Below are 223,484 nucleotides of genomic sequence, written 5' to 3'. Positions count from 1 at the left end.
ACGGCCCCCGGTCGCCGCCAATGCGCGGCAGGCAGTTCAGCAGGCCCTGTGTATAGGGATGCTTTGCATGCAGAAGGTCGGCGGCGGCCAGTTCCTCGACCACGCGCCCCTTGTACATCACCAGTACGCGGTCGCAGAACCGCGCCACCAGCCGCAGATCGTGGCTGATGAAGATCAGCCCCATGCCCCGGCTGCGCACCAGATCGTCAAGGATTTTCAGAACCTCGGCCTGCACCGTCACATCCAGTGCGCTGGTCGGCTCATCCGCGATCAGCAGGTCGGGGTTCGGGATCAGCATCATGGCAATCATCACCCGCTGGCCCATCCCGCCGGACAGTTCATGCGGATAGGCCTCCATCACCCGTTCCGGGTCGCGAATCTGCACCGCCTCCAGCGCGGCGATAGCCTTGGCGCGCGCCTCGGCACGGCCCAGACGGTCGCGTTTGCGCAACCCCTCCATCAACTGATCGCCCACCCGCATCACCGGGTTGAGGCTGTATTTCGGGTCCTGCATCACCATGGCGATGCGGGGGCCGCGCAGGGCACGCATCTCGCGTTCCGTGAGGCGCATCAGATCCTGCCCGTCAAAGCGCATCTCGTCCGCCCCGATCCGCCCCGGAGGCCGGATCAGCCGCAGAACCGACCGCCCCGTCATCGTCTTGCCCGAGCCGCTTTCGCCCACGATGCCCAGCCGTTCCCGCCCGAGGCTGAACGAGACACCGCGCACGGCCTCTACCCGCCCGGTTTCGGTATCGAAGGTCACGCGCAGGTTCTTTACCGACAGCAGCGTCATTTCGCGGCACTCCTCGGGTCCAGCACGTCGCGCAAACCATCGCCCAGCAGGTTGAAGCCAAGGCTGACGATGAAGATGGCAAGGCCAGGCATGGTGGCGACCCACCATTGCTCGAACAGGTATTTGCGGCCCGCGCTGATCATCAGACCCCATTCCGACAAGGGCGGTTGTGCGCCAAGGCCAAGGAAGCCCAGACCGGCGGCAATCAGGATCACCCCGGCCATGTCCAGTGTCACCCGGATGATGACCGAAGGCAGGCACATCGGTACGATGTGGCCCCAGATGACCCGCCCCGCGCCCGCCCCTTGCAGGCGCACGGCGGCGATGTAGTCGGAATTGCGCACGGTCAGCGTTTCGGCCCGCGCGACGCGGGCATAGGGCGGCCATGCGGTCAGCGCGATGGCCAGCACCGCATTTTCGATCCCCGGCCCCAGCACCGCGACCAGCGCCAGCGCGAGGATGAGCCGCGGGAAGGCCAGAAAGATGTCGGTCAGCCGCATCAGAACAGCATCGACCCAGCCGCCGAAATAACCCGCAACCGTGCCGACCATCAGCCCGATCAAGGGCGCCGTCACCGCCACCAGCGCGATGATGTAAAGCGTGATACGCGAGCCATAGACGATCCTGCTCCAGATATCGCGGCCGAAGTCGTCGGTGCCCAGCCAGTGCCCCGGCGTCAGCGGCGGTTGCAGACGGTTTTGCAGGTTCTGTGCGATCGGGTCATGTGTCGCCAGCACCGGCGCGAAAGCGGCGATCACCAGCAGAAGCCCGATGATCACCAGCCCCGCCATGGCCAGCGGGTTGCGTTTCAGACGCAGCCAGCCCAGCCACAACTGGCCAAGCTTCGCCTGCCGCCGCGAGGTCGGGTTTGGGTCGCGCAGCCATTCTGTCAATGTGCTCATCGCCTTACCTCGCACGCGGATCGACCAGCCGGTAGAGCAGGTCGGAAACAAGGTTCAGCACCACGAAGGCCACGCCCACGACAACCGTGCCGCCCAGCACGGCAGGCATGTCATTCACCAGCAGCGCGTCGGTGATGTAACTGCCAAGGCCGGGCCAGGCGAAGATCGTCTCGGTCAGCACCGAACCTTCCAGCAGATAGGCATAGCTCAGCGCGATGACGGTGATCAGCGGCACCATCACGTTGCGCATGGCATGGACCCAGATCACCCGCCATTCCGGCATGCCCTTCACGCGGGCGGTGGTGATGTACTCCTGCCCCAGTTCATTCATCATGAAGCTGCGGGTCATCCGGCTGATATAGGCCATGGAGACATAGCCCAGCAGCCCGGCGGGCAGGATGATGTGGGAGATCGCGTTGACGAACATGTCCCATCGTCCCGCCAGCGCAGTGTCGATCAGGATCATGCCGGTATAGGGCGTCACCTCGAATTCGTAGAACATGTCGAAGGCCGCATCCAGCCGCCCCGGCCCGCCGACCCAGCCCAGCACGCCGTAGAACAGCAAAAGCCCGATCAGCCCCAGCCAGAACACCGGCATGGAATAGCCCATCAGCCCGACCAGCCGCACGAAATGGTCGGCCAGACTGCCCGGCCGAGTCGCCGCCAGCACACCTGCCGGAACGCCCGCGATGACGCCCAGAATGGTGGCCAGCGTTGCCAGTTCCAGCGTCGCCGGAAAGGCACGCGTCACAGCCTGAATCACCGGCTCGCCGGTGCGGATCGAGGTGCCAAGGTCGCCTTGCAGCGCATTGCCGACGAAAATGAAGAATTGCTGCCACAGGGGCTTATCGAGCCCCAGCGCCACGCGCGCGGTTTCGATCTGCGCCTCCGAGGCGCGTTCGCCGACAATGGCGATCACCGGGTCAATGGGCACGACACGGCTGATGATGAAGGTGACGAACAAAAGCCCGAGCAGCGTGACGGCCAGTGAAAAGGCCGCGCCGCCAAGGCCGCGCAGGCGGGCCATCCAGCGGGAGGAGGAAAGCGATACAGTCATCGGTCAGGGCGGCCCCCGGCCCGTACGGCCGGGGGCCATCGTCTTACTTGGTCACAAGCCAGTAAGCGGCCGAGTCGATCGCGCCGCCGGTGTAGAAGCCGCTGACATTGCTGCGCATGGCCGAGTTGTAGCCGATCTGGAACATCACGATGAAGGGCGAGGTTTCACGGTGCAGCTTCTGCTCTTCCTCATACATCGCCTTCCGCTTGTCGCCGTCCCGCTCCATCACCGCGGCCGAGGTCATGTCGTTCAGCTTGCCGGGATCATAGGCGTTGCGCCAGGCCAGCGTGCCGACCTTCGCCTCGTCGGCATTGTCGGGGTTCCAGGCGAACGACCCGGCATTGGTCTGCGGGTCCGGGTAATCCGGCCCCCAGCTTTGCAGCGTGGCATCATGCTGGCGCGCGCGATAACGCTTGAGCTGTTCCGCGCCCTCGCCGATGTTCAGCTCCACCTCGATCCCGGCCTGACCGAAAGTGTTCTGGATCGACTGCGCCATTTCCATCCGGTCAGCAGCATTGCGCACATCCATCACCACCTTGGGGTTCTGCACGCCGCTTTCGGCCAGCAGCGCCTTCGCCTTTTCCACGTCAAGGCTGTAGGGCGTGTCTTCCAGCGCGCCCAGATAGCCCTTCGGCAGGAAGGCCTGATGCACCACCATGTTGCCCTTCAGCACGGTGTCGGCCAGCCCCTGATAGTCGATGGCCCAGCGCATCGCATCGAGGAACTTCTCGTTCTTGTAATTCTCGTTCTTCTGGTTGAACGACAGATAGAAGATCTGCCCGCCGACATCCTTCTGGATCTTCAGATCGGCATTTCCGGCGATGCCTTCAATGTCCACCGGCGTCAGTTCGCGCGCGATATCGATATCGCCCTTCTCCAGCAGCAGACGCTGCGTCGCGGCCTCGGGCACATGGCGCATGAACACCGATTTCACCTTGGCATCGCCGCGCCAGTGGCCCTGACGCGCCTCCAGCAGGTAACCCTCGTTCGGTTTGTAGCTTTTCAGGATGAAGGCGCCGGTACCAGCCGAATTGGTCTTCAGCCATTCGTTGCCCATGTCACCGTTGACCTCATGCTCCATCACCGTCTTCATATCGACGACAGAGGCCACACCGGCCGTGAGGCAATTGTAAAGGAAGGTCGGCGCATAGGGCTGATCAACCTTCAGCACCACGGTATCCCCCTCGGCCTTCACCATCTCGTCCACATTCTCGGCCGTCCAGCCAAACTGGTTGAGGATGAAGGCGGGCGATTTGTTGATCTTCACCGCACGGCGCAGCGAGAAGGCCGCATCCTCGGCCGTCACCGGATTGCCGCTGCTGAAGGTGATGCCCGACTTCATCTTGAAGGTGAAGGTCAGGCCGTCCTCGCTGACCTCCCAGCTTTCGGCCAGACCCGGCTGCGGCCCGGTGGGCTGCGACGGGTCCAGCTCCACCAGACCGTCATAGATGTTGTTCACCACATCGAGACCAGAGAATTCGTAGGCCTCCTGCGGGTCCAGCGACACGATATCGTCAATCGCATCCGCGATCACCAGCGCATCAGGCGGCGTCGCGGCCAGAAGCGCGGCAGGCGCCGCACCCAGCATCAGCGCGGCGGCGGCAGCCAGCCCGAAGCGACGCGCGGTCAGGTCAAACGTCATGGTGAACTCCCTGGTTCTTGTTGTGATTATCGTGGCGATTCCGGCGGCCCTTGCCGGGAAATCCTGACCGATTGGGCAATTTTGCACCGGGCTTGTCAACAGCCCTGAAACATGGGCAGATCGGCCCCGCAACACGCCGGAAAAAGGAGCAACCCATGACCCGTTTCGCCATTTTCGATGGCCACAACGATCTGTTGTCGCGCCTCTGGTTTGAAGGTGACAGCACGGGCGAAAGCTTCTTCACCGGGCGAAAGGGCGACATCTCGCTGGACGCCTGCCGCGCGGGCGGCTTTGCAGGGGGTTTCTTCGCGATCTGGGTGCCCGGCGAGCCGCAGGACGCCCCGAACCCGGCCGCCACCCTGCGCGCTTTTCCCCCGGTAGATACTGCCAAGGCCCATCGCGTGACGCTGGAACAGGCCGCCATCCTGATCCGCATGGCGGCAAACCACCCCGAGAGCTTTCGCCTCTGCCGCAGCGTGGCCGAGATCGAAACCGCACGCGCCGAGGGCGCCATCGCCGCCATCCTGCACGTCGAGGGCTGTGAAGGCATCGGCGCCGGGCTGGACGAATTGCATGTCCTGCATGCCGCCGGGTTGCGCAGCCTCGGCCCGGTCTGGAGCCGCGACAATATCTTCGGCCACGGCGTGCCCTTCAACTTCCCCGCCTCGCCCGATACCGGCCCCGGCCTGACGGATGCGGGTAAGCGGCTGGTCGCCGAATGTGACCGGCTGGGCGTGCTGCTGGACCTCGCGCATCTGAACGAGGCCGGGTTCTGGGATGTCGCGAAGATCAGCACCAAACCACTTGTCTCCACCCATTCCGCCGCCCATGCGCTGTGCACCGCCACCCGTAACCTGACCGACCGCCAGCTGGACGCCATGGCCGAAACCGGCGGGCTTTGCGGGCTGAATTTTGGCGTGGGCTTCCTGCGGGAGGATGGTGTGAAGAACCCCGACATGCCTGTCGAACAGATGATCCGCCACCTTGACCACCTCATCGCCCGGCTGGGCGAAGGCGGCGTGGCGCTCGGATCGGACTTCGACGGTACCACCATCCCCGGCTGGATGGGATCGGCGGCCGATCTGCCGCTGCTGACCACCGCGATGGAATGCGCGGGCTATGGTGAAGCCCTGATCGCGCGGCTGTGCTGGGGCAACTGGATGGACCTGCTGCGCCGCACCATCGGCTGAGCCAGGCTGCGCGGTCGGCTTTCGAGTATTTGGACAAGAAGCAAGAGCAGACCGCGGCAAGGGGACGGAGAACGGCCCTCAGGCGCGGCGCAGTCGTGGCGCGCCGTTCACCGCCCCGCCTGTGGCCTTGGTTTGCTTCTTGCCCAAATACTCATTGCAACGGCTGTCGCGTGACGAATGCGCCGAGACAAAGCGCCCCCAGCGCGAGCGCGGTGCCGGTGCCCAGCAGGGCGGGCACGCCACCGAGGCCCAGCAGCGCCGCGCCGACAGAAGGCGCTGCCGCGATCGCAAGAATGGGCGCGACCGCCGCCGCGCCGGAGATCGCGCCAAAGCCCGCCCGCCCCAGCTTTTCCATCAGCAGCACAGGTCGAAGGATTGAGGTCAGCCCGATCCCGGCCCCTTGCAGCAGGGCAAAGGCGAAGATCAGGCCAGGCGCGGCACCGGCCAGCTAGAGTGCAGCGGAGGCCAGCGCCATCGCCCCGAGCGAGGCAAGCGTCGCCATGCGGTTGCCGACCCGCGCCTCGTTCAGCATCAGGATCAGCCGCCCCGCCACCTGACTTGGCCCGATGCAGCTCGCGGCCAGAACCGCCATCGTTGCGGATGCGCCACGATCCGCAAAGATCACCAGCGCATAGGTGATCAGCATGCTGTGGCTCAGCATGCTCACGCCGAACAAAGCAGAGATCAGCCAGAACAGCGGGCGGCGCAACGCCGCAGTCAGAAGGCCGGGGTCAGCGGCACCGCGGCGCGGAGTTCCCGCGCGCTCCAGCCGCCGGAGCCGCCGCACCGCCCAGAGGTTTACCGGCACCGCCCCGATGGCCACCACCAGCGCCAATGCCGCCAGCCCGCCCCGGCCGCCGAATTGCGCCCCCAGCCAGTGGCCCAGCGGAAAGGCAAGGGTCGAGGCGAAGCCCGCGACCAGCGTGACGCGGGTGATGGCGATACGGGCGCCTTCGCCAAGACGGCGGGTGATGAAGGCAAAGCAGGTGTCATAAAGGCTGCCTGCCTGCGCGAGTCCGACCACCGCCCAGCCGACAAGCCACAAGGCGGGCGTGCCTGCGAACCCGGCACCGGCCAATCCCAGCGCCCCCAGAATCGGCAGCAGGATCAGCATTTCGCCGCCCAGCCCCCGGTCCACCAGCCGCCCGGTGAAGGGGGTCAGCACCGCAGTCACCAGAAAGGCAAGCGTCGGCCCGGCGGCGAGCATTTGCTTGCTCCAGCCCGTTGCGACCAGCAGGTCGGGCAGCAGGGCGGCGAAACCGTAGTAGAGCCCGGCATAGATCAGGGTCTGCCCCAGCGCCAGCCCCCAGACCGCCGCCCCTTCGCCGCGCATGTCAGAGCCCGTAAAGCGCACCGAATTTCGCGTCGAGGTAGTCGAGCAGCGGCTCTTCCGTCGGGGCCTCGCCGCAGGCCAGTGTGATCACCTCACGCGGCTCGTAAAGCCCGCCATGGCGTTGCACATTCTCGCGCAGCCAGCCGGTCGCAGCCGAGGTATCGCCGCGCGCAAGCTGGTCGTCCAGCCCCGGCACCGCCTCGCGCAGCGCCAGATGCAGGCAACCGGCATAGACATTGCCCAGCGTATAGGTCGGGAAATAGCCGAACAGCCCGCAGGACCAATGCACATCCTGCAAGAGCCCGTGCGACGGCCGGTCCACCGCCACGCCGAAATCGGCAGCGAAGCGGTCATTCCAGGCGGCTTCCAGATCCTCGACCGCCAGATCGCCCCGGATCAGCGCGCGTTCCAGATCGAAGCGCATCATCACATGCAGGTTATAATGCACCTCATCCGCTTCGGTGCGGATGAAGCCCGGCTGCACGCGGTTCACGATGCGGGCAAACTCCTCGGGGCCGCCGACCCCGAAATCGCCGAAACGGTCCAGCATCTGCCGGAACATCCAGCCGGTAAAGGCGGGGCTGCGGCCGATCTGGTTTTCGTAGATCCGGCTCTGGCTTTCATGGACGCCCATCGACACGCCATTGCCCAGCGGCGTCAGCAGGTAATCCTGATCGATGCCCAGTTCATAACAGGCGTGGCCTACCTCGTGGATGGTGGAATAGAAGCAGTTGAACGGGTCGGTCTCCACCACCCGCGTGGTGATCCGCGCATCATTGCCGGAGCCCGAGCTGAACGGATGCACCGCCAGATCCAGCCGCCCGCGGGTGAAATCATAGCCGAAGGTCGTGGCCAGATCGCGTGCAAAGCGCAGTTGCGCCTGTTCGCCGAAGTGATGATCCAGTTTTGGCACCGGGGCGGCGGCCAGCACCGCCGCGCGCAGCCGCACCAGACGCGGGCGCATGCGGTCGAACATGCCGCCGATCACCGCCGCCGTGGCGCCGGGTTCGTAATCGTCCATCAGCGCGTCATAAAGATCGCCGTCGCCCGCCAGCGCCGCAGCTTCCTCGCGTTTCAGCGCGATGACCTCGGCCAGCGTCGGCAGGAAATCGGCCACCTTGTCGGCGGCGCGTGCCTCGGCCCAGATCCCTTGCGCGGTCGATGTGACGCGGGCCAGCCGCTGCGCCAGTGCTGCCGGGATCTTCGTTGCACGTTCATGGCTGCGACGGATCAGCCGCAGTTGTGCGGCGGCCACCGGATCGGCGGGGCGGGCATCTTCCAGCCATTCGGCGATGCGCGGATCGGTACGACGGGCGTGCAGCACGCCCTCGATGGCCGACATTTCCTCGCCACGCTGCTCCGAGGCGCCGCGCGGCATCATGGTTTCCTGATCCCAGCCCAGACGCCCGGCAATCTGGCCCAGCGCCTCGGTCTCGCGCTGGAAGGCCATCAGATCGTCATATGCACTCATCACTGGGTTCCTTTACGGATCGACCCGGCCACCGGGTACTGGCTGAAATAGCGGGCGCGAATGATCAGCACCCACAGGAGGATCGCACCGATCTGATGAGTGATCGCCACATGCAGATGCGCGGCGGTCAGGGCAGTGACGATGCCCAGCGTGACTTGCAGGACCATCACGCAGAGCACGGCAAGAAAGGCCGAGCGCGTGGAGCCATAGGCGGATTTGCGGCCCTTGAGGTAGGCGACAATCCCGAAGGCGAACAGCAGATACCCCGCCATGCGGTGATTGAACTGCACCAGACCCGGATTTTCAAAGAACGCCGCCCAAAGCGGACGCCCCGGTACGTAGAAGGCGTCAGCGGGGAAGAACTGGCCATTCATGTCGGGCCAGGTCGGGAAGGCGCGGCCCGCGTCGATGCCCGCGACCAACGCGCCCAGCAGGATTTGCAGGAAGGCGAAATGCATCAACCCGGTCGACAGGCCAAACAGACGCGCCTCCCGCCCGCGCCGGGCTTGCAGCAACTGCGCCTCGGTCCGGCCCAGCAGCAGCACATACCAGGCAATCAGGCCAAGGATAACAAAGGCGATGCCCAGATGCGTCGCCAGCCGGTAAGAGGCCACGTCGACCATCTCGCCCTGCAGGCCGGAGGACACCATCCACCAGCCGATCGCACCTTGCAGCCCGCCCAGCGCGCCAAGGCCCAGCAAGCGGCCTGTCCAGCCCGCCGGGATTTTGCGCGCGGCCAGAAAGCCCACGAAGCCCAGCGCCCAGACAAGGCCGATCACCCGGCCAAGCTGCCGATGCCCCCACTCCCACCAGAAGATCGTCTTGAACGCCGCAAGGTCCATGCCGCTGTTCTGGAGCTTGTATTCCGGGCTTTGCTGATACTTGGCAAATTCCTCGGCCCAGTCGGCATCGCTCAGCGGCGGGATGGCGCCATGGATCGGCTTCCATTCGGTGATCGACAGGCCGGAATCGGTCAGCCGGGTCAGCCCGCCGACGATGATCATCGCCGCGACCAACAGGAAGATCAGCACGAGCCACAGCCGGATTGCGCCGCGCGCGCCGCCATGGCCGCGGTCGATCAGACCCGGTTGCGGCGCCGGGGCGGCCTTGGTGTCGCTGCCGACCTCCTCGAAAATGCTGCGTTTCTGCGCCATGCCGGGCCTCCTTCACTTGCGGCGGAGACTAGGCCCGAGCCGGGGGATCGGCAAGACCCGCTCAATCCCCGCCGTTGCCGTCGTCATCCCTGCCTGTGGCGCCGGGGTCATACTTGCTTTGCCCAAGCTTGAAGGCGATCTGGCGCAGCATGCCGTGGAAGGTACGCACCTCGGCCGAGGTCAGCGGCAGCCGCGACCACAGGTTGCGCAGCGAGACTTTCATACCCGGCGCCTTGGCCGCCGGGAAGAAGAAGCCCGCCGCCTCCAGCCGGTCCTCGAAGTGATTGGCCAGCGCCTCAATCTCTTGCTGGCCTGCAAATTCCGTGCGCGCGAAATTCATCACCTCGGGCGCGGTCTCCTGCGTCTGCCGCGCCCATTCATAACCCATCAGCAGCACGCATTGCCCGAGGTTGAGCGAGGGAAACTCGGGGTTCACCGGCACGGTGACGATGGCATTGGCCAAAACGACATCCTCGTTTTCCAGCCCGGCGCGTTCGGGCCCGAACAGGATGCCGACACGCTTGCCCTCGGCGCTGAGCGCGCGGGCATATTCCATCGCGCGTTCCGGGGTCATCACGGGCTTCGTCAGCTCGCGCCCGCGCGCCGTGGTGGCAAAGACGAAATCGCAATCGGCGATTGCGGCGGGCAGGTCCGCGAACAGCCCCGCACTGTCCAGCACCCGCCCCGCCCCGCTGGCCATGGCCACGGCCTTCGGATTCGGCCAGCCGTCGCGTGGCCCGACAATGCGCATCCGCGTCAGCCCGAAGTTCAGCATCGCCCGCGCCGCCGCGCCGATGTTCTCGCCCATCTGGGGCCGCACGAGGATGAGGACGGGATCTGTCATGCGTTTCCTCTGGATTTGTCCCAGCGTCCGTCTACGCTCAAACCCCCGGCAAAACAAGGAGAGCGCCATGGCCTATGACGAGGGAATGGCGCAAATGCTGCGCGATGATCTGGCGGACCACCCCTTCCGCGAACAGAAGATGTTCGGCGGCATTGCCTTCATGCTTGCCGGGAACATGGTCTGCGGCGCCTACAGCGGCGGTGCGATGTTCCGCGTGGGCAAGGATCGGATGGCCGCCGCGCTGGCCCTGCCCGGCGTCGCGCAGATGATGATGGGCGGACGGCCCATGTCGGTCATGGCGGAATGCAGCCCGGAAACAGCGGCCGATGATGGTTTGCGCGGGGCGCTGATGCGGCTTGCACTGGATTGCGTGGCAGAGCTGCCGCCGAAAGTAGCCAAAGCCCGGAAAACGCGCTAAACGGCGCGAATCCCGCAACAGGAGGCCCCGATGGCCGAAGCCGACCGCCCGCAACTTTACCTTGTCACCCCGCCCGAGTTTGACCTCGACATTTTCCCCGACCGGCTGGCCGCCGTGCTGGACGCCGAGGAAGTGGCCTGCGTGCGTCTTGCGCTCGCCTCGCGCGACGAGGACCGGGTGGCGCGGGCCGCCGATGCGCTGCGCGAAGTGGCCCATGCCCGCGATGTGGCGCTGGTGATCGAGAACCATGTGCTGCTGGTCGAACGGCTGGGCCTCGACGGGGTGCACCTGACCGACGGGTCACGCAATGTGCGGAAACTGCGCAAGGATCTGGGCGACGATGCCATCATCGGCGCCTTCTGCGGCACCACCCGGCACGAGGGCATCAGCGCAGCCGAGGCAGGCGCTGATTACGTCAGCTTCGGCCCAGTGGGCGAAACGCCGCTGGGCGATGGCAGCCGCGCGGACCTCGACCTGTTCCAGTGGTGGTCCGAGATGATCGAGGTGCCGGTGGTGGCCGAAGGCGCGCTGACCGCCGAACTGGTGGCGCAATTCGGTCCTGTCACCGATTTCTTCGGCGTGGGCGAGGAAATCTGGAAGGCCCCGGATGCGGCGGCAGCGCTGAAGGCACTGCTGGCCCCGCTGGGCTGACCTGCCCAAAATTCAGGCATGACGTCAGGCGCCGCCCAACAAGGCGGCGCTTTTGCGTGACATTGCCGCCAAAGCTTGCAGGATAGGCCCAGCCCCTCGCCCCCGGATGGCGCCGCGTTAGGTTGGGGGCAAACGCGACGAACGGGGGCTTTTCATGGCGATTCATGCCAGCATCCACCATCTGACCCATTACAAATACGACCGCCCGGTCACGCTGGGCCCGCAGATCATCCGCCTGCGCCCCGCGCCGCAGTCACGCACCAAGGTTCTGTCCCATAGTCTCAAGGTCTCGCCCGGCGGGCATTTCGTGAACCACCAGCAAGACCCCTACGGCAACTGGCTTGCACGCTTCGTCTTTCCCGAGCCGGTGACCGAGTTCCGCATCGAGGTCGATCTGGTGGCCGACATGTCGGTCTACAATCCCTTCGATTTCTTCGTGGAGGACAGTGCCGAGTTCTGGCCCTTCGAATACCCGCGCGATCTGGCCGATGATCTGGTGATCTACCGCACACCCGAACCCGCAGGCCCATTGCTGGAAGCGTTTCTGGCGACGGTTCCGCGGGACAGGGTGCGCACCACCGATTTCCTGGTGGCGCTGAACGCGCAGGTGAACGGTGTCGTCAACTACACCATCCGCATGGAGCCGGGCGTGCAGACGCCCGAGGAAACGCTCCATGCCACATCCGGCTCATGCCGCGATTCAAGCTGGCTGCTGGTGCAGGCCCTGCGCCATCTGGGCTTTGCCGCGCGTTTCGTCTCGGGCTATCTGATCCAGTTGGCGCCGGATGTGAAATCGCTGGACGGCCCGTCGGGCACCGAGGTCGATTTCACCGATCTCCATGCCTGGGTGGAGGTCTATATCCCCGGCGCGGGCTGGATCGGGCTGGACCCGACGAGCGGTCTTCTGACCGGCGAAAGCCATATCCCGCTGGCCGCGACCCCGCACTACCGCAATGCCGCGCCGATCTCGGGCGGCTTCTCGGCGCTGGGCACGCCCGAGGTGAGTTTCGACTTCGATATGCAGGTGCGGCGCGTGGCCGAGCATCCGCGCATCACCAAGCCCTTCAGCGACGAGGCATGGGACCGGCTGAACGAGCTTGGCCGCAAGGTCGATGCGGCGCTGGCCGAGGGCGATGTGCGGCTGACCATGGGGGGGGAACCCACCTTCGTCTCGATCGACGATTTCGAATCCGCCGAATGGAATACCGCCGCCGTCGGGCCGACGAAACGCGACCGTGCCGACACGCTGATCCGCCGCCTGCGCAGCCGCTTCGCGCCGGGCGGTTTCCTGCATTACGGGCAAGGCAAGTGGTATCCGGGTGAAAGCCTGCCGCGCTGGACCTTCTCGCTTTACTGGCGGCGCGACGGCAAGCCCGTTTGGCAAAACCCCGATCTGGTGGCCCGCGAGGCGCAGGATTACCGCGTCGGCGCCGATGAGGCCGGGCGCTTCATGGAAGGCTTCGCCGAAAAGCTGGGGATTTCCCCCGAACACGCGCAGCCGGCCTATGAAGATCCGGCGGAATGGATTCTGAAAGAAGCCAATCTGCCGCCGAATGTCAGCCCGGAAAACAGCAAGCTGAAGGATGCCGAGGAACGCTCGCGTTTCGCGCGGGTCTTTTCGCGCGGGTTGACCGAGCCGTCGGGCTTTGTGCTGCCGCTTCAGCGCTGGCAGGCGCAGGCGCAGGGTCCGCGCTGGCGGTCCGAGATGTGGAAACCCCGGCGCGGGCATCTGTTTCTGATCCCCGGCGACAGCCCGGTGGGCTATCGCCTGCCGCTGGCGGGGCTGCCCTATATCCCGCCAGCACAATATCCCTACAGCTATCCGGCCGATACCTCGATCCCGCTGGCGCCCCTGCCCGATTTCCATGCGACACTTGCCGCGCGGCGCGCCGAGGTGCAGGCCGAGATTGACAGGCTCGCGGCGGAAGAGGCCGAGATGGCCGCGACACTGCCCCCGGTTTCTGACGGGCATCAACAACCGGGCGCGGTGAAGCCGGCAGAGCCGCGTCGCCAGCGCATCGCACTGCAAGGAGGCGTCGACCCGGCGCAAGGCTGGGTACGCACCGCCATCGCCATCGAGCCGCGCGACGGGCGGCTGTGTCTGTTCATGCCTCCCTGCGAGACGCTGGAGGATTACCTCGAACTGCTGGCCACCGCCGAGGCGACGGCGGCCGACCTGAACCTGCCGGTTCATATCGAAGGATATGCCCCGCCGCATGATCCGCGTCTGAACGTGATCCGCGTCGCCCCCGACCCCGGCGTGATCGAAGTGAACATCCATCCTGCCCACAGCTGGGAGGATTGCGTCGCCACCACCGAGGCGATCTATGACGAGGCACGGCAAAGCCGCCTTGGCGCCGACAAGTTCATGATCGACGGACGCCATACCGGCACCGGCGGTGGCAACCATGTGGTTGTCGGCGGCGCGACGATGGACGACAGCCCCTTCCTGCGCCGCCCCGACCTGCTTAAATCGCTGATCCTGATCTGGCAGCGCCACCCGTCGCTGAGCTATCTGTTCTCGGGCCTGTTCATCGGCCCGACCAGCCAGGCGCCGCGCATCGACGAGGCCCGGCACGACAGCCTTTACGAGCTGGAAATCGCGCTGAGCCAGATTGGCGATCCGGTTGCGGGCGGGCCGCTGCCGCCGCCCTGGCTGGTGGACCGGCTGCTGCGCAACATCCTGATCGACGTGACCGGCAACACCCACCGGGCGGAAATCTGTATCGACAAGCTCTATTCCCCCGACGGCCCGACCGGGCGGCTGGGGTTGGTGGAATTCCGCGGCTTTGAAATGCCGCCGCATCCGCGCATGAACCTTGCTCAGCAACTTTTGATCCGCGCCATCATCGCGCGCTGCTGGAAAGCGCCGGTCAAAGGCAAGCCGGTGCGCTGGGGCACCGTGCTGCATGACCGCTTCATGCTGCCGCATTTCATCTGGCAGGATTTTCTCAGCCTGCTGGATGATCTGGCGGAACATGGCTTCAAGCTTGATCCCGTGTGGTATCAGGCGCAGGCCGAGTTCCGCTTCCCCTTCTGCGGGCAGGTCGAGGTCGCCAGCGACTTCGGCGCGGTGCATCTGGAATTGCGGCAGGCGCTGGAGCCGTGGCATGTTCTGGGCGAGACCGGCGCCATCGGCGGCACGGTGCGCTATACCGACAGTTCAGTCGAACGCTTGCAGGTGAAGATGACGACGCTGACGCAAGACCGCTTCCGCGTGATGTGCAACGGCCGTCCCGTGCCGCTGACCCGCACCGGCACCAGTGGCGAAAGCGTGGGCGGCGTGCGCTTCAAGGCCTGGCAACCGGCAGCGGCCCTGCACCCGGTGCTGCCGGTGAACGCGCCGCTGACCTTCGACCTCTATGACGACTGGACGGGCCGCGCCGTGGGTGGCTGCGTCTATCACGTCGCGCATCCGGGCGGACGGAACTACGATACCTTCCCGGTCAATGGGTATGAGGCCGAGGCCCGCCGTCTGGCGCGGTTCGAGGCGCATGGCCATGCGCCGGGCGCCTATACCCCTGCAACCGAACAGCCGCATCCCGAGTTTCCGATGACGCTGGACCTGCGGCGCGGGCCTTGGGTGTAATCTGACCCTGTGCAGAATGTGAGAGTGCGACCTTGGCTGACCTGCCTCCCCCGACCGACCTGACAGGTGGCTACGCACCGCTGCCCGGCGCTGCGGACGAATTGTTTGCAGCGGATGGAAGCCCGCGCCCGGTCTGGGCGCCGCTTCTCGACTGGCTGGGCGCCCGCCCGGCCGAGGAAATCGCGGAACGCACAGCGCGCGGGGATCAGTATCTGCGCGATGCCGGGGTCTATTTCCGGCTTTACGCCAATGATCCGGGGCAGGAACGGGAATGGCCGCTGAGCCATCTTCCGGTGCTGCTGTCCGAAACCGACTGGGGGCAGCTCTGCACCGGGCTGACACAGCGCGCCGAACTGCTTGAGGCCGTGATGGCCGATCTTTACGGCCCCGGCAGGCTGGTGCGGGACGGCCACCTGCCCGCCGATCTGGTGGCGCGCAATCCGCACTGGCTGCGCCCTCTGGTGGGCATTCCGCCCCGCTCGGGCCATTTCCTGCACCATCTGGCCTTCGAGATCGGACGCTCCCCCGACGGGTCGTTCTTCGTGCTGGGCGACCGGACGCAGGCGCCCTCAGGCGCCGGGTTCGCCCTGGAAAACCGCATGGCCACCACGCGGATGTTTTCCGATTTCGTGCCGCGCAGCCATGTGCTGCGACTGGCCGGCTTCTTCCGCGCCTTCCGCGCTGCGCTGGAGGCACAGGCCGGCCCCGGCCGCCGCGCCGCGATTCTCAGCCCCGGCCCCAGCAACGACACCTATTACGAACATACCTACATCGCCCGCTACCTCGGCCTCATGCTGCTGGAAGGTGAGGATCTGATTGTGCGCGACGGTCAGGCCATGGTGCGCACCGTCACCGGGCTGGAGCCGGTGGGCGCGCTCTGGCGACGGATCGACAGCGAATTTGCCGATCCGCTGGAGCTGAACGAAAGCTCGCAGATCGGTACTCCGGGCATGATCGAGGCGCTGCGGGCAGGCGGGCTCGGGCTGGTGAATGCGCTGGGATCCGGCGTGCTGGAGGTGCGGGCCATGATGGCCTTCCTGCCCCGTATCAGCGAGGTGCTGACCGGCGCACCGCTCAGCCTGCCGAATATTGCGACATGGTGGTGCGGCCAGCCGGCGGAGCGAGATTTCGTGCTGGAAAACGCGGCGCGGCTGATGATCGGCCCGGCGCTGGATGCCGCTCTGCCCTTCGCAACCGGGGCGGAAACCGCTCTGGGCCCGGCGGAGACCGAGGCGCTGGCCGAGCGGCTGGCACGCGAGGGCGCCGATCTGGTCGGGCAGGAGGCGGTGACACTTTCGACAACCCCGGCCCTGCACGAAGGCCGCCTCGTGCCCCGGCCAATGACGCTGCGCGTCTTTGCTGCCCGGACGCCCGATGGCTGGACCTTCATGCCCGGCGGCTATGCCCGGATCGGCAAGACCGCCGATACCAAGGCGCTGGCCATGCAGGCGGGGGGATCGGTCGCAGATGTCTGGGTGGTGGCGGATGCGCCCGTGCCCGATGACACGCTGGTCCCGCCTGAAATCGTGCCGCGCGCCACGGCGGGTGCCCTGCCTTCGCGCGCGGCGGAAAACCTTTACTGGCTGGGCCGCTATGTCGAGCGGGCCGAGGGTGCGATCCGCCTGATCCGCGCCTATCACCTGCGGCTGGCCGAAACCGCCGATCCTGCCGACCCCCGGCTGCAACTGCTGGAAGGTTATCTTGCGGGTCTGGGCCTTGGCCTTGATCAGCCGGTTCCGGAGGCGCTGCCCGGCCTGATCGGCACCGCCCGCGACAGCGCCGCCAAGGTGCGCGACCGTTTCTCGCCCGATGCCTGGTCGGCGCTGAACGATCTGTTCAAATCCGCGGGCCGGCTGACCCGCAAGGTCGGCCCCGGCGCCGATGCGGCGCATGCGATGACGGTTCTGCTGCGCAAAATCTCGGGCTTTTCCGGCCTGGTGCATGAAAACATGTATCACTTCATGGGCTGGCGCTTCCTGTCGCTGGGCCGGGCGCAGGAACGCGCCGATGCCATGCTCATGCTGCTGACCACCTTCGCTGATCCCGCGGCCGCCCCCGGCGCGCTGGAAATCGCCATCGAGGTCGGCGACAGCGTGATGACCCACCAGCGGCGCTATCACTTCGGCCCGGCGCACAGCACGGTGCTGGATCTGCTGATGCTGGATGATAACAACCCCCGCGCCGTGCTGTCGCAGGTGGTGCAGATGCGCCAGCATGTTTCTCAGCTGCCGCATGACCCGACCGAGGATCGCGGCTCGGCCCTCGACCGGGCGCTGCTGATGCTTGACACCGATTTGCGGGTGGCCCAGCCGGAAACCTTGACGACCGAAACCCTGATCGCCCTGCGCGGACGGCTTTACGAGGTCTCCGACCTTCTGACCGCGCGTTATCTGCGGTGATGCAAATGCGTTATGCCATCCGCCTCGTCATCGACTATGACTATCCCGGCGCCTCGGACCATGTGCGCAACATCTTGCGCCTGATGCCCGGCAACGGCCCGGATCAGCAGGTTCTGACCAGCGCGCTGACAATCACCCCCCCGCCTGATGAACGGCGCGACGGGATAGATTTCTTCGGCAATGCCACCACGGCAGTCGCCTGGCACGACCCCGTCGCCACCTGCCGGTTCGACCTGACAGCAGAAGTGGAGCGCGGAGTGCCCGCCCCGCTGACCGACACCTCCCCCTCGCCCGCCGCGCTGGCGGCGGACCTCGCGGCACTGGCCGATATCGGCCCCGCCGCACCGCATCACTTCCGCGCGCCCTCGCCCCGCATCCCGCCCGATGCGGCGGCGGTCGATTTCGCCCGCGCGCATCTGCGCGAGACCACGCTGGCCACGGTTGTCGCCCTTGGCGAGGCCCTGCATGCCGAAATGCGCTTTGATGCGGGCGCGACCGATGCCAATACCGCCCCCGCCCTGGCCTTCGCCAACCGGCATGGCGTCTGTCAGGATTTCGCGCAGGTAATGATCGGCGCGCTGCGCGGGATCGGTATTCCCGCCGCCTATATCTCGGGCTTCCTGCGCACCGATCCGCCGCCGGGTCAGCCGCGCCTGCAAGGGGTGGATGCCATGCACGCCTGGGTGCGGGCCTGGTGCGGTGCGGCGATGGGCTGGGTCGAATATGACCCGACCAATGCCAAACATCCCGGTGACGATTACATCACCGTCGCCGTAGGCCGCGACTATGCCGATGTCGCGCCGGTTCTGGGCGCCATCCGCACCGCAGGCGGTCAGGACAGCCGGCATGCGGTGGATGTGGTCCCGCTTGACACCCCCGCGCCGCCACCCGGTCAGCAGGAGGGGGCGACCTAGACCGGCCCGCCCTGCCGGGAGCGGCATCCGCCGGGTCGCCCTTATGGGAAAGGGGGCCCGAAGGCCCCCTTTCATCAATGCACCCGCACTTCGGCCGGTTTCTCGCGCCGCGAAGCGATGACCCTTTCGCCAAGGATCAGCCCCTCCGGCCCCGCCGTCGCGCTGACGGTCGAGCCGTCCAGCACCTCGCCCGCCAGGATCATCTCGGCCAGCGGATCTTGCAGGTTGCGCTGGATCACCCGCTTCAGCGGCCGGGCGCCGAACACCGGATCGTAACCCTCGTCCGCCAGCCAGGCTTTCGCATCCGCGTCCAGCTCCAGCGCGATCTTGCGCTGCGCCAGCCGTTTTTCCAGACGCCGCAACTGGATCTCGACGATACCGCCCATGTCCGCCCGGTTCAGCCGGTCGAAGATGATCTGCTCGTCCAGACGGTTGAGGAATTCGGGCCGGAAATGCGCCCGGACCGCCTCTTCCACCTGCCGCCGCGCCTCGGTCGGGTCGGCGCCTTCCGGCAGTTCGCTGAGAGACCGCGCCCCGAGGTTCGAGGTCAGGATGATCAGCGTCTGCTTGAAGTCCACCGTCCGGCCCTGCCCGTCGGTCAGGATGCCGTCATCAAGCACCTGCAACAGCACGTTGAACACGTCGGGGTGGGCTTTCTCCACCTCGTCGAACAGCACCACCTGATAGGGCCGGCGCCGCACCGCCTCGGTCAGCACCCCGCCCTCGTCATAGCCGACATAGCCGGGCGGCGCGCCGATCAGCCGCGCGACGGAGTGTTTCTCCATGAATTCGCTCATGTCGATCCGCACCATCGCGTTTTCATCGTCGAACAGATATTCGGCGACGGCCTTGGTCAGTTCGGTCTTGCCCACCCCGGTCGGACCGAGGAACAGGAAGCTGCCGAGCGGGCGGTTTTCGTCGTTCAGACCCGCGCGTGCGCGACGCACCGCATTGGATACCGCGATCACCGCCTGTTTCTGGCCGATCACGCGCTTGCCAAGCTCTTCTTCCATGCGCAGCAGCTTTTCGCGTTCGCCCTCCAGCATCTTGGAGGTCGGGATGCCGGTCCAGCGTTCCACCACTTCGGCGATCTGTTCGGGGCGCACGGCCTCGCTGACAAGCGCCTCGCCCTCGCGGGCTTCGGCCTCGGCCAGTTTCTTCTCCAGCCCCGGAATGATGCCGTAGGACAACTCACCCGCGCGGCCCAGATTGCCTTCGCGTTTCGCCTGATCCAGTTCGGCCCGCGCGCGGTCAAGCTGTTCCTTCAACTCGCGCGAGGCTTCCAGCTTGTCGCGTTCTGCCTGCCATTTGGCGGTCAGCCCGGCCGATTTCTCTTGCAGGTCGGCAAGCTCCATCTCCAGCTTTTCCAGCCGGTCCTTCGACGCCGCGTCATCCTCTTTCTTCAGCGCCTCGGCCTCGATCTGAAGTTGCAGGATCTGACGATCGAGCTGGTCCAGTTCCTCGGGCTTGCTGTCCACTTCCATGCGCAGACGGCTTGCCGCCTCGTCCACAAGGTCGATGGCCTTGTCGGGCAGGAAACGGTCGGTGATGTAGCGATGGCTGAGCGTCGCCGCCGCCACGAGCGCCGAGTCGCTGATCCGCACGCCGTGGTGCAGTTCATACTTCTCCTTGATGCCGCGCAGGATCGAGATGGTGTCTTCCACCGTCGGCTCCTCGACCATGACGGGCTGGAAGCGCCGGGCAAGCGCCGGGTCTTTCTCGACATATTTGCGGTATTCATCCAGCGTGGTTGCGCCGATGCAGTGCAATTCACCCCGCGCCAACGCGGGTTTAATCAGGTTCGCCGCATCCATCGCGCCATCGGATTTGCCCGCGCCGACCAGCGTGTGCATCTCGTCGATGAACAGGATTACCTCGCCTGCGGCCGCCTCGATCTCCTTGAGGATGGCTTTCAGACGCTCCTCGAATTCGCCGCGGTATTTCGCCCCGGCGATCAGCGCGCCCATATCCAGCGCCATCAGCTTCTTGTTGCGCAGGGATTCCGGCACGTCGCCATCGACGATGCGCAGCGCGAGGCCCTCGGCAATCGCAGTTTTACCCACACCCGGCTCCCCGATCAGCACCGGGTTGTTCTTGGTGCGGCGCGACAGAACCTGCATGGCGCGGCGGATTTCCTCGTCGCGGCCGATGATCGGGTCGATCTTGCCCTCGGCAGCGGCCTCGGTCAGGTCGCGCGCGTATTTCTTCAGCGCCTCCATCGTATCCTCGGACGAGGCGCTGTCGGCGGTGCGGCCCTTGCGGATGTCATTGATCGCGGCGTTGAGATTCTGCGCCGTAACGGCGCCCGCCGTCAGCGCATCCTTGGCGCGGGTATTCACAAGCGCCAGCGCGGTCAGAATCCGCTCCACCGGCACGAACGCATCGCCCGCCTTTTTGGCGACCTGTTCAGCCTCGTCCAGCACACGCACCAGCGAGGGGTCAATATAGGTCTGGCCCTCGCCGCCCGAAACCTTGGGCTGCTTGGCGATAGTGGCATTGACCGCCTCGTTCACCCGTTCGGGCGCGCCACCGGCGCGGCGGATCAGGTTGGAGGCAAGACCCTGTTCATCATCCATCAGAGCCTTGAGCAGATGCTCAGGCAGTACACGCTGATGGCTTTCGCGCATTGCAATCGTCTGGGCCGCTTGCAGGAAACCGCGCGACCGTTCCGTGAACTTTTCCATGTTCATCGGCAATTCTCCTTTCAAAAGCGCCGCTTGCGAACACCCTCGGAAGGCATGTCCACGCCGGCCTCAGGCATCAGATGGGCACATGCGCCGCGCTGCGCAAGACGGCTGCGGCCTTCCGGCGCAAAGATTTCCGCAAGCGGGATTCCGCAGGCCCGGCGCAATGGTCATTTCCTTGCCGATGCGCGCGGCAGGTTCCGGCGACATCCGGCGCACAGCCCCCGCGTGCATGCCGCAGCACCTTGCAGAGCCCTGTGCTTCACCGCGATGCTGCCCGCCGCAACCAGAGAAGAGCCCCATGTCGAGCATCACGCGCCCCATCCCGATCCTGCACAAGACCCGCGTGCATGGCCTGGCCCTTCATGTCGGACGCAGTGGCCTGTGCCTGAACGACACCGTGCATCTGCACCCGGCCGACGACGGGCGGCTGATGGTCACCGCCTCGGTGCGGCGGCACATATTGGGGCTGATCCCGCATCGGCGGCAGGTGACGCTGGGCCATCTGGGTCCGCGCGCGGCGACCACGCTGGCACCCTGGCTGGCGGCACCCGACGGTCTGCGGCTGCGCATCGTGGGCCTGACCCCCGAGCATCTGGCCGGGCCGGAGGGGGCGGAGGTGCATGTCTCGGTCTGGGGCGAGCCGCTGCCGCCCCCGGCCTATGTTCCGGCCCCGCCGCTTGCAGGTGCGTAGCGCATAAAGGCGAAGGCGTGGCCATCCGGCGCCCAGCATGGCACGTTGAGACTGCCCTGCCCGCCGAACAGATCGACCAGCCGCCGCCGGTCGCTGCCATCGGGGCGCATGATCCACAGCGAAACGTCAAGGTCGCGCGGGTGCCCCCCGGTCCCCGGTGGATAGGACAGATAGACCACATGCCGCCCGCAGGGCGAAGGGTGCGGGAACCAGTTCACCCGGTCATCGCGGAACACCGGCACGGCATCACGCCCGTCAGCCGCCATCCGCCAGATCTGCGCATGGCCCGTGGCGGTGGAATTGAACCAGATATGGCGCCCGCAGGCGGAATAATCCGGCCCGTCCTGCGTGCCGGGGCCTTCGGTCAGTACACGCTCTGTACCGCTGTCCAGATCGGTTTCCGCGATACGCAACACCCGGTCGCCCCGCGCCACCGCGCAGGCGACACGGCGCGCATGGGCCCCGTGCCACCACGAAGGGCGCCGCTCCACAATCTGTTGCACCCCGCCCCCGGACAGCCGGTAGATACCCGGTCCCTCGTCTGTATGCGCCGTAAAGACGATGCTGCCATCAGGCAGAAAGCCGTGGTCATTGTTGCAGCGCAGCCCCCCGGGCGTGACGATCTGCTCCAGCCCGGTGGCGGAAGCCCGCCACAATCCGCCGTCGCCATTGACCAGGAACCAGCCCTCCGGGTGCCAGTTCGGGGCCTCGATCAGCCTGTCGCTGCGCAGGATCACCCGGCAATCGCCGGTCTGCGGATCGCAGACCTCCAGCGACGACCGCCAGGTCATTCGCGGGTCTTGGGGGTCAGCAGCTTCGCCGGGCGCAACGCCTCGGCCGCCTTGAACAGGCCAAAGGTCTGATTGACGTAGTTCACTGCGCCGCCGATCTGTTCCATGTATTTCTGCAATTCCGGCGTACGCTCAGCTTCAACCACCTGCACCGGGCGGTCGGGGCCATTGCCCTCGAACTGCACATAGAACAGCGGCTCACCGCGCTTGAGGATGATGTCCTTCTGCGGCTCGTGCCATTCGAAAGCCCACATCAGCGGGCGCGGCCAGATGTTCAGCGGGAAGCGCCCGCCGAAGATCGTGCCCGGCAGCGGATCGCGGCGGTAATGCATGAAGGCTGAAAGCTGCGTCACATAGACCAGCTCGTCGGCAATGAAACAATAGGGCAGGATCATCTGGATCGTCGGACGGTCGGGGTAGCGCCATTCCGCCTCGTTCACCAGGGTCAGCACTTCGTTCAGCTTGCTGGGCCGGATGGGCGAGGCCGTGCCCGCACGGTTGATCAGATGCGGCTTGCCTTTCTCATCGCGACCAAAGCCCAGTTGCATGTCGAAAGGGCATTTCACCATGAAATAGCGGCTTTCCAGCTGGATCACGCCGGGGCAGCGGCTGGCCGATTTGGCATGCGTGCGGTTGGTCTGGCGAAAGCTGACACGTTCGGGCGGATCGTAAAGCACGGCGCCCTTGTCGCTGGTCAGGAACCAGCCCACGGTGATCGGGCCGGAACCCGGCCCTTCTTCGGGGCGGTCGAAGGTCATGTTGATCTGCATGGCGTGCCTCGTCTCGGGTTTGGCGGAATCGAACCCCGGCGGGCTTAGCTTGTCAATGCGGCAGCGCGTACAAGCGCGGCCACCAGATCGGCGCGGGTTTCGCGGATTTCAGGCGCGGTAAAGCCGAAAGCAATGGCTGCGGCAGGCGCAGGACGCGGCGTGGCACAGGAAGCGTGCAGTTCACGCAGCCCCAATGCCGTGAAACGCGCGGCATTGGCCGCCGTCACCCCCGAGCCCGCCATGATCGACAACCGCCCCGCGGCAAGGCTTTGCACCTCGGCCAGTGCGGCCAGCCCGTCCTCGGCCCGCAGGGCATGGCCGGAAGTCAGGATGCGGTGGAAGCCAAGAGCGACTGCCATTTCCACGGCCTCGGCCCGGTCCGGCGTCAGATCAAAGCAGCGGTGAAGGGTCAGCCCCATGCCATCCGCCGCCGACACCAGCCGCGCCAGCGCCGCGCGGTGCAGCCGCCCATCGGGGTGCGAGGCACCGAGCACTACCCCTGCCATGCCTGCGGCGCGGGCCGTGGCGATATCGTCGCACATCAGGTCAAGCTCTGCCGCGCTCCAGCAGAAATCCCCGGCGCGGGGGCGGATCATGGCGAAGACCGGCAGGCCGCACCCCGCCGCCTGACGCATCAGCCCGGCGGAGGGCGTGAGGCCGCCCAGTTCCAGCGCCGAGCACAGCTCGATCCGCCCGGCCCCGCCCGAGACGGCGGCGGCGATGCTTTCGGGCGTGGCGGCGCAGACTTCGATCAGCATGGCGCCAGCTCCTGCCAGCCGGCATGGGCTGCCCCCACCAGCCCCGGATCACCGGGCAGCGCCGCAGGTACCACCACCGGACCCGTCGCCTGCCAGAGCCGCCGCGCCGAAACGGCGGCATCCAGCGCCGCCACCAGCCCCGGCGCCCGCGCCAGCCCACCGCCAACCGGCACAGAAGTCGCGCCGACCACGTTCAACACCATGGCCAGTGGCCCGGCCATCACCTCCAGCCACACTGCCACGGTTTCCGAACTCGCCGCATCACCCGCCTGCCAGCCGGTCGTGATCGCCTCGGCGGGCAGCGCCTGGCCATGCAGGTGGCGGTGCAGGCGTTCGATCCCGCGCGCGCCGCCGATGGCGTCCAGACACCCCTCCTGCCCGCAACCACAGGTGAAGCGTGGCAGGGCATGGCCCAGCGGCATACGATCCTGCACAGGCCCGTGGCCCCATTCCCCGGCAAACCCTCCGGCCCCGGTCACAAGCCGCCCGTCGATCACCAGCCCGCCGCCGACGCCAGTGCCAAGGATCACACCGAAGACCGTGCGATGGCCGCGCCCCGCGCCCTCGGCGGCCTCGGCCAGGGCAAAGCAATCGGCATCATTGCCGATCCAGACCGGCAGGCCCAGTGCCGCGCCCAGATCCTCAGCCGGGACGCGGCCATCCAGACAGGGGATATTGGCGACCTTCATTCGCCCCGACACCGGATCGACACAGCCCGCGATGGAAATGGCGATGCCCTGCACCCCCCGGCCCATCGAGGCTATGGCTCCGGCCAGCGTGGCGGTGAACCCTGCCAGATCCTCGCGCGGGGTGCGCATATCCTGTGCAGGACCAAGCCGCCCCGGCGCGGACGAGGCTGCCGCGCGGATCTTCGTGCCACCGATATCGAAAACTGCCAGCATCTGCGCCTCCTGCCCCGCCTTCCTTAGCATTCTCCTGCCGGTGCCGCCCAGCCACCTGTTGACACCCCGCCGCCTTGGCGGCAAACCGCCCCGGACCACCCCGAAAAAAGGAGTATCCGATGAGCGATGACCGTCTGATCGTGGCGCTTGACGTGCCGAATGTCGTGCAGGGCCTCGCGCTGGCTGATCGCCTTGGCGATGCGGTTTCCTTTTACAAGGTCGGGCTGGGGATGCTGACCGGCGGCGGCTTCGCGCTGGCGAACGAGTTGAAACAGGAACGCGGCAAGCGGGTGTTTCTGGATATGAAGCTGTTCGACATCGGCGCCACGGTCGAGGCGGCGGTGCGCGGCATCGCGCAATACGACCTCGATTTCCTGACCGTGCATGGCGACCCGCAGGTGGTGCGCGCAGCGGCCGAGGGGCGGCGCGGCAGCAACACGAAAATCCTTGCGGTGACGGTGCTGACCTCGCTCGACCGGGCCGATCTGGATGCGAACCTAATCGTGCCGGGCGACATCCACGAAATCACGCTGGAACGCGCCGCCCGCGCGCTGGAGGCCGGGGCGGATGGCGTGATCGCCAGCCCGCAGGAGGCCGCGATGATCCGCGCGCTGCCGCAGGCGGCGGGGCGGCTGATCGTGACGCCGGGGGTGCGCCCCGCTGGGGCCGCGCTGGGCGACCAGAAGCGCGTGGCGACCCCGGCGCAAGCCATCGGCGACGGCGCCGATCACATCGTCGTAGGCCGCCCGGTGTGGCAGGCCGACGATCCGGCTGCCGCCGCCCGCGCCGTCATCGCGGAACTGCCCCCGCGCTGAGGCTCAGTAGCCGATCGTCATCATGCCGCGCCGGTGGGCGGGGGTTTCCAGCTCGTCCACCAAAGCCACGGCATAATCCTCGGCGCTGATGCGGCTGTTGCCCTCGGCGTCGGAAATCAGCGTATCGGTGCCCAGTCGGAAGCTGCCCGTCCGCTCGCCCGGCTGGATCAGCCCCGCCGGGGCGAAGAACGTCCAGTCAAGATCCGAGTCGCGCAGACGGTCGCGCACGGCCTTCATGCCGGTCGCCTCGGCCTTGTATTCCTGCGGCAGATGCGGCAGCAGCGGGCTGCCATCAGGCAGGTTGAGCGATCCGGCACCGCCAACCAGCACCAGACGCTTGCCACTTGCCTTTGCCGCCTGCATCACCGCCGCACCGATCTGGCCCATCTCGGCCACCGCATCGCCGGTGCTGCGCGGCGAGGCGGCGGCGACAATTACATCCGCCTGCGCAGCCTGCGCGGCCAGTCCTTCGGGATCAGCGGTATCCACCGCCACGGGATGCACCTGCGCCGAAGCCGCAATGCGTTCTGGCCGCCGCGCCCCTGCGATCACCTCATGCCCGCGCGCTACGGCTTCGGCCAGAATACGCGAGCCGATCATGCCGCTTGCGCCAATCAGAAAGATCTTCATTGCCTGTTTCCTTGCATTCAGGTTACGATAAGTAACCAGATACGGCCCGATCCGGTCTGCGGGAAGACGCATTCTTTCGTCACATGGTAACACCGGGGGAACCGCCATGCCGCCACGCGACCTTAGCAACCAGCCCTGCCCGATCCGGGATGTGCTGGACCGGATCGGCGATGCCTGGTCCTTGCTGGTGCTTCTGGAACTCTCGAATGGCCCCTGCCGGTTCAACGCCTTGCGGCGGGTCGTTGACGGGATTTCGCAACGCATGCTGTCGGTGACCCTGCGGCAGCTGGAGCGGGACGGGCTGATCACCCGCACCGTTCTGCCCCTGTCGCCGCCTCAGGTGGAATATGCGGTCACGGATCTGGGCACGGGTCTGATTTCGCGGCTGGAGCCTTTGCGCGACTGGGCGGCGACGCATCAGCCTGCCGTCTGGGAATCGCGCGCCCGTTACGATGCGCGTCAGGCCGCACCCGTTGCGGAGGGCGCGGCCTGACAGGGCCTTTTGCTGGCTCTGCCCGCAACCTTAGTTCCCGGCAGGAGCTTCGGTCGCCGGAGCAGCATTTTCAGCCGGGGCGGCGTTCTCGGCCGGAGCGGGTACTTCCGCGGGAGCCGGATTCTGAATGGTCAGGTTCACATCCCCGCCCTGCGATGCCGGAGCGGTGGAAGGGTTGCTGGTCGGCTCGCCCAGAGCGAACCAGAGAATAGCCAGAACTGCCACCACGCCGCCGAGTACGAACAGCATGAAGCCGGTGGCAAAACCACGGTTTTCAGAGGTATGAATATGGGTCGTCCGAGGCGAGACCTCGCGCATGTTGTTGTCGGTCATGATGTTTTCCCTTGCTTGGGTTTCTGGACAATCAACGTCACTGGCGCGCGACAGGTTCCCTTTCAGCGTCCGCACTATCCGGGCCGGGCCGGTTCCTGCGGCGCGCGGCGCATCATCGCGCCCTCCGTGAGACCAGGCAGGCAATGGCCTCTCCGGCCGCAGTTGCGGTTGATTTTCGCGGCCCGATGGGTGAAATGGTCGAATGTCATTGCGTATGCAGGCCCTGCTCGTCCATCTGTTCACCGCCACCGGCGCCGTTCTGGCCATGCTGGCCATGCTGGCTGCCGTCGATGGCAAATGGGATCTCATGTTCCTGTGGCTGGTGGTGGCGCTGTTCGTCGACGGGGTCGATGGCCCACTGGCGCGCAAATACGACGTGAAGCACAACTGGCCCACCTATGACGGGGTGCTGCTGGATCTGATCATCGACTACCTGACCTATGTGTTCATCCCTGCTTTCGCCCTGTTCAAATCCGGGCTGCTGCCGGGCTGGACCGGCTGGCTGGCGATCATCGTCATCACCTATGGCTCGGTCGTCTATTTCGTCGATACGCGGATGAAGACGAAAGATTACTCCTTCGCCGGCTTCCCCGCCTGCTGGAACATGTTCGTTCTGGTGATGTTTGCGGTGCGTCCGGGCGAGGGCACCATCCTCGTCTTCGTCATTGCGCTGACCATTGCGATGTTCACCAACCTGAAATTCGTCCACCCCACCCGGACGCAGCGCTGGCGCGAGATCACCTTGCCGATGTCGCTGGCATGGACCTTCTTTGCCGGCTGGGCGGCCTGGGTCGATTTTCACCCGGCCAGCTGGGCGCATTACGGATTGCTGCTGACCTCGCTTTACCTGACCTTCGCGGGTATCGCGCAGCAGATCATCCCGGAACGCGGCGCGCGCCGGATTTCCTAAAGCCGCGTCACGATCACCCCGGCCACGATCATCAGCGCGGCAATCGCCTTGTCGCGGGTCATCCGCTCGCCAAAGGCCAGCCATCCGATCAGCACTGCAAACAGGATCGAGGTTTCGCGCAAGGCCGCCACCACGGCGATGGGCGCCACCGTCATGGCCCAGATCGAGATGGCATATGACCCGTAAGAAGCCAGCGACGCAAAGCTGCCCACCACCCAGGCGCGGGGCGCACGGGGCAGGACGGCGGTGCCGCGCAGCGCAAGGCTGCCCAACGTGAAGATCAGCCCGTCTGCCACGAAGACCCAGGCGACATAGCTGATCGCATCGCCCGAAATCCGAGCACCCAGCCCGTCGAGCAGCGTATAGGTTGCCGTCGCCATGGCAGAGCCAAAGGCGAAGGGCAGCAACCGGCGGCTTTCGCCATCTGTAAAGACGCCCCGCGCCATCAGGCCAATTCCCCCCGCCAGGAGCGCGATGCCCGCATACTGCGGGCCGGTCACCTGATCCGACAAGGCCACCGCCCCCACCAGCGCCACGATCATCGGTGCCGCCCCACGCGCGATAGGATAGACGCGCGACAGATCGCCCCGGTCATAGGCCAGGGTCAGAAAGGTCTTGTAGAAGAAATGCGTGCAGGCAGCCCCGATCACCCAGGGCCAGGCCTCCGCCGCGATGGCGGGGCGCGGCAGGGCGATGGCCAGCCCAATGGGGATTTCCGCCACAGACAGGATGACCATGGCCCCGATCTTCGAGGTGCCCAGCTTGATCAGCGCATTCCACAGCGCATGCAGAAAGGCCGCGCCCAGAACCGCCAGAAGAACGCCAATGCTCACGCCTGCCTCCGTTTCCCTGCCTTGGCTTAGGCCGGGGCGGAAGTGGCTTCAATCAGGTTTGCGACAGATTTGTGACGGTGCGGGCGATCAGATCAGCAATCCGGCGGCCCCTTCGAAGCGCAGCAGCGCCACCTTGGTTTCCACCCCGCCGGGGGCAGAAAAGCCGCCCAGCGTGTTGCGCCCCAGAACCCGGTGGCAGGGAATGAGGATCGGCAGCGGATTGGCGCCGCAGGCCTGTCCAACCGCCTGCGCGGGAGCCCCGATCTCCAGAGCAATCTCCCCATAGGTGCGGGTTTCGCCCAGCGGAATGGCAGCCATGGCACGGCGCACCTGCGCATGAATCCCCTGCCCCCAGTCCAGAGGCAGATCGAAGATCACGCGCTTGCCATCGAAATATTCGGCAAGCTGGCGCAAGCCCTCGGCCACCAGCGGCGTAGCGGTATCCTGCCCCGGCCGCCAGTCCAGCGCCACCAGAATACCGTCGCGCTCGCGCAGAGAGAGGGGGCCGAAGGGGCTGTGCAAGGTCGTATCCATCCGCTGAACATGGCATCGGCGGGCGTCAAGGGAAAGAGCTTTACAGCGCCGGTGCGCCATGGCTGACTTCCCCTCTGCACACAGGAGCCGCCCATGTTCTTCCAGCTTTGGCTGACCTTTGTCGCCGCCTCGACCGTTCTGCTGATGATACCGGGACCGACCGTCCTTCTGGTGCTGAGCTATGCGCTGAGCCAGGGGCGCCGCGTGGCACTGGCCACCGCCGCAGGTGTGGCCCTTGGCGACCTCATCGCGATGAGCGCCTCGCTCGCCGGACTGGGGGCCCTGGTGCTGGCCTCCGCCACGCTGTTCACCGCGCTGAAATGGATCGAGGCCGCTTATCTGGTCTGGCTGGGCATCAAGCTGTTCCGCAGCGCCCCCGATGCAACCCTTGGCACGGTAGCAGCGCACAGCGCGGCGCAGCCCGCGCAGGTCTTTGGCCATGCCGCAGCCGTTACCGCGCTGAACCCGAAATCCATTGTTTTCTTCATCGCCTTCGTGCCGCAGTTCATCGTGACCGGGCAGCCTCTGGCGCCGCAATTCGCCGTTCTGGTGACAACCTTCGTCACCCTCGCCACGCTGAACGTGCTGGCTTATGCCCTGCTGGCCGACCGGCTACGCCAGCGGATCGCGCGCCAGGCAGTGATGCGCGGCCTGACCCGTGCGGGCGGTGGCGCGCTTGTCGCCATGGGTATCGCCACAGCCGCCATGCGCCGCGCCGCCTAAAGCCGCAGGCCCCGGACCTGCCGGGGCTGGCGCGTCGCCGCATCCCAGCCCCGCATATCGCCCGCCATCAGAAGCGCATTCAGAATCGCCTCTTCCGTCGTCTCGATGGCAGCCTCGAACAGCGGCGACATCATCTCGTTCGGCATCTGGCCCCGCGTGGTGGCGAAGGCCAGCGCGTAATCGCCCGAACCGTTCGACAGCGCAGATCCGGTGCGCGCCAGCCCCGCGAAACTGCGGGTTGCCAGCCGTGTCAGGTTGCGTGGGCACAGCGGCGCATCTGTGGCCATCACGATCACGATGGAGCCGTCGGTATCCGCCTCAGAGGTTTCCGGCGCGGCCCGACCGTCCAGCCGCAGGGTCCCGCCGTAATTGGCCTGCACCAGCACACCCAGCATATACCCGTCGACCCGGCGCGACGCGGTGCCGATCCCGCCCTTGAGCCCAAAGGCGATGCAGCCCGTCCCGGCCCCCACGGCACCTTCCTCCACCGGGCCAGAACTGGCGGCCTCCAGCGCCTGCCGCATCTCGGCCACGGTCGGGCGGGCCGCACGAATGTCGTTCAGCCCGGAATCATTCGTCTCGCCCACCACGGCATTGATCGAAGTGACCGTTTCATTCCCCGGCAGCGCCAGTACATGCGCGACCAGCGCCTCCATCGCGCGCCCTACCGCCAGCGTGTTGGTCAGCAGGACCGGGGTTTCCAGCTCTCCCAACTCCTGCACCTGGGTCGATCCCGCGAATTTTCCAAAGCCGTTCAGCACGGCAAACCCGGCAGAAACCCGGTCACGGAACAGGTTACCGCCATGCGGCAGGATCGCAGTGGCGCCGGTGCGCGTGCGATCGCCCTCGATCAGCGTCACATGGCCGATCCGCACGCCCGGAACATCGGTGATGGCGTTCAGCGGGCCGGGGGCGAAGCGGCCGATGGTTACTCCAAGATCACGGGCGCGCGGCATGGGCGGTTCCTTCCGGCAGGGTGGCAAAGATCTGGCGCAACAGGATGGCAAGGCTGTCGGCCGCCGGCCCCTCCACCCCCGCGCGCCGCCGCAGCATCACGCAAGAGGCATCGACCAGCGGAAAGCCCTCAGCCTCGGTCAGTTCGCGGCAATCCGGCGGGATGGCGCTGCGGGCCAGCGCCACCACCGCGAATCCCTGCCGCACCACCGTCCAGAACCCGTGCGTCGTGTCGCATTCGAACACCGAACGCCAGTCGATGCCCCGCCGTTCCAGTGACCCGATCATATGGCTCTGGCACCAGTCCGACTCCAGATAGCTGGCAATTGGCAAGGGGCGGCGCAGGTGCTGCGCATGCTGGCGCGAGGTTACCCAGACCGTCGGGTCCATCGCCAGCAACTCGCCCTGCCCCGGCTGCACCACCGTGTCGAAGTAGATCATGAAATCCAGCTCTCCCGCCTCCAGCGCGGCCAGGCCGGGGATGGAATAATCGCTGCGCAGGGTCAGTTGCGCCTCGGGATGCAGACTGGCCATGGCGGGCACCAGACGCGGCAGCAACTGCTCCACATATTCCGGCGGCAGACCCAGACGGAGCGGCGCGGTTTCGGCGCGGTCCTCCATCACCTCGGCCGCGCGCGCCACCGCCGCGACGGCAGTCCGCGCATGGGGCAGCAGGCGCTGGCCCGCCGGGGTCAGCACCAGCCCGCGCGGTGCCCGCAGGAACAGGCTGTGGCCTGCGTGATCCTCCAGCCGCTTCAACTGCATGCTGACCGCCGATTGCGTGCGCCCCAGCCGCGCGGCGGCGCCGGTGACGCTGCCCTCTTCGACGAGGGTCAGGAAGCTGCGCAGAAGATCGGAGTCGAGCGGAGTCATGATATCAATTCAGATGATATCAAGCATAAGGCCTATTCGTTTGATTGAAGTCAAGCAGCGTGGGAGCCTGCCGGAAAGGAGACCGCCATGCCCATCCTCGCTGCCCTGCGCCGCTGGCGCGACCACCACGCCGCGCGCCGGTCGCTCGCCCGCCTGCTGGCCAAACCCGACGACCACCTGATCCACGATATCGGCCTGACCCGCACCGAGGTAGAAGCGATGGTGGCAGGGATGGATGCGCATCCGCAGTTTATCAACATGTGTGACGCCAAAGGGGAAAACCCGGCCGTCTGACACGGGCGCAGCACGTCACCTGGCTGCCAGGGGCAGGACGACCCGATTTCCTTGCTGTAACCGTGCTGCCGGCAAGCCGATGGGAAGCAGACAAGGGCACACGTCATTTTGCTACTTGCTACCGCGAGTTCGCGAAACACTGGCCGTTGTGTTGCCCGGCCAGCCCGAGCGATGAAACCGCGCCAGCTTTTTGCTCACGAATGCCTGATCGCTTTCGCCCTGCGGCGGGACCGAAGATACCGGATTTTCGCTGGAGCAGTTAAGTCGCAGGGTTTCGGCGATCTGTAATTTCGCAGCAAAATCAGAAACTTGCAGATCAAAATGGCAGCCCGTAGGGGAGTCGAACCCCTCTTTTCAGGTTGAAAACCTGACGTCCTAACCGATAGACGAACGGGCCATAGCCGGTGGCGGCTGATTAGAGCAGCCACCGGGCGGGCGCAAGAGGAATCTTTGCGCCTAGCGGTCGATTTTCGCGCCCATGATCGCGATGGCCTGCTGGTACACGGTCGCGGCATTCCATTGCTTGATCACGGCAAAGTTCGGCTCTCCCTCCTGATAGCCCGCGCCGGGGCGCCAGCCCTTCTGGGCGAGGAAATTGGCGGTCGAAGCCAAAGCATCGGCCTGTTTGGTCAGGTCCACCCGACCGTCGCCGTCACCGTCCACGCCATAGCGCAGCACGTTGCCCGGCAGGAACTGGGTGTGGCCCACCTCGCCATGCTTCGCGCCCACCGTTTTCGGCGAGATCACGCCGCGATCCACCAGCATCAGCGCGGCGATCAGGTGGTCGGTGAAATACTCGCTGCGGCGGCAGTCATAGGCCAGGGTCGCGATGGCCGAGACGACATTGCTGTCCCCCATGAAACCGCCGAAGCCCGTCTCCATCCCGTGAATGGCCAGCAGCGGGCCGGCAGGCACGCCATAGCGTTGCTCCAGCGCCTGATAGAAACTGGCATTCTGCGTCTTGCGCTTGCGGCCCTGCGCCACGATCGTATCGGCGCCGCGCACCTGCATGAACTTTTGCAGCGAGTATTTGAAGCTTTTCTGATTGCGGTCGGCGGCGATGGTCTTGCTGGCATAGCTCGACCCCATCAGCGCGGCGATCCCCTTGTCACCGACCCCGGCCGCTGCTGCCTCCTGCGCCATGACGGGCTTCCAGCTTTCGTAATCGGCCCCGGTATTGCTGCACGGCGCAGCAGCCGCCACACCGGACAGGCCCAGCACGGCCAGAGCCGCAGCCGCAATCCCCTTGAAAGAAAACACCTGAAGAACTCCTTGGTGGGTTTTCCTCAGTCTACGGGCTGGCCCTTGGCGCGCAAGCGTCTGTTTCGTCAGCCTGCCACCCTGCGCATCACATTGCCGCCAGCGCCTTGACAGGCCCGCGTGCCGCGCGCCTCATGGCCCCGAAAGCCGGAGGCCCCATGACCGCAGAATTCGACACCGAACTGGAAACCCGCCTTGTGCGCTATGCCGCCATCGACAGCCAGAGCGACGAGCGCGGCACCGCCTCGCCCAGCACGGCGATCCAGCTCGACATGGCACGCCTGCTGGCAGAGGAGCTGACGGGCATCGGTGCTGCTGATGTGCAGATCACCGATTATGGCGCGGTGCTGGCCACGGTGCCCGCCACTGCGGACGGTCCGGTGGTGGGCTTTCTGGCCCATGTCGACACCGCGCCCGCCTTCAATGCGACCGGCGTGAAGCCGGTGGTGCACCGCCGTTACAACGGCGGCACGATCAGCTTTGCCGATGCGCCGGGGCTGGTGCTGTCGCCCGAGGTCTCGCCCTATCTGGGCAGCAAGCTTGGCCATGACATCATCACCGCCAGCGGCACCACGCTGCTGGGCGCCGATGACAAGGCGGGTGTGGCGATCCTGATGACGATGGCGCGGCATCTTCTGGCCGATCCGTCGATCCCGCATCCGAAGCTGCGGCTGGCCTTCACCCCGGACGAGGAAATCGGCCGGGGCGTTGACAAGCGTCTGCCCGCCGATCTGGGCGCCGATTTCGCCTATACGCTGGATGGCGGACAGGTGGGCGAGGTGGAATATGAAAGCTTTTCGGCAGACGGGGCGGTGGTGAAGATCACCGGGGTTTCCGCGCATCCGGGTTATGCCAAGGGCAAGCTGGTCAATGCGCTGCATCTGGCGGCGAAGCTGGTGAACCTGCTGCCGCAACAGTCGCTGGTGCCCGAACTGACAGACGGGCGCGAAGGTTTCCTGCATCTTTACGAGATTACCGGCACCGCCGCCGAGGCCGAGTTGCGCTTCATCCTGCGCGATTTTGAACTTGACGGGCTAGAGGCCAAAGGCGCCCTGCTGCGTCAGGCTTGTGATGCGCTGGCCGCGACCGAACCGCGCGCGACTGTGGCCTGCGAAATCCGCGCCCAATATCGCAACATGCGCTACTGGCTGGAAAAGGACATGACGCCGGTCGACCTCGCCCGCGCCGCCTGCGAGGCCGAGGGCATCGCCCCGGTCAGCGTCCCGATCCGCGGCGGCACCGACGGTTCGCGCCTGACCGAAATGGGCGTACCCTGCCCCAATATCTTTACCGGCATGCAGGAAATTCACGGCCCGCTGGAATGGATCAGCGTGCAGGACATGGCCGCCGCGACACGGGTCTGTCTGCGGCTGGCCGGGATGGCGGTGCGAGGCTGACGCCCGGCGCGCAGGTATTGCGGGACGAAGCCGCCGTTTCCTTTGCTCGTCCTGGTGACCTGGCCCGCGCAATGCCAGGTCGCCGTCTGCCCGGCAAGCCATTGCGCAACGCTGTACAAAGGCGGATGCTGCCGCCATGGCGACAGAAACCGAGTTCTCCCTGAATGGCTTGACGGACACGGCGCGACGCCACATCCGGGTGTTTCAGATACATCAGTTTCTTGACCGTTTTGCCATGGGCCTCACGGTGGCCGTCGCCGCGCTTGCGCTGACAGATCGGGGCATGGACCTCCTCCAGATTTCGTTGCTCTTCAGCATCTACTCGCTCACCACCATCGTGATGGAACTGCCGTTCGGCGGATTGGCCGACAACATCGGTCGCAAGCCGGTTTTCCTCGCGGCGGTCGTGGCCAGTTTGATTTCGCTCGCGCTCTTTCTGTCGTCGAGCGACTTCGGCGTCCTGGCTCTTTCGTTTGCCCTCATCGGCTTCGGGCGCGCGCTCCGGTCGGGCACACTTGATGCCTGGTTTGTCGAAACCTTCACAGCCGCCGCACCAGACGTTGATATCCAGCCCGCGCTCGCAAAGGCGCACTGGGCCAACGCCATGGGCCTCGCCGTCGGTGCCATTTTTGGCGGTCTGCTGCCAGATGCGTTCGGCATGGCAGCGCTGAAGTATGGGATCAGCACCTATGACGTGTCTTATGCAGCAAGCTTCGCCGCGATGGTCGGCGTCCTGATCTACACCCTGTTCGCCATCACCGAAGAACCGCGTCCGCTGAACCCACAGGCGGTCGTACAGGGCTTCGTCAACGTCCCGTCGGTGATAGCCGGGGCCGGTCTTCTGGCCCTGAAGCATCCGACAGTTTCAATGCTTCTGACGGTGCTGTTGTTATTCCTGATGGCGACAAATCCGGTCGAGGTGATCTGGCCGACCCATGCCTGGCCGATGCTGGACGAAGGCTACGCGAACACCGCCATCGGTGCCCTGACTGCGGGCTACTTTTTCGCGATCGCTTTCGGTGCGTCGCTGTCACCCCATATCAGCCGGATATTCAGACGCCGCCACGCCGTCACGCTGGCGGCGATTTTCGCATGCCTTGCGGTCGTTCAGCTGGCCTTGGCGATGCAGGGTGGCATCGCCGGGTTTGTCGGCGTCTTTGTCCTCTATTCCGTGATCCTCGGGGCCAGCGAAACGCCCGCGAGCAGCATCCTGCACCGCTGCGTGGAGGATCGGCAGAGGTCCACCATGCTGTCACTCCGGTCCCTCGTCCAACAACTCGGAGCCGCGACAGGGCTGGTCATGGCAGGTGCCCTGGCCGACATATACTCCACATCCGTTGCCTGGGGCGTCGGCGCCATCTTTCTGCTGATGGCAATGATCCTGAGTTTGGTATTGGCCAAACGACTGGCCGCCGGAGCCGGATAGCGGATATTCGTGCGGAATGCAGCATTTGCCGCAGCCGGATCGAATTGCCCCCCTGCGCCGCGCAGAGCCGTATCGCCCCTCACAAAGTCAGCCCCCTCAAAGCCTCCGGCGCACCGTTGCGGGGCGCCCCGGCAGACCCAGCCGCGCGTCGTTGCGGGTCTGCTCGGACACGACCTTGCCTTTGGAGATGACGCAAAGCCGATCCGGGCGCAGGCGGAGTGCCTCGGTCGGGGTGGCGGCGTCCAGCACCACCAGCGAGGCTGTGCAGCCGGGGCGCAGGCCGTAGCCCTCCAACCCCATGATCGCCGCGTTATGTTCCGTGACCATAGTGAAGCAGCGTGCCATCTCGGCCGGGTGGGTCATCTGCGCGACATGCAGCCCCATGAAGGCCACATCCAGCATATCGGCGGTGCCGAGGCTATACCACGGGTCCAGCACGCAATCCTGTCCCCAGCCAACGGTAATACCCATGGCCTGCATTTCCTTCACTCGCGTCAGCCCGCGCCGCTTGGGGAAAGTGTCGTGCCGCCCTTGCAGGGTGATGTTGATCAGTGGGTTGGGAATCGCCGTCATCCCGCTTTCCGCGATCAGCGGCAGCAGCTTGGACACATAGTAATTGTCCATCGAATGCATCGAGGTCAGATGGCTGCCCGCCGCCCGCGCGCCCAGCCCGTGCCGTGTGACCTCGGCCGCCATGGTTTCCACATGGCGGCTATGAGGGTCGTCGGTCTCGTCGCAATGAATATCCAGCATCAGCCCGCGTTCGGCGGCGATGCGCGCCACATCCCGCACGCTTTCGGCGCCTTCCTGCATGGTGCGTTCGAAATGCGGGATGCCGCCCACCACATCGCAGCCCATATCCAGCGCGCGGATCAGATTTTCACGGCCCTTGGGAGCGCGATACAGACCATCCTGCGGAAAGGCCACCAATTGCAGGTCCAGATAGGGGGCGACGCGGCGCTTCACCTCCAGCATCGCCTCCACCCCGCGCAGATGGTCGGGCGTGGTATCGACATGGGTGCGGATCGCCAGAAGGCCCATGCTGACCGCCCAGTCGCAATAGCGCACGGCGCGATCAACCATTTCTTCCACCGTCGCGATCTCGCGCAATTCGCCCCAAAGGCTGATGCCCTCAAGCAGCGTGCCCGAGGCATTGACCCGCGGCAGCCCGTAGCTGAGCGTCGCATCCATGTGGAAATGCGGGTCCACGAAGGGGGGGCTGACCAGATCGCCGCTGGCGTCGATCACCCGGCCGGCCTCGGCCTCCAACCGGCCGACCGCAGCGATGCGATCGCCGGTGATGCCGATATCGGCCACTGTCCCGTCAGGCAACATGCCGCCCTTGACCAGAATGTCGAACATCAGCGTTCCCCTTTACGATATGGCACCATCAGCGCGGCAGGCACCTCGGCCCGGCGCGACATCAGGATCAGCGCGAGGATGGACAGAAGATAGGGCGCCATCAGAAACACCTGATAGGGCAGATGCGCGCCCAAGGGCGTCTGTTGCAGACGGATTTGCAGCGCATCGAAGGCCGCGAACAGCAGCGCCCCCAGCACGGCCTTGCCGGGCCTCCACGCACCGAACACCACCAGCGCGATGCAGATCCAGCCGCGCCCGTTGACCATTTCAAAGAAGAAGGACGAAAAGGCCGACAGCGTCAGGAAACTGCCCCCCACCGCCATCAGCCCCGACCCCACGACCACTGCCCCCATGCGCAGCCCGGTGACGGAAAGCCCCTGCGCCTCGACCGCCGCGGGGTTTTCCCCCGCCGCGCGGACGGCCAGACCCAGCGGCGTGCGGAACAGCACAAACCCCACCAGCCCGGCACAGATCAGCGCCGCCCAGGTCAGCGCGGTCTGCTGGAACAACACCGGGCCAAGGAAGGGGATATCTGACAGGACCGGCAGGTCCATCGGCGCGAAGGGCGTGATCTTGGGCGGGCTCGTCACCTCGGGCAGCGCCAGCCGATAGACGAAATAGCTGGTGGCGGTCGCCAGCATCGTGACCCCCAGCCCCACGACATGCTGCGATAAGCCGAAAGGCACGGTCAGAGTGGCATGCAACAGGCCAAACAGCATCCCCGCCGCCATCGCCGCCGTCACCCCCAGCCACAGGGGCGCTCCCAGATAGACCGCCATCCAGCCTGCAAAGGCACCGATGACCATGATCCCTTCAATTCCAAGGTTCAGCACGCCCGCGCGTTCGCAGATCAGCTCTCCCATCGTGGCGAAGATGAGGGGCGAGGCGATGCGAATGGCGGCGGCCCAGAAGCTGACCGACAGCAGGATGTCGAAAAGATCGCTCATTTCCACACCACCCGATAGCGTGTCAGCATCAGCGCCAGCACCATGAACAACAGCGCCGTGGCCAGCAGCATGTCGGCAATATAAGTGGGCACGCCTGCGGCACGGCTCATGCTGTCGGACCCCACGAAAATCGCGGCGACGAACAGCGCCGAAAGCACCACGCTCAAGGGATGCAGCAGCGCCAGCATGGCGACGATGATGCCGGTATAGCCGAAGCCCGGCGACAGGTCGGAGGACAGATGCCCCTTCAGCCCCGCCACCTCGGACCAGCCTGCCAGTGCGGCAAGACCGCCGGACAGAAGGGCAGTCTTCACCAGAACCACATTCACCGGCATCCCGGCAAAACGCGCGGCCTCACGGTTCTGGCCAACGGCGCGCATCTCGAACCCCAGCGTGGTGCGGCTCTGGATCACCCAGACCACCACCGCCGCGATAAGCGCCAGTGCAAAGCCCCAGTGCAGCCGCAACCCGTCGACGATGCGGGGCAGCCGCGCCTCCTTGATCAGGGCCGGAGATTTGGGCCAGCCCATGCCCATCGGGTCTTTCATCGGGCCTTCCAGCAGGTAGCTGACGAACAGAAGCATGACGAAGTTCAGAAGCAGCGTCGTCACCACCTCATCCACGCCCAGCCGGGTTTTCAGCACGACCGGCCCCAGCAGCACCAGCGCGCCCGCCAGCATCGCGGCCAGTGCGGAAACCGGCAGCACCAGCGGCGCGCCCAGTGCCCCGGTGCCCAGCAGCACGGCGACGATGGCGCCCGCGTAAAGCTGCGCCTCGGCGCCGATGTTCCACAGCTTCGCGCGGAACGCGACGGCGACGGCAAGCCCGGTGAAGATCAGCGGCGTCGCGCGGTTCAGCGTCTCAAGGGCCGCGAATTTCGACCCGAAGGCACCCTTGGCGATCAGACCCAGCGTCGCCAGCGGGTCAGCCCCCGCGATCAGCGCCAGAGCCATGGCGACCAGCAGGGTTGCGACCAGCGCCAGCGCGGGCAGGCCGATCTGGCGCGACAGCGGCGGGGCGGCGATGGGATCAAGCCGCATGGTCGAACCCCTGCCCCGCCATCCACAGCCCCAGCTCCGCCGCTGTCTTGCTGCCCCGCGCAAAACCGGGCGACAGCCGCCCTTCAGACATCACATGTATCACATCGGCGAGTCCCATGATCTCGTCCAGATCCTCGGAAATCAGCAGAACCGCTGCACCACCGTCGCGCGCCGCGATCAGCCGCGATTGCACATAGGCGATGGCGCCGACATCAAGACCGCGCACCGGCTGGTTGGCCAGAATGATCTTCGGCCCCGGTTCCAACACGCGGCCGAGGATCAGTTTCTGCATATTCCCCCCCGAAAGCAGCCGGATGCGCGCGGCAGGACCGGGGCAGCGCACGTCATAGGCGGCGATGATGCCTTCGGCAAAACTTTCCGCCGCGCGCCAGTCCATCAGCCCGGCCTTGCTGAAACCCGTTTGCCAGTAACCTTCCAGCACGGCGTTTTCGGTCAGGGTGAAATCGGCGATGGTCCCGGTCTTATGGCGGTCTTCCGGGATGCGGGCGATGCCCTGACGGATCGCCTCGCGCGGGGACCAGCGGGCCAGCGGGCCATCCATCGACACGCTGCCTGAGCCGGGCAGGATCAGCCCCGAAATCAGATCGGCCAGCGCCGCCTGCCCATTGCCCGATACGCCTGCCAGCCCCACAATCTCGCCCGCCCGCAGATCCAGCGTCACCCGCTTCAGCCCCGGCGCAGCCCCCTTGTCCGGCGTCGTCACCCCGTCCAGCCGCATCAGCACCTTGCCCGCGGTGGCAGGCCGCGCCTCGGGCAGCGCGATTTCGCCGCCTACCATCATCGCGGCCAGTTCGGCACCCGAGGTTTCTGCCGTCGCCACCTCTCCCACCACCTTGCCATGGCGCAGGACCACACAGCGGTCGGCAATGGCCATGACCTCATGCAGCTTGTGGCTGATGAACAGGATGGACAGACCCTGTGCGATGGCGCGGCGCAGCGTGGCGAACAGTGCCTCTGCCTCCTGCGGCGTCAGGACAGCGGTGGGTTCATCCAGGATCAGGATTCGCGCATTGCGGTACAGCGCCTTCAGGATCTCGACCCGCTGACGTTCGCCCACGGTCAGGCTGCCAACCCGCGCATCCGGGTGCACCGCCAGCCCGAAATCGCGGCTGAGCGCCTCAACCCGCGCCCGCGCTGTCGCACGCGAGGCACCACGCGAGAACAGGCTTTCGGTGCCAAGACGAATGTTGTCGAGCACGGTCAGATTGTCGGCCAGCGTGAAATGCTGATGCACCATGCCCACGCCCGCCGCCAGCGCGGCACGCGGATTGCCCGGCGGCAGCGGCTCGCCAAACACCTCCACCCGCCCATCATCGGCCACATAATGCCCGAACAGGATGTTCATCAGCGTGGTCTTGCCCGCGCCGTTTTCGCCCAGCAGCGCCACGACCTCACCCCGCCGCAGCGTGAGGCTGATCGCATCATTCGCCGTCAACGCGCCAAAGCGCTTGGTGATGCGGTCCAGCCGCATCACCAGGTCACGCGGATCGCTCACGACGATTTCGGCTCGTTGTCATCAATGGCCACGGTGAAGGAACCATCCTTGATCGCGGCTTCCTTCTCGGCCACCAGCTTCATCGCGGCCTCGGGCACCTTGCCTTCAAACGTGCCAAGCGGCGCCAGCGAACAGCCGCCCGCCTTCATGAAGCTGTAGACCCCGTAGTTATCGGCCTTGAAACTGCCCGCCCTGATCGCCTCCAGCGCGGCGTTCAGCGTGGGCTCGAAATGCCACAGCGCCGAGGCCACGACGGTCTCCGGGTAATCGGCCTGCGTGTCGATCACGTTACCAATGGCCAGAACCCCTTTCTCTTTCGCCGCGTCCGACACGCCGAACCGTTCGGCATAAAGAAGGTCGGCGCCGCCGTCGATCATCGCAAAGGCGGTTTCCTTCGCCTTGGGCGGATCAAACCATGAGCCGATGAAACTGACCTGGAATTTTGCATCCGGCCGGGTTTCCTTCACCCCCGCCATGAAGGCGTTCATCAGGCGGTTCACCTCGGGGATGGGGAAGCCGCCGACCATGCCGATGCTGCCAGTCTGGGTCATCGCGCCGGCAATGATGCCCGACAGGTAAGAGGCGTCCTGAATATAGTTGTCGAACACGGCAAGGTTCGGCACCGCCTCATCCGGCATGAAGCTGGAGCCGAGGAGGAATTTCACATCCGGGTATTCGGCGCAGACCTCACGCGCCTCGGCCTCGGCGCCGAAGATCTCGCCCACGATCAGATTGACACCGCTTTCGCAATATTCGCGCATGACGCGCGGATAATCCGTGTTCGCCACGTTTTCGGTATAGGTGTAATCCACCCCGCCCGCCGCCTTGGCGGCCTCAGCAGCAATATGGATGCGACTGACCCATTGCTGCTCCACCGGCACCGTATAGATGCCCGCAATCTTGATCGTGTCCTGCGCGAAGGCGAGGCGCGGCAGTGCCAGCCCCATAGCCGCCGCCCCCGCGCCCAGCATCAGGCCGCGCCGGGTGGCACCGAACATTACCTTGGTCATGTGAAACTCCCTGGGTGATTTGTTTTGACCAAACGGTAAAGCCTTGTCGCGATTCGTCACAAGGCCCGTGACCGGCTGAGTCGCCATGCAGCCCGTTCGCTGGCGCCACCACAGCCGTTACCCAAAGAAAATGCACAAATTTTAGGCAGCAGCAGCATCCTTCCCGCCGATCCGGGCGTTTTCTCCGCAGATCCCCCGTGCCGGACCACACAGGGCGCAGCAGGCGACACCCGGGTTTTGCAGCAGAAAGCCCGCGGCACAGGTGCTTTCATAAAACTGTCACACAACTCTTACATAGCAGTCACACGGCTCCGCTACCCCCGGCCTCAAGGACGCGAGCGGCGTCCCGCAAGCGGTCCACGGGACCAACAAGGAGCCAGGACATGACCCTGATGAAACTCACCGCCTCCACCCTCGCCATTGCCGCCGTGTCGGCCACCGCCGCCATGGCCCGCGACAATATCCAGATCGCCGGTTCCTCGACCGTGCTGCCCTATGCCACCATCGTTGCCGAAGCCTTCGGCGAAAACTTCGACTTCCCGACCCCGGTCGTCGAAGGTGGCGGTTCGGGCGCTGGCCGCAAGAAACTGTGCGAAGGCGTGGGCGAAAACACCATCGACATCGCCAACTCCTCGTCGCGCATCAAGCAGTCGGACATCGACCTCTGCAAGACCAACGGCGTCGACGAAATCATGGAAGTCCGCATCGGCTATGACGGCATCGTCTTCGCCAGCGACATTGCGGGCCCGGACTTCGCCTTCACCCCGACCGACTGGTACAACGCGCTGGCCGCCGAAGTCGTGAAGGATGGCAAGCTGGTCCCGAACACCGCGAAAACCTGGGCTGACGTGAACGCCAGCTTCCCGGCGCAGGACATTCTGGCCTTCATCCCCGGCACCAAGCACGGCACCCGTGAAGTGTTTGACGTGAAGGTTCTGGAAGCAGGCTGCAAGGCTTCGGGCGCCGAAGAGGCCCTCGTGGCCGCCAAGGGCGAAGAGGACGGCAAGAAAGCCTGCCTCGCGCTGCGCACCGATGGTCTGTCGGTCGACATCGACGGCGACTACACCGAAACGCTGGCCCGCATCGCCGCCAACAAGAACGCCATCGGCGTGTTCGGCCTGTCGTTCTACCAGAACAACACCGACAAGCTGAAAGTGGCGACGATGGATGGCGTGGTTCCCTCGACCGAAACCATCGCCTCGGGCGACTACCCGGTGTCGCGTCCGCTGTTCTTCTATGTGAAGAAAGCCCATATCGGCGTGATCCCCGGCCTGAAGGAATATCTGGAGTTCTTCGTGTCGGACGACATGGCTGGCCCGGAAGGCCCGCTGGCAGCTTACGGCCTCGTGTCGGACCCGGAACTGGCGAAAACCCAGGAAGCGGTGGCCAACGAAACCCCGATGGGTCCGCTGAACTGATCTGACCCCAGGGGTGGCGCCGCTCCCGCGCCACCCCTTTCTCTTGCCAGGCGAAAGCGACATGAGCATCGGCCTTATTACCCTCATCGTACTGGGCCTCGCGGTCCTCGGGTTCATCCTCGGGCGGCAGCGGGCCCTTTCCGCCGTCGGAGGAGACCCTCGCACGCTGCATTCGCTGCCCGGCTATTATGGCTGGTCGGTTTTTCTGTTTACTGCGGTGCCCGCGCTTCTGCTGCTGGTCACCTGGGCCTTTGTGCAGCCCACCGCCCTGAATTCCCACGTCGCCGGGATGATCCCCGCGGCGGATGTGGCAAGCTATGGCAGCACGCAACTGGTGATGGCCGATGTCCGGCGCATCGCTGACGGGTTGGACGCGGTCGCGCGCAACGCGGGGCTGGACGAAACGGGCCTTGCCGCCCTGCGCGCCGATCTGACCGATATGCGCGGTCGTCTGGCAGAGGTTGGCGTGGCACTGGGCTCCAACGTAGCACCTTCGGTGTTGGAAGCAGCCAAGGAATACCGCAGCCTGTCGGGCACCCTGCGCCTTGGCATGGCCCTGGCCGTGCTGCTGGCGGCCCTTGCGGGGCTGGGCTTCGCGCTGTGGCGCATCGACCCGCGCCAGCGCGCCCGTAATCTGGTGGAACAGTTCACGCTGGTGCTGCTGGCGGGCTGTTCGCTGATCGCGGTTGCCACCACCTTCGGCATCGTGGCCTCGCTGGTTGTCGAAAGCGTTCATTTCTTCAAACTTTACGACTTCCGTGATTTCTTCTTCTCGCTGACCTGGAGCCCGCGCTTCGGTGGCGGGTCCGAGCTTGGGCTCTGGCCGCTGGTCTGGGGCACGCTCTACGTCTCGTTCATCGCGCTGCTGGTTTCGGTTCCGGTGGGGCTGATGGCCGCCATCTACCTGTCGGAATATGCCGGCAAGAAGGTGCGCGCCTTCGCCAAACCCGCCATCGAGATCCTCGCCGGCATTCCGACCATCGTCTATGGCCTGTTCGCCCTGATCACCGTCGGCCCCTTCCTGCGCGACTGGTTCGCACAGCCGATGGGGCTTGGTTCGTCCTCGTCCTCGGTGATGACGGCGGGTCTGGTCATGGGCATCATGCTGATCCCCTTCGTCTCGTCCCTGTCGGACGACATCATCAACGCCGTGCCGCAGTCGATGCGGGATGGCTCGTTCGGCCTTGGCGCCACCAGATCGGAAACGGTGAAACAGGTGATCCTGCCCGCCGCCCTGCCCGGCATCGTCGGCGCCATTCTGCTGGCCGCCAGCCGCGCCATCGGTGAAACCATGATCGTGGTCATGGGTGCCGGGGCCGCCGCCAAGCTGGACGTGAACCCCTTCGAGGCGATGACCACCGTGACGGTGAAGATCGTGAGCCAGCTGACAGGCGATACCGAATTCGCCAGCCCTGAAACGCTGGTGGCCTTCGCCCTTGGCCTGACCTTGTTCTGCTTCACCCTCGCGCTCAACGTTGTCGCGCTGGTGATCGTGCGGAAATACCGGGAGCAATACGAATGACCGACGCAACGTCGCAAACCGGCCGGTCCGGCGCACAGCCGCGCAAGTCGCTGCATGTGACCGACGCCCGCACCCGCCGCCGCAATGCCGCCGAAGCGCGCTTCCGCTTCTACGGCGCGGCCGCCATCGCGGTGTCGATCCTCGCGCTGGTCATCCTGCTGACCTCGGTGCTGGGCAACGGCCTTGGCGCCTTCCGCCAGACCTTCATCACCATGCCGGTGGCACTGGATGCGACTGTGCTGGACAAATCCGGCACCGGCGACATCGAGGTGATGAAGAAGGTCACCACCATCGGCTATGCCAAGGTGATCGAAAAAGCCCTGGCCACCGCGCTGGCCGAAAAGGGCATTGCCACCGACGGGCTGACGGCCAAGCAGATTTCCGGCCTGCTGTCGCAGGAGGCCGCCGCCAACCTGCGCAATCAGGTGCTGGCCGATCCCGCGCTGGTCGGACAGACGGTAGATGTGAAACTGCTGGCGAATGGCCGCGTGGACGGGTTCTTCAAGGGCCGCGTCACCATGGACAGCGCCAAACTGGACAGCAACATTTCGCCCGAGCAGCTTGAACTGGCGCTGAAGATGCGCGAGGCCGGGCTGATGAGCCTGTCCTTCAACCCCGGCTTCCTGTTCGGCGGCGATGCCTCCGAACTGCGCCCCGAGGCGGCGGGGCTTGGCGTCGCGATCCTCGGCTCGGCCTACATGATGCTGATCGTGCTGGTGCTGGCCCTGCCCATCGGCGTTGCCGCCTCGATCTATCTTGAGGAATTTGCACCGAAGAACAAATGGACCGACCTGATCGAGGTGAACATCTCGAACCTTGCCGCGGTGCCGTCGATCGTCTTCGGTATCCTGGGTCTCGCCATCTTCATCAACTTCATGGGCCTGCCGCAATCGGCACCCATTGTCGGCGGCCTGGTGCTGACGCTGATGACGCTGCCGACCATCATCATCGCCACCCGCGCGGCGCTGAAGGCGGTGCCGCCCTCGATCCGCGATGCGGCGCTGGGGGTCGGGGCCTCTAAGATGCAGGCGATCACCCACCACGTCCTGCCGCTGGCCATGCCCGGCATCCTGACCGGCACCATCATCGGTCTGGCGCAGGCGCTGGGGGAAACCGCGCCGCTGCTGCTGATCGGCATGGTTGCCTTCGTGCGCGAATTCCCGGATGCGCCGCCGGAAGGTTTCTTCGATCCGGCTTCCGCCCTGCCCGTGCAGGTCTACAACTTCACCCAGCGCGCCGATCCGGCCTTCGTGGAACGCGCCTCCGGTGCCATCATCGTGCTGCTGGTTTTCCTTCTTCTGATGAACGCGGTCGCCATCCTGCTGCGCCGCCGTTTCGAACGCCGCTGGTAAGGGGCTGAACAAATGAACGATATGCGTATTGCCGACAGAACCGTGTCCTCCGACACCGCCAAGATGACCGCGCGGGGCGTGCAGGTCTATTATGGCGAGAATCACGCGCTGAAGGATGTCGACATCGACATTCTCGGCGGCACCGTCACCGCCTTCATCGGCCCCTCGGGCTGCGGCAAGTCGACCTTCCTGCGCTGTCTGAACCGGATGAACGACACCGTGTCCATCGCCCGCGTGCTGGGCGAGATCAAGCTGGACGGCGAGGATATCTACGACAAATCCGTCGATCCGGTCACCCTGCGCGCCCGCGTCGGCATGGTGTTCCAGAAGCCGAACCCCTTCCCCAAGTCGATCTATGACAACGTGGCCTATGGACCCAAGATCCACGGACTGACCAAATCCAAGGCCGAGCTGGATCAGGTGGTGGAAACATCGCTGAAGAAGGCGGCACTGTGGAACGAGGTGAAGGACCGCCTGCATGCCCCCGGCACCGGCCTCTCCGGCGGCCAGCAACAGCGCCTGTGCATCGCGCGCGCCATCGCCACCTCGCCCGAGGTGCTCTTGATGGATGAACCCTGTTCCGCGCTGGACCCCATCGCCACCGCCCAGGTCGAGGAGCTGATTGACGAACTGCGCAGCCAGTTCTCGGTCGTCATCGTCACCCACTCGATGCAGCAGGCCGCCCGTGTCAGCCAGCGCACGGCCTTCTTCCACCTCGGGCATCTGGTGGAATACGGCGAGACGGGCCAGATCTTCACCAACCCGCAAGACCCGCGGACCGAATCCTACATCACCGGCCGGATCGGCTGACGGAGCGCGCCATGAACACCGAAAAACATATCGTTTCGTCCTTCGACCGTGATCTTGAAGGCGTGCAGGCCATGGTCATGAAGATGGGCGGGCTGGTGGAAGCCGCGATGCTGGACGCGGCCGAAGCGCTGGACACCCGCGACATCGAACTGGCCGCCCGCGTGCGCCGGGGCGACAAAGTGATCGACGAACTGGAAGAGCGTATCCACGAGGAATGCGCGCGGCTGATCGCCCTGCGCTCGCCCACCGCATCGGACCTGCGCACCGTGCTGACGGTCATGCGCATCGCGGCCAACCTCGAACGCTGCGGCGACTATGCCAAGAACCTCGCCAAGCGCGTGCCGGTGCTGAATGAAATGGCCATCGTCGCCGGGGCGACCGGCTCGATCCGGCGGATGACCAGGACCGTGGTTCTGCTGCTGAAGGATGCGCTGGACGCCTATATCATGCGTGACGCCCATATGGCGCAGGATGTGCGGCTGCGCGATCAGGAAGTGGACCAGATGTACAATGCCATCTTCCGCGAGTTCCTGACGCATATGCTGGAAGACACCCGCAACATCACGGCCTGCATGCACCTGCATTTCATCGCCAAGAACATCGAGCGTGTCGGCGACCATGCCACCGGCGTCGCGGAACAGGTGATCTATCTGGTGACCGGCGCAATGCCCGATGACGAGCGCCCCAAGGACAGCGCGATCCCCGCCATCGGAACCGAGGCAGGCTGAGCCATGGCAGGACAGGATCAGCCCGCCGTTCTTCTGGTCGAGGACGAACCCGCGCAGCGCGAGGTTCTGGCCTATAACCTTGAAGCAGAAGGCTTTCGCGTGGTGCAGGCCGCCGATGGCGAAGAGGCGATGATGCTGGTGGACGAGGCGCAGCCCGACATCATCATCCTCGACTGGATGATGCCCAACCTTTCGGGGATCGAGGTCTGTCGCCGTCTGAAGATCCGACCGGAAACCCGGTCGATCCCGATCATCCTGCTTTCGGCCCGCGCCGAAGAGGTGGATCGCGTGCGCGGGCTGGAAACCGGTGCCGACGATTACGTCATCAAACCCTATTCGGTGCTGGAGCTGATGGCGCGGGCACGGGCGCAGCTGCGCCGCGTCCGCCCCTCCACCGCCGGGGTGGTGCTGGAATATGATGACATCCGGCTGGACCCTGAAACCCACCGGGTCTATCGCGGCGAGAAGGTGCTGAAGCTCGGCCCGACCGAGTTCCGCCTCCTGACCACCTTCATGGAAAAGCCCGGCCGGGTCTGGAGCCGCGAGGCGCTGCTGGACCGGGTCTGGGGCCGCGACATCTATGTCGACACGCGGACGGTGGATGTGCATATCGGCCGGCTGCGCAAGTCATTGTGTCAGTTCGGCGGCGACGACCCGCTGCGCACGGTGCGCGGCGCGGGCTACGCGCTGGGATAAGCGGTCAGAGGTATTCCCAGCGGCTGAGTTCCTTGCGGCCGCGGGTGAAGGCGGTAAACCCGGCCATCGCGGTGCCGAACAACAGCGCGGTGATAGACGCGAGCGCCAGTTGCTCACCCGGCACCCTGCCGTGCGGGCCCCAAGTGGCGAAGTGCATCGAAAGGCCCCAAAGCACACCAAAGGGCAGGCTGAAGACAAGCAGGTTCTGCCTGAAGGTCGCATAAAGCAGCAGGCGAACCTGCCAGCCCAGCCGCTGCGCCAGATGCCACGCCAACGGAAACACCCAGAACCGCGGGATGCCCGCGCGTTCTGCTTCGGCCAGCGCGGCCGCCAGCTTGCGGCTATAATCGTCCGCCATGATCGCTCCGTTTCAGGTGCTGGCACCCTGCGCTGATGCGCGCGTCCCGGCAAGTCCTCCCAGAAAGGGCTTGGCGCGGCGCGGCTTTACCGGCACAGAGGAGGGGACAGGCAGAGGAACGAACCATGACCGATCCAGACCGCGCCTATGCGAATGGGGCCTTCATCGCAGGGGCAGATGCCTTCCCGCCCCGGTGGGAGGCTGCCGCCAGCAACTTCCGCGCGGCACTTGGCACGCGAGCGGAATGTGGCCTGACCTATGGCCCTGCCCCACGCCAGCAGTTCGACCTGTTCCTGCCCGAGACCGCACCGCGCGGCATTCTGGTCTTTGTCCATGGTGGCTACTGGATGGCTTTTGGCCGCGAAAGCTGGTCGCATCTGGCGGCGGGTGCGCTGGCTCGCGGCTTGGCCTGCGCCATGCCCTCTTACACGCTCGCCCCCGAGGCGCGGATTTCCTCCATGACGCAAGAGGTGGCCAGCGCCTGCACCGCCATCGCCGCGCGGCTGCCTGGCCTGCCGATGGTGGTGACCGGGCATTCCGCCGGAGGGCATCTGTCAGCCCGCATGGGCTGCGCCGACATTGCTCTGCCCGGGCTTGTGCGCGTCGTGCCGATCTCGCCCCTGGCCGATCTTGCGCCGCTGCTGGCGACCACGATGAACCAAACCCTGCATCTGGATGCGGCAGAGGCGCAGGCCGAAAGTCCCGCCTTTCTGCCCCGCCGTGCCGGGGTCGGGGCGCATGTCTGGGTCGGGGCGCAGGAACGCCCTGCCTTCCTGTGGCAGGCACGCGTTCTGTCGGAGGAATGGAATTGTCCCTGGACCACCGATCCGGGTCGCCACCACTTTGACGTGATCGACGCGCTGGCCGATCCCGCTTCGGCGCTTTGCGCGGCCTGCATGGACGAGGTTCCGGCCCGCTAAATTTCGGCACAAGGCAGTTGTAATCGGAGCCGGTTTATTATATTCATTTTTATGAATGTGAAATCCGAGGCTCCAATGCTGCTGCGCTCTTTCCTGCTCGCCACGCTTCTGGCCAGCCCCCTCGCCGCCACCGCCCAACCGCTTGTCCCGGTTCAGGTGACCGAATGGAAACCCGTCTATGGCCGGATCGAGGCCAAGGATCGCCTGCCCGCCCGCGCCCGCATCGGTGGCACGCTGGTCGAACTGACCGTGACCGAGGGCGATCTGGTCGAGGCCGGTCAGCCGCTGGGCCTCATCGTCGATGACAAGCTGAACTTCCAGCTTGCCGCCGTGCAGGCGCAGATCGAGGCGCTGAACGCCCAGCTTTCCAACGCGGAAACCGAATTGCAGCGTGGCGAGGATCTGCTGAAGCGCGGTGTCACCACCGCGCAACGGCTGGATGCGCTGCGCACGCAGGTCGATGTGGTGAAGGGCCAGATTGATGCGCAGACGGCGCAGGCCCGCGTGCTGCAACAACAGCAGGCCGAAGGCACCGTAACCGCCCCGGTGGCGGGGCGCGTGCTGTCGGTGCCGCAGGCGGCGGGGGCCGTGGTCATGCCGGGCGAGGCAGTGGCCACCATCGGCGGCGGGGGGTTCTTCCTGCGCATCGCCGTGCCAGAGCGCCATGCAGCGCATCTCGAACAGGGCGCCGCCATCACCATCGAAACACCCGCAGGCGAATCGCAGGGCACGCTGGCCCGCATCTATCCGCTGATCGAGAATGGCCGTGTGGTGGCCGATGTCGAGGTCGCGGGCCTGCCGGACAGCTTTGTCGACGCCCGTGTCGTGGTGCGCCTGCCGGTGGGCAAGCGCATGGCGCTTCTGGTGCCTGCCGATGCCATCGCCACCAGATCGGGCCTTGATTTCGTGACGGTGAAGACCGCCGAAGGCACCGAGGACCGCACGGTCGTTCCCGGCCAGCATCACCGGATCGACGGCACCGAGATGATCGAGATTCTCTCGGGCCTGCATGAGGGCGACGAGATCGGAGCCGCGGAATGAACCAGAAACTCGGGATTGCCGGGGGCCTCACGCGGGCCTTCATCGGCTCGGCGCTGACGCCGCTGTTCATCCTTGCCGCGTTGGCGGTGGGGCTTGTCGCGCTCATCTCGCTGCCGCGCGAGGAAGAGCCACAGATTTCGGTGCCGATGATCGACATTCTGGTCACCGCGCAGGGCCTGAAGGCCGAGGACGGGGTGAAGCTGGTCACCGAACCGCTGGAAACCATCGTAAAGGGCATCAACGGGGTCGAACACGTCTATTCGCAGACCCGCGACGATGGCGCCATGGTGACGGCGCGGTTCCTGACCGGCACGCCGTCGGATTCCGCCATCCTGCGCGTGCATGAAAAGCTGCGCGCCAACATGGATCGCATCCCGGTCGGCATCCCCGAACCGCTGGTGGTGGGGCGCGGCATTGATGATGTGGCCATCGTGTCGCTGACGCTCTCGCCCAAACCGGGCGCCGATATGACCCCCGCCGACCTGACCCGCATCGCGCGCGAACTGCGCTCCGAGGTCGCCAAGACCGAGGACGTGGGCCTGACCTACCTTGTGGGCGAGGCGACCGAGGCCATCCGTATCGCCCCCGATCCCGAACGGCTTGCGCTGTATGGCGTGACGCTGCAACAGCTTGTCGGCAAGGTGCAGCAGGCGAACCGGGCCATGAACACCGGCAAGCTGCGCGATCAGGGGCAGGAGATCGACCTTGTGGCGGGCGAGACCCTCACCGCCCCCACCGAGGTGGCGAACCTGCTGCTGACCACGCGCGACGGCCGCCCGGTCTATGTGGCCGATGTGGCGGATGTGGCCTATGTGCCGGATACTGGCGACACGCTGGTCAGCCACATCACCCGCAACGCCGACGGCAGCCTGAACCGCGGGCCCGCCGTTACGCTGGCGGTGGCGAAACGCGCGGGCGCCAATGCCGTGGTGGTGGCCGAGGCGATCCTGCATCGCGTCGAAAGCCTTGAAGGCCGCCTGATCCCCGAGGATATGCAGGTCACCGTCACCCGCGACTATGGCGAGACGGCCAATGAAAAGGCCAACGAACTGCTGTTCCACCTCGGCCTTGCCACCCTCTCGATCATCGGGCTGGTGCTGCTGGCAATCGGCTGGCGCGAAAGCATCGTGGTGGCCATCGTCATTCCGGTGACGATCCTGCTCACGCTGTTTGCCGCATGGATCATGGGCTACACGCTGAACCGCGTCAGCCTTTTCGCGCTGATCTTCTCCATCGGTATCCTTGTCGATGACGCAATCGTGGTGATTGAAAACATCGCGCGGCACTGGGGCATGGGGGACGGTCGCTCGCGCCCGCAGGCCGCCATCGACGCTGTGGCCGAGGTGGGCAACCCCACCATCGTCGCCACGCTGACCGTGGTCGCCGCGCTGCTGCCCATGCTGTTCGTCAGCGGGCTGATGGGGCCCTATATGTCGCCGATCCCGGCCAATGCCTCGGCCGCGATGATCTTTTCCTTCTTCGTCGCCGTCATCATAACCCCTTGGCTGATGGTCAGGATCGCCGGCAAGGCGCCGGTGCATGGCCATGATGCGGGCGGCAGCCACGGCACCCCCGGCGGCAGACTGGGCGCGGCTTTCGCCCGTGTGGCGCGGCCTCTGCTCAAGACCAAGGCGCGCAGCCTGACCTTCCTGCTGGTCACCGCAGCGCTGTCCTTCGGCTCGCTCGCACTCCTTTACACCAAGGATGTGACGGTGAAACTTCTGCCCTTCGACAACAAGTCGGAGCTGTCGGTCACCATCGACCTGCCGGAAGGCAGCAGCCACGAGGCGACCGACCGCGTGGCACAGGATGTGGCGCGCATGGTCATGGGCTTGCCCGAGGTGATTTCGGTCGAGACCCATGCCGGGACAGCGGCCCCCTTCAACTTCAACGGTCTGGTGCGCCACGCCTATGTGCGCAATTCGCCGGAACTGGGCGAGGTGCAGATTCTGCTCGCGCCCAAGGGTGACCGCGACCGCACCAGCCATGACATCGCGCTGGACATCCGCCAGAAGCTTGCCGGAATCGACATGCCCGCGGGCACGGTGCTGAAAACGGTGGAACCGCCGCCCGGCCCGCCGGTCATGGCGACCCTGCTGGCCGAGGTCTATGGCCCGACGCCGGAGGTGCGCCGCGAGGCCGCCGCGAAGATCCGCGCCGCCTTTGAACAGGTGCCCTATATCGTCGATGTGGATGACAGCTATGGCACCGCCGCGCGGCGGCTGCGGGCCACGATCTCGACCGATGATCTGGAGTTCTTCTCGGTGCAGGAAAGCGATGTCTTCGACACGCTGGCACTGCTGAATGCCGGGCAAACCGTGGGTTATTCGCATCGCGGCGAGGGGCGGCAGGCGCTGCCCATCGTGATCGCGCGCGACAAATCCGACCGGGTGCTGGACGAACGCTTTCTGTCCACCCCCATCCCCGCCAACACCCTGCCCGGTGCGCGGGGGGTGGTGGAACTGGGTGATGTGGCCCGCATCCGCGAGGAACAGGCCAGCTTCCCGATCTTCCGCCACAATGGCCGCGCCGCCGAGATGGTGACGGCAGAACTCGCCGGGGATTACGAGGCGCCGCTTTACGGCATGCTCGCCGTCGCCGATGCGGTGGAGAACATGGACTGGCCCGAGGGCATGAAGCCCGAGATCAGCCTGCATGGCCAACCCGAGGATGAAAGCCACGTCACCCTGCTGTGGGATGGCGAGTGGGAGGTCACCTTCGTCACCTTCCGCGACATGGGGGCGGCCTTCGCGGTGGCGCTGCTGGGCATCTATATCCTTGTCGTGGCGCAATTCGGCAGCTTCCGCCTGCCGCTGGTGATCCTGACGCCGATCCCGCTGACCTTCCTTGGCATCATGGCGGGGCATCTGATCTTCAACGCACCATTCAGCGCGACCTCGATGATCGGCTTCATTGCGCTGGCGGGGATCATCGTGCGCAACTCGATCCTGCTGGTCGATTTCATTCGCCATGGGCCGTCCGATGTAGGGCCGGTGGAGTTGCTGATCCAGGCGGGCGCCATCCGGTTCAAGCCGATCCTGCTGACCGCCATCGCGGCGATGATCGGGGCGGTGGTGATCCTCGCGGACCCGATTTTTCAGGGGCTTGCAATCTCGTTGCTGTTCGGACTGCTCAGTTCGACCCTGCTGACGGTTCTGGTAATCCCGGCGATCTATCGCGTCTTCAAGACCTGACCGTCGCGATAACGTCAATTGGGGGGCGGTTCCGCCCCCACCCTTTTTTACGGCTCAGATCACCTCGATCCAGTTGCGCAGCGCCGGCAACGTGCTGATCCCCTCAATGTGAAGATTACCCGCATGGCCGAAATCCAGCTCGACCGCTGATCCAAGATCATGGCCCCAGCGCGCCACGATCTGCCCCGCAGTCTTGCCCCGGATCATGCTCAGTGCACTGTCGTCCAGCCATAGACGGTCCCCCTCGCGCCCGTCGAAATCGCGGATACTGTCCTTACCGCCGCTGAAGACAAAGCGGTCGGCGCCCGAGCCGCCGATCAGAATGTCATTTCCCGCGCTGCCCTCCAGCGTATCGCGCCCGCCACCGCCGACCAGCAGATCATCGCCCCCGCCACCAATCAGCCAGTTCGCAGCCCCGTTCCCGCTCAGCCGGTCATCGCCGGCGCCGCCACGCACCCCTTCGATCTGGCGCAGCAGATCCATCCCCTCCGCCGTGGCCTGCGGTCTGACCAGTGACAGGTTCACCGTCACATCGCGGCGGGTGTTAAATACTGCCCAGTCAAAACCCTTGCCACCGATGAGCGTATCATTCCCGGCCCCGCCGGTCAGTGTATCCGCCCCCTTGCCACCATTCAGCAGGTCATCGCCCGCCCCTCCGCTCAGCCGGTCCTCCCCTGCGGCACCGTAAAGCAGGTTGTCCCCTGCATTGCCGGTCAGCCTGTCCGCGCCACCGCCACCGCGCAGCCCTTCGATACCAGACAGACGGTCGATGCCATGGCCCGCGATATCCTGCGCGCCCTTCTGCGCAAGCGAGACCTGCACCCCGCGCGTGCCGGCATAGACCGCCACATCCACTCCGGCGCCGCCTTGCAGCCGGTCATTGCCGGGGCCACCGATCAGCACATCATCGCCCGCACCGCCCCGCAGGCGGTCATTGCCCGCGCGCCCCGCCAGCGTATCCTGCCCCGCCATGCCGTCGAGCCGGTTCGCCGCCGCATCCCCCGACAGCCGGTCCCCGGCAGAGCCGCCCCGCACGCCCTCGACCCCGGACAAAAGATCGCGTCCCTGCCCGGTTTCCTGCGCCCCCCGGATGGCAAGATCGACTTTCACCGGGACAGACCCGGCAAAGAACGCCCAGTCGAACCCGGCGCCGCCGATCAGCGTATCATTGCCCCCATCGCCGGACAGCTTGTCATTGCCACCCCGCCCGTCGATCAGGTCATCGCCACCGTCGCCCGAAATCCGGTTCGCCCTGCCATCGCCACGCAGCAGGTCGTCGCGCCAGCCCCCTCTCAGGTTCTCGATCCCCTCCAGCCAGTCGCGGCCGCGACCGCCGGTGTTCTGCCAGCCGGTGAGGGCCAGATCGACCCGTACCTGCGCCCGCCCGGCATAGACGGCCCAGTCCTGCCCCTTGCCGCCGAGCAGCCGGTCGTCGCCATCATTCCCGATCAGCGTGTCAGCCCCGGAACCGCCCATGAGCCAGTCATTGCCGTCACCGCCATCCAGCAGATCGGCCCCACCCCCGCCGGTCAGGGCGTTTGCCCCGTCGTTCCCCGTGATCACATCGGCGCGGCGACCGCCTTTGACATCCTCGATCCCGCGCAGCACATCGCCCAGCGCCGCACCGGCATTCACGCCTGCCAGCGCCAGATGGATCACAACCGGCTGTCGCGCGCCCTGATAGCTGACGCAATCGCGGCCTGGGCCTCCCACCAGCGTATCGGCACCCTGACCACCCTGCAGCGTATCGGCACCCGCCCCGCCGTCCAGCAGGTCATCACCACCGCCACCGGCCAGCCGGTCATCGCCATCGCCGCCGCCCAGCCGGTTGGCCCGGTCGTTGCCCCGCAAGGTATCGGCAAAGCGGCTGCCCGCCAGATCCTCGATCCCGTCATAGCGATCCCCCTGCGCCGCGCCGCCACCGCGCCCCGTGCCCAGATCGGCCAGAACCGCCCGGGACATCGTGTCGTAATCCACCAGATCGCGGCCATTGCCACCGACCAGCAGGTCCCCCCCGCCCGAGCCCTCCAGCGTGTCGTCCCCCGATCCCCCCCTCAGCGTTTCCGCGCTGGCAGCGCCGGACAGCCGCCGCCCGGCGACCACCGCAGGCGCCACCACATGCCAGAGACCGAAGATATCAGACGAGGCAAAGGTCGCCGGGTCGATATTGCGCCCATCCGCGCTGTAGACATACAGCGCCTCGTCTCCCCAGCGGATGACGAGACAGCCGGTGCGCCCCTTCATCGGCAGCACCTCGACCGAATAGATCCGGCCCCAGCCGGAAAGGTCCAGCCGGTCCACGCCCGGCGTGAAATCGCGGATGACATCGGTCTCACCATCCGCCGCCAGCACAAAGACATCGGCACCCGGCCCGCCCCACATCTCGTCCGCGCCCTTGCCGTCCATCAGAATGTCATCCCCGGCGCCCCCCGAGAGCGTGTCATCCCCCGCCATGCCGGCGATCAGATCGTTGGTATCTCCGCCCGCCAGGGACTCTGCGCGCGATGACCCGATGATTTCGGGTGCCAGCACACCAGGATCGACGCTGATGCGATGCAATCCCCGGCCTTCACCCGCAATGACCAACTCGATCCGCCCGTCGGTCACTACAGCCGTGATGGCCGTCACATTATCCAGCGCCAGCCGGTCGTCCTTCAGCACCACACCCGCATGAATAAGCCGCCCGTCCGGCATCAGGACAAAAGCCGAAATCCCTTCGTCTCCGCCCCCCGCGAACAGGAAGACCCGGTCGCCCACCACCGCCGTGGCGATGGCCTGCACGGACTGGAACCGGGTATCCAGCGTGTCGATGACATGATCGGTCAGAACCGCCACTCCGTCGGCATCGACCCTGATGACCGAAATCGAGGAGGAGCCGGCTCCTGCCACGAAAAGCCATTGCCGCCCCCCCGCCTCGGCCACTGCCAGCGCCGACGGGTCGGAAATTCCCATCCCTGCCGAAGCGCCGACAGTGCTGGTGGCCTTGAGCGTGCCCGCCGCCGTGACCTGCCAGACCGTCAGCCCGTCAGAGAGACTGGACAGCGAGACAAGGAAGGTCTTGCCGACGCTGCGCAGCACCTCCAGCGCCGCCACCTCGACCGTCTGATCCTCCGCCGCCAGCGCCACCGCGTCGCGCAGCACCATGCGGCCCGCCCCGTCCAGTGACCAAAGCTGCAACTGCCCCGAACTCTGCCCGGCGATTGCCGCGAAGGTCTGGCCATTGCGGCTGAAGAAGGCCTGCGCGCTTTGTATCCCGTCGGGACCATCCTTCAGACCCAGCCAGCTGTCGATGCCGCCTGCCTTGTCCAGCCAATAGGCGCCCGGCCGCGTGCCCCAGCCGCCTGTCCAGACAAGGATCGGCCCGTCGTCGAGGTTCACCTGCGACAGTTTTGGCGGTGCCGACATCCAGACGCCGGTGGCCAGACCCTGCTGGTCGATTAGCCGCAACCCTGCACCGCTGTCCGTCAGCTCCAGCGCGAGGATGCCTCCCCCCGCGCGGGTCGTCGTATAGACATAGGCAACGCCATCCACGAGGCGCGTGCATATGTCGGTAATGCCCGCAATCATTTGCGAAGCCGCGGCCCGGAACGAGCCGATGACCCTGAACCCCAGCACCTCTTCCCCACACACCACATGTCACACCCAAGGTCAGGATGCGGGCAAGGTGCTGAGCCGGGGCTTAACGAAGCATGGCAGGGCCGGGCAGCCCGGCGGCATTAGCGAGGCGGTTGGGCCGGAGTTAATTCAAATGAAAGGAATTGGGCGGGCGCGATCAGCGCCCCACCCCGACATAGGTTTCAAACCCGGCGGCCAGAACCTCGTCCCGGTCATAGACATTGCGCAGGTCACAGAGGCGCGGGCGCTCCATCTTGCGGGCCAGCTTGCCCATGTCCAGCGCGCGGAACTCGTTCCATTCGGTCAGAAGCACGATCAGATCGGCCCCCTGCGCAGCCCCATAGGGGCTTTCGACCCATTTGACGCCGGGCAGCAGCGCCTCGCCCTCGCGCCGCCCCTCGGGGTCGACCACGCGAACCTTTGCCCCCGCCCCGACCAGCGCCGGAATGATCGTCAGCGAGGGCGCATCGCGCATGTCATCGGTGTTCGGCTTGAAGGTGACGCCCAGAACAGTGATCACCTTGTCGCGCAGCTGACCGTCGCAAAGATCTTCGATCTTCTCGATCATGCGGTGCTTGATTTCCTCGTTCACGCGGATGACCGTTTCGGTGATCTGCATGGGCACGGCATGATCCTGCCCGATCCGCGCCAGCGCCTTGGTATCCTTGGGGAAACAGCTTCCACCATAGCCCGGCCCGGCATGCAGGAATTTGGCACCAATCCGGCCATCCATCCCGATACCCTTGCTGACCGCCTTCACATCGGCCCCCACCCGCTCGCACAGGCGGGCAATTTCATTGATGAAGGTGATCTTGGTCGCCAGAAAGGCGTTGGCGGCGTATTTGATCATCTCGGCGGATTCGAGATTGGTATAGACCACCGGGAAATCGCGCAGGCTCAGCGGGCGATAGATGTCAGCCATCACCTTGCGGGCGCGTTCGGTTTCCACCCCGACCACCACCCGGTCAGGGCGCATGAAATCGTCAATGGCCGCGCCTTCGCGCAGAAATTCGGGGTTCGAGGCCACGTCGAATTCCTTGCCGCCCGCCGTTTTCGCCACCGCCTCGGCGACCTTGCGATTGGTGCCCACCGGCACGGTGGATTTGGTGACGATGACGGTATAGCCATCCATCGCCGCGCCAATCTCCTCGGCCGCCGCCATCACATAGCGCAGATCGGCATGACCGTCGCCGCGCCGCGTCGGTGTGCCCACCGCAATGAACACCGCATCCGCCCCGGCCACCGCCGCCGCCAGATCCAGCGTGAAGGACAGGCGACCCGCAGCAACGTTTTTGGCCATAAGCTGATCAAGACCCGGCTCGAAAATCGGCACCTCACCTGCGCGCAGTTTTTCGACCTTGGCCGGGTCCTTGTCGACGCAAATCACGTCATGCCCGAAATCCGAGAAACATACGCCGGAAACCAGCCCGACATAGCCCGTCCCAATCATCGCAATCTTCATCTGCACGCCTGCTCTTGCGGCCTTCACCGGCCGGTTCCACTGTGCCTCACAGCAAGTTCCGGTCTAGCGTGCGGCAACGGGCGGTGTCAAAGCCCGTGCCACCGAAGGGTCAGCTTTTCGTGGCCAGAACCGAAGGCGTGACGCTGCGACGGTTCAGCATGGCCTCGCGCCAGGTGATGTAACTGATCGCTGCGATGATGACGCCACCGCCCGCCAGAACCCAGATATCGACCGTTTCGTGAAACACGACATAGCCCAGCAGCGTCGCCCACAGGAGTTGCAGAAAGGTTACCGGCTGCGTCACCGTCAGCGGCGCCACCGCGAAGGCGCGCGTCATGCAGTAATGCCCCGAGGTTGCAAAGGCCGCGACCCCGGCCAGCGCCACCAGTTGCACGGGCGTTACCGGCACCCAGACCGCCAGCGCGAAGGGCGCAAGGCCCAGCGTGACCATCAGGCTCATCATCGCCACCACTGCCCCGGCGGAGGCCATACCGCTCAGCCGTTTCGCCACCAGATAAGACCCGGCAAAGCCGAAGGCCGCCGCCACCTGTGCCAGGTGGCCGTCCGTCACCTCGCGCATCCCCGGTCTCAGGATGACCAGCGCGCCAAGGATCGCCACACAGACCGCAAGGATGCGGCGCATCGCCAGTTTCTCGCCCAGAAACACCGCCGCGCCCACGGTGACCAGCACCGGGTTGAGATAGCCGATCGCCGTCACCTCGGCCACCGGCAGCCGCGCCATCGCGTAGAACCAGCAGATCACCGCCACGGTATGCACGGCCCCCCGCAGTGCGAACAGCCGCATCGCGCCGGGGGCAAAACCGCCCCGCAGCACCGGACCCAGCGTCGGCAGCAGGAACATCACCCCGAAGGCAAAGCGCAGGAAGGCGCCCTGCGCCGCTGGCAGATCGGTGCCAAGCCAGCGCACCAGCCCGGTAACCCCGACGAAGCTGAGCCCTGAGGCCAGCATCCACATCACACCCTCGACGGGTTTCATCTCGCGCGTCCGATCCATGGTTCGACCCAACCGCAAGGGCCGGGCCGCCGCAAGGACGGCTTTGTCACCGCTACAATCATCCCAGCGCCAGCGCCGCCGCCAGCGCCCACATGATGCAGCCAACCGCCGCCTCCAGCACCACCCAGGCGGCGGGCCGGGCAAAGACCGGCGCCAGCAGGCGCGCGCCATAGCCAAGCGCGGCAAAGAAGCTCAACGAGGCCGCCGCCGCCGCGATCCCGAACGCAAGCCCGTGCGGCGCATATTGCGCCGAGACCGAGCCGATGAAGACCAGCGTATCCAGATAGACATGCGGATTGGCCCAGGTGAACATCAGGCACATGGTGACAACCCGGCGCAGCGGCACCGGCTCGCTTCCCTTCGGCACCAGTGCCTCGCCCCCCTTCAGCGCGGCGCGGAACCGCAAGGCGCCATAGACCAGCAGGAACGCCACGCCCAGCCAGCGCATCGCCCCCCCGAACCACGGCAGCGCCGCCGCGATGGCGCCAAACCCCGCGACCCCGGCAGAGATCAGCAGCGCATCCGAGGCAGCACAGATTACCACTACCACGCCCACATGCTCGCGCCGCAGCCCCTGCCGCAGCACGAAGGCATTCTGCGCCCCGATGGCCGCAATTAGGCTCAGCGAGACCAGATAGCCCGCAACCACCGCCTCAAGCATGGCTCAGCCCCCGCAGCACCGCCATCGCCTTTTCAGCATCCTTTGCAGGCAGGAAGATGTGGTCGTGATGAAATCCCGCCACCATATTGGCGCTGATCCCGGCCTTGGCCAGCGTCCCCGACACCGCCGCCGTCAATCCCACCGCCTCCAGCGCCGAATGCACGGTCAGGGTGATGCGCGCCATTGGCCCTTCCGCCGCGAACCCCGCCGCGCGCAGCGCCACCATGGGGGCGATGACGGTCAGCCCCTCGGCCTCGCGCACCAGAGCGAACCAGTCCAGCCCCTCGGGCAATGGACCTGACACCACCGCATAACCCCAGTCCTGCCCCTCCGGCTTCGGCGCCATTTCCGCCAGAAGCCGCGCCAGATCGGTTTCGCCTGCCATATGATCCTCCGTTTCCGGCTTGACTTAACGGCGCGGCATGGGCGCAATCCAGTTAATCTTTCTGTGTCTGATGAAGTTCTGCTAATGCTCGACTATCCCAATCTCGCGGCCCTTGCTGCCGTCCACCGACGGGGCGCCTTCGATCTGGCCGCCGCGCAGCTGGGCATCACACCCTCTGCCGTTTCGCAACGGGTCAAGGCGCTGGAGGATCGCATCGGCAGCCTGCTGATCCGCCGGGGCCAGCCCTGCATCGCCACTGAAACCGGCCTGCGCCTGATCCGCCACTTCGATGAGGTGATGCTGCTCGAAGCCGCGCTGCCCCTGCCCGACCCGCAACCCGCCACGCTGCGGATCGCGGTCAATGCCGACAGCCTCGCCACCTGGGTTATCCCGGCGCTGGCCGCGGTTGAAGGAATACTGTTCGACATCGTGATCGATGATCAGGACGTCAGCCAGGACTGGCTGCGCACGGGTGAGGTGGCGGGCGCCATCACCTCACACCCCGGCCCGCTTCAGGGCTGTGATACGCTGCCGCTTGGCATCCTGCGTTACATCGCCGCTGCAAGCCCCGGTTACATCGCACGCCATCTGCCCGAGGGCCCGACACGGCCCGCCATGGCGCGTGCCCCCGGCATGACATTTTCTGACAAGGACCGCCTGCAATCCCTTTGGTTGCGGCAGAATATTGGCAGCGAAATTGCCTTTCCCACACATCGCATCGCGTCGTCGCAGGGTTTTGTCGATGGCGCGCTGGCGGGCCTTGGCTGGGGGATGCTGCCCCTTCTGCAAGCCGCGCCGCATCTGGCCAAGGGCCGGCTGCGGGAGCTGATCCCAGACACGTCGCTTGATACCCCGCTGCACTGGCAGTTCGCCCGCCGCACCGCACCTGCGCTTGCCCCGCTCAGCCGCGCGCTGCAACAGGCAGCCCGTCAGGCGCTGATCACAGCCTGACCCAATTGCTTCTTGCAAAAATACTCAAATCGCAGCCCCGCCATCCGGCGCGCCATAAGAAAAAGGCCCCCGCATCACTGCGAGGGCCCTCTGCTTCCACCAACCCGTTCAGGCCAGTTGCGCCGCCACATCCTCGGGCACGTCGAAATTGTGGGTGACGGTCTGCACGTCGTCATCCTCTTCCAGCAGGTCGATCAGACGCATCAGCTTTTGCGCAGTTTCCAGATCGACCTCGGTCAGCGACTGCGGCTTCCAGATCAGCTTCGACTCCGTCGATTCCCCCAGCGCCTTTTCCAGCGCGTCCGAAACTTCGGACAGGCTCTCGACCGAGCAATAGATCCAGTGGCCCTCGTCATCCGATTCCACATCGTCGGCCCCGGCGTCCAGCGCCGCCATCATCACGTCATCGGCGGATCCGGCCGAAGCGGGATAGGAAATCTCGCCCACACGGTCAAAGCTGTGCGAAACCGAGCCGGTCTGCCCCAGATTGCCGCCGCATTTGGTGAAATAGCTGCGCACGTTCGAAGCGGTGCGGTTCAGGTTATCGGTCATCGCCTCGACGATGATCGCGATTCCGTTGACGCCGTACCCCTCATACCGGATCTCGGTATAGCTTTCGGCATCGCCGCCGATCGACTTCTTGATGGCACGTTCAATCACGTCCTTCGGCATCGAAACGGCCTTGGCCGCCTTCACCGCCAGACGCAGACGCGGGTTCTTGTCGGGATCGGGATCACCCATCTTGGCGGCGACGGTGATTTCCTTCGCCAGTTTCGAAAACATCTTCGAGCGCAGCTTGTCCTGCTTGCCCTTGCGATGCTGGATGTTCGCCCATTTCGAATGGCCTGCCATGGCCTCTTCTCCCGGTCCCGTATGTATGATGCGCCCCTCTACACCACAGCGGGGGACTGCGGCAACCCCCCGCCCGGCGGCGCGGATCAGGGGAACAGCGGCCAGATCAGCGGGATCAGCGCCGAACAGAGCAGCCAGGTGATGATGTTCAGCGGAATCCCGATCCGGGTGAAATCGGTGAATTTGTAGCCGCCGGGGCCATAGACCATCATGTTGGTCTGGTAACCGATGGGCGTCGCGAAGGCGAGCGTGGCCGAGAACATGACCGCCACCGCGAAGGGCCGCGGATCGGCACCCAGCTGGCGGGCGAGTTCGATGGCAATGGGCGTGTAAAGCACCGCCACCGCATTGTTCGACAGGAACTCGGTCAGCACCACGCCCAGCAGATAGACCACCATGATCATGGCAAAGGGCGGCAACTCACGCATGAACGGTTCGACATGCGTCACGATCAGCGCGACCGCCCCCGATTCCTCCAGCCCCTGCCCCACAGCGATCATCGCGAAGATCATCGCCAGTAGACGGCCATCAACAAACCCCAGTGCCTCGTCACTGTCGACACAGCGGGTCACGAGGATGATCGTCACGGCAAACAGGCCCAACACATAGATCGGCGCGAAATCCATCGCGGACAGGATGACCACCGCGGCCAGCGCACCGATGGCGATGGGCGCCTTGCCCCGGCGATAGGCACGCTGCTTGGGCTTCGACACATCGACCATGTCCATGTCATCGGCGAGCCGCTTGATGTCCTCGGCGCTGCCTTCCAGCAGCAGCGTGTCGCCCACCTGCACCACCAGTTCATCCAGCTGGCGCCCGATGTTCTGGCTCTTGCGATGCGCCGCCAGCACATAGACACCATAGCGCCGCCGCAACCGCATCTCGCCCAGTGATCGGCCGATCATGCGGCAGCCCGGCGTGATCAGAACCTCCACCGTCTCGGTCTGCACCGAGGACAGCTTGTCGACGATGCGCATGTCCGTGCGGTTCTGCATGTCCAGCAGTTCAGACATCTCGGTGCGCAACACCACCCGGTCCCCGGCGTCCAGCACCACCGCTGCCAGATCGCGGCGCAGCGACAGGTCGCCCCGCAGCACGTCGATCACCCGGACACCTGCCCGCTTGAACTGCTGCACCTCCAGCACCGGCGTGCCGATCAGCACCGAATCCTCGGGGATCGCCACTTCGGTGAAGTATTTCATGCGCTTGCGTTCACCCAGCATCGAGGCCATCGACTGCCGGTCCGGCAGCAGCCGCCGGGCGAAAACCGCCTGATAAAGCCCGCCCACGATCACGACGGCAATCCCCAGCGGCGCAATCTCGAACAGGCCGAAGTGCGGCATGCCCGCGCTATGTACCACGCCATCGACCAGAAGATTGGTCGAGGTGCCGATCAGCGAGATCATCCCCCCCATCACCGTCATATGGCTCAGCGGGATCAACATCTTTGACGGGGAGGAGCCAATGCGCCCGGCGATCTGGATGACCACCGGAATCATCACCGCCACCAGCGGCGTATTGTTCATGAAGGCCGAGGCAATGGCGATGAAGCCGTAAAGCACGAAGATCGTCATCTTCGGCCGGCTGCCGACATGCGCTTCGGCATAACCGATCAGCATTTCCACCGATCCGGTGCGCACCAGCCCGCCCATCACCATGAACATCAGCGCGATGGTCCAGGGGGCGTTGTTCGACAGAACACCCAGCGCTTCCTTGTAGGGAAGGATGCCCAGCAGGATCATCACCGCTGCGCCGGCGATTGCCGTCACCTCGACCGGAAAGACCTCTTTCACGAACAGGACGAACATCACCAGCAGGATGCCGATGGAAACGAAAGCCTGACTGTCCTGCGCAAGTTCGATGCCGAACATGGATGTCTCCGCTATACTCGACTGACTTGGTAGATAATTATTCTCCATCTGGCAAAGGAAAGTTTTGCCAGATCCTGTCAAACAGCCGAAAAAGGAAAACTCTCTCTCGCCGGCCCGCGTCGCGAAATCCTGTCCGGTCCGCGCGCCGGGATCAGGGCCGCGTCTCCTGCAAACGGCCCCCGATGCGGATCATCCGCACCGACAGCGCCTTGCCGCTGCGGTCATCGGTCTCGACCAGCACACCCGACAGCGTGGCCGGGCCGTTGGCCGGGCTGAAACGGTCTTTCGGCATACCGGTCACGAAGCGCCGCATCGGCTCCAGCTTCTCCATGCCGATGACCGAATTGTAATCGCCGCACATGCCCGCATCGGTCAGATAGGCGGTGCCACCGCTCAGAATCTGCGCGTCGCCGGTGGGCACATGGGTATGGGTGCCGACAACAAGGCTCGCCCGTCCGTCACACCAGTGGCCCATCGCCATTTTCTCACTGGTGGCCTCGCAATGCACATCGACAACGATCGCCTGCGCCAGGCCGCCCAGCGGATGCGCCTTCAGCACCGTGTCAATGGCGGAAAACGGGTCGTCGAAGGGCCGCTTCATGAAAACCTGCCCCAGAACCTGCGCCACCAGCACCTTGCGCCCGCGCGCATCCGAAAACAGCCGCGCGCCCTTGCCCGGTGCCAGTTTGGCGAAATTGATTGGCCGCAGGATGCGGTTTTCCTGCTCGATGAAGGGCAGCATGTCCTTCTGGTCAAAGGCATGGTCACCCAGCGTCAGACAATCCGCCCCCGCCGCCAGCAGAGCCTTCGCATGCTCTGCCGTCAGCCCCATGCCCGACGAGGCATTTTCGCCGTTCACCACGACGAAATCGAGCCCCCATTCAGCGCGCAGGCCCGGCAACCGCTCCACGATCGCCGCACGCCCCGCGCGCCCCATCACATCGCCAAGAAACAGGATCTTCATGAGAAATCCCTAGGCCCGCATCGGCGTTCGCGCAAGGCTCCTGCCCTGCTTCTTGTGAAAATACTCCGGGGTCCGGGGCAGCGCCCCGGTCCGCAGGTCAGTCCTAGCGCGACCGCCCGAACCGGGGGCCAGCCCCCGGACCCCCGGAGTATTTTCGGCAAGAAGCAAGAGGATGACTGGTCGCGGGGCGGCGAACGGCTATTTTGACGGCATGAGCATCCTGCCCCCCGCCCTCTCCGACTGGTTCGCCGCGCAAGGCTGGCAGTTGCACCCGCATCAGATGGCGATGCTGGAACGTGCGCAAGACAGGTCAACCCTGCTGATCGCGCCGACCGGCGGGGGCAAGACACTTGCCGGATTCCTGCCATCACTGGCAGAAATCGCGGCAGATCCGCGCGCAGGCTTGCACACGCTCTACATTTCTCCGCTCAAGGCTCTGGCAGCCGACATCCGTCGCAACCTGCGGCGCCCGGTCGAGGGGGCGGGACTGCCCATCCGTATCGAGGACCGCACGGGCGACACGACCTACACCCAGCGCCGTCGCCAGCGCGCCGATCCGCCGCATATCCTGCTGACCACGCCGGAAAGTCTTGCGCTGCTGCTGAGCTATGAGGATGCGCCGCGCATCTTCGCCGGATTGCGGCGGGTGGTGGTGGATGAGATTCATGCGCTGGCCGAAAGCAAGCGGGGCGACCAGCTGATGCTGGGGTTGGCACGGCTGGAAAGGCTCGCGCCGGGGCTGCGGCGGGTAGGGTTGTCGGCCACCGTGGAAGACCCCGCCGCTCTGGCGCAGTTTCTGGGCGCCGGGGCACAGGTGCTGGAAGCCGATCCCGGGCCGGAGCCGGATATCGCCATGCTGGACACCGGCGCACCGCCCCCCTGGGCAGGCGGTGGAGGACGGCATGCCATTCCGGCGATTCTGGAACAGGTGAAGCGCCACCGCACCACGCTGATCTTCCACAATACCCGCGCGCAGGCCGAGATCTTTTTCCATCACCTGTGGCTCGCGAATGATGAAAGCCTGCCCATCGCCATCCATCACGGCAGCCTTGCCCGCGAAAGCCGCGAGAAAGTCGAGGCGGCGATGGTCGCCGGGCAGTTGCGGGCGGTGGTCTGCACCGGCACGCTGGATCTGGGGATCGACTGGGGCGACGTGGATCTTGTGATACAGGTCGGCGCGCCGAAGAACGTCAAGCGGTTGGTACAGCGCATCGGGAGGGCGAACCACCGCTACAACGCGCCGTCGAAGGCGCTGCTGGTGCCCGCGAACCGCTGGGAAGTGGTGGAATGTCAGGCCGCGCTGGAGGCGGTGCGCGCCCGCGATCTGGATGGCGAGCCGCGCGGCTCCGGCCCGCGCGACGTGTTGTGCCAGCATATCCTCGCCACGGCCTGCGCCGGTCGCTTCGCGGCCGATGCGCTTTATGCCGAGGTCATCAGCGCCGGGCCCTATGCGGGGATTTCACGCCCGGAGTTCGACGCCTGTCTCGAATTCTGCGCCACCGGCGGCTATGCGCTGCGCGCCTATGACCGCTGGCAACGGCTGATGCTGCGGGACGGGCTCTGGCAGTTGCGCGATCCCCGCGCGGCGGCGGTGATCCGGCAGAACCTTGGCACGATCATCGACACCGAGGTGCTGAAGGTCCGTCTGCGGGGCCGGGCGCAGCCTCTGGGCGAGGTTGAGGAAGGCTTCGCCGCCAGCCTTACCCCGGGCGATACCTTCCTGATCGGCGGCGAGATCGTGCGCTACGAGGGGTTGAACGAGCTGACGGTAGAGGTATCGCGCAGCCCCGGCCGGGATCCGAAGGTCGCAGTATTCAATGGCACCAAATTCGCCACATCCACCCGACTGACCGACCGCATCCTGCGCCTGCTGCAACAGCCCGCCTGGCCCGATCTGCCCGCCCATACCGCCGAATGGCTGGCCTTGCAGCGCGAGGTGTCGTCCATGCCCGGCCCCGACAGCCTGCTGTGTGAAAGCTTCCCGCATGAGGGCCGCGAGCATCTGTGCGTCTACGGCTTTGCAGGGCGCAATGCGCAGGCGACGCTGGGCATCCTTCTGACGAAGCGGATGGAGGAAACCGGCCTTGCCCCGCTGGGCTTCGTCTGCACCGATTACGCGACGCTGATCTGGGGGCTGGAGCCGGTGCTGGAGGTGGCGCCGCTGTTCGATATCGCGGCGCTGCGCGACGGGCTGGAGGGGTGGCTCGCCGGGAATGCGGTGATGAAGCGCACGTTCCGCGCCTCGGCCATCATCGCCGGGCTGATCGAGCGGCAGCATCAGGGGCGGCGCAAATCGGGGCGGCAGGCGACGTTTTCGTCGGACATCCTATACGACACGCTGCGCCGCTTCGACCCCGATCACCTGATGTTGCAGATCACGCGAGAGGAGGCGATGCGCGGTCTGGTCGATTTCGGCCGGATCGAGGACCGGCTTTCCCGCGTGCAGGGCCGGATCGACCTCCGCCGGTTACGCAGCGTCACACCTCTGGCCGCGCCGCTGTTCCTTGAGCCGGGCCGCATCCCCGTTCAGGGTGAGGGGCGCGAGCGACTGGCTGAGGCAGCGGCTGCGCGGCTGATGGTGGCGGCGGGTCTCGCCTGATGCGCAGGGGGAGGAACGGATGGAACAGCGGATTCGCGACAGCTTTGCCGCGCAAAGCCTGATGCAGACCTTCGGCGCCACGGTGGCCGAGGTCGCCCCCGGAAGGGTGGTACTCGAGGCGCCGATTGGCGAGGGCGCCCGCCAGCAGCACGGCGCGGGCCATGCAGGCCTGACCTTCGCTCTGGCCGATACCGCCGCAGGCTATGCCGCGCTGACCCTGATGCCCGAGGGGCGCGAGGTGATGACGGTGGAAGCAAAGATCAACCTGATGTCCCCCTGCATCGGCGACCGGCTGATCGCGCGCGGCGAAGTCGCCAAGGCGGGCCGCCGCCTGACCGTCTGCCGCGCCGAGGTGGTGGCGCTGCGCGACGGTCGCGAAACCTGCATCGCGCTGATGCAGGCGACGATGATCCCGGTCGATCCGTGAAAGGACGATACAAACCAGCGCGGTGCAGACCATCCGCGCGGAGGCTCAGAGGGCTGGCTCAACGCCTGCCTCACATGGCACGCCTCCTTGCCACGGGCGTCCTCGTCACCCTTACCGCGCTGCTTGCGCAGCCCGTGTTCGCGCAGGATGCGAGTCGGGACGGGCAGACATGGACCGAGCGGAAATGTGCCCTTTACCGGCGAGCCTTCGACGATGCCCTGCACGCCGTGGGGCGCGATGGAATACGGGAGAGTTTTCTTGCCCGGAATACCACCTTCATCGAAGGCGGCTGCACCGGCAATTCAAAGCTATGCCCGGAAACCGGCAAGGAAATCGAGCTTGCGAACCTGTTGACCGTGATGACCATGAATGAAGGCATGGCCAGCACCTTCGTGCCCTTCGGCTGTCCAAACTGAAGGCGCCCTTACAGCGCCCGCCAGCCGATGTCGCGACGGCAGAAGCCGCCCGGCCAGTCAATCGCATCGACCATGGCATAGGCGCGGGCCTGCGCCTCGGCCAGGGTCTCACCTCTTGCGGTGACATTCAGGACACGGCCGCCGGTGGCGATCAGGGCGCCGTCGCAGGCGGCAGTTCCGGCGTGGAACACCATGTTGCGGCTGTCTTCCGGCAGGGCGGCGAGGCCCCGGATCTCGCTGCCCTTCTCATAGGCGCCCGGATAGCCCTTCGCCGCCATCACCACGGTCAGCGCGTGATCCTCGGCCCAGTTCACCTGCATCTCCGCCAGCCGCTCCTCGGCGCAGGCTTGCAGCAGGTCCAGCGCCTGCGCGCCAAGCCGCAGCATCAGCACCTGACATTCCGGGTCGCCAAAGCGGCAGTTGTATTCCACCAGTCGCGCCTTGCCGTCCCTGATCATCAGTCCGGCGTAAAGCACCCCCTGATAGGGCGTGCCGCGACGGGCCATTTCGCGGATGGTGGGCAGAACGATTTCATCCAGCGCCGCCTGAGCAATGGCATCAGTCAGCACCGGGGCCGGGGAATAGGCCCCCATGCCGCCGGTATTGGGGCCGGTGTCGCCATCGCCCACCCGCTTGTGATCCTGCGCGGTCCCGATGGGCAGGGCGGTCTTGCCGTCGGAAAGGATGAAGAAGCTGGCTTCCTCGCCTTCCATGAACTCCTCGATCACCACCTCGGCACCCGCATCCCCGAAGGCGCCACCGAAGATCTCGTCGATCCCGGCCAGCGCCTCGGCCTCGGTCATGCCCATGATGACACCCTTGCCCGCGGCAAGGCCATCGGCCTTCACCACCAGCGGCGCGCCGACACGGCGGATGTAGTCTTTCGCGGCCTGCGCCTCGGTAAAGCGGGCGTAACCGGCGGTCGGTGCATTGCAGGCATCACAGATTTCCTTGGTGAACCCTTTCGAGGCTTCCAGCCGCGCCGCCTCGGCGCTGGGTCCGAAGGTCAGGATGCCCGCCGCGCGGGTTGCATCGGCCACGCCTGCCGCCAGCGGCGCCTCGGGGCCGACAATCACGAAGTCGATGGCGTTTTCCTCGCAAAAGCGCACTACGTCACGGCCGTTCAGAATATCGAGGCTGGCGCATTCGGCGATCTGCGCAATTCCGGCATTGCCCGGCGCCACGATCAGCCGGTCGCATTTCGGGTTCTGCTTGACCGCCCAGGCCAGCGCATGCTCGCGCCCGCCACTGCCGAGGATGAGGATATTCATGCCGCCGCTCCGTCCGTCAGGGATTGCCGCCTCATAGGGGGGGCCGCGCCCGCTTGCAAGCGCGCAGCGGTCAGTCCTCGTCCGTCACGTCGCTGCCCTGCGCGATCAGGGCGCGCAACAGCGCCTCCAGCCGGGCCGCCTCGGTCGTGCCAAGACTTTCGCGCAGCATGCTGTCGTAATCCAGCGCGCGCTGACCCAGCCGCAGGAACACCTCGCGCCCGGCCGAGGTCAGCGACAGGATTTCGGCCCGCCGGTCGGTCGGGCTGGGGTTGCGCGCCAGATGGCCCTCGGCCTCCAGCGCCGCGACCGCGCGGCTGACCTTGGTCTTTTCGATATGCGAGATACGGCAGATGTCCCGCGCCGTCATGGCGCCGAAGCGGCCCAGATTGGCCATGACGCGCCATTGCGTGCGGGTCATGCCGTAGTCAGCGCGATAGACTGCGTAGAAGGATTTCGACGTCGCCTCCGCCGCCTGATTGAGCAGATAGGGCAGAAAACCGTCCAGATCGAACTGCCCCTGTTCCGCTTCCGTCATCGGCATTGCCCCCGCCAGCCAGTCATCCCCGGCCAAAGTGCCACAGCGGCCCCGGCCTGTCACCCCCGGCACGGCTGTCGTCAGGCTGATACAGGGCGGGGATAGACCGGCAGGCATTCGATGCCGGAGGCCCCGCCATGCCCGAAGCCGCCCCGCGCGCCCTGCCCCGCCACGGCGAGCCGCGCTTTTCCGATCTGCTGCACGCAACAGCCAGCGCGCATCCGCACCCACGGCTGAGCATTGGCGACATGCTGGCTGCGATGCAGGACCGGGCAGGTGCTGCACTGCTGTTCATCTTTGCCTTCCCGAACATCCTGCCGACCCCGCCGGGCGTGGCGACGATCCTTGGCCTGCCGATCATCTTTCTTTCGGCCCAGATGGTGCTGGGACGGCCGCCGCATCTACCCCGGCTGATCGCCGAAAGATCCATGGCGACCGCGCAGGTCCGGCAACTGGTGGCACGCGCCCTGCCGCATCTGCACCGGGCCGAAGGCCTGTTGCACTACCGCTGGCCACTGCTGACCGCGCCGCTGGCCGAACGATTGCTGGGGGTGATCTGCCTGGCGCTGGCGATCCTTTTGTCGCTGCCGGTGCCGCTGGGCAATCTGCTGCCCTCGCTCAGCGTCTGCATCCTCGCACTGGCGATCATGGAGCGTGACGGGCTCTGGGTGCTGGCGGGCCTTGGCGCGGCGGTGGTTTCGTTCCTGTGGCTGGGACTGGTATCCTGGGGCGTGATCCGGGCGGCGGCGTTCGTCATCGGCAACGCCTTCTGATCACATGCCTTCCCAGGGCCGCCGGTCGCGGCGCCAGCGGATGAAATGCACCTCTGCCTCGGCCGCCAGGGCAGCCCAGCGGATCAGCACTTGCGGCCCCGGAAAGCCCATGACCAGCCGCGCCTCACCCTGATGCAACTCCATGCGGGCGGCCCCCATCAGGGCATTCCACGCCGCCATCGCCTCGGCGGGCGGGGTCACGTTCCACGGCAGCAGCAGCCGCCAGCCGGCTTCGGTTTCCTCTGCCCGGAACTCGGGCGATTGCGGAGCGACGCGGGCATAGACCACGCCGCCCTCCGCTTCGACACCACAAAACCCTGCGGTGGCGAAAGCCGCCTGCACCTCTGCCCCGGTCATGCCACCAGCGCCTCCGCCTTCTTGAGATCGACACTGACCAACTGGCTGACCCCCTGTTCCTGCATCGTCACCCCGAACAGCCGGTCCATCCGTGCCATGGTCACGGCGTGGTGGGTGATGATCAGGAACCGCGTCTCGGTGCGCCGGGTCATCTCGTCCAGCAGGTCGCAGAAGCGGGTGACGTTCGCATCATCCAAAGGCGCGTCCACCTCGTCCAGCACGCAGATCGGTGCGGGATTGGCGAGGAACACCGCGAAGATCAGCGACAGTGCTGTCAGCGTCTGTTCGCCCCCCGACAGAAGGCTGAGCGTGGACAGCTTCTTGCCGGGCGGCTGGCACATGATTTCCAGCCCGGCTTCCAGCGGGTCATCGCTTTCCACCAGCACCAGACGCGCCTCACCGCCGCCGAACAGGTGATTGAACAGCGTGCCGAAAGACCCGTTGACCTGTTCGAAGGCGGTCAGCAGACGTTCGCGGCCTTCGCGGTTCAACCCCTGAATCCCGGCGCGCAGTTTCTTCACCGCCTCTTCAAGATCGGATTTTTCCTGCTGAAGCTGGTCATGTTCGGTCTGCACCGCCTTTGCATCTTCCTCGGCGCGCAGGTTCACAGCCCCCAGCGAGTCGCGCTGGCGTTTCAGCCGGTTCACATCAGTCTCCAGCACCTCGGCGGCGGGCATGGCATCCGGGTCGGCCTTCAGCCGGTCCAGCAATTCGGCGGGCGCAAGATCCATCTCCTCGCGGATACGTTCCGCCGCATAGGCGACGGTTTCGCGGGCCGCATCAGCGCGCGCATCGGCGCGGGCGCGGGCCTCGCGGGCCTCACCTGCCAACCGCTCCCCGTCCCGCTCGGCCAGTTGCGCCTCGCGCAGCTTGCCCTCGGCCTCGGCCAGCGCATCGGCGGCCTTGCGGCGACGAGCCTCGGCGGCGTCGATCGCTTCGCCCAGTTCCTCGCGCTTGATGGCGATTTCCTCGGGCGCGGCGCTGGCCTCGACCAGTTCCTCCTCCGCCTCGGCCTTGCGTTCGGCCAGTTCGGCGCTGCGCTTTTCCGCCGTATCCAGACGATGCCGCCAGCCCGAGATTTCCTTGGTGACCTCTTGCCGCCGCCGCACGCGGGCCTCGCCCTCGCGCCGCAGTTCATCCTGTGCCGACCGGCGCGACATCATGGTGATGCGCGCAGCTTCCACCGCCATGCGCAATGCCTCGACCCCGCTGCGCGCGGTTTCCAGATCGTCCAGCCCGCCTGCCCCGGCTTCGGCCTCGGCCAGGCGCGATCGCGCGGCCATCGCCTCGTCATCAAATCGCGTCACGGCCAGCCGCGCGGCCTCCAGCTTGCCAGCGGCGAGCGAGCGGTCAGCCTCGGCCCGCGCCAGTGCCCTGCCCGCCTCAGTCACGCGCTGGTCGGCGGCACGCCGGGCCTCGCGCGCCATCTGATCGGCCCGGTTGAGATCACTCAGACGGGCCTGCAATGCCTCATGCGCCTGTTTAGCGCCCTCAGCCCGCGCGGCGACCTCTTCCAGATCGCGCTTCAACTGCACCAGACGGTTAAGCTGTTGCAGACGCAGCGCCGCGGCCGATGGCGCATCCTCCGCCCCCGCCCGGAACCCGTCCCAGCGCCACAGATCGCCGTTCAGGCTGACCAGCCGTTGACCGGGGCGCAATTGTGCCTGCAAAGCCGCCGCCTGCGCCCGGTCGGCCAGACCGATCTGGGCAATCCGGCGGCAGAGCACCTCGGGCACGGTGACATGGGCCGACAGCGGCGCCACCCCCTCGGGTAGCGGTTGCGGCGCGTCGTAATCCGGCAGCAAGGCCCAGCCGGAACGCGCCCCTTCGGCCAGTTCCGGCGCGCGCAGGTCGTCCGCCAAGGCTGCCCCCAGCGCCGCCTCATAACCTGGCGTGACCTGCACCCGGTCCAGCAATTGCGTGCCCGCCTGCGCCTCGCGGTCCACCAGACGGGCCAAAGCCGCGACCTCGGCGCGCAAAGCATTGGCCTCGCCCTCAGCACCAGATCGCGCGGCACGGGCTTCCGCCTCGCGGGTCTGCGTTTCGGCGCGGGCTTCCTCGGCGCTGGCCAGCGCCTCTTCCGCCGCCTCGGCCAGCGCGATGGCCTCTTCCTGCGTCTCTGCCGCGCTGTCCTGCGCCTCTGCCGCTGTTTCCAGCGCGCCGGTCGCTGTGGCCACCGCATCCCGTGCCCGAGCCGCCTCGGCCTCGGCCCGCTCCAGCGTGGCGCGGGTATCGGTCAGCAGGCGCTGCGCCGACTGGTGCCGCGCCGCCAGACGCGCGACATCCTCGGTCCGGTCGGCAAGCTGCGCTTCCCGTTCCGACAGGATCGCCCCGGCTTCGCGCGCCACTTCCACCGCCTCCGCCAGCCGCTCGTCATGGCCGTCATGGGCGCGGGCCAGCGCCTCCATCTCCCAGTCCAGCCGGGCGATGGTTTCGCCCGCATCGCGGTTCAGCCCGGCCTCGCGCTCCATATCACGGGCAAGCTGGGCGATGCGGCCATGCAGGGTTTCGATGACCTGCCGCGCCCGCGCTTCCTGATCATTCAGCGCGTCGCGCTGCACCACCAGCCGCTGCAAGACCGCACCTGCGATGGCTTCCTCCTCGCGCCGGGGCGGCAGCAGATCCTCGGCCGCCTCGCGCCGTTTCGTCGCCTCGCGCGCGGCCTTTTCAGCCGAAGCCGCGGCCAGAAGCCGCCCGCGCAGCACATCCTCCGCCTCGGCCCGCGCCAGATCGGCCTCGCGCCAGCGACGATACAGCAGCATCCCTTCCGAACGGCGCAGTTCCTCGCCAATCTCTCGGTAGCGCGCCGCCTGCCGCGCCTGCCGCGCCAGCGTTGCAAGCTGCGCCGCAAGCTGCTCCAGCACATCATCCACGCGGGTCAGGTTCTGCTCGGTCGCGTTCAGCCGCAGTTCGGCCTCGTGCCGCCGCTGATAAAGGCCGGAAATCCCCGCCGCCTCTTCCAGAATACGCCGACGCGCCTTGGGCTTGGCGTTGATCAGTTCCGAAATCTGCCCCTGCCGCACCAGAGCCGGGCTTTGCGCCCCGGTCGAAGCATCGGCGAACAGCATCTGGATGTCGCGTGCCCGCACGTCCTTGCCGTTGGCCTTGTAGGCGGACCCTGCATCTTTGGTGATGCGACGCACGATTTCCAGCGCATCGGCATCGTTGAACCCGGAGGGCGCCAGCCGCTCGCTGTTGTCCAGCACCAGCGCCACCTCGGCAAAGTGGCGCGCCGGGCGGGTGGCCGCGCCAGCGAAGATCACATCCTCCATCCCGCCGCCGCGCATGGCAGTGGGGCGGTTTTCCCCCATGACCCAGCGCAATGCCTCCAGCAGGTTCGACTTGCCACAACCGTTCGGCCCCACGACGCCGGTCAGGCCATCGTGAATCACCAGCTCCGTCGGATCGACAAAGCTTTTGAAGCCGTTCAGTCTGAGGCGGGTGAACCGCAAGGGAATCTCCGTTTCGGGGGTGGCATCGTCGGGGTTGCGAGGAGTGGAGTCAATCTCTGCCCCCGCATATGGCGGGGATGGGCGGGGTTATCCCCAAGATGTTGGCTGTTCCCCTGCGCCAAAGCGCCGCGAAATCCGGCAATTGACGCAAGGCAAGGCTGCGGCGAGGATCGGGGCATGAGCCTTTCACCCCCGATCACCGGCGCCTGCCTTTGCGGCGCTACCACCTACCGGCTGGACGCGCCGCCCCTCTGGACCGCGCATTGCCATTGCGCATCCTGCCGCAAGGCGACCGGGGCGGGTTTTGCCAGCTATCTGGGCGCGGCAGAGGCGGCCCTGCGCTGGTCCGGCCCGGATCGCGCCAGCCATTGCAGCAGCCCCGGCACCTTCTGGGATCGGTGCGGCCAGTGCGGCAGCCCGCTGGCCTATCGCTCGGCCCGGTTTCCGGGCGAGGTGCATCTGCACGCCGCCACGCTGGACCGCCCGCAGGATTTCGTGGCGGAAACCGAGGTCCATACTGACGAACATCTGCCCTGGACCACCCTTGCCGCGCCGCCGCCGCGCCGTCTGGCGCCCGAGGATGACATGGCGCCGGTGCTGGCGCTGATCCGCGCGGCCTTCGCCTATATGGACGGACGGATCGACCCGCCTTCCTCCATGCACCGGCTGACCGAAGCGGATCTGGGCGCGCAGGCAAAGACGGGCGAGGTCTGGGTGATCGGCGCACCGCCCGTGGCCTGCATGGTCCTGACCCCGAAGGCCGATGCGCTTTACGTCGGAAAGGTCGCCACCGCAAAGACCGAGCGGGGGCGCGGCCTCGCCCGCCGCCTGATCGCCTGCGCGGAGATGCGCGCCCGCGCACTGGGCTTTCCCACGCTGGAATTGCAAAGCCGGGTGGAGCTGGTGGAAAACCACGCCGCCTTCACCGCGATGGGCTTCATCCAGACCGAGGCCACGGCGCATGCAGGTTATGACCGCCCGACAAGCCTGACCTTCCGCAAGCCGGTCTTGCCCCTTCCCTGAATCCGCGCTTTGTCTCAGTCTCCGACAAAACCCCGGAGGCCGCATGATCCCAGCCCTTCTGACCCTTCTTGGCGCCCAGCTTGCCGGTGAAATGCTGACACGCGTGACCGGGCTGCCACTGCCCGGCCCGGTGCTGGGAATGCTGATCCTGATTGCCGGTTTTGCCGTTTTTCCCGGCCTGGTCACGATCGTGCGCCCGCTCGCGCAGGGCATACTTGGCAACCTCTCGCTGCTGTTCGTGCCTGCGGGCACCGGCGTCGTGGGCCATCTTGGCACGCTCGCGGGCTATGGCCCGGCACTGGCCGTGGTGCTGATCGTTTCGACCATCCTCGCCATCGGCGCCGGGGCGCTGGCCTTTACCGCTGTAGCAAAGCTGATGAAAATGGAACCGGAAGCATGACCGATTTCGCCGAGATCTGGTCTTACCTCGCGCGCGGGCCGCTTCTGTGGCTGACGGCAACGCTCGCGGCCTATGCGGCAGGGGACGCCTGTTTCCGCGCGGCGGGGCGCAAACCCTGGGCCAACCCGGTGCTGATCGCAGTCGCACTGCTGGCGGGGCTGCTGTGGCTGACCGATACGCCTTACCCCACCTATTTCGAGGGGGCGCAATTCGTGCACTTCCTGCTGGGCCCCGCCACGGTCGCGCTCGCGCTGCCGCTGTGGGACAACCTGCCCCATGTGCGCCGCGCCGCGCTGCCACTGCTGGCGGCGCTGGTCACCGGATCTGTGGTCGCCGCCGGATCGGCCGTGGCCATCGCACGGGCCTTCGGCATCACCGGCGAGGTTCTGGCCTCGCTCGCGCCAAAATCCGCCACCGCGCCGGTGGCTCTGGGCATATCCGAGCGGCTGGGCGGCTCACCCACGCTGACCGCCGTGCTGGTGATCCTGACCGGCATCATCGGGGCGATCTGCACCACACCGCTGCTGAATGCGCTGGGAATCCGCGACTGGCGCGCGCGGGGCTTTGCCACCGGCGTCGCCGCCCATGGCATCGGCACCGCCCGCGCCTTTCAGGTGCATCCGGTGGCCGGGGCCTTCGCCGGCCTCGGCATGGGGCTGAACGCGGTGCTGACCGCCTTCGTGGCCCCGCTGGTGCTGCGGCTGTTTCAGTAAAGCCCCGAGGTCGTTCCCAGCACATCGCGAAGCGCATCGGCAATCGGGTCGCTGCCCTGCGCGGGCGGCTGGCCACCCAGCTGGGGCTGCGGCGCATATTGCTGGCCCTGCGGCACACCGCCGACATCGCCGGATGATGCCGAGGCACCGGCGCTGGGTGGCAGACGCGGCTCTGGCACGATCATCGGCAGCGGCGTCGCGGGGATGCCCTTGTGGACCCGCGCCATCACCTCATGCCAGATTTCGGCCGGAAGACCGCCGCCGGTCACACCCTTCAGCGGCGTATTGTCGTCATAGCCCATCCAGACCCCGACAACATAATGTGCCGAGAAACCGATGAACCACGCATCGCGCGAAGCATTGGTGGTGCCCGTCTTGCCCGCAACGGGTGTATCGCCCAGCCGCGCCCGGCCGCCGGTGCCCTTCTGGATCACCTGCGTCATCATATAGGTCAGCAACTGCGCCGCATTCTGGCTGATCACCCGCTCACCGATACCGCCCGACTGGCCGATAAGCTCGGTGTCATCGCCCTGCAACTTCAGTTCCACCAGACCATAGGGCTGCACCGACGAGCCGCCGTTGAGGATACCGGCATAGGCGCCCGTCATCTCCAGCAAGGTGCTTTCCGAAGCCCCCAGCGCCAGCGCCGGACCCGCCGCCAGATCGCTTTTCACCCCGAACTGTTGCGCCACCTGCCGCACCACATCGCGGCCCACCGCCTCGGACACGCGCACCGCCGGGATATTGCGGCTTTCCGCAAGCGCCTGCGTCAGCGTGATCATACCCTTGAACTTCTTGTCGTAATTCTCGGGCGTCCAGGGGCCGGAGCCGGGTATCCGCATCGTCAGCGGCGTATCCTCGACATAATCCGACGGGCTGTAGCCCAGATCCAGCGCAGCGGCATAGACAAAGGGCTTGAACACCGATCCCGTCTGCCGCAGCGCCTGCGTCGCCCGGTTGAAGCTGCCCGCTGCCGCAATCTTGCGCCCGCCGACCATGCCCCGCACGGCACCATCCGCGCTCATCACCACGATGGCGGCCTGCGCTTTGGAGCCTTCCTGCACCTTGGTCTCAAAGACGAATTGCAGCGCGTCTTCCGCGTCGCGCTGGATCTTCTGATCCAGCGTGGTGCGAATGATCACATCCTCGGTGGTTTCCTTGGTCAGGAAGGCAGGACCGGATTCCATGACCCAGTCGGCAAAGAAGCCACCCGCATTCTTTTGCGCAGCCTCCGAAAGCTGTGCCGGATGCGCGCGGGCATCATCGGCCTCGGCCCTGGTCAGATAGCCCTGCTCTTCCATCAGGCCAATAATGACATTGGCCCGGTCCTGCGCCCGTTTCAGATTGTTGGTCGGGGCATAGCGCGAGGGCGCTTTCAGCAGGCCCGCCAGCATCGCGGCTTCAGCCGGATTAACCTGATTGGCCGATTTGCCAAAGTACCGCTGCGCTGCCGCTTCGAACCCACGCGCACCCGCACCCAGATAAGCGCGGTTGAAATAGATCGTCAGGATGTCATCCTTGGAATATTTCCATTCCATCGCCAGCGAGAAGGGAATCTCCTTCACCTTCCGCCACACCCCGCCCGAGCGGCAGTCTTCCTCGTAGGCGGCTTCGGATTTCCACTGTTTCGCATCATATTCGACGCCAAGGCACAGAAGCTTTGCCACCTGCTGCGTGATGGTCGAACCGCCGTTGCCCTCCAGCGGGCCACGGCCTTCGGCAAGGTTGATGCGGATGGCCGAGGCAATGCCGCGCGGGCTGACGCCGAAATGATGGAAGAACCGCTTGTCCTCGGTCGCCACCACGGCATTCTTCAGGTGTTTGGAGACGTTTTCGGCGGTGATCATGCCGCCGAAGGTTTCGCCGCGCCAGGCAAAGACCTTGCCATCGCGGTCCAGCATGGTCACCGATCCGCGCGCGCGGGCATCCACAAGGTCCGATACCTGCGGCAGGCGCTGTTCAAAATAGAAGGCCGCGCCAAACAGGATCAGCCCGACAACGGCGGTGACGCGCCAGCCGATTCCCCAGACCACCCGCCAGATCATCGACAGGATGCCCAGAATGAACCCCATGATCAGACCGTGCTTGCGGGGCGGGCGTTTGCGCGGAGCGGGCGATTTCTTCGCGGCAGCAGGCTTTTTCGGCGGTGGCTTGGCCCCGCCCCCGCCATAGCGCCGATCCGCCACCAGCGTCTTGCCCTTGTTTCCCGATCCACTCATGCCCGTCACGCCTGCTCTGATCTTGTTTTGGGGAATCTTACCCTGTCGCACGCCTGTTGTGGAGGGCATGCGCCCGCGATTCGCAATTCGTTTCCGCACAAAAAATATGCAGTCGCAGGAGAAAGTGCAAAAAATGTGCAACTTGTCGTCTCCTGCCCGCCCCTTGCGGACGTCGTTTCTTGTGCACTCGCAGCATTCTCCGCCTTCTGAGTGCGCAAGGCCCCGCAGCGGGCCGTCTGCCAGAGAAGGGGACGCACGTGAAACTGATCATCGCAGCAATCAAGCCGTTCAAGCTTGAGGAAGTCCGCGAGGCGCTCACCACCATCGGGGTGCGCGGGATGATGGTAACCGAGATCAAGGGCTTCGGCTCGCAGTCGGGTCATACGGAAATCTATCGCGGCGCAGAATATGCCGTGAATTTCGTGCCGAAAGTGCGGCTGGAGATCGTGGTCTCCGACAGCCTGGCCGATCAGGTGGTGGAAACGATCCGCTCCACCGCCCGGACCGACAAGATCGGTGACGGCAAGATCTTCGTTCTGGATGTCGAACAGGCCGTGCGCGTGCGCACCGGCGAAACCAATGACGACGCGCTTTGAGATGCGGGTGGAAGGGGAAACAACGACCATGAAAACTTTGACCAAACTCTCTGGCCTTGCGGGGCTCGCGGCAGTGACCGCGCTGCCCGTCTGGGCGCAGGAAGCCACCGCCGAGGCCACCGAAGCCGTCGCCGAAGTCGCGCAGGTGATGGATAAGGGCGACGTCGCCTGGATGATGACCTCCACCGTTCTCGTGCTGTTCATGACGCTGCCGGGCCTGGCGCTGTTCTACGGCGGCCTCGTGCGCACCAAGAACATGCTGTCGGTGCTGATGCAGACCACGCTGATCGCCTGCGTGATGATGCTGGTCTGGGTGATCTACGGTTATTCCTTCGCCTTCGGCGGCGGCACCTCGCCGTTCTGGGGTGGCCTCGGCAAGCTGTTCCTCGCCGGTGTGACGCCTGACAGCATGTCGGCCACCTTCACCGACGGCGTGGTGATCCCGGAATACCTGTTCATCGCCTTCCAGATGACCTTTGCGGCCATCACCCCGGCCCTGATCATCGGCGCCTTCGCCGAACGTGTGAAGTTCACCGCCGTGCTGCTGTTCAGCGTGCTGTGGGGGACGTTCTGCTACTTCCCCATCGCCCATATGGTGTGGGACGGCGCGGGCCTGATCTTCAATATGGGTGCCATCGACTTTGCGGGCGGCACCGTTGTGCACATCAACGCCGGGATCGCGGCGCTGGTCGGCAGCCTCGTGATCGGCAAGCGCGTCGGCTACGGCAAAGAGAACATGGCCCCGCATTCGATGGTGATGACCATGATCGGCGCCTCGATGCTGTGGGTCGGCTGGTTCGGCTTCAACGTCGGCTCGAACCTTGAAGCCAACGGCGGCGCGACGCTCGCCATGATCAACACCTTCCTCGCCACCGCTGCCGCCGCTGTCGCCTGGTCTGCGCTGGAAGGCATGCTGCGCGGCAAGGCCTCGATGCTGGGCGGTGTGTCGGGCATGGTGGCCGGTCTCGTGGCCATCACCCCGGCCTGCGGCACCGTCGGCCCGATGGGCGCCATCCTGCTCGGCGTGATCGCTGCTGCCATCTGCTACTACTTCGTCACCGTGGTGAAGATCAAACTCGGCTACGATGACAGCCTTGACGTGTTCGGCATTCACGGTGTGGGCGGTATCGTCGGCGCCATCGGCACCGGCATCTTCTCGGCGGCGACGCTGGGCGGCGTGAACGGCGACGACTACTCGATCGCGGCGCAGACCTGGGTGCAGTTCCAGTCGGTCGTCATCACCATCGTCTGGAGCGGCGTGATCTCGTTCATCCTCTACAAGCTGGTGGACATGATCGTCGGCCTGCGCGTCGATACCGACAGCGAGCGTCAGGGCCTCGACCTCACCTCGCATGGCGAAAGCGCCTACCACGGATAAGCGTCCCGGCGGGCCGACCTCCTCCCCGGCCCGCCATACCCAGCCCAACCTCGGGCAAAGAAAAAGGCCCGGAGCAAGCTCCGGGCCTTTCAAATTTCTTGCAAAGAAATTTGCAAAAGTTTTCAGGAAAACTTTTGCGTCACCCCCGCCGTCACAGGACCGAAGCCACGGCCCGCGCCAGCACCGGCACGGTTTTCGCGTTCAGCCCTGCGATGTTGATGCGCGAGTCGCCCACCATGTAGATGCCATGCTCCTCACGCAGCCGGTTCACCTGCGCCTCGGTCAGCCCCAGCCGCGAGAACATGCCGCGATGGCGCGCCACGAAATCGAAACGGTCGGAATTGGTCGCCTTGCGCAGTTCTTCCGCCAGTTGCTCGCGCAGGCCCAGCATGTTCAGTCGCACCTCCTCCAGCTCGGCCTTCCAGTCGGCGGTCAGCGCGGCATCCTCAAGGATCACCGTCACCACCCGCGCGCCATGATCCGGCGGGAAGCTGTAGTTCTGGCGGTTCAGGAAGGCGAGATTGCCCTGCGTGATTTTCGTGGCCTCCGCATCCTTCGACACGGCGATCAGGATGCCGGTGCGTTCGCGGTAGATCCCGAAATTCTTGCTGCACGAAGCAGCGATCAGCACCTCGGGGAAGCTTTCGGCCACCAGCCGCGTCGCAGACGCATCGGCCTCCAGCCCGTCGCCAAAGCCCTGATAGGCCAGATCGACCAGCGGCAGCGCACCGCGCCCGGCCAGCAGTTCAACCGCCTCGGCCCATTGATCGGCGCTCAGGTTGGCGCCGGTCGGGTTGTGGCAGCAGCCATGCAGCAGCACCACATCACCCGGCTTCACCCGGCCCAGATCCTCCATCATCCCTGCGAAATCGACACCGCCGCTGGCCGCGTCGAAATAGCGGTATTCGGCCATCGGAATGCCGAGATATTTGATGATCGACGGATGGTTCGGCCAGGTCGGCGCCGACAGCCAGACCGTCGCATTCGGATCGGCCAGCTTCACCAGTTCCAGCGCCTGCCGGATGGCCCCCGTCCCGCCGGGCGTCGCGACCGAAGCCAGACGATCCTCCGCCACCGCGCCATCAAGGATCATGCGGCGCATCGCCATGTTATAGGCGGGCTCACCAGCCAGCGCGGTATAGGTCTTTGTGGTCTCGGCTTCCCAGAGCTTCTTCTCGGCGGCCTTGACCGCCCGCATCACCGGGGTCAGCCCGGTCGGGTCTTTGTAGACCCCGACGCCAAGGTCGATCTTGTCCGCCCGCGTGTCTTCGCGGAACATGGCGATCAGTTGCAGGATCTTGTCCTGCGGCTGCGCCTTCAATGCGTCAAACATCCCGTTCACCTTCCAGAGAAGTAGAGCCCCGTGGAAACCGGGCAGGGCTCAGCCTTTGGCGACCCGCAGGTCGTCGTACATGCCCCATTCGGCCCATGAACCGTCATAGAGCGCCCAGTTGCGATGGCCCATCCGTTCCAGCCCCAACGCGAGGATGGCGGCAGTCACCCCGGAGCCGCAGGTGGTGATCGCCGGTTTGGACAGATCTACCCCCGCCGCTGTGAAAGCCGCCCGCAGATCGGCGTCATTCTTCATGGTGCCGTCGGCATTGAACAGCTCGCCGAACGGCAGGTTCTTCGATCCGGGGATATGCCCCGAGCGCAGACCAGGCCGCGGCTCGGCCACCTCGCCCCGGAAGCGCGGGGCGGAGCGGGCGTCGATGATCTCGGCCTCACCCAGCTTGCTGGCATGGGCCACCTGCGTCACATCCTTCACCAGCCCGGCCTGACGGCTGACGGTGATATGGCGGTCACGCAGCACCGGCGGCATGTCCTCGATCTCACGTCCCTCGGCCTTCCATTTCGGCAGGCCGCCGTCCAGCACCGCGACATCTGTCTTGCCCATCAGGCGGAAGGTCCACCAGACGCGCGCGGCCGAAAACAGCCCGGCGCCGTCGTAGATCACGACCTGATGCCCGTCACCCACGCCCATGGCGCGCATGCGGCTGATGAATTTCTCGACCGGCGGCGCCATATGCGGCAGGGCCGAGCGCTGGTCGGAAATCTCGTCAATATCGAAGAAACGTGCGCCGGGGATATGACCGGCGTCATATTCGGCTTTCGCATCGCGCCCGGCGTCGGGCATATACCAGCTCGCATCCAGCACCCGCAGATCGGGGTCTTTCAGATGCGCGGCCAGCCAGTCGGTCGAGACCAGCGTTTTCGGGTCGTCGCGGAAGGCGGAAGTCATGCGCGGCTCCTCGTCTAATCAGGACCGGCTTACCGATTGCTGCCTTCCGAGGCAAGCGCCAAGCCACGGCCCGGCGCTGCCGGGCTTACTTTGCCATCGCGCTGCGGATCGCCCCGACAATGGCCAGCAGCACCCCGCCGCCGACACCGCCTGAAGCGATGCTGCCGATGATCGAGGCCAGATCAGTGCCGCCCGCTCCGGCCATGCCGCCCGCCCCCAGCACGGCGAGAAGCTGGCTGCCCAGGCCACCGCCCAGTATCCCCACGATCGAATTGCCCAGCGGACCAAGGCTGAGGTTCTTCAGCACGGCGCCCGCGCCATTGTCGCCCAGCGCCCCCGCGATCAGACTGATGATCAGTTCCATGAACTCGTTCCCTTACAGCCGGGCCACAGCGGCCCGATGCGGCAAGCCTGCACCTGCCGCCGCCGCTTGCCAATCACCGCGGCCACCGGAATCGAGGGGGAGTTTCAGCCGTGCCGCAGCAGGCGCTGCTTCTGACGGTCCCAGTCGCGCTTGGCTTCGGTGGCGCGCTTGTCGGCCATCTTCTTGCCCTTGGCGATGCCCAGCTTCACCTTCACCAGCCCGCGTTCGTTGAAATACCATTTGAGCGGCACGATGGTCATACCCTCGCGCGCGGTCGCATTCCACAGCCGCGCCAGTTCGCGCCGCGACACCAGCAGCTTGCGCTTGCGGCGTTCCTCATGGCCCCAGGTCTTTGCCTCGCGATACGGGGCGACATAGCTGTTGATCAGCCACAGTTCACCCTCCTCCACCGAGGCATAGCTTTCGCCAAGGTTCGATCCGCCCTGACGCAGCGATTTCACCTCGGACCCCAGCAGCATGATACCTGCCTCCAGATCGCTTTCGATGAAGTAATCGAAACGCGCCCGGCGGTTTTCGGCAATCAGCTTGGAATTGGGATCGGATTTCTGGGCCATGGTCGGCATCAGATAGGCGAGCCGGGAATGAAAGTCCAGATCACCCCCGGCCACACCCCGGATCAGCCACGCGCGGAGGCCCTGCCGCGCAACAGGGTAAAGACCCCGGCGGCCACCACAATCGCAGAACCGATCAGTGTCGCCGCATCGGGACGCTCGTGGAACACCACCATCCCCAGCACCAGCGCGAACAGCAGGCGGGTATAGCGGAACGGCGTCACCACACTTACCTCGCCCGTGCGCATCGCCACGGTCAGCGCCCAGTAGGCAAAGACCCCTACGCATACCGCGCCCGCCAGTTCAACCCATTGCAGCGCGGCCGGAACCACCGCGCCGCCCTCCCACAGCAACAATCCCGCGCCGGTCGGCACCATGGCGGCAAAGCCGTAGATCCCGAGTTGCAGATTGCTCAGCACCTTCGGCGCCGCCCGCGTCGCCAGATCGCGCCCGGCAAAGCCCAGAAGCCCGGCAACCGCAAGAAGCGAGGCGGCGCTGAACCCCTCCAGCCCCGGCCGCAGGATCAGCAGAACGCCGGCCAGCCCGACAAGAATGGCCGACCAGCGGCGCCAGCCCACCCGCTCGCCAAAGATCAGCGCGGCCCCGGCCACCACCACCAGCGGCGTCGCCTGAAGGATGGCACTGGCGCTGGACAGTGGCGTCAGCGCGATGGCCAGCGTATAGAACAGCCGCCCGCCGACCTCGAAGCCCGCCTTCCACAACATGCGCGGCGCGACCACGGCAGGATGCCACAGCGCCTGCCCGGCCCGCGCGGTCAGGGCGGCAAAAGCCAGCATCCCGCCGGTACCGAACAGCATCAGCACCTCGCCCACCGGCACCCCTGCCCCGGCAACGCGCTTGAGCAGCATGTCCTCAATGGCAAATCCCAGCATGGCCGCCACCATGAAAAGACTGCCGCGCAGATTGTCGGTCATCCGTGTCCCCTCGCGTCAAAAAGGCCCCGCAGGTGCAGGGCCTTTATCCTGGTCCAAATATCCCGGGGGCGCGCCGCAGGCGCGGGGGCAGAGCCCCTCTTACAGCAGCCCCGCGTGCTCCATCGCCGCACGGATGCGCGCCTTGGTGCCATCGGTGAGCCCGACCAGCGGCAGACGCACCTCCTCGCTGCACAGACCCAGCAGCGAAAGACCGTATTTGGCCCCCACCAGACCCGGCTCGATGAAGATCGCCTCATGCAGCGGCATCAGACGATCCTGATATTCCAGTGCCCTGGCATAATCACCGGCCAGCGTCGCTGCCTGGAACTCCGCGCACAGACGCGGCGCCACGTTCGCCGTGACCGAGATGCAGCCCACGCCGCCATGGGCGTTGAAGCCCAGTGCCGTCGCATCCTCGCCCGAAAGCTGAATGAAATCGGCACCGCAGCTTGCGCGCTGCTGGCTCACCCGCTCAATCTTGCCGGTGGCATCCTTCACGCCGACGATGCGCGGCAGTTTGGCAAGCGTGCCCATCGTCTCGGGGGTCATGTCCACGACGGAACGGCCCGGAATGTTGTAGATGATGATCGGCAGCGCCGAGGCATCATGCAGCGCGGTGAAATGCGCGATCATCCCGGCCTGGGTCGGCTTGTTGTAATAGGGCGTCACCACCAGCGCCGCATCGGCGCCCGCGCGTTCGGCATGCTGGATCAGGCCGATCCCCTCGGCCGTTGCATTCGACCCTGCCCCGGCGATGACCGGAATGCGGCCCGCAACGGTTTCCACCACGATCTCGATGACCCGGCCATGTTCCTCGTGGCTCAGCGTCGGGCTTTCGCCCGTGGTCCCCACCGGAACCAGCGCGTTGGAGCCTTCGGCGATATGCCATTCGACCAGCTTCTTGAGCGTTTCCACATCCAGCTCGCCGTTCTTGAACGGCGTGACAAGGGCAGGCATGGACCCTTTGAACATGACACGCATCTCCTGAAGCTGGGGCAGACTCGCCCGGTTGAACGCCTTTCCTCTAGCGATCCCTGCGGCAATTGCCAAGGCAAAGCGCAGCGCCCCGCCCGCCTGCGGGCGGCAAAATTCTTGCGAAGAATTTTGGGCGGCGCCGGGGCGCCGGTCGCCGCCGCTGGCGTCGAAGTGAATTGCCCCTGCCGCGCGCTTGCGGCAGGTTCGGGGCATGAAGCGCCTTCTCCTTGCCGCCAGCCTCGCCCTTGCCCTGCCCGTCGCCACGCCCCCCGCCGTGGCGCAAACCGACACGCCCGGCGCCCTGCGTCTGGCGCTGAACGAAGCCGGGCGCCGCAACTGGCCCGAGGCCATGCGGCTGGCTGCCAGTACATCCCCCGTGGGTCGCGACATCATCGAATGGCAGCGGTTGCGCTCCGGGGATGGCACGCTGACGGAATATGAGGACTTTCTCGCCCGTCGCCCAGACTGGCCCGGCCTGCCCTATCTGCGCGAAAAAGGAGAAGAGGCAGTGGCGCGGTCCACCACGCCCGACCGTGTTCTGGCCTGGTTCGGCAGCCACCTGCCCGAAACCGGCACCGGCAGTCTGGCCGTCATCAGCGCGTTGCGCGCCAGCGGCCGCGCACCCGAGGCTGAGGCCGAGGCCCGCCGTGCCTGGACCGACCTGCCGCTGACGCCCGAGGACGAGGCGGCGCTGCTGGGTCTTTACCCCGGTCTGACGACTTTGAACGCGCAACGGCTGGAACGCCTGCTGTGGGACGGCCGCGCCGCCGAGGCAAAGCGGCTGTTGCCGCGCCTTTCGCCGGACTGGCGCGCGCTGGCCGAGGCGCGGCTGGCCCTGATGGCGCGCGACACTGGCGTCGATGCCCGGCTGGCGGCCCTGCCCCCGGCCATGGCGGCCCATCCGCTGATCGCCCATGCCCGCATGGACTGGCGCATCGCGCGCGATCTCTGGCCCGAGGCGACGGCGCTGATGCTCGACGCATCCGCCAAGGCCGAGACGCTGGGCCGCCCCGAGGCCTGGGGCAAGCGCCGCGCCCAACTCGCACGGAAGCTTCTGCGCGATGGCGATGCGAAATCGGCCTATCGCATCGCGGCCCGGCATTATCTTACCTCGGGCGGCGATTATGCGGATCTGGAGTTCCTCGCGGGTTTCATCGCCCTGCGCAGGCTGGGGGATGCACAGACCGCCCTGGGGCATTTCCGACATCTGGAACAGAATGTCGCCACACCCATCTCGGTCTCACGCGCGCTTTACTGGCAGGGCCGCGCGCTGGAGGCTTTGGGCGATCCCGCCTCGAAAACCGCCTATTCCCGTGCGGCCACGATGCAGACCGCCTATTACGGGCAGCTTGCCGCCGAACGCATCGGCCAGCCACTCGACCCGGCGCTTCTGGCGCCCCTGCAAGCACCCGACTGGCGCAACCGGACCTTTGCCCGCTCCAGCGTGCTGGAAGCCGCGCTTCTGCTGTTCAACGCAGGCGACCGGACGCTGGGTAAGCGGTTCATCCTGCATCTGGCCGAAGGTCTGGGCCCGCAGGATACCGCCAGCCTCGCCAATCTGGCGCTGACCATCCACGAACCGCATGTTGCCGTGCTGATCGCCAAACAGGCGGCAGAGCGGGGTGTGATCCTGCCTGCCGCCTATTTCCCCGTACCTGATCTGGTTCCGGCCGAAGGGCTGGCGGTATCACGCGCCTTCGCGCTGGCCATCGCGCGGCGGGAAAGCGAGTTTGACCCGGCGGCGCAAAGCCCGGTGGGCGCGCGCGGGCTGATGCAGCTGATGCCGGAAACCGCCAGACGCACGGCAGCCGAGATCGGGCAGCCCTACGAACTGGCGCGGCTGACCTCCGACCCGGCCTATAATGCCACGCTGGGATCGGCCTATCTGGCAAAGCTGGTCGAGGAATTCGGGCCATCCATCGCGCTGGTCGCCTCGGGCTACAATGCCGGGCCGGGGCGTCCGCGCCGCTGGATCACCGAATTTGGCGACCCGCGCAGCGATGCGGTGGATGTGGTGGACTGGGTGGAGATGATCCCCTTCACCGAGACCCGCGCCTATGTGATGCGGGTCGCGGAATCGCTGACTGTCTATCGCGCCCGCCTGCGCGGCAGCCCCGGCCCGATCCGCCTGATCGCCGAGCTGAAGGGCTGAGGGGTCAGCGCCCCTCGGCCCATTCCGGCAGCGGGAACAGCCGGTCATAGCCCCAGTTAAACGCCCAAGCGTAGACCATGTAGAACAAAGCGAAGCCCAGATCGAGCAGCAGCGCCTCGGTCAGGCTTACGCCCAGCCACCAGGCGATGAAGGGCGCCAGCACCGCCAGCAGCCCCAGTTCGAACAGCACCGCATGCAGGATGCGCAGACCCGGCCCCTTGCGGGTATCGCCGCGCCGGTGGTGCAGGATCAGGTCGAACCCCCAGTTGTAAGCCCAGGTCCAGATCACGGCCAGCGTGGCGCTGCCCACCGTCACCACGCCCACATGCGCGGCGGGCATGTCCAGCAGCAGGATCGCCAGTGGCGTGACGATCAGAAGCCCGAGGATTTCGAAACTCAGCGCATGGCGCAAACGGTCACGGAAGCTGCGCATCTTGCGGCCCTTTCCTTTCGGGCGGGCCGTCCCGCGATGTAGTTCCCTGGAAGGGCCGTCCCTTCCCGGCGCAAGATAACCTTCCCGGCGCACGGGAAAAGGGGGCCGGGCGAGGAAAACCGCAGCGTGACCTTCCGGCAACCACCCTGCTCAGATGGTCAGATCCAGCACCAAGCTGCCGCGTTTCGCGCCGCTGTCCGCAATCGCGTGTGCCTCGGCGATACGTTCGAACGGCAGAACGCAGTCGATGACGGGGCGGAAGTGCCCGCGCGCAACAAGATCGGCCAGGGCTTCCAGATCGGCGCGGGTTTCACCGGCCATCCCGACATGCAGCTTTTGTCGCCGCAGCGCATTGCCCACCGGCGCCAGCATGCCGCCCAGCCCGGCTGCCACCATCAGCAGCCGCCCGTCTGGTTCCAGCAACGCGCGGGCAGTGGGGCGCGGCAGGTCCATCGTATCCAGTACCACATCCCAGCGCCGTGCCTCGTGCATCAGGGCGGCCGGGTGAAACGGCAGCGGCTCGGCCCCCAGCCCGGCCAGCAGCGCGGTATTTCCGGGCCGGGTCAGGGCCGCGACCCCGGCCCCCAGCGCGCGACCGATCTGCACGGCCGCTGTGCCGACAGCCCCGGCGCCACCAATCACCAGCAGCCGCTCCCCCGCCCGCAGCCGCGTCACACCCCGCAGAAACGTCAGCGCCGTGGTGCCCCCGAAGGCCATCGCAGCGGCCTCATGCAGGCTCAGTGCCCCGGGTTTGCGGATCAGCGGGCCGTTGGCCGGCAGCACGGCATAATCGGCATGAACACCGCCACGCGCCATGCCGACCACCAGATCGCCTGGCGCAAAGCCCGTGGCGCCCGGCCCCAGCGCCTCGACCCTGCCGCAGAACTCGGCCCCCAGCACCGGCTGACGCGGGCGGCGCAGGCCGAACAGCACCCGGCCCAGCACCCCCATCCCCGGTGGCATCCGCATCGCGCGGATGCGCGCATCCCCGGCGCTGACGGTCGTCGCCAGAACACGGATCAGCACCTGCCCCGGTCCGGGCACCGGCACGGGCCGATCCTCAATCCTCACCACTCCGGGGCCGCCATAGTCCCGACATATCGCTGCGCGCATTTCTGTTTCCCTTGCCTGTTGCGGGCAGAGGCTGGGCAGGCAAAGCCCGCAGGGCAAGTCGGCAAGGGGTTGAAATCCGGTCTTTATTCCGCAGGTTTAGTCACGGCACGCTCGCGGGCCGAGATGTAAAGGGCGCAGGCCATCAGGATGCCGACGCCCACGAAGGTCCACAGATCCGGGAAATCGCCGAAGAACCACCAGCCCACGGCAACGGCCATGATCATCTCGGTATAGGCCAAGGGGGCCAGCAGGCTCGCCTCAGCCCGGTCATAGGCCATGACGATCAGGTAATGGCCGAAGGTCGCCACGAAGCCGAGGGCGAGGAACAGCGTCCATTGCGCAGGCGTGGGCGCCTGCCAGACCGGGATCACCGCAAGGCTGACGGCAATGGCGCCGATCAGGCTGGTCTGGAAGGTGGTGACCATCGCGTGATCGCGCCCCGCCATGCGCCGGGTGATCAGCATGTAAAGCGCAAGGCTCGTCCCTGCGGCAAGTGCCAGCAACATGCCCGGATTGACCGCCTGAAAGCCGGGACGGATGATGACCAGCGTACCGATGAAACCCACGGCGACCGCAGCCCAGCGGCGCGGCCCGACCCTTTCGCCCAGCACCAGCGGCGACAGGGCAGTGACCACCAGCGGCTGCACGAAGAAGATGGCCAGCGCATCGGCAATCGGCAGAAACTTCAGCGCGAAGAAGAAACAGAAGGTCGCCCCGATCAGGAAAGCCGTGCGCAGCGCATGCATCCCCGGCCGCGAGGGCCAGAGCCCCCGCATCCCGCCGATCCGCGCGGCGAAGGGCGCGGTCATCAGCGTGCCCATTGCCATGCGCGCCCAGACGATTTGCAGGATCGGCATGCCCTGCTGACCCAGTGTCTTGGCCACCACATCCAGAAACGGCAGCACCGCCATTGCCGCCAGCATCAGCCCGATCCCGGCCAGCGTTCCGCGTCCCTGCTCCATCCTGTCCTCCTGCCCTCGCCCGGTGCAGGGTCACGGGATTTTCCGTGTGTTTCCCGCCTGATGGCGACCTCGCGCAGGGGAAACCGGCAAATCCGCTTCCCCTGAGGCGCCGAACCTGTGACAATGGTTGCAAAAGAACAAGAGGACCATGATGCCCGAAACCAGAACTCCCCGCCTGTGTGTGCTGATCGACGCTGACAACGTGCCCGCCGGCTATGCCGAAGCAATCTTCGAGGAAATCGCCGCCTTGGGCGAAGCCAGCGTGCGCCGCATCTATGGCGACTGGTCGGCACAGCGTCTTGGCGGCTGGGCAAAGAAGGTCGCGCGGCTGGGCATGGTGGCGGATCAGCAGTTTTCCAACACCAAGGGCAAGAATGCCTCGGATATCGGGCTGGTGATCGCGGCGATGGATTTCCTGCATTCGGGCCTGTTTGACGGGTTCGTTCTGGTCAGCTCTGACAGCGATTTCACCCGTCTGGCCGCGCGCATCCGCGAACAGGGTCTGGATGTTTACGGCATCGGCGAGAAGAAAACGCCCGAAGCCTTCCGCATGGCCTGCAAGCGGTTCATCTATGTGGAGAACCTCGGGGCCGAGGAAAGCGATGATCACACGCCCGAGCCACGGATAGACCGCGCGCCGGAGCCTGTGGATACCACGCCCGCCGATACGCCGGCCGAACCGCGCGCTCCGCGCGGCAGGCGCGAGACGGAATCGCCGCAAAAGGCCATCCCGCTGATCGCCGCCGCGATGCGCGCCATCGACCCCGAGGGCGAATGGTATTCGCTGGGCCAGATCGGCCAGTATATCACGCAGGCCAATCCCGATTTCGACACCCGCACCTACGGCAGCGCCAAACTGTCGGACCTGATCCGCAAGATCTCCAGCCGGTTCGAGGTGAAACCGGGTCCGGGTGGTCAACTGCTGGCGCGCGACCGCTCCTGACCCATCGCCATGACAGGGCCATAATCGGCGACTTGACTGACTGAAATCAGTGTGAGTCTCCGATGAATGCCTTGTCCCCCGAACTCATGGCGACCCATACCTCCGGTCGCGCCCGTGTTGCTCTGCTGGTCGATGGCGAGAATCTTGGCGACCGCCATGCCGGACCATTGATCATTCAGGCAGCAAAACATGGTGCGGTGACGGTTAAGCGGGTCTATGGCGATGCGGCCAGGCTGCCGCGCTGGGACGCGGCGCCGGGTTACCGGCTGATCCATGCCGGGCGGGGCAAGAACGCGGCCGATCTGCTTTTGTGTATCGAGGCCCTGGCGCTGGTGCATGACCGGCTGGCGGATGTGATCGTTCTGGCAAGCAATGACGGCGACTTCAGCCATATCGCCAGCCACCTGCGCGAGCGCGGCATTCCGGTCTATGGCATGGGCGAGGCTACAGCACCAGAAAACTGGCGTAAAAGCTGCACGGGGTTTGTAGAGTTGAAAGCTGCGCCGGGACCGACACAAACATCCGCGCCCAAGCCAGCGCATGTCCTGCCGGCCAACCTGCCTGAAGCCGCCCTGCTGAAGGATGTAGAAAACTTGCTGCGTGACAGCGCATCGGGTGGTGCCTTGCCACTGACCAAAATCGGGCAGGAGCTGAAGGGCAGATTGAAGACCACGGGGCACGCAAGCTGGGGCAAGTTTCTGTCTGCCCATTCCGACCGCTTCAGGCTGGACAAGTCCACGCCCGGCGGCAGCGTCCGGCTGCTCTAACGCACCCCGTAGCGCGCCAGAAACATCTCGACCGCGCCCGAGACCACCTTGTCGGCCTCCTGCGGCGGACAGCAGGCGGCGACGCCGAAGATCGTCTGTTCGTGCAGTGTCACCTTGCACAGCGCCGCGAACTGGTCGGCGGCGAAGGCCAGATCGTCGATCTGCAACTCGCCACGCTCCACCGCCTTGGCGAGGTATTCCATCAGCCGCTCCCGCACCAGCACAGGGCCGGAATGGTAGAACTGATGCCCCAGTTCGGGGAAGCGCTCGCTTTCCGCCACGCAGATGCGGAACACCTTCTGTGCGAAATCGGACATGAGGAAGGCGACCATGCGCCGCGCCGCCTCGGTCAGCACCTTGTCGACAGGGGCGTTCTGGTCGATCAGCTCCACCGCCTCATCGGCCTGACGGCGGCACTCGCTTTGAGCCACCTCCATGAACAGCAGGCGCTTGTCAGGGAAATAGCTGTAAAGCGTGGCCTTGCTGACCCCCGCCTCGCGGGCGATGTCATCGACCGAGGCACCCTCGAATCCGTGTTGAAGAAACACGTTTCGGGCGCCTTCCAGCACCTGATCGAACTTCCGGCCCTTACGGGCGCGCGGCATTACCTGGCTTTCCATCACACCAGAGTAGACGAGCCGACCGGGCGCCCGCAAGCACCGGCGCTCACAGACCCTGCGTGCAGGTCGCGCCGCCGATGGCCACCGGATCGGTGCAGGATTGTGTGACGGGCGGCGCCGGGTCGGGGAAGGTCAGGCGCGGCAGGTCGAAAGGCGCGCCCCCCGCGGCGGCGAGGGTGGGCAAGGCGGCAAGGCAGAGGGCGGCAAGGGTCAGGCGCATCAGGGGGCTCCACAAACTGAACGACTCGGTTCATTTTGTGAAAGTGAACCGAACTGTTCAGATTTTCAAGTCCCCGTGGCAGATAATCGCAGCACCGGCCCCGCTGCTGCGGTCGCATCTTCGGGATCATGCGTCACCATCAGCGCCGGAATACCCCGTTCAGCGATATGGGCGAAGGTGAAGGCGCGCATTTCAGCCCGCAACCCGGTGTCCAGCCGCGAGAAGGGCTCATCCAGCAAAAGCGCGGCGGGATCGGCAAGCAGCGTGCGCATCAGCGCCGCGCGCGCCCGCTGCCCGCCCGACAGGGTAGCCGGGTCTCGCCCCTCCATCCCGGCCAGCCCCGCGCGCTCCAGCGCGGTAGCCACGGCCGCACGGCGCGCGGCGCGCCCCTTCACGGCGGGGCTCAGCCCGAAGGCAAGGTTGTCGCCCACAGACAGGTGCGGGAACAGCAGCGCCTCCTGAAACATCAGCCCGATGCGCCGGGCCTCGGCGGGCAGGTGCGTCACATCGCGTCCTTCCAGCCAGACCCGACCCGCGCAACGAAAGCCCGGCGCCAGATGTCCCCCCACCGCATCGAGCAGCGTGGATTTCCCGACGCCTGATGGCCCCATGACACTGGCCACCTGCCCCGGCTCGACCCGCAGGCTAACCTCGAACAGCGGCCTGTCGGCGCGGGGCAAGGTGACCATCAGCTTTTCCAGAACAAGACTCATGCGGGCACGGCTCCGGCCAGATCGCGGCGGTTGCGATGCACCCATGCGGGTAGCAGCGCCGCCAGCGCATAGGCAACGAAGGGCACCAGCGCCTGAAGGCTGGCATAGACCGCCACCACCCGGCGATCGGAGGAGGACGACAGCGTCACCGCCTCGGTCGTCAGTGTCGTCACCCTGCCCGCACCCAGAAACAGCGTCGGCAGATATTGCGCGACCGACACCGCCACGCCAATCGCGGCGGCGGTCAGGATCGGGCGCAGCAGCACCGGCAGCTTGACGCGGACCAGCCGGCGCCATGGCCCCGCCCCCAGTGCCGCCGCCGCGCGGCTGAGGCGTGGGTCAAGCGCCCGCCAGGGCGCGGTCAGCGCGATCATCACATAGGGAAAGACGAAAATCGCCTGCGCCCAGATCACCGCGCCGGGGTGACCCGACAGGCCCGCCCGCAGCGCCACCACGTTCAGCCCGTAAAGGAACGCGATCTGCGGCAGGATCAGCGGCAGGTAGATCAGCGCTTCGGCCCAGCGGGCGCGGGTGCGCTGGCCGCGATCCTCCGCTTCCAGCCACAGGATCGCCAGCGCGACGGACAGTGCGGCAGAGGCCATTGCGAGCCAGAGCGTCATGCCCAAAGCGGCGCCCCAGCGACCCGAGGCCAGCCAGAATTTCAGCGACCAGCTTTCGGGCAGCAGTTGCGGAAAGCTCCACCGCCAGGCCAGCGACCAGACGGCCAGAGCCAGCAGCGCCAGGGTGGCAAGGGTCAGCAGCCCGCCAACCAGCACGGCGGCAAGCCCCGGACCGAAGGCGCGACGCCCACCCGCCCGCACCCACCGTCGGCCAAGCCCGTGTGCCAGAAGCTCCGCCGCCCACAGCAGCACCAAACCCAGCGCCACGATGGCCGCCTGCACCAGCGCCCCGGCGGCGGCGGGCAGGATACGCGCGGGATCGGGGTCGAAGAACCAGCGGGTCAGCGCCACGGCCAGCACGGGCGGGTTCGACGGGCCAAGGATGATCGCCATATCCACCACCGACAACGCATAGGCCAGCGCCACCGCCACCGGCAGTCGCACCAGCGGCCAAAGCTGCGGCAGCAGCACCTTGGCCCAGATGGCGGCAGGCGCATAACCCAGCGCCCTGCCTGCCGCCATCTGCCGCCCGGCGTCGATCTGCCCCAGCGCCGACCAGGTGACCAGCATGAGGAAGGGCACTTCCTTGACCAGCAGGCCAAGGATCAGCGCCAGCCCCCAAGGATCATTCACACTGGCGAGGTCCGGCGGCAGCGCCCAACCCATCAGCGGCGCCAGCCCGCGCGCGATCCAGCCCGAGGGTGCCAGAAGGAAGGCAAGACCAATCGCCATGGCCGCGTGTGGCACCGCCAGAAACGGCGCCAGCGCCCGCATCCCGCGCGCAGCGGGCACCCGCCCGGCCAGCGCCGCCACGGCGCCCATCGCCAGCACGACCGAAAGCGCCGTCGCCCCCAGCCCGGTGACCAGCGTCAGCCGCAGGCTGGTGGCCAGCCCCGGCTCGGCGGCGAGGGCGTGCCAGGCCGTGAGGCTCCAGCCATCAAACCCCAGCGCGGGCAGATGACCGAAGGCCGCAGAGGCCGTTTCCGCCAGACCGGCCAGAATCGGGGCCAGCAGCCCCGTCCCAACGATCAGCAGAACCAGCCCGCGCAGGCCCCGGCCATCGCTCATTTCGTGTAGCGCCGCGCCCATTCCCCGGTCAGGCGGGTCATCCAGCTGGCGTGCGGCTCCAGCAGTGTCGGCCCAAGATCCTCCAGCTGCGGCAGCGCTGGCGCGGTGGGCAGGGCGGTGAAGGCCGCGCGTCCGGCATCATCCAGTTTCGCCGGATCAAGAACCGAGAACGACCCCAGCACTTCGATATTCTGCATATGCCCCTGGGTTGCCGGGTCCAGAAGGAAGTTCGCCACCACCTCGGCCCCCGCCGCATGGGCGGCGTTATAGGGGATGGCCACGAAGCTGACATTGCCGATGGTGCCGCCCTCGGGCACGAAAACACGCGCCGTCTCGGGCAGAAGCCCCTGTTCGATGGCCGCAGCGGTAGAGGCTGGATCGAAGCTCATGGCGATGTCGACCTCACCATCGTTGAGCAATTGCTGCTGCACCGACTGGTTTTCCGGGAAGGTCGCGCCACCGCGCCAGAGGTTCGGGCGCAGCGCGTCATACCACGCCCAAAGCGGCGCGGTCGTGGCCTCGAACGTGGCATCCGTCACCGGCTGTTGCAGCACCGCCGGATCGGGCGCCAGCTCGATCAGCGCCTGTTTCAGGAAGGTCGCCCCCATGAAGTTCGACGGGTCGGGATGCGTCATCCGCCCCGGATGCGCCGCCGCCCAATCGACGAAAGCCGCCATGTTGCGCGGCGGTTCGGCCACGCGCGCGCTGTCATGGACGAAGACGAACTTCGCCAGCCGCCACGGGCTTTCCATCCCCTCCACCGGCACGGTAAAATCCACCGCCGCAGGCGCGGCGCCGCTCAGATCGACATATTTCGCGTTGGGCAGATCGGCCGTGAACGGGCCGTGCAGCAGCCCCTGTTCCTTCATCGCCAGGAAGTTCGGCCCGTTGATCCAGATAAGATCCACCGAGCCACCGCTGTCCTGCCCCGCCGCTTTTTCAGCGATGACCCGAGTTACCGCCTCGGCGGTATCGGTCAGCTTCACCAGCTCGACCTTCACGCCGTAAAGCCGCTCGGTCTCCTGCCCGACCCACTGGATGAAGGCATTGGTGCGGTCATCGCCGCCCCAGGCGTTCCAGTAGACCGTCTGCCCTTTCGCGGCATCCAGCGTCGCCTGCCAGTCGGCAAGCGCAGGGCTGGCAAGCGCCAGCGTCAGGGGAAGGGCGGCAAGCGTCGCAAGGCGCATGAAAACTCCTGTCATAAAGGGGCGAAAGCGCGCCAGCCCCACCACCAGCGCAGCACGGTGGTCAGCGTGCAGGCGGCAGCGAAAAGGCAGGCGAGCAGCGGGAAGGCCGTGGGCACAAGACACATGGCCAGAAACAAAGCGATGGTTTCCGCCCCTTCCGTCAGCCCGCCCAGATAGGCGATGCCTTTTGACGGATAGGCAGGCGCCACCTCACCCCGTTTGGCCGCGATGGCAGCGAAGGCAAGGAAGGACGACCCGGTGCCGATGAAGGACGCGATCAACAGCGCGGCGGGCAGCGCATTGGCGCCCGGATCGGCCAGCGCAAAACCCAGGGGCACCAGCGCGTAAAAAGCAAAGTCAAAGGCGATGTCAAGAAAGGCGCCCCGGTCGGTCGGGCCCGTCAACCGCGCCACTGCACCATCCAGCCCGTCGGCCAGCCGGTTCGCCACAATCAGCACCAGCGCCAGCCCCCAGGCGCCGAAGGCCAGCGCGGGCAGCGCCAGCGCCCCGAGGGCAAAGCCCGCCAGCGTCACCTGATCGGCGCTGATGCCACGCGCCACAAGCACCTGCGCCGGGGGGCGCAGCAGGCGGTGTTGCAGGGGCAGAAGGGCGGCGTCGATCATCCGCGCCTCCAGTCGTGGAAACGGCGGGCCAGCGCAAGAAGCTTCGGGTTCACATGCGCCCGACGCCAGTTGCCTGCCGCGTATTTGTTGGCCTCGGCCAGCGTCGGGTAGATGTGGATGGTGCCAAGGATCTTGTTCAGCCCCAGTCCGTGTTTCATGGCCAGCACAAATTCCGCGATCAGATCGCCCGCATGATGACCGACGATGGTGACGCCCAGAATACGATCCCTGCCCGGCACCGTCAGCACCTTTACGAAGCCCTCGGTCCGTCCATCGGCAATGGCACGGTCCAGATCGTCGATGCCGTAGCGTGTGACCTCGTGCGCGATGCCGCGCTCCTGCGCCTCGGTCTCGGACAGGCCGACACGGGCAACCTCGGGGTCACAGAAGGTGGCCCAGGGGATAACACGATAGTCGGCGCGGAAACGCCAGAACGGGGCGGCCATGGCGTTGACCGCAGCAAACCAGGCCTGATGCGCAGCGGTATGGGTGAACTGATAAGGTCCGGCCACATCGCCCGCTGCATAGATGTTCGTATACAGCGTTTCGAGATAGTCGTTGGTCTGCACCACCCGGTCGGTTGGAATGCCCAGCTCCTCCAGCCCGAAGCCTTGCAGCCGGGCCGCGCGACCCACAGCGGCGATGATCTCGTCGAAATGAATGCGCTGACGGCCCTCTTGCCCCTCGACCTCGATCCATTTGCCGGTGTCGTCGCGCCCGCAGGCCAGCGCCTTGTGCCCGGTCAACACCCGCACGCCATCTGCCTCCAGCGCGGTTCGGACATGGGCGGAAACCTCCGGGTCTTCACGGATCATAAGCCGATCCGCCATTTCCACCTGCGTGACCCGCGATCCAAGCCGCTGAAACGCTTGCGCGAGTTCGGTCCCGATCGGCCCGCCGCCCAGCACCACCAACCGCGCCGGGGCTGTTTCGCGCCCGCGCAGACGAGACCAGAGCGTATCCGAGGTCAGACAGTCCACCGTATCAATGCCCGGCAGCGGTGGCACCACAGGGCGCGCGCCGGTGGCGATGACGACGCTGCGGGTGGTGAGCCGCTCTGTGCCGCCCCCGTTCAGCGCCACCTCCACCGTCCAGGGGTCGAGGATACGGGCGCGGCCCGGCAACACCTCGACCCCGAGGGAGGTATAGCGCTCCACACTATCGTGCGGGGCGATTTGGGTGATGGCGCGATGCACACGCTCCATCACCTCTGCGAAGCGGATTTGCGGCTCCGGGGCGCCGATGCCCAGCGCCGAAGCCTGCCGCATCTCCTGCGCCAGCTTCGCGCTGCGGATCAGCGCCTTCGACGGCACGCAGCCGGTGTTCAGGCAATCACCGCCCATCTCACCCGCCTCGACCAACGTGACACTCGCCTGCGCGGCAGCGGCGATATAGGCGGTCACCAGCCCGGCGGAGCCTGCCCCGATCACCACCAGATTGCGGTCGAACCGGCGCGGCCGGGTCCAGCGCGCCTGCACCCGGCGACGGCGCAAAGCGCCCACAACCAGCCGCGCCAGCCACGGGAACAGGCCCAAGGCCGCGAAAGATGCCAGCAGCGCGGGCGAAACGAGGCCGGACAGACTGTCGATCTTCGCAATCTGGGTGCCCGCATTCACATAGACCGCCGTCGCGGGCAGCATGGCCAGTTGACTGACGCCATAGAACACCCCGGTGCGGATCGGCGTCAGCCCCATCAGCGAATTGACGGCGAAGAAGGGCACCACCGGGATCAGCCGCAGGCTGAACAGATAGAAGGCCCCGTCGCGGCGCAGGCCCGCGTCGATGGCGCCCGCCCGCGTCCCCAGCCGGGCGCGAACCCAGTCGCGCAGCAGGTGCCGCGCCGCCAGAAAGGCCAGCGTCGCCCCCGCTGTGGAAGCAAAGGACACCAGCACCAGCCCGGCCCAGAAGCCGAACAGCGCCCCCCCTGCCAGCGTGAGCCAGACCGCCAGCGGCAGAGACAGCGCGGTGACACCGAGGTAGAGCAGGAAGAACAGCCCCGCCGCCAGCGAAGGATGCGCCGTCCGCCAGGCCTCGACCCCTGCCAGATGCGCCCGCAGCGCCGCGAGATCGGGCACCACATCGCGCAGGAAAATCCCGGCCAGGAGCACCGCAACCGCCAGTCCAAGAAACAGCACGGGCCGTTTCATGCCGTTCCTCCGCGACTTTTGCCCGCCGTTCATCGGTCAAGCCTCCGTTCTTCCTCTATAGGTCAATACGCAGCGCGGGGCGAACTGCTACATCATTTGCATTCACGGCTGCGTCAGTGGATGAAACATTGCCCGGATTGCCCCCCGGTGATTGTCATGCCGTCCCGAGGCCGGTATGGAGGGAAAACCCCGCAGACGGCCCGGCACGACATGATCACCCAGAAGATGAAATATGCGCTGAAGGCGTTGCTGGTTCTGGCCGACGAGGCCCGGTCCAAACGGCCGGAACCGCTGACCATCGAGGAAATCGCCCGCCGCGCCGCGACGCCGAAGCGGTTTCTGGAACATATCCTGCTGGACGTGCGAAATGCGGGTGTCATCGCGTCGACCCGTGGCCGTTCGGGCGGGTATTCGCTGGTGAAGGCGCCGGGCGAGATTTCGATTTCGGATCTGCTGCGCAAGATCGACGGGCCGATTGCCCCGCTGACCTGCCTGTCGCGCAGTGCCTACCAGCGCTGCGAGGATTGTACCGACGAGGCGACCTGTCGCATCCGCAAGGTCTTTGCCGAGGTGTTCTGGTCCTATCTGGTCATCATCGACTCGCTGACTTTGGAGGACATGCTGCACGCCGGAACGGCAGAAAAGGTGCTGGGTCCGGCCGAAGGCGCCTGAGGCGCGGCGGGCAGTTGCAGCACAGCGCAGGGCGGCGTAAAACCCCGGCAACGCCAAGCAGAGGGGCCGCGCATGACCATCCCGAAACCCGTCGTTCTGTGCATTCTGGATGGCTGGGGCTACCGCGAGGAACGCGCCGCCAATGCCCCTGCCCTGGCTGCAACCCCGAATTTCGACCGGATCTGGGCCGAATGCCCGCATGAGCTGCTGATCACCCATGGCCCCGATGTGGGCCTGCCCACCGGGCAGATGGGCAATTCCGAGGTCGGGCATACCAACATCGGCGCGGGCCGGGTGGTGGCGATGGATCTGGGGCAGATCGACCTCGCCATTGAGGATGGCAGCTTCTACCGCAATGCGGCGCTGCTGGAGTTCATCGAAACGCTGAAGAAGACCGACGGCACAGCGCATCTGATGGGTATGATTTCGGATGGCGGGGTGCATGGCCATATCCGGCATGTGCTGGCAGCCTGCACCGCCATTGCTGGTGCCGGGGTGCCGGTGGTGCTGCACGCCATCACCGACGGGCGCGACGTGGCGCCCTCATCCGCCGTCACCTTCATGCGCGAACTGACCGAGGATCTGCCGGAAGGTGCGCGCATCGGCACCGTGATCGGCCGCTACTGGGCGATGGACCGCGACAATCGGTGGGAACGTGTGGGCCGCGCCTTCGACGCTATGGTGAAAGCCGAGGGCGAACGTGCGACCACTGCCGCCCGCGCCGTCGATGCCGCCTATCAGCGCGGCGAGACGGATGAATTCATCGCGCCCACCGTGGTCGCGGGCTATGCGGGTGCGAAGGATGGCGACGGCTTCTTCTGCCTGAACTTCCGCGCCGACCGCGCGCGGGAAATCCTGCTGGCGCTGGGCCAGCCGGGCTTTGATGGCTTTGACGCCAGCGCCCGCCCGCAATGGGCCGCCCTGCTGGGGATGGTGGATTATTCCACCACCCATAACACTTTCATGACCACCTGCTACCCCAAGCAGGACATCGTGAACACGCTGGGTGAATGGGTGGCGAGCCATGGCCGCAGCCAGTTCCGTCTGGCCGAGACCGAGAAATACCCCCATGTCACCTTCTTCCTGAACGGCGGCAAGGAAACCCCTTCGGCGGGCGAGGATCGGTTCATGCCGAAATCGCCCAAGGTCGCCACCTATGACCTGCAACCGGAGATGAGCGAACCTGAGGTGGCCGAGCGTCTGGTCGGCGCCATCGAGCATGGCTATGACCTGATCGTGGTGAACTTCGCCAACCCCGACATGGTGGGCCATACCGGCAGCCTTCAGGCCGCGATGAAGGCCTGCGAGGCAGTTGATACCGGGCTTGGCCTTGCACTGGCGGCGCTGGAGAAGGCGGGCGGCGCGATGATCGTCACCGCCGACCACGGCAATTGCGAGTTGATGGTGGATCCGGTGACCGGCGGGCCGCATACCGCCCATACCACCAACCTGGTGCCGGTGATCCTTGTGGGCGGACCGGAAGGCGCTCATCTGCGCGCGGGTGGACGGCTTGCCGATCTGGCGCCGACGGTGCTGCACCTGATGGGCCTGCCGCAACCGGCCGAAATGACCGGGCAGAGCCTGATCGCCGGATGATGCGCTACCGCTTCGCCGTCCTTGCCCTGTTGACCGCGCTGGCCTTCGGCGGGCCTGCGGTGGCGGCTTCCGTTGCCGAACAGGCACAGACGGCGGCACGCAATCTGCAAGAGGCAGTCATCGCCCTGGGCGAGGCGCGGCAGGCACGCGACCGGGTGCAGGCGCTGACCCGCACCATTACCGCCTATGAACAGGGGCTGACCGCGCTGCGCGAAAGCCTGCGGCAGGCCTCGATCCGCGAGGCGACCCTGCTTTACCAGTTCGAGGCCAAGCGCGACCGGCTAGCGCAATTGCTGGGCGTGCTGGGACGGATGGAATCCGACCCGGCGCCGCTGCTGCTGCTGCATCCCTCGGGGCCGCTGGGCACCGTGCGTTCGGGCATGATGATCGCCGATGTCACCCCGGCCATCCGGGCCGAGGCGGAAACCCTGCGTGCCCAGTTGCAGGAGGTGCGCGACCTGCGGGCCCTGCAAACCGCCGCCGGGCGCACGCTGGCCGACGGGCTGCGCGCCGCGCAGGAGGCCCGCACCGCGCTGAGCCAGTCGATTTCGGAACGCACGCAACTGCCGAAGCGGTTCACCGAAGATCCCGAGGTTCTGAAGAACCTGCTGCAAAGCGCCGATACGCTGGATGCCTTTGCCGCCGGCCTGTCCCTGAACGAGGTTGAGGCCGAGGGGATGGCCGATTTCGGCTTCTCGCATGGCAAGCTGCCGCTGCCTGCCCTGGGGACGCTGCTGCGCCGCCCGGACGAGGCCGACAGCGCAGGCGTGCGCCGCCCCGGCATGGTACTGGCGACCCGCCCTCGCGCACTGGTCACAGCGCCTTGGTCCGGCACGATCCGCTACCGCGGGCCCTTGCTCAATTTCGGAAACGTGATGATCCTTGAGCCCGGACCCGGCTATCTTCTGGTTCTGGCAGGGCTGGAAACCGTATATGGCGAGGTGGGCGAGGTCGTTGCGGCGGGCGCGCCACTTGGTCTGATGGGTGGCGGCGAACCGGGGGTGGACGAATTTCTCGTCCCGGCCCAGGATGGCGCCACACGCGAAACGGCGACTTTGTATGTCGAGTTGCGGCAGGGGGGGCAGCCGGTAGACCCGATGCCGTGGTTCGAGGCCACCGCCCCGCTTGCCGAGCGCCAGCAGGTGCCGTGACGGGTAAAGGTGCGATGAGGCGGAAGCCTTGAGAAAGGGAACGACGAAGGCGATGAAGAAATTCGTTATGGCCGCTCTGGGCGGCACCGTGGCAGGTGTGCTTCTGTCGACGCAGGTCGCAGGCCCGCTCATCGCGCAGGAAGCCGCGAAGAACAGCTCGGTCTATGAACAGCTGGATCTGTTCGGCGACATCTTCGAACGTATCCGCGCCGAATATGTGGAAGATGTTGACAGCAAGAAGCTGATCGAGGCCGCGATCAACGGCATGCTGACCTCGCTCGACCCGCATTCAAACTACCTGCCCGCCGATGATTTCAGCGACATGCAGGTGCAGACGCGCGGCGAATTCGGCGGGCTCGGCATCGAGGTGACGCAGGAGAACGGTTTCATCAAGGTCGTCTCGCCCATGGATGACACTCCTGCCGACAAGGCCGGCATCCAGTCCGGCGATTTCATCACCCATGTCGATGGCGAAAGTGTGCTGGGCCTGAGCCTCGACGATGCGGTGAACAAGATGCGCGGCGAGGTCGGTTCGGAAATCGTCATCACAGTGGTACGCGATGGTGTGCAAGACCCGTTCGACGTGTCGATTGTCCGCGACACGATCAAGCTGACGGCGGTGAAGGGCCGCGTGGTCGGCCATACCGCCGTGCTGCGCCTGACCACCTTCAACGACCAGACCTATCCGGGGCTGGAAACGGAACTGAAGAAGGCGCTGGAACAGCTGGGTGGCAAAGACAAACTGAACGGGGTCGTGCTTGATCTGCGCAACAATCCCGGCGGTCTTCTGACGCAGGCGATCAAGGTGTCGGATGCCTTCCTCGACAAGGGCGAGATCGTGTCGACCCGTGGCCGCAACCCGCAGGATGGCGAACGGTTCAACGCGACGCCGGGCGATCTGATCGAAGGCAAGCCGATGGTCGTGCTGATCAACGGCGGTTCAGCTTCGGCCTCGGAAATCGTGTCGGGGGCCTTGCAGGATCACCGCCGCGCCATCGTGGTGGGGACGAAGAGCTTCGGCAAGGGATCGGTGCAGTCGGTCATCCCGCTGCGCGGCGAAGGCGCGATGCGGCTGACCACGGCGCGTTATTACACGCCCTCGGGCCGGTCGATCCAGGCGCTTGGCATCTCGCCCGACATCGTGGTGAACCAGCCGATGAAGAAGGATGGCGAGGCGGGCACCGAGGCGGCAGCAGCCGAAGCGGCGGCCAAGGCGCGCACCGAGGCCGATCTGCGCGGCGTTCTGTCCAACGACTCGATGACCGACGACGAGAAGCGTCAGTACAAGGAAGAGCAGGAGCGTGCCGCCGAGGCCGCGAAGCTGCGGGACGAGGATTATCAGCTCGCCTATGCGGTGGACATCCTGCGCGGGGCCGAGGCCATCGCCCCGAAAGCCGAGTAAGATCAGGAAAGGGGGGCCGGGCGACCGGCCCCGATGCATCATGGCGACAGATCCCGCTTCCCTGCCCTATCGCCCCTGTGTGGGCGTCGTGCTGATCAATCCCGACGGGCTGATTTTCACCGGCAACCGCAAGGACAGCACCAGTGCCGCCTGGCAGATGCCGCAGGGGGGCATCGACGAGGGCGAAAAGCCCCGCAAGGCCGCGCTGCGCGAATTGTGGGAAGAAACCGGCATAACCGAGGATCTGGTGGAATTCGTTGCCAAATCCGGCGGCTGGGTCACCTATGACCTGCCGCCCGAGCTTCTGGGCAAGGTCTGGGGGGGCAAATATCGCGGGCAGAAGCAGAAATGGTTTCTGTTCCGCTATCTGGGCCGCGACGATCAGGTGAATATCGCCACCGAACACCCCGAGTTCGACCGCTGGCAATGGACACATGCCGATGCGATGGTCGCCGCCATCGTTCCCTTCAAGCGCGCGGTCTATGAAGAAGTCGTGGCGCAGTTTCGCCCGCACCTGGCCTGAGCCACGCAGCGCATGACCGATCCCGCCACCGTGCAGGCGCTGCTTCTGGCCTGGTATGACCGGCACCACCGGATCATGCCCTGGCGCGTCTCGCCCGCCGACCGCGCCGCCGGGGCGCAGGCCGACCCCTACCGCGTCTGGCTGTCCGAGGTGATGCTCCAACAGACCACCGTGGCGGCGGTGCGCGATTATTTCCACCGTTTCACCGCGCGCTGGCCGGACGTGGCGGCGCTGGCGGCTGCGGAAGATGCCGAGGTCATGGCCGAATGGGCCGGTCTTGGCTATTACGCCCGCGCCCGCAACCTGCTGAAATGCGCCCGCGCCGTGGCGACCGATCACGGCGGGCGCTTTCCCGACACGCGCGAGGGGCTGCTGTCGCTGCCCGGTGTTGGCCCCTATACGGCAGCGGCGGTGGCCTCCATCGCCTTTGACCGGGCCGAGACGGTGGTGGATGGAAATGTCGAACGGGTAATGGCACGGCTGTTCCAGGTGGAGGAGCCGCTGCCCGGTGCGAAACCTGTTCTGGTGGCCCACGCCGCACGGCTGACGCCCGCGGAACGTCCCGGCGACTATGCGCAGGCGGTGATGGACCTTGGTGCCACAATCTGCACACCTCGCAACCCGGCCTGTGCGATCTGCCCGCTGAGCACAGAATGCACGGCCCGCGCGGCAGGGGTACAGGCCGAACTGCCGCGTAAGACCCAGAAGCCCGCGAAACCGCAGCGCGAAGGCGTGCTTTGGATCGCCCTGCGCCCCGATGGCGCGGTGCTGCTGGAGGAGCGCCCGCAATCCGGGCTGCTGGGCGGCATGGCGGGCTTTCCAACCTCTGGCTGGGATGGCTCCACCGCCCCTGCCCCTCTGAAGGCCGACTGGCAGCGCGTGGGCGAGGTGCGCCACACCTTCACCCATTTCCATCTGGTGCTGGAGATATTGACTGCGGTGACCGAAGCGCAGCCGGAGCGCGGCACCTTCCTGCCGCGCGCCGCCTTTCGCCCCGCGGCCCTGCCCACGGTCATGCGCAAGGGCTGGGATCTCGTGCCCCGCGACATCACGGGTGGTTGAGCCCGCCCCGGCGCCCGCCTACACTCCGCCGCGACGGAGGCCCCCATGCGCAACATCGCCGATTTTCGCAACGCCCTGCCCTTCTGGCTGTCGCTGGGCCTCGTGCCGCTGGTGATGATCGGCGTCACACAAGGGGGCTGGACCGTGGCTCTGATGCCCGCCTACGCCTGGACGCTGACGACATTTCTGGACCTGCTGCTGGGCCGGAGCGAGGAAAACCCCGATCCGCAGACCGAAGAGGCAGACCTGTTCTGGTATCGCGCCATCACGCTGATCTGGCTGCCGCTTCAGGCGCTGATCATCTATGGCTCGATCTGGTGGATCACCCGTTCCGGCGGGCTGTCGGTGCCGGAACAGGTGGCGCTGATGTTCGGCGTCGGCGTCGCCTCGGGCACCATCGGGATCGTCTATGCGCATGAGCTGATGCACCAGAGCAACCGGGTCGAGCGCTGGCTGGCCGATCTGCTGCTGGCGACCGTGCTTTACAGCCATTTCCGTACCGAGCATCTGCTGGTGCATCACCGCTATGTCGGCACCCCGCGCGACGCGGTGACGGCGCGGTACAATGAAGGGTTCCACCGCTTCTTCTGGCGTGTGCTGCGCGAATGCCCGGCTTCGGCCTGGGTGGCGGAAAAGGAAAAGCTCGCCCGCGCGGGCCGCCCGGTCTGGCATCCGTCTAACCCGTTCTGGCGCTACGGCGGGCTGCAACTGACGGCGCTGGCGCTGGCCTGGCTGGTCGGCGGCTGGGCAGGGCTGGTGCTGTTCTTGCTTCAGGCCTTCTTCGCGGTCTGGCAGCTGGAGCTGACCAACTACATCGAGCATTACGGCCTGACGCGGCGGCAGCTTCCGGGCGGCAAATACGAACCCGTCCGCCCGCACCACAGCTGGAACGCCCCGCATAAGGCGTCAAACTGGCTGCTGATCAACCTGCAACGCCATTCCGACCACCATTACAAACCCGACCGGCGCTTCCCGCTGCTGCAAACCTATTCCGCCGACGAAGCGCCGATGCTGCCGATGGGATATCCCGCGATGGGCGTTCTGGCGATGATCCCACCGCTCTGGCGGCGCCGGATGAACCCGCGCGTCCGGGCATGGCGCCGCCGGTATTATCCCGACGTCACCGACTGGCGTGCCGGGACTGCCGGATGACGTTCGAAAAACGCGCCCCGGAGGGCCATTCCTGTTTGTTCAGTTCTGGCGCCCCCTGATCCCCTGCCGCCAGTTCGATATAGCTGCCTCGCCGAGGCGGCCATTCAGAAAGAATGCCGGCATCAGAGGTGCGGGACCAGCGACATTCGCAGCCGCGTTTCGCCGCACCTGACGTTGATTGCCCGCTTCGGAGCAACCGCCTGCCCTGTGCGCTCATTTCTTCATGAGTTTCTCAATTTCACAGGGCCGCAGCTCTGAGAGGCTCGCGACGATCAGATCGGCCCCGGCAAGGCGTTGGCTTTGCCCGCTGCGGTCGATCCCGATGCAGAAAAACCCGCCGGTCTTGGCGGCGGCAACGCCCGAGATCGCATCTTCAATGACAATGCAGGCGTCTGACGCCATTCCAAGCCGTTCAGCCGCCAGCAGAAAAATATCGGGATTGGGTTTCCCATTGGCAACATCGTCGCCTCCGACGATCGCCGCGAATTCATCAGCAATCCCTGACGACATGCCCGGTTTCCAGATTGATTTCCCGATTTTCGACGCAGATGGTCAGGCGGGACACAGGGCCGGGTTCCAGAAGGAAGGTCGCATCTTCCTGCCTGATACACACCGTGATCCGGCTTCCATGCCACCACAGAGAAAATCGCACCGCCGTCCAGCCGGGGGGCAGCCATGGACGGAAACTCACCCGACGCGCGCGGCGCAAGACCTTGGTCCGATCCTTCTCCGAGAGATGCACCGCGATAAGGTCCTCGTTCCAGCGCAACTCATCTTCAAAGTCTCCCGGCACCTTCGGAGACACCCCGTCTCGGAGCGCACGGAGCTTGCGCAGGTGCCACTCGAAGCGGCGCTTGAGGGCGAACTCGTCCTCGTCGGGATCGGCGATGCGGGCATCGATGAACTTGATCTTCGTCATGGAGGTCCTTTCAGGCGCGTTGCGCCATGCCCTCGGGCAGACGCTCTGCACGAGGGGGAAGTTGGAAAGAACCCGGCCGGATTGGCCCTGAGGGATGCCGAAAGCGCGTCAGGCCGTCAACAGCACCCACCAGGACGGAGCGCTGCAACTGCGCATCAAAGGTCGCAAATCAGTCAAACGTGCAAGCCATTGATATAAAAAGAAACCACCGACTGCAGCGCAGCCGATGGTCATTTGGTCTGTGCCGGAATGGACAAATTACCCCGGAAATGGACAAGTTTTAGTGGGTCCTACAACAACAACAACCACAAAACCTTGTCTCAGCCACACTTGCTCTGACCACAGCTGCCGCAGGTCATGCAGCCTTCGACCATGCGCAGGTCATAGCTGCCACAGCTGTCGCAGGACTTGCCGGGGCGGCCGCCGATGGCGACGACTTCGGCCTTGGGGTCGGATTTCAGGCCCATGCCCTCGCCCTCGATGAAGCCGATGGAGATGAGGTGGCGTTCGATCACGCCGCCGATCGCTGCGAGGATCGAGGGAATGTAGCGCCCTTCCATCCAGGCACCGCCGCGCGGGTCGAATACGGCTTTCAACTCCTCCACCACGAAGGACACATCGCCACCACGCCGGAACACCGCCGAAATCATCCGGGTCAGCGCCACGGTCCAGGCGAAATGCTCCATGTTCTTGGAATTGATGAAAACCTCGAACGGGCGGCGATGGTTCGCAATGACGATGTCGTTGATGGTGATGTAAAGCGCGTGTTCGCTGCCCGGCCATTTCACCTTGTAGGTCTGCCCCTCCAGCGCGGCGGGGCGATCCAGCGGTTCGGACAGATAGACCACCTCGCCGCCCTCCACCGGGGCATGTGCCTCGGCCGGAGTCTTTTCGCTGCTTTCCGAAACGGTCAGCACGGAACCCGTCACCGCATTCGGACGGTAGGTGGTGCAGCCCTTGCAGCCCTGATCCCAGGCGGCCATGTAGACCTCCTTGAAATCGTCAAAGCTGATGTCCTCGGGGCAGTTGATGGTTTTGGAGATCGACGAGTCGATCCATTTCTGCGCGGCGGCCTGCATGCGCACATGATCCAGCGGCGGCAGGGTCTGGGCGTTGACAAAATAATCCGGCAGGGCCGCATCGCCCTTCAGATCGCGCCACAGCTTCACCGCGTAATCGACCACCTCTTCCTCGGTGCGCGAGCCGTCTCTCTGCAAGACCTTGCGCGTGTAGGCATAGGCAAAGACCGGCTCGATCCCGGACGAAACGTTGCCCGCGTAAAGCGAGATGGTGCCGGTAGGCGCAATGGAGGTCAGCAGGGCATTGCGGATGCCATGCGTGCGGATCGCCTCGCGCACGTCCTCGTCCATCTGCATCATGTTGCCGGAGGCCAGATATCCCTCGGCATCGAACAGCGGGAAGGGCCCTTTCTCTTTCGCCAGATCGACCGAGGCGAGGTAGGAGGCGCGGGCAATGGCCTTCATCCAGGCTTCGGTCTGCGCCGCAGCCTCGGTGCTGCCATAGCGCAGGCCCAGCATCAGCAGGGCATCCGCGAGGCCGGTCACGCCCAGCCCGATGCGGCGCTTGTTGCGCGCCTCAAGCGCCTGCTGTTCCAGCGGGAAGCGGCTGGCGTCCACCACATTGTCCATCATCCGCACCGAAAGGCGGACCAGTTCATCCAGCGCGACCGGATCAAGCTTTGCTTTCGGCGTGAAAGGGTCCGTCACCAGCGTCGCAAGATTGACCGACCCCAGCAGACAGGCGCCATAGGGCGGCAGCGGCTGTTCCCCGCAGGGGTTGGTCGCGGCGATGGTTTCCACATAGCCAAGATTGTTCATCTTGTTGATGCGGTCGATGAAGATGACGCCGGGTTCTGCGAAATCATAGGTGTTGCGCATGATCTTGTTCCACAGATCGCGCGCCTGAACCGTGTGATAGACCTTGCCGCCGAATTGCAGCTCCCATGGGCCATCAGCCTTCACCGCATCCATGAAGGCATCGGTGACCAGAACCGACAGGTTGAACATTCGCAGACGGGCCGGGTCTTTCTTGGCCTCGATGAAGGCCTCCACATCCGGGTGGTCGCAGCGCATGGTGGCCATCATCGCGCCCCGGCGCGAACCGGCCGACATGATGGTGCGGCACATCGCATCCCACACATCCATGAACGACAGCGGGCCGGAGGCATCGGCAGCGACGCCCTTCACCTCGGCGCCGCGCGGGCGGATGGTCGAGAAATCATAGCCGATCCCGCCGCCCTGCTGCATGGTCAGCGCGGCTTCTTTCAGAGCGTCGAAAATGCCCGACATGCTGTCCGGCACGGTGCCCATGACAAAGCAGTTGAACAAAGTGACGCTGCGGCCGGTGCCCGCACCGGCGGTAATCCGCCCGGCGGGCAGATATTTGAAACCTTCCAGCGCGGAATAGAATCGCTCTTCCCACAGCGCCGGGTCTTTTTCCACCTCAGCCAGCGACCGCGCGATGCGGCGCCAGGTATCCTCGACCGAACCGTCCACCGGCGTGCCATCCGCCTGTTTCAGCCGGTATTTCATGTCCCAGATCTGCTCGGCAATGGGTGCTGCGAATCGAGACATCGGATTTTCCTTCATATGGTGGTCTGCGGGGGGGAGGCCCTACAGGATACGCTTGTCAGACGGAAGCGTCAAAGGGCTTGCCGTGACGGGATCATCGTCCTAACTGCGGATCAGCAACGGGGGGCAAGGTGGCCGATTTCGTCAATCTTCTGAAACTCTGCGTCGGCGCCGATTCCGTCGAGGATCTGGAGGACTGGCAGCAATCGCAGGCCCATCGCTGGCCGGAAGGCCGGGCGGTGCATGTCACCCGCATGTGGCCCAAGCGCGAGGCCGAGGTTCTGGCGGGCGGTTCGCTCTATTGGGTCATCAAGGGCGAGGTGCTGGCCCGCCAGCGCATTCTGGGGCTGGAGCGTGTGGAAGGTGGCGACGGCATCGCGCGCTGCGCGCTGCTGCTGGACCCGCAGGTCATCCGCACCGAGGCCGCGCCCCGCCGCCCGTTTCAGGGCTGGCGCTATCTGACCGCCGAAGACAGCCCGCGCGACCTGCCGAAAAGCCGCGCGCAGGACGATGCCCTGCCCGAAGACCTTGCGCGCGCGCTGGCCGAGATCGGGTTGCGTTAAGGCATTTCCGACACCGCATGTCGCGGCTGCGGCTTGCGCAAACCGGGGTGGCACAGGATGGTGCGGCCATGCAAAGCACCCGTCCCCTCTGGCTGATCCTCGCCCCCGTCATCTTCCTGATCCTGTGGTCGGCGGGCTTCGCCGTGGCCAAGATCGCCGTCGCCCATGCCGCGCCACTGACCATCCTTGCGCTGCGTTATTCGCTGGTACTGGTGCTGCTGATCCCCGTGGCACTGGTGATGCGCCCGCCCCTGCCGAAAAGCTGGCGCGCGGCGGGGGATGTGGCGCTGGTCGGGTTCCTCATTCAGGTGGTCTATTTCGGCCTGTGCTATGTGGCCTTCAAGCTGGGCGTTTCGGCAGGCGGGGTGGCGATCATCGTCTGCCTGCAACCGATCCTCGTGGCGCTTGCCGCACCGTGGACAGTGGGCGAGCGGCTGGGCCGCAAGGCATGGACCGGCCTTGCGCTGGGGCTGGCGGGATCGGTCATGGTGATCCTTGGCCGTTCGGCAGTGGCTGCGGAAAACACGCTCGGTCTGGTGCTGACCTTCGTGGCCCTGCTGGGCATCACCGGCGGCACACTTTACGAGAAACGCTTCGGGGTCAGCCACCATCCGGTGACATCGAACCTGATCCAATATGCCGTCGGCGCAGCCTGCACCCTGCCCGTGGCACTGGCGACCGAAAGCATGGCGATCAACTGGGATGCCGAATTCCTCTGGGCCATGGCCTATCTGGTGATCGGCAATTCGCTGCTGGCCATGACGCTTCTGCTGGCGATGATCCGCGTGGGCGAGGTCGCGCGGGTCTCGGCGCTGTTCTACCTTGTCCCCGCGCTGTCGGCCCTGTTCGCATGGCCCCTGCTGGGCGAGGCCATGCCGCCGCTTTCCTGGGCCGGCATGGCGCTGGCCGCCTTCGGGGTCGCGCTGGTCAGCCGGAAAGCGCGGGCGCGCTGAGCCCGAGCTTCGCCACCAGCGCCTCCAGCACCGCGCGTTCCGCGCCCCAGTCGGCGCGATGCGACAGGAACAGCGTCGCCTGACTGCGGTGGATCACCGCATCGGTCAGGATCTTCAGATGGTTGGCGCGCAGCGTCTCGCCGGTCGAGGTGATGTCCGCAATCGCCTCGGCCGTCAGGTTCTTCACCGTGCCCTCGGTCGCGCCCTGGCTATCGACAAGCTGGTAATCCGCCACACCATTCGCCGTCAGGAAATCCCGCACCAGACGGTGATATTTGGTGGCGATGCGCAGGCGGAAGCCGTGCCGCGCGCGAAAGGCGCTGGCCGCAGCATCCAGATCGTCCAGCGTATCAACGTCGATCCAGCAGGCCGGAACCGCGATGATGAGGTCCGCATGACCAAAGCCCAGCGGCGCCAGTTCGGCCACCTGCTTGTTCCAGTCCGCCAGCTTGTCGCGCACGAGGTCCGATCCGGTAACCCCCAGATGGATGCGCCCGGCTGCCAGTTCGCGCGGGATCTCCCCAGCCGACAGCAGCACCAGTTCCACGCCCCCGATGCCTTCCACCGCGCCGGCATATTCGCGCTCCGACCCGGTGCGCACCATGGTCACGCCGCGCGCGCCGAACCAGTCGAAGGTCTTTTCCATCAGCCGCCCCTTGGACGGCACCCCGATCTTGAGGCTCATGGTTCAGGCCCCTTTCCGTTCGGCCACCAGCGCGGGCCGGATGATCCCGCCGACGGCGGGGATGGACCGGCCCTGACCCAGAATCGCGGTCAGCGCGTCATAGCGCCCGCCCGAGGCCAGCGGCGGCGTCTCCGCATCGCCTGCATGGAAGGTGAAAACGAAACCGTCGTAATATTCGAGCGTGGTGCGGCCATGGCTCGCCTCGAACGGCAGGCTGGCAGTGTCGATGCCATGGGCGCGCAGCGCGGCCAGCCGCGCCTCGAACCGATCCACTGCCGGGGCGATGGCGGGCATCAGGGGCTGTATGCCGCGCAAATGCGCCAGCGCCGAATCCGCAGGGGCGGCAAGACCCAGCAGATCATAAAGCAGCGCGGCCTCCGGCGCGGCAATCGGCGGTGCCTCGGCATCCTCGATCAGCGCACGGGCACGGTCAGCGATTTCATCGGCACCGCGCAATCCGGTCAACGGCCCGGCGGCCTGCATCAGCGCCTCGGCACTGTCGGTTTTCAGGTGGCCGAGCAGACGCGCCCGTGCCTCGGATACCGGCGCGCGGCCCGCGAAACGGTCCAGCAGCGCGCGAAAGCGCCGCGGCCGCCAGACATGACGACGCAGCGCGGCCTTGCGGCGCGGTGTGGTGGTCAGCCCCTCGATGGCCGCCAGCAGGATGCCGATGTCGCCGGTCAGCGCCTTCGACCCGAGCGTGCCAAGCAGCCCGGCGAAAAGGGCAAAGACCTCGGCATCGGCCTTGGGTGCATCGCGATCGAACACCTCGAACCCGACTTGCAGATATTCACTGGCGCGCGGGCCAAGATGATCCTGTTTGCGGAACACCTCGCCCATATAGCAATAGCGCGCCGGTTCCGCCCCGCCCGACATATGCGCCTGGACCACCGGCACAGTGAAATCGGGGCGCAGCACCATTTCGCCGCGCAGCGGGTCTTGCGTGACATAGGCGCGGGCGCGGATGTCCTCGCCATACAGGTCCAGCAGGGTGCCAGCGGGTTGCAGCACATCCGCCTCCACCGGCGCGGCGCCGGTGGCGCGGAAGGCCGCGAACAGCGCCTCGGCCTCGACGCGGGCGGCGGGGCTGATGGTCATTGGTCCAGCATCCGGCGCACGGCGCTGACCAGATCGCTGCACGCGACCTCGACCTGCGCGGGCCGGTCCTTCCATTCCTCCAGCGAGGCGCTTTGCGCGATCTTCGCCCCGAGGATCAGGTCTTTCAGCACCACGGTGCCCTTGGCCGCCTCGTCGCCGCCCTGGATCACCGCAACCGGGCTTTCGCGTTTGTCGGCATATTTCAACTGGTTGCCAAAGTTCTTCGGGTTGCCCAGATACATCTCGGCCCGGATGCCCGCGCGGCGCAGTTCGCCCACCATGGCCATGTAATCGGCCATGCGGTCGCGGTCCATCACGGTCACGACAACCGGCCCCTGCGCCGCCTGCCCCATCCGCCCCTTGGCGCGCAGCGCAGCCAGCAGACGGTCCACCCCGATGGAAACCCCGGTCGCCGGCACCGCCTGCCCGGTGAAGCGCTTGACCAGATCGTCATAGCGCCCGCCGCCCGAGACCGAACCGAACTGCCGCTTGCGGCCCTTTTCGTCGAGGATCTCAAAGGTCAGTTCGGCCTCGAAAACCGGGCCGGTGTAATAGCCAAGGCCCCGCACCACGCCGGGGTCGATCACGATACGGTCGGCGCCATAGCCCTGTGCGTCCAACAGATCAGCCATGGTTTCCAGCTCGCCAACACCCTCAAGGCCGATCACGGAGCCACCGACCAGATCGCGCAGCCGCGCGGCTGTAGCCGCACCCGTGTCGCGCTTGGCGGCCATGAAGGCCATCACCACCTCGGCCTGTTCGTCCGACAGCCCTGCGCCCCTGGTGAAATCGCCGCTTTCATCTTTGCGACCCGCGCCCAGCAGGGCGCGCACGCCAGCCTCGCCCAGACGGTCGATCTTGTCGATGGCGCGCAGCACGATGCCGCGTTCGGCCTCGAAGCGGGTCGGGTCGCTGGGGTCCAGCACGCCCGCAACCTCCATCACGCCGTTCAGCACCTTGCGGTTATTGACCCGCACGATGTAGTCGCCGCGCGGAATGCCGACCACTTCCAAAGCGTCCGACAGCATGGCGCAGATTTCCGCATCCGCCGCGACGGTGGGGCTGCCCACCGTATCGGCATCGCATTGATAGAACTGACGGAACCGCCCCGGACCCGGCTTTTCATTGCGCCAGACCGGGCCCATGGCATAGCGCCGGTAGGGCGAAGGCAGATCATTCCTGAACTGCGCCGCCACCCGCGCCAGCGGCGCCGTCAGGTCATAGCGCAGGGCAAGCCATTGGTCGTCCTCGTCCTGCCAGCCGAACACGCCTTCGTTCGGGCGGTCCACATCGGGCAGGAACTTGCCCAGTGCCTCGACCGTCTCGACCGCGCTGGTTTCCAGCGGATCGAAACCATAGGCATGGTAAACCCCGGCGATCTGGTCCAGCATCGCCTTGCGCTCGGTGACTTCGGCACCGAAATAGTCGCGGAAGCCCTTGGGAGGTTCAGCCTTCGGGCGGCGGGCGGGTTTGTCCTTCGACATGGGGATGGCCTCGCTTGCAATCGCGTTTGCCTTAGCGGATGGGGGGCAGCGCGACAAGTGCGGGAAGGGAAAGGCCGGACATGGACAGGATCACCACGCTGGAAGAACAACTCGCCCATCTGGCGCGCATGGTCGAGGATCTGTCGGATATCGTGGTCCGCCAGAGCCGCGAAATGGACATCATGGCCCGCCGCATCGGTCTGCTGATGGAACGTGAGGCCGAACGCGAGGCCGAGGGCGGCAGCATCCCGCTGGCCGACCAGAAGCCACCGCACTGGTAAGCCCGCGGAGAGAATCGCCCCCGCAGAAAGGGCGTGCCGGCGCCAACCGGCAAGAGTGCGCCATCGCACTCGCCCCCCGGAAATCTTCATTCTGCGCCTGCAAATTGCACAGCTTCGGCAAGGCTCCGCAGGCGGCCGCGCAACAGGCGGGCAATTTCGCGCTGATAAGCTGGCCAAGTCACCGGCACACCTTGCAAATCCCGCGCGGGCACAGATATAGCACCCCGAATGCGGCACTGTCCCGAGTGCCCGGAATCTCTTGGAATTCTTGCTATGCTGCCTGGCTCTTCGGCCGAGCTCACCCTCTCGCGCCGCGTTCTGATTCTCTCTGCTGCCTCGGGCGCCATCATGGCGGCTGCCGGTCGTGGTTTCGCACAGGAGGCTGCGACCCCCGCCCCAGATGCTGCGCCGCAGCAATTCAGCTTCGACATGCTGACGCGCCAGATGCAGGACCGGGCGGCCCTGCCCTATGCTGCGCCGGAAAAGATCAGCGGCTTCTTTGCCGGACTGAAGTATGATGACTATCGTCTGGTCAGCTTCGATCCGGAAAAGGCACGCTGGAACGATGACAAGGACAGCCAGTTCCAGCTTCATGCCTTCCCGATGGGCTGGCTGTTTGCCGAACCCGTGCGCCTTTACGAAGTGCGCGACGGCCACGCCAGCGAGATGGTGTTTACCACCGACGATTTCCGCTTCCTGAACGAACTGGCCGCCAAAGTGCCGCCGGGCGAGGTGATGCCGGGTGTCGCGGGCTTCCGCCTGCATTATCCGCTGAACCGGCTGGATGTGATGGACGAAGTGGTCGCCTTCCTTGGCGCCAGCTACTTCCGTGCCCTCGGTCAGGGATCGGCCTATGGCCTGTCGGCCCGGGGTCTGGCGCTGAACACCGCGACCGACACGGCCGAGGAATTTCCGCGCTTCTCTGCCTTCTGGATCGACCGTCCGGCACCGGGCGCGCGCAGTGTCACGGTCTGCGCCGCGCTGGATTCGCCCAGCGTGACCGGGGCATACCGCTTCGTCATCACCCCCGGCGAGGAAACGGTGATGGATGTGACCGCGCGGCTGTTCTTCCGGGCCGATGTGGTGCAGCTTGGCGTGGCGCCACTGACCTCGATGTATCTGTTCTCGGAACGCAACCGTCACGCCTTTGACGATTACCGCCCGCAGGTTCACGACAGCGACGGCCTGCGCATTACCCGCGCCGATGGCGATGTGCTTTGGCGTCCGCTCAGCAACCCGCCCCGTCTGGCAGGTTCGCATTTCGCCGAAACGACCCCGCATGCCTTCGGTCTTCATCAGCGCGACCGCGAGTTCGCGCATTATCAGGATGCCGAAGCCCGGTACGAGCGCCGCCCCTCGCTGGAGGTGGAGCCGCTGGGGGACTGGGGCAAGGGCGTTGTCCGTCTGGTTGAGATCCCGTCGGACCTTGAGGTGAACGACAATATCGTCGCCTTCTGGGTGCCCGAAGGCTCGGTCAAGGCCGGGGATACGCGCGAATTTACCTACCGCCTGCGCTGGGGCAATCTGCCGGTCGAGGATCGGACCGATCTGGCGCATGTGCTGGAAACGCGGTCGGGTGTCGGCGGGGTTTCGGGGGTGGAAAGCGCCCAGAATACCCGCAAGTTCGTGGTGGATTTCACCGGCGATCCGCTGGACCCGCTGCCCGCTGACGCGCCGGTCGAGCCGGTCGTATCGGTCCATGGCGGCGAGATCGTCTCGCAGAGCTTCCAGCGTGTCTGGGGCTCTGACATCTGGCGGCTGGCGATGGATGTGAAGGCAGAAGAAGGGGCGACCGTGGAACTGGTTGCCCATGTTGCGGGTTTCGGAAGGAAGCTTTCGGAAACTTGGCTCTATCAATGGATCAACGCGTGATGCAAAACACCGCCCCCCTCTCCTCTGCCGAGGTCGAGCGTATGGTGCAGGCCATCGGCACACCTGTTTCGGCGCCCATGGTCATGCCCAAACAGATTCTCGAAGCGCCGCATGGCGGCCTCCTGCGCGGACTGATGCTGCGCCTGCACCTGCTGGCGTCGCCGCGTCAGGGGCTGTAACCCATGTCCGGCCCTGCGGGGCAACCCGGCGCCGCGCTGCCGCGCGCCGTTGCCGTTGTGCTCAGCCTCATCGCCGGGGCCGGGGCCTTCATGCTGTTTCTTCAGTTCGGCATGTCGGACGGGCTGGATTCCATCGATATCGCGCGGTCGGTCCTCATCTTCATTTCGACCTGGTGGCTGGCTTGGGGTGCAGTTCAGGGCCTCATGGGCCTGACAACACAGGCCGCCGCCCCTGCCCTGCCCGATGCACCGCTGACCGCGAAAGTCGCAGTTCTGGTGCCGGTCTATAACGAAGATCCGGTGGCCACCTTCTCGCGCGTGGCGGCGATGGACGAAAGCCTTCAGGCTACAGGACTTGGTCATCTGTTCCACATCGCCATCCTGTCGGACAGCCGGAACGAGGCGATTGCCGCGCGCGAACGCCTCTGGTTCCTGCGTCTGGTCGGGGATCGGGCGGCAGAAGGACGCATCTTCTATCGCCGCCGTGCCGATAACCGGGGCAAGAAGGCCGGGAATATCGAGGATTTCATCCAGAAATCCGGTGGGGCCTATGATTTTGCCCTGATCCTCGACGCCGACAGCCTGATGGAAGGCGCGACAATTGTGGAAATGGCCCGCCGGATGCAGGCTGCCCCCGATCTGGGTCTGCTGCAAACCCTGCCGGTGGTGACCCGCGCCGAAACCCGCTTCGGCCGCGCCATGCAGTTTTCCGCAGCCTTCCACTCGCCGGTCTTCGCGCGCGGGCTTGCAATGATGCAGGGTCGCACCGGGCCATTCTGGGGCCATAACGCCATGGTCCGGGTCCGCGCCTTCGCCGAAAGCTGCGGTCTGCCGGAACTGCGCGGCAAGCCGCCATTCGGGGGCCATGTGATGAGCCACGATTATGTCGAGGCCGCGCTGCTGGCCCGTGCTGGCTGGCGCGTGCGGCTGGACGACGATCTGGACGGGTCGTATGAGGAAGGCCCCGAAAACATCGTGGACCATGCGAAACGCGACCGGCGCTGGTGTCAGGGCAATCTGCAACACAGCCGCCTGCTGCTGGCGCCCGGCCTGAAACCCTGGAGCCGGTTCGTGTTCTTTCAGGGCATCATGGCCTATATCTCGCCGCTGTTCTGGATCGGCTTCATGGTCGCATCGGTTCTGGCGCCCTATTTCGCACCGCCGCCCGATTACTTCCCCGAACCCTACTGGCCCTTCCCGATCTTCCCGCAGGCTGAAACCTCCAAGGCCATCGGCCTTGCCATCGGCGTCTTCGGTCTGCTGATCCTGCCGAAATTCGCCATCGCCCTGCATGCCTCGATGAGCGGTCGCGCCCGCAGTTTCGGTGGCGCCGCACGGGTCTTCGCTTCGGTCTTTGCGGAACTGTTGTTTTCCTCGCTCACCGCGCCGGTGCTGCTCGCCTGGCAGACGCGCAGTGTGTTTCAGGTGTTTCTGGGCCGCGATGGCGGCTGGCCCACCAACAACCGGGGCGATGCCACGCTGAGCCTCGGAGAGGCCTGGGCGGCAAGCCACTGGATCGTGATGACCGGCGCCGTGGCGCTGGCGGGCACCTGGGCCATGGCGCCCGGTCTGGTGGTCTGGATGCTGCCGGTGATCCTGCCGATGCTGGCCGCCCCGCTACTGCTGTCCTGGTCTTCCCGCCCCTCACGCAGCGGTCTGTTCGTCACGCCCACCGATCTGGCCGAGCCCGCGGTGATGCAGCGCCAGCGCGAAATCCTTGCAATATGGGAGGGTGAAACCGCCCTTCCCAACGCCGCACTTGCCGGAACCGAACCTTCCCATGTCAGCGCCTGAACCCCGCGCCGCGCGCGATCCCCGGCTCGACGTGTTTCGCGGCCTGTGTCTGATGATGATCTTCATTAACCACACGCCCGGCACGATTTACGAGAATTTCACCACCCGGAACTTCGGCTTCTCCGATGCGGCAGAGGCGTTCGTGCTGATGTCGGGCATCGCTGCCGGGCTGGCCTATGGCAAGTATTTCGACCGCCCCGCCCCGTTCTGGGAAGGCGTCGGCCATATCTGGCGACGGGTCTGGACGCTGTATCAGGTGCATATCGTGACCACGGTGATTGCGCTTGGCATCTCGGCCGCGACGATGCTGTGGTTCGACGCGCCCGAGGCGATGCGCCTGCATGCGATCCGTTTCCAGTGGCAGAAACCGCTGGAGTTTCTGATCGGCATCCCGCTGCTGACCCATCAGATCGGCTATGCCAACATCCTGCCGCTGTATGCCGTTCTGCTGGCCTTCGCGCCGCTGACACTCTGGGCAGGGTTGCGCTGGCCGCGTGTGACCATGGCACTGTCGGTTGTGCTGTGGCTGGCGGCGGCAATGATCTACTTCAACATGCCCAACTATCCGATGGATGGCGGCTGGTTCTTCAATCCGTTCAGCTGGCAGGTGATCTTCACCGTCGGCTTGCTGAGCGGGATGGCCATTCGCCGGGGCGGCAGCTTCGTTCCGAAGCGGCGCTGGCTGATCTGGCTGGCGCTGGCATGGGTCGGTTTCGCGCTGGTCGCCTCGCTGGTCAAGCCGGTGTCGGATGCTTTCGGGCACATGCTGTATCTTGCCGCCGAGTATCTGCATTTCCACTGGATCTTCATTTCCTTCGACAAGACCTTCCTCGCCCTGCCCCGGCTGAGCCATGCGCTTGCACTGGCCTATCTGCTGGCCTGCTGGCCGCTGGTGCGGCAACTGGCGGCGCATCGGGCAGCCGCGCCTTTCGCGCTTCTGGGGCGCAACGGGCTGGCGGTGTTCGGGCTGGGCGTCGTGCTGTGCTATGCCGCGAACGGGGTGAAGCTGGTCCTGCCGCAGAGCTTTGCACTGGATACCGCGATCATCGGTGGCGGAATTGGGCTTATGCTGCTGCTCGCCTGGTCGAAAGAGGCCTGGCGCCGCGCCGAAAAACGCGCCCGCCTGACCTGATCCCCCTGCAAAACGTGACAGGAACGCCGCAGAAACGGGCAAACCCGTATCTGCGGCGTTCTTTTCAGCATGAAAAATTCAACGCCAGTTGACGCAAGGCAGAACTTGCCTCATCTGATGAATGAACATTCACTCGCGACAGGCGGCCCCCGCCGGAGATTCCCTGATGACAAGCCCCCGTATGGCCCTTGCCACGGCCGCGCGTCCGCGCGAGGCCGAAATTCTTGACAGTATCCGCCAGACCTTTGCCGAAAAGGGGTTCGACGGCGCCTCGATGCAGGATCTGGCCCGCGCGGCGGGGATGAGCGTCGGCAATTTCTATCGCTACTTCCCGTCCAAGGCCGCGATGGTCGAGGCCATCGTGACCCGCGATCTGGCCGAGGTTGAGGAAAAGTTCACCAGCATCGCCGCCGCAGCCGATCCGCTGGCCGCGCTGCGCTGCGGGCTGCACCAGCATATCGAGGAAGAATGCTCGGGCTGCGACGACGGCCCGCTCTGGGCCGAAATCACCGCCGCCGCGCTGCGCAAACCGGAAATCGGCGCGGTTGTGCAGAAGATGGAAAGCGAAATTCGCGGCTATCTGCTGTCGGCCTTCGCCATGATTGCCGGAATGCCGCGTGACGAGGCCGAACGCCACTTTGCCGCCCATTCCGCCATGGTGGTGATGCTGGTGAAGGCTGCGGCGATCCAGGCACAGGCCGGGGACCAGGTCAGCGCCGGACGGACTGAACTGAATGAATTGGTAAAACGTATGATCGACGCGGTTCTGGCCGAAGTGGCTGCCGCGAAGTCGAAGGATTGATGAAAATGCGTCATTTCGCTGTCAGCCTGATAATGGCCGCAACCCTGGCCACGCCCGGTGCTTCGCGGGCCGAAGAACCCGTGGCCGCCACGGAAACGGCAAAACCTGCCCTGCCCGCAATCACCGTCTCCGCCGTCGCCCGCCGCGATCTGCGCGACCGGGTGATTGCCGGAGGGCTGGTTGGCGCCGTGGAAGAGGTGATCGTACAGCCGCTGATCGAGGGCCAGCCCATCGAGACGCTGGAGGCTGAGGTCGGCGATTACGTCGAGGCCGGTCAGGTACTGGCCACGCTGTCGCTGACCGCGCTGGAATTGCAGCGCAGCCAGTTGAAGGCCGGGCTGGCCTCGGCACGCGCGACTGTGGCGCAGGCGGAGGCACAGGTGCTGGAGGCCCAATCCTCGGCGGATGAGGCGGGGCGTGTCGCCGCCCGCACCGCCGCGCTGAAGGATCGCGGTCAGGCCAGCACCGCCGCCAACGATCAGGCGCAGGCCGCCGCCGTTTCCGCCACCGCCCGTGTCACGGTCGCCCGGCAATCGCTGGAGGCCGCGCGCGCCCAGGTCGAACTGGCCGAGGCGCAGCTTGCCAATATCGACCTGAACCTGACGCGCACCAAGGTCGTCGCGCCGGTCGCGGGCGAGGTGCTGGCCCGCAATGCGCAGGTCGGTGCGGTCGCCAGCGCAGCAGGGCAGCCGATGTTCGTGCTGATGAAGGATGGGGCGCTGGAACTGCGCGCCGATATCGCCGAGGCCGATCTGGTGCGTCTGCAACCGGAGATGAGCGCCGAAATCCGCACCGTCGGCGCGACCGGGGCCCTGCGTGGCACCGTCCGGCTGGTGGAGCCCGGCGTGAATACGGCGACCCGCCTCGGGACCGCGCGCATCACGCTGGACAATGCCCGCACCGTGCGGTCCGGCATGTATGCCGATGCTGAAATCCTGCTGGCCGAGCACGAGGCGCTGGCCGTCCCGGTCAGCGCCGTGGGCTCCGGCCCTGAGGGCGCGACGGTCATGGTGGTGAAGGATGGCACTGTCACCCGCACGCCGGTGGAAACCGGCATCCGCGACAATGGCTGGGTCGAGATCGTCTCGGGCCTGACGGAGGGCGATCAGGTGGTGACCAAGGCCGCCGCCTTCGTGCGCGATGGCGACCGCGTCAATCCCATCGCCGCCGTGACGCAGTAAGGAGGGCCGCGATGAACTTCTCCGCATGGGCGATCCGAAATCCGGTCGCGCCGCTTCTGGCCTTCTTCATGCTCATGGTGCTGGGCTGGCAAAGCTTCAACAGCCTGCCCATCACCCGCTTCCCCAATATCGACGTGCCGCTGGTTGCGGTGGTGGTGGCTCAGCCCGGAGCCGCCCCCGCCGAGATGGAAACGCAGGTCACCAAAGAGGTGGAGGATGCCGTCTCGGGCATCTCGGGGGTGAAGAACGTCACCTCCACCATCACCGACGGCAATTCGCAAACGCTGGTCGAGTTCCGCATGGAAGTGCCGACCGACAAGGCCGTGCAGGATGTGAAGGACGCCATCGACAAGATCCGCGGTGATCTGCCCGGCGATGTTGAGGCTCCCATCGTCAGCCGCATCGACGTGGAAGGCCAGGCCATCATGACCTTCGCCGTCTCCGCGCCGAACATGACGATGGAGGAACTGTCGTGGTTCGTCGATGACACCATCACCCGCTCGCTTCAAGGCCGTCCCGGCGTCGGTAAGGTTGATCGTTTCGGCGGAGCCGACCGCGAAATCCGCATCGAGCTGGACCCCGTGCGGCTGGGTAGCTACGGCATCACCGCGCAGCAGGTGAGCCAGCAACTGCGGCTGACCAATGCCAATCTGGGCGGCGGCCGGTCAGAACTCGGCACCAGCGAACAGGCGATCCGCACGCTGGGCAATGCCGATACCGTGGCACGACTGTCCAATACCACCATCGCCGTCGGCGGCGGGCGCCATGTGCGGCTGTCGGACCTTGGCACGATCAATGACACCTACGAGGAGCTGCGGTCGTTCTCCAAGTTCAACGGCGATCAGGTGGTGACCTTCGCGGTGTTCCGCGCCAAGGGCGCCTCCGAGGTTTCGGTGGCCGAGGTGGTGAACAGCACGCTGGACGAAGTGCGGGCGAAGCACCCGGATGTTGGCATCTCGCTGGTGGATGACACGGTCTATTACACCTACGGCAACTACGAAAGCGCGCTGCATACGCTGATCGAAGGCGCGCTGCTGGCGGTGCTGGTGGTCTTTGCCTTCCTGCGCAACTGGCGTGCCACGATGATCGCGGCGGTGGCGCTGCCGCTGTCGGCGGTGCCCACCTTCTATGTGATGGACCTGCTGGGCTTCTCGCTGAACCTTGTGAGCTTCCTTGCCATCACGCTGGCCACCGGCATTCTGGTCGATGACGCCATCGTGGAGATCGAGAATATCGCGCGACACATGAGGATGGGCAAATCGCCCTATCGCGCCTCGATCGACGCGGCGGATGAAATCGGCCTCGCCGTCATCGCCACCACTTTCACCATCATCGCGGTCTTTGTCCCGGTCAGCTTCATGCCCGGCATTCCGGGGCAGTATTTCCGGCAATTCGGCCTGACGGTGGCGATTTCGGTGCTGTTCTCGCTGCTGGTCGCGCGGCTGATCACGCCGATGATGACCGCCTATCTGATGCGGTCCAAAGATGCCGCAGGCCATGACGATGCGCATGGTGATGGCTGGTTCATGCGGCAATATCTGCGGCTGGTGCGGCTTTCCACCAGTGGCGGGCTGTTCACCCTGCGGTCAGGCCACCACCTTGTGCCGGCCCGCTATATCACGCTGGTAACCGGCATTCTGGTTCTGGTCATATCTGTCCACTTCATGCTGCAAGTCCCCGGCAGCTTCATGCCGCCCGAGGATGTCAGCCGCGTTGCCATCAGTGTCGAACTGCCGCCCGGCTCGACGCTGGAGGATACCGAGCAGAAGACCGACGAGATGGTGGCCCGCATCCGCGATATCGAAGGGGTGGCGAATGTCTTTGTCCTTGGCGGGTCGTCGCCGACCGGCGATCTGGACATCCGCCGTGCCTCGGTCACCGTACTTCTGGAAAAGCTGGATCATTCGCTGCTTTACAAGCTGTCGCAGATCGGGAACAGCATTCCCGGTCTGGCGGCCATCGTGCCGGATGTGGAAAGCCACGGCCGCACCGTGCCACAGAACGAGATCGAGGCCGAAATCTTTGCCCGGCTGCATGACGTGCCCGATATCCGTGCCTTCAAGCTGAATGACCGGGGGGAGCGCGATCTGTCGTTCTCGATCCTGTCGGACAACGAGGATGACCTGAACCTTGCAGTCGCCCGGCTGGAGGCCGCCCTGTCGGCCGAACCGCTGCTGGCCAACGTCGCCTCGGAAGGTGCCCTTCCCCGGCCCGAATTGCAGATCGAGCCGAAGCTGGAAGAGGCCGCGCGTCTGGGCGTGACCACCTCGGCCATCGCGGGTGTGGTGCGGGTGGCGACCATTGGCGATGTGGATGCGGCGCTGGCGAAGCTTTCCATCGACAACCGGCTGATCCCGGTGCGGGTGCGGCTGGATGATGCCAGCCGGGGCGATCTGGCGCAGCTTGCGGCGCTTGGCGTGCCCACGGCATCAGGCGCGACGGTGCCGCTGGGGGCGGTGGCCGACATCCGTATCGCGGAAGGCCCGTCCATGGTGGACCGCCTGAATCGCGAACGCCGCGCCACCATCGGCGCCAACCTGCCGGTCGGTGTGGCGCTTGGCACTGCGTCGGAACGCTTCAAGGCAATCACCGACAGCGTCGATCTGCCGCTCAGCGTCCGCGTGGCGGAATCGGGCGATGCCGAGATTCAGGCTGAACTGATGCAAAGCTTCGGCAATGCGATGATCATGGGCCTGATGCTGGTTCTGACCGTGCTGATCCTGCTGTTCGGCTCGGTCATCCAGCCCTTCACCATCCTGCTGTCGCTGCCGCTTGCCATCGGCGGCGTGGCGGCGGCGCTGATCCTCACAGGCAATGCGCTGTCGATGCCGGTGATGATCGGGATGCTGATGCTGATGGGCATCGTGACCAAGAACGCCATCCTGCTGGTGGATTTCGCCATCGAGATGCGCAATCGCGGGATGGATCGGTTCCAGTCGGTCATCGAGGCCGGACACAAGCGGGCGCAGCCCATCGTGATGACCTCCATCGCCATGTCGGCGGGCATGATGCCCTCGGCGCTGGGGGTGGGCGAAGGTGGCGCCTTCCGCGCGCCCATGGCCATCGCGGTGATCGGCGGCATCATCATGTCCACGGTGCTGAGCCTTGTCGTGGTGCCCGCTTTCTTCCTGATCATGGACGACTTGTCGCGTCTGCTGGCCCGGCTGGCCCGTCTGCTGATCGGTCCGAAGGAGGCCGAGCCCGAAGTGCTGAGCCCCGAGGCGATGACGAAAGAACTGACCGATCTCGAATCCCGGCTCTCGCATCTGGAGGCGAAGCGCCCGCCGCCTGACAGCAAGCCCAAGCTGATCGTGGCCGAATGACACCGGAAGCGCCGCCCTTCGGGGCGGCGTTTGCTTTTGCCCACCCTTGCATCCCCTGCCCTTGCATCCCCCGCCCCGCCGTCGCAGGATCGCGGCAAAGGGGAGGGATGCGATGGGCAATCTGAAAGCCGCGCTGGCCGCAATCGACGCGGCGAATGCTGCCGATCCGACGCAGGAAGAGGGCCAGCCGGCCGCGCTGCTTTACGGCGAAAGGATGAGCGCGGAACTGGCCCGCCAGTATCCCGATGCCCCGGACATCCTGCAAATCGCGGCACGCGGGCAACATGTGGAACGCTGGCTGCTGCCCCGCTCCGACTACCCCGAGGGCAAAACAGGCTATCTGAACTGGCGCCGCGAACAGGGCCGCCGCCACGCGGAACGCGTCGCCGGAATCATGGCGGAGGCGGGCTATGACCGTGATGCGCAGGACCGCGTGGGTGTTCTGCTGCGCAAGGAAGGCATCAAGCGCGACGCCGAAGTGCAGGCTTTGGAGGATGTCATCTGTTTCGTCTTCCTGCGCCACTATTTCGCGCCCTTCGCCGCAAAACACGCGCCGGAGGCCGTGCGCGATATCGTGGCCAAGACCGCGCGCAAGATGTCGCCCCCCGCACGGGCGCGGGCGCTGGAGGAATTTAAACTGCCACCGGATCTGGCAGCGGCCGTAAGGGAGGCAGAGGCATGAGCATCGACCAAGGCAAGGCGCTGATCGCGCGGGCGGGCGAAGGCAAAAGCTATACCGTGGGGGTGGAAACCCTGACGCTGGCTGACTGGCCCGAAGGTGTGCCGATCCGCGTTGCCCATTCGGCACTGAACTACAAGGATGCGCTGGCCATCACCGGCCGCGCCCCGATCATCCGCAACTTCCCCATGGTGCTGGGTATCGACCTCGCGGGCGAGGTGCTGGAGGACAGCGGGCGTTTCAAGGCCGGTGAAAGAGTGCTGGTCAACGGATGGGGCCTGTCGGAAACCCGCTGGGGCGCCTATTCGCAACTGGTGCGCATGCCGGACGAGATCGTGCAGCCCCTGCCCGCCGGGTTCAGCACCGAACAGGCCATGCAGATCGGCACCGCTGGTTATACGGCCATGCTCTGTGTCATGGCGCTGGATGATCACGGGCTGCAACCGGGCCGCGATGCGGTGCTGGTCACCGGCGCTTCGGGCGGGGTTGGCTCGGTCGCGGTCAGCCTGCTGGCGCGGCGCGGCTATCACGTCATCGCGGTTTCGGGGCGCCCGGAGCAGGCGGGTTTCCTGCAAGAACTTGGCGCCGCCGAGGTGCTGAGCCGCGACGCAATTTCCTCTGGCGGCCGCCCGATGGCGAAAGAGCGTTGGGCGGGCGTGGTGGATGTGGCAGGCGGGCCGATGCTGGCCGATGCCATTGCGCAGACCCGGTATGACGGCATCGTCGCGGCCTGCGGCATGGCGGGCGGCGGGTCACTGGCAACCACGGTTTACCCGTTCATCCTGCGCGGCGTCACGCTGCGCGGCGTCGATTCTGTCATGGTGCCCATGGCACGGCGTGAGGCCGCCTGGGCACGGCTGGAAGCCGAACTGGATCGTGGACTGCTGGCGCGCCTGTCCTCGACCCGGCAGTTTGACGAATTGCCGACGCTGGGCGCCGACCTGCTGGACGGCCGCCTGCACGGTCGTATCGCCATCGCGCTGTAAGGACGGGCGGGCCGCTCAGGCCCGCTTCGCCACAACAGCAATGCCCAGCGTTTCCAGCACCTTCGCCTCGATCTGCGGGGCGTTCATGCCTGCAACCGCATACATCGCCTCGGGGCTGGCCTGGTCGATGAACGTATCGGGCAGCACCATGGAGCGGTATTTCAGCCCCCGGTCAAACACGCCCTCCTCGGCCAGCAATTGTGCCACATGGCTGCCGAAACCGCCGATGGCTCCCTCTTCCACCGTGATCAGCGCCTCGTGATGCTTGGCGAGTTGCAGGATCAACTCACGATCCAGTGGCTTGGCAAACCGCGCATCGGCCACGGTGCAGGCGATGCCGCGCGCCGCCAGCGCCTCAGCCGCGCGCATCACTTCCGCCAGACGGGTGCCGAAGGGCAAGAGCGCCACGCGTCCGCCCTCGCGGATCAGCCGCCCCTTGCCGATCTGCAAGGGTTGGCCCCGCTCGGGCATTTCCAGCCCGACACCCTCGCCGCGCGGATAGCGGAAGGCGCTGGGGCCTTCGTCATAGGCTGCCGCTGTGGCAACCATATGCACAAGCTCCGCCTCGTCCGCCGCCGCCATCACCACGATACCGGGCAGATTGGCAAGGAAAGCCACGTCGAACGACCCGGCATGCGTGGCGCCATCGGCCCCTACCAGACCGGCGCGATCGATGGCAAAGCGCACGGGAAGGCGCTGGATCGCCACGTCATGCACGACCTGATCGTAACCGCGTTGCAGGAAAGTGGAATAAAGCGCGCAGAACGGCTTCAGCCCGCCCGCCGCCAGACCGGCGGCAAAGGTTACCGCATGCTGCTCGGCGATGCCCACGTCGAAACAGCGCTTCGGAAAGCGTTCGGCGAACAGGTTCAGCCCGGTGCCATCCGGCATCGCCGCCGTCACCGCGACGATCTTGTCATCCCGCGCGGCCTCGTCCACCAGTGCCTGCGCGAAAACCTTGGTATAGCTCGGCGCATTGGACTTGGCCTTGACCTGCACCCCGGTCAACACATCGAATTTCGCCGTGGCATGGCCCCTGTCCGCCGCCGCCTCGGCCGGGGCATAGCCCTTGCCCTTCCTGGTGATCACATGAAGAAGCATCGGCCCGGTCGCCCGCGCTTTCACCGTGCGCAGCAGCGGCAGAAGCTGGTCGAGGTCATGCCCGTCGACCGGCCCGACATAGCTGAACCCCAGTTCCTCGAACAACGTCCCGCCGACCGTCATGCCCTTGAGCATTTCCTTCGCCCGCCGCGCGCCTTCCTGAAACGGCTCGGGCAGCAGGCTGACCATGCCCTTGGCAGCCTGTTTCAGTTCCTGAAACGGAGCCTCGGCATAAAGCCGCGACAGGTAAGACGACAGCGCCCCCACCGGCGGGGCGATGGACATTTCGTTGTCATTCAGGATGACGAACAGCCGCTTCTTCAGATGGCCAGCGTTGTTCATCGCTTCGAAGGCCATGCCCGCGCTCATCGAGCCGTCGCCGATCACCGCGATTGCATCGCCCGGATCGCCGCCCAGGTCGGCCGCCGCCTTGAAACCCAGCGCCGCGCTGATCGAGGTCGAGCTATGCGCCGCCCCGAACGGATCATAGGGGCTTTCGCTGCGCTTGGTGAAGCCCGACAGCCCCCCTTCGGTCCGCAGGGTGCGGATGCGGTCACGCCGCCCGGTCAGGATCTTGTGCGGATAGCACTGATGCCCCACGTCCCAGATCAGCTTGTCGCGCGGCGTGTCGAACACGGCATGCAGCGCCACGGTCAGTTCCACCACCCCCAGCCCCGCGCCCAGATGGCCGCCGGTTTCCGACACCGCGCTGATCGTCTCGGCCCGCAGTTCATCGGCAAGCTGGCGCAATTCACGGTCGCTCAGCGCCTTCATGTCGGCAGGCAGGCGCACGCGGTCCAGAACGGGGGTCTTCGGTCGGTCGGTCATGGCAGCCCTTTGGCTCAGGCGTAGGGGGGCGTCAGCTTTGCCGCGAGATAACGAAGCGCGCCGCCGCGATCAAGGCAGCGGCCCGGTCACCATAGGGGGAAACTGCGGCTTCCGCCTCGGCAATCAAGTCACTTGCGCGATTTTTCGCGCCTTCCAGCCCCAGAAGCGAAACGAAAGTGGCCTTGCCAGCGCCCGCATCCTTGCCGACGCGCTTGCCCGTCGCCGCCTCGTCGCCCTCGACATCCAGAATATCGTCGGCGATCTGGAAGGCGAGGCCCAGAGCCGTCGCATAGGCGCGCAGCGGCGCGGGGTCGGCCCCGGCAAGCACCGCGCCCGCCTCGGCGGAAAAGCAGATCAGCGCGCCGGTCTTGCCGGCTTGCAGTCGGGTGATCTCGGGCAGGGTCAGCGGCGTGGCAGCGGTTTCAGCGGCGATATCCAGCGCCTGTCCCAGCACCATGCCCTCGGCGCCGCTGGCGCGCGCCAGCCCCGCCACCAGCGCCAGCCGCCGGTCAGGCGCCCCGAGCGCCGGGTCACACAGCAGTTCAAACGCCAGCGTCTGAAGCGCATCGCCCGCCAGCACCGCCGTCGCCTCGTCCCATTTCACATGGACGGTCGGCAGGCCGCGGCGCAGGTCGTCATCATCCATGCAGGGCAGATCGTCATGGATCAGGCTATAGGCATGCAGCGCCTCGACCGCCGCCGCAGCGGCTACCGCCGCCTCGGGCGCAATGCCATGCAGCCGGGCCGATTCCAGCACCAGAAAGGCGCGTAGCCGCTTGCCGCCCTGCACCGCATAGCGCATGGCCTGCACCACCGGCACATCGTCCTGCGTGGCCAGCGCCGCATCCAGCCGCGCCTGCACCAGCGCGGCATCCTGTTTCAGCAGGTCGGGAAAGGTCACAGCCCCTCCGCCGGTGCGGTTCCGGTGGCGCGGCCTTCCTGCGCACGGATCATCTCGACCTTTTCTTCCGCCACGCGCAGCTTGTCGGCGCAATGCGCCTTCAGCTTCGCGCCGCGTTCGTAAAGCGCGATCGACTGTTCCAGCGCCACATCGCCGCGCTCAAGCTGCGTCACCACACCTTCCAGCGCGGCCATCGCCTCTTCAAAGCTCATCTCGGCAATCGGTTTGTCGGTCATCAGGCTCTCCGCATCATCTCATCGACATGGGCGGCAACAGAGGCGCCCAGCGCGGGCAGATCATAGCCGCCCTCCAAGGCGGATACCACCCGCCCGCCACAGACCTGATCCGCCAGATCGCAGATCGCAGCGGTGAGCCAGCGGAAATCCTCCACCTCCCATTCCAGACTGGCGAGAGGATCATCCGCATGGGCATCGAACCCGGCGCTGACAAGGATGAGGTCGGGGGCGAAATCGCGTACCCGCGCCAGCGCAGGGGCCCAGACCGCCCGCATCGCCGCCCCGCCCGAACCCGCGCGCAGCGGCAGGTTCACCACCTGTCCATGTGCGCCGGTTTCCCGCGCGGCCCCCGTGCCGGGATAAAGCGGCATCTCGTGGCTGGAGACAAACATCGCGCGCGACTCGTCCCACAGCAGATCCTGCGTGCCATTGCCGTGATGCACGTCGAAATCCAGCACTGCGACACGAGAGAGACGGTGATGATCCAGCGCCCGTTTCGCCGCGATGGCAACGCTGCCGAACAGGCAAAACCCCATGGCCCGCGCGGTTTCGGCATGATGGCCGGGCGGACGGCAGGCGATGAAGGCGCGCTTCGCCTCGCCCGCCAGCACCGCATCGACCGCCGCACAAACCCCGCCCACCGCGCGCAGCGCCGCCGTCAGCGACCCCGGCGCCAGCCAGGTGTCACCATCCAGCATCGCCCAGCCGTCCGCAGGCAACGCCGCCTCGACTTGAGCGACATATCCCGCCGGGTGACAGCGCAACACCTCGTCCCGCCCGGCCAGCGGGGCGGCGCGGCGGTCGAGATCGAACCCGGCCAGGGCCCGTTCAACCGCCATCAGCCGCGCCGCCTGCTCCGGGTGACCCGGCGGTTCGGCATGGCCCAGGCAGTCCTCATGGCTGAACAACAGCATACGCCCGATATCGGTCATTTTCTGTCCTCAAGTATCCCGGAGGTCAGGGGACACAGCCCCCGAGACCGGGCACGGATCAATCCGGCTGAAGCATGTAGCCCGCGCCGCGCACGGTTTGCAGATAGCGCGGCTGCTTCGGGTCGACCTCGATCTTGCGGCGCAGCCGGGTGATCTGCACATCCACCGCGCGCTCCTGCGCCTTTTCGGCACTGTCCGCCTCGGTCGTGCCCAGATCACCCACCAGCGCCTCGCGGCTGACCGGCTCGCCGGGGCGGGCCGCGAAGATCCGCATAAGCTGCGCTTCGGTCGCGGTCAGCCGCACCGGCTCGTCCCCGCGCCACAATTCACCGCGCTCCGGGTCATAGCGCACCGCGCCCAGATGCAGCACCTTGGGCACCGCCACTTCGGGCCGTGCCGCCGGCACCCGGCGCAGAATGGCGTTGATCCGCAGCAGCAGTTCCTTCGGCTCGAACGGCTTCACCAGATAGTCATCCGCCCCGGCCTCCAGCCCCTCGATCCGGTTGGCGCTTTCGCCCTTGGCCGTCAGCAGCAGGATCGGCACCCCGCTTTTCGCCCGAAGATCGCGGGTCAGCGCAATGCCATTCTCGCCCGGCATCATCACATCCAGCACGATCAGGTCGAACTCCAGCCCCCCCAGCAACCGCCGCGCCTGTGCCGCATCCCGCGCCACGCTGACCAGAAAGCCATTGCGGATGAGGAATTTCTGCAAAAGCCCCCGGATTCGTTCGTCATCATCGACGACCAGAAGATGCGCCTGCGGTTCCGTCATGCCCCGCCCTCCTTCAAGGTCTGATACTGCCGCCGCTGGTCGGGGTCCATCATCGCCTCCAGCACCTGACGGAAGCCCTGCACCGCCACCGGCCCCGCCGCGCGGTAAGCCGCCCGCATCCGTGCCCGCTGCGCATCGGACAATTCGCGCTCCAGTTCCGCGCCTCTGGCGGTCAGGAACAGATGCCGCTCGCGCTTGTCCTCGCGCCCGACGCGGCTTTCCACCAGCCCGTCGTCGATCAGAGTGCGCAACACCCGGTTCAGGCTTTGCTTGGTCACACCGAGGATCGACAGCAGATTGTTCACCGTCGTGCCCGGGCTGCGATGGATGAAATGGATCGCCCGGTGGTGCGCCCGCCCGTAATCCATCCCGTCCAGAATGCGGTCGGGATCAGCCGTGAAGCCGCGATAGGCGAAGAACATCGCCTCAATCCCCTTGCGCAGCTGCTCGTCGGTCAGAAACAGCAGGCTTTCGCCACCCGATGCCGGCTCACTCATCACGGCTCCCCCTCACTTCGGTGCGAAGTTACGTCAGCCTTGTTGACTTTCCAAGATGCAACTGTTAGCGAAACGCAGTTTTTACGCAACTTTATGTCCACAGCGGGCCAAAGTGGCGCAACTTTTGGAAAATGGCCCTGAGGAGGCTTCGATGGCTGGCTATGATGACCGCGATGGCAAGATCTGGATGGATGGCAGGCTGGTGGAATGGCGCGACGCCAATGTCCACATCCTGACCCATGCACTGCACTATGCCTCGTCGGTATTCGAGGGCGAGCGGTGCTATAACGGCAAGATCTTCAAATCGACCGAACATTCGCAGCGCCTGCTGAAATCGGGCGAGCTGCTGGATATGCCGGTGCCCTATACGGTCGAACAGCTGAATGCCGCCAAGGACGAGGTGCTGGCCGCCAATGGCCTGACGGATGCCTATGTACGCGCGCTGGCCTTCCGGGGCGCAGGCGAGGAAATGGGAGTGGCAAGCCTGGGCAATCCGGTGCGCGTTGCCATCGCCTGCTGGAGCTGGGGCGCCTATTACGGCGACGCCAAGATGAAGGGCGCCAAGCTCGACATCGCCAAGTGGAAACGCCCCTCGCCCGAAACGATCCCCACTGCCGCCAAGGCAGCCGGGCTCTACATGATCTGCACCATGTCAAAGCATGCGGCACAGGCCAAAGGCTGCTCTGACGCGCTGTTCTTTGACTATCGCGGCTATGTGGCCGAGGCGACGGGGGCCAATATCTTCTTCGTCAAGGATGGCGAAGTGCATACGCCGCTCCCCGATGCAATCCTGAACGGCATCACCCGCCAGACCGTCATCGGGATGCTGCGCGCGAAAGGCATCACCGTGCACGAACGCCATATTCAGCCTTCGGAACTGGAAGGCTTCCAGCAATGCTGGCTGACCGGCACCGCAGCCGAGGTTACCCCCGTCGGCCAGATCGGCGATTATATGTTCGAGGTGGGCGCCCTGACCCGTGATATCGCCACCGAATACGAGGCGCTGGTCCGGGCCTGAGGGAGGAAGGGCGTCTGCCGCGCTGCGATGCACGCGCCTCCCCCCAAGGATATTTGCAACAAGGCGAAAGGCCCGGCTCTCTCAGGAGCCGGGCCTTTTCACATCAGGCCAGAATGGTCACCACATGAACATTGCCCTTGATTGCATTCGAATAGGGGCAGATGAAATGCCCGCGCTCGACCATGCGCTGCGCGACCTGGCGCTCCACCCCCGGCAGATGAACCGTCAGGGTCACCGCGATCCCAAAGCCACCTTCGGCGCGCGGTCCGATACCGACCTCGGCCTGAACCGTCGCTTCCGCCGGAACCTCGCCAATCTTCTCGTTGCTGGCAGCGAACCGCAGGGCGCCCAGATAGCAGGCCGCATAACCCACTGCGAAAAGCTGTTCCGGGTTATTGCCCTTACCCTCGCCCCCCATTTCCTTCGGCACGCTCAGCGTGACACCCAGCGCACCGTCCAGCGTGGCGGACTGCCCGTTGCGACCACCGCCCTTGGCTTCGGCGGCGGTGCGGTAAACGATCTCTTTGACCATCTTCTCTCTCCATTTCTATCTTACACGATAATATCGCACAAGATACATGCTTCGGACGATGCGTCAATCCCTTGCGATTTAATCGCGCACGATTTACATTTACGGAATGACCCAGCCCCTCCCGCTCTCGCAGCTTCTGTGCTTCGCTCTGTATTCCGCCAGCCACGCCGTTCAGGCGAGCTACAAACCCCTGTTGGATCGCATGGGGCTGACCTACCCGCAGTTCCTCGTACTGACGCTTCTATGGGAAACCGATGATCAGCCGATGTCCCGGCTTGCGCAAGCGCTGCAACTGGAAAGCAATACGCTGACCCCGATGCTCAAACGCATGGAGTCAGCGGGCTTTCTGACCCGCAGCCGCGACGCGCAGGATGAGCGTCAGGTGCGGCTGCGGCTGACCGAAAAGGGCCTGGGCCTGCGGGCCGAGGCGACAGAAATCCCGGCCTGTTTTCTGGCGCAAAGCGGCCTTGACCCCACGACGATCCGGTCTCTGACCGACGAGATCGCGACACTGCGGGACAGGTTGCGCGCGGCTCAGACCTGATCGCCGCGGTCAATCCGCAGGTATTCGGCGGCGCGGCGGTTCGCCACGGGCTTCTCGGTGGGGCGCCGGCGCAGCCCGTCCCACAGCTTCTCGCTGCCATCATGGTCGATACGCAGGAACTGCCGGGTCCGCCCGCCGTCCGAGGGCTTGCGCTTGTCTGCAAGGTGCTTGCTCATGGCCATCTCCTCCGGTTGCCTCAAGGCAATATAGGACCGAATCGGTCCCTTCCCAACCCCTCAGCACCGCGAAAGGCGATCAACCGCCCAGGCGGCGGCCTCGGCCACAACGGGATCCGGGTCTGCAAGCAGGGCACTGGCGGCCCCGCACAGCGCGACCTCGCCCGAGTTCCCGATAGCATAGAGGACATTGCGCACGAAACGGTCCCGCCCGATCCGCTTGATCGGGCTGCCCACGAAACGCGCACGAAACGCAGTGTCATCCAGCGCCGCCAGTTCAGCAAGCTCGGGGGCGCCAACGCGTGGCTGATAGCCCGCGTCCCGCGCCGCCTGCGCGAACTTATTCCACGGGCAAACCGCCAGACAATCATCGCAGCCGTAAATCCGGTTGCCCATCAGGGCGCGCAAATCCGGCTCCACCGGCCCTTTGTGCTCGATCGTCAGATAGGAAATGCAGCGCCGCGCATCCAGCTGATAGGGCGCAGGGAAAGCGCCGGTCGGGCAGATGTCCAGACAGGCACGGCACGATCCGCAATGGCTGACCTCGGCCACGTCCTTCGGCAGATCCAGCGTGGTGAAGATTGCGCCCAGAAAGAACCAGCTGCCCAGATCACGCGCCAGCAGGTTGGTATGCTTGCCCTGCCATCCCAGACCCGCAGCCTGCGCCAGCGGCTTTTCCATCACCGGCGCGGTATCGACGAAAACCTTGATCTCGCCCCCCGCCTGGTCCAGCAGCCAGCGCCCCAGCCGCTTCAGCCGCCGTTTCACCAGATCATGATAATCCTTGCCCTGCGCATAGACGCTGATCGCCGCCCTTTCGCGCTGCGCCAGCACAGCCAGCGGATCAACCTCGGGCGTATAAACCTCGGCCAGCATGATCACCGATCGCGCCTCAGGCCAAAGCGCCGCCGCCGACCCGCGCCAGCCCTCGCGCTCGGCCATCCAGCCCATCTGCCCGTGCCGTCCGGCGGCCAGAAACGTCCGCAACCGCCCTGCCGCTTCGGGCACGGCATCCGGCGCGCAGATCCCGGTCTTGGAGAAACCCTCCTCCACCGCCCGCGCGACCAGACGGTCCTTCAGCACCGAAGGCTCCATGCCCTTGCTCATTGCCCAAATACTCCGGGGGTCCGGGGGCTGGCCCCCGGCGGCCGGGTTCAGAAATCCAGATCGGCGTAATGACCGGGCTGAGTGAAGCCGGGCACCTGATCCGCCAGCAGGGTGCGGAAGCTCGGCCGGGATTTCAGCTTCACATACCAGTCCTTCACCACCGCATGCCGGTTCCAGTCGACATCCGAGATATAGTCCAGACAGCTCAGATGCGCGGCAGCCGCGAAATCGGCCAGCGTCATGCTGTCGCCCGCCAGCCAGCGGCGCTGATCAAGGAGCCACGCCATGTAATCGAGGTGATACTTGATCCGGCTCGCCCCGAACTTCACCGCCTTGCTGTCGGGGTAACCCGTGCCCTGCACCTTGCGGTTCACCCGTTCATACAGCAGCTTCGAAGTCACCTCGTTGTGGAACTTGTCGTCAAACCAGTTGCACAGGCGGCGCACCTCATAGCGCGCGTCCACATCGCGGGGCATCAGCGCGGGCGTCGGATAGGCCTCTTCCAGCCATTCGCAGATCGCCTGGCTTTCGCTCATCAACCGGCTTTCCATCCGCAGGACCGGCACCTTACCGGCCGGGTTGCGGCGCAGGAAATCGGGTTGCTGCTCCCAGTAACGCTCCTCGACCAGCTCCACCTCAATCCGTTTCTCCGCAAGGGTCAGGCGGACCTTGCGGCAAAAGGGGGAAAGAGGAACGTGATACAGTCGGTTCATGATGCGGTCCGGGGTCTGGTCCCCCCGGTGATATCGCCCTCCGCGCAGGGGATCAATGCCACATGGCCTGCTTTGCGGGCTCGCCCGCGCGCCCGGCGGCCTGCCGCGCGCGCCTCACCCGGCAGATTGCACAGCCACATGCACCTCGGTGCCCCAGTCGCGGCAGCGCTGCATCAGCGCCTCGGGCAGCGGGCGGTCGATGAAGATCGCGTCGATATCGGCAAGGCTCGCCAGCCGGGCCGGGGCCGAACGTTCCAGCTTCGACGCATCGGTAACCAGATAGACCCGGCGCGACTGCCGAATGATCGCCTTCGAAACCCGGACCTCGTTCAGGTCATAGTCCAGCAGGTCGCCATCAGGGTCGAGCGCCGAGATGCCGATGACACCGTAATCGACCTTGAACTGCTCCATGAACTGCGAGGTCAGCTCCCCCACCAGCCCGCCATCGGACCGTCGCAGCGCGCCGCCCGCCACCATGATCTCGCACGAGGGGTTGGCCACAAGGATATTGGCCACGTTCATGTTGTTGGTGACAACGGTGATTTCGCGGTGGTGCAACAATTCGCGGGCCACCGCCTCGGTCGTGGTGCCCAGGTTGAGGATCATCGAGCAATTGTCGGGGATCGCCTGCGCGCAGGCCCGGCCAATCGCAGATTTGGCGCCCCCATGCATCCCGCGCCGCTCTTCATAACCGATATTGCTGACCCCGGCCCGGATGACCGCCCCGCCATGAACCCGGTCCAGATGCCCGGCCTCGGCGAGTTCCGTCAGGTCGCGGCGGATGGTTTGCAGCGTCACACCAAAGCGTTCGGCCAGGGTTTCGACCACCACGCGGCCTTCGCTGCGCGCGATGGCCAGAATTTCGGTCTGCCGGAAACTCAGCGCCACGGGCACCCTCTTGGTTTGCTGTCGTTCCGCACTGTCTGCGGCGCGGGGCGGCGCGTCAAGGCTCGGCCCCTGCGAACTGCGGCACGGCATCGTCGAGGCTGTAGTAGTCGCCCCGCTCGGCCACGAAGATATGCGCGGCCAGTTTCCCGCCGGTCGGCCCGTCCACCGCACCGGCCTCGACCGAAAACGCGCCATCGGTGGCCCGGAACCACAGGCCTGACCCGCAGGAGCGGCAGAAGCCGCGTGTGCCACCCGCCGCGCTGCGGTATTCCGCCAGCCCGTCGCGGCGCTGCCAGTGGACACTCTGCTCGGGCACATCGAAACTGGCGCTGAAGTGACCCGAAGCCTTGCGGCATTGCACGCAATGACAGGCGGTGATCGGCCCGGAGGGTGCGGGCAGGTCAAGGACGCAGTCACCGCACAGGCACGAGGCTTTCAGGCGGGCGCCCGGCGTCGCAGGTGCGGCGGTGCTTTCGGCATAATAGTCGCCGCCATCTTCGGTGAAGATATGCGCCTCGGTCTGCAAGCCGGTCGCAGTTTCCAATGCGCCAGGTGAAAAGGATATCCGCGCTTCGCCCTCGGGCTGCCAGAACAGCGCAGCCCCGCAACCGCCGCAATGCCCGCGACGCGCCGTCGGGGAGGAGCGGTACCAGACAAGCCCATCCGCCCGGATCAGCCGGAACCTCTCGTGTGGCACCGAGGATGCTGCCCAGTAATGCCCCGAGGTCTTGCGGCACTGGGTACAATGACAGGCGACCACATCGCGCAGCGGCGTTTCCACCTCAAAAACCACCGCCCCGCACAGGCAGGCGCCACGGTGAACCTCATTCGGCATGGCGGAACACATCCTCCAGAATCGTCGTCAGATGACGGACATCGGTTTCGGTGAAGGCCGCCTCGGTATTGCTGTCCAGATCCAGCACCCCCAGCAGGCGCCCCGCCCCGTTGCGCACCGGCATCACCAGCTCCGACCGGGTGGTGGACGAGCAGGCGATATGATCGGAGAAGGCCTCGACATCCGGCACAAGCTGCACCTCACCCGTCCGTGCCGCCGCGCCACAGACCCCGCGGCTGAACGGTATCACCAGACAGCCATGCCCGCCCTGATAGGGACCGATCTTCAGAAGCTCGGGCCCGGTCACGCGGTAGAACCCGGTCCAGTCCGACAGAGGATGCCCGTGATGCAACTCGCAGACCACCGTCGCCATCAGGGCCACGGTATCGGTTTCACCCGCGCACAATGCCGCGATGCTGCGCGCGAGTTCTGAATAATCGGGTGTCATCGGGCCTCCTGAAATTGCCGGCTGGCGCTTACCGGATGCTAACGAACGCGCCGTAACCTGCAAGCCATCGACAGAAGGAAGCGGAACATGAACCTGTATGCAAGGGAACTGGCGGACACCTTGGTGGTCGAGGTGGGCGAAGACCGGATCGACGCTGCCTGCGCGATCCAGTTCAAGGATGCGATGCGCGAACTGGCGGGCCGGGCGGGGACGCGCGTGCTGATCGACATGTCGCGCGTGCGGTTCCTCGACAGTTCCGGCCTCGGTGCCGTGGTCGCCGTGATGAAATTGCTTGGTCCAGACCGACGGCTGGAACTTGCGGGACTGACCCCCGCCGTGGACAAGGTGTTTCGTCTGACTAGGATGGACAGCGTTTTCCTGATCCACCCCGATCTGCCCGCCGGATTGAGGGAGGCGGGCTGATACGGGATGCCGCAATCGCATGTCTGATCCTGCCCCGATCTGCCTGCGCATCACCGCAACCCCGGTCGAAGTGCGTGCGGCCCTGACCGGCCTGATGGCCCGGCCCGACCTGACCGGCGACAGCGATTTCCGGCAGCGCCTGGAAATCGCTCTGGCCGAAATACTGAACAACATCGCCGAACATGCCTATCCCGCCGCACCAGGGCGGATCGGGCTGTGTCTGTCTCCCGGTGCAACGGGCATGATCTGTCAGGTGATCGATTACGGCCTGCCGATGCCGGGGCTTGCCGCCCCTGCGGGCCACCCGCCCCCCATGACGGAGGCAAACCTGCCGGAGGGCGGCTTTGGCTGGTTCCTGATTCGCAGCCTTTGCGCCGGGTTGACCTATCGTCACCGCAACGGTCAGAACGATCTGACACTGATCGTGCCGTGGCATCAATGATCGCACGGGAGGCGCATTGCTTGCCCGGCAGAAAAAATGCCGGAATGCCGCCACAATCTTCGCCCAAAAGCGCCGCAGCATTCTGCCAACAACGCGGTGTAGCTGCACAAGGCTTCCCTCGGCGCTGTGAGAAAGCCCCCACCCAGATCGCAGCGCCGAGGCTCTTCCCCTTCCTGTTCGTGCGCCCTAACCTCGCTGCAAAGCGGAGGGTCAGATGCGTGATTTTCAGAAACCTGGACGGTCGGCGGTACTGGCCAGCAATGGCATCTGCGCCACCTCGCATCCGCTGGCGGCGAAGGTCGCGCTGGATGTGTTGCAATCCGGGGGCAATGCCGCCGATGCGGCCATCGCCGGGGCGGTGCTGCTGGGTATTTGCGAACCACAGATGACCGGAATCGGCGGCGATTGCTTCATCCTGATGAAACCCGCCGGGGACGAGCGGGTGATCGCGCTGAATGGCTCGGGCGCCGCGCCGGCAGGCCTGTCTGCCGATGCCCTGCGCGCCAGAGGGCTGACGGCCATGCCAATTCACGGCATTGACGCCGTGACGTTGCCCGGCGCGATGGATGCCTTCTGCCGGCTCAGCGCCGATTGGGGCCGGATCGGGCTGGCCGAGGCGCTTGCCCCCGCCATCCGCTATGCCGAGGAAGGTGTGCCGGTCGCCCCGCGCGTCGCTTTTGACTGGGCCACAGATGCGGCGGTTTTGCAGGGCGAGGCGCGGCGGCACTTCCTGCTGGACGGCGGTGCCCCGAAAATCGGTCAGATCTTCCGCGCGCCCGGTCAGGCCGAGGTTCTGCGCCGCGTTGCCCGCGAGGGGAGGGCCGGGTTCTACGAGGGCGAAGTTGCCGAAGACATGATCGCCTCGCTGAATGCGCTGGGTGGGCCGCATACGATGGACGATCTGGCCGGGGTGCAAAGCTTTTACACCGATCCGGTCGCCGCCGCCTACAAAGGCGCCGAGGTGATCGAACATCCGCCAAATGGCCAGGGCGCGACAGCGCTGCTGCTGTTGAACATCCTGTCGCATTTCGATCTGCCCGCCATGGCCCCCTTCGGGGCCGCCCGCGCCCATATCGAGGCAGAGGCCGCGAAGCTCGCCTATGACGCACGCAACCGTTTCCTGGCCGACCCCGACCATACGACACGGCTGGCACATATGCTGGCGCCCGAAACCGCGGCCCGGCTGGCGGCGCTGGTCGACCCGCGCCGCGCCAGTGCCAACCCTGCTGCCCTGGTCGAGGCGGTTCACAAGGACACGGTTTATATCACCGTGGTGGACCGCGACCGCATGGCGGTTTCGCTGATCTATTCGATCTTCTGGGGCTTCGGGGCGGGGCTTGCCTCCACCAAATTCGGCATCAATTTCCAGAACCGCGGCGCGGGCTTCAGCCTGACACCGGGCCACCCGAACGAGGCGGCGGGTGGCAAGCGCCCGATGCACACGATCATCCCCGGCATGCTGGCCGAAAGCGGCCGCGTGACCATGCCCTTTGGCGTCATGGGCGGCGCCTATCAGCCTTGCGGCCATGCCCGGCTGGTCACCAACCTGCGCGACTACGGGATGGACCTGCAGGAGGCTATCGACGCCCCGCGCTGCTTCACTACGCCGGAAGGATTCACGCTGGAGCGCGGCTATGATCCGGCGGTTGCTGCCGAACTGGCCGGGATGGGGCACGCGGTTCAGACGGCGGAAGAGCCGATCGGCGGCGCGCAGGCCATTCTCATCCACCCCTCGGGCGTTCTGGAAGGCGCGTCAGACCCGCGCAAGGACGGCTGCGCCCTGGGGTATTGAAAGCTCTGGGGTATTGAACCTGACCGGAACCAGCGGGACCGCCCGCTGAGTCTCAATTCAGGTTGAATTGCAGAGGGTAACGCCCGTCCTCGAAATCGCCGAACAGATCGTGCAGGTCGGGGTGATCCACCGGCTCGCCCGTTTCGTCCGGGATCAAGTTCTGCTCTGACACATAAGCGACGTAATAGCTTTGGTCGTTTTCAGCCAGAAGGTGATAAAAGGGCTGGTCCCGCTCCGGGCGGCTGTCCTCGGGGATGGCGGCATACCATTCCTCGGTATTCGAGAACATGGCGTCCACGTCGAAAACCACCCCGCGAAACGGGTGTTTCCGATGCCGCAGCACCTGGCCGAGATGATATTTCGCCTGCGCCTTGAGCATTCGTGACGGACCCCCTTTGGCGACTCCTAATCCTTTGATCGCCTCAGGTCCACTGGGCGCGGGTGATTCGGGGGGAAACAGTCTGTCAGGCATCGACCCACAGTTTGCCTGTACCGCTCGCGGAATACTGATGTGAAATCCTGCGGCGCCCCATTTCCCCCCCGCCGGAAATCGCATATCCTTGCAAAAAACAAAGACACGCGAGGGGCAGATGAGCAGACTTCTCCGTGCGTCGATCCTTCTTCTTCTCCTCGCCTCCTGCGGCGGGGGCAGCAGGTTTGCGGCGCCACGCAATCTCGACGATGCCTGTGCGATCCTGCGGGAGCGCCCGGAATACTACCGCGCCATGAAGGCGACGGAACGCCGCTGGGGTGTGCCGGTGCATGTGCAGATGGCGACCATCCATCAGGAAAGCAAATTCATCGGCAATGCCCGCACCCCGCATCGTTTTGCGCTGGGGATCATTCCGATGGGGCGGCAAAGCACGGCCTATGGCTATAGCCAGGCGCTGGACGGCACCTGGGAAGAGTACCAGAAGGAAACGCGCAACGGTCGGGCCAAGCGGGACCGGATCGACGATGCGACCGATTTCATGGGCTGGTACATGGATGGCACCGAGAAACGTCTGGGCGTTTCCAAATGGGATGCCCGCAGCCAGTATCTTGCCTATCATGAAGGTCGCACCGGCTTTGCCAATGGCAGCTACAATGCGAAAACCTGGCTGGTTGACGTGGCGAACCGGGTGCAACAGCGCGCCGACAATTACGCCTCGCAGCTTTCCGGCTGCGGAAGATAAGAGGGCGGCGCCTAGTTGCGCCGCTCCATCTCCAGCGGGATATCGAAGAAGCCGGGCTTGAAGCTGCGGCCCTTGGCCATCTCGCCCAGGATCACAGTTGTCGTGCTGCCGGCGTCATCGGTGATGATCCACTGGCGCAGTTCCACCGGATTGGCGGTAAACACCATTTCGATGCTGCCGTATTCCGGGTGCTTCGGGTCCTGCGCCACGACGCGCGTGGTATTGCCATCCTCGCGGTGGCCGATCACCATTTTCGCCTGCGCCAGGTCAACATTCTTCGCCAGGATCAGGTTCAGCGGTGTCTTGGCCAGCGGATATTGCTCTGGCGGCTGGTTCGACTTGCGGTCGAAGATCGCCACATTGCCGGAACTGGCCAGCACCAGCGATTTGTCGGGGGGCGCATATTCAAACCGCACGCGGCCGGGGCGCGAGATATAGATAGTGCCGGTGCCGATGCTGCCATCGCTGTTCACCTGCGTGAACTGCGATTCAACGGTGGTCAACCCGTTGAGGTATTTCGACAGGGCGGAAAGCGAAATCTTCTCGGCCTGCGCGGGCAGGGCGAAGACAAGCGCGGCGAGCGGGGCCAGAAGGGCGGAACGAAGCATCATGGCCGCAATATAGTCGGCTCTGCGCGGGCGAACATCCCCCTGCGCGAAAGCGTGATGCAGCGATATGCACGGAACCATCACGGCCCCGCGAACGTTGCCAGTTCAGCAACCGACGGAGGATAAGATGAAAGGTATTCTGGCCTGGCTGATCGGCATTCCGATCCCGCTGATCATCCTGCTTTACCTGTTCGACGTGTTCTAGGTTTCGGCCCCGAGGTCGAGTTCGTCAAGAACCTCGGCCATCAGCGCGCGCGCCTCGGCCGCCGCGGCGCCGCGCCCTTCCGCAACCCCCAGCCCCTGCCCCAGCGTTTCGGCAAAGGCCACCCGCGCCGCAAGTCGCGACTTCGCAACCCGCGCCACGCCCTCGGCCGCCCTGGCGACATCCTCGGCCAGCCGGGTGCCTGTATTCATGCGATTGAGCACGATGAGCGCCCGCCCGCTTTCCCGCGCCACCAGATCCAGCACGCCATCCGTAGCCCAAAGATCCACATGGCTGGCCGCAACCGGCACCAGAACGAGATCGGCCTCGCGCAATGCTGGGCGAAGATCGCTGTCGACCTTGGGCGGGGTATCAACGATCACAACGTCATGGTGCGCGCGCAATTTCTTGCATTCATAGCCGACCCCCCAGGCTGAGGCGGTTGAGAAATCCATGTCCGGCTCGCCCAGTCGGTCGAGCCGGGTCATGAACCAGCGGCCAAGGCTGCCTTGTGGATCGCTGTCCACCAGCGCGACATCCAGCCCTTGCCGCACCAGACAGACAGCAAGATTCGCGGCAAGCGTGGTCTTACCCGCCCCGCCCTTCTGCTGTGCGACCGTGATGACCTTGCCCATCCGATTCCCCCTTATTCTGCGATGCAGCATAGCGGAAACCGGCCGGGGCAAACAGCGTCAGCGTGCCACAGTCACCGTGCAATGCGCACGCGCCATGACATCGGCAGCAACTGACCCCAGCATCAGCCGCGAAATCCCGCGCTTGTCGCCGGTGCCGACGACGATGTGGTCGTAGCCATTCTGTTCTGCATAATGGACGATGCCCGCCGCAGCCTCGCGGCTGACGATATCGACGCGCTTGACGTCCGGCGCGCCGTGCTGACCGGCCAGCGCCACCGCCGCATCAAGCAGCGCCACGACTTCGGCATCGGTCCAGTGATGGATCAGCGGGCCCTTCGCGCCGCCATGGGCCACATTGACGACGCAGATCGACAGCGCAGCCCCTGATTTGGCCGCCAGTTCGGCGGCATAGGCAACGGCGATATTCGAATGGTCGGTGCCGTCGGTCGGGCACAGGATCTTGTGGGTCATTCAATCCTCCTCATGTTGCTCGCGCATTATACTACAATGCAACAAATTTTCACATGGGGATTTTGCGCCCGCCATGATCTGCGTCAAGCGGGCGCGGATTTCCTTACTGGAAGGCGCAACCGGCCTTGATGCCGAAAGCACGGAAGATCATGGCCGCAGGGCAGAAGCCGGTAAACGACGACTGGATCAGGTTCGCGCCGATAAAGACGGTGAACCAGACGAAGTAGGGCGACACCCAGACGGTCAGCGCGACGCTGAGCAGCACCATCACGCCGGCGAAAAGGAAGATCGTGCGATCAAGGGTCATGTGAAGCTCCATCTCCATGGGCGCGAAATGCGCCCTTGCGACTCAGATAGCATGTCACATAAACAAATTCAACTTATTGAATTTGAAATCCGCTGCTCCACGGTGCCCGCCTGAAAGGCCAGCAGCGCCATCTGATCCGCAGGCACCTGCCCCGCAGCATCCATCATCCCCCGCATCCGCAAAACCTCGAACGCCCCGACCAGTGCTGTCTCCGGGGCCTCACCCAGTTCCATCACCGCGCCTTGCGCGCGCAGATCTTGCGCCAGCGCCATGGCCCGCGACACCAGTTCCGGCACGGCTGCCGCCCCTCTGCGCAGGGCGGCGGCGGCCAGAGGTACCGGCAGCACCGGCACAGCCTCGCCCACCCGCTGCATCAGGGCCGTCCCCAACGCCTCGGCATCGGCGGGATGCGTGGCCAGCCAGTCCCGCAGGGATATCGGCGCCCCGAAAGCCACCCCGGCATGGCCAAAACCGGAATAGGTGCCTTTCCACTTGCGCCGCGCCATACGCCAGAGGAACCCCAGCACCCCCAGCGGGCCTGCCCGGAACCTGCGTTCCCCTTTGGCCGCCGCCTCGACCAGCAGCCGATCTTCCAGCACCCGGTCATATCCGATGCCAACCGGCACGAACACCACATCGCGATGGTCCGGCCCAAAGTCCTGCAAGATGTAGGAAAGCAACCCCATTCGAGCCGCGCCAACCCGGCCATCAAGGCTCAGGCCGCCCTCGGGGAAAATCGCCTGCGTCACGCCTTCGGCGGTGATGATCTGCACATAGCGCGCCAGCACCCGGCGATAAAGCGGATCGCGCGAGCCACGGCGAATGAAATAGGCGCCCATCGCCCGGATCATCGCCGAAAGCGGCCAGACGCGGGCCCATTCCCCCACCGCATAGCTCAGCGCTGAACGGTTGGCGACGAGCCAGGTGACCAGCACATAATCCATGTTGCTGCGATGATTCATCACGAAAACCACCGTCGCCTCACGGTCGATCCCGGCCAGCGCCGCATCCACCGGCCGCACGCGCACCGTGTAAAGCGCCCGGCTGAGCCAGCGCGCCAATCGCGTCGCCACACCAAAATAGACCAGCGCCGAAAAGCCCGGCACGATTTCACGCGCGGCCTTGCGGGCAGCCTCGAAGGCGACAGGCTCGGGCGTGCCGGTTTCCTGCGCATGGTCCATCGCGGCCTGCACCACCTTGGAATCATAGGTCAGCTGCACGATGCGATCCGCCCGCGCCATAAGGCGGAACGGGCGGATCGGCCGCGCCAGATGGATATTCAGCCGCGCCACCAGCCGCTCGGCCCGCCGCCGCAGGAACCAGCGTGCCGAAGGCATCAGAACCCGCTCCAATGCAGCCACGGCGGCAAGGATCAGGGCCAGCACCACCAGCCAGAGAGGAAGCTCTACCGTTTCGGTCATAGCCTGAACCTAGGCCATCGCCGCATCTGCGTAAATCCGGCCATGCTGCGACGCGGCGAATTGACAATGCCATAATCTTTCCCGCATATCTTCGTTCAAGCAATAAAATTGCCAACCCGATTCACGAGGCCGCCATGACCGAAGCCAAGAAAGATGCCCCCTGGCTGTTCCGCACCTATGCGGGCCACTCCACGGCGAAGGCGTCGAATGCGCTTTACCGCACCAACCTCGCCAAGGGGCAGACCGGGCTTTCCGTCGCCTTCGACCTGCCCACCCAGACCGGCTATGACAGCGATCACGAATTGTCGCGCGGCGAAGTGGGCAAGGTCGGCGTGCCGGTGAACCACCTGGGCGACATGCGGGCACTGTTCGACGAGATCCCGCTGGAACAGATGAACACCTCGATGACGATCAACGCCACGGCGCCCTGGCTGCTGGCGCTGTACATCGCGGTGGCCGAGGAACAGGGCGCCGATGTATCGAAACTGCAAGGCACCGTGCAGAACGACATCATCAAGGAATATCTGTCGCGCGGCACCTATATCTGCCCGCCCAAGCCCAGCCTGCGCATGATCACCGATGTCGCGGCCTATACGCAAAAGAACTTGCCGAAATGGAACCCGATGAACGTGTGTTCCTATCACCTGCAAGAGGCGGGCGCGACGCCCGAGCAAGAGCTTGCCTTTGCCCTCGCCACCGCCTGCGCGGTGCTGGACGACCTCAAGGGCAAGGTCGCGCCCGAGGATTTCCCGAACATGGTGGGCCGCATCTCGTTCTTCGTGAACGCGGGCATCCGCTTTATCACCGAAATGTGCAAGATGCGCGCCTTCGTGGACCTGTGGGATGAAATCCTGCTCGACCGCTATGGCATCACCGATGCGAAGTATCGCCGCTTCCGCTATGGCGTGCAGGTCAATTCGCTCGGCCTGACCGAACAGCAGCCGGAAAACAACGTCTACCGCATCCTGATCGAAATGCTGGCGGTGACGCTGTCGAAAAAAGCCCGCGCCCGCGCCGTGCAATTGCCCGCCTGGAACGAGGCGCTCGGCCTGCCCCGCCCCTGGGATCAGCAATGGTCGCTGCGCATGCAGCAGATCCTCGCCTATGAAACCGACCTGCTGGAATATGGCGACCTGTTCGACGGCAACCCGGCGGTCGAGGCCAAGGTGAATGCGCTCAAACAGGGCGCGCGCGAAGAATTGGCGCAGATCGATGCCATGGGCGGTGCTGTCGCCTCCATCGAATACATGAAGGGCCGTCTGGTCGAGGCCAATGCAGAACGCATCGCCCGGATCGAAGGCAATGAAACCGTGGTCGTCGGGGTGAACCGCTGGACCGAGGCCGCCCCCTCGCCGCTGACCGCCGGCGATGGCGCCATCATGGTGGTGGATGAAGCCGCCGAGCGCGACCAGATCGAACGCCTGACCCAATGGCGCGCAACCCGGGACGAGGCGGCGGTCAAGACCGCACTCGCCACCCTGCGCGAAGCCTGCGCCGATGGCCGCAACGTCATGCCCGCCTCCATCGCCGCCGCAAAGGCCGGTGCCACCACCGGCGAATGGGGCGCCACCGTGCGCGCCGCCTTCGGCCAGTATCGCGGCCCGACCGGCGTGTCCAAGAACCGCTCCAACCGCACCGAGGGGCTGGACCCGATCCGCGAGGCGGTGTCGGCCGTCTCGTCACGCCTCGGCCGGCAGCTCAAGTTCCTGGTCGGTAAACCGGGGCTCGACGGCCATTCCAATGGCGCCGAACAGATCGCCGCCCGCGCCCGCGATTGCGGCATGGACATCCACTACGATGGTATCCGCCTGACCCCTGCCGAAATCGTCACCGCCGCAGCAGAGCAGGAGGCGCATGTCGTCGGCCTCTCGATCCTCTCGGGCAGCCACCTGCCGCTGATTGCCGAAACGATGGAGCGCATGAAGGCCGCAGGCCTCGGCAACATCCCCGTTGTCGTCGGCGGCATCATCCCCGAGGACGACGCCGCGAAACTCCGCGCCATGGGCGTCGCCGCCGTCTATACGCCGAAGGATTTCGAGCTGAACCGCATCATGCTCGACATCGTGGCGCTGGTCGATCCGACGCCGGTGGCGGCCGAATAACCCGAAGCGCCCTTGCTTCTTGCCCAAATACTCATCTTCCATGGCCCGCATCGCGGGCCATAATACTGAAAACAGCAACGCCCCGGACATCAGTCCGGGGCGTTTCCGCTTGATAAGCGTCCCTCAGGCGTGGATCGCACCGTCACCACAGGCCAGCGCCGCCTCGCGCACCGCTTCCGAATAGGTCGGGTGGGCATGGCAGGTCAGCGCGATATCCTGCGCCGAGGCGCCGAATTCCATCGCCACGCAGACCTCGTGGATCAGATCGCCCGCACCGGGGCCGATGATGTAGCAACCCAGAACCCGGTCGGTTTCCTTGTCGGCCAGCATCTTGACGAAACCATCAGCCTGGAAGATCGCCTTGGCGCGCGCATTGCCCATGAAAGGGAACTTGCCAACCTTGTAGGCACGGCCCTCGGCCTTCAGTTGCTCTTCCGTCTTGCCGACCGAAGCCACCTCGGGCGCGGTGTAGATCACGCCGGGGATGACATCGTAATTCACATGGCCATGCTTGCCGGCCAGAACCTCGGCCACCGCCATGCCCTCGTCCTCGGCCTTATGGGCCAGCATCGGGCCGACCACCGCGTCGCCGATGGCATAGATGCCCTTCACGCTGGTCTGGAAATGGCTGTCGATCGTGACCTGCCCGCGCGGCTCCATCGCCACGCCCAGGGCTTCCAGCCCCAGACCGGCGGTATAGGGTTTGCGGCCGGTGGCGACCAGCACGGCATCGGCCTCGATCTCATGCGCGCTTTCGTCCTTGCGCAGCTTGTAGGACACTTTCGCGCCCTTCTTGGTGCGCTCAGTGCCCTGCACCGCCGCGCCCAGCACGAATTTGATGCCCTGCTTGGCCAGCAGCTTCTGGAAGCTCTTGGCCACTTCGGCATCCATGCCGGGGGTGATGGCATCCAGATATTCGACCACGGTCACCTCGGCGCCCAGACGGGCATAGACCGAGCCCATCTCCAGCCCGATCACGCCCGCACCGATCACCACCAGCGATTTCGGCACCGATTTCAGCGACAGCGCGCCGGTGGAAGTGACGACCACCTCTTCATCCACGGTCACGCCCGGCAGGCTCGCGGGTTCCGAGCCGGTGGCGATGACGATGTTCTTCGCGGTGTGAACCTCGTCGCCGACCTTCACCTGACCGGCGGCGGGGATCGAGCCCCAGCCCTTCAGCCAGGTCACCTTGTTCTTCTTGAAAAGGAATTCGATGCCCTTGGTGTTGCCGTTCACCACGTCCTGCTTGTAGGCCTGCATCTTGTCCCAGTCGACTTTGACCTTGGCACCCATCAGGCCCATCTTTTCAAAGTTTTCATGGACTTCGTGCAGGTTATGCGTCGCATGCAGCAGCGCCTTCGACGGGATGCAGCCAACGTTCAGGCAGGTGCCGCCCAGCGTCTCGCGCCCTTCGACCACGGCGGTCTTGAGGCCCAGTTGCGCACAGCGGATGGCGCAGACATAGCCGCCGGGGCCGCCGCCGATCACGATCACATCGAATTCTGCCATTTCGGTCTCCTTTGGTGTCGAGCGCCGGGGGCTGTCTGCCCCCGGACCCCCGAGGATATTTATACCAAGATGAAGGTCAGGTCAGGCTGGCCACAATCATGGTGAGGGTTGCGAGGAAGCCCACGCCCCAGATGGCCGAGCGCCAGGGGCGCCAGCCGAAGGCATAGGCCGGAACGTAGAGGATGCGGGCGCCAAGGTAGACCCAGCCACAGGCCGCGGTCAGGCCCGAGGCCCTGCCGCCCAGCGTGACAACCGCGACCGCGAGGGTGAACAGGATCAGCCCCTCGAAATGGTTGTTCAGCGCACGTTGCAGGCGGGCGGTGGTCTGCGAGAGTTGCCGCGACGGCGGCCGGTCACGTGCCGAGGAGGTATACCCCGTGCCAAGCTCCCGGTTCGCCGGGATGGCGAAGAGCAGGTATTGGGCGGCCTGGAGCAGGCCCGCGAGGGCGAGGGCGGTGAGTTCGGGAGTCATGATTTCAACGAAACATATTCGGCGAGGCGGATGCCTTTGTGAATTTCCGTGTGATAGGACACCGGGACATCGGCGCGCGCACAGATTTCCTTAATCGACTTCCCCGCCAGCGCGGAGGCAAATTCGATCCCGAAAAGATGGATCGTGGTCACAACCCGACCCTTGGGCGCTTTCTGATACCGATCCTTGAAAATGCGCGCGAGTTCGTCAGTTGTCATGTCGCCCCTATATGCACGGCGATAAAAACCCCGGCCCACAACAGAGCGGGCCGGGATTCTTCTGGATTGTTACAGATCCATCAACAGGCGGCGCGGGTCTTCCAGCGCTTCCTTCACGCGGACGAGGAAGGTCACGGCGCCCTTGCCGTCCACGATGCGGTGATCGTAGCTCAGCGCGAGATACATCATCGGGCGGATGACGATCTGGCCGTTCACCACCACCGGGCGGTCCTGGATCTTGTGCATGCCAAGGATCCCCGACTGCGGCGGGTTCAGGATCGGCGAGGACATCAGCGAGCCATAGACGCCGCCATTCGAGATGGTGAAGCTGCCGCCCGCCATTTCGGCCATCGACAGCTTGCCGTCGCGGGCGCGGACGCCCAGTTCGGCGATCTTCTTCTCGATCGCCGCAAAGCCCATCTGATCGGCGTCGCGCACCACCGGCACCACAAGACCCGAGGGCGTGCCCACCGCCACACCCATGTGGACGTAGTTCTTGTAGACGATGTCGGTGCCGTCGATCTCGGCATTGACTTCGGGCACTTCCTTCAGCGCGTGGCAGCAGGCTTTCACGAAGAAGGACATGAAGCCGAGCTTCACGCCGTGCTTCTTCTCGAACACGTCCTTGTATTCGTTGCGCAGGCCCATGATGCCGGACATGTCCACCTCGTTATAGGTGGTCAGCATGGCGGCAGTATTCTGGCTGTCCTTCAGGCGGCGCGCGATGGTCTGGCGCAGCTTGGTCATCTTGACGCGCTCTTCGCGGGCGGCATCATCGGCCGGGACCGGCGCGCGCGGCACCGAAACCGGGGCGGGCGCCGGGGCAGCAGCGGCAGAAGCGACGGCCTTGGCCACGTCTTCCTTCATCACACGGCCGTCACGGCCCGAGCCCTGCACCTGCGCGGCGGAAATCCCCGCCTCGGCCATGGCTTTCTTGGCCGAAGGCGCATCTTCCACGTCCTTGCGGGCAGCCGGAGTTTCCGGCCCTGCACCGGGCGAGTTCACCGCAGCGGCGGCTTCGGCTTTCGCCTCGGCCTTGGGGGCTGCGGCAGCGGTGGCGCCTTCGTTGATCGTCGCCAGCAGCGCGGCCGCAGCGACGGTTTCACCTTCTTGTGCGACGATCTCGCCCAGCACGCCCGCGGCGGGCGAGGGCACGTCGAGGCTCACCTTGTCGGTTTCCAGCTCGCAGAGGATTTCATCGACGGCAACGGCATCGCCCGGCTTCTTGAACCAGGTCGCGATGGTCGCTTCGGTGACGCTTTCGCCAAGGGCGGGAACGCGAACTTCAACGGTCATTGGCTTATTTCCCTTCGAAAGACAGCGCATCATTCACGAGCGCTTCCTGTTCAACTTTGTGTTTGGAGGCGAGGCCGGTGGCGGGCGAAGCCGAGGCCGTGCGGCCGGCATAGCGCGCGCGTTTCGCAGCGCCACCGACCTGATCCAGCACCCATTCGATATTCGGCTCGATGAAGCTCCAGTAACCCTGGTTCTTCGGTTCTTCCTGACACCAGACCACCTCGGCCTGCGGGAAGCGCCCCAGTTCGGCGCGCAGCGATTGCGCCGGGAAGGGGTAAAGCTGTTCCACCCGCAGCAGGTAGACATCATCGGCGCCTCGGGCATCCCGTTCGGCCAGCAGGTCATAGTAGACCTTGCCCGAGCACATCACCACGCGCCGGATCTCGGCATCGGGCTTCAGTTGCTGCGACGAATTGCCCTTCTGGGCGTCATCCCACAGCACGCGATGGAAATACGAGCCGGTGGTGAAATCCTCGACGGTCGAGACACACATCGGATGCCGCAGCAGCGACTTCGGCGTCATCAGCACCAGCGGCTTGCGGAAATCGCGATGGATCTGACGCCGCAGGATGTGGAAGTAGTTCGCCGGGGTCGAGCAGTTCGCCACGATCCAGTTTTCCTGCGCCGAAAGTTGCAGGAAGCGCTCGGGGCGTGCCGACGAATGTTCAGGCCCCTGCCCTTCGAACCCGTGCGGCAGCAGCATGACCAGACCGGACATCCGCAGCCACTTGCTTTCGCCCGAGTTGATGAACTGGTCGAACATAATCTGCGCGCCATTGGCGAAATCGCCGAACTGGGCTTCCCACAGCACAAGCGCATTCGGCTCGGACAGCGAATAACCGTATTCGAAGCCCAGCACCGCATATTCCGACAGCATCGAGTCGATGACCTCATACCGCGCCTGACCGGCCCGGATGTGGTTCAGCGGATAGTAACGCTCTTCGGTACCCTGCTCGATGAAGGCCGAATGCCGCTGCGAGAAGGTGCCGCGCGTGCAGTCCTGACCGGACAGACGCACGGGATAGCCCTCGGTTTGCAGCGAGCCGAAGGCCAGTGCCTCGGCCGTTGCCCAGTCGAAACCGGCGCCGGTCTCGAACATCTTCTTCTTGGCTTCCAGCTGGCGCGCGACGGTCTTGTGGATCTCGAACCCGTCCGGCACACGGGTCAGCGCGGTGCCTACCTCGGCCAGAGTCTCGGGTTTGATCGCGGTATTGCCGGCGATATATTCCTCGCCTTCGCGCGACATGTTCTTCCAGCGGCCATCCAGCCAGTCGGCCTTGTTCGGCTTGAATTCCTTGCCAGCCTCGAACTCTTCGTTAAGGCGGGCCTGGAAAGCGGCTTTCATGTCCTCGATCTCGCCTTCCGGGATCAGGCCATCCTTCACCAGCCGGTCGGTATAAAGCTGAAGCGTCGTCTTGTGACGCTTGATGCGGTTATACATGATCGGGTTGGTGAACATGGGCTCGTCGCCCTCGTTGTGACCAAAGCGGCGGTAGCAGAAGATGTCCAGAACGACATCCTTGCCGAACTTCTGCCGGAACTCGGTCGCCACGCGGGCGGCGTGCACCACGGCTTCGGGATCGTCGCCGTTCACATGGAAGATCGGCGCCTCGACCATCAGCGCGATATCCGTCGGATAAGGCGAGGTGCGCGAGAAATGCGGTGCGGTGGTGAAGCCGATCTGGTTGTTCACGACGATATGGATGCAGCCGCCGGTGCGATGGCCCTTGATGCCCGAAAGCTGGAAGCATTCGGCCACGACGCCCTGACCCGCGAAAGCCGCATCGCCATGCAGCAGGATCGGCAGAACCTGACGGCGTTCCGTATCGCCAAGCTGGTCCTGCTTGGCACGGACCTTGCCCAGAACGACCGGGTTCACCGCCTCAAGGTGCGAGGGGTTCGCGGTCAGCGACAGGTGGACGGTATTGCCGTCGAACGTGCGGTCCGACGAGGCGCCGAGGTGATATTTCACGTCGCCCGAGCCATCCACATCCTCGGGCTTGAAGCTGCCGCCCTGGAATTCGTTGAAGATGGCGCGGTAGGGTTTGCCCAGAACATTGGCCAGAACCGACAGGCGACCGCGGTGCGGCATGCCGATGACGATTTCCTTCAGCCCCAGATTACCGCCCCGCTTGATGATCTGTTCCATCGCGGGGATCAGCGCCTCGCCGCCATCCAGACCGAAACGCTTGGTCCCCATGTATTTGACATGCAGGAACTTCTCAAAGCCCTCGGCTTCGACCAGCTTGTTCAGGATGGCGCGGCGGCCTTCGCGGGTGAAGGCGATTTCCTTGCCGTAGCCTTCGATCCGTTCCTTGAGCCAGGCGGCCTGTTCAGGGTCGGAAATGTGCATGTATTGCAGCGCGAACGTGCCGCAATAGGTGCGCTTCACGATCTCCATGATCTGCCGCATCGAGGCATGGGTCAGGCCCAGCACATTGTCGATGAAGATCGGGCGATCCATGTCGGCTTCGGTGAAGCCATAGGATTTCGGGTCCAGTTCCGGGTGGTTGGAACTGTCGCGCATGCCCAGCGGGTCGATATCGGCAGCCAGGTGGCCGCGAATCCGGTAGGCGCGGATGATCATGATGGCGCGGATCGAATCCAGCACGGCGCGCTGAATCTGCTCCTGTGTCAGGGCCACATTGGCCTCGGCCGCCTTTTCGGCGATTTTCTTGCCCGCGCCCTTGGCCTCTTTCGGCACCAGCGGCCATTCGCCGGTCAGCGCGGCAGTCAGTTCGTCCGCCGGTTGCTGCGGCCAGTCATTGCGCGCCCAGGACGGGCCCGCAGCGGCGCGCTTGGCTTCCAGCTCGCTGTCACCCAGCGCCTTGAAGAAAGCGGCCCAGCCGGCATCGACCGAATTCGGGTCGGCGGCATAGCGGGCCTGAAGCTGGTCGATGTAATCGGCATTGGCGCCGTCCATGAAGGATTGCGCGTTCAGCGTGGCGTTGGGGGATTGATCGGTCATGTCAGTGCCTCATTGAGACGTATGGACGAAGGGGGGGCGTCACTTGCAGCTTACGACAAGCTTGCGCACACCCGGCATCTGTTCGGGATGTTCCAGCGCGCGATCCTCGGCCGATGCGACGCCACGGGTGCCGCAAATGCGCGCCGGGGCGGCCTTGAGCTGGGCCTTGTCGGTGCTGGCCGCCTTGTAGAACAGGACGTTCGGCACGCCCTGAATAACCAGCCCGCCTATACCCGCCCCGTTCGCGGAATAGGCGACGATATTCGCGGCAGAAACGCCGGTGGCGGCCTCGGCGGCCGCCATGCCATTGCGGGCACCCGTTGTGGGCCCGGAGGTGACACACCCTGCAAGTGCAACACTCGCCAGCGTGGCCATGGTCAGAAATCGCATGCTCGCCTCCCTTCGAGAGGTTCCCCGGAGGCATACCCCCGGGGAACGAGATTTACTTGCCCAGCGCCTTCATCACGGCTTCGCCCAGATGGGCGGGGCTGTCGGCAACCACGATCCCGGCGGATTTCATCGCCTCGATCTTGGATTCCGCATCGCCCTTGCCACCGGCCACGATGGCACCGGCATGACCCATGCGACGGCCTTTCGGCGCGGTGCGGCCCGCGATGAAACCGGCGGTCGGCTTCCAGCGGCCACGCTTCTTTTCATCGGCGAGGAATTGCGCGGCTTCTTCTTCGGCCGAGCCACCGATTTCACCGATCATGATGATCGAATGGGTTTCCGGGTCCGCGAGGAACATTTCCAGCACGTCGATGTGCTCGGTGCCCTTGATCGGATCGCCGCCAATGCCCACGGCCGAGGACTGACCCAGACCAAGGTCGGAGGTCTGCTTCACCGCCTCATAGGTCAGCGTGCCCGAACGCGACACCACGCCGACGCTGCCGCGCTGATGGATGTGGCCCGGCATGATGCCGATCTTGCAGGCGCCGGGGGTGATGACGCCAGGGCAGTTCGGCCCGATCAATCGCGATTTGGACCCTTCCAGCGCCCGCTTCACCTTCATCATGTCGAGCACCGGAATGCCCTCGGTGATGCAGACGATCAGCTCCATCTGAGCATCGATCGCTTCAAGGATCGAGTCCGCCGCGAAGGGCGGCGGAACGTAGATCACAGTGGCATTGGCCTCGGTCACGGCTTTCGCTTCGTGAACCGAGTTGAAGACCGGCAGGTCAAGGTGGCTGGTGCCGCCCTTGCCGGGCGTCACGCCACCGACCATCTTGGTCCCATAGGCAATCGCCTGTTCGGTGTGGAAGGTGCCCTGCGAGCCGGTGATGCCCTGGCAGATAACCTTGGTATTTTCGTTGACGAGTACGGCCATCTTTGGCGCCTCCTATCTGTGTTTCGAAATCGAATAGAGTCGTTCAGACCCTTTGACTTCGAAGATCAAGGTGAATTGGTATTTGTCAGCTTTGACTGTGTACTTCAGGGCTTTGCCGCCCTGACCCGCTTCGAGCGATACATCTGATGCGCCAATACGCTTTGCAAGATCCTGTACCATCCGCTTGGCCTTCGCCTCAGGGACTGCTGAAAGCTTCTCGCCGTTCCATCTAAAGCTGGCGCCGCAAGACTTTCCCGCCGAGGAAATAAAGTTGCTGCCGGGACCAAGTTTGATCTTGGAAGCCACAAGCTTTTTCGCGGCAGCGCGCACGTCACGATCAGACAGTCCTGGCGCGGTCGCCACACAGATGGACTCGAAGAACCTAAGTTCAACGTCCATATGATTGTCAGAAGCATGACCGGGGGTGATGCCCCCAGCCATGGCAACGGTCAGCGCGATCAGGCTGTGACGCCAGCGGATCATCGAAGCCTCAGCCCTTCACCGCTTTCACGATCTTCTGCGCCGCGTCGCTGAGGTTGTCACCCGCGATCACGTTCAGCCCGCTTTCGTTGATGATCTTCTTGCCCAGCTCGACGTTGGTGCCTTCCAGACGCACGACCAGCGGAACCTTCAGGCCCACTTCCTTCACCGCAGCAATGACGCCCTCGGCGATGACGTCGCAGCGCATGATGCCGCCGAAGATGTTGACCAGAATGCCTTTGACGTTCGGGTCCGAGGTGATGATCTTGAAGGCCTCGGTCACCTTCTCTTTGGTCGCACCGCCGCCCACGTCGAGGAAGTTGGCGGGTTCCGCGCCATAGAGCTTGATGATGTCCATGGTCGCCATGGCAAGGCCCGCGCCGTTCACCATGCAGCCGATCTCACCGTCCAGCGCGATGTAGTTCAGGTCGAATTTCGAAGCGGCGAGTTCCTTGGGGTCTTCCTCGGTCTCGTCCTTCAGCGCCTGAATGTCGGCGTGGCGATAAAGCGCGTTGCCGTCGAACGACACCTTGGCGTCCAGCACCTTGATCTGACCTTCCGGGGTCACGATCAGCGGGTTGATCTCCAGCATCTCCATGTCCTTCTCGACGAAGGCCTTGTAGAGCGTCTTGGCCAGCGCGACCATCTGCTTCACCTGCGCCCCTTCGAGGCCCAGCGAGAAGGCCAGACGGCGGCCGTGGAAATCCGACAGGCCCGAAGCCGGGTCGACCGAGAAGGACAGGATCTTCTCAGGGGTCGAGGCGGCGACCTCTTCGATATCCATGCCGCCTTCGGTCGAGCAGACGAAGGAGATGCGGCTGGTCTGGCGATCCACCAGCAGCGCGAGGTAGAGTTCGCGCGAGATGTCGGAACCGGCCTCGATGTAGATGCGGTTCACCTGTTTACCGGCCGGGCCGGTCTGATGGGTGACCAGCGTGCGGCCCAGCATCTGCTTGGCCAGCGTTTCGGCTTCTTCCACCGATTTCGCCAGACGGACACCGCCCTTTTCACCGGCTTCCGGTTCCTTGAACTTGCCCTTGCCGCGGCCACCGGCGTGGATCTGCGCCTTGACGACCCAGAGCGGCCCGTCCAGTTCGCCCGCCGCGGTCTTGGCTTCCTCGGCTTTCAGGACGACACGGCCGTCCGAAACCGGGGCGCCATAGCTGCGGAGAAGCGCCTTGGCCTGATATTCATGGATGTTCATGGATCATGTCCCATCGCTGCTGATTTGGGGGCGTGATGCCATAATGGAAGGCGCTTTCAAAACGGCATTTGCGTGATCGGCGGGATTTGACGCATAAAAATCGCCTTTGTGATCACACGCCGAAAAAGTGTGATCACAAAGGCGATGCCGTTGCCGCAAACGCCGCAGCGCAGCGAGAGAAAACCCGACTCGGAGCGCGTCTCCCGGCCGGGAAAACGCGCCCTGCCGGGCCAGGCTTCCCGTCAGATGAAGGCAAAATCTGCCCGCATCAGGTCTGAAGCAAGCATGTTTTCGACCAGAACCTCCACCTTATCGGCGCTGATCGAGACATTGGCCCCACGCTGGCGGATCACCAGATCGGAAAAGGTTATGGAGCCCCCGAAGGTGATCCGATCAATCCCGTCCTCGAAATCGGTGATCCTGTCGGTGCCACCTCCCTTGAAGAACAGGAAGACATCCTTATCCGCGCCGCCGGTCAGCCTGTCATTCCCCTTGCCACCACTCAGCCGGTCAGCACCGGCACCGCCAAGAAGAGTATCCTGACCGGCATCCCCGGAAAGCCGATCAGAATCCACCCCGCCTTCCAGCAGATCGTTGCCTTGCCCCCCGAACAGCGTGTCGTTCCCGCCGCCGCCATGCAGCGTATCGTTGCCCTGCTTTCCGGTCATGAAGGTTGCCGTCTCGCCACCCGTCAGATCGTCACTCTTGCGAGTGCCGGAAAGCAGTCGCTGGTCAGAGGTCACCAGAAGCACGAACTTTCCGGTATCGGACGTAATACCATAAGGATTGTGCCCGGTAATATCCAGAAACACCTTGCCGTCTTTCTCAGCCGTCCAGCTGATTTCCCTGTAATCTCTGCCGCCCCATGCCTCATCCAGCACGATACCCCGTTCACTTCGGATCGTCAGTTCCAGTTGGGGGAGGCCCTTTGCTGTTCCATCCCCCTCGACGCGGAAAGTATAGGTTACGCCAGCCCTGGCGTTGACCTTGTACCAGTCAGAGTCGAGATAGCAGTCGATGACGCCTGCCGTGACACCACCGATCCTTGCAGTTTTCGTTGTTTCAACATCATTTCGGACATTGTCGCTGGAAACCCAGCTGAGGATATACTCGCCAGTCGCCCCGCGTGACGTGACCTCGGCAAAGACCTCGGCGCCCGTACCGCCGCCCACCACGACAGTCCGACGATCATACCAACCGCCACCGTCGCTGTCGATGATACCACCGGTCTTGTCCAGAACCAGAAGCTGAAGTTCCTCGACGCTGTTTGCCCCGCCGGTTCCCGTCGCATTGATCTGGTAGGACATCCCAGCTTTCAGGCTGACCCGAAACCAATCCGAAACATCTGATCGCTCCAAGATGCCGGTTACGCTTTTTCAGGCAAGAGCCTCGCCTTCGTCCCTGTATTCCCCGCAATATCGGCCATTCCCCATAACTCCCATTGAAAATATGAGAGCAAATTTCGGGTCGACCAGCACAACCTGTCAACGATTCGCGGTGCTGCGACTCGCCACGCAGAGAACCTGCCCCCTCGGCAGCCGGTTTGCGCGGATACTCACCTGCAATCCGGCCTGCGCGCAGAAATAGTGGATGTCGGATTCCAGCAGATGATAGGGCGGGCGGATGTCGTGGGTGACCACGCCATCGGGCTGCCGCACCGGGCCGAGGCTCGATTGCGCATCGGGGGCAAGGAACACCGTGAACAGGAATTTCTCGAACCGGGTGAAGTGGTCGGCCACCCGAAGGAGACCCCGGCGCAGGTGATTCACCGGCAGGTGGGTGAACACTGCGAAACACAGCAGATAATCCAGATCGCGCGGAATGCCGGGAAAGCTGAAATCCGCGTCCTCTACCAACTGCAGGGCGGGCAGACGGGCGCGGTCGCCCTCGGTCAGTTCCGCGCGGTAGCCCTTGAGGATCAGGTCGCGCGACAGGTCGCTGCCCCAGTAATGGCCGGGGTTCAGATAGGGCACGACGCGACAGCCGGTGCGCAGGGGGCCGCAGCCGATGTCCAGCATGCGGTGGCGCGGGCGCAGCCCTTCGGCCAGCAGCATCTCCATCTGGATGATGCCGGTTTCCTCCCATCGCCCCCCGATGATGGCACGATGCTGCCCCTTCGCCAGCGCGTCGGGAATGAAGGCAGGCGCGTGATAGGGAGAGATGTGGCCCTTGCTCATACCCCCGGCGCTAGCACGGTGTCGCGACGCGCGGAAGAGGGCATGGCGCCTAGTCCTGATGATGGTCTGCAACTCCGGTTGCATGGCGGCGACGAGGCCAGCGACCGAAGGCTGGCGCGATCTCCGCAGCCCCCAAGGACACTGCCATGCCCCCGATCCACCTTTGGCACCGCCTGCCCGCGTGCGCCCTGACCCTTGCCGCCTGTCTTGGCCTTTCCACGCCTGTCATGGCCCAGGACAAGACCGGACTGGAACGCACGGGCGATGCGCTTCAGGTCATTCTGCCCGCGATGGCCGGGGTCTGCGCGATCCGGCAGCAGCGGACAGCGAATTTCGTGGCCGGCCTTGCCACGACAGAGCTGGTGACGCAGGGCCTGAAGGCAGCCACCCGCGACAGCCGGATCGGTCGCCGCCCCAACGGGCATGACCGGGGCTTTCCGTCGGGGCACACCTCCATGGCATTCTACGGCGCGACCAGCCTTGCGCGGGATTGCTGGCGCGACAGCCCGGTTGCAGGCGCGCTGGCTTTCGGCGCGGCAACGCTTGTCGGGGTTTCGCGCGTCAAAGCCGACCAGCATACCGTGGGTCAGGTTCTGGCCGGGGCGCTGGTGGGTTACCTTGCCCATGGCGTCACCATGGATCTTTCCGGCGACAATGTCGCCATCGGCTATCACATGGAGTTCTGAGACGAGGCCGAAGCACCATGACAAAAGCCCGGCACATGGCCGGGCTTTTGCAATTCGTAAGCGGGGCCGGATCAGGCCAGCGACGGGTCGATGCCCTTGCAAGCCTCGACAAGGCCCTTAACCGCGTCAACCGACTTGTTGAACATCGCCTGTTCGTCGGCATTCATCTTGATGTCGACGATCCGCTCGATGCCCTTGGCACCGATGATCGTCGGCACGCCGACATACATCCCGTCCAGACCGAAGGCGCCCTTGACGTAGGCCGCGCAGGGCAGCAGGCGCTTCTGGTCTTTCAGATAGGCTTCGGCCATTTCGATGGCCGAGGTGGCGGGCGCGTAGAAGGCCGAGCCGGTTTTCAGCAGGCCGACGATTTCCGCGCCGCCGTCACGGGTGCGCTGCACGATGGCGTCCAGCTTCTCCTGCGTGGTCCAGCCCATCGCGACTAGATCCGGCAGCGGGATGCCCGCGACGGTGGAGTAGCGGGTCAGCGGCACCATGGTGTCGCCATGGCCGCCCAGAACGAACGCGGTCACGTCGCGCATCGAGACATTGAATTCGACCGACAGGAAGTGACGGAAGCGCGCCGAATCGAGCACGCCGGCCATGCCCACGACTTTCTCATGCGGCAGGCCCGAAAATTCGCGCAGCGCCCAGACCATCGCGTCCAGCGGGTTGGTGATGCAGATGACGAAGGCGTTCGGCGCATGGGCCTTGATGCCCTCGCCCACGGATTTCATGACCTTCAGGTTGATGCCCAGCAGGTCGTCGCGGCTCATGCCCGGCTTGCGTGGCACACCGGCGGTCACGATGCAGACATCGGCGCCCGCGATGTCCTCATAGCTGTTGGCGCCCTTCAGAACGGCGTCGAAGCCCTCGACCGGGCCGCACTGCGCCAGATCCAGCGCCTTGCCCTGGGGGGTGCCTTCCGCGATGTCGAACAGGACGATATCGCCGAGTTCCTTGATGGCTGCGAGATGGGCGAGCGTTCCGCCGATCTGGCCAGCGCCAATCAGTGCGATCTTGGGTCGTGCCATGATTCCGTCTCCGGCTGGGATTGTATGCAACGGTATGCTTTAGGCGTCTCGCGGGATTCACGCAAGACTGCCGCGATGCGGCATGACAGGCCAAGTTGCCCTGCGCAAGTTGTTTGCGCTAAAGGCTGCGGAAAGTTGCGTGGCAACCGGCGCGAGTCGGCCGGAACAGGGTCGCCCAAATGGCGACGGAGGCAGGGCAAGTGGAAGATCTGGCGTTCTGGGCAGCCGCAATTCCGGCCGCGGTTCTGATGGGCATGGGGAAGGGCGGTGTGCCGGTGGTGGCCATGCTCTCAGTGCCGCTGATGAGTCTGGTGATGTCGCCGGTCATGGCGGCGGGGCTGCTGCTGCCCATTTATATCGTCTCGGATATGTTCGGGCTCTATGCCTATCGCCATGCCTCTGACAAACGGGTGCTGGCCATCATGGTGCCTGCCACCACTTTGGGTGTCGCGCTGGGATGGGCCACCGCGCATCTGGTGCCCGAACGGATTGTCGGCGGCATCGTTGGTCTGGTCGGCGCGGTCTTTGCCGCCAACCTGCTGTTGCGCCGCCCGCGCGTGACCGAGCCGCAACCCGCGAAAGTGGCGCCGGGCCTGTTCTGGGGCGCCGCTACCGGCTTTACCAGCTTCGTCAGCCATGCAGGTGCCCCGCCCTATCAGGTCTATGTCATGCCGCTGGGCCTGTCGAAAGCGGTGTTCGCGGGCACATCGACCATCCTTTTCGCCTATGTGAATGCGATCAAGCTGATCCCCTATTGGGCGCTGGGTCAGATCAGCCTCGGCAACCTGAAGGTTACGCTGTTGATGGCGATCCCGGCCTCCGCCGCGGTGTTCGGCGGGGTCTGGCTGGTGCGCAGGCTGCCGGAAGCACTGTTTTTCAAACTGGTGACCTGGGCCTTGCTGCTGCTGTCGCTGAAACTGGTCTGGGGTGCCTTTCCGCTGGGCTGACCGCCACGCGCGGCCCCGCAGCAAGAATTTCTGCAATGCGGCAAATCGGGGCTTGCCGAATGTGCCGCAGATGTGGTCTTTGGCGAAAGAATCTTTCACGGGAGACTCGCCCATGACCGCCCGCCCCTGCCGCTCTGTCCTTTACATCCCCGGCTCGAAAGAACGTGCGCTGGAAAAGGCGCGCGGCCTTGCCACCGATGGGATCATCTTCGATCTGGAAGATGCCGTTGCGCCCGAGGAAAAGCCCGCCGCCCGCAAACTGCTGGCGCAGGTGCTGACCGACTGGGATTTCGGTCGCCGTATGCGGATCGTGCGGATCAACGGCTTTGATACCGAATGGGGCCGCGCCGATGCCGACGCGATGGACGAGGCCATCGCACGCGGGGCCAGGATTGACGCCATTCTGGTGCCCAAGGTGAACCGGGCCGCTGATCTGGATGCCGTGGCCGATGCCGTGCCGGGCGCCGATCTCTGGGCGATGATGGAAACCTGCGCCGGGATGCTGAACGCCGCCGAGATTGCGGCCCATCCGCGTCTCAAAGGCATGGTCATGGGCACCAATGACCTTGCCAAAGAGCTGAACAGCCGCTTCCGCCCTGATCGCCTGCCGATGCAGACAGGGCTGGGCCTCTGCCTGCTGGCGGGTCGCGCCCATGGCGTGACGCTGATCGACGGCGTTTACAACGCCTTCAAGGATGAGGACGGGCTGCGCTTTGAATGCGAACAGGGTCGCGATATGGGCTTTGACGGCAAAACGCTGATCCATCCGGCGCAGCTTGACATCGCCAACGCCGCCTTTGCACCGTCCGAGGCCGAGCTGACCCTCGCCCGCCGTCAGATCGCCGCCTTTGACGAGGTGATGGCCCAGGGCGGCGGCGTCGCCGTGGTCGATGGGAAGATCGTTGAAAATCTCCATATCGTGACGGCGCGGGCCACGCTCGCCAAGGCCGATGCGATTGCGGCCATGGCAGAGTGATGCGAGTGTGAACCCAGTTCACATTCAACGGAGCCAGCCATGACCCTGCTCGCCCTCGGCCTGATCCTCTGGATCGCCGCCCATTTGTTCAAGCGCCTTGCCCCTGATGCCCGAGCGGGGCTGGGGGATCGCGGGCGCGGTATTGTTACGCTGGCCATCCTCGCCGGGGTGGTGCTCATGGTGATTGGCTATCGCAGCACCGAAGGCACCTTCTACTGGGGTCGCAGCCCGGCGCTTGTCGGCATCAACAATCTCCTGATGCTGATTTCGGTCTATCTGTTCGCCGCCGCCGGGATGAAAACGGCCATCGCCCGCCGCCTGCGGCACCCGATGCTGACGGGTGTGCTGCTGTGGTCCACCGCGCATTTGCTGGTCAATGGTGACACGCCGTCCTTCCTGCTGTTCGGCGGCCTCGGCCTCTGGGCGCTGGTGGAAATGGTGGTCATCAACCGCGCCGGCCCCTGGGTTCCGCCCCCCGCCAAACCCGCGAAGTTCGAGGCCATGGCTGTCGCCGGCACGCTGATCGTCTATGGTGCCATCGCGGGCGTCCACTATGCGCTCGGCTATCCTGCATTCGGGTGACCCCATGAAACTCTATCGTTTTCTCAGCGATGACGACACATCGGCCTTCTGCCACAAGGTGACCGCCGCCCTCAACAAGGGGTGGGAACTGCACGGCGCCCCCACCTATGCCTTCGACGCCGCCCGCGGCGTGATGCGCTGCGGTCAGGCTGTGGTGAAGGAAGCCCCCGGCATCTACACCCCCGAAACCAAGCTCGGCGAGCATTGACCCGGCGGGACACCCCGCCGCAGCAGGAGAGCACAGCGCATGAAAACCAATCCCGGCCGGTTCTTCGAGGATTACCGCATCGGCGAAACCATCACCCATGCCGTGCCCCGCACGGTTTCGGGCGGGGAACGCGCGCTGTATCATGCGCTCTACCCTGCCCGGCATGCGCTGTATTCCTCGGATGAATTTGCCCGCGCCAGCGGCCTCAGCGCCAGTCCGATTGACGATCTGGCCGCCTTCCATGTGGTCTTCGGCAAGACCGTGCCCGATATCAGCCTGAACGCGGTGGCGAACCTCGGCTATGCAGAAGGCCGCTGGCTCGCCCCGGTTTACCCCGGCGATACGCTGCGGTCGGAATCCACCGTCATCGGGCTGAAGGAAAACTCCAATGGCAAGTCGGGCGTGGTCTATGTCCGCACCCGCGGACTGAACCAGAACGGCGATTGCGTGCTGGAATATGTGCGCTGGGTGATGGTGCGGAAGAACCATCTCGACGCCCCCGCGCCCGAAGCCGTGGTGCCGGAGCTGAAGAAGGCGCTCGCGCCGTCCGATCTGGTGATCCCGGCGGGCCTTGATTTCACCCGTTACGATTTCGCGCTGGCGGGCGAGCCGCATCGCTGGGGCGACTATCAGGTTGGTGAACAGATCGACCATGTGGATGGCGTGACGATCGAGGAAGCCGAACACATGATTGCCACCCGCCTGTGGCAGAACACCGCCAAGGTGCATTTTGACGCGACATTCCGTGATGATGGCAAGCGGCTGATCTACGGTGGCCATATCATCAGCATGGCCCGCGCCCTGTCGTTCAACGGCCTCGCCAATGCCCAGATGATCGTCGCGCTGAACGGCGGGGCGCACGCCAACCCCTGCTTCTCGGGCGATACCGTCAAGGCCTGGTCCGAGGTCCTGGACAAAGCCGATACCGATGCGCCGGGTGTCGGCGCCATCCGGCTGCGGCTGGTCGCAGTGAAACAGGGCGCCGCACCCTTCGCGCTGAAGGGCGCGGACGGCAAATACGCACCGGAGGTTCTTCTGGACCTCGATTACTGGGCCGTGATGCCCAAATAAGCCGCGCGTTCATACTGGCCAAAATATCCCGGGAGGCGCCGCAGGGCGCGGGGGCAGCGCCCCCTCCTCCATCGGGATCAGAGGTGCGGTCGAGTCGCCACACCCCGCGCGATTGCGTGATCACAGCTGAAAAAAACGTGATCACAAATTGCAAATATTCGGGGTTGATAGCGGAAACGGCCCCCTAAACAGCCGATTGCCCGCGTGACTTGCGCGAAAAACGCGCTATTGAACAACAGGAAATCCTGCCAGTGCGCGACGCTCGGGCCGCGCCAAGCGACAGAGGGACAATACCATGGCCGAAGCAAAGCGGGTCGAGCGCCCCCTTTCCCCCCATCTGCAAATCTACCGTCCGCAGCTGACCTCGATCACCTCGATCCTGACGCGGATCACCGGCAACGGGCTGATCGTCGGCACGCTGCTGGCGGTCTGGTGGCTGCTCGCCGCCGCCGTCAGCCCCGAATATTTCGCCTTCGCCGATGCGGTGGTGACCTCGTGGTTCGGCGATCTGGTGTTCTTCCTGTCGGCCTGGGCGCTCTGGTATCACTACCTCGCCGGGCTGCGGCACCTTTACTACGATGCGGGCAAGGGGCTCGACATCCCGACCGCCGAAAAGCTGGGCTGGGCCTGCATCATCGGCTCGGTCGTCCTGACCGTCATCACCGTCATTCTGGTCTGAGGAGGCAGCCATGCGTTACCTGACCGCCCGCAAGCGCGCCGAGGGCAAGGGCGCCGCCCATACCGGCACCGAGCATCACTGGTACATGCAGGTCTCGGCCGTGGGCCTGGCCTTCATGATCCCGGTCTGGATGTATATTTTCGGCTCGACGCTGGGCAAACCCTATGAAGAGGTGCTTGAAACCTTCTCGCATCCGTTCCCGGCCATCCTGACCGGCCTCGTGCTATTCGTCGGTATGCGCCACTTCGCCAAGGGCGCGCAGATGATGATCGAGGACTATGCGCGCGGCAGCATGAAGAAGGGCCTGATCATGCTGGCGATTTCGATTTCCTACGCGGTGATCGCGGTGGGCTTCTATGCCCTGGCCAAGATCGCGCTCTGAGAGGCTGAAGATGACTGCTTATCCTTACGAAGTTCACGACTATGATGTCGTGGTGGTCGGTGCCGGTGGCGCCGGTCTGCGCGCCACGCTGGGGATGGCCGAACAGGGCCTGCGCACCGCCTGCGTGACCAAGGTGTTCCCGACCCGCAGCCACACCGTCGCGGCACAGGGCGGCATCGCCGCCAGCCTTGCCAACATGGGCCCCGATAACTGGCAGTGGCACATGTATGACACCGTGAAGGGGTCGGACTGGCTGGGCGACACCGACGCGATGGAATACCTCGCGCGCGAAGCCCCGGCGGCGGTTTACGAGCTGGAACATTACGGCGTTCCGTTCAGCCGCACCGAAGAGGGCAAGATCTACCAGCGCCCCTTCGGCGGGCATACGACCGAGTTTGGCGAAGGCCCGCCCGTGCAGCGCACCTGCGCCGCCGCCGACCGCACCGGCCACGCCATCCTGCATACGCTGTATGGTCAGTCCCTGAAGAACAACGCGGAATTCTACATCGAATATTTCGCGCTGGACCTGATCATCACCGACGGCCGCTGCACCGGCGTGGTGTGCTGGAAGCTGGATGACGGCACGATCCACGTCTTCAACGCCAAGATGACCGTGCTGGCGACCGGCGGCTATGGCCGCGCCTATTTCAGCGCGACCTCCGCCCATACCTGCACCGGCGACGGTGGCGGCATGGTGGCCCGCGCCGGTCTGCCGCTGCAAGACATGGAATTCGTGCAGTTCCACCCGACCGGCATCTACGGTTCGGGCTGCCTGATTACCGAAGGCGCACGCGGCGAGGGTGGTTATCTGACCAACTCCAAGGGCGAACGCTTCATGGAGCGTTATGCGCCGCACTACAAGGATCTGGCGCCGCGCGATTACGTCTCGCGCTGCATGACGCTGGAAATCCGTGAAGGCCGCGGTGTGGGTGCCGAGGGCGACCATATCCACCTGCACCTCAACCACCTGCCGCCCGCGACCTTGGCGGAACGTCTGCCCGGCATCTCGGAATCGGCAAAAATCTTCGCCGGTGTGAACGTGAACAAGGAACCGATCCCTGTTCTGCCGACCGTTCACTACAACATGGGCGGTATCCCGACGAACTACTGGGGCGAAGTCCTCAACCCGACCGCCGACAACCCGGATGCCATCTTCCCTGGTCTGATGGCGGTGGGCGAGGCAGGCTGTGCTTCGGTGCATGGCGCGAACCGTCTGGGCTCGAACTCGCTGATCGACCTCGTGGTCTTCGGCCGCGCCGCCGCGATCCGCGCCGGACAGATCGTCGACCCGAGGGAACGCATCGCCCCGGTGAACAAGGTCGAGGTCGACAAGGCCCTGACCCGCTTTGACAGCCTGCGCAACGCCAATGGCGGTACGCCGACGGCCGAGTTGCGGCTTGAGATGCAGAAGACGATGCAGGCCGATGCCGCCGTGTTCCGCACCGAAAAGACGCTGGCCGAGGGCGAGGCCAAGATGACCTCGATCGCCGCAAAGCTGAACGACCTGAAAGTCACCGACCGCAGCCTGGTGTGGAACAGCGATCTGATGGAAACGCTGGAACTGACCAACCTGATGCCCAACGCGCTGGCCACGATCTACGGCGCGAATGCCCGCAAGGAAAGCCGCGGGGCGCATGCCCACGAGGATTATCCGAACCGCGACGACGCGAACTGGCGCAAGCACACGCTGGCCCACGTCGATGGCAACCAGGTGACGCTCAGCTACCGTGCGGTGCATGTCGATCCACTGACGACCGAGGCGGAAGGTGGCATCAGCCTGAAGAAGATCGCCCCGGCGGAGCGCAAGTTCTGATGGCACGGGCGCGCGATATCCTTCCCTGCCCGGACGGGCAGAGCGGCGGATTCCCGCGCGCCTTGCGGGCATGTGTCTCCCAACCGGCGGGCAGCGGGCTTAGGCTCGACGCACCGACGGAACGGAGAAACACCATGCCCCGCCTTGCCCTCGCCTGCCTTCTGCTTGCCACCGCCTGCTCGCCGCAGGCCATGGCCGACAATGTGACCGCCCGCGCGGCACGGTCTGTCGTGGTGCCAGTGATGCAGAACTACATGGCAGCCCCGCAGGCCGAAACCGCCGCCGATTGCGTGATGGCCAATGCCAGCCCCGGCGAAATCCGGGCATTGGCGCGCGATGTCGGCACCCGCGCCGGCACGCTGACCGTGCAGAACGTGGCGACGATCCTGCGCCGCCCGGCCACCGCCGCCTGTCTGCGCGCGCGCGGCGTCGGCCCGGTTGCGGGGTGATGCCGATGCGGGCCGCGCTGATCCTTCTTGCGTTGCTGGCCGCCTGCGGCCCGGTCTCGCGAGAGGCGGCAGAGCGGTCCTGCTTCCGGCAGGCGCAACTGGCGGCCAAGCCGCGCGGCGAAATCGCGATGGGCGCCACCAGCGATGGCCCCGTGGCGCGCATGGAGATCGAGGTCTCGTCCGACTATCTGGCCGGGCGTGACCCCGCGCAGCTTTATGAAAGCTGCGTCTACAGACAATCCGGGCAGTTGCCGTCGCAACCGCTCTACTCCCGTCCCGATTGGAGAAACTAGCCAATGGTTCAGTTCACCCTGCCAAAGAACTCCAAGGTCCGCACCGGCAAGACCTGGCCGAAGCCGGAAGGCAAGAACATCCGCAAGTTCCAGATTTACCGCTGGAACCCCGATGACGGCGAAAACCCGCGTGTCGACACCTATTTCCTTGATATGGACAAGTGCGGCCCCATGGTTCTGGACGCGCTGATCAAGATCAAGAACGAGGTCGACCCGACCCTGACCTTCCGCCGCTCCTGCCGCGAAGGGATCTGCGGCTCCTGCGCGATGAACATCGACGGGATCAACACGCTGGCCTGCATCTATGGCCTGGACGAGATCAAGGGCGACGTGAAGATCTATCCCCTGCCGCATATGCCGGTGGTGAAAGACCTGATCCCCGACCTGACGCATTTCTATGCCCAGCATGCCTCGATCATGCCTTGGCTGGAAACCAAGACCAACACGCCGCAAAAGGAATGGCGGCAGTCGATCGAGGATCGCAAGAAACTCGACGGTCTTTATGAATGCGTGATGTGCGCCTCCTGCTCCACCTCGTGCCCGAGCTACTGGTGGAACGGCGACAAATACCTTGGCCCGGCCGCGCTGCTGCATGCCTATCGCTGGATCATCGACTCGCGCGATGAAGCCACCGGCGAACGGCTGGACCAGCTTGAAGACCCCTTCAAGCTCTATCGCTGCCACACCATCATGAACTGCGCCAAGACCTGCCCCAAAGGCCTGAATCCGGCGAAGGCGATTGCCGAGATCAAGAAGATGATGGTGGAACGCGCCGTATGACGGCGCCGGGCGACGGCCAGCCGTTGCCGCGCTTTGCATCGCCGGAAGAATTCGGCGATCTTTGCGCGGGGCTGGCCGATGCCCTGCATGCAAAGAACCGGATTGCGATGGGTGAATCGCAATTCGTCTGGCAGGTGGCCGATGCGCTGCGTCGCCTTGGCCGCTGCTTCGAAACCTATTACGACGATCCGGCGATCAGGGCTGCCTTTGGCAATGGCTGGGCCACAGGCTCCTTGCCCCGTGAAGAACGGGCTGCGGCGCTGTTCGCGCTGATCTACCCGCAGAAGCCGGCATGACGCCCGTATCCCCGCCATGCGCGACGACTTGCTGATCTTCACCGCCACCGTGGCCGGTCTTGGATTGCTGCTGTCGCCCGCCCTGCGCCGCGCGCACCTGTGGCGGGCCACCGTCACGCCACTCGCCTCGATCATCGGTTCGGGTTTTCTGGTGCTCGGCCCGATCCTGAATGACAGCTACGGCATGTGGGCGCCGATGGTCATGCTGGCGCTTTGCGCCGGGGCCTGGGGCTTCGGCGCCACGATCCGCAACAATATCGCCCGGCTGGACAGCCATGGCCCGTTCACAGGCCCCGCTGCGACGCTGGAGCGCGCGGGCGGCTGGGCGCTGGCCTTTTCCTACATCGTTTCGGTTGCCTATTACCTCAACCTCTTCGGTGCCTTCGCACTGGGGCTGACCCCATGGTCGGACCCGGTCTTCGCCCGCGGCGTAACCACCGCCGTCTTCGCGCTGATCCTTGTGATCGGCTGGACCCGCGGCTTCACCGCGCTGGAACGGATGGAGCAATATTCGGTCAGCCTGAAGCTTGCCATCATCCTTGGCCTTCTGGTGGGGCTGGCGCTGTTCTTCGGCGCCAGGGCGCAGGCGGGCGACCTGATCCTGACACCGCCCAGCCTCTCGGGCTGGCAGGCGCTGACGCTTGGCTTCGGATTGATCGTCACGGTGCAGGGCTTTGAAACGTCCCGCTACCTGGGCGATGAATATCACGCCGAAACCCGCATCCGCTCGATGAAACTCGCGCAGCTGGCGGCAACGGCAATCTACATGGTCTATGTGCTGCTGCTGGTGTTCTCGCTGGGGCCGCCCGCGGGCAAGCTGACCGAAACCGCCATCATCGGCCTGATGGCGCAGGTCTCGCCCGTCCTGCCCGCTCTGTTGGTCGCAGCGGCGCTGGCGGCGCAGTTCAGCGCGGCGGTGGCAGATACCGCCGGTGCAGGCGGGTTGGCGGTGGAGCAATCGGGCGGGCGCATCCCGACCCGCGCCGCCTATGCGGTGCTCGTGCTCGCCGGGGTCGCGCTGACATGGGCGGCGGATGTGTTCCAGATCATCGCCTGGGCCTCGCGGGCCTTCGCGCTTTATTATGCGATCGAGGCCGCGCTGGCCGCCATAAGCCTCTGGCCGACCCGGCGACCGACCGCCACGGGCGCTGCCGCGCTGGCGGCTCTGGGCCTTGCCATCGCCATTTTCGGTCGTGCCGTGGAATAGATCATGCCGCTTCTCCTGCTTCTCCTCGCTATCGCCGTCTTCGGCTACATGTGGCTCTCGCGCCGGAACAGCACGCTGACCCGGCAATGCCGCTGGCGCGAACACCGGGCCGAGGGATTGTGGCGCTGCGCCGCCTGCGGCGCCACTTGCCAGCCTGCGAAGGGCACGCCCCGCGATTGCCTGCGCCCGAGGGGCTGAGCCTGTCCATGATCCCAGGACCGTCGAGGAGGCAGCGGCCCTTGACCCGTTGCGCCGGGCAAAGCAACCTGCCACCACCGCGCAGGAGACCCCGGATGAAGCCCGCCTACCCAGACCATAGCGCCCCCGCTGATGCCGATACCCGCCGCGCCATCGCGCCGGTGATTTGCTATCCGCCGGAAACCCTGCCCATACCCGATCTGGCCGCCTGTCGCGATGCCCGCGACGGTTGGACTCGCGTGGCCGAGGTTCTGGTGCCCGCCCGCGACGCCCGCTGTTTCGAGGTGCCCGCCGGGCATTTCTTCCGAATCCGCAGCGTCGAGGGGCCTCAGGTCGGTGACCTGAACCTGTGGAACGCCGTCAATCTGGCCGAGCGGTTCTATTCCGGCAAGACCCGCGCCCTGCATGGCACGCATCTTTCCACCGGCGACCGGATGTGGACCAGCCATCCCTACCTGCGCCCGATGGCCACGATTACCGATGACACGCTGGACTGGTATGGGTTCGACGCTTTCGGTGGCTCGGTCCATGACGTGATCGGCACGCGCTGCGATCCCTATACCCACAACCTGCTGAGTCATGGCGGACAGTATCACCATTGCTGCCATTCCAACCTGACCCGCGCACTGGCCGATGCGCGCGGGCTCTCGCTGGCCGAGGCCGAGAGCCATGTGCATGATGTGCTGAACGTCTTCATGTGCACGGGCTTCACCCGTGACACCGGACAATATTTCATGAAAGCCTCGCCGGTGCGGCCAGGCGATTATCTTGAATTCTTCGCAGAAATCGACCTGCTGGGCGGGCTGTCGGCCTGTCCCGGGGGCGATTGTTCGGCCGAGCATTCGTCAGATACCGCCACCTGCCATCCGCTGCTGGTCGAGGTCTTCCGTCCCAAGGCCCCTCCCGCGGGCTGGGTCAGCCCGCCCGTCAACGGCTACGACCGCAGTCACGGGCGGTGAGAGCGCGGGGGCGGTCTGCCCCCACCGAGAAGATTTCGGGACAGAGAATGACCTGCGCGTCAGCAGTAGCGCTCGATGGCGAGAAGCTGATGATCGCCATAACGGTCCCCGGCGGCGAAGCCTGCGGGCAGCAGAGCTTCGATTTCAGCGCGGTCAGCGGCGGTCAGATCGGGCAGCGGCAGCCATTCGCGCAGGCGGTCTGCCCGGCGCGTGCCGGGGATCGGCAACACATGATCGCCCGCACCCATCGCCCAGGCCAGCGCCGTGGCTGGCACTGACCAGCCGCGCGCCTTGCACCAGTTGCGGAAACGGTCGATCCGGGCGGTGTTGCGACTGAAGTTCGGCTCGGTAAAGCGCGGGTTCTGCGCGCGAAACCCGTCCTGCACCTGATCATGGCGCAGCGGGGTCTCGCCCAGCATACCGCGCGCCAGTGGCGAGAAGGCGACGAAAGTCGTTCCCAGACGCGCGCATTCCTGGATAAGGCCCAGTTCTGGCTGGCGGCTCCACAGCGAATATTCGTTCTGGACGGCGGTGCAGGGATGGATCGCGTGCGCCGCGCGCAGGGTCTCGGGCGCCACTTCCGACAGGCCGTAGCCACCGATTTTGCCCTCGGTCTCCAGATCCCGCAGCGTGCCGATCACCTCGGCCAGCGGGCGCGTATGTTCGCGACGGTGGATGTAAAAGAGATCCACCCGTTCGACCCCGAGCCGTTTCAGCGAGGCCTCGAGTTCCGTCCGCAGATGGCCCGCCGAATTGTCGATCCGGCGCGGCGGGCCATTCACGATACTGGCCTTGGTGGCGATCACCACATCGGGGCGGCGCGAGGCGAGCCATTTGCCGATGACCGTCTCGCTGACGCCCATGCCGTAGATATTGGCGGTGTCGATAAAATTGATACCGGCCTCAACCATTGCATCGAGGCAGGCGAGGCTTTCCGTCTCGGTCGTCGGACCGAAAATGCCACCGAATGACATGGCGCCGAGGCCGATGGCCGAAACCATCGGCCCCCGCGATCCGAGTTTGCGCATCTGCATGAGGAGGTCCTTTCTCAAAGGGGACCGCAGTCAACACGCGCGAATCGGAACGTTCAAGGGTGGATGTAATGCACCCCGGTGAATTTCTTGCGCATCTCGGCAGTGCGGGGGGCCAGCGCCGCCGGATCATTGCCGCGCAGCGCCTCGGCGATCAGCGTCGCCAGCGCGGGGGCATCAGCGGGTGTGACGCCGCGGCGCACCAGTTCCGGCGTGCCAATGCGCAACCCGTTCAGATCGCCCGGCACCTCTGGCAATGGCAGGCCGATGCCGCAGGCGAGGAAGCCCGCCTTGCGCAGCACTTTCGACGCCGCCTGACCGCCGCCGAAAGCCGCCGCCTCGACAGCAAACTGGTGGCTCTGGGTCATGCCCTGCGCCGCACCGAAAACCGGCAGGCGCTGCGCCGCCAGTTCGCCCGCCAGCGCGCGGCTGAGGTCGACCATCGCCTGCCCATAGGCCGCGCCAAAATCGCGCCAGTCGAGCAGGCTGATCGCCAGCGCCGCCGATTTGGCGGCATCGAAATTCGCGGTCAGGCCGGGAAAGGCGATCTGGTCCAGTCGCCCGGCGATTTCGGCGTCATTGGTCACGATGAGCCCGCCCGCCGGACCGCCGAGGCTTTTGTAGGTGCTCATCGTCATCAGATGCGCGCCCTCAGCCAGCGGATTGGCCCAGACACCGCCCGCGATGATGCCGCATTGATGCGCCGCATCGAACAGCACCCTAGCGCCCACCTTGTCGGCAATCGCCCGGATCTCGCGCACCGGATGCGGGAACAGGTTCAGGCTGCCACCGATGGTGATGATCTTCGGCTTCACGCGCAGCGCCAGCGTCTCCAGCGCGTCCAGATCAACGGTGTAGCCATCGGCATTCACCGGCGCGGCATGGGTGTGAAGGCCATAAAGCCCGGCGCAGCCCGCCTTGTGATGGGTAACATGACCCCCCACTGCCGGCGGCGGCGCGATGATCGCATCGCCTGGCTGCGCCAGCGCCATGAAACCGTAAAGATTGGCCAGCGCGCCCGAGGCCACGCGGATCTCGGCATGGGTCGCGCCAAAGACCTCTGCCGCGAGTTCAGCCGCGATGACCTCTATTTCCTCAATCGCCTCCAGCCCCATTTCGTATTTGTCGCCCGGATAGCCCAGCGAGGGGCGGGAGCCGAGGCCCCGCGCCAGTGCCGCCTCTGCCTTCGGGTTCATCACATTGGTGGCGGGGTTCAGGTTGAAGCATTCCGTATCGTGGATGACACTGTTGCGGGCAATCAATGCCTCGATCCGGTCTGCCACCGCGTCAGAAGGCGCTCGGACGGCAGCGGCGAGGCGTTGGATATGATCCTCGCAGGCGGCGGGAACCCAGGGGCGGCGGGCAAGGTGGGGCATGGCGATCTCCTTTTGACGCAGCAAAACGCAGGAGTTCCTTGCGGGCAAACCAGTTTTGCGAAAATCTAGGGTGAGGAAATCTGAGCCTCTTCATGCCCGTCGCCCCACCCCGCCCAACCGACCTGCCGCTGACAGCCCTGCGCGCCTTCGAGGCCGCCGCGCGGCTGGGTGGTTTTTCGGCGGCGGCACAGGAACTCGGCGTAACCCCCGGCGCGGTAACGGCGCATGTCAAGGCGCTGGAGGCGCGGCTGGCTGCGAGGTTGTTCATACGCGGGCCGAAAGGCGTCGAACTGACCGCGCTTGGTGCGCGTGTGCTGCCTGAATTCACCGCCGCTTTCGATGCGCTTGGGCTGGCCGTGCACCACCTGCGGGCCGAGTCAGCACCGAAGATCGTGCATATCGCCACCCTGCCCGCGCTCGCCCAGCTTTGGCTGTCACCCCGGCTGCCGGGGTTGCGGGCGCAGATGCCGGGTGTCGAAATCTCGATCACCGCGATGGAGGCGCCGCCCAACCTGAAACGCGCGCCCTATGACCTGAGCCTGTTTCCGGGACGGGAAGGCCGGTTGGTGGCAGAGGAAGTCATCTTCCCGGTTTGCGCGCCACAACTTGCGGCACGGCTGACACGACCCGAGGATCTGGCGGATCTGCCCTGCCTGATTGACAGCGCCTGGGCGGAAGACTGGCAGGACTGGGCCGCCGTCGCGATGCCCGGCACCGCCTTTCGCCCGCGTGGCCCGGTGTTTTCGCTCTATGCGCTGGCGGTGGAAGAGGCGGCAAATGGCGCGGGCGTGCTGATGGCGCATGGATCGCTGGTCGCCGGGCATCTGGCGCGCGGTCAACTGGTGGCTCCGCTGCCGCAGCGGGTGCGCCTGCCCACGGCGCTGCGCCTGTGGTCGGCGCGGTCGCTGAAGCCCGGCCACCCGGCAGAGCGGGTCGCGCGGGCCCTTCGGGCACCCTGAGGCACCAGCCCCGCGCAAATTCCTTCCTCAAGGAATTTGCAAGAGTTTTAAGGAAAACTCTTGCGTCGCGCTCAGGCGAAGGCGGCGGTCAGGGCGATGTCGACCATATCGCCGAAGCTCTGCTCACGCTGGTCCGACGGCAGCGCCTCATGCGTCAGCAGGTGGTCCGAGATGGTCAGCACTGCCAGCGCGCGCCGGCCATAGCGGGCGGCGAGGATATAAAGCTCCGCCGCCTCCATCTCCACCGCCAGCACGCCATGGCGCTGCATCTGTTCGTTCAGGTCTGGCCGTTCGTCATAAAAGGTGTCGGAGGAATAGATCTGCCCGGCATGCAGACCGATCCCCTTGCCCTGCCCGGCCTCCCACGCGGCTTTCAACAGCCCGAAATCCGCGGTCGGCGCATAGTTGAGTTCGCGAAATATCGTGCTGGAGGGCGTGCCCGTGGTGCAGGCCGACATCCCCAGCACCACATCGCGCACTTTCACATGCGGCTGCATGCCCCCGGCTGAGCCAATGCGGATCAGCGTCTGCGCCCCGTAATCGCGGATCAGCTCGTTAACGTAGATTGACAGCGACGGCATGCCCATGCCGGTGCCGTGGATCGTCACGCGATGCCCGTTCCAGGTGCCGGTATAGGCCAGCATTCCGCGCACCTCGTTCACCAGAACGGCATCCTTGAGAAAGGTCTGTGCCGCCCAGCGGGCGCGATAGGGATCGCCCGGCAACAAGACGGTTTCGGCAATATCGCCTGGTTTGGCTCCGATATGGATGGTCATGCACGTTTCTCCTGTCGTCCCCGGACTATAGCCGAGGACGCCACGAGGGGAAGGCCCCCGAACACCCGCCGCAGGGTCAGGCGGCGCGGACGGACTTCATCGCGGCACGATCCGCATAATCGCGGGCATTCGGGCAGAATCCGCAATCCTCGGGATGGGCCTGCGCTGCATGGGCCAGCGTGTCAGAACACTGACGCCGGGCACTGCAATGGCCGCAGGTCTGCACCATATCAAGATAGGTGGCATATTCCCGGCGAAGCTCGTCCATGCTCAGGCCGAAGATGCGGGCCATGGCCGCCATGCGCTGTTCGGTATCGGCGGGCGCGCTGGCGAAATCGAGGATCTGGTCACGGGTCATGCCCAGATCCGCCAGATCACGATCTGACATCGCCTCGATTTCCTGCAAGGCACGCCAGCGGGCGAAAAGGGCAAGCAGACGGTCACGCATGGGGGCCTCCATTCCGGGTTTGATCCGTCATAGGCCCAAGTCCCCGCAAGTGACTTGATCAGGGTCAAATCCACCCGCGAGTGTTGCGATACGTCAGCTGGCCAGATGCCGCAGACCTTGCGTCACATCGGTACGCACCGCCAGCCGCAGCGCCGGTTCGTCGCCCGCGCGCAGGGCGGCAAGGATCATGCGGTGATGTTGCGGGGGTTCGTTCCGGCGCAGGCGCGAATATAGCGCGCGCATCGTCGGCCCCAGTTGCAGCCACACGGTTTCCAGCATGGCCAGCATCGCTGGCGCCTGTGCCCGCAGATAGAGCGTGCGGTGAAATTCGAGGTTGGTACGGATGTAGGCCACCGAATCTTGCCGGGCCACCGCCTCGGCATTGGCGACGTTGATCGCCGTCAGCCGGTCAATCAGTGCGAAATGGGCGCGCGGCAGGGCGCGGGCGGCCAGTTCCGGCTCCAGCAGGGCGCGAATGGCCGCCAGTTCCTCGATCCGTTCCGGTCCGAGTTCGGGGGTCGCGACCCGACCGGACGACGAGAGCGTCAACGCCCCTTCCGCCACGAGCCGCCGCACCGCCTCGCGCGCGGGTGTCATCGACACGCCGTATTGCTTGCCGAGACCGCGCAGGGTCAGCGCCTGACCAGGAGCCAGTTCGCCATGCATCACCTGCGTTCGCAGGCTGCGGTAAAGCCGTTCATGGGCGGCGGCGGTATCGCTGGGTCGGGGCGTCTGCATGGTGGTCTCAGCGAAACACCCGCAGCGGGGCGGGGTCAATACCTCCGTCAGAAACGATAGGCATGCAGCACCTGCCCTTCGGTTTTCAGCCAGCGCCGGGGCGCCTGATAACCTGGGCAAAGCCGCGCCACCTCGGCCCAGAAGGCGTCGGAGTGATTCATCTCGGCCAGATGCGCCACCTCATGCGCGGCGACATAATCCAGCACAGCAGGCGGCGCGAGGATCAGCCGCCATGAATACATCAGCCGCCCGTCATGCGTGCAACTGCCCCAGCGCGACCGCGTGTCACGCAAGGTAAGGCTGCGGTAGGGTCGACCCAGCCGCCCTGAATACAGATCCGAGGCTGCTGCCAGCCGGTCTCGCGCGCGGTGTTTCAGCCAGGCCCCGAGCCGTTGCGGCAACTGCGCCTCCTCCCCCGGCACGAAAAGCGAATCATCCGCCAGCCGGATGGTTCGTCCCGGACCCGGCCGCAGCACCAGCCCCTGCCCCTCGACAGGGAAGACCGAGCCGAAGCGGATATCCCGCCCCTCGGGCACAGTGCGCAGCGCCCGGCGAATCCAGCCTTCCTGTTCCCGGGCGAAGGCCAGCGCATCCGATTCGCGCGCGCGCTGGGGCAGCGACAGCGTGACACGTCCGTCAAGCCGCGAGACACGCAGCGAAAACCGCCGCGTGCGCGCCGACCGGCGCAAAGTGATCTCGACCGGCGGCAGCGCGGGGTCGGAACTCGGCAGCAATGGCATGGACGCCTCTTGATTTTTTCCCAGAAGATAGCCAGATGGCCGCAGGGCGCAACCTTGGCAAAAGGTTTTGACAGCGCCGTCTCACTGTGGCATGGGCCAGCATTCGCTGGCTCAGCCGGCCGCCCTTATGGCCAGTTTCAAGGGAAATACCATGCCCAATGAAGAATGGGGGACGAAGCGCCTCTGCCCGACCACCGGGAAGCGCTTTTATGACCTGAACCGGACGCCGATCGTCAGCCCCTACACGGGCGAGATCGTGGATATCGAAAGCGCGCGGCGCAAACTCGCCGCCTCGACCGTCTCGCGCACGCCCGAGAAGGATGACGATACGCTGGTCGACGATCTGGATACCGATGACGATCTGCTGGAAGCCGGCGTCGGCAACGACGACGATCTGGACGATGATCTGCTGGAAGACGACGCCGACGACAATGTGTCGCTGGACGAACTGGCCGATGTGGCCGGGGACGAGGAAGACGTCTGAAAATTTGGTGCGGAGGGATGAATTTTCTGCTTGCAGCCCTCCGCGCCATCCCATAGATAGCCCGCATCGACGCGGTTCGGTCGCCCAGATCGAAAGTAAAACGCGAAGATACCCGGTGGGGTCATAGCTCAGATGGGAGAGCGCTTGAATGGCATTCAAGAGGTCGGGAGTTCGATCCTCCCTGGCTCCACCAAATAAACCGATACAAAATCAGAGTTGCGCGGCCTCTTTGAGGTGAGATGCTTCTGGTTTCATAGCGGCTTGTGCCGTTTCCTCCCAACCACCCATACCGCTTCGGTCCACGCACAGGGCGCGCTGATGGTGGCACTGCCCTTCCCCCTGTCAAACCCGAGGATGGCCCATGAGTGACCATTTCTTCGTCGTGACGGGCGGCCCTGGTGCGGGCAAGACCAGCCTGATCACCGAACTCGCCCGCCGCGGCTTTCATACGGTTCCCGAAGCCGGTCGCGCGATCATCCGCGCCGAGATGCAATCCGGCGGCAGCGCCCTCCCCTGGGCAGATCGCGTCAGCTATGCCGAGAGGATGCTTCAGCGTGACCTCCACGCCCACCACACGGCACAGGGCCTTGCCGGGCCTGTGATCTTTGACCGGGCCATCCCCGATGTCCTGGGCTATCTGAGGCTCTGCGGGCTTACGCCGCCGCCCAGGCTTACGACGGCAGCCAAGGCAACCCGTTACAACCGCAGTGTTTTTCTGGCCCCGCACTGGGACGCGATCTTCACGCAGGATACCGAGCGCAGGCAAGGCCGCACCGAAGCCGAAGCAACCTGCGCAATCATGCGTGAAACCTACGCCGCACTCGGATACGAGATCACGGAACTTCCCCGCACCGATATCCGGCAACGCGCCGATTTCGTGGTCGGGCTGCTAACTTGCTGAACCACCGCCTTGCCTTTCAACCCGTTGCGAAAGGTTGCTTTTTCTTATGCGTTGAGTCGGGCTGATCCAGCTTGCCGGAGAAGCTGAGGATATTCCTCTCCTGCCGGATACAGGCTGCCCCCCCTGCTCGTATCACAGGCTGCGGCGCAGCACCGCTTCCATCCAGTCGGAAAACGCCGTCAGGCGCCGCATGGTTCGCAAGCTGCCGGGGAACAGCAGGTGCATCGGCATCGGCTCGGGCCGATGCTGGCGCAGGATCTCGACCAGGTCGCCCGAGGCAAGGTGCGCAGCTACGTCATAAGCCGGAATCTGGATCAGCCCCAACCCCGCAAGCGCGCAGGCGATATAGCCCTCGGCGCTGTTGGCCGATACCCGCCACGGCATCGGACGTGACCGGGTCTGGCCCCCCTCCTGCCATTCCCAGTCCATCAACCGCCCGTTTGAAGGCGAGGCATAGGCAACCTGCCAATGCTGTTCGAGATCATCCGGTGACATCGGCAGACCGTATTCCGCCAGATAACCGGGGCTCGCGACATTGATCTGGGCAATCTCCCCCACCCGCCGGGCGCGCAGGCCGGAATCGCGCAGCGGCCCCACGCGCAGGGCAATGTCCACCCGTTCGCCGACCAGATCGACTGCACGGTCCGTCATCCCCAGCTCGACCCGGATGCCCGGCCACAGCGCCAGAAACTCCGGCAGAGCCGGGGCAAGGATCAGCCGCCCGATGCGGCCTGGCACATCGACGCGGATACGCCCCTCGATCCGGCGCGAGGCGGAGCGGAACATCGTCTCCAGTTCCTCGCTCTCGGCCAGAAAGACGAGGCAACGTTCGTAAAGCTCTGCCCCTTCGTCGGTGGGCGCGACCATCCGGGTCGTGCGGTTCAGCAGACGCGCGCCCAGTCTCGCCTCCAGTTCGGCAATCGCGGTCGAGACACTGGACCGCGGCATGTGCAGCGTATCGGCCGCGCGGGTGAAGCTGCGGGTTTCGATCACGCGGGCGAAAATGCGATAGAGGTCGATCCGGTCCATTGTTCGAACATTCCGACAGGTGAAGTCAGGATCGCCGGATTTTTCGACGAGTTCCAGAATATAAATTGCAGATCCATGTTTAAGGTATAGCGAGTGGAATGCGTATTGAGCCCCTGCACCTCTCAACCGTCCGACGTGCAGGCCGGGCCGGAAGCAAGGGCCGCCCGCATGGCGGCCATGCTTCGCGGCTCAGGGCGGATCAGCGCGCCGAATGCGCTGTTCGCGGCAGGCAAGGCAGACGGCAACAGCGGCAAACCTTGCCAAAATCGGGGCACCCGTTCCGGCCCCCCTGCTCTCGTCCCCGAGGGCAGCGGGCGGGCGGAGCGGATGATCCCCGTCGACGGCGGCTTCACCGCGAGGTGACAACCCGTCTGGCCCGGCCTTCCCCAGAGGTCGGGCCGCTTTTCCTTCCCGCAGTCCTGTCAGGAACAGCTATCCGACCCGTCCGCAGAGTCTGATCAGGATATCACGCTCCGCCGAAGGCAGGGGCTTTACGGACCGGCGCAGTTCCGACCTACTGCGCAAAGACAAGGCGCGCCGACGCGCAAGGAGTGAACGGATGCATATGGTAATGGTGATTTTCGCGGGGCTGCTGCTTCTGGCGGTCTTTGCGCTGTTCGGGCGGCTCTGGGGCCATGACGCCGCCGGGGTTGCCCTGGCGGCAAAATGGTTTGTTCCGGCCTGGGCCGGGGTCGCACTGGTCAACATGTGGGTTGGCGTCACCCGCGCCGGCTACACCCTGGCACAGGAACTGCCGATTCTGGCACTGGTCTTTGCCGTTCCGGCTGCAGTGGCCGCCCTCACCGCCTGGCAACTGAAAGGCTGATCCATGTCCGATCCTGTAGGCGCCGCGACCGAAGCCGCGCATCACGGCTTTGACCTCGTTCCCATCGTCGTGCTGCTGGCCGCGGCCGTAGTGGCGGTTCCGGTGTTTCGCCGCATCGGGCTGGGGTCGGTTCTGGGCTATCTGGCAGCGGGGCTGGCAATCGGCCCCTATGGTCTGGGCTTCTTCCACGATGCGCAATCAATCCTCCATGTCGCCGAACTGGGGGTCGTGCTGTTCCTCTTCGTGATCGGACTGGAGATGCAGCCCTCACGGCTCTGGGCCATGCGGGGCGAGATCTTCGGGCTGGGCACGCTTCAGGTCTGTCTGGCCATCTTCGCGCTGATCTGGGTCGGCATCACGCTGGGCTATCCGGTCGAGGCGAGCTTTGTCTCCGGCACCGGCTTCGTGCTGACCTCGACAGCCATCGTGATGCAGTTGCTTCAGGACCGGGGACAGATGGCCCAGCCACGGGGCCGCCGGATCATTGCCATCCTGCTGTTCGAGGATCTGGCCATTGTTCCCCTGCTGGCCATCGTGGCCTTCCTCGCCCCCGGTGGCGGTGATGCCACCCTGACCGACCGGCTGGAGGGTATCGCCATCGGTCTGGCGGCCATTGCGGCGCTGGTTCTGGCGGGGCGTTATCTTCTGGACCCGATGTTCCGCCTGCTGGCCCGTTTCGGCGCGCGCGAGGTGATGACCGCCGCCGCGCTGCTTGTGGTGCTGGGCGCCGCCGTCCTGATGAATGCGGGCGGCCTGTCCATGGCGATGGGCGCCTTCCTTGCGGGGGTTCTGCTGTCGGAATCCAGCTTCCGCCATCAGCTTGAAGCGGATGTCGAACCGTTCCGGGGCTTGCTGCTGGGTCTGTTCTTCCTTGGCGTCGGCATGGCGCTGGACCTGAACATCATCGCAACCAACTGGGCCGTCATCGCCATCTCGGTTCCGGCTTTCATGATCCTGAAGATGCTGGTGATCTATGTCGTGGCCCGCATTACCAGGGCCCCGAAGGACGAGGCGCTGGAGCGTGCAGTGCTCATGGCGCAGGGCGGCGAGTTCGCTTTCGTGCTTTATGCTGCCGCGACCCAGTTCGGCATCCTCACGCCGGAATGGAATGCCAATCTCACCGCCATCATCATCATCTCCATGGTGCTGACGCCGCTGATGATCATTCTTCATGGCAGGCTGACGCCCCGGATCGCGGCATCGCTGGAAGGCGTGGAAGAGGTGGAATGTCTGACCGGGCGAGTCCTGCTGATCGGCTTCGGCCGCTTCGGCCAGATCGCCAGTCAGCCGCTTCTGGCGCGCGGTCACAGCCTCTCGATCATCGACACCGATCCACAGGCTATCCGCGATGCCGAACGGTTCGGCTTCAAGGTGTTTTATGGCGATGGCTGCCGCCTGGATATCCTGCATGCTGCCGGGGCGGATGAGGCGAGCCTGATCATTGTCGCCGCATCAGACCGCGATGTGATTTCCCAGATCGTCGAGCTGGCGCGACACGAATTTCCGATGGTGCCGGTTCTGGCCCGCGCCCTGACGCGCCAGCATGCGCAGGAACTGGTCCGGCATGGGGCGGCTTTCCAGATCCGCGAAACCTATGAATCGGCGCTGGTGATGGGGCGTGAGGCGCTGACCCGTCTGGGCGAGACGCCGGAAATCGTGGAGGAAACGCTTGCCGATGTCCGCGCGCGAGATGCCGAACGCATGGCACTGGAACAGGTGGGCGGCATGGAGGATGCCAGCAAGGCCCTGATCCATGGCAATATGGGCCAGCCGCACGGCCATCCCTAGGGCCGGTTCCGGGGGCGAAAACAATCGTCCCCGGAAGCCAGCGGGCCGGTCAGCCCTGTTTCCGGGCTTGCAGCGTCTGTTCGGCAATCAGCGCGGTCAGGCGGAAGAAGCCATGCACCATCTTGGTATAGGGCAGCAGCAGAAAGAAGCTCAGCACTGCGGCCAGATGCACGGCCAGAAGCGGCGCAACCCAGCCGGTGCCGGTGGCGGCGTAGAGCGCCAGCCCCGTCGCCGCGACGAAACCCAGCAGCGCGATGAAGCCCATCTCGCCGCCCCAGACCCGCGCGGCGCCCAGTTTGCGTTCGGCGCGGGTTTTCAGCCAGCCAAGGCCGATCGTGCCGATCACCAGCAGAACCCCGCCGGGTACGCCCAGAAGCTTCGGCAGGCTCAGCGGCGGATACGGCGCTTCCATCCCCAGCAGATAGTGCAGCAGCGTCGCCGTGCCGGTGGAGGCAAAGCACAGCAGGAAGCCGTACATCACCGCCTGATGGAACCAGCGGCGGGCGTTGGAATAACGCTCTTCCTTCTCGAAGTTGCAGCCCTGCCCCTGCCCGCCCGACAGGTCACGCAGCCGCGCCGCCTGGGTGAACGCCGCCAGCACGGCGCGCAGGCGCAACGGCCCCGCACCGCTTTCCCGCCAGTAGCGGCGCAGGCCGAGCGCGACCGCGACCAGCGGCAGCAGGAAGGCCGGGGCGAACAGCGCCACCATCGCCTCATGCGGCAGGAAAGCGTAGAAGCCTGCGCCCTCGCCCGGCTCCCGCAGGCTCAGCACCGCAATCAGCAGCGTCAGCGCCGCCACCAGCGCCGCAGCAATCAGCCCGCCGCTGCTGTGGAACGCCTGCGACAGCCAGCGCGGGCCGACCAGCCGCTCCCAGCTGTCCTGACGCAATTCGGCCAGGGCGGCGGGCAGGTTCAGGTCGAACTCGTGCGGCGGAGTGTACTGGCACGAGTAGTAGCATCCGCGGCAGTTATGGCAGAGGTTCGCCAGATGGGTCAGGTCCCCATCGGAAAAGGCCTTTTGCCGGGTCATGGCGGGAAAGACCGAACAGAAGCCCTCGCAATAGCGGCAGGCATTGCAGATCTCGATCTGGCGGCGCGCTTCCTGCGCAAGGGACGGGGTATCAAGCGGCATTGCTGCGGGCTCCGGAATTGACGAAAGCGGCGGCCTCGCGCCCTGCGACGCGGCCGAAGACGGTACCGATGGTCATGCCGAACCCGGCGAGATAGCCCTGCCCCAGAATGGAGCCGGCCATGATCTCGCCCGCAGCCCAGACATTTTCCAGCGGCGTGGCAGGATGTTGCACCCGTGCGGTGGCATCGACCTTCAGGCCCAGATAGGTGAAGGTCACACCGGGGCGCAGCTGGTAGCCATAGAAGGGCGGGGTATCCAGCGGGCGCGCCCAGTTGGTCTTGGCCGGGGTCAGCCCCTCGGTCGCCAGCCCGTCCAGTTCGGTCGGATGGAACCGGCCCGGGCGACAGGCGGCATTGAAGCTGTCCACGGTCTGCGACAGCTTCTGCCCGTCCAGCCCCAGACGCTCCCCCAGTTCCGCAATGGTATCCGCCTTCACCGGCGGGAAAACCGAAGGCATGAACAGGTCGATGGACTTCGCGTCGATCAGTGCGAAACCCACCTGATCGGGCTGACCCGCCACCAGCCGCCCCCAGATGGCATAGCGCTTGGGCCAGACATCCTCGCCCTCGTCATAGAACCGCTCGGCATCGCGGTTCACCACAACCGAGAAGGGCACGCAATCCAGCCGGGTGACGATGCCGCCATCATACTTCGGCGCACGGCCGTCGATGGCGACAGCATGGCATTGCGTCGGATCGCCCACGCTTTCAGCCCCCTGGTCCAGCATGTCACGCAGCACCACGCCCCGGTTGTAGGGCGTGCCCCGGATGAGGAAATTTGCTGCCGCCGGCCCCCAGGCGCGGGTCAGCCAGTCGAGGTCCGACTGGAAGCCGCCCGAGGCCAGAACCACCGCGCGCCCTTCGATCCGCTGACGCGGGCCACCGGCAATTTCGACCTCGACATGGGTAAAGCGGCTATTCTCGATCCCGATATGGCGCACCTGCGCCTCGTAAACCGCCTGCACGCCCAGATCCTTGGCAGTGGCGTAATAGGCATTCACCAGCGCCTTGCCGCCACCAAGGAAGAAGGCGTTGGTGCGCGACAGGCTCAGCGTACCTGACAGCGAGGGCTGGAACCGCACGCCATGCGCCTCCATCCAGGGCAGGCATTCCTCGGAGGTGCGGATGGCAAAGCGGGCGAGGGATTCATCCGTGCGGCCCTTCGTCACCAGCATAAGGTCGTGCAGATATTCCTCTTCCTCGTAGCTGCCGGTCAGCACCGACAGCGGGCCACGATGCATGCAACGGAAGTTACGCGTGTGCCGCGAATTGCCACCGCGATAGGGCTTCGGCGCCCCCTCCAGCAACAGCACCCGCGCACCTGCCTCGGCAGCGGTGATCGCGGCACAAAGCGCCGCATTGCCGCCACCGACCACGATCACATCCCAGATCCCGGTCACTTCGGACATCGGTCACTCCTCTTCCAGCTTGGGTTGACGCGCCCGCAACGCCCGCAGGCGCATCCGCTGCGCAGCTTCGATATGGGCGCGCATCTCTGTCTCGGCGCGCAGCCCGTCACGGGCGGCCATCGCCTCCAGCACGCGGGCATGTTCGGTGGCGGCCGCCTGCACGCGGTCGGGTTCCATAAGCGTCGTCGGACCAAGAATCGCCATGGTCTTTTGCAGGGCACCGATCGACTTGATCAGAAAGCGGTTCTTCGCGGCATCCTGCAGGATCATGTGGAACTGGCGATTCAGTTCAGCCGCGCGCGCCTCCTCGGCTGAAGCTTCGGCAAATTCGGCGTTCAGCGCCTGAAGTTCGGCCAGCTCTACCTCGGATGCGGCGCGCGCCGCGAGCCGCGCGGCGGTGCCTTCCAGCACCGCGCGCATTTCGTAAAGCTCCATGATCTCGGCATAATCGAGGCTGCGCACAGTCGCGCCGAGGCGCGGCAGATGGCTGACCAGCCCGTCCCCTTCCAGCAGCCGCATGGCCTCGCGCACCGGGGTGCGTGACAGGCCCAGCCGCTCGGCAAGTTCAACCTCGCGCAGGCGCGTTCCGGGCGGCAGCAGCCCGCGCCGGATCTCGTCCAGCAGACGGCGATAGGCCAGCTGACCCTGCGGGATATCTTCGGTGATCTCCGTCATGCTATCCTCTGGTTGCGATTCTGTATCCAAGTGGATACAATCGCATACACAACGAGTCAACAGGCAGCTGCGAATCGTGATGACCAAGGATTTCCCTATCCGTATCAAGACCTTGTCTCTTGCAGGCATAGGTGCGGCGCTGTTCTGGTTCGCCGGGCTGCCCTTGCCGTTCCTGTTCGGCCCCCTGACCGCCTGTCTGGTCGCCGCCCTGGCCGGGGCTGATCTGCGCGGGATGGGGCAGGTCTCGGTCGCAGCGCGCACGGTGCTGGGGGTGGCGGCGGGGGCTTCTATCACGCCTGATGTCGTGCATGCCCTGCCCCGCATGGCGCAGACCGTGGCGCTGGTGCCGCTGTTCGTCGTGCTGATCGCGCTGGTGGGCGTTCCGTATTTTCGCGCGCTGGGGTTCGACCGGGTGACCTCCTGGTACGCCGCCATGCCGGGCGGGTTGCAGGATATGGTGGTCTTCGGACAGGAGGCGGGCGGCGACGTGCGGGCACTGTCGCTGATCCATGCGACACGTGTGCTCATCATCGTGACGCTGGCGCCCTTCATCGCCACCCACCTTTACGGCGTCAGCCTCAGCCACCCCATCGGCGCCCCGGCCATCGACATGCCGCCAGACCAGATCGGGCTGATGCTCTTCGCCGCGTTGGCAGGCTGGAAAGGGGCCGAGAAACTGCGCCTGTTCGGCGCCTCGATCCTTGGCCCGATGATCGTCGCGGCAATCCTGTCGCTCAGCGGATTGCTGCACATGCGCCCCCCGCGTGAGGCGATCATGGCGGCGCAACTGCTGATCGGGCTCGGCATCGGCATCAGCTATGTCGGCGTCACCTGGCGTGAATTGCGGCGCTTCGTCGTGACCGGCGTCGCCTTCGTGGTGATCCTCGCCGCGCTGTCGGCAGCCTTCACCGAGGCGATCACGCTGCTGCATCTGGCACCGCCGGTTGATGCGTTCCTCGCCTTTGCCCCGGGCGGACAGGCCGAAATGACGCTGCTGGCCATCATCACCGGCGCCGATCTGGGCTTCGTCATCGTGCATCACCTGACGCGGGTGATCCTCGTGATCCTCGGCGCCCCGGTCGCGGCGAAACTGTTCATGCGACGACGCTGATCGGCTGCCCTGCGGCGAAAGCGTTGATCTGATCGTAGATTTCCGAGAATTGCAGGTCGAACTCGTCTTCAGTGACAAAGCCGATATGCGGGGTGGCGATCACACGCGGATGGCACAGCAGCGGATCGGCAGGATCGGTCAGCGGCTCGACATCGAAGACATCCAGCGCCGCCCGCGCCGGGCGCCCGGCCTCCAGCCCGGCCAGCAGGGCACCGGGTGCGATCAGCCCGGCGCGGGCCGTATTCACCAGCACCGCCCCCGGTCGCATCGCCGCCAGATCCGCCGCTGTGATTGCTCCGCGCGTTTCGGGCGCCAGCCGCAGGTGGAGCGAGATCACATCCGCCCCGCCGAAGAAGGCGGCCCGGCTGTCCGGCACCGTTTCACCGGCGGCCCGCAGTTCGGCGCGCCTTCCCTCGGACCCCCACCAGATCACCGGCATCCCGAAGGCACCGGCATATCCTGCCACCAGCCGGGCGATACGCCCCCCGCCGTAAAGGCCGATGGTGCGGCCCCGGAGGCTGCGCCCGACACCGGCCTGCCACCGCCCGTCGCGCAGGGCCGCCATCTGCCCCGGCAGATCGCGCATCGCCGCCAGCACCAGTGCCCAGGTCAGCTCGGCCGCCGCATGGTTCGGCATGTCATCGGCCTTGCGGGAGCAGAAGGTGACACCGCGCGTCGCACAGGCCGCCACATCCACATGCGGCCATGCTCCGCGCCCCGAGATCATCCGCAACCCCGGCAGTCGGTCCAGCAGCGAGGCGGTGATCACCGTGCGTTCCCGAAACAGCACCAGCGCCTCGGCCCCGGCCAGCCGTTCGGCCAGCGCCGCCTCATCCGGCGCGCGGTCGGTCCAGATCGTGACCTCATGCCCTGACAGCCGGGCGAACCCCGGCAAATGCCGCAGGGTATCGGCCCAGTCGTCGAGGACATGAACCCGCATCAGCGCCCGGCCCAGACCGATCCGGGCACAAAGACCTCGCCCCGCGCCAGCAGCCGCGCCGTGCGCAGCAACCCGGCAGAGCGCAGGCGGAACCCGTCAGCCCCGGCCTCATAGTCAACCGTTACGTCGATCGCGCCGCCCGGATGTTCGATCAGCACCAGCGCCGGCTGCCCCTCGGGCGGAGTGAACAGCCCCTCGGCCACGGTGCCCGGCGTCAGCACGGCAGAGGCCAGACACTGCGCCCCGGTCACTGCCATGGTCGGATGGCAGTTCCATGGCATGAAATAGCGCGCGGTGACGGTGCCACCGTTCCGCGGCGGCGCCAGAAGGGCGAATTTCGGCGTGACCGACTTCGTCACATCCCCCATCCCCATGCGGCGCCCCGCTTCCTGCCGGATCGGCTCCATCCGGGCATAGAAGTCGCGGTTTTCATCCAGTTCGGCGGCGGTTTCATGCCCGGTCAGGCCGAAATCGGCGGCACGGGCAATGACCACGGGCATAGCGACATCCATGCAGGTGACCTCGATCCCGTCAATCACGTCGCGGAGATTGCCGGTCGGCAGCAGCTTGCCGGTGGCGCTGCCCACCACATCCATGAAGTTCAGGAACACCGGCGCCGCCGCGCCCGGCACGCCGTCGATCTGCGCGCTGCCCTCGTATTCCACCGCGCCGTCGGGGGTGGCCACCACGGCCTCGACCAGCGCCCCGGTGTTGACGGACCGGATGCGGATGCGCGTCGTATCGCCCTGCGGCACGATCAGACCCATTTCAAGCGCGGCAGGACCGACGCCCGACAGGATATTGCCGCAGGTCGGCTTGAAATCCACCAGCCCGTCCTCGACCGAGACCTGCGCGAAGAAATAGTCGATGTCGGCATCATTGTTTTCCGACCGCGACAGCATGGCCACCTTGGTGGTCACTGCCGCGCCGCCGCCGATGCCGTCGATGTTGAGCTTGTGCCCCGATCCCAGTGCCGCGACCAGCACACGGGCCAGCGTCTCACGGTCCTCGGGAAGGTCGGCCCGGTTGAAATACGGCCCGCGAGAGGTACCGCCGCGCAGGAAATGGAAAGGAATGGCGGTCTGGCGCATGTCAGGACTCCACAATGAGGGTGGCAAGATGATCGGCGAAGGCGCGGGTGCCCAGGGCCCCGCCCAGATCGCGGGTGCGGGTTTCCGGGCTGGACAGGGCCGCGTCGATGGCCGCTTCGACCGAAGCCGCCGCCGCCCCTGCCCCGAGATGGCGCAACAGCATGGCGGCCGATCCGATCAGCGACACGGGATTGGCACGATCCTGCCCCGCGATATCGGGGGCAGAGCCGTGCTGCGCCTGCGCCACGGCGTAGGACGGCCCGAGGTTCAGCGACGCTGCCAGCCCCAGCCCGCCCGAAAGTTCAGAGGCCAGATCGGACAGGATATCGCCGAACATGTTGGTGGTAACGATCACGTCGAACCGCCCCGGATGCCGCACCAGATGCGCGGCGGCGGCGTCGACCAGCAGTTCGTCATAGTCGATGCCCGGATGGGCTGCGGCCACGGCGCGCACCTCGGCAAGGAAAATGCCGTCGGTCAGCCGCATCACATTGGCCTTGTGGATCGCCGTAACCCGGCGGCGTGGCCGCGTCTCGGCCAGAGCAAAGGCGGCCTCGGCAATCCGGCGCGAGGCCCTGGCCGTCACCTTTCGGAAGGCAAGACCCACACCCGGTTCGGGGGCAAACTCGCCCCCGCCCTCATGCATGTTGCGGTCGGCGTAAAAGCCTTCAAGGTTTTCGCGCACCACCACCAGATCGACCTCGGCGCTGACCGGGCGGGGCACGGCAGGGCGCGACAGGGCGGGGCGGATATTTGCGTAAAGCTCCAGCTCGCGACGCAGAACCCCGGAAGGGTTGCGCCCACCCGCCGAAACCGGCGGGTAGGCGTTATGGGACACAGGCCCCAGTACCACTCCGTCTGCGCCGCGCGCCTCGGCGATCACCGCATCGGGGATGGTCGTGCCCTCAGCCTCCAGCGCGGCAAAGCCGATATCGCGGCGCGTGAGGCTCAGACCCAGCCCGTAGCGCGCCTCAACGGCGCGCAGGACAGTTTCGGTGGCGGCCGCGATCTCTGGCCCGATCCCGTCACCGGGAAGCAGCAGCAGCTTCATGGGTGGCCCCCTCAGCGGAACGGCCACGGCAGATCAAGCTGCGCTTGCAGCAGCCCTGCCGGGAAGTTCAGGTTCAGCATGTAGGCGATGCCCAGGATGAAACCGGCGGCGGCGGCGGTCAGGATCACGCTCTGCACCCAGCCTGCGCGGGCACGGATACGCAGGAACGCCAGGAAGAAGGCGATCATGGCTGCGTAGAACCCGACCAGAGCCGACACGAGCACCAGCCCGCCGATCCAGCCCAGCCCCCCCCAGAGCCGCCCATAACCGGGTTGCCCGACAAGCTCGCCATCCAGTTCGCTGTCGAAATGGGCAACATGGCCGCGGTGCCCTGCCACCAGTTCCGGCAGCAGCCACAGGACCATGGCGATCCCGACAACGGCAGCGGAAGCGGGGAAGACCAGCGCAAGGAAGCTTTGCCCCAGCGCATCGGTCAGCCCCAGTGCCAGGAAGCCCAGCATCAGTGCCGCAAAGACGATCTGCGGCGCGCGCGAGGTCCAGCGGCCTTCATGCTCCGGCGTGTCGGCATCTGCCGAAACCACATGCCCCTGATCATCAACCCGGTTGCGCAGGCCGAAGATCACCGAAGCCAGCGCCATCAGGCCGATCACGATGACGCCCGGACGGGTGAGGAAGCCCCAGTCGTAGAATTGCAGCGCCTGATAGAAGTAGGTCTCGGCCTGCGGGGCCAGAACGAAGCCGATCAGCAAGGCCGGACGCGGCCAGCCGAAGCGCTTCATCAGAACGCCCACCACGCCGACGAATAGCAGCGCCAGCAGGTCGCCGATATCGCGCGTTGCCTGGAAGGCGGCAAAGCAGATCAGCGAGATCATGAAGGGCGCCAGCAGCGGGAAGCGGATCTGCGTCAGGCGCGAGATCGGCACTGCCAGCAGAAGGCAGATGCCTGCCCCCATGATATTGGCGACGGCCAGCGACCAGATCACCGAATAGGTGACGTTCAGGTTGGCCTGCACCATCGAAGGGCCCGGCTCGATCCCCAGCAGGACCATACCGCCCAGAAACACCGCCATGGAGCCGGAGCCGGGAATGCCGAACAGCATGGTGGGCAGCAGCGCGCCCCCCTGCATCGCATTGTTGGCGCTTTCCGGCGCAACCACACCACGCGGATCGCCGGTGCCGAAGGTCTCGGGGTTTTTCGAGGTCTGCACCGCATGGCCATAGGCGATCCAGTCGACAACCGATCCGCCCAGACCGGGAATGGCCCCGATCATGCAGCCCATGCCAGAGCAGCGCAGCGACAGCCAGATATTGCTGTACCAGTCGCGGAAGCCCGCGCCCCAGCCCTTGCCCAGCGCAGGCTGGTCGGAAATCGCGGCATTGCGGCGGAGCAGATCCGAAATCTCGGGAATGGCGAACAGGCCAAGGCCGACGATGACCAGCGGAATGCCGTCATACAGATAGTCCAGCCCGAAGGTCATGCGGAACTCGCCCGTTGCGGGTGCCCCGCCGATCGAGCCGATCAGCAGGCCCACCGCACAGGCCGCCAGCCCCTTGGGCAGGCTGCGACCGGCCAGAACCGCCACCATCGACAGGCCGAACAGGGCCAGCATGAACAGTTCGGCCGAGCCGAACATCAGGATCAGCGGCCGTGCCACCACGACGAAGCCGGTCAGCACGACTGCGCCGAAAATCCCGCCGAACATCGAGGAAATGAACGCCGCCGACAGTGCCCGTGCGGCCTGCCCCTGCCGGGCGAGCGGAAAGCCGTCCAGCACCGTCGCCTGACTGGCCGACGACCCCGGAATCCCCATCAACACCGACGAGAACGTGTCCGAAGTCGGGATCACCGCGACAAGGCCGATCAGCATGGCCAGCGCCGAGATTTCATCCATTCCGTAAAGAAACGGCATCAGCAGTGACAGACCCGCAATCCCGCCAAGGCCGGGGATCACCCCGATCACCAGCCCGACGGCAACGCCAAGAAACATGTAAAGCAGATGGTCGAAGGTCAGCAGCGCATGCAGCGCGGCAAATAGGGTATCGGCCACGGAAAGTCCTCCGAGGTTGGGTCAGGTCAGGAATGGGGAAAGGTCGGGCGGGGTGGCCGCCTCACGAAGCCACCCCAGGGGTCAGCCGGATGGCAGAGGGCTCATTCGCCCAGCCGGACCCCGTAATCCGCCGCCAGCATGTCGACGACATTCTTGCGGTTCTCGGGCGAAATGGTGGTGCCCTTTTCAAACAGGGCCTGCGCCAGCGCGCCCGTCACCTGTTCGTAATTGCCCAGCACCGCTTCCTTGTTGGCCTGATAGTCCGCGTCGGACTTCATGGCCTCAAAGGCCGCCTGATAGGTGGCAACGATGTCATCCGGCGTGTCTTTGGGCAGGAAAGCCATCTTCTGCGCCGGGAAGCCTGCGGTGAAGAAGGCAACATAGGCGTCGTAATCGGCACCCGACGGCTTTTGCCCGGTCATCATTTCATAGGCTTCGGGGAAGCTCGGCAGGTCGGGGAAGTTCGGGTCGCGCACGATATTGCCCGCCTCGTCCAGCACCCCCCAGGAGAACAGCGGAACCGCCTGACCGGCCTCGACCAGCGGGGTCACGTTGGTGATGAAAGCCGACGAGGTCTGGTAGTCAATGTTCGTCTCACCGCGCTCGAAGGCCAGACGGCCATCGCCACGCCCTTTGAAGCCGAAGACATGCTGGACTTCCAGCCCGAGCAGACGGAACCCCAGCAGCGGCACGAGGTCAAGCGAGGTCGCGCCCTGACTTGCATAGGTCAGCTTCTGGTCTTTCAGCTTGGCGATGTCGGCGGGCGCGGCAATGCCAAGGCCCGGCGCCCCATAGACAACGCCGCCGGTCGGCGAGGCCATGGCGACCTTCCAGTCCTTGTATTCATATTTCACGCGCGGATCGCCCAGCAGATAGGGAAACTGGGTCGAGCCCGAAGTGCCCAGCAGCGTCAGCCCGTCGGGCTTGGCGCGGGCGGCAAACAGGTTGGCACCCTTGGTGGAGCCACCGCCGGGCTCGTTCACCACCACAACGGTGGGATTGCCCGGCAGATACTTGCCCAGCAGCGGCGCGTTAAAGCGCGCCCAGGTATCCGAACCGCCGCCGGCCGAGAACGGAATGATCCATTCGATCGTCTTGCCCGAGAAATCGGTTTCGGCCCAGGCCGCGCCCGCACCAGCCGGAAGCATCGCCGCCGCCAGTGCCAGACCAAGCGCCCTGCGCCGGGTAAAAGTGGTAAAATCGGTCATTCTGTCCTCCCCATGACGTGGCAGGCAGCTTTACGCATGCCCTACCGCCCTTGCCTTCTCCTCCGAGGCACGGCTTGATGGCATCTTATTAGCGCCCCTACCTGTCCAGAACCTGTCCGGCCGGAAAATGCGAATCGCACTTATCGAAGATAACGCCCCACTTGCGGATGCGATCAAAAACAGCCTGCAAGATCATGGGTTTGGCGTAGACCATCTGGCGAATGGCCTGGACGGGGAAGCCTTCCTTTCTCAATCGCGGGTTGATGTAGCCATCATCGATGTCAATCTTCCGGGTCTGGACGGCCTGTCCATCGTCCGCGCCATGCGGCGGTCCGGCAATGCCACGCCCGTACTGATTCTGACGGCCATGGGCAAAACATCCGAGCGGGTGACGGGTCTTGAGGCCGGGGCCGACGATTATCTGGTAAAACCATTCGAGATGGCAGAGCTGATTGCCCGCCTGCGTGCGCTCGCCCGGCGGCGACCGATGCTTCAGGCACGCGAAGAAAGCGTCGGCAGTCTGTCCTTCGACCGGGAGGCCCGCGTGCTCAGCGGGCCGGCCGGCCCCATTGACCTGCCCCGTCGTGAAATGGCGCTGTTTGCCTGCCTTCTGGAAAACCGCGGTCGCATCGTCGCGCGCGAACATATCTCGGATACGCTTTATGGCACCGGCACCGAAGTGGAGCCGAATGCCATCGAACTTCTGGTCTCGCGCCTGCGCCGCAAACTGGGGGATACCGGCGTGGCGATCCGCACCGCGCGCGGGCTGGGCTACATGCTGGACGAGGACAACGCGTGAAGCGCCCGCTGTCGCGCCTGTCGCTGCGCGGGCGGCTGTTCCTGCTGCTGGTCACCCCACTTGTCGTGCTGGCCACGGTGCTGAGCATTTCGCGCTTCGTGCAATTCTCGCACCTCTCCCGGCAGATCTACGACAACACGCTTTACACCGTCGCCCTGACCATTTCGCGCGATGTGATGCTCAGCGAAGGCGACATGCTGGCCGATCAGTTGCTGGCAGCGCTGACGCAATCGCTGGGCGACCGGATCTATTACCGGATCACCGGGCCGGACGGCGCCTATATCACCGGCTATTCCGCCGCCCCCCGACGCCCCGAAGGGAAGGAACCCGAACCCGGCGTGCCACTATATTTCGACACGACGGTGAATGGCCTGCCCGGACGGGCGCTGACGCTGATCGACACGGGCACAGACCCCGATACGCCCGGCGTTGTCACCATCGAAGTCTGGCAGACGGTTGAGCAGCGCAATACCTTCAGCCGCGAGCTGATTGCGCAGACCATCGCGCATTTCTCACTAATCGTGCTCGCGGCGGCCTCGCTCGTCTGGTTCGGCATCACCTTCGGCCTGCGCCCCCTGCGCGAGTTGGAAGAGGCGATCCTCGCCCGCAGCCCGGATGACCTGCGCCCGATCCGCCGCTGGGTGCCGCCCGAATTGCGCACGCTGGTCGGGGCCACCAATTCGTTGTTCCAGCGGCTGACCCGCGCCTTTGCCCTGCGCGACGCCTTCATCTCGGATGCCGCGCATCAGGTCCGCAATCCCATCGCCGCCCTTCAGGCCCAGGCCGAAGCCGCCCAAAGCGCCCCTGACGAGGCCACCCTGCGGCGCCGACTGGCCGAGGTCGTCACCACGGCGCGCAGCACCGGACGCCTGACCAACCAGCTTCTGTCGATGGAGCGGGTCCGGGGCCGCGATCTGCGCTCACTGTCCGAGACGGTCGATCTGGTGGCATTGACCGGCGACGTCACCCGAGACTTCGCCGCGCGTTTCCTGGCGGGGGGTGGTGAGGTCACTTTTGATGTCATCGGCACGGCCCGCCCGATACAGGCGGATACCGTACTCCTGCGCGAAATGCTGGCCAATCTTCTGGACAATGCCCAGATCTATGCAGGCCCGAAGGCACAGATCGCGGTGCGGGTGGAGTTCACGCCGGATGCCGCGATGATTGAAGTGGCCGACAACGGCCCCGGCATCCCGCCACATCTGCATGAAAGGGTGTTCGACCGTTTCTACCGGCTGGACCATGACACGGTGGCGGGCTGCGGCCTTGGCCTCGCCATTGTGCGCGACATCGCCCAAAGCCACGGTGGCAGCGCCGAGGTGCGCCCCGATACACAGGGCTGCACCCTGCGCATCCGTCTGCCGGACTAAAGTGCCGCGATCATCACGCCCGCCGCCTCAAGATCGCGGCGCAAACCGCGCGCGATGGACAGGGCCCCCGCCGTATCGCCATGCAGACATATCGTGTCGATCCGGCAGGGGATGCGCTTGCCCGAGTCCGCGATGATCGCCCCCTCGCGCAGCATAGTCAGGATACGGCCGGAAATCACCGCCGGATCATGCAGCACCGCGCCGGGTTCGCGGCGATCCACCAGCGTGGCGTCATCGGCATAGGCCCTGTCGGCAAAGATTTCGCCCGCCCAGGCGCAACCAAGGTCACGCACCACCTGTTCCATCGCCGTGGCGGCCAGCACCATGATCACCAGATCGGGCTGCACCTTCAGCGCCGCCTCATAGCAGACCCGCGCCAGAGTGGCATCTTCCGAAGCCATGTTGGACAACGCCCCATGCAGCTTAAGGTGCCGCACCCGCCCCCCCGCCGCCCGCGCCATCGCCTGCGCGGCGCCCAGTTGATAGGTCACCAGATTGGCGACCTCGGCCGCCGACAGCGCCAGCCGCCGCCGCCCGAAACCCTGAAGATCGGCAAAGCCCGGATGCGCCCCGATCCCCACCCCGTGCCGCTGCGCCAGCGCCATGGTCGCGGCCATCACATCCGGGTCGCCGGCGTGGAAGCCACAGGCGATATTGGCCGAACTGATCACCTCCATCAGCGCCGCATCGTCACCCATCTTCCACGGGCCGAAACCTTCACCGATGTCGGAATTGAGGTCCACTTTCAGCATCGCATCTCCCGGAAGCAAACACCCCCGCACGGTGGCGGGGGTGCGGATCGTCAGCCCAAAGCCTCGTCACAGCGGGCACAGGTCTGCGGGTGTTTGTGGCTGCCCACATCTGGCAGGATCTGCCAGCAGCGGGCGCATTTCTCGCCCTCCGCCGTTTCGAACACCACCGCGACGCCCGGCACCTCGGGCAGGCGGAACGCCTCGCCCGGCGCCGGATCGCCGCTCACCTGAATGGCCGATGTGATGCAGACCTGCGCGAAATCCACCGATTTCAGCGCGGCCAGAACCGCGGCATCCTCCACATGGACCACAGGCGCGGCTTCCAGCGAGGCACCGATCACCTTGGCGGTGCGCTGCACCTCCAGCGCCGCCGTCACCACGCGCCGGACCTGCCGGATCTGCGCCCATTTCGCCGCCAGCGGCTCGTTCAGCCAGTCTTTCGGCGTCTCGGGTATATCTTGCAGGTGGATGGACGAACCTTCCTCGGGGAAGCGGCACAGCCAGACCTCCTCCATGGTGAACACCAGGATCGGCGCCAGCCATGCGGTCAGCCGGTGGAACAGGATGTCCAGCACCGTGCGCGCGGCCCGGCGGCGGAGGCTGTCCGACGCGTCGCAATACAGCACATCCTTGCGGATGTCGAAATAGACCGAGGACAGATCGACCGTGCAGAAGGTGAACAGCTTCTGGAACACGCCCTGGAAATCATAGGCGGCATAGCCCTTGCGCACCTCGGTATCCAGTTCGGCCAGACGGTGCAGCACCCATTGCTCCAGCTCCGGCATCTGCGCCGGGGCCAGACGCTCGGCCTCGGTGAACCCGTCAAGGTTGCCAAGGACATAGCGCATGGTATTGCGCAGCCGGCGATAGCTGTCGGCCACGCCTTTCAGGATCTCTTTCCCGATGCGCAGGTCGACGGTGTAATCGCTCAGCGCCACCCAGAGCCGCAGGATATCGGCGCCATACTGGTCGATCACCTCTTGCGGCGCCACGGTATTGCCCAGCGACTTGGACATCTTCATGCCCTTCTCGTCGAGCGTGAAGCCATGGGTCAGCACACCGCGATAAGGCGCACGGCCCTTGGTGCCGCAGGCTTGCAGCATCGAGGAATGGAACCAGCCGCGATGCTGGTCGGTGCCTTCCAGATACAGGTCCGCCAGCCCGTCCGCCGTGCCATCCGGCCGGTCGCGCAGCACGAAAGCATGGGTCGAGCCAGAGTCGAACCACACATCCAGCACGTCAAACACCTGCGTATAGTCGGCCGGGTTCACGATGCCGTCCAGCACCTGCTCCTTGAAGCCGGGCTGATACCAGACATCGGCGCCGTCCTTTTCAAACGCCGCGATGATACGGGCATTCACCTCCGGGTCGCGCAGCAGGAAATCGGCATCCGTCGGCTTCGCCCCCACCTTGGTGAAGCAGGTCAGCGGCACACCCCAGGCGCGCTGGCGGCTGAGCACCCAGTCGGGCCGCGCCTCGATCATGGAATACAGCCGGTTGCGCCCCGAAACGGGCGTGAACTGCACAAGCTGGTTGATCGAATGCAGCGCGCGGGTGCGAATCGTCTCGCCATAGGTGGACATGCCATCGTCCAGCTTGCGGTCGATGGCGGCAAACCATTGCGGCGTATTGCGATAGATCAACGGCGCCTTGGACCGCCACGAATGCGGATAGCTGTGCTTCAGCTTGCCCTTGGCCAGCAGCGCCCCGGCGCCATGCAGCGCCTTGATATTGCTGACATTGGCCGGGCCTTCCTTGCCGTCCGGCAGAATGATCGCCTGCCCGCCGAACAGCGGCAGATCGGCGCGATAGCTGCCATCCGCCTCGACGTTATAGGTCATCGGCAGACCGAATTTCAGCCCAAGCTGATAGTCGTCATCCCCGTGCGAGGGCGCCGTATGCACAAAGCCCGTGCCCGCGTCATCGGTGACATGATCGCCGGGAAGCATGGGGACGTCGTAGTCCCATTCGCCGTTTTCGGCGAGGTCACGGTAGGGGTGGGCCAGCGCAACATTGGCAAACTCCGCCGCCGTCACATCCCGCAGCCGGGTCACCGCCGTAACCTTGGCCGAACCCATAACACCCTCGGTCAGCTTGTCGGCAAGAATCACCACCTCGCCGACCTGCGCCGTCGCATTCTCGGCCACCGCGTCGATGCGATAGGCGCCATAGGCGATTGCAGGATTGTAGGCCACCGCGCGGTTCTGCGGGATCGTCCAGGGCGTCGTCGTCCAGATCACCACCGAAGCGCCATCCAGCGCGCCATCCAGCGGACGGAACCGCACCCAGATCGTGTGTGAAGTATGGTCGTGATACTCCACCTCCGCTTCGGCCAGCGCGGTCTTTTCGACCGGCGACCACATGACAGGCTTCGATCCCTGATACAGCGCGCCGTTCATCAGGAATTTCATGAATTCCTCGGCGATCACCGCCTCGGCGTGGAAATCCATCGTGAGGTAAGGGTCAGCCCAGTTGCCGGTGATGCCCAGCCGCTTGAACTCCTCGCGCTGGATGTCGATCCAGCCCTCGGCGAACTTCCGGCACTCCTGCCGGAAGGCCACGATGTCCACATCGTCCTTGTTCAGCCCCTTGGCGCGATACTGCTCCTCGATCTTCCATTCGATCGGCAGACCGTGGCAATCCCAGCCCGGCACATAGCGCGCGTCATGGCCCAGCATCTGCTGGCTGCGCACGATGAAGTCCTTCAGGATCTTGTTCAGCGCGTGGCCGATGTGCAGATGCCCGTTGGCATAGGGCGGGCCGTCGTGCAGCGTGAAGGGCGTGCGGCCCGTCTTTTCGCGCAGACGATCATAGATGCCGATCTCAGCCCAGCGGGCCAGCCAGCCCGGCTCGCGCTGCGGCAGGCCGCCACGCATCGGGAAATCGGTTTCGGGCAGGAAAACGGGATATTTCAGGTCGGAAGTATCAGGCGTGTCGGCGCACATCGCGGACGATCCTTGAACGGCAGGTATCGGGGGCAGCCCGCTGCGCGGGCCGAAGGGAAAGCGGTATAACCCGGCAGCTCGATCAGAGCGCCGGGCAAGTAATTCGATGCGGCATCTTCCACGGCCCCGCAGAGGCCTGCAGAACCAGATGCGCGGGGGCCGCTTGCACGGGTCGGGTCATCATGGCGGCCTTATACGCAAGCCCCGCGCGCGGGTCCAGCGAAACAGGCCGCATCCCCCGGCCCCGCCGTCGCATGAGTATTTGGGCAAGAAGCAGGGGCCAGAGCGCATCCCGGCACAGATGAACGCGTGATATCCGTGCATCCGGATTCACCCGCGCCGGGATGGCCTTGCTCCTTGACGGTCATCGGGACTCCTCCCTGTACCGCAACCGCAACCGCAACCGCAGACTGCGCCGGTAAAGGTTAAGAAACCCCTTACCCTTTTTGCTTCTTGCAAAAATACTCACCTCCCCGCCCGACGCCCTGTCCCGGCCAGATCAGGGCGCCCCGATGCCGCAGGCCATGGCAATGCCTTACGAGGGGGCTCGATGCCCCCGAGGAAGGCCCCCGTGTCAAAGCGCCACCTTGAGCCGCACCGGAAAACCCGCAACGATGGTGCAAGTTTTACAGGTGCCACTATGACCGCCTTCCCGCCCCGCTTCTTCGTCACGCCCGAACAGATCGACGCGCAGGTCGCGGCTTTCTACGCCGCCGTGCGGCAGCACCCGCAGCTTGGCCCGCTCTTTGCGCGGCACGTCACCGACTGGCCGGCGCATGAAGAAAAGATCGGCCGGTTCTGGCGCAACGCCATCCTGCGCGAGGGGGTCTATGACGGCTCACCCATGCTGGCCCACCGGCAGGCGGGCGATGTGACGCCGGATCATTTCCCGGTCTGGCTCGACCTTTTCGACACTACGCTGGCCCGCACCCTGCCCCCGGAGGCGGCGGCGGCATGGTCGGCCATCGCGCATCGCATCGGCCGCGCGCTGTCGATGGGCGTGACCGAGGCGCGGCGGCCCGAAGGCTCAGTCCCGCGGTTCTGAACCCTGCGCCATCGCTCCCCGCGCCCAACGGTTCAGCCAGGCCAGCCCCGCCAGTGACAGGCCCAGCCCCGCGAAGCTGAGAACCCGCGTCAGCCCACTGAGCCCGGAGGCATCCCACAGGAACACCTTCGCCACCGTCAGTGCGATGACGGCCATCGCCAGCCGCTGCAAGTGCAGCGACCGCCGCGCCAGCGCCTGCCACAAAAGCGCCGCGCCCAGTGCCAGCATGGCCAGCGTATAGCTGTAAAGCTCACCCTGCATCACATCCTGCGCGCCAATCCAGTCGCCCCACCAGAGCCGCCGGATCTCCAGCACCGCCCAGACCAACAAAAGCGCCGCCCCCGCGCCGCGCAGAATCAGGCGCCCCCGCGCGGGCAGCGCCACGAGGCGCGGCGCCAGAAGCAGCAGCGCCAGCCCGGGCAGGCCATAGGCCAGCGCCAGCGTATCCAGCAGCGGCACACCCAGAATGCGGCCGGCCGGATCTTCCGACCAGGCGAACAGCGGGTTCGCCGGCCCGAGCGCCATCGCCAGACCGCCCAGCGCGATCAGCGCCGCGATGCTGGCGAGACCCAGCCGAAGCCAGCGGGTCAGCCCGCCCGAGGCGCCTGCACGCCAAAGCTGTGTACCCGCCAGCACAGCCCAGGGGATTGCGTTCAGGATCAGACCCCAATGGCTCATCGTCCAGTCGATGCCCGTGGTCGGGTCATCCGGGATCATGGCGCGGGTCAGCACCAGATTGACCAGCAGGACCGGCGCCGCCAGCCCGAGGCTTTCCAGCACGGCCTTGGGCATGGCCCGCCCCGTCGGCAGCAGGCGCAGCCCGGCTAGACAGGCCGCAGCAACCCCCAGATAGGCCAGCGCCACCTGTGGCAGCGGTGCCTGCATACCCCAGTCCAGTCCGGGGTCCACCACCAGCCGCCATGACAGAACCGCCGCGCCAACCTGCACGAACCAGCCCATTTCCGGCAGGGTGAACCGGCGATCCAGCGCCACGGCCACCAGCAGCAGCACAGCCAGAGCCAGCGTCAGCGCCGCAGCGGTGGTCAGGAGGAACAGCGCCAGCGCGATCAGCGACAGCGCGGACAGCACGGCCCAGGCGCTGCGCCGTCCCGGCTGCCCATCAGCCTTCGCGAACACCGCTGCAAGCAGGGTCATGCCCGCGGCCAAAGCCATGGCATGTGCCGCCCAGAGGCCCGTGCCCAGTACGGCAGAGGGCGCCCAGAAGAATTCCAGCAGCAGAATCGCAACCGGGGCGGCCAGCGTCGCAATCAGCGCGGGCAACAGCCCGCCGCCGCGCAGGCTGCGCAGCGCTGCGGCCAGCGTGATGGCCCCCGCCGCCACGACCAGCAGGCTGACCGTCCAGGGCGCAGAGCTTTCCGGCGGACGCTGGTCAATGGCCAGCGATTGCCACGCATAGATCTGCCCCGTCGCCAGCACCAGTTTCGCCAGAAATCCGGCGGCGGGCAGCAGCGGCAAATCCTCCAGCCCCGGCGCGCGCCCGGCCCAGATCAGCAGAAGCACCGCCAGCCCGGCCAGCAGGAAGAAGGGCAGCAGCCCCTCTGCCCCCCAGCCGGAGACCAGAAGCACGAGGAACAGGGTCGAGGCCACCAGATTGCCCAACGCCAGCCGCACCGGGAAGGTGGGCCAGACCTTCAGCCGCTTCACCAGAATGCGCAGGGTCGAAGGTCCCTCATGCCCCGGGATCAGCGCGCGTTCGGGGATGATGATGCTCAGCACCACCAGCGCTACAAGACTCCAGCCCCAGGCCGCCAGCCCGGCGCCGCCCATAGCCATCAGCCACAGGCCGACCTGAGCCAGCACCAGCGCCAGAACCGAGATCCAGGCCCAGCGACGCCAGGCGTCGATGGCAAGCCCGGTTGCGGCGACCAGCAGGTAATGCGCGTAAAGGATCGGGGTGGGTGCGGCGCCGCCGTCCACCAGAAAGGGAGCTGCCGCCGCACCGATCAGGCCGATCGCCGCCAGGAAGGGACCGTGGCGCCACCCCAGCCAGATCGCGAGCGCCGAGGTCAGGAACAGGCCTGCGAAGGTCGGGCCGGGGCCGTAAAGCCCGTACATCAGCCGCCCCGCCGTCACACCCGCGAAGATCGCAACGATCCCCGCCCCGCTGAAGACGGAGGGAAGATAGGCGGTTGCCGCGCCGGTATCATCGCCCCAGCGCCGGCGCACCCATTCTCCGGCCACGATCAGCCCGGCACCGAACAGCACCGCCAGCACCACCCGCACCGGCGGCGGCAACAGGCCCTTCTCGACCCCGTATTGCACGAAGAAAACACCGGCCAGGGCCAGCGACAGCGCCGAGACGGCATAGACCCAGTTCTCGCGCAGCCAGCCCGCAAGCGCGGCAAAACGGTCGGCGCGCAGCACGAGCGGGCGGTCCTGCCCGGCCTCCTGCGGGGCGGGCGGCGCATCGACGGCGGACAGTGGCGCAGAAGGTGTGCCCAGGGCGCGCTCCCAAGGGGTGACGGCCGCAATCCGGCCCTCGGAAACCGGATCGGGCCCAGAGGCGGGCGCAGGTTCCGGCGTCAGGCTTTCGACCACCGGCGGCGCGGCCTCTCTGGCCGCCTCAAGCAGGGCCAGTCGCGCTTCGGCACTTTGCAACCTGCGGCGCAAGCCGGATTGGGTGATGAACAGGACGATCACCCCCACCGGCAAGGCCAGAGCTACAAGAACCACCAAGGCGATGATCGCATCCATAAGGCACCCCTCATATCCTCCGGGCGATCTTAACCCGGTGAGGCACAAACGGAAATCAGGATTCCGCCTGGCCCGTTGCGGCCCGCGCGGCGGGGCTGCGGTCAAACACCCCGGCCAGCGCGCGGCCCATGAGATTGGTGACCTGCGGGCGGCGCAGGGCATGGAAGGGCAAGGGGCGGCACAATTCCATCGCGGCCACACCAATCCGCGCGGTCAGCGCGCCATTCACCACCCCCTCGCCAAAGCGGCGCGAGATTTTCGACAGTACGCCGCCCCCGGCAACCGAGCCGATCAGATCGTCCGTCAGCGCCACGGCGCCGGTCGCCACCAGATAGGTGAAGACGCGCCGCAGCAGGCCGAAGCTGGCGAAGCGACCCGAGCGGCCACCGTAAAGCTGCGCGATGCGGCGGATCATGCGCAGGTTGGCAAACAGCGCCGTTGCCACATCCGCAAGCGCCATCGGCACCAGCGCGGTGATGGTGGCGACCTGCCGCGCTGCGGTCTCGATCTCGCGCCGGGCGGCAAGGTCCAGCGGCGCCAGAAGCTCCTGCTCCGTCAGGTCAATCAGCGCATCGGCATCCAGCACATCGCTCTGCCGGTCACGCAGCCGTTGCAGTGCCGGTCCGGCCTCGGGGCGGTGACGATAGAGCGAGGCGACCTCGGCGCAGGCGATGCGCGCGGCATGCAGATCGGCCTTCTGGCGCGCGGCAATCGCCCGCGCGCGCAGCTTGTCCAGCAGGGACAGCCGAAGATAGGCGATCCATTCGCGGGCGGCGAAAACCAGCGCCAGCCCGGTGGCAACCCCCGTCAGCACCAGCGCCACCCATCCCAGCCATGGGGAGCTGGCCATCAGGCTGGCGACAAAATCATAGGCGGCAACCGAAAGCGCAAAGCTGAACAGTGCACCCAGCGCCCAGATCAGTGCGCGCGCCAGCGTCAGGCCCTGCTGTCGCGCAGGCAGCGGCACCAGATCGGCGGAGACACCAGCCTCGGGCACCGGCGGAGCCAGGCCCGGATCGGCGGGCGCGGCTTCGTCCAGTTCGATCAGCAGCGGGCGGCGCGGCGGGGGAATATCGTCATCACTCACAGCCGGTCTCCGATCAGGAATTCGGCGGCGCGGTCCAGCCGGATATGCGGCGGCCCCTCGCCGGGTTTCAGACTGCTGCGCGCGGGCGCAAAGCTCATCAGCGCGAAATCGGCATCCAGCCAGCGTTCCGCCCCCTGCCGGGCGGGCGAGAGCAGACGCGCGGGATCGGTGGGCAATTCACCCGGATACATCGCCGCCTGCCTGCCCGTGCCCATCAGCCGCCCGCGCACCACATCCAGCATCTGCCCGTCACGCTCCACCTTATCCTCGACCGTGGCGCGAAAGCCTGCCAGCGACATGGCGCTGACCTCGGCCCCCGAAAAAGCCGCCCGGTCGCGCGCCTCACGCACCAGCGCCTCGGTAATGGCGGTCAGTTGCGGGTGCTGGCCGTGGTGCAGATGATCGGCCTTGGTCGCGGCGAAAAGGATCTTCTCGACCCGCCGCCCCCGGAACAGCCGCGACAGCAGGCTGTTCCGCCCCGGACGGAACGCCGTCAGGATATCGGCCATGGTGCGGCGCAGATCCTCCAGCGCCTGTGGTCCGGCATGCACCGCGCCCAGCACATCGACCAGCACCACCTGCCGGTCGATCCGGGCGAAATGGTCGTAGAAGAAGGGTTGCACCACCTTGGCACGATAGGCGTCATAGCGCCGCTCCATCTCGTGCCAGAGGCTCTGCCGTCCGGCGCTGGCCGGCTCGGGCAGCGGCGCGAAGGTCAGGACCGGGCTGCCCGCAAGCTCCCCCGGCAGCAGGAACCGCCCCGGCGTGCAATCGGACCAGCCTGCCGCCCGCGCAGCATGCAGATAAGCGGTGAATTCGGTTGCAAGCGCCTGCGCCCGCGCCTCGTCATGTTTCAGTGACCCGTCCTCGGCCCGCGCGGTTGCCAGAAACCCCGCACCCTGCGGCCGCCGCGCCATGCGTGACAGCGTATCCTCAGCCCATTGCGCATAGGTCTTGTCCAGCAGGCCCAGATCCAGCAGCCATTCGCCGGGGTAATCCACGATATCCAGATGCACGTTCCTTGTGCCGCGCACCCCCGACAGGAACCCCGTCGGACGCACCCGGAACGACAGCCGAAGCTCCGAAATCGCCCGCGTGCTTTCCGGCCATTCCGGCACATCGCCGGTCATCTGCGCCAGATGCCCTTCGATATCGAAGCGCGGAATGGTGTCGTCGGGCTGGGGTTGCAGCCAGACCGCCTCAATCCGGCCCTCGGCCTCTGCCCGCAATTGCGGCATGCGCCCGCGATCCAGCAGATTGGCCACCAGTCCCGTGATGAACACGGTCTTGCCCGCCCGCGACAGGCCGGTCACGCCCAGCCGGATCACGGTATCCGCCGCCGAGCCGAAGGAACGCGCCACCACCTCCACCGAGCCGGTCACCAGATCGCTTATGTCGATTGCCAAACCTGCCCTCCGGAACCCGCGACCTTGCCTCTTCTGCTGAACATATGCCCTGCATGCAGGCAGGTGAAGGGGTGGGGTCTGACGACCCCGCGTCCGGCTGGACAGCAACAGGGCACTGCGCTAACCCGGCGACATGCCCAGATATGCCCTGAAAATCGAATATGACGGCACGCCCTTCGCGGGCTGGCAGCGCCAGTCGCAGGGGCAGGTGTCCGTTCAGGGTGCGGTGGAGGCCGCGCTGGTAAAGCTGGAGCCGGGGCAGCACACCATCGCCGCCGCCGGGCGCACCGATGCAGGGGTGCATGCGACCGGCCAGGTGGCGACCTGTGATCTGGCGCGCGACTGGGATGCGTTCCGTCTGTCCGAGGCGCTGAACTTCCATCTGAAGCCGGCGCCGGTGTCGATCCTGCGGGCGGTGCGGGTGGCCGATGACTTTCACGCCCGGTTCTCGGCGGTGGAGCGGCGCTATACCTTCCGGCTCGTGCAGCGCCGCGCGCCGGTGACGCATGATCGTGGCCGGGTCTGGCAGGTGCTGAACCCGCTGGATGCCGATGCGATGCGCGAAGGGGCCGCCTTCCTGACCGGCCTGCATGATTTCACCACCTTCCGGTCGTCGATGTGTCAGGCGGCCTCGCCTGTCAAGACGCTGGACGAGATCAGGCTGGAAACGCTGGATTACCCCGGCGGGCAGGAAATCCGCTTTCATCTGCGTGCCCGCAGCTTCCTGCACAACCAGGTGCGTTCGATCGTCGGCACGCTGGAGCGGGTGGGCGCCGGGTCATGGGCGCCCGAGACCGTCAGGCAGGCGCTGGAGGCACGCGACCGCGCCGCCTGCGGCCCGGTCTGCCCGCCGCAGGGGCTGTATCTGACCGGCGTGGGCTACCCCGACGATCCTTTCGCGGCCTGAGCCCTAGTTCAGATCCTTCAGCAACCGGCCATGGCGGCGCACCTCGGCCACCACGGCGCCGAACGTGTCCAGCCCCCGCCCCTTCAGCATCGGCAAAAGCTTCAGGAAGGCATCCGCCGTGGCGACGGTATCACCCAGCGCGGTATGGCGCGCCTCTTCGGGGATGGTGATGCCAAGCCGATGGGTCAGCGCATCGAGGCTATGCACCTCATGCTGGCCATAGATCACCGCCGACAGCAGCACGGTATCGAGCACCGGATGATCGAAGCGGGCACCGATAACCGCCTCCTGCCGGCGCAGAAATTCCATGTCGAAGGGCGCGTTATGGGCAATCAGCACCGCACCTTCGGCGAATTTGTGGAAGGCACGGCCAACCTCTGCGATGCCCGGCGCATCGGCCACCATGGCGTCGGTGATGCCGTGAACGGTGGTCGAGCCGGGCGGGATCGGGCGGCCCGGGTTGACCAGCGTGTCGAACACCTCGCCCGCCACCCGCTTGCCGTTGACGATGCGGACGGCCGCGATCTGCACGATCTGGTCACCCTGCGCGGGCAGAAGGCCGGTGGTTTCGGTGTCGAACACCACGAAGGTCAGGTCTTCCAGCCGCGTATCGGCCACCGGCGCGTTGCGCGCCTTCGACATCAGGTCGAAATCATAAACCACCGCGCGTGGCACCGGGGTCGGGCGCGGACCAGCGCGGCGCGCAGCGCGCAGCGGCAGCACAAGGCTCTGGTGTCCATTGGTGCCCTCGGGCCAGAGGTCGGTGGCATGGGCGGCCAGCACACTGCGGCCGGTGATATCGGGCAGATCCTCGCCCAAAGGCTCGGCCAGCCACCCATCCAGCGTGGCCAGTGACAGGGCCGCACCCTGCCAGCCCAGCACCACACGGGCATCGGCCCCGGCCTCGTCCAGCCGCAGGTGAAAAGGCGCCGGATGCCCGGTCGCCGCAAGGCGCTGGCCCAGATGACCGACCAGCGCGATCAGTTCGAACCCGTTGCACCGCATGAGAAGCGGCGCGGCCTCTGCCGTCTCCACCGTCAGGCCCAACCCCTCCAGCCGGGCGCGCATCCCGTCCAGCAGGTCAAGCGCGCGGGCGGGGGCCAGCGGCAGCCCCTCGGCGCGATCCTCGTCATGGTGGCGGCTCAGGTCATTCACTGCCGCCGACAGTCCCGTCACCTCCTGTCGCATCGCGGTTTCCATGCGGGCAGGCACCGGCTCACCCTCGGGCAGCACGCCGAACAGCGTCATCAGATTGGCGGTCGGTCTGCGGATACGATCCAGCGCGACCGACAGCGCCGCATCGCGCCGCGCGCGGGTCGTCAGATCGGCGGTTACGTCGCGCAGCGTCAGCACATAGCCCGGCGGACCGCCCGCACCCTCGATCAGACGCATCCGCGCGGCCAGCACCTGCCCGCCGCTGCGCGTGGAACAGAGGATATCCGAGGCCGCATCGGCATCCCCCGCCTCGATCAGGCGGCGATGGGCATGGCGCACCGGCCCCTCGCGCAGATAGTCGAACAGGTAACGATCCAGCCCCGGCGCAGTATCACCGCCCAGAAGCCCGGCGGCGGGCGTGTTGTAGAAGGCGATCTGATGTTCCCCCGAACACAGCAGCACCCCCACCGGCACGTCGGACAAGAGCGCCTCCAGCCGCGATTTTTCATCCGCCAGCCGCGTCGTTTCACGCGCGACGGCTTCGGCCAGCGCGTTCCGCGTCTCGGCCAGCGAGGCGGCGGCGGCCGTGGCAGCGGGCGCCAGATCACCCAGATAGCGGGCAATGGCGGTATCCATCTCGCCGCTGACATCGGAATGGGCGCGGGCGCGCAGCGCGCCGGCGAGGATGTCTATGGGCTTGGCCACGTTCACGTCAAACAGATACCAGACCCAGGTGACCAGCCCGAGGATCACCAGCCCGGCAATCACCCCCACCTGCACGAAGGCCGACAGGGTTTCGGGGCTGCCCAGCCGCTGAAAGCCGAACACCAGCCCTGCCGCCAGCGCGACCAGCGCGCCAAAGGCAAGGGCCGCGAAGATCAGGAAGATACGCAGACGCAGGCTCAGTCTGTGCAGCATCGCTCAACCCTCGCCTTGCAGAAGGCGACGGACCTCCTGTCGCAACTCCTTCAGTTCAAAGGGTTTCGAGATGAACCCGTCGGCGCCCAGCGCGATGCCCTTCTGCCGCTCGATGGCCGAACCGCGCGCGGTCATCATCAGGATCTTCACATCCGCCAGCGCGGGGTCAAGCCGAACCGACTGGCAGATCTCGTATCCCGAAACCTCGGGCAGCATGACATCCAGCAGCACCAGATCGGGATGCGTCTCACGGATGCGCGGCATCGCCTCGGCGCCGCTGGCGACGCGATCATGGGCATAGCCCTCGCGCGTCATCAGGAAATCCAGCGCGATGGCGATGTTATCCTCGTCCTCGACGACAAGGATGCGGTGTTTCCTCCCGTCCTCGGCCATATCATCCCTCCCGGCAGGCCGCCTTCGTCAGCGGATCATCGGCGGCGGTGGTCTGCCATTCGGCACCCGAAAGCGTACCGTCCGGCAAAACCTCCATCCCCTCAGTGATCCGCACGCGCCGCCCGGCGGCGCAGTCCACCGCCAGAAACCCGTCCTCCACGGGCCGCCAGCGGGCAAATTGATAGATATGCACCAGCCGCAGCGCCGGATTGGCCGGATGCGGGGCGATGGTGCGGGTGTCGATGGCGGTAAACTCGGTCGTCATCGGCACAAGGTAGGTCCAGGGGCGCATCATCTGCTTGCCCGAACCATGTTCGACCACCACCACCCCTTCGGGCAGGTTGGCCACCTGATTGCCATACCAACCGTATTCCAGCGCGATCGTGGTGCCGATCAGCCCCAGCCCCGTTGCCAGCGGCACCGCGATCTTGGGAATGCGGTGCGGCATCAGCTTGCGCAGGCCCCAGACGATGCCCGCACAGGTCGCAGCGGCGATGATGGCGGCGAGGAATTCGAAGAGCTGCATCTGGCCTCAGCTTCTTGCGCCACGGGCGGACCCGATGGCGGATTGCATTGTGCGCACCACGACGAAAGCGTCGCGCAGGTGACTGCGCTCGAAATCCGACAGGTCGTAGGGGGCGAGGAAATTGTCGGGCTTGCGGCCCGAACGGATGAGCCGGGCCTGATTTTCAAGCCGGGTCTGGGCGATCAGGTCATAAGCCTCGATCAGGTCGCGCGCGCCGGAGACGGAAATCACCCCGGCATGTTCCGCCGCGTCCAGCCGGGCGCGGGTATTGGCGGGCTCCAGCTTGCCGATCAGCGCATAGACCCTGCCAAGGTCCGTCACCGGCACCACGCCGTTGTGTTTCATGTCGATGTGGTTCTTGTGCTCGCCCGAGCGGATGGTGGCGAAGCCACGCAACAGGCCAAGAGGCGGCGTGTGTTTCAGGCTGTTCGAAATCATATGCGCCACGAAGATCGAATTCTGCGCCGCCCGTTCCAGCGTCTCGGCCTGCAAGTCACGGTAAAGCGATGCCTGCCCGCCGATGGGGCGCAGGTCGAACATGACGCTGGCCAGCATCTGCGCCATCGGATCGGGCGTGGCGATCCAGCCGTCGAAATAGCCGCGCCATGTGGATTGCCGTGCGCACCAGCGCGGGTTGGTCGCCATCATGTCGCCGGGGCAATAGACATAGCCGCAGGCATCCAGCCCGTCGCAGACGAAGCGTGCCAGCCGGGCGAAATAGCCCGTATCCGCATCGGTGGCACGGTCGTCGATGATCAGGCAATTGTCCTGATCCGACACACCTGTCTGTTCCTGCCGCCCCTGGCTGCCGCAGGCAGCCCAGACATAGGGCACCGGCGCCGGGCCAAGCTCGGCCTCGGCCAGCGCCAGCAGGCGGCGTGTCACGGTATCGGCTATGTCGGTGATCAGACGGGTCACCACCTCATGCGCATTATTGCCGCCGACCAGCTGGACCAGCAGCTTGGGAATGCGCGCGGTGACCGCCGCCATTTCCGCAACCGTATCAGCCGCGGCGACATCGCGCACCAATTGCGCTGAGCTGACGGCCTGAAACCGGGTCAGGTCGGTCTGGGTGATCATGCCGACCAGCCTGCCGTCCTCGACCACTGGCAGATGGCCGATGCGGCGCTCCAGCATGACATGCAGGATGTCCGAGCCCAGATCGTCAGGCTTCAGGCTGACCGGATCGGCTGTCATCACCTGCACGACCGGCGTCGCGGGGTCGATCCCGCCCGCCAGCACCTTGTTGGTCATGTCCCGCGTGGTGACGATGCCCAGAAACCGCCCGTTCTCGACAATACCCAGCGACGAGACATGCGCGTCGCGCATCTTTTCGGCGGCAAGGCGGATGCTGTCGGCGGGCGCCACCGTGATCGGCTTGCGCGCCATCAGATCACCCACCTTCTGCACCGTCAGATCGGCACGCCGCGCCTCGGCGGCGGACCGGCCGCGATGGAAGAAACGGTCGAAGGCGGGGAAATTGGCGATCAGGCGGCGGAACTCGGCGGTGGGCAGCAGCAGCAGCACCGAATCCTCGATGACCCGTGCCGTGGTGACCGCCAGACCGTCACGCATCAGCCCGCGTTCGCCAAAGCTGTTGCGCGGACCCAGCAGCGAGACCTGCATCCCCGAGGCATCCAGCACCTCGACCGCACCGCGTTTCACCAGATACAGACCCTTCAGCGGCTCGCCCGCCTGATAGATCTCTTCCCCGGCCGAAAACTCCCTGCGGCTGAAGGAAACGGCGACACGCGCCATCTCGTCCCGCGGCAGGCTGTCATAGGGATGGACGGTTTCGAGAAAGGCCAGAACGGCCTCGTCGGGGGAATGGGGCATGACCGTCGTCCTTTCAGGGGTGGCACGCCCCCTGTCGGGGACGTGCCGGTTGGCGTTCGGTCAGAGCCTGCGGGCCTGAGCACCCGGCGCGCAATGCGCCAGATCAAGCCCGCAGAACCTTGCCTGCTCAGTGCGACTGGGCCACACCGGCGCCTTTCGGAATGCGGATCGATTCCACCAGATCCTGCACATGGGCGGGCGGGGCCGCCGTTGCTTTCGACACCGCGAAGGCCACGATGAAGTTGATCAGGGCACCCACCGCACCGAAGGAGGTCGATTTGATCGACAGGATCATCGGCGCGCTGTCCGAATAGGACGCGGTATCGGCGACGAAGAACCAGCCTTTGTGCAGGAAGATGTAGACCACAGTCACGATCAGACCCACCAGCATACCCGCGATGGCCCCTTGCGCGTTGATGCGCTTGGAGAAAATGCCCATCATCAGCGCCGGGAAGATCGTTGCGGCGGCCACACCGAAGGCCAGCGCCACGGTCTGCGCCGCAAAGCCGGGCGGGTTCAGGCCCAGCCAGGTCGCCACAGCGATCGCGACAGCCATCGAGATACGGGCTGCCAGAAGCTCGCCCTTTTCCGAGATGCCGGGGTTGAGCTGGCCCTTGATCAGGTCATGCGACACGGCCGAGGAAATGGCCATCAGCAGACCCGCAGCGGTCGACAGCGCGGCAGCCAGACCACCGGCAGCAACCAGCGCGATGACCCAGCCCGGCAGGTTGGCGATTTCCGGGTTGGCGAGCACCATGATGTCGTTGTTCACGGTCAGCTCGTTGCCCTTCCAGTCGGCAGCTTGCGGGTTCTTCTCGGCCATCTTGGCGGCGGTTTCGGCAACCTTGGCGTCGAAGGCGGCCTGCGCCTCGGCGATTGCGGCCTCGTTCCCGGCTTTCTTCGCATCGGCCAGTTTGGTGGCCAGCGCGGTGGCGCCGTCATTGTAGTACTGGATCAGCCCGTCGCCGTTCAGGTCGGTGACCTTCAGCAGCCCGGTGGTGGCCCAGTTCTTCACCCACTTCAGCTCTTCCTTGGTTTCGACATCGGCCATCGAGACCGGGGCCGAGGTCAGGCCGTTCGGGTAGAAGGTGTTGATCAGGTTCAGACGCGCCATGGCCGCAACCGCCGGGGCGGTGAGATACAGCAGCGCGATGAACACCAGCGCCCAGCCCGCCGACGACCGCGCGTCCGAAACCTTCGGCACGGTGAAGAAGCGGACGATGACGTGCGGAAGGCCCGCGGTACCGATCATCAGCGACATGGTGAACAGGAACATGTTCAGCGTGGTGTCGGACTGTTCGGTATAGGACTTGAAGCCCAGGTCGGTCACGATCTGGTCCAGGGTTTGCAGCAGCGGCTGGCCGGTGTGAACCTCGTTCGAGAACAGGCCCAGCGCCGGGATCGGGTTGCCGGTCAGTTGCAGCGAGATGAAGATCGCCGGAATGGTATAGGCGATGATCAGCACGATGTACTGCGCAACCTGCGTGTAGGTGATGCCCTTCATGCCGCCAAGCACGGCATAGGCGAACACCACGGCGGCGCCGATGTAGAGGCCGGTCGCGTTGGACACTTCGAGGAAGCGCGAGAAGGCAACACCCACACCCGACATCTGCCCGATCACATAGGTGATCGAGATGATGAGAAGGCAAAGCACGCCGATGAACCGCGCGGAGCCCGAATAGAAACGGTCACCGATGAATTCCGGCACGGTGAACTTGCCGAACTTGCGCAGGTAGGGCGCGAGCAGCATCGCAAGCAGCACATAGCCGCCGGTCCAGCCCATCAGATAGGCCGAAGTATCGTAGCCACCGAAGGCGATGATCCCGGCCATCGAGATGAACGAGGCCGCCGACATCCAGTCAGCGCCGGTTGCCATGCCGTTGGCGATCGGGTGAACGCCGCCGCCCGCTGCGTAGAATTCGGCGGTCGAGCCGGCACGGGCCCAGATCGCGATCCCGAAGTAGAGCACGAAGGTCGCGCCCACCACTAGGAGGTTGAGGGTAAACTGATCCATGTTTCCCGGTGCTCCCTTATTCTTCCACGCCGTACTGGCGGTCGAGTTTGTTCATCCGCGCGGCATAGGCGAAGTTGAGAACCAGAAAGACGAGGATCGATCCTTGCTGGGCAAACCAGAAGCCCAGATCGGTGCCGCCGATCTTGATGCCCGCGAGCATCGGACGCAGAAGGATGCCGAAGCCGAACGAGCAGACGAACCAGACGACCAGATAGATCATGATCGTGCGGATGTTCGCGGCCCAGTAGGCATTCGACGAGGACTTGTCCGCCATGAGTGCTACTCCCTGAGTGTTTATCCGTCCCGCCCCCCTTCCCCGAGGGATGCGGGCCTCCCTTATGCCGAAACGCGCGTCACGATGGCCGAAAGCGTTCCGCGGATCTGGTCGATGGCACCCATCGCGTCGATCCGTTCCAGAACCCCCCGGTCATCGTAATAGGCGATCAGCGGCGCCGTCTGGGCATGATAGGCGGACAGCCTCTCGCGCACCGTCTCGGCATTGTCGTCGGCCCGGCGCTTGAACGCCGTGCCGCCGCATTTGTCGCAAGTGCCCACAACGGCGGGCTGCTTGAATTCGTCGTGATACCCCTCGCCGCAGCCGGCGCAGGTGTAGCGGCCGGAGACCCGGCCCACCATCGCCTCGTCATCGACGTCAAGGCTGATGGCGGCGGTAACCTTCTGGCCGGTTGCGCCCAGCAGATCGTCCAGCGCGGCGGCCTGCCCCGCAGTGCGGGGAAAGCCGTCAAGGATGATGCCGCGCGCCACATCGGGCTGCGCCATGCGGTCCTTCAGGATCGCCAGCACGATCTCGTCAGACACGAGCTGTCCCGCCTCCATCACCGCCTTGGCACGCTTGCCCGCCTCGGTGCCCGCCGCAACGGCGGCGCGCAGAAGATCGCCGGTCGAAAGCTGCACCAGCCCGAAATCCTCTTCCAGCATGCGGGCCTGCGTGCCCTTCCCGGCCCCCGGAGGCCCAAGAAGGATCAGGACGGCGGGGCGCGTCAGGGTCGTGGCGTCGGTCATGCGTATCAGCCCTTGTTGCCGCGGTTGGCGATCAGATCGTCAACGACCGACGGATCGGCCAGCGTCGAGGTATCCCCCAGCGCGCCGAAGTCGTTTTCGGCGATCTTGCGCAGGATGCGGCGCATGATCTTGCCCGAGCGGGTTTTCGGCAGGCCCGGCGCCCACTGGATGATATCGGGCGAGGCGATGGGGCCGATCTCGGTGCGGACCCATTTCACCAGATCCTTGCGCAGATCCTCGGACGGTTCGATTCCGTTCATCAGGGTGACATAGGCGTAGATGCCCTGCCCCTTGATGTCATGCGGGAAGCCGACCACGGCGGCCTCGGCCACGGCGGCATGGGCCACCAGCGCGCTTTCCACTTCTGCGGTGCCCATCCGATGACCGGAGACGTTGATCACGTCATCCACCCGGCCGGTGATCCAGATATAGCCGTCCTTGTCGCGGCGGCAGCCGTCGCCCGTGAAGTAATAGCCGCGATACTGGGCGAAATAGGCTTCCTGGAAGCGGTCATGGTCGCCCCAGAGCGTGCGCATCTGTCCCGGCCAGCTGTCCGAGATGCACAGGACGCCCTCGGTTTCCACCTCGTCCTGACGTTTGGCGGTTGCGGCATCCAGAACCACCGGCTTCACCCCGAAGAAGGGCAGCGTCGCCGAACCCGGCTTGGTCGCGGTGGCATAGGGCAGCGGGGTGATCATGTGACCGCCGGTTTCCGTCTGCCAGAAGGTGTCGACGATGGGGCATTTTCCCTTGCCGACATGGGCGTCATACCAGGCCCAGGCCTCGGGGTTGATCGGCTCGCCCACCGATCCAAGAATACGCAGCTTCGACAGGTCATACTTCTCAACCCATTCCGCGCCCATGCCCATCAGCGACCGGATGGCGGTCGGCGCGGTGTAGAACTGCGTCACCGCATGCTTTTCGCAGACTTCCCAGAACCGTCCGGCATCGGGGAAGGTCGGCACGCCCTCGAACATCACGGTCGTCGCGCCATTGGCCAGCGGGCCATAGACGATGTAGCTGTGCCCGGTAACCCAGCCCACATCGGCCGTACACCAGAACACGTCACCTTCCTGATAGTCGAAAGTGTATTGATGCGTCATCGAAGCATAGACGAGATAGCCACCCGTCGTATGCACCACGCCCTTCGGCTTCCCGGTCGAGCCGGAGGTGTAAAGGATGAACAGCGGATCTTCCGCCCCCATCGGCCGCGGCGGGCATTCCGGGCTCACCATATCCATCATCAGCTTGACGTCGACATCGCGGCCCTGAATCCAGGTGATCTGGTCGCCGGTATGCTTGACCACCAGGCAGCGCACCTTGTCCGAGCAATGCAGCAGTGCCGCATCGGTATTGGATTTCAGCGGCGTGCGCTTGCCGCCGCGCGGCGCGGTATCGGCGGTGATCACCAGCTTGGCGCCGCAATCGTTGATGCGGTTCGCAAGCGCATCGGGCGAGAACCCGGCAAAGACGATGGAGTGGATGGCCCCGATCCGGGCGCAGGCCAGCATGGCATAGGCGGCCTCGGGGATCATCGGCAGATAGATCACCACACGGTCACCGCGCATCACGCCCTGCGACAGCAGGACGTTGGCCATACGGTTCACCTTTTCGGACAGTTCCTTGTAGGTGATGTGCAGCGCCGGGGTTTTCGGATCATCGGGCTCCCAGATGATCGCGGTTTGCAGCGCACGGTCTTTCAGGTGACGGTCGATGCAGTTGACCGAGGCGTTCAGCACGCCGTCCTCGAACCACTTGATATTGACCTTGCCAAAGGTGAAATCGGTATTCTTCACCTTGGTATAGGGCTTGATCCAGTCGAGCCGCTGCCCCTCGCGCCCCCAGAACGCATCCGGGTCATCAATGGATTCGGCATACATCGCCCGATACCTGGCAGTGTCGGCGTGCGCCTTGTCAAAATCCGTGGGCACCTCGCGCACGATTTGCGCGATATCGGCGGGCTGCTGGGTCATGGGCTCTCCCCCTCTTGCATAAAGCCGGTCACCCCGCCTGGCCTGCGGGGCACCTCCATCCCTTTGGGCATTGTAAACCAAAGCAACACATTCGCGTAACCCCTTTTGTGTATTGGTTTTTTATGTAAATTATTTAACTTGATCATTCTGAAATCTGTAAATCAACCAGAGAGCGACGGGAATTTGCCATTAGGTTTCAACAATCTATCCCTTCACAGCTCCGTGATACGTCAGACGACGTGACGTAACGTCCCGCCACAGGATGCGGCAGGTCGCAAAAACAAGCAGCGGGAAGAACGAATCAGGGCTGCGGGGCGTCCTGCGCCAGAACCGCCTCGACGCCGGCCATGTCGGGCAGATACTCCACCTCGGGGGCGTCCAACCCCTGTGCCAGCAGCACGCGGCGGATTTCGGGGCTGGTTCCGGTGAACCACAGTCGTCCGCCCCGCCGCGCCACCTTGCGCGCCAGCAGGCCCAGCGAGCGGGCACCCGAACTGTCTATCAGCGGAACGGCGGTAAAATCGACCACGATGCTGCGCGGCACATCGGCAATCCGGTCCAGCACCGAGCCAAGCTGCGCGGCGGCGCCAAAGAAGAACGGACCTGAAAGGCGATAAACCAGCAAATCGTCGCGCGCCGCATCCACCGGGGCATCGGCCAGCGGATGAACGCCCGCCATATCGGACATGCGCTTCACGAAGACGAGCCCCGCCATGGCAAAGCCAACGACGATGCCTTCGGTCAGGTCGCGGAACACCACCAGAAGGAAAGTGACGAGAACGATGGCCGCATCGGCCCGCGATCCCCGCACCAGGGCTGCGAACTCATGCTTCTCTGCCATGTTCCACGCCACCACCGCCAGAACTCCGGCGAGCGCGGCCAGGGGGATATATCCGGCCAGTGGCGCCGCGATCATCAGGAACAACAGCAGGAACAGCGCATGCAGCATCCCCGACACCGGGCCACGCGATCCCGCGCGCACATTGGTTGCAGTGCGCGCAATGGTCCCGGTGACGCAGAAGCCACCAAACAGCCCCGCCCCGATATTGGCCATGCCCTGCGCCAGCAGCTCTGCATTGGCGCGGTGCTGGCGGCCGGTCATCCCGTCGGCCACCACGGCGGACAGCAGCGATTCAATTGCCCCCAGCAGCGCGAAACTGGCCGCCCAGGGCAGCGCAGCCATCACAGTGTCAGAATTGATCGTCGGCAACGCTGGCACCGGCAGCACGCGCGGCAACTCGCCAAACCGCTCGGCAATGGTTTCAACCGGCAGGCCTGCCGCTGCGGCCACACTGGCCAGCGCCACCGCGATCAACATGCCGGGCAGGCGCGGCGCGAACCGCTTGATCCCTTCGATCACCGCGATGGTGCCAAGGCTGACCGCCACCGCCGCGCCGCTCAGGCTGCCCCGCGCCTCCCATAGCGCAGCCAGCTTGCGCAGGATCTCGGCCGGTTCCGGCCCGGTCAGGGCAAGCCCGAACAGATCCTTGATCTGGCTGGAAAAGATGATGACGGCGATCCCAGCGGTAAAGCCCACGGTGACCGGATAGGGAATGAAGCGAATATAGGTGCCCAGCCGCAGCAGTCCCGCCGCCGCGAGGATCACGCCGGAAAGGATGGTGGCGAGGATCAGGCCCGAAAGTCCGGTTGTCGCCACACAGGCAGATACCAGCACGATAAACGCCCCTGCCGGCCCGCCGATCTGGTGCCGCGACCCGCCCAGCGCCGAGACGAGGAAACCGCCGACAATCGCGGTATACAGCCCACGCTCCGGCCCCACACCGCTGGCGATGGCAATGGCCATGGAGAGCGGCAGCGCCACAATGGCCACGGTCAGCCCGGCCAGCGCATCGGCGCGCAGATCGGCAGGGCCATACCCCTCGCGCAGGACAGTCACGATCTTCGGAAGAAACGGATTGGGGCCCGCGACATCGGGCTGGCTTGAACTGTGCATCTCGGGCCTGTAGCGAAGGATGCAGCCAGCAAACGCCCGCGACCCGGTCCCTGTCAACACCTGCCCAGTTCCCCGGAGGCTCTATGTCGCAACCCCGTCCAGATCCCGTGCAGCCCGCCGATGACGATGCCCGCGCCCTTGCGCGTGACCTGCTGGCCAACGCCCGGCATGCCGCGCTGGCCTATACCGATCTGGTGACCGGAACGCCGGGGATCAGCCGCATCGCCTTTGGCCTTGCGCCCGATGGCTGCCCGCTGACGCTGGTATCTTCGCTTGCCGCGCATCGCCCCGCACTGGAGCAGAATCCGCAGGCCGCCGTGATGGTGGGCGAGCCGGGCGACAAGGGCGACCCGCTGACCCACCCGCGCCTGATGCTGCGCATCACCGCCCGCCCGGTGGATCGCGCAGGTGCCGATTACCCGGCGCTGCGCGATCACTGGCTGGCTGTGCATCCCAAGGCGAAACTTTACATCGACTTCCCCGATTTCGCCTTTCTGCGGCTGGAACCGGAAGGCGCGTTGCTGAACGGTGGCTTCGCCCGCGCCTTCCGCCTGTCGCCCGAGGATCTGCGCTGAGGCCGCGTCACATCGGCCGGTCGCTGCGCAAGGTGACGACCACGGTCCCTTTCAGCGGCTCGGCCCATTTCAGATCGACACTGCCACCACCGGACCCCTGCGCCGTCTCGGCATAGGGTGCCGCGTAGGTGATGCTGTTGCCGCTGTCGCGCAAAGGCCCGTCCGCCATGACTGCCAGAGCCCGCAGCGCCTTGCCGCCGAAGGGAAACCAGTCCTTCGCCGCGACGGTCCAGGTCCGTGCGGCGGTGTTCTCGTTATGGCTCAGGATCACCGGATTGTGGCAGGGCTGGCTGATGCCGTGAAACACATTGCCGGTCACAGCCACATTGACCGCGCGGTCATGGTCCAGCCCCGCTTGCGTGGTATCGACCTTCTCCACCCGGTCGATCGTGCCGTTCACCGCGCGGAACACATTGCCGGTCATCGAAAACCCGTTCAGGAAATGCCCCGGCCCGCGCGGCCGCACCACGACCCATCGGAAGGACGGCGCCACGTCGATGCACATGAAGGTGTTCGACGTGATGGACAGCCCGCCGAACGAGTATTCCCCACTGAATTCCGGCGCCGGGTCATGCTCGTTCGACCATTCGATCCAGCAATTGTCGATGTAATTGTCCGAGACAATCGACCGGCAGTTGGTGTTGGTAAAGACGATCCCGGCCTGACGCAGCCCGTTGGTCTGGTCGTCGCCCTGAAAGAAGTGATTGCCCAACACCATGTTGCCACCACCGCCCAACACGGCGAAATGCGCAAAGCGCACCACGCGGTTGTAGCGCAGTTTCACATCATTGGCATTGGCGTTCAGCGCGATGCTGCTGCGGTTCTGTGCCGCCATCCCCTGTTCGTTGGACAGGAACTGGCATTGCTCCACGATCAGCCCGGAACAGCCATCCCCGATCGAAGTGATCCCGCGATCCTTCGGCCCGGTGAAAACACAATCCGCGATGCGGAAGGTCAGCCCGCCCGAGGGCAGCATGATCGCGCTGGACCGGCCGGAACAGGCGAAGTCGATATCGGTAATCTCGAACCGCGAGAGATTGTCGAACCCCGAGAAATCCAGCAGGTACTTGTAACGCTCGAAGGTAAAAGTGCGCGTGCCATCCGCCCCCCACAGAGACGACGACAGTGTAACCGTGCCGCTCCCGACATTCCGGGAGGTCACATAGACCTCGCGCCCGACCCCGGTGCCCGAAACCCGCGCGCCCACCGGAATGTTCGCCACATTGGCCACATTGGTCAGCCGGGTCGAATTGCTGCTGTTGTAGGTGGCGACCGAGGTCACGGTATCACTGTCCCAGTTTGCCGAACTCGTCGCCGAAAGCTGACCATTGGTCAGGACACGGCGGCTCGACAGGCTGGTCAGACCGCAGAGCGCCGCGACGTCGATGGGGCCGGTCACATCCACCTTACGGCCTGACAGGTCGAATACGACATGATCGGTGAAATAGAACAGGGTCTGAAGACCGCGCCTGAACCCCTCCAGCTCGCCACCGAAAGCGGCAGCGTAGGTATTCAGATCATAGTTCTGCGTACAGGTCAGCCTCGCATTGGCAGGCATCGACAGCTTGCCGTCGAACCGCACCGGATTGTTGAAGGTAAAATTGCCAGTGAGGCGATAGGTGCCCTCGGATACCAGAACGGTGCGCCCGTTCGCCGCCGCATCCGCAGCGCCGAAAGCCGCCGCGTCATTCGTGCTGCCATCGCCGATGGCGCCGTAATCCCGCACATCCACAACGTCGATCATCTTGCGATGAAAGACATCCGTGACATCCTCGATGACCAGATCGTCAATCCGCACCACACCGCCACTGGCGCCGGTCAGGTCCAGGCCGAAATGGCCATAGACAGGCTCGACACCCCAGACCATGTCGACCCCCTGCCGGTTGCCCGATCCGATGATCGCACTGACCGTCACAACCTGACCATAGCTGGTCAGCGCGACCGAGGGGCCGGTCAACGGCACCCCGACCGCACTGCCGTTCGCCCGCCCGGCATAGGCCGCGATGCGCACCGAGGGCATGCTGCCCGCCACCG

General features: G+C 65.6%; 213 protein-coding genes, 2 tRNA genes and 1 pseudogene (2 of these 216 only partly in view). 92 read left to right on the top strand and 124 right to left on the bottom strand.

The window, feature by feature from the left end:
* The 4 genes in view from C8N34_RS08920 to C8N34_RS08905 are tightly spaced (at most 43 nt apart) and all read right to left on the bottom strand, a layout consistent with a single transcriptional unit that may run on beyond the window.
* A protein-coding gene (locus tag C8N34_RS08920) for an ABC transporter ATP-binding protein (RefSeq protein WP_108128543.1) crosses the window boundary here: on the bottom strand, positions 1 to 793 show its 5' portion. 44 nt of this gene lie to the left of the window's left edge; 793 of the gene's 837 nt are visible here — the first part of the coding sequence; its start codon is at positions 791 to 793; the stop codon falls past the left edge of the window.
* The gene (gene nikC, locus C8N34_RS08915; protein ID WP_108128542.1) at positions 790 to 1,695 is read right to left on the bottom strand and encodes a nickel transporter permease; all 906 of its coding nucleotides are present in this window, start codon (positions 1,693 to 1,695) and stop codon (positions 790 to 792) included. The genes C8N34_RS08920 and nikC overlap by 4 nt, the downstream gene beginning before the upstream one ends.
* 4 nt (positions 1,696 to 1,699) lie before the next feature.
* Positions 1,700 to 2,752 (bottom strand): ABC transporter permease, encoded by a 1,053-nt coding sequence (locus C8N34_RS08910; protein WP_082400862.1) that lies wholly within the window; start codon positions 2,750 to 2,752, stop codon positions 1,700 to 1,702.
* Between the two features lie 43 nt (positions 2,753 to 2,795).
* Positions 2,796 to 4,394, bottom strand: coding sequence for an ABC transporter substrate-binding protein (locus tag C8N34_RS08905; RefSeq protein WP_054302533.1), 1,599 nt, complete (start codon positions 4,392 to 4,394; stop codon positions 2,796 to 2,798).
* 155 nt (positions 4,395 to 4,549) lie between these two features.
* Between C8N34_RS08905 and C8N34_RS08900 the strand changes: the two genes are divergently transcribed.
* Positions 4,550 to 5,584 carry a dipeptidase gene (locus C8N34_RS08900; protein ID WP_108128541.1) on the top strand — a complete coding sequence of 345 codons (1,035 nt, stop codon included), beginning with the start codon at positions 4,550 to 4,552 and terminating at the stop codon, positions 5,582 to 5,584.
* A gap of 151 nt (positions 5,585 to 5,735) precedes the next feature.
* Here C8N34_RS08900 and C8N34_RS08895 read toward each other — a convergent pair whose 3' ends face one another.
* The 5 genes from C8N34_RS08895 to C8N34_RS08875 form a co-directional block, all read right to left on the bottom strand.
* On the bottom strand, positions 5,736 to 5,939 hold the full coding sequence (locus C8N34_RS08895; protein WP_145693594.1) for a hypothetical protein: 204 nt from the start codon (positions 5,937 to 5,939) through the stop codon (positions 5,736 to 5,738).
* Positions 5,940 to 6,032: 93 nt separating this feature from the next.
* Positions 6,033 to 6,917, bottom strand: coding sequence for an MFS transporter (locus tag C8N34_RS08890; RefSeq protein WP_108128539.1), 885 nt, complete (start codon positions 6,915 to 6,917; stop codon positions 6,033 to 6,035).
* Position 6,918: 1 nt separating this feature from the next.
* Positions 6,919 to 8,388, bottom strand: coding sequence for a carboxypeptidase M32 (locus tag C8N34_RS08885; RefSeq protein ID WP_108128538.1), 1,470 nt, complete (start codon positions 8,386 to 8,388; stop codon positions 6,919 to 6,921).
* Positions 8,388 to 9,542: a heme A synthase gene (ctaA, locus tag C8N34_RS08880; RefSeq protein ID WP_108128537.1), complete on the bottom strand. Its 1,155-nt coding sequence runs from the start codon at positions 9,540 to 9,542 to the stop codon at positions 8,388 to 8,390. The genes C8N34_RS08885 and ctaA overlap by 1 nt, the downstream gene beginning before the upstream one ends.
* Before the next feature lie 61 nt (positions 9,543 to 9,603).
* Positions 9,604 to 10,386: an RNA methyltransferase gene (locus tag C8N34_RS08875; RefSeq protein WP_108128536.1), complete on the bottom strand. Its 783-nt coding sequence runs from the start codon at positions 10,384 to 10,386 to the stop codon at positions 9,604 to 9,606.
* Positions 10,387 to 10,453: 67 nt separating this feature from the next.
* On the opposite strand from C8N34_RS08875, the gene C8N34_RS08870 reads away from it, so the two are divergent.
* The 5 genes from C8N34_RS08870 to C8N34_RS08850 all read left to right on the top strand — a co-directional run bounded on the left by C8N34_RS08870 (position 10,454) and on the right by C8N34_RS08850 (position 18,357).
* Entirely contained in the window at positions 10,454 to 10,804 is a 351-nt protein-coding gene (locus tag C8N34_RS08870) for a TfoX/Sxy family protein (protein ID WP_108128535.1), read from the top strand.
* A gap of 30 nt (positions 10,805 to 10,834) precedes the next feature.
* Positions 10,835 to 11,455, top strand: a complete 621-nt coding sequence (locus C8N34_RS08865; protein ID WP_108128534.1) for a thiamine phosphate synthase — start codon at positions 10,835 to 10,837, stop codon at positions 11,453 to 11,455.
* A gap of 154 nt (positions 11,456 to 11,609) precedes the next feature.
* Positions 11,610 to 15,044: a transglutaminase family protein gene (locus C8N34_RS08860; RefSeq protein ID WP_108128533.1), complete on the top strand. Its 3,435-nt coding sequence runs from the start codon at positions 11,610 to 11,612 to the stop codon at positions 15,042 to 15,044.
* Positions 15,045 to 15,076: 32 nt separating this feature from the next.
* Entirely contained in the window at positions 15,077 to 17,443 is a 2,367-nt protein-coding gene (locus C8N34_RS08855; RefSeq protein ID WP_108128532.1) for a circularly permuted type 2 ATP-grasp protein, read from the top strand.
* 5 nt (positions 17,444 to 17,448) lie between these two features.
* Positions 17,449 to 18,357: a transglutaminase family protein gene (locus C8N34_RS08850; RefSeq protein ID WP_108128531.1), complete on the top strand. Its 909-nt coding sequence runs from the start codon at positions 17,449 to 17,451 to the stop codon at positions 18,355 to 18,357.
* Positions 18,358 to 18,431: 74 nt separating this feature from the next.
* On the opposite strand, the gene clpB is transcribed toward C8N34_RS08850, so the two are convergent.
* Positions 18,432 to 21,047 (bottom strand): ATP-dependent chaperone ClpB, encoded by a 2,616-nt coding sequence (gene clpB / locus C8N34_RS08845; protein ID WP_108128530.1) that lies wholly within the window; start codon positions 21,045 to 21,047, stop codon positions 18,432 to 18,434.
* 295 nt (positions 21,048 to 21,342) lie between these two features.
* Between clpB and C8N34_RS08840 the strand changes: the two genes are divergently transcribed.
* Positions 21,343 to 21,735 carry a hypothetical protein gene (locus C8N34_RS08840; protein ID WP_054302544.1) on the top strand — a complete coding sequence of 131 codons (393 nt, stop codon included), beginning with the start codon at positions 21,343 to 21,345 and terminating at the stop codon, positions 21,733 to 21,735.
* Here the strand turns inward: C8N34_RS08840 and C8N34_RS08835 are convergent.
* Genes C8N34_RS08835 through C8N34_RS08820 form a run of 4 tightly spaced genes read right to left on the bottom strand, consistent with a single transcriptional unit; the run spans position 21,702 to position 24,956 of the window.
* Entirely contained in the window at positions 21,702 to 22,526 is an 825-nt protein-coding gene (locus tag C8N34_RS08835) for a TolB family protein (protein ID WP_054302545.1), read from the bottom strand. The two genes, C8N34_RS08840 and C8N34_RS08835, sit on opposite strands and share 34 nt — an antisense overlap.
* Positions 22,523 to 23,296 (bottom strand): hypothetical protein, encoded by a 774-nt coding sequence (locus C8N34_RS08830; protein ID WP_054302546.1) that lies wholly within the window; start codon positions 23,294 to 23,296, stop codon positions 22,523 to 22,525. The genes C8N34_RS08835 and C8N34_RS08830 overlap by 4 nt, the downstream gene beginning before the upstream one ends.
* Positions 23,297 to 23,340: 44 nt before the next feature.
* Positions 23,341 to 24,054, bottom strand: coding sequence for a copper homeostasis protein CutC (locus C8N34_RS08825; protein WP_108128529.1), 714 nt, complete (start codon positions 24,052 to 24,054; stop codon positions 23,341 to 23,343).
* Positions 24,048 to 24,956 carry an ROK family protein gene (locus tag C8N34_RS08820; RefSeq protein ID WP_108128528.1) on the bottom strand — a complete coding sequence of 303 codons (909 nt, stop codon included), beginning with the start codon at positions 24,954 to 24,956 and terminating at the stop codon, positions 24,048 to 24,050. Before C8N34_RS08820 ends, C8N34_RS08825 begins: the two co-directional genes overlap by 7 nt.
* A 119-nt stretch (positions 24,957 to 25,075) precedes the next feature.
* Between C8N34_RS08820 and pyrF the strand changes: the two genes are divergently transcribed.
* Positions 25,076 to 25,771 carry an orotidine-5'-phosphate decarboxylase gene (gene pyrF / locus C8N34_RS08815; RefSeq protein ID WP_054302549.1) on the top strand — a complete coding sequence of 232 codons (696 nt, stop codon included), beginning with the start codon at positions 25,076 to 25,078 and terminating at the stop codon, positions 25,769 to 25,771.
* Positions 25,772 to 25,774: 3 nt separating this feature from the next.
* On the opposite strand, the gene C8N34_RS08810 is transcribed toward pyrF, so the two are convergent.
* Positions 25,775 to 26,401, bottom strand: coding sequence for an NAD(P)-dependent oxidoreductase (locus C8N34_RS08810; protein WP_054302550.1), 627 nt, complete (start codon positions 26,399 to 26,401; stop codon positions 25,775 to 25,777).
* A gap of 106 nt (positions 26,402 to 26,507) precedes the next feature.
* On the opposite strand from C8N34_RS08810, the gene C8N34_RS08805 reads away from it, so the two are divergent.
* Positions 26,508 to 26,894 (top strand): winged helix-turn-helix transcriptional regulator, encoded by a 387-nt coding sequence (locus tag C8N34_RS08805; RefSeq protein WP_108128527.1) that lies wholly within the window; start codon positions 26,508 to 26,510, stop codon positions 26,892 to 26,894.
* 30 nt (positions 26,895 to 26,924) lie between these two features.
* Here C8N34_RS08805 and C8N34_RS26650 read toward each other — a convergent pair whose 3' ends face one another.
* Positions 26,925 to 27,227, bottom strand: coding sequence for a hypothetical protein (locus C8N34_RS26650; protein WP_108128526.1), 303 nt, complete (start codon positions 27,225 to 27,227; stop codon positions 26,925 to 26,927).
* A 202-nt stretch (positions 27,228 to 27,429) separates the two neighbouring features.
* On the opposite strand from C8N34_RS26650, the gene C8N34_RS08795 reads away from it, so the two are divergent.
* Positions 27,430 to 28,137: a CDP-alcohol phosphatidyltransferase family protein gene (locus tag C8N34_RS08795; protein WP_108128525.1), complete on the top strand. Its 708-nt coding sequence runs from the start codon at positions 27,430 to 27,432 to the stop codon at positions 28,135 to 28,137.
* Here the strand turns inward: C8N34_RS08795 and C8N34_RS08790 are convergent.
* A complete protein-coding gene (locus C8N34_RS08790) occupies positions 28,134 to 28,970 on the bottom strand; it encodes a DMT family transporter (protein ID WP_054302554.1) in 837 nt (278 codons plus the stop codon). The genes C8N34_RS08795 and C8N34_RS08790 overlap by 4 nt on opposite strands.
* Before the next feature lie 87 nt (positions 28,971 to 29,057).
* Positions 29,058 to 29,504 (bottom strand): methylated-DNA--[protein]-cysteine S-methyltransferase, encoded by a 447-nt coding sequence (locus C8N34_RS08785; protein ID WP_054302555.1) that lies wholly within the window; start codon positions 29,502 to 29,504, stop codon positions 29,058 to 29,060.
* A gap of 93 nt (positions 29,505 to 29,597) precedes the next feature.
* On the opposite strand from C8N34_RS08785, the gene C8N34_RS08780 reads away from it, so the two are divergent.
* Positions 29,598 to 30,227 carry a LysE family translocator gene (locus C8N34_RS08780; protein WP_108128524.1) on the top strand — a complete coding sequence of 210 codons (630 nt, stop codon included), beginning with the start codon at positions 29,598 to 29,600 and terminating at the stop codon, positions 30,225 to 30,227.
* On the opposite strand, the gene C8N34_RS08775 is transcribed toward C8N34_RS08780, so the two are convergent.
* Both C8N34_RS08775 and C8N34_RS08770 read right to left on the bottom strand, forming a co-directional pair.
* The gene (locus C8N34_RS08775) at positions 30,224 to 31,183 is read right to left on the bottom strand and encodes a P1 family peptidase (RefSeq protein ID WP_108128523.1); all 960 of its coding nucleotides are present in this window, start codon (positions 31,181 to 31,183) and stop codon (positions 30,224 to 30,226) included. The genes C8N34_RS08780 and C8N34_RS08775 overlap by 4 nt on opposite strands.
* The gene (locus C8N34_RS08770; RefSeq protein ID WP_108128522.1) at positions 31,167 to 32,054 is read right to left on the bottom strand and encodes a LysR family transcriptional regulator; all 888 of its coding nucleotides are present in this window, start codon (positions 32,052 to 32,054) and stop codon (positions 31,167 to 31,169) included. Before C8N34_RS08770 ends, C8N34_RS08775 begins: the two co-directional genes overlap by 17 nt.
* An 87-nt stretch (positions 32,055 to 32,141) precedes the next feature.
* Between C8N34_RS08770 and C8N34_RS08765 the strand changes: the two genes are divergently transcribed.
* Positions 32,142 to 32,348: a DUF1127 domain-containing protein gene (locus C8N34_RS08765; RefSeq protein WP_054302559.1), complete on the top strand. Its 207-nt coding sequence runs from the start codon at positions 32,142 to 32,144 to the stop codon at positions 32,346 to 32,348.
* 322 nt (positions 32,349 to 32,670) lie between these two features.
* Here the strand turns inward: C8N34_RS08765 and C8N34_RS08760 are convergent.
* Both C8N34_RS08760 and C8N34_RS08755 read right to left on the bottom strand, forming a co-directional pair.
* Positions 32,671 to 32,745, bottom strand: a tRNA-Glu gene (locus tag C8N34_RS08760).
* 59 nt (positions 32,746 to 32,804) lie between these two features.
* Positions 32,805 to 33,590, bottom strand: a complete 786-nt coding sequence (locus C8N34_RS08755; RefSeq protein WP_407646010.1) for a lytic murein transglycosylase — start codon at positions 33,588 to 33,590, stop codon at positions 32,805 to 32,807.
* 176 nt (positions 33,591 to 33,766) lie between these two features.
* Between C8N34_RS08755 and pepT the strand changes: the two genes are divergently transcribed.
* Both pepT and C8N34_RS08745 read left to right on the top strand, forming a co-directional pair.
* Entirely contained in the window at positions 33,767 to 35,005 is a 1,239-nt protein-coding gene (gene pepT / locus C8N34_RS08750) for a peptidase T (protein ID WP_108128521.1), read from the top strand.
* A gap of 136 nt (positions 35,006 to 35,141) precedes the next feature.
* A complete protein-coding gene (locus tag C8N34_RS08745) occupies positions 35,142 to 36,431 on the top strand; it encodes an MFS transporter (protein ID WP_108128520.1) in 1,290 nt (429 codons plus the stop codon).
* Positions 36,432 to 36,527: 96 nt separating this feature from the next.
* On the opposite strand, the gene C8N34_RS08740 is transcribed toward C8N34_RS08745, so the two are convergent.
* Genes C8N34_RS08740 through C8N34_RS08720 form a run of 5 tightly spaced genes read right to left on the bottom strand, consistent with a single transcriptional unit; the run spans position 36,528 to position 42,306 of the window.
* On the bottom strand, positions 36,528 to 37,793 hold the full coding sequence (locus C8N34_RS08740) for an amidohydrolase family protein (RefSeq protein WP_108128519.1): 1,266 nt from the start codon (positions 37,791 to 37,793) through the stop codon (positions 36,528 to 36,530).
* Positions 37,793 to 38,740, bottom strand: coding sequence for an ABC transporter permease (locus C8N34_RS08735; protein ID WP_108128518.1), 948 nt, complete (start codon positions 38,738 to 38,740; stop codon positions 37,793 to 37,795). The genes C8N34_RS08740 and C8N34_RS08735 overlap by 1 nt, the downstream gene beginning before the upstream one ends.
* On the bottom strand, positions 38,737 to 39,780 hold the full coding sequence (locus tag C8N34_RS08730; RefSeq protein WP_108128517.1) for an ABC transporter permease: 1,044 nt from the start codon (positions 39,778 to 39,780) through the stop codon (positions 38,737 to 38,739). The genes C8N34_RS08735 and C8N34_RS08730 overlap by 4 nt, the downstream gene beginning before the upstream one ends.
* A complete protein-coding gene (locus C8N34_RS08725; protein WP_170120547.1) occupies positions 39,770 to 41,272 on the bottom strand; it encodes an ABC transporter ATP-binding protein in 1,503 nt (500 codons plus the stop codon). The genes C8N34_RS08730 and C8N34_RS08725 overlap by 11 nt, the downstream gene beginning before the upstream one ends.
* 20 nt (positions 41,273 to 41,292) lie before the next feature.
* The gene (locus tag C8N34_RS08720) at positions 41,293 to 42,306 is read right to left on the bottom strand and encodes a BMP family protein (RefSeq protein ID WP_170120542.1); all 1,014 of its coding nucleotides are present in this window, start codon (positions 42,304 to 42,306) and stop codon (positions 41,293 to 41,295) included.
* Between the two features lie 383 nt (positions 42,307 to 42,689).
* Between C8N34_RS08720 and C8N34_RS08715 the strand changes: the two genes are divergently transcribed.
* From C8N34_RS08715 to phoB, 6 genes are all read left to right on the top strand, one after another.
* Complete coding sequence (locus C8N34_RS08715; protein ID WP_054302567.1) at positions 42,690 to 43,724, top strand: substrate-binding domain-containing protein; 1,035 nt, start codon at positions 42,690 to 42,692, stop codon at positions 43,722 to 43,724.
* A gap of 61 nt (positions 43,725 to 43,785) precedes the next feature.
* The gene (gene pstC / locus C8N34_RS08710; protein ID WP_054302568.1) at positions 43,786 to 45,246 is read left to right on the top strand and encodes a phosphate ABC transporter permease subunit PstC; all 1,461 of its coding nucleotides are present in this window, start codon (positions 43,786 to 43,788) and stop codon (positions 45,244 to 45,246) included.
* Positions 45,243 to 46,598 (top strand): phosphate ABC transporter permease PstA, encoded by a 1,356-nt coding sequence (gene pstA, locus C8N34_RS08705; protein WP_108128514.1) that lies wholly within the window; start codon positions 45,243 to 45,245, stop codon positions 46,596 to 46,598. The genes pstC and pstA overlap by 4 nt, the downstream gene beginning before the upstream one ends.
* A gap of 12 nt (positions 46,599 to 46,610) precedes the next feature.
* The gene (gene pstB, locus C8N34_RS08700; protein ID WP_054302570.1) at positions 46,611 to 47,408 is read left to right on the top strand and encodes a phosphate ABC transporter ATP-binding protein PstB; all 798 of its coding nucleotides are present in this window, start codon (positions 46,611 to 46,613) and stop codon (positions 47,406 to 47,408) included.
* An 11-nt stretch (positions 47,409 to 47,419) separates the two neighbouring features.
* Positions 47,420 to 48,136 (top strand): phosphate signaling complex protein PhoU, encoded by a 717-nt coding sequence (gene phoU, locus C8N34_RS08695; RefSeq protein ID WP_108128513.1) that lies wholly within the window; start codon positions 47,420 to 47,422, stop codon positions 48,134 to 48,136.
* A 3-nt stretch (positions 48,137 to 48,139) separates the two neighbouring features.
* Positions 48,140 to 48,832: a phosphate regulon transcriptional regulator PhoB gene (gene phoB / locus C8N34_RS08690; protein WP_054302572.1), complete on the top strand. Its 693-nt coding sequence runs from the start codon at positions 48,140 to 48,142 to the stop codon at positions 48,830 to 48,832.
* A gap of 4 nt (positions 48,833 to 48,836) precedes the next feature.
* On the opposite strand, the gene C8N34_RS08685 is transcribed toward phoB, so the two are convergent.
* Positions 48,837 to 49,190: a DUF6404 family protein gene (locus C8N34_RS08685; protein WP_108128512.1), complete on the bottom strand. Its 354-nt coding sequence runs from the start codon at positions 49,188 to 49,190 to the stop codon at positions 48,837 to 48,839.
* A 125-nt stretch (positions 49,191 to 49,315) separates the two neighbouring features.
* On the opposite strand from C8N34_RS08685, the gene C8N34_RS08680 reads away from it, so the two are divergent.
* The 3 genes from C8N34_RS08680 to C8N34_RS08670 all read left to right on the top strand — a co-directional run bounded on the left by C8N34_RS08680 (position 49,316) and on the right by C8N34_RS08670 (position 54,345).
* Positions 49,316 to 50,110, top strand: coding sequence for an alpha/beta hydrolase (locus C8N34_RS08680; protein ID WP_108128511.1), 795 nt, complete (start codon positions 49,316 to 49,318; stop codon positions 50,108 to 50,110).
* Positions 50,111 to 50,188: 78 nt separating this feature from the next.
* Entirely contained in the window at positions 50,189 to 51,151 is a 963-nt protein-coding gene (locus C8N34_RS08675) for an efflux RND transporter periplasmic adaptor subunit (protein WP_422387664.1), read from the top strand.
* A complete protein-coding gene (locus C8N34_RS08670) occupies positions 51,148 to 54,345 on the top strand; it encodes an efflux RND transporter permease subunit (protein WP_108128509.1) in 3,198 nt (1,065 codons plus the stop codon). The genes C8N34_RS08675 and C8N34_RS08670 overlap by 4 nt, the downstream gene beginning before the upstream one ends.
* A gap of 54 nt (positions 54,346 to 54,399) precedes the next feature.
* Here C8N34_RS08670 and C8N34_RS08665 read toward each other — a convergent pair whose 3' ends face one another.
* The 5 genes from C8N34_RS08665 to C8N34_RS08645 form a co-directional block, all read right to left on the bottom strand.
* A complete protein-coding gene (locus tag C8N34_RS08665; protein WP_108128508.1) occupies positions 54,400 to 57,960 on the bottom strand; it encodes a calcium-binding protein in 3,561 nt (1,186 codons plus the stop codon).
* A gap of 157 nt (positions 57,961 to 58,117) precedes the next feature.
* Complete coding sequence (locus C8N34_RS08660) at positions 58,118 to 59,422, bottom strand: UDP-glucose dehydrogenase family protein (protein WP_108128507.1); 1,305 nt, start codon at positions 59,420 to 59,422, stop codon at positions 58,118 to 58,120.
* Between the two features lie 109 nt (positions 59,423 to 59,531).
* Positions 59,532 to 60,437 carry a DMT family transporter gene (locus tag C8N34_RS08655; protein ID WP_422387662.1) on the bottom strand — a complete coding sequence of 302 codons (906 nt, stop codon included), beginning with the start codon at positions 60,435 to 60,437 and terminating at the stop codon, positions 59,532 to 59,534.
* Positions 60,438 to 60,495: 58 nt separating this feature from the next.
* Positions 60,496 to 61,098 carry a LysE/ArgO family amino acid transporter gene (locus tag C8N34_RS08650; RefSeq protein ID WP_108128506.1) on the bottom strand — a complete coding sequence of 201 codons (603 nt, stop codon included), beginning with the start codon at positions 61,096 to 61,098 and terminating at the stop codon, positions 60,496 to 60,498.
* The gene (locus C8N34_RS08645) at positions 61,091 to 61,483 is read right to left on the bottom strand and encodes an ACT domain-containing protein (RefSeq protein WP_108128505.1); all 393 of its coding nucleotides are present in this window, start codon (positions 61,481 to 61,483) and stop codon (positions 61,091 to 61,093) included. Before C8N34_RS08645 ends, C8N34_RS08650 begins: the two co-directional genes overlap by 8 nt.
* 84 nt (positions 61,484 to 61,567) lie before the next feature.
* Between C8N34_RS08645 and C8N34_RS08640 the strand changes: the two genes are divergently transcribed.
* Positions 61,568 to 62,434 (top strand): LysR family transcriptional regulator ArgP, encoded by an 867-nt coding sequence (locus C8N34_RS08640; protein WP_108128504.1) that lies wholly within the window; start codon positions 61,568 to 61,570, stop codon positions 62,432 to 62,434.
* A gap of 108 nt (positions 62,435 to 62,542) precedes the next feature.
* Here the strand turns inward: C8N34_RS08640 and C8N34_RS08635 are convergent, their stop codons facing one another.
* The 3 genes from C8N34_RS08635 to C8N34_RS08625 all read right to left on the bottom strand — a co-directional run bounded on the left by C8N34_RS08635 (position 62,543) and on the right by C8N34_RS08625 (position 66,121).
* Complete coding sequence (locus tag C8N34_RS08635) at positions 62,543 to 63,286, bottom strand: YebC/PmpR family DNA-binding transcriptional regulator (protein WP_054302582.1); 744 nt, start codon at positions 63,284 to 63,286, stop codon at positions 62,543 to 62,545.
* A gap of 86 nt (positions 63,287 to 63,372) precedes the next feature.
* Positions 63,373 to 65,157 (bottom strand): SLC13 family permease, encoded by a 1,785-nt coding sequence (locus C8N34_RS08630; RefSeq protein ID WP_054302583.1) that lies wholly within the window; start codon positions 65,155 to 65,157, stop codon positions 63,373 to 63,375.
* A 151-nt stretch (positions 65,158 to 65,308) separates the two neighbouring features.
* Positions 65,309 to 66,121, bottom strand: coding sequence for a TIGR00282 family metallophosphoesterase (locus C8N34_RS08625; RefSeq protein ID WP_054302584.1), 813 nt, complete (start codon positions 66,119 to 66,121; stop codon positions 65,309 to 65,311).
* A gap of 211 nt (positions 66,122 to 66,332) precedes the next feature.
* On the opposite strand from C8N34_RS08625, the gene C8N34_RS08620 reads away from it, so the two are divergent.
* The 3 genes from C8N34_RS08620 (at position 66,333) to C8N34_RS08610 (ending at position 69,563) form a co-directional block, all read left to right on the top strand.
* Positions 66,333 to 68,720, top strand: coding sequence for a ligase-associated DNA damage response DEXH box helicase (locus tag C8N34_RS08620; protein WP_108128593.1), 2,388 nt, complete (start codon positions 66,333 to 66,335; stop codon positions 68,718 to 68,720).
* Between the two features lie 19 nt (positions 68,721 to 68,739).
* Positions 68,740 to 69,147, top strand: a complete 408-nt coding sequence (locus tag C8N34_RS08615) for a PaaI family thioesterase (protein WP_108128503.1) — start codon at positions 68,740 to 68,742, stop codon at positions 69,145 to 69,147.
* A gap of 74 nt (positions 69,148 to 69,221) precedes the next feature.
* A complete protein-coding gene (locus tag C8N34_RS08610) occupies positions 69,222 to 69,563 on the top strand; it encodes a hypothetical protein (RefSeq protein ID WP_108128502.1) in 342 nt (113 codons plus the stop codon).
* Positions 69,564 to 69,571: 8 nt separating this feature from the next.
* Here C8N34_RS08610 and purD read toward each other — a convergent pair whose 3' ends face one another.
* Positions 69,572 to 70,834 (bottom strand): phosphoribosylamine--glycine ligase, encoded by a 1,263-nt coding sequence (purD, locus tag C8N34_RS08605; RefSeq protein ID WP_108128501.1) that lies wholly within the window; start codon positions 70,832 to 70,834, stop codon positions 69,572 to 69,574.
* A gap of 70 nt (positions 70,835 to 70,904) precedes the next feature.
* Positions 70,905 to 71,441 carry a MarR family winged helix-turn-helix transcriptional regulator gene (locus tag C8N34_RS08600; RefSeq protein ID WP_244910748.1) on the bottom strand — a complete coding sequence of 179 codons (537 nt, stop codon included), beginning with the start codon at positions 71,439 to 71,441 and terminating at the stop codon, positions 70,905 to 70,907.
* A 65-nt stretch (positions 71,442 to 71,506) separates the two neighbouring features.
* Between C8N34_RS08600 and C8N34_RS08595 the strand changes: the two genes are divergently transcribed.
* Positions 71,507 to 72,142, top strand: a complete 636-nt coding sequence (locus tag C8N34_RS08595; protein ID WP_108128500.1) for an exopolysaccharide biosynthesis protein — start codon at positions 71,507 to 71,509, stop codon at positions 72,140 to 72,142.
* Here C8N34_RS08595 and C8N34_RS08590 read toward each other — a convergent pair whose 3' ends face one another.
* Both C8N34_RS08590 and smc read right to left on the bottom strand, forming a co-directional pair.
* Positions 72,143 to 72,499 (bottom strand): hypothetical protein, encoded by a 357-nt coding sequence (locus C8N34_RS08590; protein WP_108128499.1) that lies wholly within the window; start codon positions 72,497 to 72,499, stop codon positions 72,143 to 72,145.
* Entirely contained in the window at positions 72,496 to 75,951 is a 3,456-nt protein-coding gene (smc, locus tag C8N34_RS08585) for a chromosome segregation protein SMC (protein WP_108128498.1), read from the bottom strand. The genes C8N34_RS08590 and smc overlap by 4 nt, the downstream gene beginning before the upstream one ends.
* A 177-nt stretch (positions 75,952 to 76,128) precedes the next feature.
* Here smc and C8N34_RS26845 point away from each other — a divergent pair.
* The 4 genes and pseudogenes from C8N34_RS26845 to C8N34_RS08570 all read left to right on the top strand — a co-directional run.
* Positions 76,129 to 76,458: pseudogene (locus tag C8N34_RS26845) on the top strand (GFA family protein); the annotation flags it as partial.
* Positions 76,459 to 76,536: 78 nt separating this feature from the next.
* Entirely contained in the window at positions 76,537 to 76,974 is a 438-nt protein-coding gene (locus C8N34_RS26840; RefSeq protein ID WP_242013790.1) for a GNAT family N-acetyltransferase, read from the top strand.
* A 43-nt stretch (positions 76,975 to 77,017) separates the two neighbouring features.
* Positions 77,018 to 77,374 carry a CidA/LrgA family protein gene (locus tag C8N34_RS08575; RefSeq protein ID WP_054302592.1) on the top strand — a complete coding sequence of 119 codons (357 nt, stop codon included), beginning with the start codon at positions 77,018 to 77,020 and terminating at the stop codon, positions 77,372 to 77,374.
* Positions 77,371 to 78,087 carry an LrgB family protein gene (locus C8N34_RS08570; protein WP_054302593.1) on the top strand — a complete coding sequence of 239 codons (717 nt, stop codon included), beginning with the start codon at positions 77,371 to 77,373 and terminating at the stop codon, positions 78,085 to 78,087. Before C8N34_RS08575 ends, C8N34_RS08570 begins: the two co-directional genes overlap by 4 nt.
* Here the strand turns inward: C8N34_RS08570 and C8N34_RS08565 are convergent.
* Positions 78,081 to 80,306 (bottom strand): transglycosylase domain-containing protein, encoded by a 2,226-nt coding sequence (locus C8N34_RS08565; RefSeq protein ID WP_108128496.1) that lies wholly within the window; start codon positions 80,304 to 80,306, stop codon positions 78,081 to 78,083. The two genes, C8N34_RS08570 and C8N34_RS08565, sit on opposite strands and share 7 nt — an antisense overlap.
* 257 nt (positions 80,307 to 80,563) lie before the next feature.
* Between C8N34_RS08565 and C8N34_RS08560 the strand changes: the two genes are divergently transcribed.
* Together C8N34_RS08560 and C8N34_RS08555 are read left to right on the top strand one after the other, a co-directional pair.
* Positions 80,564 to 80,902: a P-II family nitrogen regulator gene (locus C8N34_RS08560; protein WP_054302595.1), complete on the top strand. Its 339-nt coding sequence runs from the start codon at positions 80,564 to 80,566 to the stop codon at positions 80,900 to 80,902.
* A 28-nt stretch (positions 80,903 to 80,930) separates the two neighbouring features.
* The gene (locus C8N34_RS08555; protein WP_108128590.1) at positions 80,931 to 82,280 is read left to right on the top strand and encodes an ammonium transporter; all 1,350 of its coding nucleotides are present in this window, start codon (positions 80,931 to 80,933) and stop codon (positions 82,278 to 82,280) included.
* Positions 82,281 to 82,431: 151 nt separating this feature from the next.
* Here the strand turns inward: C8N34_RS08555 and C8N34_RS08550 are convergent, their stop codons facing one another.
* From C8N34_RS08550 to dapA, 6 genes are all read right to left on the bottom strand, one after another.
* On the bottom strand, positions 82,432 to 83,613 hold the full coding sequence (locus C8N34_RS08550; protein ID WP_108128495.1) for an amino acid aminotransferase: 1,182 nt from the start codon (positions 83,611 to 83,613) through the stop codon (positions 82,432 to 82,434).
* 48 nt (positions 83,614 to 83,661) lie between these two features.
* A complete protein-coding gene (sseA, locus tag C8N34_RS08545) occupies positions 83,662 to 84,522 on the bottom strand; it encodes a 3-mercaptopyruvate sulfurtransferase (protein ID WP_054302597.1) in 861 nt (286 codons plus the stop codon).
* Positions 84,523 to 84,607: 85 nt separating this feature from the next.
* A complete protein-coding gene (locus C8N34_RS08540; protein WP_108128494.1) occupies positions 84,608 to 84,886 on the bottom strand; it encodes a hypothetical protein in 279 nt (92 codons plus the stop codon).
* Positions 84,887 to 84,990: 104 nt separating this feature from the next.
* Positions 84,991 to 85,461: an SsrA-binding protein SmpB gene (gene smpB / locus C8N34_RS08535; RefSeq protein WP_054302627.1), complete on the bottom strand. Its 471-nt coding sequence runs from the start codon at positions 85,459 to 85,461 to the stop codon at positions 84,991 to 84,993.
* Positions 85,462 to 85,523: 62 nt separating this feature from the next.
* The gene (locus tag C8N34_RS08530; RefSeq protein ID WP_054302599.1) at positions 85,524 to 86,393 is read right to left on the bottom strand and encodes a DMT family transporter; all 870 of its coding nucleotides are present in this window, start codon (positions 86,391 to 86,393) and stop codon (positions 85,524 to 85,526) included.
* A 99-nt stretch (positions 86,394 to 86,492) separates the two neighbouring features.
* Complete coding sequence (gene dapA, locus C8N34_RS08525) at positions 86,493 to 87,365, bottom strand: 4-hydroxy-tetrahydrodipicolinate synthase (protein ID WP_054302628.1); 873 nt, start codon at positions 87,363 to 87,365, stop codon at positions 86,493 to 86,495.
* 214 nt (positions 87,366 to 87,579) lie between these two features.
* On the opposite strand from dapA, the gene C8N34_RS08520 reads away from it, so the two are divergent.
* The gene (locus C8N34_RS08520) at positions 87,580 to 89,520 is read left to right on the top strand and encodes a lytic transglycosylase domain-containing protein (RefSeq protein ID WP_108128493.1); all 1,941 of its coding nucleotides are present in this window, start codon (positions 87,580 to 87,582) and stop codon (positions 89,518 to 89,520) included.
* Between the two features lie 4 nt (positions 89,521 to 89,524).
* Here the strand turns inward: C8N34_RS08520 and C8N34_RS08515 are convergent, their stop codons facing one another.
* The 3 genes from C8N34_RS08515 to C8N34_RS08505 all read right to left on the bottom strand — a co-directional run bounded on the left by C8N34_RS08515 (position 89,525) and on the right by C8N34_RS08505 (position 92,028).
* Positions 89,525 to 89,953 (bottom strand): PACE efflux transporter, encoded by a 429-nt coding sequence (locus C8N34_RS08515; protein ID WP_108128492.1) that lies wholly within the window; start codon positions 89,951 to 89,953, stop codon positions 89,525 to 89,527.
* 150 nt (positions 89,954 to 90,103) lie between these two features.
* Positions 90,104 to 91,066 carry an NAD(P)-dependent alcohol dehydrogenase gene (locus C8N34_RS08510; protein ID WP_108128491.1) on the bottom strand — a complete coding sequence of 321 codons (963 nt, stop codon included), beginning with the start codon at positions 91,064 to 91,066 and terminating at the stop codon, positions 90,104 to 90,106.
* Between the two features lie 83 nt (positions 91,067 to 91,149).
* Complete coding sequence (locus C8N34_RS08505) at positions 91,150 to 92,028, bottom strand: DMT family transporter (protein WP_108128490.1); 879 nt, start codon at positions 92,026 to 92,028, stop codon at positions 91,150 to 91,152.
* A 151-nt stretch (positions 92,029 to 92,179) separates the two neighbouring features.
* Between C8N34_RS08505 and C8N34_RS08500 the strand changes: the two genes are divergently transcribed.
* Together C8N34_RS08500 and C8N34_RS08495 are read left to right on the top strand one after the other, a co-directional pair.
* A complete protein-coding gene (locus C8N34_RS08500; protein ID WP_108128588.1) occupies positions 92,180 to 92,971 on the top strand; it encodes an NYN domain-containing protein in 792 nt (263 codons plus the stop codon).
* 62 nt (positions 92,972 to 93,033) lie between these two features.
* Complete coding sequence (locus C8N34_RS08495; RefSeq protein ID WP_108128489.1) at positions 93,034 to 93,738, top strand: NYN domain-containing protein; 705 nt, start codon at positions 93,034 to 93,036, stop codon at positions 93,736 to 93,738.
* Here C8N34_RS08495 and C8N34_RS08490 read toward each other — a convergent pair.
* The 7 genes from C8N34_RS08490 to C8N34_RS08465 form a co-directional block, all read right to left on the bottom strand.
* A complete protein-coding gene (locus C8N34_RS08490) occupies positions 93,735 to 94,343 on the bottom strand; it encodes a TetR/AcrR family transcriptional regulator (RefSeq protein ID WP_407646007.1) in 609 nt (202 codons plus the stop codon). The genes C8N34_RS08495 and C8N34_RS08490 overlap by 4 nt on opposite strands.
* A gap of 61 nt (positions 94,344 to 94,404) precedes the next feature.
* On the bottom strand, positions 94,405 to 94,578 hold the full coding sequence (locus C8N34_RS26315) for a hypothetical protein (RefSeq protein ID WP_158640686.1): 174 nt from the start codon (positions 94,576 to 94,578) through the stop codon (positions 94,405 to 94,407).
* A gap of 65 nt (positions 94,579 to 94,643) precedes the next feature.
* The gene (locus C8N34_RS08485; protein WP_108128487.1) at positions 94,644 to 95,291 is read right to left on the bottom strand and encodes an ATP-binding cassette domain-containing protein; all 648 of its coding nucleotides are present in this window, start codon (positions 95,289 to 95,291) and stop codon (positions 94,644 to 94,646) included.
* Positions 95,288 to 96,979: an ABC transporter permease gene (locus tag C8N34_RS08480; protein WP_108128586.1), complete on the bottom strand. Its 1,692-nt coding sequence runs from the start codon at positions 96,977 to 96,979 to the stop codon at positions 95,288 to 95,290. The genes C8N34_RS08485 and C8N34_RS08480 overlap by 4 nt, the downstream gene beginning before the upstream one ends.
* On the bottom strand, positions 96,976 to 98,166 hold the full coding sequence (locus C8N34_RS08475; protein WP_108128486.1) for an ABC transporter substrate-binding protein: 1,191 nt from the start codon (positions 98,164 to 98,166) through the stop codon (positions 96,976 to 96,978). The genes C8N34_RS08480 and C8N34_RS08475 overlap by 4 nt, the downstream gene beginning before the upstream one ends.
* A gap of 11 nt (positions 98,167 to 98,177) precedes the next feature.
* A complete protein-coding gene (locus C8N34_RS08470) occupies positions 98,178 to 98,789 on the bottom strand; it encodes a CDP-alcohol phosphatidyltransferase family protein (protein ID WP_108128485.1) in 612 nt (203 codons plus the stop codon).
* Positions 98,786 to 100,936: an FAD-dependent oxidoreductase gene (locus C8N34_RS08465; protein WP_108128484.1), complete on the bottom strand. Its 2,151-nt coding sequence runs from the start codon at positions 100,934 to 100,936 to the stop codon at positions 98,786 to 98,788. Before C8N34_RS08465 ends, C8N34_RS08470 begins: the two co-directional genes overlap by 4 nt.
* Positions 100,937 to 101,146: 210 nt before the next feature.
* On the opposite strand from C8N34_RS08465, the gene C8N34_RS08460 reads away from it, so the two are divergent.
* The 7 genes from C8N34_RS08460 (at position 101,147) to C8N34_RS08430 (ending at position 108,494) form a co-directional block, all read left to right on the top strand.
* Positions 101,147 to 101,608 carry an RrF2 family transcriptional regulator gene (locus tag C8N34_RS08460; protein WP_108128483.1) on the top strand — a complete coding sequence of 154 codons (462 nt, stop codon included), beginning with the start codon at positions 101,147 to 101,149 and terminating at the stop codon, positions 101,606 to 101,608.
* A 72-nt stretch (positions 101,609 to 101,680) separates the two neighbouring features.
* Positions 101,681 to 103,204 (top strand): 2,3-bisphosphoglycerate-independent phosphoglycerate mutase, encoded by a 1,524-nt coding sequence (gene gpmI / locus C8N34_RS08455; protein WP_108128482.1) that lies wholly within the window; start codon positions 101,681 to 101,683, stop codon positions 103,202 to 103,204.
* Positions 103,204 to 104,355, top strand: a complete 1,152-nt coding sequence (locus C8N34_RS08450; protein ID WP_422387663.1) for a murein hydrolase activator EnvC family protein — start codon at positions 103,204 to 103,206, stop codon at positions 104,353 to 104,355. Before gpmI ends, C8N34_RS08450 begins: the two co-directional genes overlap by 1 nt.
* 52 nt (positions 104,356 to 104,407) lie before the next feature.
* Complete coding sequence (locus C8N34_RS08445; RefSeq protein WP_054304008.1) at positions 104,408 to 105,757, top strand: S41 family peptidase; 1,350 nt, start codon at positions 104,408 to 104,410, stop codon at positions 105,755 to 105,757.
* Between the two features lie 40 nt (positions 105,758 to 105,797).
* Entirely contained in the window at positions 105,798 to 106,280 is a 483-nt protein-coding gene (locus C8N34_RS08440; RefSeq protein WP_108128480.1) for an RNA pyrophosphohydrolase, read from the top strand.
* 12 nt (positions 106,281 to 106,292) lie between these two features.
* Complete coding sequence (mutY, locus tag C8N34_RS08435) at positions 106,293 to 107,342, top strand: A/G-specific adenine glycosylase (protein WP_108128479.1); 1,050 nt, start codon at positions 106,293 to 106,295, stop codon at positions 107,340 to 107,342.
* Positions 107,343 to 107,387: 45 nt separating this feature from the next.
* Entirely contained in the window at positions 107,388 to 108,494 is a 1,107-nt protein-coding gene (locus C8N34_RS08430) for an alkane 1-monooxygenase (RefSeq protein ID WP_108128478.1), read from the top strand.
* 213 nt (positions 108,495 to 108,707) lie between these two features.
* Here C8N34_RS08430 and C8N34_RS08425 read toward each other — a convergent pair whose 3' ends face one another.
* From C8N34_RS08425 to C8N34_RS08415, 3 genes are all read right to left on the bottom strand, one after another.
* Positions 108,708 to 109,004 carry an HAD family hydrolase gene (locus tag C8N34_RS08425; protein WP_108128477.1) on the bottom strand — a complete coding sequence of 99 codons (297 nt, stop codon included), beginning with the start codon at positions 109,002 to 109,004 and terminating at the stop codon, positions 108,708 to 108,710.
* Positions 108,985 to 109,413 carry a glycosyl hydrolase family 65 domain-containing protein gene (locus tag C8N34_RS08420; RefSeq protein WP_108128476.1) on the bottom strand — a complete coding sequence of 143 codons (429 nt, stop codon included), beginning with the start codon at positions 109,411 to 109,413 and terminating at the stop codon, positions 108,985 to 108,987. Before C8N34_RS08420 ends, C8N34_RS08425 begins: the two co-directional genes overlap by 20 nt.
* Before the next feature lie 320 nt (positions 109,414 to 109,733).
* The gene (locus tag C8N34_RS08415; RefSeq protein ID WP_108128475.1) at positions 109,734 to 112,007 is read right to left on the bottom strand and encodes an adenosylcobalamin-dependent ribonucleoside-diphosphate reductase; all 2,274 of its coding nucleotides are present in this window, start codon (positions 112,005 to 112,007) and stop codon (positions 109,734 to 109,736) included.
* A 128-nt stretch (positions 112,008 to 112,135) separates the two neighbouring features.
* Between C8N34_RS08415 and C8N34_RS08410 the strand changes: the two genes are divergently transcribed.
* The gene (locus C8N34_RS08410) at positions 112,136 to 112,567 is read left to right on the top strand and encodes a DUF1489 family protein (protein ID WP_054304016.1); all 432 of its coding nucleotides are present in this window, start codon (positions 112,136 to 112,138) and stop codon (positions 112,565 to 112,567) included.
* A gap of 17 nt (positions 112,568 to 112,584) precedes the next feature.
* Positions 112,585 to 113,520: a DMT family transporter gene (locus tag C8N34_RS08405; RefSeq protein ID WP_244910747.1), complete on the top strand. Its 936-nt coding sequence runs from the start codon at positions 112,585 to 112,587 to the stop codon at positions 113,518 to 113,520.
* On the opposite strand, the gene hisG is transcribed toward C8N34_RS08405, so the two are convergent.
* From hisG to hisS, 3 genes are read right to left on the bottom strand one after another with little or no spacing between them, the layout of a single operon-like run.
* Positions 113,495 to 114,205, bottom strand: coding sequence for an ATP phosphoribosyltransferase (gene hisG / locus C8N34_RS08400; RefSeq protein ID WP_108128474.1), 711 nt, complete (start codon positions 114,203 to 114,205; stop codon positions 113,495 to 113,497). The two genes, C8N34_RS08405 and hisG, sit on opposite strands and share 26 nt — an antisense overlap.
* Before the next feature lie 3 nt (positions 114,206 to 114,208).
* A complete protein-coding gene (locus tag C8N34_RS08395; protein ID WP_108128473.1) occupies positions 114,209 to 115,303 on the bottom strand; it encodes an ATP phosphoribosyltransferase regulatory subunit in 1,095 nt (364 codons plus the stop codon).
* Positions 115,300 to 116,787, bottom strand: coding sequence for a histidine--tRNA ligase (gene hisS, locus C8N34_RS08390; protein WP_108128472.1), 1,488 nt, complete (start codon positions 116,785 to 116,787; stop codon positions 115,300 to 115,302). The genes C8N34_RS08395 and hisS overlap by 4 nt, the downstream gene beginning before the upstream one ends.
* An 80-nt stretch (positions 116,788 to 116,867) precedes the next feature.
* On the opposite strand from hisS, the gene C8N34_RS08385 reads away from it, so the two are divergent.
* From C8N34_RS08385 to C8N34_RS08340, 10 genes are all read left to right on the top strand, one after another.
* Positions 116,868 to 117,068: a SlyX family protein gene (locus C8N34_RS08385; protein WP_108128471.1), complete on the top strand. Its 201-nt coding sequence runs from the start codon at positions 116,868 to 116,870 to the stop codon at positions 117,066 to 117,068.
* 273 nt (positions 117,069 to 117,341) lie between these two features.
* Positions 117,342 to 118,940: an OpgD/OpgG family glucan biosynthesis protein gene (locus tag C8N34_RS08380; RefSeq protein ID WP_108128470.1), complete on the top strand. Its 1,599-nt coding sequence runs from the start codon at positions 117,342 to 117,344 to the stop codon at positions 118,938 to 118,940.
* Positions 118,940 to 119,119, top strand: a complete 180-nt coding sequence (locus C8N34_RS08375; RefSeq protein ID WP_145693593.1) for a hypothetical protein — start codon at positions 118,940 to 118,942, stop codon at positions 119,117 to 119,119. The genes C8N34_RS08380 and C8N34_RS08375 overlap by 1 nt, the downstream gene beginning before the upstream one ends.
* Before the next feature lie 3 nt (positions 119,120 to 119,122).
* Positions 119,123 to 120,913: a glucans biosynthesis glucosyltransferase MdoH gene (gene mdoH, locus C8N34_RS08370; RefSeq protein WP_108128469.1), complete on the top strand. Its 1,791-nt coding sequence runs from the start codon at positions 119,123 to 119,125 to the stop codon at positions 120,911 to 120,913.
* On the top strand, positions 120,900 to 122,045 hold the full coding sequence (locus C8N34_RS08365) for an OpgC family protein (RefSeq protein ID WP_054304024.1): 1,146 nt from the start codon (positions 120,900 to 120,902) through the stop codon (positions 122,043 to 122,045). Before mdoH ends, C8N34_RS08365 begins: the two co-directional genes overlap by 14 nt.
* Positions 122,046 to 122,211: 166 nt before the next feature.
* Positions 122,212 to 122,847, top strand: a complete 636-nt coding sequence (locus C8N34_RS08360) for a TetR/AcrR family transcriptional regulator (protein ID WP_229825329.1) — start codon at positions 122,212 to 122,214, stop codon at positions 122,845 to 122,847.
* 5 nt (positions 122,848 to 122,852) lie between these two features.
* The gene (locus C8N34_RS08355) at positions 122,853 to 124,028 is read left to right on the top strand and encodes an efflux RND transporter periplasmic adaptor subunit (protein ID WP_108128582.1); all 1,176 of its coding nucleotides are present in this window, start codon (positions 122,853 to 122,855) and stop codon (positions 124,026 to 124,028) included.
* Positions 124,029 to 124,039: 11 nt separating this feature from the next.
* Positions 124,040 to 127,351, top strand: a complete 3,312-nt coding sequence (locus tag C8N34_RS08350) for an efflux RND transporter permease subunit (RefSeq protein ID WP_108128468.1) — start codon at positions 124,040 to 124,042, stop codon at positions 127,349 to 127,351.
* A 112-nt stretch (positions 127,352 to 127,463) separates the two neighbouring features.
* On the top strand, positions 127,464 to 128,033 hold the full coding sequence (locus C8N34_RS08345; RefSeq protein ID WP_108128467.1) for a DUF4202 domain-containing protein: 570 nt from the start codon (positions 127,464 to 127,466) through the stop codon (positions 128,031 to 128,033).
* Positions 128,030 to 129,016: an MDR family oxidoreductase gene (locus C8N34_RS08340; protein WP_082401092.1), complete on the top strand. Its 987-nt coding sequence runs from the start codon at positions 128,030 to 128,032 to the stop codon at positions 129,014 to 129,016. Before C8N34_RS08345 ends, C8N34_RS08340 begins: the two co-directional genes overlap by 4 nt.
* A gap of 15 nt (positions 129,017 to 129,031) precedes the next feature.
* Here C8N34_RS08340 and dxs read toward each other — a convergent pair whose 3' ends face one another.
* From dxs to C8N34_RS08310, 6 genes are read right to left on the bottom strand one after another with little or no spacing between them, the layout of a single operon-like run.
* A complete protein-coding gene (gene dxs / locus C8N34_RS08335; RefSeq protein WP_108128466.1) occupies positions 129,032 to 130,945 on the bottom strand; it encodes a 1-deoxy-D-xylulose-5-phosphate synthase in 1,914 nt (637 codons plus the stop codon).
* A 31-nt stretch (positions 130,946 to 130,976) separates the two neighbouring features.
* Entirely contained in the window at positions 130,977 to 131,846 is an 870-nt protein-coding gene (locus C8N34_RS08330; RefSeq protein ID WP_108128465.1) for a polyprenyl synthetase family protein, read from the bottom strand.
* Positions 131,843 to 132,082, bottom strand: coding sequence for an exodeoxyribonuclease VII small subunit (locus C8N34_RS08325; RefSeq protein ID WP_054304030.1), 240 nt, complete (start codon positions 132,080 to 132,082; stop codon positions 131,843 to 131,845). The genes C8N34_RS08330 and C8N34_RS08325 overlap by 4 nt, the downstream gene beginning before the upstream one ends.
* Positions 132,082 to 133,014: a histone deacetylase family protein gene (locus tag C8N34_RS08320; protein WP_242013786.1), complete on the bottom strand. Its 933-nt coding sequence runs from the start codon at positions 133,012 to 133,014 to the stop codon at positions 132,082 to 132,084. Before C8N34_RS08320 ends, C8N34_RS08325 begins: the two co-directional genes overlap by 1 nt.
* Positions 133,015 to 133,072: 58 nt before the next feature.
* On the bottom strand, positions 133,073 to 133,786 hold the full coding sequence (locus tag C8N34_RS08315) for a response regulator (protein WP_054304031.1): 714 nt from the start codon (positions 133,784 to 133,786) through the stop codon (positions 133,073 to 133,075).
* Positions 133,783 to 134,283 carry a MarR family winged helix-turn-helix transcriptional regulator gene (locus C8N34_RS08310; RefSeq protein ID WP_108128464.1) on the bottom strand — a complete coding sequence of 167 codons (501 nt, stop codon included), beginning with the start codon at positions 134,281 to 134,283 and terminating at the stop codon, positions 133,783 to 133,785. Before C8N34_RS08310 ends, C8N34_RS08315 begins: the two co-directional genes overlap by 4 nt.
* Positions 134,284 to 134,434: 151 nt before the next feature.
* On the opposite strand from C8N34_RS08310, the gene C8N34_RS08305 reads away from it, so the two are divergent.
* Positions 134,435 to 135,301, top strand: a complete 867-nt coding sequence (locus tag C8N34_RS08305; RefSeq protein ID WP_108128463.1) for a branched-chain amino acid aminotransferase — start codon at positions 134,435 to 134,437, stop codon at positions 135,299 to 135,301.
* Positions 135,302 to 135,404: 103 nt separating this feature from the next.
* Here the strand turns inward: C8N34_RS08305 and C8N34_RS08300 are convergent, their stop codons facing one another.
* The gene (locus tag C8N34_RS08300; protein ID WP_054304034.1) at positions 135,405 to 135,833 is read right to left on the bottom strand and encodes an organic hydroperoxide resistance protein; all 429 of its coding nucleotides are present in this window, start codon (positions 135,831 to 135,833) and stop codon (positions 135,405 to 135,407) included.
* A gap of 106 nt (positions 135,834 to 135,939) precedes the next feature.
* On the opposite strand from C8N34_RS08300, the gene C8N34_RS08295 reads away from it, so the two are divergent.
* Positions 135,940 to 136,377: a MarR family winged helix-turn-helix transcriptional regulator gene (locus tag C8N34_RS08295; RefSeq protein WP_054304035.1), complete on the top strand. Its 438-nt coding sequence runs from the start codon at positions 135,940 to 135,942 to the stop codon at positions 136,375 to 136,377.
* Here C8N34_RS08295 and C8N34_RS08290 read toward each other — a convergent pair.
* The 6 genes from C8N34_RS08290 to C8N34_RS08265 form a co-directional block, all read right to left on the bottom strand.
* Positions 136,368 to 136,553, bottom strand: a complete 186-nt coding sequence (locus tag C8N34_RS08290; protein ID WP_054304036.1) for a hypothetical protein — start codon at positions 136,551 to 136,553, stop codon at positions 136,368 to 136,370. The two genes, C8N34_RS08295 and C8N34_RS08290, sit on opposite strands and share 10 nt — an antisense overlap.
* A 60-nt stretch (positions 136,554 to 136,613) precedes the next feature.
* On the bottom strand, positions 136,614 to 137,660 hold the full coding sequence (gene queG, locus C8N34_RS08285) for a tRNA epoxyqueuosine(34) reductase QueG (RefSeq protein WP_242013785.1): 1,047 nt from the start codon (positions 137,658 to 137,660) through the stop codon (positions 136,614 to 136,616).
* A gap of 47 nt (positions 137,661 to 137,707) precedes the next feature.
* Positions 137,708 to 138,373: an FtsZ-binding protein FzlA gene (fzlA, locus tag C8N34_RS08280; protein WP_054304037.1), complete on the bottom strand. Its 666-nt coding sequence runs from the start codon at positions 138,371 to 138,373 to the stop codon at positions 137,708 to 137,710.
* A gap of 114 nt (positions 138,374 to 138,487) precedes the next feature.
* Positions 138,488 to 139,261, bottom strand: coding sequence for a DeoR/GlpR family DNA-binding transcription regulator (locus C8N34_RS08275; RefSeq protein WP_054304038.1), 774 nt, complete (start codon positions 139,259 to 139,261; stop codon positions 138,488 to 138,490).
* A gap of 55 nt (positions 139,262 to 139,316) precedes the next feature.
* Positions 139,317 to 140,096 carry a GFA family protein gene (locus C8N34_RS27230; RefSeq protein WP_158640685.1) on the bottom strand — a complete coding sequence of 260 codons (780 nt, stop codon included), beginning with the start codon at positions 140,094 to 140,096 and terminating at the stop codon, positions 139,317 to 139,319.
* Positions 140,086 to 140,544, bottom strand: coding sequence for a GAF domain-containing protein (locus tag C8N34_RS08265; RefSeq protein ID WP_108128462.1), 459 nt, complete (start codon positions 140,542 to 140,544; stop codon positions 140,086 to 140,088). Before C8N34_RS08265 ends, C8N34_RS27230 begins: the two co-directional genes overlap by 11 nt.
* Positions 140,545 to 140,631: 87 nt before the next feature.
* On the opposite strand from C8N34_RS08265, the gene C8N34_RS08260 reads away from it, so the two are divergent.
* The 3 genes from C8N34_RS08260 to C8N34_RS08250 all read left to right on the top strand — a co-directional run bounded on the left by C8N34_RS08260 (position 140,632) and on the right by C8N34_RS08250 (position 143,201).
* The gene (locus C8N34_RS08260; RefSeq protein ID WP_108128461.1) at positions 140,632 to 140,967 is read left to right on the top strand and encodes an STAS domain-containing protein; all 336 of its coding nucleotides are present in this window, start codon (positions 140,632 to 140,634) and stop codon (positions 140,965 to 140,967) included.
* A gap of 19 nt (positions 140,968 to 140,986) precedes the next feature.
* Entirely contained in the window at positions 140,987 to 141,409 is a 423-nt protein-coding gene (locus C8N34_RS08255; protein ID WP_108128460.1) for an ATP-binding protein, read from the top strand.
* 214 nt (positions 141,410 to 141,623) lie between these two features.
* Entirely contained in the window at positions 141,624 to 143,201 is a 1,578-nt protein-coding gene (locus C8N34_RS08250) for a gamma-glutamyltransferase family protein (protein WP_108128459.1), read from the top strand.
* Between the two features lie 52 nt (positions 143,202 to 143,253).
* Here C8N34_RS08250 and hspQ read toward each other — a convergent pair whose 3' ends face one another.
* Entirely contained in the window at positions 143,254 to 143,580 is a 327-nt protein-coding gene (gene hspQ / locus C8N34_RS08245) for a heat shock protein HspQ (protein WP_108128458.1), read from the bottom strand.
* 211 nt (positions 143,581 to 143,791) lie between these two features.
* On the opposite strand from hspQ, the gene C8N34_RS08240 reads away from it, so the two are divergent.
* Entirely contained in the window at positions 143,792 to 144,376 is a 585-nt protein-coding gene (locus C8N34_RS08240) for a transglycosylase SLT domain-containing protein (protein WP_054304044.1), read from the top strand.
* 11 nt (positions 144,377 to 144,387) lie between these two features.
* Here the strand turns inward: C8N34_RS08240 and C8N34_RS08235 are convergent, their stop codons facing one another.
* The gene (locus C8N34_RS08235; protein ID WP_054304101.1) at positions 144,388 to 144,987 is read right to left on the bottom strand and encodes a LolA family protein; all 600 of its coding nucleotides are present in this window, start codon (positions 144,985 to 144,987) and stop codon (positions 144,388 to 144,390) included.
* A gap of 64 nt (positions 144,988 to 145,051) precedes the next feature.
* On the opposite strand from C8N34_RS08235, the gene C8N34_RS26305 reads away from it, so the two are divergent.
* Positions 145,052 to 145,189, top strand: coding sequence for a hypothetical protein (locus tag C8N34_RS26305; RefSeq protein ID WP_158640684.1), 138 nt, complete (start codon positions 145,052 to 145,054; stop codon positions 145,187 to 145,189).
* Here C8N34_RS26305 and parA read toward each other — a convergent pair.
* From parA to C8N34_RS08215, 4 genes are all read right to left on the bottom strand, one after another.
* Positions 145,186 to 145,821: a ParA family partition ATPase gene (gene parA / locus C8N34_RS08230; protein ID WP_054304045.1), complete on the bottom strand. Its 636-nt coding sequence runs from the start codon at positions 145,819 to 145,821 to the stop codon at positions 145,186 to 145,188. The genes C8N34_RS26305 and parA overlap by 4 nt on opposite strands.
* Positions 145,822 to 145,878: 57 nt before the next feature.
* The gene (locus C8N34_RS08225) at positions 145,879 to 146,292 is read right to left on the bottom strand and encodes a universal stress protein (protein WP_108128457.1); all 414 of its coding nucleotides are present in this window, start codon (positions 146,290 to 146,292) and stop codon (positions 145,879 to 145,881) included.
* Positions 146,293 to 146,395: 103 nt separating this feature from the next.
* Entirely contained in the window at positions 146,396 to 146,599 is a 204-nt protein-coding gene (locus C8N34_RS08220; RefSeq protein WP_054304102.1) for a YgaP family membrane protein, read from the bottom strand.
* 68 nt (positions 146,600 to 146,667) lie between these two features.
* Positions 146,668 to 148,020, bottom strand: a complete 1,353-nt coding sequence (locus C8N34_RS08215; protein ID WP_108128456.1) for a 1-acyl-sn-glycerol-3-phosphate acyltransferase — start codon at positions 148,018 to 148,020, stop codon at positions 146,668 to 146,670.
* A 134-nt stretch (positions 148,021 to 148,154) separates the two neighbouring features.
* Between C8N34_RS08215 and C8N34_RS08210 the strand changes: the two genes are divergently transcribed.
* Complete coding sequence (locus C8N34_RS08210) at positions 148,155 to 150,122, top strand: protein meaA (protein ID WP_108128455.1); 1,968 nt, start codon at positions 148,155 to 148,157, stop codon at positions 150,120 to 150,122.
* Positions 150,123 to 150,245: 123 nt separating this feature from the next.
* Here C8N34_RS08210 and lpdA read toward each other — a convergent pair whose 3' ends face one another.
* From lpdA to C8N34_RS08155, 11 genes are all read right to left on the bottom strand, one after another.
* Complete coding sequence (gene lpdA, locus C8N34_RS08205) at positions 150,246 to 151,634, bottom strand: dihydrolipoyl dehydrogenase (protein WP_108128454.1); 1,389 nt, start codon at positions 151,632 to 151,634, stop codon at positions 150,246 to 150,248.
* A 76-nt stretch (positions 151,635 to 151,710) separates the two neighbouring features.
* On the bottom strand, positions 151,711 to 152,106 hold the full coding sequence (locus tag C8N34_RS08200) for an MAPEG family protein (protein WP_108128453.1): 396 nt from the start codon (positions 152,104 to 152,106) through the stop codon (positions 151,711 to 151,713).
* The gene (locus C8N34_RS26300) at positions 152,103 to 152,324 is read right to left on the bottom strand and encodes an HTH-like domain-containing protein (protein WP_108128452.1); all 222 of its coding nucleotides are present in this window, start codon (positions 152,322 to 152,324) and stop codon (positions 152,103 to 152,105) included. Before C8N34_RS26300 ends, C8N34_RS08200 begins: the two co-directional genes overlap by 4 nt.
* A 69-nt stretch (positions 152,325 to 152,393) precedes the next feature.
* Complete coding sequence (gene odhB, locus C8N34_RS08190; protein WP_242013784.1) at positions 152,394 to 153,620, bottom strand: 2-oxoglutarate dehydrogenase complex dihydrolipoyllysine-residue succinyltransferase; 1,227 nt, start codon at positions 153,618 to 153,620, stop codon at positions 152,394 to 152,396.
* Positions 153,621 to 153,624: 4 nt separating this feature from the next.
* Complete coding sequence (locus C8N34_RS08185) at positions 153,625 to 156,588, bottom strand: 2-oxoglutarate dehydrogenase E1 component (RefSeq protein ID WP_108128451.1); 2,964 nt, start codon at positions 156,586 to 156,588, stop codon at positions 153,625 to 153,627.
* A 39-nt stretch (positions 156,589 to 156,627) separates the two neighbouring features.
* The gene (locus C8N34_RS08180; protein WP_054304054.1) at positions 156,628 to 156,978 is read right to left on the bottom strand and encodes a hypothetical protein; all 351 of its coding nucleotides are present in this window, start codon (positions 156,976 to 156,978) and stop codon (positions 156,628 to 156,630) included.
* A gap of 52 nt (positions 156,979 to 157,030) precedes the next feature.
* Positions 157,031 to 157,915: a succinate--CoA ligase subunit alpha gene (gene sucD, locus C8N34_RS08175; protein ID WP_108128450.1), complete on the bottom strand. Its 885-nt coding sequence runs from the start codon at positions 157,913 to 157,915 to the stop codon at positions 157,031 to 157,033.
* 12 nt (positions 157,916 to 157,927) lie between these two features.
* The gene (locus tag C8N34_RS08170) at positions 157,928 to 158,398 is read right to left on the bottom strand and encodes a hypothetical protein (RefSeq protein ID WP_054304056.1); all 471 of its coding nucleotides are present in this window, start codon (positions 158,396 to 158,398) and stop codon (positions 157,928 to 157,930) included.
* Positions 158,399 to 158,405: 7 nt separating this feature from the next.
* On the bottom strand, positions 158,406 to 159,599 hold the full coding sequence (sucC, locus tag C8N34_RS08165) for an ADP-forming succinate--CoA ligase subunit beta (RefSeq protein ID WP_054304057.1): 1,194 nt from the start codon (positions 159,597 to 159,599) through the stop codon (positions 158,406 to 158,408).
* Between the two features lie 242 nt (positions 159,600 to 159,841).
* Positions 159,842 to 160,906: a calcium-binding protein gene (locus C8N34_RS27115; protein ID WP_108128449.1), complete on the bottom strand. Its 1,065-nt coding sequence runs from the start codon at positions 160,904 to 160,906 to the stop codon at positions 159,842 to 159,844.
* A 177-nt stretch (positions 160,907 to 161,083) separates the two neighbouring features.
* Positions 161,084 to 161,776: a class I SAM-dependent methyltransferase gene (locus C8N34_RS08155; protein ID WP_108128448.1), complete on the bottom strand. Its 693-nt coding sequence runs from the start codon at positions 161,774 to 161,776 to the stop codon at positions 161,084 to 161,086.
* Positions 161,777 to 161,922: 146 nt separating this feature from the next.
* Between C8N34_RS08155 and C8N34_RS08150 the strand changes: the two genes are divergently transcribed.
* Positions 161,923 to 162,462 (top strand): phosphatase PAP2 family protein, encoded by a 540-nt coding sequence (locus tag C8N34_RS08150; RefSeq protein WP_108128447.1) that lies wholly within the window; start codon positions 161,923 to 161,925, stop codon positions 162,460 to 162,462.
* Between the two features lie 71 nt (positions 162,463 to 162,533).
* On the opposite strand, the gene mdh is transcribed toward C8N34_RS08150, so the two are convergent.
* A complete protein-coding gene (gene mdh / locus C8N34_RS08145) occupies positions 162,534 to 163,496 on the bottom strand; it encodes a malate dehydrogenase (RefSeq protein ID WP_108128446.1) in 963 nt (320 codons plus the stop codon).
* 200 nt (positions 163,497 to 163,696) lie between these two features.
* Between mdh and C8N34_RS08140 the strand changes: the two genes are divergently transcribed.
* The 15 genes from C8N34_RS08140 (at position 163,697) to C8N34_RS08070 (ending at position 174,336) form a co-directional block, all read left to right on the top strand.
* Positions 163,697 to 164,443, top strand: a complete 747-nt coding sequence (locus C8N34_RS08140; RefSeq protein ID WP_108128576.1) for a sulfite exporter TauE/SafE family protein — start codon at positions 163,697 to 163,699, stop codon at positions 164,441 to 164,443.
* Between the two features lie 112 nt (positions 164,444 to 164,555).
* Complete coding sequence (locus C8N34_RS08135; RefSeq protein ID WP_108128445.1) at positions 164,556 to 165,419, top strand: HpcH/HpaI aldolase/citrate lyase family protein; 864 nt, start codon at positions 164,556 to 164,558, stop codon at positions 165,417 to 165,419.
* A gap of 39 nt (positions 165,420 to 165,458) precedes the next feature.
* Positions 165,459 to 166,001 carry an NnrU family protein gene (locus tag C8N34_RS08130; protein ID WP_108128444.1) on the top strand — a complete coding sequence of 181 codons (543 nt, stop codon included), beginning with the start codon at positions 165,459 to 165,461 and terminating at the stop codon, positions 165,999 to 166,001.
* Between the two features lie 4 nt (positions 166,002 to 166,005).
* Complete coding sequence (locus C8N34_RS08125) at positions 166,006 to 166,209, top strand: DUF1737 domain-containing protein (protein WP_054304065.1); 204 nt, start codon at positions 166,006 to 166,008, stop codon at positions 166,207 to 166,209.
* Between the two features lie 39 nt (positions 166,210 to 166,248).
* Positions 166,249 to 167,280 (top strand): MaoC family dehydratase, encoded by a 1,032-nt coding sequence (locus tag C8N34_RS08120; RefSeq protein WP_054304066.1) that lies wholly within the window; start codon positions 166,249 to 166,251, stop codon positions 167,278 to 167,280.
* Between the two features lie 295 nt (positions 167,281 to 167,575).
* Positions 167,576 to 167,959, top strand: coding sequence for a succinate dehydrogenase, cytochrome b556 subunit (gene sdhC, locus C8N34_RS08115; protein ID WP_108128443.1), 384 nt, complete (start codon positions 167,576 to 167,578; stop codon positions 167,957 to 167,959).
* A gap of 10 nt (positions 167,960 to 167,969) precedes the next feature.
* A complete protein-coding gene (sdhD, locus tag C8N34_RS08110; protein WP_054304068.1) occupies positions 167,970 to 168,341 on the top strand; it encodes a succinate dehydrogenase, hydrophobic membrane anchor protein in 372 nt (123 codons plus the stop codon).
* Between the two features lie 10 nt (positions 168,342 to 168,351).
* Positions 168,352 to 170,154 carry a succinate dehydrogenase flavoprotein subunit gene (sdhA, locus tag C8N34_RS08105; protein WP_108128442.1) on the top strand — a complete coding sequence of 601 codons (1,803 nt, stop codon included), beginning with the start codon at positions 168,352 to 168,354 and terminating at the stop codon, positions 170,152 to 170,154.
* Positions 170,155 to 170,288: 134 nt separating this feature from the next.
* Positions 170,289 to 170,603, top strand: a complete 315-nt coding sequence (locus C8N34_RS08100) for a hypothetical protein (RefSeq protein WP_108128441.1) — start codon at positions 170,289 to 170,291, stop codon at positions 170,601 to 170,603.
* A gap of 5 nt (positions 170,604 to 170,608) precedes the next feature.
* On the top strand, positions 170,609 to 170,896 hold the full coding sequence (locus tag C8N34_RS08095) for a hypothetical protein (protein WP_054304103.1): 288 nt from the start codon (positions 170,609 to 170,611) through the stop codon (positions 170,894 to 170,896).
* 3 nt (positions 170,897 to 170,899) lie between these two features.
* Positions 170,900 to 171,676 carry a succinate dehydrogenase iron-sulfur subunit gene (locus C8N34_RS08090; protein ID WP_054304071.1) on the top strand — a complete coding sequence of 259 codons (777 nt, stop codon included), beginning with the start codon at positions 170,900 to 170,902 and terminating at the stop codon, positions 171,674 to 171,676.
* Complete coding sequence (locus C8N34_RS08085; protein WP_108128440.1) at positions 171,673 to 171,972, top strand: hypothetical protein; 300 nt, start codon at positions 171,673 to 171,675, stop codon at positions 171,970 to 171,972. The genes C8N34_RS08090 and C8N34_RS08085 overlap by 4 nt, the downstream gene beginning before the upstream one ends.
* A 16-nt stretch (positions 171,973 to 171,988) precedes the next feature.
* Positions 171,989 to 173,179, top strand: a complete 1,191-nt coding sequence (locus C8N34_RS08080) for an APC family permease (RefSeq protein ID WP_108128439.1) — start codon at positions 171,989 to 171,991, stop codon at positions 173,177 to 173,179.
* 3 nt (positions 173,180 to 173,182) lie between these two features.
* On the top strand, positions 173,183 to 173,377 hold the full coding sequence (locus tag C8N34_RS08075; RefSeq protein WP_082401096.1) for a hypothetical protein: 195 nt from the start codon (positions 173,183 to 173,185) through the stop codon (positions 173,375 to 173,377).
* Between the two features lie 95 nt (positions 173,378 to 173,472).
* On the top strand, positions 173,473 to 174,336 hold the full coding sequence (locus tag C8N34_RS08070) for an urea carboxylase-associated family protein (RefSeq protein ID WP_108128438.1): 864 nt from the start codon (positions 173,473 to 173,475) through the stop codon (positions 174,334 to 174,336).
* A gap of 59 nt (positions 174,337 to 174,395) precedes the next feature.
* Here the strand turns inward: C8N34_RS08070 and C8N34_RS08065 are convergent, their stop codons facing one another.
* A complete protein-coding gene (locus C8N34_RS08065) occupies positions 174,396 to 175,370 on the bottom strand; it encodes an aldo/keto reductase (protein ID WP_108128437.1) in 975 nt (324 codons plus the stop codon).
* A gap of 53 nt (positions 175,371 to 175,423) precedes the next feature.
* Positions 175,424 to 176,743 (bottom strand): serine hydroxymethyltransferase, encoded by a 1,320-nt coding sequence (locus C8N34_RS08060; protein WP_108128436.1) that lies wholly within the window; start codon positions 176,741 to 176,743, stop codon positions 175,424 to 175,426.
* 92 nt (positions 176,744 to 176,835) lie between these two features.
* Here C8N34_RS08060 and C8N34_RS08055 point away from each other — a divergent pair, with 92 nt between their 5' ends.
* Positions 176,836 to 177,702 (top strand): LysR family transcriptional regulator, encoded by an 867-nt coding sequence (locus C8N34_RS08055; RefSeq protein ID WP_108128435.1) that lies wholly within the window; start codon positions 176,836 to 176,838, stop codon positions 177,700 to 177,702.
* A 71-nt stretch (positions 177,703 to 177,773) separates the two neighbouring features.
* Here the strand turns inward: C8N34_RS08055 and deoD are convergent, their stop codons facing one another.
* From deoD to C8N34_RS08035, 4 genes are all read right to left on the bottom strand, one after another.
* Entirely contained in the window at positions 177,774 to 178,478 is a 705-nt protein-coding gene (gene deoD / locus C8N34_RS08050) for a purine-nucleoside phosphorylase (protein WP_108128434.1), read from the bottom strand.
* A gap of 76 nt (positions 178,479 to 178,554) precedes the next feature.
* A complete protein-coding gene (locus tag C8N34_RS08045; protein ID WP_158640683.1) occupies positions 178,555 to 178,926 on the bottom strand; it encodes a DUF6455 family protein in 372 nt (123 codons plus the stop codon).
* Positions 178,927 to 179,019: 93 nt separating this feature from the next.
* Complete coding sequence (locus C8N34_RS08040) at positions 179,020 to 179,664, bottom strand: GntR family transcriptional regulator (RefSeq protein WP_054304080.1); 645 nt, start codon at positions 179,662 to 179,664, stop codon at positions 179,020 to 179,022.
* Positions 179,665 to 179,711: 47 nt separating this feature from the next.
* Positions 179,712 to 180,404: a M48 family metallopeptidase gene (locus tag C8N34_RS08035; protein WP_054304081.1), complete on the bottom strand. Its 693-nt coding sequence runs from the start codon at positions 180,402 to 180,404 to the stop codon at positions 179,712 to 179,714.
* Between the two features lie 151 nt (positions 180,405 to 180,555).
* Between C8N34_RS08035 and C8N34_RS08030 the strand changes: the two genes are divergently transcribed.
* The 3 genes from C8N34_RS08030 to C8N34_RS08020 all read left to right on the top strand — a co-directional run bounded on the left by C8N34_RS08030 (position 180,556) and on the right by C8N34_RS08020 (position 181,789).
* Positions 180,556 to 180,888 carry a TIGR02300 family protein gene (locus C8N34_RS08030; protein WP_054304104.1) on the top strand — a complete coding sequence of 111 codons (333 nt, stop codon included), beginning with the start codon at positions 180,556 to 180,558 and terminating at the stop codon, positions 180,886 to 180,888.
* Between the two features lie 117 nt (positions 180,889 to 181,005).
* Positions 181,006 to 181,081 (top strand) — tRNA-Ala (locus C8N34_RS08025).
* 168 nt (positions 181,082 to 181,249) lie between these two features.
* Positions 181,250 to 181,789 carry an AAA family ATPase gene (locus C8N34_RS08020; RefSeq protein WP_108128432.1) on the top strand — a complete coding sequence of 180 codons (540 nt, stop codon included), beginning with the start codon at positions 181,250 to 181,252 and terminating at the stop codon, positions 181,787 to 181,789.
* 132 nt (positions 181,790 to 181,921) lie between these two features.
* Here C8N34_RS08020 and C8N34_RS08015 read toward each other — a convergent pair whose 3' ends face one another.
* Entirely contained in the window at positions 181,922 to 182,818 is an 897-nt protein-coding gene (locus C8N34_RS08015) for a LysR family transcriptional regulator (protein ID WP_108128431.1), read from the bottom strand.
* A gap of 559 nt (positions 182,819 to 183,377) precedes the next feature.
* Here C8N34_RS08015 and C8N34_RS08005 point away from each other — a divergent pair.
* Together C8N34_RS08005 and C8N34_RS08000 are read left to right on the top strand one after the other, a co-directional pair.
* The gene (locus tag C8N34_RS08005) at positions 183,378 to 183,644 is read left to right on the top strand and encodes a hypothetical protein (RefSeq protein WP_108128430.1); all 267 of its coding nucleotides are present in this window, start codon (positions 183,378 to 183,380) and stop codon (positions 183,642 to 183,644) included.
* A 3-nt stretch (positions 183,645 to 183,647) separates the two neighbouring features.
* The gene (locus tag C8N34_RS08000) at positions 183,648 to 185,432 is read left to right on the top strand and encodes a monovalent cation:proton antiporter-2 (CPA2) family protein (RefSeq protein WP_108128429.1); all 1,785 of its coding nucleotides are present in this window, start codon (positions 183,648 to 183,650) and stop codon (positions 185,430 to 185,432) included.
* Positions 185,433 to 185,481: 49 nt separating this feature from the next.
* Here C8N34_RS08000 and tcuB read toward each other — a convergent pair whose 3' ends face one another.
* Genes tcuB through C8N34_RS07985 form a run of 3 tightly spaced genes read right to left on the bottom strand, consistent with a single transcriptional unit; the run spans position 185,482 to position 188,647 of the window.
* Positions 185,482 to 186,564 carry a tricarballylate utilization 4Fe-4S protein TcuB gene (gene tcuB, locus C8N34_RS07995; RefSeq protein WP_108128428.1) on the bottom strand — a complete coding sequence of 361 codons (1,083 nt, stop codon included), beginning with the start codon at positions 186,562 to 186,564 and terminating at the stop codon, positions 185,482 to 185,484.
* Positions 186,554 to 187,972, bottom strand: a complete 1,419-nt coding sequence (tcuA, locus tag C8N34_RS07990) for an FAD-dependent tricarballylate dehydrogenase TcuA (RefSeq protein ID WP_277878232.1) — start codon at positions 187,970 to 187,972, stop codon at positions 186,554 to 186,556. The genes tcuB and tcuA overlap by 11 nt, the downstream gene beginning before the upstream one ends.
* A 3-nt stretch (positions 187,973 to 187,975) precedes the next feature.
* A complete protein-coding gene (locus tag C8N34_RS07985; protein WP_054304088.1) occupies positions 187,976 to 188,647 on the bottom strand; it encodes a GntR family transcriptional regulator in 672 nt (223 codons plus the stop codon).
* Positions 188,648 to 188,726: 79 nt separating this feature from the next.
* On the opposite strand from C8N34_RS07985, the gene C8N34_RS07980 reads away from it, so the two are divergent.
* Positions 188,727 to 189,758, top strand: coding sequence for an AbrB family transcriptional regulator (locus C8N34_RS07980; protein ID WP_108128427.1), 1,032 nt, complete (start codon positions 188,727 to 188,729; stop codon positions 189,756 to 189,758).
* On the opposite strand, the gene C8N34_RS07975 is transcribed toward C8N34_RS07980, so the two are convergent.
* The 5 genes from C8N34_RS07975 to C8N34_RS07955 all read right to left on the bottom strand — a co-directional run bounded on the left by C8N34_RS07975 (position 189,742) and on the right by C8N34_RS07955 (position 196,057).
* Positions 189,742 to 190,698 (bottom strand): D-2-hydroxyacid dehydrogenase family protein, encoded by a 957-nt coding sequence (locus C8N34_RS07975; RefSeq protein WP_108128426.1) that lies wholly within the window; start codon positions 190,696 to 190,698, stop codon positions 189,742 to 189,744. The genes C8N34_RS07980 and C8N34_RS07975 overlap by 17 nt on opposite strands.
* Positions 190,698 to 191,789, bottom strand: a complete 1,092-nt coding sequence (locus C8N34_RS07970; RefSeq protein ID WP_108128425.1) for a 4-oxalomesaconate tautomerase — start codon at positions 191,787 to 191,789, stop codon at positions 190,698 to 190,700. Before C8N34_RS07970 ends, C8N34_RS07975 begins: the two co-directional genes overlap by 1 nt.
* Before the next feature lies 1 nt (position 191,790).
* Entirely contained in the window at positions 191,791 to 192,840 is a 1,050-nt protein-coding gene (locus C8N34_RS07965) for an isocitrate/isopropylmalate dehydrogenase family protein (protein ID WP_108128424.1), read from the bottom strand.
* 11 nt (positions 192,841 to 192,851) lie between these two features.
* The gene (locus tag C8N34_RS07960; RefSeq protein ID WP_108128572.1) at positions 192,852 to 194,789 is read right to left on the bottom strand and encodes a tripartite tricarboxylate transporter permease; all 1,938 of its coding nucleotides are present in this window, start codon (positions 194,787 to 194,789) and stop codon (positions 192,852 to 192,854) included.
* Positions 194,790 to 194,950: 161 nt separating this feature from the next.
* The gene (locus C8N34_RS07955) at positions 194,951 to 196,057 is read right to left on the bottom strand and encodes a Bug family tripartite tricarboxylate transporter substrate binding protein (protein ID WP_054301569.1); all 1,107 of its coding nucleotides are present in this window, start codon (positions 196,055 to 196,057) and stop codon (positions 194,951 to 194,953) included.
* Positions 196,058 to 196,184: 127 nt separating this feature from the next.
* On the opposite strand from C8N34_RS07955, the gene C8N34_RS07950 reads away from it, so the two are divergent.
* Complete coding sequence (locus C8N34_RS07950) at positions 196,185 to 196,856, top strand: response regulator transcription factor (protein ID WP_108128423.1); 672 nt, start codon at positions 196,185 to 196,187, stop codon at positions 196,854 to 196,856.
* Entirely contained in the window at positions 196,853 to 198,226 is a 1,374-nt protein-coding gene (locus tag C8N34_RS07945; protein WP_108128422.1) for a sensor histidine kinase, read from the top strand. The genes C8N34_RS07950 and C8N34_RS07945 overlap by 4 nt, the downstream gene beginning before the upstream one ends.
* On the opposite strand, the gene C8N34_RS07940 is transcribed toward C8N34_RS07945, so the two are convergent.
* Together C8N34_RS07940 and ileS are read right to left on the bottom strand one after the other, a co-directional pair.
* Complete coding sequence (locus tag C8N34_RS07940; RefSeq protein WP_108128421.1) at positions 198,223 to 198,978, bottom strand: LamB/YcsF family protein; 756 nt, start codon at positions 198,976 to 198,978, stop codon at positions 198,223 to 198,225. The genes C8N34_RS07945 and C8N34_RS07940 overlap by 4 nt on opposite strands.
* A gap of 50 nt (positions 198,979 to 199,028) precedes the next feature.
* Positions 199,029 to 201,923 carry an isoleucine--tRNA ligase gene (ileS, locus tag C8N34_RS07935; RefSeq protein ID WP_108128420.1) on the bottom strand — a complete coding sequence of 965 codons (2,895 nt, stop codon included), beginning with the start codon at positions 201,921 to 201,923 and terminating at the stop codon, positions 199,029 to 199,031.
* A gap of 571 nt (positions 201,924 to 202,494) precedes the next feature.
* Here ileS and C8N34_RS07930 point away from each other — a divergent pair.
* The gene (locus C8N34_RS07930) at positions 202,495 to 202,968 is read left to right on the top strand and encodes a group III truncated hemoglobin (protein ID WP_422387661.1); all 474 of its coding nucleotides are present in this window, start codon (positions 202,495 to 202,497) and stop codon (positions 202,966 to 202,968) included.
* Here C8N34_RS07930 and C8N34_RS07925 read toward each other — a convergent pair.
* Genes C8N34_RS07925 through C8N34_RS07915 form a run of 3 tightly spaced genes read right to left on the bottom strand, consistent with a single transcriptional unit; the run spans position 202,951 to position 208,155 of the window.
* The gene (locus tag C8N34_RS07925; protein WP_108128418.1) at positions 202,951 to 205,683 is read right to left on the bottom strand and encodes a DUF2339 domain-containing protein; all 2,733 of its coding nucleotides are present in this window, start codon (positions 205,681 to 205,683) and stop codon (positions 202,951 to 202,953) included. The two genes, C8N34_RS07930 and C8N34_RS07925, sit on opposite strands and share 18 nt — an antisense overlap.
* Positions 205,684 to 205,738: 55 nt before the next feature.
* On the bottom strand, positions 205,739 to 206,770 hold the full coding sequence (locus C8N34_RS07920) for a YcjF family protein (RefSeq protein WP_242013783.1): 1,032 nt from the start codon (positions 206,768 to 206,770) through the stop codon (positions 205,739 to 205,741).
* Positions 206,767 to 208,155: a YcjX family GTP-binding protein gene (locus C8N34_RS07915; RefSeq protein WP_242013788.1), complete on the bottom strand. Its 1,389-nt coding sequence runs from the start codon at positions 208,153 to 208,155 to the stop codon at positions 206,767 to 206,769. The genes C8N34_RS07920 and C8N34_RS07915 overlap by 4 nt, the downstream gene beginning before the upstream one ends.
* A 154-nt stretch (positions 208,156 to 208,309) precedes the next feature.
* On the opposite strand from C8N34_RS07915, the gene truA reads away from it, so the two are divergent.
* A complete protein-coding gene (truA, locus tag C8N34_RS07910; RefSeq protein ID WP_108128417.1) occupies positions 208,310 to 209,083 on the top strand; it encodes a tRNA pseudouridine(38-40) synthase TruA in 774 nt (257 codons plus the stop codon).
* A gap of 3 nt (positions 209,084 to 209,086) precedes the next feature.
* On the opposite strand, the gene C8N34_RS07905 is transcribed toward truA, so the two are convergent.
* From C8N34_RS07905 to C8N34_RS07865, 9 genes are all read right to left on the bottom strand, one after another.
* The gene (locus C8N34_RS07905) at positions 209,087 to 211,156 is read right to left on the bottom strand and encodes a 3'-5' exonuclease (RefSeq protein ID WP_108128416.1); all 2,070 of its coding nucleotides are present in this window, start codon (positions 211,154 to 211,156) and stop codon (positions 209,087 to 209,089) included.
* Between the two features lie 3 nt (positions 211,157 to 211,159).
* On the bottom strand, positions 211,160 to 211,549 hold the full coding sequence (locus C8N34_RS07900) for a response regulator transcription factor (RefSeq protein ID WP_054301578.1): 390 nt from the start codon (positions 211,547 to 211,549) through the stop codon (positions 211,160 to 211,162).
* A 1-nt stretch (position 211,550) separates the two neighbouring features.
* Positions 211,551 to 212,075, bottom strand: a complete 525-nt coding sequence (locus tag C8N34_RS07895; protein ID WP_054301579.1) for a hypothetical protein — start codon at positions 212,073 to 212,075, stop codon at positions 211,551 to 211,553.
* Positions 212,076 to 212,081: 6 nt separating this feature from the next.
* Entirely contained in the window at positions 212,082 to 213,911 is a 1,830-nt protein-coding gene (locus C8N34_RS07890) for a DUF294 nucleotidyltransferase-like domain-containing protein (protein WP_108128415.1), read from the bottom strand.
* Positions 213,912 to 214,038: 127 nt separating this feature from the next.
* Positions 214,039 to 215,925 (bottom strand): sodium:solute symporter family protein, encoded by a 1,887-nt coding sequence (locus C8N34_RS07885; protein WP_054301581.1) that lies wholly within the window; start codon positions 215,923 to 215,925, stop codon positions 214,039 to 214,041.
* Positions 215,926 to 215,941: 16 nt separating this feature from the next.
* On the bottom strand, positions 215,942 to 216,199 hold the full coding sequence (locus C8N34_RS07880; RefSeq protein WP_108128414.1) for a DUF4212 domain-containing protein: 258 nt from the start codon (positions 216,197 to 216,199) through the stop codon (positions 215,942 to 215,944).
* 62 nt (positions 216,200 to 216,261) lie between these two features.
* The gene (locus C8N34_RS07875) at positions 216,262 to 216,948 is read right to left on the bottom strand and encodes an adenylate kinase (RefSeq protein ID WP_054301583.1); all 687 of its coding nucleotides are present in this window, start codon (positions 216,946 to 216,948) and stop codon (positions 216,262 to 216,264) included.
* A gap of 5 nt (positions 216,949 to 216,953) precedes the next feature.
* On the bottom strand, positions 216,954 to 218,921 hold the full coding sequence (gene acs / locus C8N34_RS07870; RefSeq protein ID WP_108128413.1) for an acetate--CoA ligase: 1,968 nt from the start codon (positions 218,919 to 218,921) through the stop codon (positions 216,954 to 216,956).
* Between the two features lie 301 nt (positions 218,922 to 219,222).
* Entirely contained in the window at positions 219,223 to 220,875 is a 1,653-nt protein-coding gene (locus tag C8N34_RS07865) for a SulP family inorganic anion transporter (protein WP_108128412.1), read from the bottom strand.
* Between the two features lie 83 nt (positions 220,876 to 220,958).
* Between C8N34_RS07865 and C8N34_RS07860 the strand changes: the two genes are divergently transcribed.
* A complete protein-coding gene (locus C8N34_RS07860; RefSeq protein ID WP_108128411.1) occupies positions 220,959 to 221,450 on the top strand; it encodes a HugZ family pyridoxamine 5'-phosphate oxidase in 492 nt (163 codons plus the stop codon).
* A 7-nt stretch (positions 221,451 to 221,457) separates the two neighbouring features.
* Here C8N34_RS07860 and C8N34_RS07855 read toward each other — a convergent pair whose 3' ends face one another.
* Positions 221,458 to 223,484, bottom strand: partial view of a glycosyl hydrolase family 28-related protein gene (locus C8N34_RS07855; RefSeq protein WP_108128410.1) — the 3' portion only. 259 nt of this gene lie beyond the right edge of the window; only the last 2,027 of its 2,286 coding nucleotides appear in the window; its start codon lies beyond the right edge, outside the window; its stop codon occupies positions 221,458 to 221,460.

Origin of the sequence: Gemmobacter caeni (genome assembly GCF_003054195.1) — a bacterium.
GTDB lineage: Bacteria > Pseudomonadota > Alphaproteobacteria > Rhodobacterales > Rhodobacteraceae > Gemmobacter > Gemmobacter caeni.
This window is presented reverse-complemented; position numbering and strand designations above follow the sequence as displayed.

Excerpts from the sequence above, each read along its gene's own strand:
- nikC (WP_108128542.1), bottom strand. The coding sequence starts at position 1,695 with ATGAGCACATTGACAGAATGGCTGCGCGACCCAAACCCGACCTCGCGG.
- C8N34_RS08910 (WP_082400862.1), bottom strand. The coding sequence starts at position 2,752 with ATGACTGTATCGCTTTCCTCCTCCCGCTGGATGGCCCGCCTGCGCGGC.
- C8N34_RS08905 (WP_054302533.1), bottom strand. The coding sequence starts at position 4,394 with ATGACGTTTGACCTGACCGCGCGTCGCTTCGGGCTGGCTGCCGCCGCC.
- C8N34_RS08900 (WP_108128541.1), top strand. The coding sequence starts at position 4,550 with ATGACCCGTTTCGCCATTTTCGATGGCCACAACGATCTGTTGTCGCGC.
- C8N34_RS08895 (WP_145693594.1), bottom strand. The coding sequence starts at position 5,939 with ATGGAAAAGCTGGGGCGGGCGGGCTTTGGCGCGATCTCCGGCGCGGCG.
- C8N34_RS08890 (WP_108128539.1), bottom strand. The coding sequence starts at position 6,917 with ATGCGCGGCGAAGGGGCGGCGGTCTGGGGGCTGGCGCTGGGGCAGACC.
- C8N34_RS08885 (WP_108128538.1), bottom strand. The coding sequence starts at position 8,388 with ATGAGTGCATATGACGATCTGATGGCCTTCCAGCGCGAGACCGAGGCG.
- ctaA (WP_108128537.1), bottom strand. The coding sequence starts at position 9,542 with ATGGCGCAGAAACGCAGCATTTTCGAGGAGGTCGGCAGCGACACCAAG.
- C8N34_RS08875 (WP_108128536.1), bottom strand. The coding sequence starts at position 10,386 with ATGACAGATCCCGTCCTCATCCTCGTGCGGCCCCAGATGGGCGAGAAC.
- C8N34_RS08870 (WP_108128535.1), top strand. The coding sequence starts at position 10,454 with ATGGCCTATGACGAGGGAATGGCGCAAATGCTGCGCGATGATCTGGCG.
- C8N34_RS08865 (WP_108128534.1), top strand. The coding sequence starts at position 10,835 with ATGGCCGAAGCCGACCGCCCGCAACTTTACCTTGTCACCCCGCCCGAG.
- C8N34_RS08860 (WP_108128533.1), top strand. The coding sequence starts at position 11,610 with ATGGCGATTCATGCCAGCATCCACCATCTGACCCATTACAAATACGAC.
- C8N34_RS08850 (WP_108128531.1), top strand. The coding sequence starts at position 17,449 with ATGCGTTATGCCATCCGCCTCGTCATCGACTATGACTATCCCGGCGCC.
- clpB (WP_108128530.1), bottom strand. The coding sequence starts at position 21,047 with ATGAACATGGAAAAGTTCACGGAACGGTCGCGCGGTTTCCTGCAAGCG.
- C8N34_RS08840 (WP_054302544.1), top strand. The coding sequence starts at position 21,343 with ATGTCGAGCATCACGCGCCCCATCCCGATCCTGCACAAGACCCGCGTG.
- C8N34_RS08835 (WP_054302545.1), bottom strand. The coding sequence starts at position 22,526 with ATGACCTGGCGGTCGTCGCTGGAGGTCTGCGATCCGCAGACCGGCGAT.
- C8N34_RS08830 (WP_054302546.1), bottom strand. The coding sequence starts at position 23,296 with ATGCAGATCAACATGACCTTCGACCGCCCCGAAGAAGGGCCGGGTTCC.
- C8N34_RS08825 (WP_108128529.1), bottom strand. The coding sequence starts at position 24,054 with ATGCTGATCGAAGTCTGCGCCGCCACGCCCGAAAGCATCGCCGCCGCC.
- C8N34_RS08820 (WP_108128528.1), bottom strand. The coding sequence starts at position 24,956 with ATGCTGGCAGTTTTCGATATCGGTGGCACGAAGATCCGCGCGGCAGCC.
- pyrF (WP_054302549.1), top strand. The coding sequence starts at position 25,076 with ATGAGCGATGACCGTCTGATCGTGGCGCTTGACGTGCCGAATGTCGTG.
- C8N34_RS08810 (WP_054302550.1), bottom strand. The coding sequence starts at position 26,401 with ATGAAGATCTTTCTGATTGGCGCAAGCGGCATGATCGGCTCGCGTATT.
- C8N34_RS08805 (WP_108128527.1), top strand. The coding sequence starts at position 26,508 with ATGCCGCCACGCGACCTTAGCAACCAGCCCTGCCCGATCCGGGATGTG.
- C8N34_RS26650 (WP_108128526.1), bottom strand. The coding sequence starts at position 27,227 with ATGACCGACAACAACATGCGCGAGGTCTCGCCTCGGACGACCCATATT.
- C8N34_RS08795 (WP_108128525.1), top strand. The coding sequence starts at position 27,430 with ATGTCATTGCGTATGCAGGCCCTGCTCGTCCATCTGTTCACCGCCACC.
- C8N34_RS08785 (WP_054302555.1), bottom strand. The coding sequence starts at position 29,504 with ATGGATACGACCTTGCACAGCCCCTTCGGCCCCCTCTCTCTGCGCGAG.
- C8N34_RS08780 (WP_108128524.1), top strand. The coding sequence starts at position 29,598 with ATGTTCTTCCAGCTTTGGCTGACCTTTGTCGCCGCCTCGACCGTTCTG.
- C8N34_RS08775 (WP_108128523.1), bottom strand. The coding sequence starts at position 31,183 with ATGCCGCGCGCCCGTGATCTTGGAGTAACCATCGGCCGCTTCGCCCCC.
- C8N34_RS08770 (WP_108128522.1), bottom strand. The coding sequence starts at position 32,054 with ATGACTCCGCTCGACTCCGATCTTCTGCGCAGCTTCCTGACCCTCGTC.
- C8N34_RS08765 (WP_054302559.1), top strand. The coding sequence starts at position 32,142 with ATGCCCATCCTCGCTGCCCTGCGCCGCTGGCGCGACCACCACGCCGCG.
- pepT (WP_108128521.1), top strand. The coding sequence starts at position 33,767 with ATGACCGCAGAATTCGACACCGAACTGGAAACCCGCCTTGTGCGCTAT.
- C8N34_RS08745 (WP_108128520.1), top strand. The coding sequence starts at position 35,142 with ATGGCGACAGAAACCGAGTTCTCCCTGAATGGCTTGACGGACACGGCG.
- C8N34_RS08740 (WP_108128519.1), bottom strand. The coding sequence starts at position 37,793 with ATGTTCGACATTCTGGTCAAGGGCGGCATGTTGCCTGACGGGACAGTG.
- C8N34_RS08735 (WP_108128518.1), bottom strand. The coding sequence starts at position 38,740 with ATGAGCGATCTTTTCGACATCCTGCTGTCGGTCAGCTTCTGGGCCGCC.
- C8N34_RS08730 (WP_108128517.1), bottom strand. The coding sequence starts at position 39,780 with ATGCGGCTTGATCCCATCGCCGCCCCGCCGCTGTCGCGCCAGATCGGC.
- C8N34_RS08725 (WP_170120547.1), bottom strand. The coding sequence starts at position 41,272 with ATGCGGCTGGACCGCATCACCAAGCGCTTTGGCGCGTTGACGGCGAAT.
- C8N34_RS08720 (WP_170120542.1), bottom strand. The coding sequence starts at position 42,306 with ATGACCAAGGTAATGTTCGGTGCCACCCGGCGCGGCCTGATGCTGGGC.
- C8N34_RS08715 (WP_054302567.1), top strand. The coding sequence starts at position 42,690 with ATGACCCTGATGAAACTCACCGCCTCCACCCTCGCCATTGCCGCCGTG.
- pstC (WP_054302568.1), top strand. The coding sequence starts at position 43,786 with ATGAGCATCGGCCTTATTACCCTCATCGTACTGGGCCTCGCGGTCCTC.
- pstA (WP_108128514.1), top strand. The coding sequence starts at position 45,243 with ATGACCGACGCAACGTCGCAAACCGGCCGGTCCGGCGCACAGCCGCGC.
- pstB (WP_054302570.1), top strand. The coding sequence starts at position 46,611 with ATGAACGATATGCGTATTGCCGACAGAACCGTGTCCTCCGACACCGCC.
- phoU (WP_108128513.1), top strand. The coding sequence starts at position 47,420 with ATGAACACCGAAAAACATATCGTTTCGTCCTTCGACCGTGATCTTGAA.
- phoB (WP_054302572.1), top strand. The coding sequence starts at position 48,140 with ATGGCAGGACAGGATCAGCCCGCCGTTCTTCTGGTCGAGGACGAACCC.
- C8N34_RS08685 (WP_108128512.1), bottom strand. The coding sequence starts at position 49,190 with ATGGCGGACGATTATAGCCGCAAGCTGGCGGCCGCGCTGGCCGAAGCA.
- C8N34_RS08680 (WP_108128511.1), top strand. The coding sequence starts at position 49,316 with ATGACCGATCCAGACCGCGCCTATGCGAATGGGGCCTTCATCGCAGGG.
- C8N34_RS08670 (WP_108128509.1), top strand. The coding sequence starts at position 51,148 with ATGAACCAGAAACTCGGGATTGCCGGGGGCCTCACGCGGGCCTTCATC.
- C8N34_RS08660 (WP_108128507.1), bottom strand. The coding sequence starts at position 59,422 with ATGAAGATTGCGATGATTGGGACGGGCTATGTCGGGCTGGTTTCCGGC.
- C8N34_RS08655 (WP_422387662.1), bottom strand. The coding sequence starts at position 60,437 with ATGGATCGGACGCGCGAGATGAAACCCGTCGAGGGTGTGATGTGGATG.
- C8N34_RS08650 (WP_108128506.1), bottom strand. The coding sequence starts at position 61,098 with ATGCTTGAGGCGGTGGTTGCGGGCTATCTGGTCTCGCTGAGCCTAATT.
- C8N34_RS08645 (WP_108128505.1), bottom strand. The coding sequence starts at position 61,483 with ATGGCAGGCGAAACCGATCTGGCGCGGCTTCTGGCGGAAATGGCGCCG.
- C8N34_RS08640 (WP_108128504.1), top strand. The coding sequence starts at position 61,568 with ATGCTCGACTATCCCAATCTCGCGGCCCTTGCTGCCGTCCACCGACGG.
- C8N34_RS08635 (WP_054302582.1), bottom strand. The coding sequence starts at position 63,286 with ATGGCAGGCCATTCGAAATGGGCGAACATCCAGCATCGCAAGGGCAAG.
- C8N34_RS08630 (WP_054302583.1), bottom strand. The coding sequence starts at position 65,157 with ATGTTCGGCATCGAACTTGCGCAGGACAGTCAGGCTTTCGTTTCCATC.
- C8N34_RS08625 (WP_054302584.1), bottom strand. The coding sequence starts at position 66,121 with ATGAAGATCCTGTTTCTTGGCGATGTGATGGGGCGCGCGGGGCGTGCG.
- C8N34_RS08620 (WP_108128593.1), top strand. The coding sequence starts at position 66,333 with ATGAGCATCCTGCCCCCCGCCCTCTCCGACTGGTTCGCCGCGCAAGGC.
- C8N34_RS08615 (WP_108128503.1), top strand. The coding sequence starts at position 68,740 with ATGGAACAGCGGATTCGCGACAGCTTTGCCGCGCAAAGCCTGATGCAG.
- C8N34_RS08610 (WP_108128502.1), top strand. The coding sequence starts at position 69,222 with ATGGCACGCCTCCTTGCCACGGGCGTCCTCGTCACCCTTACCGCGCTG.
- purD (WP_108128501.1), bottom strand. The coding sequence starts at position 70,834 with ATGAATATCCTCATCCTCGGCAGTGGCGGGCGCGAGCATGCGCTGGCC.
- C8N34_RS08595 (WP_108128500.1), top strand. The coding sequence starts at position 71,507 with ATGCCCGAAGCCGCCCCGCGCGCCCTGCCCCGCCACGGCGAGCCGCGC.
- C8N34_RS08590 (WP_108128499.1), bottom strand. The coding sequence starts at position 72,499 with ATGACCGGGGCAGAGGTGCAGGCGGCTTTCGCCACCGCAGGGTTTTGT.
- C8N34_RS26840 (WP_242013790.1), top strand. The coding sequence starts at position 76,537 with ATGGCGCCGGTGCTGGCGCTGATCCGCGCGGCCTTCGCCTATATGGAC.
- C8N34_RS08575 (WP_054302592.1), top strand. The coding sequence starts at position 77,018 with ATGATCCCAGCCCTTCTGACCCTTCTTGGCGCCCAGCTTGCCGGTGAA.
- C8N34_RS08570 (WP_054302593.1), top strand. The coding sequence starts at position 77,371 with ATGACCGATTTCGCCGAGATCTGGTCTTACCTCGCGCGCGGGCCGCTT.
- C8N34_RS08565 (WP_108128496.1), bottom strand. The coding sequence starts at position 80,306 with ATGAGTGGATCGGGAAACAAGGGCAAGACGCTGGTGGCGGATCGGCGC.
- C8N34_RS08555 (WP_108128590.1), top strand. The coding sequence starts at position 80,931 with ATGAAAACTTTGACCAAACTCTCTGGCCTTGCGGGGCTCGCGGCAGTG.
- C8N34_RS08550 (WP_108128495.1), bottom strand. The coding sequence starts at position 83,613 with ATGTTTGACGCATTGAAGGCGCAGCCGCAGGACAAGATCCTGCAACTG.
- sseA (WP_054302597.1), bottom strand. The coding sequence starts at position 84,522 with ATGACTTCCGCCTTCCGCGACGACCCGAAAACGCTGGTCTCGACCGAC.
- C8N34_RS08540 (WP_108128494.1), bottom strand. The coding sequence starts at position 84,886 with ATGGAACTGATCATCAGTCTGATCGCGGGGGCGCTGGGCGACAATGGC.
- smpB (WP_054302627.1), bottom strand. The coding sequence starts at position 85,461 with ATGGCCCAGAAATCCGATCCCAATTCCAAGCTGATTGCCGAAAACCGC.
- C8N34_RS08530 (WP_054302599.1), bottom strand. The coding sequence starts at position 86,393 with ATGACCGACAATCTGCGCGGCAGTCTTTTCATGGTGGCGGCCATGCTG.
- dapA (WP_054302628.1), bottom strand. The coding sequence starts at position 87,365 with ATGTTCAAAGGGTCCATGCCTGCCCTTGTCACGCCGTTCAAGAACGGC.
- C8N34_RS08520 (WP_108128493.1), top strand. The coding sequence starts at position 87,580 with ATGAAGCGCCTTCTCCTTGCCGCCAGCCTCGCCCTTGCCCTGCCCGTC.
- C8N34_RS08515 (WP_108128492.1), bottom strand. The coding sequence starts at position 89,953 with ATGCGCAGCTTCCGTGACCGTTTGCGCCATGCGCTGAGTTTCGAAATC.
- C8N34_RS08510 (WP_108128491.1), bottom strand. The coding sequence starts at position 91,066 with ATGCGCGCAGCGATATGTCGGGACTATGGCGGCCCCGGAGTGGTGAGG.
- C8N34_RS08505 (WP_108128490.1), bottom strand. The coding sequence starts at position 92,028 with ATGGAGCAGGGACGCGGAACGCTGGCCGGGATCGGGCTGATGCTGGCG.
- C8N34_RS08500 (WP_108128588.1), top strand. The coding sequence starts at position 92,180 with ATGCCCGAAACCAGAACTCCCCGCCTGTGTGTGCTGATCGACGCTGAC.
- C8N34_RS08495 (WP_108128489.1), top strand. The coding sequence starts at position 93,034 with ATGAATGCCTTGTCCCCCGAACTCATGGCGACCCATACCTCCGGTCGC.
- C8N34_RS08490 (WP_407646007.1), bottom strand. The coding sequence starts at position 94,343 with ATGCCGCGCGCCCGTAAGGGCCGGAAGTTCGATCAGGTGCTGGAAGGC.
- C8N34_RS26315 (WP_158640686.1), bottom strand. The coding sequence starts at position 94,578 with ATGCGCCTGACCCTTGCCGCCCTCTGCCTTGCCGCCTTGCCCACCCTC.
- C8N34_RS08485 (WP_108128487.1), bottom strand. The coding sequence starts at position 95,291 with ATGAGTCTTGTTCTGGAAAAGCTGATGGTCACCTTGCCCCGCGCCGAC.
- C8N34_RS08480 (WP_108128586.1), bottom strand. The coding sequence starts at position 96,979 with ATGAGCGATGGCCGGGGCCTGCGCGGGCTGGTTCTGCTGATCGTTGGG.
- C8N34_RS08475 (WP_108128486.1), bottom strand. The coding sequence starts at position 98,166 with ATGCGCCTTGCGACGCTTGCCGCCCTTCCCCTGACGCTGGCGCTTGCC.
- C8N34_RS08470 (WP_108128485.1), bottom strand. The coding sequence starts at position 98,789 with ATGATCGACGCCGCCCTTCTGCCCCTGCAACACCGCCTGCTGCGCCCC.
- C8N34_RS08465 (WP_108128484.1), bottom strand. The coding sequence starts at position 100,936 with ATGAAACGGCCCGTGCTGTTTCTTGGACTGGCGGTTGCGGTGCTCCTG.
- C8N34_RS08460 (WP_108128483.1), top strand. The coding sequence starts at position 101,147 with ATGATCACCCAGAAGATGAAATATGCGCTGAAGGCGTTGCTGGTTCTG.
- gpmI (WP_108128482.1), top strand. The coding sequence starts at position 101,681 with ATGACCATCCCGAAACCCGTCGTTCTGTGCATTCTGGATGGCTGGGGC.
- C8N34_RS08450 (WP_422387663.1), top strand. The coding sequence starts at position 103,204 with ATGCGCTACCGCTTCGCCGTCCTTGCCCTGTTGACCGCGCTGGCCTTC.
- C8N34_RS08445 (WP_054304008.1), top strand. The coding sequence starts at position 104,408 with ATGAAGAAATTCGTTATGGCCGCTCTGGGCGGCACCGTGGCAGGTGTG.
- C8N34_RS08440 (WP_108128480.1), top strand. The coding sequence starts at position 105,798 with ATGGCGACAGATCCCGCTTCCCTGCCCTATCGCCCCTGTGTGGGCGTC.
- mutY (WP_108128479.1), top strand. The coding sequence starts at position 106,293 with ATGACCGATCCCGCCACCGTGCAGGCGCTGCTTCTGGCCTGGTATGAC.
- C8N34_RS08430 (WP_108128478.1), top strand. The coding sequence starts at position 107,388 with ATGCGCAACATCGCCGATTTTCGCAACGCCCTGCCCTTCTGGCTGTCG.
- C8N34_RS08425 (WP_108128477.1), bottom strand. The coding sequence starts at position 109,004 with ATGTCGTCAGGGATTGCTGATGAATTCGCGGCGATCGTCGGAGGCGAC.
- C8N34_RS08420 (WP_108128476.1), bottom strand. The coding sequence starts at position 109,413 with ATGACGAAGATCAAGTTCATCGATGCCCGCATCGCCGATCCCGACGAG.
- C8N34_RS08415 (WP_108128475.1), bottom strand. The coding sequence starts at position 112,007 with ATGTCTCGATTCGCAGCACCCATTGCCGAGCAGATCTGGGACATGAAA.
- C8N34_RS08405 (WP_244910747.1), top strand. The coding sequence starts at position 112,585 with ATGTCGCGGCTGCGGCTTGCGCAAACCGGGGTGGCACAGGATGGTGCG.
- hisG (WP_108128474.1), bottom strand. The coding sequence starts at position 114,205 with ATGAGCCTCAAGATCGGGGTGCCGTCCAAGGGGCGGCTGATGGAAAAG.
- C8N34_RS08395 (WP_108128473.1), bottom strand. The coding sequence starts at position 115,303 with ATGACCATCAGCCCCGCCGCCCGCGTCGAGGCCGAGGCGCTGTTCGCG.
- hisS (WP_108128472.1), bottom strand. The coding sequence starts at position 116,787 with ATGTCGAAGGACAAACCCGCCCGCCGCCCGAAGGCTGAACCTCCCAAG.
- C8N34_RS08385 (WP_108128471.1), top strand. The coding sequence starts at position 116,868 with ATGGACAGGATCACCACGCTGGAAGAACAACTCGCCCATCTGGCGCGC.
- C8N34_RS08380 (WP_108128470.1), top strand. The coding sequence starts at position 117,342 with ATGCTGCCTGGCTCTTCGGCCGAGCTCACCCTCTCGCGCCGCGTTCTG.
- C8N34_RS08375 (WP_145693593.1), top strand. The coding sequence starts at position 118,940 with ATGCAAAACACCGCCCCCCTCTCCTCTGCCGAGGTCGAGCGTATGGTG.
- mdoH (WP_108128469.1), top strand. The coding sequence starts at position 119,123 with ATGTCCGGCCCTGCGGGGCAACCCGGCGCCGCGCTGCCGCGCGCCGTT.
- C8N34_RS08365 (WP_054304024.1), top strand. The coding sequence starts at position 120,900 with ATGTCAGCGCCTGAACCCCGCGCCGCGCGCGATCCCCGGCTCGACGTG.
- C8N34_RS08360 (WP_229825329.1), top strand. The coding sequence starts at position 122,212 with ATGACAAGCCCCCGTATGGCCCTTGCCACGGCCGCGCGTCCGCGCGAG.
- C8N34_RS08355 (WP_108128582.1), top strand. The coding sequence starts at position 122,853 with ATGCGTCATTTCGCTGTCAGCCTGATAATGGCCGCAACCCTGGCCACG.
- C8N34_RS08350 (WP_108128468.1), top strand. The coding sequence starts at position 124,040 with ATGAACTTCTCCGCATGGGCGATCCGAAATCCGGTCGCGCCGCTTCTG.
- C8N34_RS08345 (WP_108128467.1), top strand. The coding sequence starts at position 127,464 with ATGGGCAATCTGAAAGCCGCGCTGGCCGCAATCGACGCGGCGAATGCT.
- C8N34_RS08340 (WP_082401092.1), top strand. The coding sequence starts at position 128,030 with ATGAGCATCGACCAAGGCAAGGCGCTGATCGCGCGGGCGGGCGAAGGC.
- dxs (WP_108128466.1), bottom strand. The coding sequence starts at position 130,945 with ATGACCGACCGACCGAAGACCCCCGTTCTGGACCGCGTGCGCCTGCCT.
- C8N34_RS08325 (WP_054304030.1), bottom strand. The coding sequence starts at position 132,082 with ATGACCGACAAACCGATTGCCGAGATGAGCTTTGAAGAGGCGATGGCC.
- C8N34_RS08320 (WP_242013786.1), bottom strand. The coding sequence starts at position 133,014 with ATGACCGATATCGGGCGTATGCTGTTGTTCAGCCATGAGGACTGCCTG.
- C8N34_RS08315 (WP_054304031.1), bottom strand. The coding sequence starts at position 133,786 with ATGACGGAACCGCAGGCGCATCTTCTGGTCGTCGATGATGACGAACGA.
- C8N34_RS08310 (WP_108128464.1), bottom strand. The coding sequence starts at position 134,283 with ATGAGTGAGCCGGCATCGGGTGGCGAAAGCCTGCTGTTTCTGACCGAC.
- C8N34_RS08305 (WP_108128463.1), top strand. The coding sequence starts at position 134,435 with ATGGCTGGCTATGATGACCGCGATGGCAAGATCTGGATGGATGGCAGG.
- C8N34_RS08300 (WP_054304034.1), bottom strand. The coding sequence starts at position 135,833 with ATGGTCAAAGAGATCGTTTACCGCACCGCCGCCGAAGCCAAGGGCGGT.
- C8N34_RS08295 (WP_054304035.1), top strand. The coding sequence starts at position 135,940 with ATGACCCAGCCCCTCCCGCTCTCGCAGCTTCTGTGCTTCGCTCTGTAT.
- C8N34_RS08290 (WP_054304036.1), bottom strand. The coding sequence starts at position 136,553 with ATGAGCAAGCACCTTGCAGACAAGCGCAAGCCCTCGGACGGCGGGCGG.
- queG (WP_242013785.1), bottom strand. The coding sequence starts at position 137,660 with ATGAGCAAGGGCATGGAGCCTTCGGTGCTGAAGGACCGTCTGGTCGCG.
- fzlA (WP_054304037.1), bottom strand. The coding sequence starts at position 138,373 with ATGAACCGACTGTATCACGTTCCTCTTTCCCCCTTTTGCCGCAAGGTC.
- C8N34_RS27230 (WP_158640685.1), bottom strand. The coding sequence starts at position 140,096 with ATGCCGAATGAGGTTCACCGTGGCGCCTGCCTGTGCGGGGCGGTGGTT.
- C8N34_RS08265 (WP_108128462.1), bottom strand. The coding sequence starts at position 140,544 with ATGACACCCGATTATTCAGAACTCGCGCGCAGCATCGCGGCATTGTGC.
- C8N34_RS08260 (WP_108128461.1), top strand. The coding sequence starts at position 140,632 with ATGAACCTGTATGCAAGGGAACTGGCGGACACCTTGGTGGTCGAGGTG.
- C8N34_RS08255 (WP_108128460.1), top strand. The coding sequence starts at position 140,987 with ATGTCTGATCCTGCCCCGATCTGCCTGCGCATCACCGCAACCCCGGTC.
- C8N34_RS08250 (WP_108128459.1), top strand. The coding sequence starts at position 141,624 with ATGCGTGATTTTCAGAAACCTGGACGGTCGGCGGTACTGGCCAGCAAT.
- hspQ (WP_108128458.1), bottom strand. The coding sequence starts at position 143,580 with ATGCTCAAGGCGCAGGCGAAATATCATCTCGGCCAGGTGCTGCGGCAT.
- C8N34_RS08240 (WP_054304044.1), top strand. The coding sequence starts at position 143,792 with ATGAGCAGACTTCTCCGTGCGTCGATCCTTCTTCTTCTCCTCGCCTCC.
- C8N34_RS08235 (WP_054304101.1), bottom strand. The coding sequence starts at position 144,987 with ATGATGCTTCGTTCCGCCCTTCTGGCCCCGCTCGCCGCGCTTGTCTTC.
- C8N34_RS26305 (WP_158640684.1), top strand. The coding sequence starts at position 145,052 with ATGCACGGAACCATCACGGCCCCGCGAACGTTGCCAGTTCAGCAACCG.
- parA (WP_054304045.1), bottom strand. The coding sequence starts at position 145,821 with ATGGGCAAGGTCATCACGGTCGCACAGCAGAAGGGCGGGGCGGGTAAG.
- C8N34_RS08225 (WP_108128457.1), bottom strand. The coding sequence starts at position 146,292 with ATGACCCACAAGATCCTGTGCCCGACCGACGGCACCGACCATTCGAAT.
- C8N34_RS08220 (WP_054304102.1), bottom strand. The coding sequence starts at position 146,599 with ATGACCCTTGATCGCACGATCTTCCTTTTCGCCGGCGTGATGGTGCTG.
- C8N34_RS08215 (WP_108128456.1), bottom strand. The coding sequence starts at position 148,020 with ATGACCGAAACGGTAGAGCTTCCTCTCTGGCTGGTGGTGCTGGCCCTG.
- C8N34_RS08210 (WP_108128455.1), top strand. The coding sequence starts at position 148,155 with ATGACCGAAGCCAAGAAAGATGCCCCCTGGCTGTTCCGCACCTATGCG.
- lpdA (WP_108128454.1), bottom strand. The coding sequence starts at position 151,634 with ATGGCAGAATTCGATGTGATCGTGATCGGCGGCGGCCCCGGCGGCTAT.
- C8N34_RS08200 (WP_108128453.1), bottom strand. The coding sequence starts at position 152,106 with ATGACTCCCGAACTCACCGCCCTCGCCCTCGCGGGCCTGCTCCAGGCC.
- C8N34_RS26300 (WP_108128452.1), bottom strand. The coding sequence starts at position 152,324 with ATGACAACTGACGAACTCGCGCGCATTTTCAAGGATCGGTATCAGAAA.
- odhB (WP_242013784.1), bottom strand. The coding sequence starts at position 153,620 with ATGACCGTTGAAGTTCGCGTTCCCGCCCTTGGCGAAAGCGTCACCGAA.
- C8N34_RS08185 (WP_108128451.1), bottom strand. The coding sequence starts at position 156,588 with ATGACCGATCAATCCCCCAACGCCACGCTGAACGCGCAATCCTTCATG.
- C8N34_RS08180 (WP_054304054.1), bottom strand. The coding sequence starts at position 156,978 with ATGCGATTTCTGACCATGGCCACGCTGGCGAGTGTTGCACTTGCAGGG.
- sucD (WP_108128450.1), bottom strand. The coding sequence starts at position 157,915 with ATGGCCGTACTCGTCAACGAAAATACCAAGGTTATCTGCCAGGGCATC.
- C8N34_RS08170 (WP_054304056.1), bottom strand. The coding sequence starts at position 158,398 with ATGATCCGCTGGCGTCACAGCCTGATCGCGCTGACCGTTGCCATGGCT.
- sucC (WP_054304057.1), bottom strand. The coding sequence starts at position 159,599 with ATGAACATCCATGAATATCAGGCCAAGGCGCTTCTCCGCAGCTATGGC.
- C8N34_RS27115 (WP_108128449.1), bottom strand. The coding sequence starts at position 160,906 with ATGTCCTACCAGATCAATGCGACGGGAACCGGCGGGGCAAACAGCGTC.
- C8N34_RS08155 (WP_108128448.1), bottom strand. The coding sequence starts at position 161,776 with ATGAGCAAGGGCCACATCTCTCCCTATCACGCGCCTGCCTTCATTCCC.
- C8N34_RS08150 (WP_108128447.1), top strand. The coding sequence starts at position 161,923 with ATGCCCCCGATCCACCTTTGGCACCGCCTGCCCGCGTGCGCCCTGACC.
- mdh (WP_108128446.1), bottom strand. The coding sequence starts at position 163,496 with ATGGCACGACCCAAGATCGCACTGATTGGCGCTGGCCAGATCGGCGGA.
- C8N34_RS08135 (WP_108128445.1), top strand. The coding sequence starts at position 164,556 with ATGACCGCCCGCCCCTGCCGCTCTGTCCTTTACATCCCCGGCTCGAAA.
- C8N34_RS08130 (WP_108128444.1), top strand. The coding sequence starts at position 165,459 with ATGACCCTGCTCGCCCTCGGCCTGATCCTCTGGATCGCCGCCCATTTG.
- C8N34_RS08125 (WP_054304065.1), top strand. The coding sequence starts at position 166,006 with ATGAAACTCTATCGTTTTCTCAGCGATGACGACACATCGGCCTTCTGC.
- C8N34_RS08120 (WP_054304066.1), top strand. The coding sequence starts at position 166,249 with ATGAAAACCAATCCCGGCCGGTTCTTCGAGGATTACCGCATCGGCGAA.
- sdhC (WP_108128443.1), top strand. The coding sequence starts at position 167,576 with ATGGCCGAAGCAAAGCGGGTCGAGCGCCCCCTTTCCCCCCATCTGCAA.
- sdhD (WP_054304068.1), top strand. The coding sequence starts at position 167,970 with ATGCGTTACCTGACCGCCCGCAAGCGCGCCGAGGGCAAGGGCGCCGCC.
- sdhA (WP_108128442.1), top strand. The coding sequence starts at position 168,352 with ATGACTGCTTATCCTTACGAAGTTCACGACTATGATGTCGTGGTGGTC.
- C8N34_RS08100 (WP_108128441.1), top strand. The coding sequence starts at position 170,289 with ATGCCCCGCCTTGCCCTCGCCTGCCTTCTGCTTGCCACCGCCTGCTCG.
- C8N34_RS08095 (WP_054304103.1), top strand. The coding sequence starts at position 170,609 with ATGCGGGCCGCGCTGATCCTTCTTGCGTTGCTGGCCGCCTGCGGCCCG.
- C8N34_RS08090 (WP_054304071.1), top strand. The coding sequence starts at position 170,900 with ATGGTTCAGTTCACCCTGCCAAAGAACTCCAAGGTCCGCACCGGCAAG.
- C8N34_RS08085 (WP_108128440.1), top strand. The coding sequence starts at position 171,673 with ATGACGGCGCCGGGCGACGGCCAGCCGTTGCCGCGCTTTGCATCGCCG.
- C8N34_RS08080 (WP_108128439.1), top strand. The coding sequence starts at position 171,989 with ATGCGCGACGACTTGCTGATCTTCACCGCCACCGTGGCCGGTCTTGGA.
- C8N34_RS08075 (WP_082401096.1), top strand. The coding sequence starts at position 173,183 with ATGCCGCTTCTCCTGCTTCTCCTCGCTATCGCCGTCTTCGGCTACATG.
- C8N34_RS08070 (WP_108128438.1), top strand. The coding sequence starts at position 173,473 with ATGAAGCCCGCCTACCCAGACCATAGCGCCCCCGCTGATGCCGATACC.
- C8N34_RS08065 (WP_108128437.1), bottom strand. The coding sequence starts at position 175,370 with ATGCAGATGCGCAAACTCGGATCGCGGGGGCCGATGGTTTCGGCCATC.
- C8N34_RS08060 (WP_108128436.1), bottom strand. The coding sequence starts at position 176,743 with ATGCCCCACCTTGCCCGCCGCCCCTGGGTTCCCGCCGCCTGCGAGGAT.
- C8N34_RS08055 (WP_108128435.1), top strand. The coding sequence starts at position 176,836 with ATGCCCGTCGCCCCACCCCGCCCAACCGACCTGCCGCTGACAGCCCTG.
- deoD (WP_108128434.1), bottom strand. The coding sequence starts at position 178,478 with ATGACCATCCATATCGGAGCCAAACCAGGCGATATTGCCGAAACCGTC.
- C8N34_RS08045 (WP_158640683.1), bottom strand. The coding sequence starts at position 178,926 with ATGCGTGACCGTCTGCTTGCCCTTTTCGCCCGCTGGCGTGCCTTGCAG.
- C8N34_RS08040 (WP_054304080.1), bottom strand. The coding sequence starts at position 179,664 with ATGCAGACGCCCCGACCCAGCGATACCGCCGCCGCCCATGAACGGCTT.
- C8N34_RS08035 (WP_054304081.1), bottom strand. The coding sequence starts at position 180,404 with ATGCCATTGCTGCCGAGTTCCGACCCCGCGCTGCCGCCGGTCGAGATC.
- C8N34_RS08030 (WP_054304104.1), top strand. The coding sequence starts at position 180,556 with ATGCCCAATGAAGAATGGGGGACGAAGCGCCTCTGCCCGACCACCGGG.
- C8N34_RS08020 (WP_108128432.1), top strand. The coding sequence starts at position 181,250 with ATGAGTGACCATTTCTTCGTCGTGACGGGCGGCCCTGGTGCGGGCAAG.
- C8N34_RS08015 (WP_108128431.1), bottom strand. The coding sequence starts at position 182,818 with ATGGACCGGATCGACCTCTATCGCATTTTCGCCCGCGTGATCGAAACC.
- C8N34_RS08005 (WP_108128430.1), top strand. The coding sequence starts at position 183,378 with ATGCATATGGTAATGGTGATTTTCGCGGGGCTGCTGCTTCTGGCGGTC.
- C8N34_RS08000 (WP_108128429.1), top strand. The coding sequence starts at position 183,648 with ATGTCCGATCCTGTAGGCGCCGCGACCGAAGCCGCGCATCACGGCTTT.
- tcuB (WP_108128428.1), bottom strand. The coding sequence starts at position 186,564 with ATGCCGCTTGATACCCCGTCCCTTGCGCAGGAAGCGCGCCGCCAGATC.
- tcuA (WP_277878232.1), bottom strand. The coding sequence starts at position 187,972 with ATGTCCGAAGTGACCGGGATCTGGGATGTGATCGTGGTCGGTGGCGGC.
- C8N34_RS07985 (WP_054304088.1), bottom strand. The coding sequence starts at position 188,647 with ATGACGGAGATCACCGAAGATATCCCGCAGGGTCAGCTGGCCTATCGC.
- C8N34_RS07980 (WP_108128427.1), top strand. The coding sequence starts at position 188,727 with ATGACCAAGGATTTCCCTATCCGTATCAAGACCTTGTCTCTTGCAGGC.
- C8N34_RS07975 (WP_108128426.1), bottom strand. The coding sequence starts at position 190,698 with ATGCGGGTTCATGTCCTCGACGACTGGGCCGATACCCTGCGGCATTTG.
- C8N34_RS07970 (WP_108128425.1), bottom strand. The coding sequence starts at position 191,789 with ATGCGCCAGACCGCCATTCCTTTCCATTTCCTGCGCGGCGGTACCTCT.
- C8N34_RS07965 (WP_108128424.1), bottom strand. The coding sequence starts at position 192,840 with ATGAAGCTGCTGCTGCTTCCCGGTGACGGGATCGGGCCAGAGATCGCG.
- C8N34_RS07960 (WP_108128572.1), bottom strand. The coding sequence starts at position 194,789 with ATGTTTCTTGGCGTTGCCGTCGGGCTGGTGATCGGGGTGATCCCCGGC.
- C8N34_RS07955 (WP_054301569.1), bottom strand. The coding sequence starts at position 196,057 with ATGACCGATTTTACCACTTTTACCCGGCGCAGGGCGCTTGGTCTGGCA.
- C8N34_RS07950 (WP_108128423.1), top strand. The coding sequence starts at position 196,185 with ATGCGAATCGCACTTATCGAAGATAACGCCCCACTTGCGGATGCGATC.
- C8N34_RS07940 (WP_108128421.1), bottom strand. The coding sequence starts at position 198,978 with ATGCTGAAAGTGGACCTCAATTCCGACATCGGTGAAGGTTTCGGCCCG.
- ileS (WP_108128420.1), bottom strand. The coding sequence starts at position 201,923 with ATGTGCGCCGACACGCCTGATACTTCCGACCTGAAATATCCCGTTTTC.
- C8N34_RS07925 (WP_108128418.1), bottom strand. The coding sequence starts at position 205,683 with ATGGATGCGATCATCGCCTTGGTGGTTCTTGTAGCTCTGGCCTTGCCG.
- truA (WP_108128417.1), top strand. The coding sequence starts at position 208,310 with ATGCCCAGATATGCCCTGAAAATCGAATATGACGGCACGCCCTTCGCG.
- C8N34_RS07905 (WP_108128416.1), bottom strand. The coding sequence starts at position 211,156 with ATGCTGCACAGACTGAGCCTGCGTCTGCGTATCTTCCTGATCTTCGCG.
- C8N34_RS07900 (WP_054301578.1), bottom strand. The coding sequence starts at position 211,549 with ATGGCCGAGGACGGGAGGAAACACCGCATCCTTGTCGTCGAGGACGAG.
- C8N34_RS07895 (WP_054301579.1), bottom strand. The coding sequence starts at position 212,075 with ATGCAGCTCTTCGAATTCCTCGCCGCCATCATCGCCGCTGCGACCTGT.
- C8N34_RS07890 (WP_108128415.1), bottom strand. The coding sequence starts at position 213,911 with ATGCCCCATTCCCCCGACGAGGCCGTTCTGGCCTTTCTCGAAACCGTC.
- C8N34_RS07885 (WP_054301581.1), bottom strand. The coding sequence starts at position 215,925 with ATGGATCAGTTTACCCTCAACCTCCTAGTGGTGGGCGCGACCTTCGTG.
- C8N34_RS07880 (WP_108128414.1), bottom strand. The coding sequence starts at position 216,199 with ATGGCGGACAAGTCCTCGTCGAATGCCTACTGGGCCGCGAACATCCGC.
- C8N34_RS07875 (WP_054301583.1), bottom strand. The coding sequence starts at position 216,948 with ATGACCGACGCCACGACCCTGACGCGCCCCGCCGTCCTGATCCTTCTT.
- acs (WP_108128413.1), bottom strand. The coding sequence starts at position 218,921 with ATGACCCAGCAGCCCGCCGATATCGCGCAAATCGTGCGCGAGGTGCCC.
- C8N34_RS07865 (WP_108128412.1), bottom strand. The coding sequence starts at position 220,875 with ATGCACAGTTCAAGCCAGCCCGATGTCGCGGGCCCCAATCCGTTTCTT.
- C8N34_RS07860 (WP_108128411.1), top strand. The coding sequence starts at position 220,959 with ATGTCGCAACCCCGTCCAGATCCCGTGCAGCCCGCCGATGACGATGCC.